The organism is Silvimonas amylolytica, from assembly GCF_014645555.1.
GTDB classification, from domain to species: domain Bacteria; phylum Pseudomonadota; class Gammaproteobacteria; order Burkholderiales; family Chitinibacteraceae; genus Silvimonas; species Silvimonas amylolytica.
Map to the genome: position 1 here is coordinate 1 of NZ_BMLY01000006.1, position 230,686 is coordinate 230,686.

At 57.1% G+C, this 230,686-nt stretch carries 221 protein-coding genes, 1 other RNA gene, 1 pseudogene and 1 riboswitch (1 of these 224 cut by a window edge); of the genes and pseudogenes, 153 read left to right on the forward strand and 70 right to left on the reverse strand.

Annotated elements, in window-relative coordinates; all coding sequences use genetic code 11:
- The first annotated feature begins 241 nt into the window (after positions 1-241).
- Positions 242-658, forward strand: a complete 417-nt coding sequence (locus tag IEX44_RS15755; protein WP_188696058.1) for a VOC family protein — start codon at positions 242-244, stop codon at positions 656-658.
- Positions 659-724: 66 nt separating this feature from the next.
- On the opposite strand, the gene IEX44_RS15760 is transcribed toward IEX44_RS15755, so the two are convergent.
- The 3 genes from IEX44_RS15760 to IEX44_RS15770 form a co-directional block, all read right to left on the reverse strand.
- Positions 725-2,050 (reverse strand): phospholipase A, encoded by a 1,326-nt coding sequence (locus tag IEX44_RS15760; protein ID WP_188696061.1) that lies wholly within the window; start codon positions 2,048-2,050, stop codon positions 725-727.
- Positions 2,051-2,166: 116 nt separating this feature from the next.
- Complete coding sequence (locus IEX44_RS15765; protein WP_188696064.1) at positions 2,167-2,940, reverse strand: bestrophin-like domain; 774 nt, start codon at positions 2,938-2,940, stop codon at positions 2,167-2,169.
- Positions 2,941-3,004: 64 nt separating this feature from the next.
- Positions 3,005-3,880 (reverse strand): HDOD domain-containing protein, encoded by an 876-nt coding sequence (locus IEX44_RS15770; RefSeq protein ID WP_188696068.1) that lies wholly within the window; start codon positions 3,878-3,880, stop codon positions 3,005-3,007.
- 486 nt (positions 3,881-4,366) lie between these two features.
- Between IEX44_RS15770 and IEX44_RS15775 the strand changes: the two genes are divergently transcribed.
- Complete coding sequence (locus IEX44_RS15775) at positions 4,367-5,380, forward strand: glucoamylase family protein (RefSeq protein ID WP_229679227.1); 1,014 nt, start codon at positions 4,367-4,369, stop codon at positions 5,378-5,380.
- A gap of 170 nt (positions 5,381-5,550) precedes the next feature.
- On the opposite strand, the gene IEX44_RS15780 is transcribed toward IEX44_RS15775, so the two are convergent.
- Positions 5,551-7,827: a PAS domain S-box protein gene (locus IEX44_RS15780; RefSeq protein WP_188696070.1), complete on the reverse strand. Its 2,277-nt coding sequence runs from the start codon at positions 7,825-7,827 to the stop codon at positions 5,551-5,553.
- A gap of 299 nt (positions 7,828-8,126) precedes the next feature.
- Here IEX44_RS15780 and IEX44_RS15785 point away from each other — a divergent pair, with 299 nt between their 5' ends.
- Positions 8,127-8,318: a CsbD family protein gene (locus IEX44_RS15785; protein WP_188696075.1), complete on the forward strand. Its 192-nt coding sequence runs from the start codon at positions 8,127-8,129 to the stop codon at positions 8,316-8,318.
- Between the two features lie 303 nt (positions 8,319-8,621).
- Positions 8,622-8,759, forward strand: coding sequence for an entericidin A/B family lipoprotein (locus IEX44_RS15790; RefSeq protein WP_188696078.1), 138 nt, complete (start codon positions 8,622-8,624; stop codon positions 8,757-8,759).
- Between the two features lie 26 nt (positions 8,760-8,785).
- On the opposite strand, the gene IEX44_RS15795 is transcribed toward IEX44_RS15790, so the two are convergent.
- The gene (locus IEX44_RS15795; protein ID WP_188696081.1) at positions 8,786-10,210 is read right to left on the reverse strand and encodes a CHASE3 domain-containing protein; all 1,425 of its coding nucleotides are present in this window, start codon (positions 10,208-10,210) and stop codon (positions 8,786-8,788) included.
- Positions 10,211-10,525: 315 nt separating this feature from the next.
- Between IEX44_RS15795 and IEX44_RS15800 the strand changes: the two genes are divergently transcribed.
- The 5 genes from IEX44_RS15800 to IEX44_RS15820 all read left to right on the forward strand — a co-directional run bounded on the left by IEX44_RS15800 (position 10,526) and on the right by IEX44_RS15820 (position 14,057).
- The gene (locus IEX44_RS15800) at positions 10,526-11,065 is read left to right on the forward strand and encodes a ferritin-like domain-containing protein (RefSeq protein WP_188696084.1); all 540 of its coding nucleotides are present in this window, start codon (positions 10,526-10,528) and stop codon (positions 11,063-11,065) included.
- Between the two features lie 61 nt (positions 11,066-11,126).
- A complete protein-coding gene (locus IEX44_RS15805) occupies positions 11,127-11,777 on the forward strand; it encodes a response regulator (RefSeq protein WP_188696087.1) in 651 nt (216 codons plus the stop codon).
- 212 nt (positions 11,778-11,989) lie between these two features.
- Positions 11,990-12,424 carry a response regulator gene (locus IEX44_RS15810; RefSeq protein ID WP_188696090.1) on the forward strand — a complete coding sequence of 145 codons (435 nt, stop codon included), beginning with the start codon at positions 11,990-11,992 and terminating at the stop codon, positions 12,422-12,424.
- Positions 12,425-12,791: 367 nt separating this feature from the next.
- The gene (locus IEX44_RS15815; protein WP_188696094.1) at positions 12,792-13,307 is read left to right on the forward strand and encodes a BON domain-containing protein; all 516 of its coding nucleotides are present in this window, start codon (positions 12,792-12,794) and stop codon (positions 13,305-13,307) included.
- A 135-nt stretch (positions 13,308-13,442) separates the two neighbouring features.
- Positions 13,443-14,057 carry a glutathione S-transferase gene (locus tag IEX44_RS15820; RefSeq protein ID WP_188696096.1) on the forward strand — a complete coding sequence of 205 codons (615 nt, stop codon included), beginning with the start codon at positions 13,443-13,445 and terminating at the stop codon, positions 14,055-14,057.
- A 287-nt stretch (positions 14,058-14,344) separates the two neighbouring features.
- Here the strand turns inward: IEX44_RS15820 and IEX44_RS15825 are convergent, their stop codons facing one another.
- The 5 genes from IEX44_RS15825 to IEX44_RS15845 all read right to left on the reverse strand — a co-directional run bounded on the left by IEX44_RS15825 (position 14,345) and on the right by IEX44_RS15845 (position 16,966).
- On the reverse strand, positions 14,345-14,509 hold the full coding sequence (locus IEX44_RS15825) for a DUF1328 domain-containing protein (protein WP_188696099.1): 165 nt from the start codon (positions 14,507-14,509) through the stop codon (positions 14,345-14,347).
- Between the two features lie 78 nt (positions 14,510-14,587).
- Positions 14,588-15,235, reverse strand: coding sequence for an AbiTii domain-containing protein (locus tag IEX44_RS15830; RefSeq protein WP_188696102.1), 648 nt, complete (start codon positions 15,233-15,235; stop codon positions 14,588-14,590).
- Between the two features lie 296 nt (positions 15,236-15,531).
- Entirely contained in the window at positions 15,532-15,966 is a 435-nt protein-coding gene (locus tag IEX44_RS15835) for a PRC-barrel domain-containing protein (RefSeq protein ID WP_188696105.1), read from the reverse strand.
- 341 nt (positions 15,967-16,307) lie between these two features.
- Complete coding sequence (locus IEX44_RS15840; protein WP_188696106.1) at positions 16,308-16,718, reverse strand: hypothetical protein; 411 nt, start codon at positions 16,716-16,718, stop codon at positions 16,308-16,310.
- Between the two features lie 92 nt (positions 16,719-16,810).
- Positions 16,811-16,966 (reverse strand): DUF3309 family protein, encoded by a 156-nt coding sequence (locus tag IEX44_RS15845; RefSeq protein WP_188696109.1) that lies wholly within the window; start codon positions 16,964-16,966, stop codon positions 16,811-16,813.
- A gap of 292 nt (positions 16,967-17,258) precedes the next feature.
- Here IEX44_RS15845 and IEX44_RS15850 point away from each other — a divergent pair, with 292 nt between their 5' ends.
- Positions 17,259-19,211, forward strand: coding sequence for an AsmA family protein (locus IEX44_RS15850; RefSeq protein ID WP_188696112.1), 1,953 nt, complete (start codon positions 17,259-17,261; stop codon positions 19,209-19,211).
- Between the two features lie 7 nt (positions 19,212-19,218).
- Here the strand turns inward: IEX44_RS15850 and IEX44_RS15855 are convergent, their stop codons facing one another.
- On the reverse strand, positions 19,219-20,103 hold the full coding sequence (locus IEX44_RS15855) for a LysR family transcriptional regulator (RefSeq protein WP_188696114.1): 885 nt from the start codon (positions 20,101-20,103) through the stop codon (positions 19,219-19,221).
- A gap of 116 nt (positions 20,104-20,219) precedes the next feature.
- Here IEX44_RS15855 and IEX44_RS15860 point away from each other — a divergent pair, with 116 nt between their 5' ends.
- Together IEX44_RS15860 and IEX44_RS15865 are read left to right on the forward strand one after the other, a co-directional pair.
- Positions 20,220-20,678 carry a CidA/LrgA family protein gene (locus tag IEX44_RS15860; protein ID WP_188696117.1) on the forward strand — a complete coding sequence of 153 codons (459 nt, stop codon included), beginning with the start codon at positions 20,220-20,222 and terminating at the stop codon, positions 20,676-20,678.
- Positions 20,671-21,363, forward strand: a complete 693-nt coding sequence (locus IEX44_RS15865; protein WP_188696120.1) for an LrgB family protein — start codon at positions 20,671-20,673, stop codon at positions 21,361-21,363. Before IEX44_RS15860 ends, IEX44_RS15865 begins: the two co-directional genes overlap by 8 nt.
- Position 21,364: 1 nt before the next feature.
- Here IEX44_RS15865 and IEX44_RS15870 read toward each other — a convergent pair whose 3' ends face one another.
- From IEX44_RS15870 to IEX44_RS15880, 3 genes are all read right to left on the reverse strand, one after another.
- Entirely contained in the window at positions 21,365-22,582 is a 1,218-nt protein-coding gene (locus IEX44_RS15870; RefSeq protein WP_188696123.1) for an NnrS family protein, read from the reverse strand.
- A gap of 104 nt (positions 22,583-22,686) precedes the next feature.
- Positions 22,687-23,898, reverse strand: coding sequence for an NO-inducible flavohemoprotein (gene hmpA / locus IEX44_RS15875; RefSeq protein WP_188696127.1), 1,212 nt, complete (start codon positions 23,896-23,898; stop codon positions 22,687-22,689).
- Between the two features lie 200 nt (positions 23,899-24,098).
- Entirely contained in the window at positions 24,099-25,220 is a 1,122-nt protein-coding gene (locus tag IEX44_RS15880; protein ID WP_188696130.1) for an HPP family protein, read from the reverse strand.
- A gap of 121 nt (positions 25,221-25,341) precedes the next feature.
- Between IEX44_RS15880 and IEX44_RS15885 the strand changes: the two genes are divergently transcribed.
- The 3 genes from IEX44_RS15885 to IEX44_RS15895 all read left to right on the forward strand — a co-directional run bounded on the left by IEX44_RS15885 (position 25,342) and on the right by IEX44_RS15895 (position 28,389).
- Positions 25,342-25,773, forward strand: a complete 432-nt coding sequence (locus IEX44_RS15885; RefSeq protein WP_188696131.1) for a MarR family winged helix-turn-helix transcriptional regulator — start codon at positions 25,342-25,344, stop codon at positions 25,771-25,773.
- Positions 25,774-25,777: 4 nt separating this feature from the next.
- A complete protein-coding gene (locus IEX44_RS15890) occupies positions 25,778-27,535 on the forward strand; it encodes a chloride channel protein (RefSeq protein WP_188696134.1) in 1,758 nt (585 codons plus the stop codon).
- A 128-nt stretch (positions 27,536-27,663) separates the two neighbouring features.
- On the forward strand, positions 27,664-28,389 hold the full coding sequence (locus IEX44_RS15895) for a DUF5677 domain-containing protein (protein ID WP_188696136.1): 726 nt from the start codon (positions 27,664-27,666) through the stop codon (positions 28,387-28,389).
- 211 nt (positions 28,390-28,600) lie between these two features.
- Here the strand turns inward: IEX44_RS15895 and cobA are convergent, their stop codons facing one another.
- The 10 genes from cobA to thiM all read right to left on the reverse strand — a co-directional run bounded on the left by cobA (position 28,601) and on the right by thiM (position 41,275).
- Positions 28,601-29,344 carry a uroporphyrinogen-III C-methyltransferase gene (gene cobA, locus IEX44_RS15900; RefSeq protein WP_188696139.1) on the reverse strand — a complete coding sequence of 248 codons (744 nt, stop codon included), beginning with the start codon at positions 29,342-29,344 and terminating at the stop codon, positions 28,601-28,603.
- 27 nt (positions 29,345-29,371) lie between these two features.
- On the reverse strand, positions 29,372-32,071 hold the full coding sequence (locus IEX44_RS15905; RefSeq protein WP_188696141.1) for a nitrate reductase: 2,700 nt from the start codon (positions 32,069-32,071) through the stop codon (positions 29,372-29,374).
- Positions 32,072-32,122: 51 nt separating this feature from the next.
- The gene (gene nirD / locus IEX44_RS15910) at positions 32,123-32,449 is read right to left on the reverse strand and encodes a nitrite reductase small subunit NirD (RefSeq protein WP_229679229.1); all 327 of its coding nucleotides are present in this window, start codon (positions 32,447-32,449) and stop codon (positions 32,123-32,125) included.
- 737 nt (positions 32,450-33,186) lie between these two features.
- On the reverse strand, positions 33,187-35,619 hold the full coding sequence (nirB, locus tag IEX44_RS15915; RefSeq protein WP_188696144.1) for a nitrite reductase large subunit NirB: 2,433 nt from the start codon (positions 35,617-35,619) through the stop codon (positions 33,187-33,189).
- Between the two features lie 57 nt (positions 35,620-35,676).
- A complete protein-coding gene (locus IEX44_RS15920) occupies positions 35,677-36,879 on the reverse strand; it encodes a nitrate/nitrite transporter (protein ID WP_188696147.1) in 1,203 nt (400 codons plus the stop codon).
- 384 nt (positions 36,880-37,263) lie between these two features.
- Entirely contained in the window at positions 37,264-38,319 is a 1,056-nt protein-coding gene (locus IEX44_RS15925; protein WP_188696150.1) for a CmpA/NrtA family ABC transporter substrate-binding protein, read from the reverse strand.
- 12 nt (positions 38,320-38,331) lie between these two features.
- Complete coding sequence (locus IEX44_RS15930; RefSeq protein WP_188696153.1) at positions 38,332-38,907, reverse strand: ANTAR domain-containing response regulator; 576 nt, start codon at positions 38,905-38,907, stop codon at positions 38,332-38,334.
- Positions 38,908-39,036: 129 nt separating this feature from the next.
- Entirely contained in the window at positions 39,037-39,834 is a 798-nt protein-coding gene (gene thiD, locus IEX44_RS15935) for a bifunctional hydroxymethylpyrimidine kinase/phosphomethylpyrimidine kinase (RefSeq protein ID WP_188696156.1), read from the reverse strand.
- Positions 39,831-40,469, reverse strand: coding sequence for a thiamine phosphate synthase (gene thiE / locus IEX44_RS15940; protein ID WP_188696157.1), 639 nt, complete (start codon positions 40,467-40,469; stop codon positions 39,831-39,833). Before thiE ends, thiD begins: the two co-directional genes overlap by 4 nt.
- Positions 40,466-41,275 (reverse strand): hydroxyethylthiazole kinase, encoded by an 810-nt coding sequence (gene thiM / locus IEX44_RS15945; protein WP_188696162.1) that lies wholly within the window; start codon positions 41,273-41,275, stop codon positions 40,466-40,468. The genes thiE and thiM overlap by 4 nt, the downstream gene beginning before the upstream one ends.
- A 42-nt stretch (positions 41,276-41,317) precedes the next feature.
- Positions 41,318-41,415, reverse strand: a riboswitch (TPP riboswitch).
- Positions 41,416-41,589: 174 nt separating this feature from the next.
- Between thiM and IEX44_RS15950 the strand changes: the two genes are divergently transcribed.
- From IEX44_RS15950 to IEX44_RS15965, 4 genes are all read left to right on the forward strand, one after another.
- Positions 41,590-42,312, forward strand: coding sequence for an SDR family oxidoreductase (locus tag IEX44_RS15950; protein ID WP_188696165.1), 723 nt, complete (start codon positions 41,590-41,592; stop codon positions 42,310-42,312).
- On the forward strand, positions 42,309-43,736 hold the full coding sequence (locus tag IEX44_RS15955) for an MFS transporter (RefSeq protein WP_229679230.1): 1,428 nt from the start codon (positions 42,309-42,311) through the stop codon (positions 43,734-43,736). The genes IEX44_RS15950 and IEX44_RS15955 overlap by 4 nt, the downstream gene beginning before the upstream one ends.
- A 116-nt stretch (positions 43,737-43,852) precedes the next feature.
- The gene (locus tag IEX44_RS15960; protein WP_188696168.1) at positions 43,853-45,019 is read left to right on the forward strand and encodes an MFS transporter; all 1,167 of its coding nucleotides are present in this window, start codon (positions 43,853-43,855) and stop codon (positions 45,017-45,019) included.
- A 137-nt stretch (positions 45,020-45,156) separates the two neighbouring features.
- Positions 45,157-45,906 (forward strand): 2OG-Fe dioxygenase family protein, encoded by a 750-nt coding sequence (locus IEX44_RS15965; RefSeq protein ID WP_188696171.1) that lies wholly within the window; start codon positions 45,157-45,159, stop codon positions 45,904-45,906.
- Between the two features lie 23 nt (positions 45,907-45,929).
- Here IEX44_RS15965 and IEX44_RS15970 read toward each other — a convergent pair whose 3' ends face one another.
- The 4 genes from IEX44_RS15970 to IEX44_RS15985 all read right to left on the reverse strand — a co-directional run bounded on the left by IEX44_RS15970 (position 45,930) and on the right by IEX44_RS15985 (position 49,048).
- Positions 45,930-46,772 (reverse strand): CopD family protein, encoded by an 843-nt coding sequence (locus IEX44_RS15970; RefSeq protein WP_229679232.1) that lies wholly within the window; start codon positions 46,770-46,772, stop codon positions 45,930-45,932.
- 5 nt (positions 46,773-46,777) lie between these two features.
- Positions 46,778-47,137, reverse strand: coding sequence for a copper homeostasis periplasmic binding protein CopC (copC, locus tag IEX44_RS15975; RefSeq protein ID WP_188696179.1), 360 nt, complete (start codon positions 47,135-47,137; stop codon positions 46,778-46,780).
- Between the two features lie 102 nt (positions 47,138-47,239).
- Positions 47,240-47,626: a DUF2946 family protein gene (locus IEX44_RS15980; protein ID WP_188696181.1), complete on the reverse strand. Its 387-nt coding sequence runs from the start codon at positions 47,624-47,626 to the stop codon at positions 47,240-47,242.
- Positions 47,627-48,337: 711 nt separating this feature from the next.
- Positions 48,338-49,048: an autoinducer binding domain-containing protein gene (locus IEX44_RS15985; RefSeq protein WP_188696185.1), complete on the reverse strand. Its 711-nt coding sequence runs from the start codon at positions 49,046-49,048 to the stop codon at positions 48,338-48,340.
- Between the two features lie 138 nt (positions 49,049-49,186).
- On the opposite strand from IEX44_RS15985, the gene IEX44_RS15990 reads away from it, so the two are divergent.
- From IEX44_RS15990 to IEX44_RS16010, 5 genes are all read left to right on the forward strand, one after another.
- Positions 49,187-49,618 carry a DUF4902 domain-containing protein gene (locus IEX44_RS15990; RefSeq protein WP_188696189.1) on the forward strand — a complete coding sequence of 144 codons (432 nt, stop codon included), beginning with the start codon at positions 49,187-49,189 and terminating at the stop codon, positions 49,616-49,618.
- Positions 49,619-49,703: 85 nt separating this feature from the next.
- Positions 49,704-50,267 (forward strand): acyl-homoserine-lactone synthase, encoded by a 564-nt coding sequence (locus tag IEX44_RS15995; RefSeq protein ID WP_188696192.1) that lies wholly within the window; start codon positions 49,704-49,706, stop codon positions 50,265-50,267.
- A gap of 232 nt (positions 50,268-50,499) precedes the next feature.
- Complete coding sequence (locus IEX44_RS16000) at positions 50,500-51,042, forward strand: hypothetical protein (RefSeq protein WP_188696194.1); 543 nt, start codon at positions 50,500-50,502, stop codon at positions 51,040-51,042.
- A 590-nt stretch (positions 51,043-51,632) separates the two neighbouring features.
- Entirely contained in the window at positions 51,633-52,787 is a 1,155-nt protein-coding gene (locus tag IEX44_RS16005; RefSeq protein ID WP_188696196.1) for an efflux RND transporter periplasmic adaptor subunit, read from the forward strand.
- Between the two features lie 14 nt (positions 52,788-52,801).
- Entirely contained in the window at positions 52,802-55,966 is a 3,165-nt protein-coding gene (locus IEX44_RS16010; RefSeq protein ID WP_188696199.1) for a multidrug efflux RND transporter permease subunit, read from the forward strand.
- Between the two features lie 87 nt (positions 55,967-56,053).
- Here the strand turns inward: IEX44_RS16010 and IEX44_RS16015 are convergent, their stop codons facing one another.
- Entirely contained in the window at positions 56,054-56,884 is an 831-nt protein-coding gene (locus tag IEX44_RS16015; RefSeq protein WP_188696202.1) for a triose-phosphate isomerase, read from the reverse strand.
- A 304-nt stretch (positions 56,885-57,188) separates the two neighbouring features.
- A complete protein-coding gene (gene nadB / locus IEX44_RS16020) occupies positions 57,189-58,769 on the reverse strand; it encodes an L-aspartate oxidase (protein ID WP_188696205.1) in 1,581 nt (526 codons plus the stop codon).
- Positions 58,770-59,137: 368 nt separating this feature from the next.
- On the opposite strand from nadB, the gene rpoE reads away from it, so the two are divergent.
- The 15 genes from rpoE to IEX44_RS16095 all read left to right on the forward strand — a co-directional run bounded on the left by rpoE (position 59,138) and on the right by IEX44_RS16095 (position 72,763).
- Positions 59,138-59,749, forward strand: coding sequence for an RNA polymerase sigma factor RpoE (rpoE, locus tag IEX44_RS16025; RefSeq protein ID WP_188696207.1), 612 nt, complete (start codon positions 59,138-59,140; stop codon positions 59,747-59,749).
- A 58-nt stretch (positions 59,750-59,807) separates the two neighbouring features.
- The gene (locus tag IEX44_RS16030) at positions 59,808-60,320 is read left to right on the forward strand and encodes a sigma-E factor negative regulatory protein (protein ID WP_188696210.1); all 513 of its coding nucleotides are present in this window, start codon (positions 59,808-59,810) and stop codon (positions 60,318-60,320) included.
- A gap of 2 nt (positions 60,321-60,322) precedes the next feature.
- Positions 60,323-61,321, forward strand: a complete 999-nt coding sequence (locus tag IEX44_RS16035; protein ID WP_229679233.1) for a MucB/RseB C-terminal domain-containing protein — start codon at positions 60,323-60,325, stop codon at positions 61,319-61,321.
- A 45-nt stretch (positions 61,322-61,366) separates the two neighbouring features.
- Positions 61,367-61,858 (forward strand): SoxR reducing system RseC family protein, encoded by a 492-nt coding sequence (locus IEX44_RS16040; protein ID WP_188696216.1) that lies wholly within the window; start codon positions 61,367-61,369, stop codon positions 61,856-61,858.
- 79 nt (positions 61,859-61,937) lie between these two features.
- A complete protein-coding gene (locus tag IEX44_RS16045; protein WP_188696219.1) occupies positions 61,938-63,383 on the forward strand; it encodes a DegQ family serine endoprotease in 1,446 nt (481 codons plus the stop codon).
- Complete coding sequence (locus IEX44_RS16050) at positions 63,380-63,634, forward strand: glutaredoxin family protein (protein ID WP_229679234.1); 255 nt, start codon at positions 63,380-63,382, stop codon at positions 63,632-63,634. Before IEX44_RS16045 ends, IEX44_RS16050 begins: the two co-directional genes overlap by 4 nt.
- A 166-nt stretch (positions 63,635-63,800) precedes the next feature.
- Entirely contained in the window at positions 63,801-65,594 is a 1,794-nt protein-coding gene (gene lepA, locus IEX44_RS16055; protein ID WP_188696222.1) for a translation elongation factor 4, read from the forward strand.
- 82 nt (positions 65,595-65,676) lie between these two features.
- A complete protein-coding gene (lepB, locus tag IEX44_RS16060) occupies positions 65,677-66,639 on the forward strand; it encodes a signal peptidase I (protein ID WP_188696225.1) in 963 nt (320 codons plus the stop codon).
- A 70-nt stretch (positions 66,640-66,709) separates the two neighbouring features.
- Positions 66,710-67,078, forward strand: coding sequence for a DUF4845 domain-containing protein (locus tag IEX44_RS16065; protein WP_188696228.1), 369 nt, complete (start codon positions 66,710-66,712; stop codon positions 67,076-67,078).
- A 3-nt stretch (positions 67,079-67,081) separates the two neighbouring features.
- The gene (gene rnc / locus IEX44_RS16070) at positions 67,082-67,792 is read left to right on the forward strand and encodes a ribonuclease III (RefSeq protein WP_188696231.1); all 711 of its coding nucleotides are present in this window, start codon (positions 67,082-67,084) and stop codon (positions 67,790-67,792) included.
- 70 nt (positions 67,793-67,862) lie between these two features.
- On the forward strand, positions 67,863-68,798 hold the full coding sequence (gene era, locus IEX44_RS16075; RefSeq protein ID WP_188696234.1) for a GTPase Era: 936 nt from the start codon (positions 67,863-67,865) through the stop codon (positions 68,796-68,798).
- A gap of 57 nt (positions 68,799-68,855) precedes the next feature.
- Positions 68,856-69,599: a DNA repair protein RecO gene (recO, locus tag IEX44_RS16080; RefSeq protein ID WP_188696239.1), complete on the forward strand. Its 744-nt coding sequence runs from the start codon at positions 68,856-68,858 to the stop codon at positions 69,597-69,599.
- Between the two features lie 161 nt (positions 69,600-69,760).
- Positions 69,761-70,531, forward strand: coding sequence for a pyridoxine 5'-phosphate synthase (locus IEX44_RS16085; RefSeq protein ID WP_188696244.1), 771 nt, complete (start codon positions 69,761-69,763; stop codon positions 70,529-70,531).
- Between the two features lie 122 nt (positions 70,532-70,653).
- Positions 70,654-71,022 carry a SpoIIAA family protein gene (locus tag IEX44_RS16090; protein WP_188696247.1) on the forward strand — a complete coding sequence of 123 codons (369 nt, stop codon included), beginning with the start codon at positions 70,654-70,656 and terminating at the stop codon, positions 71,020-71,022.
- Between the two features lie 22 nt (positions 71,023-71,044).
- Positions 71,045-72,763 carry a cyclic-di-GMP receptor FimW-related protein gene (locus IEX44_RS16095; RefSeq protein WP_188696250.1) on the forward strand — a complete coding sequence of 573 codons (1,719 nt, stop codon included), beginning with the start codon at positions 71,045-71,047 and terminating at the stop codon, positions 72,761-72,763.
- A gap of 79 nt (positions 72,764-72,842) precedes the next feature.
- Here the strand turns inward: IEX44_RS16095 and IEX44_RS16100 are convergent, their stop codons facing one another.
- From IEX44_RS16100 to yjgA, 4 genes are read right to left on the reverse strand one after another with little or no spacing between them, the layout of a single operon-like run.
- Positions 72,843-73,523 carry an alpha/beta hydrolase gene (locus IEX44_RS16100; protein ID WP_229679235.1) on the reverse strand — a complete coding sequence of 227 codons (681 nt, stop codon included), beginning with the start codon at positions 73,521-73,523 and terminating at the stop codon, positions 72,843-72,845.
- A 3-nt stretch (positions 73,524-73,526) separates the two neighbouring features.
- A complete protein-coding gene (gene mog, locus IEX44_RS16105; protein ID WP_188696254.1) occupies positions 73,527-74,108 on the reverse strand; it encodes a molybdopterin adenylyltransferase in 582 nt (193 codons plus the stop codon).
- Complete coding sequence (locus IEX44_RS16110; RefSeq protein ID WP_188696257.1) at positions 74,105-74,761, reverse strand: HAD family hydrolase; 657 nt, start codon at positions 74,759-74,761, stop codon at positions 74,105-74,107. The genes mog and IEX44_RS16110 overlap by 4 nt, the downstream gene beginning before the upstream one ends.
- Before the next feature lie 6 nt (positions 74,762-74,767).
- Complete coding sequence (yjgA, locus tag IEX44_RS16115; protein ID WP_188696259.1) at positions 74,768-75,331, reverse strand: ribosome biogenesis factor YjgA; 564 nt, start codon at positions 75,329-75,331, stop codon at positions 74,768-74,770.
- A 92-nt stretch (positions 75,332-75,423) separates the two neighbouring features.
- Here yjgA and pmbA point away from each other — a divergent pair, with 92 nt between their 5' ends.
- The gene (gene pmbA / locus IEX44_RS16120) at positions 75,424-76,755 is read left to right on the forward strand and encodes a metalloprotease PmbA (RefSeq protein ID WP_188696263.1); all 1,332 of its coding nucleotides are present in this window, start codon (positions 75,424-75,426) and stop codon (positions 76,753-76,755) included.
- A complete protein-coding gene (locus IEX44_RS16125) occupies positions 76,752-77,384 on the forward strand; it encodes a DNA-3-methyladenine glycosylase family protein (RefSeq protein WP_188696266.1) in 633 nt (210 codons plus the stop codon). The genes pmbA and IEX44_RS16125 overlap by 4 nt, the downstream gene beginning before the upstream one ends.
- 24 nt (positions 77,385-77,408) lie before the next feature.
- Here the strand turns inward: IEX44_RS16125 and IEX44_RS16130 are convergent, their stop codons facing one another.
- A complete protein-coding gene (locus tag IEX44_RS16130; RefSeq protein WP_188696270.1) occupies positions 77,409-77,837 on the reverse strand; it encodes a MarR family winged helix-turn-helix transcriptional regulator in 429 nt (142 codons plus the stop codon).
- 168 nt (positions 77,838-78,005) lie between these two features.
- Between IEX44_RS16130 and IEX44_RS16135 the strand changes: the two genes are divergently transcribed.
- Positions 78,006-79,148, forward strand: a complete 1,143-nt coding sequence (locus IEX44_RS16135) for an aminotransferase-like domain-containing protein (RefSeq protein WP_188696273.1) — start codon at positions 78,006-78,008, stop codon at positions 79,146-79,148.
- 37 nt (positions 79,149-79,185) lie between these two features.
- On the forward strand, positions 79,186-79,596 hold the full coding sequence (locus IEX44_RS16140; protein WP_188696275.1) for a hypothetical protein: 411 nt from the start codon (positions 79,186-79,188) through the stop codon (positions 79,594-79,596).
- A 16-nt stretch (positions 79,597-79,612) separates the two neighbouring features.
- Here the strand turns inward: IEX44_RS16140 and IEX44_RS16145 are convergent, their stop codons facing one another.
- Positions 79,613-80,557 (reverse strand): LysR substrate-binding domain-containing protein, encoded by a 945-nt coding sequence (locus IEX44_RS16145; RefSeq protein WP_188696279.1) that lies wholly within the window; start codon positions 80,555-80,557, stop codon positions 79,613-79,615.
- A 171-nt stretch (positions 80,558-80,728) separates the two neighbouring features.
- On the opposite strand from IEX44_RS16145, the gene IEX44_RS16150 reads away from it, so the two are divergent.
- From IEX44_RS16150 to IEX44_RS16260, 23 genes and pseudogenes are all read left to right on the forward strand, one after another.
- A complete protein-coding gene (locus IEX44_RS16150) occupies positions 80,729-81,712 on the forward strand; it encodes a DMT family transporter (RefSeq protein ID WP_229679236.1) in 984 nt (327 codons plus the stop codon).
- 207 nt (positions 81,713-81,919) lie between these two features.
- Positions 81,920-82,408 carry an Lrp/AsnC ligand binding domain-containing protein gene (locus tag IEX44_RS16155; protein WP_188696282.1) on the forward strand — a complete coding sequence of 163 codons (489 nt, stop codon included), beginning with the start codon at positions 81,920-81,922 and terminating at the stop codon, positions 82,406-82,408.
- 416 nt (positions 82,409-82,824) lie between these two features.
- Positions 82,825-83,934, forward strand: coding sequence for a branched-chain amino acid ABC transporter substrate-binding protein (locus tag IEX44_RS16160; RefSeq protein ID WP_188696285.1), 1,110 nt, complete (start codon positions 82,825-82,827; stop codon positions 83,932-83,934).
- Between the two features lie 163 nt (positions 83,935-84,097).
- Entirely contained in the window at positions 84,098-85,012 is a 915-nt protein-coding gene (locus IEX44_RS16165) for an ABC transporter permease subunit (RefSeq protein WP_188696288.1), read from the forward strand.
- Positions 85,012-86,319, forward strand: coding sequence for a high-affinity branched-chain amino acid ABC transporter permease LivM (gene livM / locus IEX44_RS16170; RefSeq protein ID WP_188696291.1), 1,308 nt, complete (start codon positions 85,012-85,014; stop codon positions 86,317-86,319). The genes IEX44_RS16165 and livM overlap by 1 nt, the downstream gene beginning before the upstream one ends.
- Entirely contained in the window at positions 86,316-87,143 is an 828-nt protein-coding gene (locus IEX44_RS16175) for an ABC transporter ATP-binding protein (RefSeq protein WP_188696294.1), read from the forward strand. Before livM ends, IEX44_RS16175 begins: the two co-directional genes overlap by 4 nt.
- Positions 87,144-87,154: 11 nt before the next feature.
- A pseudogene (locus IEX44_RS16180) lies at positions 87,155-87,628 on the forward strand (ABC transporter ATP-binding protein); the annotation flags it as partial.
- Positions 87,629-87,945: 317 nt separating this feature from the next.
- Positions 87,946-88,851 (forward strand): DMT family transporter, encoded by a 906-nt coding sequence (locus IEX44_RS16185; protein ID WP_188696296.1) that lies wholly within the window; start codon positions 87,946-87,948, stop codon positions 88,849-88,851.
- Between the two features lie 145 nt (positions 88,852-88,996).
- Positions 88,997-89,497, forward strand: coding sequence for a low molecular weight protein-tyrosine-phosphatase (locus tag IEX44_RS16190; protein WP_188696299.1), 501 nt, complete (start codon positions 88,997-88,999; stop codon positions 89,495-89,497).
- 386 nt (positions 89,498-89,883) lie between these two features.
- Complete coding sequence (locus IEX44_RS16195; protein WP_229679238.1) at positions 89,884-90,453, forward strand: TMEM165/GDT1 family protein; 570 nt, start codon at positions 89,884-89,886, stop codon at positions 90,451-90,453.
- A 232-nt stretch (positions 90,454-90,685) separates the two neighbouring features.
- Positions 90,686-91,978 carry an NCS2 family permease gene (locus IEX44_RS16200; protein ID WP_188696303.1) on the forward strand — a complete coding sequence of 431 codons (1,293 nt, stop codon included), beginning with the start codon at positions 90,686-90,688 and terminating at the stop codon, positions 91,976-91,978.
- Positions 91,979-91,999: 21 nt separating this feature from the next.
- On the forward strand, positions 92,000-92,548 hold the full coding sequence (locus IEX44_RS16205; RefSeq protein WP_188696306.1) for an adenine phosphoribosyltransferase: 549 nt from the start codon (positions 92,000-92,002) through the stop codon (positions 92,546-92,548).
- A 14-nt stretch (positions 92,549-92,562) separates the two neighbouring features.
- A complete protein-coding gene (locus IEX44_RS16210) occupies positions 92,563-93,117 on the forward strand; it encodes a hypoxanthine-guanine phosphoribosyltransferase (protein ID WP_188696309.1) in 555 nt (184 codons plus the stop codon).
- Between the two features lie 215 nt (positions 93,118-93,332).
- Positions 93,333-94,580: a serine hydroxymethyltransferase gene (glyA, locus tag IEX44_RS16215; RefSeq protein ID WP_188696312.1), complete on the forward strand. Its 1,248-nt coding sequence runs from the start codon at positions 93,333-93,335 to the stop codon at positions 94,578-94,580.
- Between the two features lie 212 nt (positions 94,581-94,792).
- The gene (gene nrdR / locus IEX44_RS16220; protein ID WP_188696315.1) at positions 94,793-95,260 is read left to right on the forward strand and encodes a transcriptional regulator NrdR; all 468 of its coding nucleotides are present in this window, start codon (positions 94,793-94,795) and stop codon (positions 95,258-95,260) included.
- Positions 95,257-96,369 carry a bifunctional diaminohydroxyphosphoribosylaminopyrimidine deaminase/5-amino-6-(5-phosphoribosylamino)uracil reductase RibD gene (ribD, locus tag IEX44_RS16225; protein WP_188696317.1) on the forward strand — a complete coding sequence of 371 codons (1,113 nt, stop codon included), beginning with the start codon at positions 95,257-95,259 and terminating at the stop codon, positions 96,367-96,369. Before nrdR ends, ribD begins: the two co-directional genes overlap by 4 nt.
- A 4-nt stretch (positions 96,370-96,373) precedes the next feature.
- Entirely contained in the window at positions 96,374-96,553 is a 180-nt protein-coding gene (locus IEX44_RS16230; protein WP_229679239.1) for a YfgJ family double zinc ribbon protein, read from the forward strand.
- Positions 96,554-97,165, forward strand: coding sequence for a riboflavin synthase (locus tag IEX44_RS16235; RefSeq protein ID WP_188696324.1), 612 nt, complete (start codon positions 96,554-96,556; stop codon positions 97,163-97,165).
- Positions 97,166-98,275, forward strand: coding sequence for a bifunctional 3,4-dihydroxy-2-butanone-4-phosphate synthase/GTP cyclohydrolase II (gene ribBA, locus IEX44_RS16240; protein WP_188696328.1), 1,110 nt, complete (start codon positions 97,166-97,168; stop codon positions 98,273-98,275).
- A gap of 61 nt (positions 98,276-98,336) precedes the next feature.
- Complete coding sequence (ribH, locus tag IEX44_RS16245; protein ID WP_188696331.1) at positions 98,337-98,810, forward strand: 6,7-dimethyl-8-ribityllumazine synthase; 474 nt, start codon at positions 98,337-98,339, stop codon at positions 98,808-98,810.
- Complete coding sequence (nusB, locus tag IEX44_RS16250; protein ID WP_188696334.1) at positions 98,807-99,298, forward strand: transcription antitermination factor NusB; 492 nt, start codon at positions 98,807-98,809, stop codon at positions 99,296-99,298. Before ribH ends, nusB begins: the two co-directional genes overlap by 4 nt.
- A 23-nt stretch (positions 99,299-99,321) precedes the next feature.
- Positions 99,322-100,293, forward strand: coding sequence for a thiamine-phosphate kinase (gene thiL / locus IEX44_RS16255; RefSeq protein WP_188696338.1), 972 nt, complete (start codon positions 99,322-99,324; stop codon positions 100,291-100,293).
- A 41-nt stretch (positions 100,294-100,334) separates the two neighbouring features.
- Positions 100,335-100,838 (forward strand): phosphatidylglycerophosphatase A family protein, encoded by a 504-nt coding sequence (locus tag IEX44_RS16260; RefSeq protein WP_188696341.1) that lies wholly within the window; start codon positions 100,335-100,337, stop codon positions 100,836-100,838.
- A 96-nt stretch (positions 100,839-100,934) separates the two neighbouring features.
- Here IEX44_RS16260 and bamC read toward each other — a convergent pair whose 3' ends face one another.
- A complete protein-coding gene (gene bamC / locus IEX44_RS16265) occupies positions 100,935-102,176 on the reverse strand; it encodes an NlpB/DapX family lipoprotein (RefSeq protein WP_188696344.1) in 1,242 nt (413 codons plus the stop codon).
- 36 nt (positions 102,177-102,212) lie between these two features.
- Positions 102,213-103,088 carry a 4-hydroxy-tetrahydrodipicolinate synthase gene (dapA, locus tag IEX44_RS16270; protein WP_188696347.1) on the reverse strand — a complete coding sequence of 292 codons (876 nt, stop codon included), beginning with the start codon at positions 103,086-103,088 and terminating at the stop codon, positions 102,213-102,215.
- Positions 103,089-103,745: 657 nt separating this feature from the next.
- On the opposite strand from dapA, the gene nagE reads away from it, so the two are divergent.
- Positions 103,746-105,719, forward strand: coding sequence for an N-acetylglucosamine-specific PTS transporter subunit IIBC (gene nagE, locus IEX44_RS16275; protein WP_188696349.1), 1,974 nt, complete (start codon positions 103,746-103,748; stop codon positions 105,717-105,719).
- Positions 105,720-105,883: 164 nt separating this feature from the next.
- On the opposite strand, the gene IEX44_RS16280 is transcribed toward nagE, so the two are convergent.
- Positions 105,884-106,864 carry a malate dehydrogenase gene (locus IEX44_RS16280; protein ID WP_188696354.1) on the reverse strand — a complete coding sequence of 327 codons (981 nt, stop codon included), beginning with the start codon at positions 106,862-106,864 and terminating at the stop codon, positions 105,884-105,886.
- Positions 106,865-107,195: 331 nt separating this feature from the next.
- Here IEX44_RS16280 and IEX44_RS16285 point away from each other — a divergent pair, with 331 nt between their 5' ends.
- The 12 genes from IEX44_RS16285 to sucD all read left to right on the forward strand — a co-directional run bounded on the left by IEX44_RS16285 (position 107,196) and on the right by sucD (position 120,986).
- A complete protein-coding gene (locus IEX44_RS16285) occupies positions 107,196-107,918 on the forward strand; it encodes a GntR family transcriptional regulator (RefSeq protein ID WP_188696356.1) in 723 nt (240 codons plus the stop codon).
- A gap of 123 nt (positions 107,919-108,041) precedes the next feature.
- Positions 108,042-108,416, forward strand: a complete 375-nt coding sequence (sdhC, locus tag IEX44_RS16290) for a succinate dehydrogenase, cytochrome b556 subunit (RefSeq protein ID WP_188696359.1) — start codon at positions 108,042-108,044, stop codon at positions 108,414-108,416.
- Positions 108,410-108,757: a succinate dehydrogenase, hydrophobic membrane anchor protein gene (gene sdhD, locus IEX44_RS16295; protein ID WP_188696362.1), complete on the forward strand. Its 348-nt coding sequence runs from the start codon at positions 108,410-108,412 to the stop codon at positions 108,755-108,757. The genes sdhC and sdhD overlap by 7 nt, the downstream gene beginning before the upstream one ends.
- Positions 108,757-110,523 carry a succinate dehydrogenase flavoprotein subunit gene (sdhA, locus tag IEX44_RS16300; RefSeq protein WP_188696364.1) on the forward strand — a complete coding sequence of 589 codons (1,767 nt, stop codon included), beginning with the start codon at positions 108,757-108,759 and terminating at the stop codon, positions 110,521-110,523. Before sdhD ends, sdhA begins: the two co-directional genes overlap by 1 nt.
- A gap of 20 nt (positions 110,524-110,543) precedes the next feature.
- Positions 110,544-111,245 carry a succinate dehydrogenase iron-sulfur subunit gene (locus IEX44_RS16305; RefSeq protein WP_188696367.1) on the forward strand — a complete coding sequence of 234 codons (702 nt, stop codon included), beginning with the start codon at positions 110,544-110,546 and terminating at the stop codon, positions 111,243-111,245.
- A 197-nt stretch (positions 111,246-111,442) separates the two neighbouring features.
- The gene (locus IEX44_RS16310) at positions 111,443-111,685 is read left to right on the forward strand and encodes an FAD assembly factor SdhE (RefSeq protein ID WP_188696369.1); all 243 of its coding nucleotides are present in this window, start codon (positions 111,443-111,445) and stop codon (positions 111,683-111,685) included.
- Positions 111,686-111,749: 64 nt separating this feature from the next.
- Complete coding sequence (gltA, locus tag IEX44_RS16315; protein WP_188696372.1) at positions 111,750-113,033, forward strand: citrate synthase; 1,284 nt, start codon at positions 111,750-111,752, stop codon at positions 113,031-113,033.
- Between the two features lie 109 nt (positions 113,034-113,142).
- Positions 113,143-115,968, forward strand: coding sequence for a 2-oxoglutarate dehydrogenase E1 component (locus IEX44_RS16320; protein ID WP_188696375.1), 2,826 nt, complete (start codon positions 113,143-113,145; stop codon positions 115,966-115,968).
- 79 nt (positions 115,969-116,047) lie between these two features.
- Positions 116,048-117,295: a 2-oxoglutarate dehydrogenase complex dihydrolipoyllysine-residue succinyltransferase gene (odhB, locus tag IEX44_RS16325; RefSeq protein WP_188696377.1), complete on the forward strand. Its 1,248-nt coding sequence runs from the start codon at positions 116,048-116,050 to the stop codon at positions 117,293-117,295.
- A 110-nt stretch (positions 117,296-117,405) separates the two neighbouring features.
- Complete coding sequence (lpdA, locus tag IEX44_RS16330; RefSeq protein ID WP_188696381.1) at positions 117,406-118,839, forward strand: dihydrolipoyl dehydrogenase; 1,434 nt, start codon at positions 117,406-117,408, stop codon at positions 118,837-118,839.
- A 63-nt stretch (positions 118,840-118,902) separates the two neighbouring features.
- A complete protein-coding gene (sucC, locus tag IEX44_RS16335; protein ID WP_188696385.1) occupies positions 118,903-120,072 on the forward strand; it encodes an ADP-forming succinate--CoA ligase subunit beta in 1,170 nt (389 codons plus the stop codon).
- Between the two features lie 26 nt (positions 120,073-120,098).
- On the forward strand, positions 120,099-120,986 hold the full coding sequence (gene sucD / locus IEX44_RS16340) for a succinate--CoA ligase subunit alpha (RefSeq protein WP_188696387.1): 888 nt from the start codon (positions 120,099-120,101) through the stop codon (positions 120,984-120,986).
- Between the two features lie 61 nt (positions 120,987-121,047).
- On the opposite strand, the gene loiP is transcribed toward sucD, so the two are convergent.
- Complete coding sequence (loiP, locus tag IEX44_RS16345) at positions 121,048-121,797, reverse strand: metalloprotease LoiP (protein WP_188696390.1); 750 nt, start codon at positions 121,795-121,797, stop codon at positions 121,048-121,050.
- A 359-nt stretch (positions 121,798-122,156) separates the two neighbouring features.
- Between loiP and IEX44_RS16350 the strand changes: the two genes are divergently transcribed.
- From IEX44_RS16350 to IEX44_RS16415, 14 genes are all read left to right on the forward strand, one after another.
- Positions 122,157-122,480, forward strand: a complete 324-nt coding sequence (locus IEX44_RS16350; RefSeq protein ID WP_188696392.1) for a hypothetical protein — start codon at positions 122,157-122,159, stop codon at positions 122,478-122,480.
- Between the two features lie 54 nt (positions 122,481-122,534).
- The gene (locus tag IEX44_RS16355) at positions 122,535-123,488 is read left to right on the forward strand and encodes a sugar ABC transporter substrate-binding protein (protein WP_188696394.1); all 954 of its coding nucleotides are present in this window, start codon (positions 122,535-122,537) and stop codon (positions 123,486-123,488) included.
- A 155-nt stretch (positions 123,489-123,643) separates the two neighbouring features.
- Positions 123,644-125,194 carry a sugar ABC transporter ATP-binding protein gene (locus tag IEX44_RS16360; protein ID WP_188696397.1) on the forward strand — a complete coding sequence of 517 codons (1,551 nt, stop codon included), beginning with the start codon at positions 123,644-123,646 and terminating at the stop codon, positions 125,192-125,194.
- Between the two features lie 77 nt (positions 125,195-125,271).
- Positions 125,272-126,303: an ABC transporter permease gene (locus tag IEX44_RS16365; RefSeq protein ID WP_188696400.1), complete on the forward strand. Its 1,032-nt coding sequence runs from the start codon at positions 125,272-125,274 to the stop codon at positions 126,301-126,303.
- 25 nt (positions 126,304-126,328) lie between these two features.
- Positions 126,329-127,330 carry a LacI family DNA-binding transcriptional regulator gene (locus tag IEX44_RS16370; RefSeq protein WP_188696403.1) on the forward strand — a complete coding sequence of 334 codons (1,002 nt, stop codon included), beginning with the start codon at positions 126,329-126,331 and terminating at the stop codon, positions 127,328-127,330.
- A 101-nt stretch (positions 127,331-127,431) separates the two neighbouring features.
- Positions 127,432-128,379, forward strand: coding sequence for a ribokinase (rbsK, locus tag IEX44_RS16375; RefSeq protein ID WP_229679240.1), 948 nt, complete (start codon positions 127,432-127,434; stop codon positions 128,377-128,379).
- Positions 128,376-128,783: a D-ribose pyranase gene (gene rbsD, locus IEX44_RS16380; RefSeq protein WP_188696408.1), complete on the forward strand. Its 408-nt coding sequence runs from the start codon at positions 128,376-128,378 to the stop codon at positions 128,781-128,783. Before rbsK ends, rbsD begins: the two co-directional genes overlap by 4 nt.
- A gap of 144 nt (positions 128,784-128,927) precedes the next feature.
- Positions 128,928-130,040 (forward strand): nucleoside hydrolase, encoded by a 1,113-nt coding sequence (locus IEX44_RS16385; RefSeq protein ID WP_188696411.1) that lies wholly within the window; start codon positions 128,928-128,930, stop codon positions 130,038-130,040.
- A 278-nt stretch (positions 130,041-130,318) separates the two neighbouring features.
- Positions 130,319-131,110 carry an SDR family NAD(P)-dependent oxidoreductase gene (locus tag IEX44_RS16390; protein ID WP_188696413.1) on the forward strand — a complete coding sequence of 264 codons (792 nt, stop codon included), beginning with the start codon at positions 130,319-130,321 and terminating at the stop codon, positions 131,108-131,110.
- 43 nt (positions 131,111-131,153) lie between these two features.
- Complete coding sequence (locus IEX44_RS16395; protein WP_188696416.1) at positions 131,154-131,840, forward strand: SDR family NAD(P)-dependent oxidoreductase; 687 nt, start codon at positions 131,154-131,156, stop codon at positions 131,838-131,840.
- Positions 131,841-131,847: 7 nt separating this feature from the next.
- On the forward strand, positions 131,848-132,936 hold the full coding sequence (locus IEX44_RS16400; RefSeq protein ID WP_188696419.1) for a flavin monoamine oxidase family protein: 1,089 nt from the start codon (positions 131,848-131,850) through the stop codon (positions 132,934-132,936).
- Between the two features lies 1 nt (position 132,937).
- Complete coding sequence (locus tag IEX44_RS16405; protein WP_188696422.1) at positions 132,938-133,633, forward strand: cupin domain-containing protein; 696 nt, start codon at positions 132,938-132,940, stop codon at positions 133,631-133,633.
- A gap of 7 nt (positions 133,634-133,640) precedes the next feature.
- Positions 133,641-134,552 carry a transcriptional regulator GcvA gene (gene gcvA / locus IEX44_RS16410; protein WP_188696426.1) on the forward strand — a complete coding sequence of 304 codons (912 nt, stop codon included), beginning with the start codon at positions 133,641-133,643 and terminating at the stop codon, positions 134,550-134,552.
- Positions 134,553-134,603: 51 nt separating this feature from the next.
- A complete protein-coding gene (locus IEX44_RS16415) occupies positions 134,604-135,095 on the forward strand; it encodes a DNA-deoxyinosine glycosylase (protein WP_188696429.1) in 492 nt (163 codons plus the stop codon).
- Between the two features lie 342 nt (positions 135,096-135,437).
- On the opposite strand, the gene IEX44_RS16420 is transcribed toward IEX44_RS16415, so the two are convergent.
- The 3 genes from IEX44_RS16420 to IEX44_RS16430 form a co-directional block, all read right to left on the reverse strand.
- A complete protein-coding gene (locus IEX44_RS16420) occupies positions 135,438-137,240 on the reverse strand; it encodes a methyl-accepting chemotaxis protein (protein WP_188696433.1) in 1,803 nt (600 codons plus the stop codon).
- A gap of 166 nt (positions 137,241-137,406) precedes the next feature.
- Positions 137,407-137,820 (reverse strand): tellurite resistance TerB family protein, encoded by a 414-nt coding sequence (locus IEX44_RS16425; protein WP_188696438.1) that lies wholly within the window; start codon positions 137,818-137,820, stop codon positions 137,407-137,409.
- Positions 137,817-138,272: an acyl-CoA thioesterase gene (locus IEX44_RS16430; protein WP_188696440.1), complete on the reverse strand. Its 456-nt coding sequence runs from the start codon at positions 138,270-138,272 to the stop codon at positions 137,817-137,819. The genes IEX44_RS16425 and IEX44_RS16430 overlap by 4 nt, the downstream gene beginning before the upstream one ends.
- A gap of 131 nt (positions 138,273-138,403) precedes the next feature.
- Here IEX44_RS16430 and IEX44_RS16435 point away from each other — a divergent pair, with 131 nt between their 5' ends.
- Positions 138,404-138,856, forward strand: coding sequence for a universal stress protein (locus IEX44_RS16435; protein WP_188696443.1), 453 nt, complete (start codon positions 138,404-138,406; stop codon positions 138,854-138,856).
- A complete protein-coding gene (locus tag IEX44_RS16440; protein ID WP_188696446.1) occupies positions 138,849-139,715 on the forward strand; it encodes a radical SAM protein in 867 nt (288 codons plus the stop codon). Before IEX44_RS16435 ends, IEX44_RS16440 begins: the two co-directional genes overlap by 8 nt.
- 87 nt (positions 139,716-139,802) lie before the next feature.
- Here IEX44_RS16440 and IEX44_RS16445 read toward each other — a convergent pair whose 3' ends face one another.
- Complete coding sequence (locus tag IEX44_RS16445) at positions 139,803-140,126, reverse strand: helix-turn-helix domain-containing protein (protein ID WP_188696449.1); 324 nt, start codon at positions 140,124-140,126, stop codon at positions 139,803-139,805.
- 151 nt (positions 140,127-140,277) lie between these two features.
- Here IEX44_RS16445 and IEX44_RS16450 point away from each other — a divergent pair, with 151 nt between their 5' ends.
- Complete coding sequence (locus IEX44_RS16450) at positions 140,278-141,060, forward strand: ferritin-like domain-containing protein (protein ID WP_188696452.1); 783 nt, start codon at positions 140,278-140,280, stop codon at positions 141,058-141,060.
- A gap of 23 nt (positions 141,061-141,083) precedes the next feature.
- On the opposite strand, the gene IEX44_RS16455 is transcribed toward IEX44_RS16450, so the two are convergent.
- Genes IEX44_RS16455 through IEX44_RS16465 form a run of 3 tightly spaced genes read right to left on the reverse strand, consistent with a single transcriptional unit; the run spans position 141,084 to position 142,638 of the window.
- On the reverse strand, positions 141,084-141,368 hold the full coding sequence (locus IEX44_RS16455) for a barstar family protein (RefSeq protein WP_188696457.1): 285 nt from the start codon (positions 141,366-141,368) through the stop codon (positions 141,084-141,086).
- Positions 141,359-141,793: a ribonuclease domain-containing protein gene (locus IEX44_RS16460; RefSeq protein WP_229679241.1), complete on the reverse strand. Its 435-nt coding sequence runs from the start codon at positions 141,791-141,793 to the stop codon at positions 141,359-141,361. Before IEX44_RS16460 ends, IEX44_RS16455 begins: the two co-directional genes overlap by 10 nt.
- Before the next feature lie 59 nt (positions 141,794-141,852).
- Positions 141,853-142,638 carry a helix-turn-helix transcriptional regulator gene (locus tag IEX44_RS16465; protein ID WP_188696463.1) on the reverse strand — a complete coding sequence of 262 codons (786 nt, stop codon included), beginning with the start codon at positions 142,636-142,638 and terminating at the stop codon, positions 141,853-141,855.
- A 181-nt stretch (positions 142,639-142,819) separates the two neighbouring features.
- Between IEX44_RS16465 and leuC the strand changes: the two genes are divergently transcribed.
- The 7 genes from leuC (at position 142,820) to IEX44_RS16500 (ending at position 151,001) form a co-directional block, all read left to right on the forward strand.
- Positions 142,820-144,226 (forward strand): 3-isopropylmalate dehydratase large subunit, encoded by a 1,407-nt coding sequence (leuC, locus tag IEX44_RS16470; RefSeq protein WP_188696466.1) that lies wholly within the window; start codon positions 142,820-142,822, stop codon positions 144,224-144,226.
- A 51-nt stretch (positions 144,227-144,277) separates the two neighbouring features.
- On the forward strand, positions 144,278-144,397 hold the full coding sequence (locus IEX44_RS16475; protein ID WP_188696470.1) for an entericidin A/B family lipoprotein: 120 nt from the start codon (positions 144,278-144,280) through the stop codon (positions 144,395-144,397).
- 74 nt (positions 144,398-144,471) lie between these two features.
- Entirely contained in the window at positions 144,472-145,113 is a 642-nt protein-coding gene (leuD, locus tag IEX44_RS16480; protein WP_188696473.1) for a 3-isopropylmalate dehydratase small subunit, read from the forward strand.
- A 226-nt stretch (positions 145,114-145,339) separates the two neighbouring features.
- Entirely contained in the window at positions 145,340-146,074 is a 735-nt protein-coding gene (gene nagB, locus IEX44_RS16485; RefSeq protein WP_188696476.1) for a glucosamine-6-phosphate deaminase, read from the forward strand.
- Positions 146,075-146,166: 92 nt separating this feature from the next.
- Positions 146,167-147,234, forward strand: a complete 1,068-nt coding sequence (leuB, locus tag IEX44_RS16490) for a 3-isopropylmalate dehydrogenase (RefSeq protein ID WP_188696479.1) — start codon at positions 146,167-146,169, stop codon at positions 147,232-147,234.
- Between the two features lie 190 nt (positions 147,235-147,424).
- Complete coding sequence (locus IEX44_RS16495) at positions 147,425-148,297, forward strand: Asd/ArgC dimerization domain-containing protein (protein ID WP_188696481.1); 873 nt, start codon at positions 147,425-147,427, stop codon at positions 148,295-148,297.
- 388 nt (positions 148,298-148,685) lie between these two features.
- The gene (locus tag IEX44_RS16500) at positions 148,686-151,001 is read left to right on the forward strand and encodes a Tex family protein (RefSeq protein WP_229679242.1); all 2,316 of its coding nucleotides are present in this window, start codon (positions 148,686-148,688) and stop codon (positions 150,999-151,001) included.
- Positions 151,002-151,359: 358 nt separating this feature from the next.
- Here the strand turns inward: IEX44_RS16500 and IEX44_RS16505 are convergent, their stop codons facing one another.
- Positions 151,360-152,676 carry an anaerobic C4-dicarboxylate transporter family protein gene (locus tag IEX44_RS16505; RefSeq protein ID WP_188696483.1) on the reverse strand — a complete coding sequence of 439 codons (1,317 nt, stop codon included), beginning with the start codon at positions 152,674-152,676 and terminating at the stop codon, positions 151,360-151,362.
- Between the two features lie 266 nt (positions 152,677-152,942).
- Here IEX44_RS16505 and IEX44_RS16510 point away from each other — a divergent pair, with 266 nt between their 5' ends.
- Both IEX44_RS16510 and IEX44_RS16515 read left to right on the forward strand, forming a co-directional pair.
- Positions 152,943-155,180 (forward strand): patatin-like phospholipase family protein, encoded by a 2,238-nt coding sequence (locus IEX44_RS16510; RefSeq protein WP_188696486.1) that lies wholly within the window; start codon positions 152,943-152,945, stop codon positions 155,178-155,180.
- Between the two features lie 151 nt (positions 155,181-155,331).
- Complete coding sequence (locus IEX44_RS16515) at positions 155,332-155,634, forward strand: PsiF family protein (protein WP_188696488.1); 303 nt, start codon at positions 155,332-155,334, stop codon at positions 155,632-155,634.
- A 66-nt stretch (positions 155,635-155,700) separates the two neighbouring features.
- On the opposite strand, the gene IEX44_RS16520 is transcribed toward IEX44_RS16515, so the two are convergent.
- Positions 155,701-156,984, reverse strand: a complete 1,284-nt coding sequence (locus IEX44_RS16520; protein ID WP_188696491.1) for a ClcB-like voltage-gated chloride channel protein — start codon at positions 156,982-156,984, stop codon at positions 155,701-155,703.
- A gap of 106 nt (positions 156,985-157,090) precedes the next feature.
- Here IEX44_RS16520 and IEX44_RS16525 point away from each other — a divergent pair, with 106 nt between their 5' ends.
- The 3 genes from IEX44_RS16525 (at position 157,091) to IEX44_RS16535 (ending at position 160,644) form a co-directional block, all read left to right on the forward strand.
- Positions 157,091-157,756, forward strand: a complete 666-nt coding sequence (locus IEX44_RS16525) for a response regulator (RefSeq protein ID WP_188696494.1) — start codon at positions 157,091-157,093, stop codon at positions 157,754-157,756.
- The gene (locus IEX44_RS16530; protein ID WP_188696497.1) at positions 157,753-159,072 is read left to right on the forward strand and encodes an ATP-binding protein; all 1,320 of its coding nucleotides are present in this window, start codon (positions 157,753-157,755) and stop codon (positions 159,070-159,072) included. Before IEX44_RS16525 ends, IEX44_RS16530 begins: the two co-directional genes overlap by 4 nt.
- Before the next feature lie 93 nt (positions 159,073-159,165).
- Positions 159,166-160,644 (forward strand): DegQ family serine endoprotease, encoded by a 1,479-nt coding sequence (locus IEX44_RS16535; protein ID WP_188696500.1) that lies wholly within the window; start codon positions 159,166-159,168, stop codon positions 160,642-160,644.
- 199 nt (positions 160,645-160,843) lie between these two features.
- Here IEX44_RS16535 and IEX44_RS16540 read toward each other — a convergent pair whose 3' ends face one another.
- Entirely contained in the window at positions 160,844-162,040 is a 1,197-nt protein-coding gene (locus IEX44_RS16540; protein ID WP_188696503.1) for a class I SAM-dependent methyltransferase, read from the reverse strand.
- Between the two features lie 352 nt (positions 162,041-162,392).
- Between IEX44_RS16540 and IEX44_RS16545 the strand changes: the two genes are divergently transcribed.
- Positions 162,393-162,800 (forward strand): C40 family peptidase, encoded by a 408-nt coding sequence (locus IEX44_RS16545; RefSeq protein WP_229679243.1) that lies wholly within the window; start codon positions 162,393-162,395, stop codon positions 162,798-162,800.
- Between the two features lie 77 nt (positions 162,801-162,877).
- On the opposite strand, the gene IEX44_RS16550 is transcribed toward IEX44_RS16545, so the two are convergent.
- Both IEX44_RS16550 and flgM read right to left on the reverse strand, forming a co-directional pair.
- Entirely contained in the window at positions 162,878-163,348 is a 471-nt protein-coding gene (locus IEX44_RS16550) for a flagella synthesis protein FlgN (RefSeq protein WP_188696509.1), read from the reverse strand.
- 96 nt (positions 163,349-163,444) lie between these two features.
- A complete protein-coding gene (gene flgM / locus IEX44_RS16555) occupies positions 163,445-163,756 on the reverse strand; it encodes a flagellar biosynthesis anti-sigma factor FlgM (RefSeq protein WP_188696512.1) in 312 nt (103 codons plus the stop codon).
- Between the two features lie 502 nt (positions 163,757-164,258).
- Here flgM and IEX44_RS16560 point away from each other — a divergent pair.
- Both IEX44_RS16560 and tilS read left to right on the forward strand, forming a co-directional pair.
- Positions 164,259-165,227, forward strand: a complete 969-nt coding sequence (locus IEX44_RS16560) for an acetyl-CoA carboxylase carboxyltransferase subunit alpha (RefSeq protein ID WP_188696516.1) — start codon at positions 164,259-164,261, stop codon at positions 165,225-165,227.
- Complete coding sequence (tilS, locus tag IEX44_RS16565) at positions 165,196-166,545, forward strand: tRNA lysidine(34) synthetase TilS (protein WP_194468911.1); 1,350 nt, start codon at positions 165,196-165,198, stop codon at positions 166,543-166,545. The genes IEX44_RS16560 and tilS overlap by 32 nt, the downstream gene beginning before the upstream one ends.
- Positions 166,546-166,570: 25 nt before the next feature.
- Here the strand turns inward: tilS and IEX44_RS16570 are convergent, their stop codons facing one another.
- Positions 166,571-166,957: a DUF779 domain-containing protein gene (locus IEX44_RS16570; RefSeq protein ID WP_188696521.1), complete on the reverse strand. Its 387-nt coding sequence runs from the start codon at positions 166,955-166,957 to the stop codon at positions 166,571-166,573.
- 82 nt (positions 166,958-167,039) lie between these two features.
- Positions 167,040-168,560 (reverse strand): aldehyde dehydrogenase, encoded by a 1,521-nt coding sequence (adh, locus tag IEX44_RS16575; protein ID WP_188696523.1) that lies wholly within the window; start codon positions 168,558-168,560, stop codon positions 167,040-167,042.
- A gap of 285 nt (positions 168,561-168,845) precedes the next feature.
- On the opposite strand from adh, the gene IEX44_RS16580 reads away from it, so the two are divergent.
- Entirely contained in the window at positions 168,846-170,708 is a 1,863-nt protein-coding gene (locus IEX44_RS16580) for a sigma-54-dependent Fis family transcriptional regulator (RefSeq protein ID WP_229679244.1), read from the forward strand.
- Between the two features lie 84 nt (positions 170,709-170,792).
- Here the strand turns inward: IEX44_RS16580 and dapE are convergent, their stop codons facing one another.
- The 4 genes from dapE to fadD all read right to left on the reverse strand — a co-directional run bounded on the left by dapE (position 170,793) and on the right by fadD (position 175,258).
- The gene (dapE, locus tag IEX44_RS16585) at positions 170,793-171,923 is read right to left on the reverse strand and encodes a succinyl-diaminopimelate desuccinylase (RefSeq protein ID WP_188696525.1); all 1,131 of its coding nucleotides are present in this window, start codon (positions 171,921-171,923) and stop codon (positions 170,793-170,795) included.
- Positions 171,924-171,994: 71 nt separating this feature from the next.
- Positions 171,995-172,339 (reverse strand): ArsC family reductase, encoded by a 345-nt coding sequence (locus tag IEX44_RS16590; RefSeq protein ID WP_188696527.1) that lies wholly within the window; start codon positions 172,337-172,339, stop codon positions 171,995-171,997.
- A 90-nt stretch (positions 172,340-172,429) separates the two neighbouring features.
- Positions 172,430-173,563, reverse strand: a complete 1,134-nt coding sequence (locus IEX44_RS16595) for a PilT/PilU family type 4a pilus ATPase (RefSeq protein WP_229679256.1) — start codon at positions 173,561-173,563, stop codon at positions 172,430-172,432.
- Between the two features lie 33 nt (positions 173,564-173,596).
- Positions 173,597-175,258: a long-chain-fatty-acid--CoA ligase FadD gene (gene fadD / locus IEX44_RS16600; RefSeq protein WP_188696531.1), complete on the reverse strand. Its 1,662-nt coding sequence runs from the start codon at positions 175,256-175,258 to the stop codon at positions 173,597-173,599.
- A gap of 278 nt (positions 175,259-175,536) precedes the next feature.
- On the opposite strand from fadD, the gene rimP reads away from it, so the two are divergent.
- The 9 genes from rimP to IEX44_RS16645 all read left to right on the forward strand — a co-directional run bounded on the left by rimP (position 175,537) and on the right by IEX44_RS16645 (position 186,388).
- Entirely contained in the window at positions 175,537-175,965 is a 429-nt protein-coding gene (gene rimP, locus IEX44_RS16605) for a ribosome maturation factor RimP (RefSeq protein ID WP_188696900.1), read from the forward strand.
- 62 nt (positions 175,966-176,027) lie between these two features.
- Positions 176,028-177,500: a transcription termination factor NusA gene (gene nusA / locus IEX44_RS16610; RefSeq protein WP_188696534.1), complete on the forward strand. Its 1,473-nt coding sequence runs from the start codon at positions 176,028-176,030 to the stop codon at positions 177,498-177,500.
- A gap of 15 nt (positions 177,501-177,515) precedes the next feature.
- Positions 177,516-180,296, forward strand: a complete 2,781-nt coding sequence (gene infB / locus IEX44_RS16615; RefSeq protein WP_188696537.1) for a translation initiation factor IF-2 — start codon at positions 177,516-177,518, stop codon at positions 180,294-180,296.
- A 147-nt stretch (positions 180,297-180,443) separates the two neighbouring features.
- Complete coding sequence (gene rbfA / locus IEX44_RS16620) at positions 180,444-180,833, forward strand: 30S ribosome-binding factor RbfA (protein WP_188696540.1); 390 nt, start codon at positions 180,444-180,446, stop codon at positions 180,831-180,833.
- Between the two features lie 9 nt (positions 180,834-180,842).
- Positions 180,843-181,754: a tRNA pseudouridine(55) synthase TruB gene (gene truB, locus IEX44_RS16625; RefSeq protein WP_188696543.1), complete on the forward strand. Its 912-nt coding sequence runs from the start codon at positions 180,843-180,845 to the stop codon at positions 181,752-181,754.
- A gap of 115 nt (positions 181,755-181,869) precedes the next feature.
- Complete coding sequence (rpsO, locus tag IEX44_RS16630) at positions 181,870-182,139, forward strand: 30S ribosomal protein S15 (protein WP_188696546.1); 270 nt, start codon at positions 181,870-181,872, stop codon at positions 182,137-182,139.
- Positions 182,140-182,602: 463 nt separating this feature from the next.
- Entirely contained in the window at positions 182,603-184,732 is a 2,130-nt protein-coding gene (gene pnp / locus IEX44_RS16635) for a polyribonucleotide nucleotidyltransferase (RefSeq protein WP_188696548.1), read from the forward strand.
- A 178-nt stretch (positions 184,733-184,910) separates the two neighbouring features.
- The gene (locus IEX44_RS16640; RefSeq protein ID WP_188696551.1) at positions 184,911-185,891 is read left to right on the forward strand and encodes an NAD(P)H-quinone oxidoreductase; all 981 of its coding nucleotides are present in this window, start codon (positions 184,911-184,913) and stop codon (positions 185,889-185,891) included.
- A gap of 170 nt (positions 185,892-186,061) precedes the next feature.
- Entirely contained in the window at positions 186,062-186,388 is a 327-nt protein-coding gene (locus IEX44_RS16645) for a DUF2325 domain-containing protein (RefSeq protein WP_188696553.1), read from the forward strand.
- Positions 186,389-186,423: 35 nt separating this feature from the next.
- Here IEX44_RS16645 and IEX44_RS16650 read toward each other — a convergent pair whose 3' ends face one another.
- Positions 186,424-188,754, reverse strand: coding sequence for a sensor domain-containing diguanylate cyclase (locus IEX44_RS16650; RefSeq protein WP_188696555.1), 2,331 nt, complete (start codon positions 188,752-188,754; stop codon positions 186,424-186,426).
- A gap of 193 nt (positions 188,755-188,947) precedes the next feature.
- Positions 188,948-189,814, reverse strand: coding sequence for a LysR family transcriptional regulator (locus IEX44_RS16655; protein ID WP_229679245.1), 867 nt, complete (start codon positions 189,812-189,814; stop codon positions 188,948-188,950).
- 147 nt (positions 189,815-189,961) lie between these two features.
- Here IEX44_RS16655 and IEX44_RS16660 point away from each other — a divergent pair, with 147 nt between their 5' ends.
- Positions 189,962-190,252, forward strand: coding sequence for a YciI family protein (locus IEX44_RS16660; protein ID WP_188696559.1), 291 nt, complete (start codon positions 189,962-189,964; stop codon positions 190,250-190,252).
- A gap of 71 nt (positions 190,253-190,323) precedes the next feature.
- Here the strand turns inward: IEX44_RS16660 and IEX44_RS16665 are convergent, their stop codons facing one another.
- From IEX44_RS16665 to IEX44_RS16680, 4 genes are all read right to left on the reverse strand, one after another.
- The gene (locus IEX44_RS16665) at positions 190,324-190,992 is read right to left on the reverse strand and encodes a Crp/Fnr family transcriptional regulator (RefSeq protein ID WP_188696562.1); all 669 of its coding nucleotides are present in this window, start codon (positions 190,990-190,992) and stop codon (positions 190,324-190,326) included.
- Positions 190,993-191,012: 20 nt separating this feature from the next.
- Complete coding sequence (locus IEX44_RS16670) at positions 191,013-191,291, reverse strand: hypothetical protein (protein WP_188696565.1); 279 nt, start codon at positions 191,289-191,291, stop codon at positions 191,013-191,015.
- A gap of 329 nt (positions 191,292-191,620) precedes the next feature.
- A complete protein-coding gene (locus tag IEX44_RS16675) occupies positions 191,621-192,301 on the reverse strand; it encodes a Tim44 domain-containing protein (RefSeq protein WP_188696568.1) in 681 nt (226 codons plus the stop codon).
- Positions 192,302-192,926: 625 nt separating this feature from the next.
- On the reverse strand, positions 192,927-193,283 hold the full coding sequence (locus IEX44_RS16680; RefSeq protein WP_188696571.1) for a dihydroneopterin aldolase: 357 nt from the start codon (positions 193,281-193,283) through the stop codon (positions 192,927-192,929).
- A gap of 84 nt (positions 193,284-193,367) precedes the next feature.
- Between IEX44_RS16680 and plsY the strand changes: the two genes are divergently transcribed.
- Positions 193,368-193,988 (forward strand): glycerol-3-phosphate 1-O-acyltransferase PlsY, encoded by a 621-nt coding sequence (plsY, locus tag IEX44_RS16685; protein ID WP_188696574.1) that lies wholly within the window; start codon positions 193,368-193,370, stop codon positions 193,986-193,988.
- Positions 193,989-194,060: 72 nt separating this feature from the next.
- Here the strand turns inward: plsY and smpB are convergent, their stop codons facing one another.
- Complete coding sequence (gene smpB, locus IEX44_RS16690; protein ID WP_188696577.1) at positions 194,061-194,516, reverse strand: SsrA-binding protein SmpB; 456 nt, start codon at positions 194,514-194,516, stop codon at positions 194,061-194,063.
- A gap of 69 nt (positions 194,517-194,585) precedes the next feature.
- Here smpB and IEX44_RS16695 point away from each other — a divergent pair, with 69 nt between their 5' ends.
- From IEX44_RS16695 to IEX44_RS16720, 6 genes are all read left to right on the forward strand, one after another.
- Positions 194,586-195,572: an asparaginase gene (locus IEX44_RS16695; protein WP_188696579.1), complete on the forward strand. Its 987-nt coding sequence runs from the start codon at positions 194,586-194,588 to the stop codon at positions 195,570-195,572.
- A gap of 60 nt (positions 195,573-195,632) precedes the next feature.
- An RNA gene (gene ffs / locus IEX44_RS16700) (signal recognition particle sRNA small type) lies at positions 195,633-195,730 on the forward strand.
- 314 nt (positions 195,731-196,044) lie between these two features.
- Complete coding sequence (locus tag IEX44_RS16705) at positions 196,045-196,716, forward strand: septation protein A (protein WP_188696583.1); 672 nt, start codon at positions 196,045-196,047, stop codon at positions 196,714-196,716.
- Positions 196,717-196,721: 5 nt separating this feature from the next.
- Complete coding sequence (locus IEX44_RS16710) at positions 196,722-197,021, forward strand: YciI family protein (protein ID WP_188696586.1); 300 nt, start codon at positions 196,722-196,724, stop codon at positions 197,019-197,021.
- An 11-nt stretch (positions 197,022-197,032) separates the two neighbouring features.
- On the forward strand, positions 197,033-197,296 hold the full coding sequence (locus IEX44_RS16715) for a BolA family protein (protein WP_188696904.1): 264 nt from the start codon (positions 197,033-197,035) through the stop codon (positions 197,294-197,296).
- A gap of 72 nt (positions 197,297-197,368) precedes the next feature.
- On the forward strand, positions 197,369-198,154 hold the full coding sequence (locus IEX44_RS16720; RefSeq protein WP_188696589.1) for a peptidylprolyl isomerase: 786 nt from the start codon (positions 197,369-197,371) through the stop codon (positions 198,152-198,154).
- 89 nt (positions 198,155-198,243) lie between these two features.
- Here the strand turns inward: IEX44_RS16720 and IEX44_RS16725 are convergent, their stop codons facing one another.
- The 3 genes from IEX44_RS16725 to IEX44_RS16735 are packed head-to-tail and all read right to left on the reverse strand — an operon-like array spanning position 198,244 to position 200,732.
- Positions 198,244-199,185 (reverse strand): electron transfer flavoprotein subunit alpha/FixB family protein, encoded by a 942-nt coding sequence (locus tag IEX44_RS16725; RefSeq protein ID WP_188696592.1) that lies wholly within the window; start codon positions 199,183-199,185, stop codon positions 198,244-198,246.
- On the reverse strand, positions 199,182-199,934 hold the full coding sequence (locus IEX44_RS16730; protein ID WP_188696595.1) for an electron transfer flavoprotein subunit beta/FixA family protein: 753 nt from the start codon (positions 199,932-199,934) through the stop codon (positions 199,182-199,184). The genes IEX44_RS16725 and IEX44_RS16730 overlap by 4 nt, the downstream gene beginning before the upstream one ends.
- Positions 199,935-199,961: 27 nt before the next feature.
- A complete protein-coding gene (locus IEX44_RS16735; RefSeq protein WP_188696598.1) occupies positions 199,962-200,732 on the reverse strand; it encodes a ferredoxin--NADP reductase in 771 nt (256 codons plus the stop codon).
- A gap of 99 nt (positions 200,733-200,831) precedes the next feature.
- On the opposite strand from IEX44_RS16735, the gene IEX44_RS16740 reads away from it, so the two are divergent.
- The 4 genes from IEX44_RS16740 (at position 200,832) to IEX44_RS16755 (ending at position 208,644) form a co-directional block, all read left to right on the forward strand.
- Entirely contained in the window at positions 200,832-201,779 is a 948-nt protein-coding gene (locus IEX44_RS16740) for a LysR family transcriptional regulator (RefSeq protein WP_188696600.1), read from the forward strand.
- Positions 201,780-201,828: 49 nt separating this feature from the next.
- Complete coding sequence (locus tag IEX44_RS16745) at positions 201,829-203,478, forward strand: electron transfer flavoprotein-ubiquinone oxidoreductase (RefSeq protein WP_188696603.1); 1,650 nt, start codon at positions 201,829-201,831, stop codon at positions 203,476-203,478.
- 233 nt (positions 203,479-203,711) lie between these two features.
- The gene (locus IEX44_RS16750) at positions 203,712-206,126 is read left to right on the forward strand and encodes an EAL domain-containing protein (protein ID WP_188696608.1); all 2,415 of its coding nucleotides are present in this window, start codon (positions 203,712-203,714) and stop codon (positions 206,124-206,126) included.
- Between the two features lie 190 nt (positions 206,127-206,316).
- Positions 206,317-208,644, forward strand: a complete 2,328-nt coding sequence (locus tag IEX44_RS16755; protein ID WP_188696611.1) for an extracellular solute-binding protein — start codon at positions 206,317-206,319, stop codon at positions 208,642-208,644.
- A 108-nt stretch (positions 208,645-208,752) separates the two neighbouring features.
- Here the strand turns inward: IEX44_RS16755 and guaB are convergent, their stop codons facing one another.
- Positions 208,753-210,219: an IMP dehydrogenase gene (guaB, locus tag IEX44_RS16760; protein ID WP_188696614.1), complete on the reverse strand. Its 1,467-nt coding sequence runs from the start codon at positions 210,217-210,219 to the stop codon at positions 208,753-208,755.
- Positions 210,220-210,491: 272 nt separating this feature from the next.
- Here guaB and IEX44_RS16765 point away from each other — a divergent pair, with 272 nt between their 5' ends.
- From IEX44_RS16765 to IEX44_RS16780, 4 genes are all read left to right on the forward strand, one after another.
- Complete coding sequence (locus tag IEX44_RS16765; RefSeq protein WP_188696617.1) at positions 210,492-211,658, forward strand: patatin-like phospholipase family protein; 1,167 nt, start codon at positions 210,492-210,494, stop codon at positions 211,656-211,658.
- A gap of 211 nt (positions 211,659-211,869) precedes the next feature.
- A complete protein-coding gene (locus IEX44_RS16770; RefSeq protein ID WP_188696620.1) occupies positions 211,870-212,370 on the forward strand; it encodes a disulfide bond formation protein B in 501 nt (166 codons plus the stop codon).
- Positions 212,367-213,314, forward strand: coding sequence for a hydrogen peroxide-inducible genes activator (locus IEX44_RS16775; RefSeq protein WP_188696622.1), 948 nt, complete (start codon positions 212,367-212,369; stop codon positions 213,312-213,314). Before IEX44_RS16770 ends, IEX44_RS16775 begins: the two co-directional genes overlap by 4 nt.
- Before the next feature lie 134 nt (positions 213,315-213,448).
- Complete coding sequence (locus IEX44_RS16780) at positions 213,449-214,603, forward strand: NAD(P)/FAD-dependent oxidoreductase (protein ID WP_188696625.1); 1,155 nt, start codon at positions 213,449-213,451, stop codon at positions 214,601-214,603.
- Between the two features lie 176 nt (positions 214,604-214,779).
- On the opposite strand, the gene IEX44_RS16785 is transcribed toward IEX44_RS16780, so the two are convergent.
- A complete protein-coding gene (locus IEX44_RS16785) occupies positions 214,780-215,550 on the reverse strand; it encodes an SPOR domain-containing protein (RefSeq protein WP_188696629.1) in 771 nt (256 codons plus the stop codon).
- 165 nt (positions 215,551-215,715) lie between these two features.
- On the opposite strand from IEX44_RS16785, the gene ndk reads away from it, so the two are divergent.
- The 16 genes from ndk to IEX44_RS16865 form a co-directional block, all read left to right on the forward strand.
- The gene (gene ndk / locus IEX44_RS16790) at positions 215,716-216,141 is read left to right on the forward strand and encodes a nucleoside-diphosphate kinase (RefSeq protein WP_188696631.1); all 426 of its coding nucleotides are present in this window, start codon (positions 215,716-215,718) and stop codon (positions 216,139-216,141) included.
- A 26-nt stretch (positions 216,142-216,167) separates the two neighbouring features.
- Entirely contained in the window at positions 216,168-217,292 is a 1,125-nt protein-coding gene (rlmN, locus tag IEX44_RS16795) for a dual-specificity RNA methyltransferase RlmN (protein ID WP_188696634.1), read from the forward strand.
- 63 nt (positions 217,293-217,355) lie between these two features.
- Positions 217,356-218,084: a type IV pilus biogenesis/stability protein PilW gene (pilW, locus tag IEX44_RS16800; protein ID WP_188696637.1), complete on the forward strand. Its 729-nt coding sequence runs from the start codon at positions 217,356-217,358 to the stop codon at positions 218,082-218,084.
- Positions 218,085-218,148: 64 nt separating this feature from the next.
- Positions 218,149-219,069 carry a RodZ domain-containing protein gene (locus IEX44_RS16805; protein ID WP_188696640.1) on the forward strand — a complete coding sequence of 307 codons (921 nt, stop codon included), beginning with the start codon at positions 218,149-218,151 and terminating at the stop codon, positions 219,067-219,069.
- Positions 219,070-219,126: 57 nt separating this feature from the next.
- Positions 219,127-220,407, forward strand: coding sequence for a flavodoxin-dependent (E)-4-hydroxy-3-methylbut-2-enyl-diphosphate synthase (gene ispG, locus IEX44_RS16810; protein ID WP_188696642.1), 1,281 nt, complete (start codon positions 219,127-219,129; stop codon positions 220,405-220,407).
- A 59-nt stretch (positions 220,408-220,466) separates the two neighbouring features.
- The gene (hisS, locus tag IEX44_RS16815; protein WP_188696645.1) at positions 220,467-221,753 is read left to right on the forward strand and encodes a histidine--tRNA ligase; all 1,287 of its coding nucleotides are present in this window, start codon (positions 220,467-220,469) and stop codon (positions 221,751-221,753) included.
- Positions 221,754-221,842: 89 nt separating this feature from the next.
- Positions 221,843-222,478: a YfgM family protein gene (locus tag IEX44_RS16820; protein ID WP_188696648.1), complete on the forward strand. Its 636-nt coding sequence runs from the start codon at positions 221,843-221,845 to the stop codon at positions 222,476-222,478.
- Between the two features lies 1 nt (position 222,479).
- Complete coding sequence (gene bamB / locus IEX44_RS16825) at positions 222,480-223,622, forward strand: outer membrane protein assembly factor BamB (protein WP_188696651.1); 1,143 nt, start codon at positions 222,480-222,482, stop codon at positions 223,620-223,622.
- A 5-nt stretch (positions 223,623-223,627) separates the two neighbouring features.
- Positions 223,628-225,064: a ribosome biogenesis GTPase Der gene (gene der / locus IEX44_RS16830; RefSeq protein WP_188696655.1), complete on the forward strand. Its 1,437-nt coding sequence runs from the start codon at positions 223,628-223,630 to the stop codon at positions 225,062-225,064.
- A gap of 144 nt (positions 225,065-225,208) precedes the next feature.
- Positions 225,209-225,475: an RNA chaperone Hfq gene (hfq, locus tag IEX44_RS16835; RefSeq protein WP_184098342.1), complete on the forward strand. Its 267-nt coding sequence runs from the start codon at positions 225,209-225,211 to the stop codon at positions 225,473-225,475.
- A 149-nt stretch (positions 225,476-225,624) separates the two neighbouring features.
- On the forward strand, positions 225,625-226,725 hold the full coding sequence (gene hflX, locus IEX44_RS16840) for a GTPase HflX (protein WP_188696658.1): 1,101 nt from the start codon (positions 225,625-225,627) through the stop codon (positions 226,723-226,725).
- Between the two features lie 9 nt (positions 226,726-226,734).
- The gene (hflK, locus tag IEX44_RS16845) at positions 226,735-227,919 is read left to right on the forward strand and encodes an FtsH protease activity modulator HflK (protein WP_188696661.1); all 1,185 of its coding nucleotides are present in this window, start codon (positions 226,735-226,737) and stop codon (positions 227,917-227,919) included.
- Between the two features lie 12 nt (positions 227,920-227,931).
- On the forward strand, positions 227,932-228,822 hold the full coding sequence (gene hflC, locus IEX44_RS16850; RefSeq protein WP_188696664.1) for a protease modulator HflC: 891 nt from the start codon (positions 227,932-227,934) through the stop codon (positions 228,820-228,822).
- Entirely contained in the window at positions 228,823-229,008 is a 186-nt protein-coding gene (locus IEX44_RS16855) for a DUF2065 domain-containing protein (protein WP_229679246.1), read from the forward strand.
- 129 nt (positions 229,009-229,137) lie between these two features.
- Positions 229,138-230,283, forward strand: a complete 1,146-nt coding sequence (locus IEX44_RS16860) for an ATP phosphoribosyltransferase regulatory subunit (RefSeq protein ID WP_188696667.1) — start codon at positions 229,138-229,140, stop codon at positions 230,281-230,283.
- Positions 230,284-230,370: 87 nt separating this feature from the next.
- Positions 230,371-230,686: the 5' end (the start) of an adenylosuccinate synthase gene (locus IEX44_RS16865; protein WP_188696669.1), read on the forward strand. Its footprint extends 980 nt past the window's final position; the window shows 316 of its 1,296 coding nt (coding positions 1-316); the start codon lies at positions 230,371-230,373; its stop codon lies beyond the right edge, outside the window.

Here is a 230,686-nt window from a genome sequence, read left to right on the forward strand (position 1 = left end):
GCGCCCGTACAGACACCTGTACGGGCGTTTTGCTTTGTGCGCGGCCGCTGCCGATCATCGATATTTCAATGCGTTTGGCAAATAAAATTCCCTTTAAAATCAATTGGCAATCAAAATTTCTGCAAATTACAGCCTGGATTTGTCGATTTCTCTGACGGCTATTCGTCGTACTCTTGAGTGCGGCAATGAATGTGCTTGAGCACTGACTACCCTGAAGAACCGATTGATAAAGGAGCGCAATATGGATTTCACGCCGTATCTGAATTTTGACGGGACTTGCGAAGAAGCTTTTCATTTTTATGCCAAGGTCTTTAACGGCAAGATATTGATGATGATGAAGCATGGCGATATGCCTCCGGGCAATGAGCCTGCACCGGAATGGGGTGAGAAAATCGTGCATGCCCGTCTTGAAGCCAACGGCCGCATCCTGATGGGCTCTGATGCGCCGCCGGTGTATGCCAAAAAGCCCCAAGGTTTTGCGGTATCCGTGCTGCTTGATACACCTGAGGATGCCGATCGCGTTTATGCCGCGCTGGCAGACAGGGCAGAGGCGATTGATATGCCCATTCAGGAGACTTTCTGGGCACAGCGCTTTGCCATGCTGACAGATCGCTTTGGTATTCCCTGGATGATCAACTGTGAAAAGCGCGGTGAATAGACTGCGCATGAGTGAATGCGAAAAAATGCCGGCTGAAATGCCGGCATTTTTCATGCTGCAGTGTGGTTACCAGGTTTGCCGCGTAATGCTGTAGCCAAAACGGACAATGTTGCTGTGTTGTTTGTAGTCCAGCATGTTCTCCCCATAGCCAGTGAAGAAATCAGCAAACAGATAGCCACCCGCTGCGGGCCAGATTTTTGTCAGAGGATAGGTGTACTGAAATTCTGCGCTGCCGTAATCGGACTTGGTGCCTTTGCGGAAGGTGCTGGCCAGTTGCCAGCCATCTGACGCGCCGTAGATGATATCCAGATCAACAAACCCACGGTAATCGCGCATGTCGCCGTTGTCGCTGGTTGGTGGGTAGTAATACAGTTTGGGCGCAACAATCCATTCGCCCTTGAGTGGATCACCAAAATGCAGGATGGGCCGGACAAAGGCGTAATTGATGCTGCGTGAATCAACGCCAGCCTTGCCGTTGGATTCATGCCTTGCACCGGTTTCAATGCCAAGACGGCTGAACCAGTCTGCTTTCACGCCGGTATCGGGCACATAGTAGAACAGGCTGGGCATGTAACTGCTGTCTTCAAACGGGTGCGAATCTTCTGACAGATTCCACATCGAGCGCTCAGTGAAGCCGAAATACAAATTGTCCAGAAAGCCACGGGATGCCGGGTTTTCTGGTAGTCCCAAGCGATATTTAAAGCTGATCTGGAATTTGGATGTCACATCCCCGTTCTTGCCAATGCCAAAGTACATGGGCTCGTAGGATGACAACCGGGATTCCGCCGCGCGCAGCAAGGTTGGTGGCGCAGTTTGCTGGCCAGGCGTGGCAACGGTTGCCGCTGTTGCAGTGACTCCGTCATCTTGCGGTGATTGATGCGGGGAAGGGGCATTCTCCGCCGCAGAAGAGGCTGCCGCTGCACTCGCCATGGTGCCGCTGGCTTCTGTCCCTGCGGGTTTGGCGGTGGGGGCAACACCCAGTGCAATCAGCACCGGCGCGGTATCAAATCCATTGAGCTGAACCCGGATAGTGCCACGCAGATTAGCGGGTAACGCTGCTTCATAGGCGACTTTACGATAAGCACCTGGCGCTAGTGTGACGGTGCCGGGGCTATTGGCCGTGCGCTGTAATTCAACCGGAACGACGGGAAAATCCGGACTGCTGACCATGGCGTGCAATGTTGCCGGTAGCGTGATGGTCGTATCTTGCTGTCCGGGGTTATCCAGTAAGAGGGTAAATGACAGGGGGCTGCCTGTCTTGAGCGTGCTGGATGGATGCAGAATGGTGATTTCAGCCTGTGCTGGCGCATAAACCAATGCCAGTGACGCGGCAAGCTGACCAATAACGAACAACCGCTTGGCGTGTTGACGCGGGCGTGTGCTGGCATTCACGGCGTTTCTCCCTGATTGTTGTTGCTGTTTCGGGTCGCCTGCTTGTGCAGCACCGTTGTGCACGATCGCTTGCGCAGGGTTGTTGTTGCCCTGCGTCAATCTTCTGTCAGGATTGGCTATGGCGTAGCCAGTAAGGCACGCAACGCCGTGAAGGAATATTCCTGCACGTCACGCCGGATCAATCCCTGCCCGGGGTTATCCAGATCCAGTGTCACATACACCACCATGGCCGTCAGCAACGAAAAGCCCAGATAGCCCGACCAACTGAAACGACCGTTCCCGCCATGCACATAACCGCTGGTATAAGCCGTTGCGATGGCCATGATGAACAGCAACCAGACGATGGTATTGGGCAGTCGTGCCTGTGATGCAATCTGACGGCTTGCCGCCAGCGAAAAAGCGCGATCCAGCGCATTAATGGTTTGTGTGGTGGCCAGGCTGTTTGCGGGTTCGCGGGACCACCCGGTGACCCTGGTCCACATTTGCTGTTGCAGCAGGTCGCTGCGCTGGATGATGGCCAGACGCGCTGCCGTATCGTGTTCCTGATCATAGAACGCGATCTGTGTATCCAGATAAAGCCGTAGATCATGGCGCAATTCAGCGCGTTCTGCTGCCGGATAAAGGTCTGCGCGCAAAATGCAGGCGTGCAGGGCATTGGCAGCGTCAACCAGCAAACTGGCCCGATTATCAAAGCGCGACGCAGCGCCAGAAAACGTAAAGGCGAGTAGCAGGCCGAGTAAACCGAATAATCCTGTCTCGACGGCGCTTAGACTACTTTGTGATTCTGAGTTACCTGCGATGGTGCGATGCCGGGCGGACCAGGCCGCGCCAGCCGCAGCGGCCAGCAACATCAGAAAAGCAAGAAGCACAGCGATAAACAAGCTGCTCATAAGTAGGGAAATCAACGGATTGAGTGTGTTTCCGGTGCCTATAGCACCGGGGCGGGGAGGCAAGCTACCAGGTGCTCAGGAACTCAGCGATCGCAGCCTCAAATTCAGGCTGCAGCGCCACATATTTGGGGTTGGTCAGTTCCGCTGGTTCGTTGGCTGTGCTCGGTGCGTCAAGCTTTTGTACTTCGTTGAGCCCGCCCGCCCAGAGATTGGCCACGTAGACGACATCAGCCAATGAACGCAGGTGTTCCACGGGCGTGGCGCGCGGGAAGTCATGATCCGCTACCGATTCCACGACCTCTTCTGGCAAGCCCAAAGCATCAAGCAATATCACGCCAATGCTTTCATGCCACTGCGCGACCAGATACTGTACGGAGTCCGGGCGTTCCACCAATTCAGGGTAACGCACCGCATGGTGCAAGATATAAAAAGCGCCCAGATCATGAACCAGACCCGCCAGCATGGCGGAATCCGCATGCAGATGCGGGGCCAGCTTTTGCGCCAGAATCCGCGCCACCATCGACGCTTTCAGACTGTGTGTGAGAATTTCACGAGAAAACGCTTCGAACGGCGATACCGCCTTCGATTGCGACATTTGCTCCATGGCGCAAGCCAGAGCCAGTGACCGTGTCGCCTGCATGCCAATGCGCATGAGCGCCTGATTCAGATCAGTGACCGTCGCCCCACCCGGGTTATAGGTCACGGAATTGGCCAGCTTTAATATCTTGCTGGTAACCAGTGGGTCTTTCTGGATTTCGACTGCAATTTTCTGAATTGTGGGCGCTTTGCTGCGCATGACCAGACTGATTTTGGCAGTTATTTCAAAGCAGACCGGAAAGACGATATTGCCGCCCATTTCCTGCGCAATTTGCTCCAGGATATGAAAGCGCTGTTCGTTGAGCTTGGAACCGGAAATATCGGGCGATTGGTGTTCAGACATAATCTCTTGCAATCGGGCGTCAACATGACGGCTTTATTCTAGTTCATAAGCTACAAAGCGTGCAGGCTCAGATGAGACGTACTGTCAGCAACTGTAGGCTTGCTGCAACGTTAGGGAACCCTGCAGGGTTTTACGCATCACAACGCTGATTGCGCTGCCGTCGGGGGCGCCTGGTCAGAAGGAGGGCTTGCCATTTCTGCTCACACACTGGCGCACATCCAGCGCGTAGCATTTAGCTATTTTGAACACGAAACCAACCCTTGCAATGGTCTCGTTCTCGACAAGACCGCACCGGACTGGCCGGCCAGCATTGCGGCCGTTGGCATGGGGCTTACATGCTGGCCGGTGGCTGTGCTGCGTGGGTTCGTGCCTCGGCAAACTGCTGTGGAACGTGTTCTGGCCACCCTGCGTTTCTTTTGGCACGCACCTCACGGGCCAGAACCAGATGCGACTGGGCATCACGGGTTTTATTATCATTTTCTGGATATGCGTACGGGCCGGCGTTTTGGCCAGTGTGAGTTATCGACGATTGATACCGCCTTTCTGCTTGCCGGTGTATTGGTTTGCGCGCAGTTCTTTCAGGGTGATGATCCGTTAGAGCTGGAAATCCGCAGCCTGGCAGATGCGTTATATCGTCGCGCCGACTGGGTGTGGGCCATGGGCGGGTTTTCTGCGGTCTCCATGGGCTGGACGCCAGAGGCGGGGTTTTCGCCATCGCTCTGGGAAGGGTACGACGAAGCCTTGTTGTTATATGTGCTCGGACTGGGCTCCCCCACGCACCCGCTGCCCGCTGAGAGCTACCAAACCTGGGCGGCTGGCTATCAATGGCAGCATAACTACGGACTGGATTACCTTTATTCAGGGTCGATGTTCACCCATCAGTTGTCGCACGTATGGGTGGATTTTCGTGGCATTCAGGATAAATTCATGCGTAGCAAAGGGATTGATTACTTTGAGAACAGTCGCCGTGCCACGCTGGTGCAACAACGGTATGCCATGGATAATCCGCGCGGCTTCAAAGGGTATAGCGAGCGGTGTTGGGGCATCACCGCGTCTGACGGCCCGGGCCCGGCGCGGCGCATGGTTGATGGCGTCATGCGCGAGTTTTACGACTACGTGGCGCGCGGGGTGCCGCACGGCCCGGACGATGGGACCCTGGCACCCTGGGTGGTGGTGGCTTCCCTGCCTTTTGCCCCGGATACCGTGTTGTCGTGCATTGATTATTTTGTCCATGAACTTGATCTGCACACCGGAAATTCATATGGCTTCAAGGCCAGTTTTAATCCAACCTGGCCAGAGTCAGTTGACGGGCCATATGGCTGGGTCTCGCCCTGGCATTTCGGCATAGACCAAGGGCCTGTTGTGTTGATGATCGAGAACCATCTGTATGGCTCGGTGTGGGAATGGATGCGCCAGTGCCCCTGCGTGGTCACAGGTTTGCAGCGGGCCGGTTTCACCGGGGGGTGGCTGGATGAAGGTCAGCCTGGGCGTGAAAAATGATATTCATTGGTCGAAAACTTGTCATGCCGACGTCACAATCAACCCTTAAGATGCCCGCATTCCCAAGGGAATGACTTGAGCAGGGCTGAGTCCGAGATGCCTTGCACCAGTTTTCGTATGACAAAGCCCCGCCAATGCGGGGCTTTGTCATCTCCGGGTCCCGGGGCGCACTAATTGATGGCAAAAGTATGTTTGCCACCCGCTTTGGCGCGATACATGGCCGCGTCCGCAACAGCCAGCAATTGCTCTGCCGCCAGGGTGCAGGCACCCGAGCAAGTCGCAATGCCGATGCTGGACCGCAGCGCCACTGGCTTGCCCTCAATCTGCGCCACTTGCGCAATATGATCGAGCACCTTGGTTGCCACAAGGCTGGCCGCTGATTCCGGGCTGTCCAGGCCCTCCAGCACAATGGTGAATTCATCGCCCGCCAACCGCGAGACAATATCGGTCTCGCGTACCGAGCGGGTGAGGGTGTCTGCAAAGACGCGCAGCACCTTATCCCCGAATTCATGGCCAAGCGTATCGTTGATCAGTTTGAAGCCATCCAGATCAAGGAACAGCAGGCCGATGCCCTGTCCACTGCGGCGGCTACGGGCAATCGTTTCATGCAGAAGGCGCATAAAGGCGCGGCGATTGGGCAGGCCGGTCAATGGATCATGGGCAGCCTCAAAAGCCAGTTTGTTTTCCAGCACCTTGCGTTCGGTAATGTCCTGAGAGAGTGTGTAAAAACCCTGAACATGGCCATCTGCGCGGATATCCGGTACCAGCGTAGTGTGGGTATACAGCGTGCCTTCCGGCCGTACTACCTGGTTTTCGTAGGTCACCTGCTTGCCTGCCAGTGCCTGGGCAATGAAGGGTTGTGCCGTGGCCAGCGCCTGCGCGTCGACGACTTCTGCCATATGTTTGCCGATCAAACTGCCATTGGCGCCGCCAAACCAGGCTTCATAGGTGCGGTTGGTAAACAGATAGCGCAAATGCTCGTCCACATGGCTGATTGGGCCTGGCATGTTGTCGGTCAACAAACGAAGCCGCCAGCGGCTGGAGAGAATTTCCTGCTCATCGGCCTTGCGTTGCGAAATATCACGCAAGAAGGCATTCACGATGCGCTGACCTTCAATGGTGTTCTCTGCCAGGGTGAGTTCAGCGGGGAACTCCGAACCATCTTTGCGTAGCGCGGGAAACTGGATGTGGGCGCTTGTGCCGCGGCTATTGCCAATAAACTGGTCAAACCCTTTGCGGCCGGGTGCACAAAGGGCTGACGGAATGATCAGATCTTGCGCCGGGCGATGCAGAACTTCCTCACGCGTCCAGCCCAGGATTTGTTCTGCGGCCTGGTTCCAGGCCGTGACAGCACCTTGCGGGTCAAGCTCGATAAAGGCATCGGCCGCGTTGGCCAGGGTGAGCCGGAAGCGCTCTTTCTCCAGGTGCAAAGAATGCTGCATGGCCTCCCGTAAATCCATTTCCTCGCGCAACTGAATGAGCGCGGTTGAAAGCTCCTGCGTTCGCGTCTCTACGCGCTGTTCGAGTTCTGCCTGTAGCGTCAGTAGTTCGTTTTCCATCTGCTTGCGCTGCGTAATGTCATTGATGATGGCAATGAACGAGCGTGTTTTGTCGAACTCGTCATAAAAGAGCGAAACCGTCAGCAAAATCCACACAACAGAGCCATTGGCATGGATATACCGTTTCTCCAGCGTGTAACTGGGCAGGCTGCCAGCGAGTACTTTGCTGACCAGTTCGAGATCTGCAGCCAGATCTTCCGGGTGGGTGATCTCTTGAAACGTTTTTTGCAGCAATTCGGTTTCGCGGTAGCCCAGCATTTGGCAGAGTTGCTGGTTGACGCGTAACCAGTGACCCTCGATCGACACCACGGCGATCCCCACAGCCGCATGCTCGAAGGTTTTCTCAAACAGTGTTTGCGAGTGCGCGAGTTCCCGCTCAGCGCGATGTGCCCGCATGAACGACTCTTGTTGCTGGAAATATTGTTCGACGATGGATCCGAGATCGCGCAGGGTCGCCACATCGGTGTCGGTGAATTCACGCGGCTGCGGGCTGATCAGGCATAAGGTCCCGATAGGGTGGCCTTCCAGTGAACGAATGGGTTGGCCCGCGTAAAAGCGAATGAATGGCGGCCCAACGACTAACGGGTTGTCTGCAAAGCGCACATCACGGGCGGCATCGCGCACGACAAGGGCGCCAGGTGCCAGGATGGCATGGCCGCAAAACGAGATATCACGCGGGGTTTCTGTGGCGTCTAGCCCCACGCGGGATTTGAACCACTGGCGATTGGCATCCACCAGCGAGACCAGCGCAATGGGTACATCGAACAAGCGACTGGCCATGCGCGTGACGCGATCAAGCTCATGTACTGGCGGGGTATCCAGTACACACATGGTCTGCAGCGCTTCTAGTCGGTTCTTTTCCTCTGGATGCAGGCTAGGGGCGATCAATGCTCTCTCTCCGGAAAGTACAAAGTCATGATAATTCATCCAGGGCAAATTCCTACCTCCGCACTGCTGCAGGCTGGATGCGTGTTGGCGCCCCCGTCGTGAGGGCTGCGCGCATCGTCAGTCTTTGACCGGGATGTGCCAGACAATGACTGACGCAAGAAACGGTCTGGAACCCACAGTTTGCCTGAGGTACCCGCCGTACTATGGTTCTGTGCAGAGCGATACCGGGATTCAATCCCGTCATCGTTGAATAACTGCATTTCCTGACATTTTCTTGAACAGTCAAAGAGGAAAGCATCATGAACAAGGATCAAGTGAAAGGTCGCATCAACGAAGCCAAGGGCGCCGTGAAGGAAACCGTAGGCAAGGCAACCGGCAACCCGGGTACCCAATTGAAGGGCAATCTGCAAAAGAACGCTGGCAAGGTACAAGCCGCTGTCGGTGATGCTCGCGAAGACGCGAAGCGTACCGTGCGTACCACCAAGCACTGATTGTCCATACTGACTGCACGGGGTAGCCGCAGGGCTACCTGACTTGCACCCACCCAGACCGCGTCTGCGGTTGCCTCTCCTTTGTCAGGGTGCTGCCGCGTTACGAGAGCCGCCATCTCGCAACGCGGCTTCTTTTTTGTCTTTTTCGGCTAACTCCGTCGAAAATCAGTGTTCACGTAGGAAATGGACGACAAAAAAATGGATGGCGCAGCGACAGTCATTCACCGTGGGGTGCGGTTACAGTGGCATCACGGAAAAGCGGCGCGCCAGCCGCGCTACCAGAACACACAAAGGAGAGTTGTCATGAAACGAGTATGCGTACTTGTCGCCTTGTTGCTCGCCGCAAGCCTGTCCGCTTGCAATACGGTTAAAGGCGCCGGCCAGGATATCCAGAAAGGTGGCGAAAAGCTGGAAAACTCAGCAGATCAACACAGCAGCTAAGCACGGTCCGGCGTGGACCGGCTGGCTCAGGACAGCACCTTCGGGTGCTGTTTTTCTTTGACGAAGGTACGGGGTAATAGCACACGGGTATACAAACCCTTACCCGGCTCGCTGCGAAACTCCAGCTTGCCGCCAATGGCGGTAGCCCGGTGGCGAATGCCCTGCAGGCCATGTGTATCGCCGGGTAGGTTATCCAGGTTGCAACCCACGCCGTTGTCTTCGATTTCCAGCTTCATGTGCTCATCGTCCACCATCAACGAGATCCCGACCTTGCTGGCGTTGGCATACTTGGCGGCGTTGGAGAGGCTCTCTTGCACGATGCGGTAAATGATCAGCGATAGCGTTTCGTCGATCTTGGTTTCGTCATCCGGCAAAGCCAGTTCCATCTGCCAGTTGCTGCGCTGGGCCGCGTCTTCCGCCAGTGAGCGAATGGAGGCAATCAGGCCAAAGGTGGACAGCAATGACGGGTGCAGTTCCTGCACCACACGACGCTTGAACTGGATGCCCTGATCCAGGTTGCGCAAAGTCCGTTTGAGTTTCTCGAAAATATTGGGGTATTGGTCTTTGATTTCGCGCTGAACCCAGGAGATATCCATTTTGGTGGCGGTCAGGATCGAGCCCAGTTCGTCGTGCAGCTCACGCGCCAGTTTGGCGCGTTCACGCTCCACACCCATCTGGTAATCCATAGACAACGCCGTGAGTGCGCTGGTTTTTTCATGAATACGGGCATCCAGCACGGCATGACGTTGTGCCATATCCCGCGCCTGCCGACTCTTTTGTGCCAGCAGACTGGCGAACATGAGCAACAGACCCAGATTCAAAATCAGCACCAGTATCCAGGCCGCCGCCACAGCAAGGCGCACGTACAAGACCACGCGTTGACGCGCCGCGCGCTCTTCACCAAGGATGCGATGCTCGTTGGCCAGTAGTTCGTCGATATGCCGGCTGATCGAGGCAGCCAGCTCAAACCCGCGGTTGGTGTTGACCAGTTCGCGTCCGCGTTCCAGGTCGCCACTACGGGCATAGCTGACGCCGATATCCATTTCAGCCAGTTTCTCGCCGATCTCGACTGACAATTGCTGAACTTTACGGGCGTCTCGCGGCGGGCTGTTGGGCTGCACTTCGGCGTAACGGTCCACCAACTGGCCAGACAGCTGCCGGATCTTGGGAACGGTCTGATCGTAGGCCATCTGGTATTGCAAATCGCCGTTGACCAGAAAACCGCGCTGAGCGGATTCGGCCTCCAGCAGCAAACTTTGCAAGTCCTGGAAAGCCAGAATGCGTTGGTGTGTGGCGACAATACCGACGTTGTCTTCTTCAGCCTGACCAATCCATGTGTCAGACAAAAAGGCGGCTAACACAGGCAGCAGGACAGCAAAAGCCAGCCCGGCCTGCAAACGCCAGCCCAGCGCCATGAGCATGCCGGGCAGATTACGCAGCATTTTCTTCATGAGATCTGTGAACTCCAGTACGCGAACCGAGCATGCATCATGCCTTCTTCGCCGCCACGCACCCGCCCGCGCGTTGCCGTTTGCCGTGTAGGAATAAGCCGACATCACCTTCAGTGCCGCCCGCCTGTGGGTGACTGGGCAAGGTGCATATAGTGGGTTTCAACACTACTGATACCGCTTGCCCCGACCCGCCAGCCCCGCTGACGGTGCATACAGTGGGTGATCGAGTCAGGTACCGCGTATTTTACACCACAGCGCGTAACCTGCCCGTTGCAGCAAGGGCGAAGCAGGCGGCGCCACGCTTTGGAGTCAAACATGTCCCATACCGATGATTTTGTGCTTGATATCGGAGAGATCCGCGAAAAAGCACGCAAGGACGTGCTCGATGGCGCACAGACATCCAGCTACACAGGGGATGTCGGCACGGTGATCCGTTTGCTGAATGAAGCACTGGCCACTGAACTGGTTTGCGTGCTGCGCTACAAGCTGCATCACTATGTGGCCAAGGGCATTCAGTCTGAAGCCATTGCCGCCGAGTTTGCGGTGCATGCAGAACAAGAGCTGGAACACGCCGACAAGCTGGCGGCTCGGATTGTGCAACTGGGTGGCAAGCCGGATTTCTCGCCCAAAGGGCTTTCTGAACGGGCGCACTCTGATTACGTTGAGGTGTCCACGCTGCATGAGATGATCCGCGAAAATCTGGTGGCTGAACGGATTGCCATTGATGTGTATCGCGAACTGGTCCGTTTTATTGCGGACAAGGATCCGACCACCCGGCGTTTGCTGGAAGACATCCTGGCGGTGGAAGAAGAACACGCCGATGAACTTTCCGACTGGTTGGTCAAAACCAAATAAAATCCGTTTATCCAGATAGAGAGGCAGTGGGGTGATCTGCGCATCACCCCCGAGGACAACCATGGTGAACAGCACAAACAAACGACGCATTTTGCTGGTGGATGACCACGGCATTGTCAGATCGGGTATGCGCTCACTGATTGAGCTTGAGGACGATCTGGAGGTCACGGCAGAAGCCAGTTCCGGCATGGAAGCCCTGCAACTGATCCGCAAGCAGGACTTTGACATTGTCTTGCTGGATATCTCCATGCCTGACAAAAACGGCGTGGATACCCTGCGCGACATGCAGCGCATCAAACCAGAACTGGCCGTGCTGATTCTCTCCGGCTACGCCGAAGAGTTGTACGCACTCAATCTGATCCGTTCCGGTTGCCGCGGGTACTTATCCAAAGATGCTGATCCCTCGGAGATCATCAAAGCCATCCGCACCATTTGCAACGGTCGCCGCTACGTCTCGGCTGAACTGGCGGACTTGCTGGCCAACGAGTTGATCAAACCCAGCGACAAGCGCATGCATGAAATGTTGTCAGAGCGAGAGTTCCAGGTGTTCTACAAGCTTGCCAGCGGCAAGTCGCCCACGGATATCGCCAACGAGCTTTTCCTCTCCGTAAAAACCGTGAGCACCTACCGTGCCCGCGTGCTGGAAAAGATGAACCTCAAAACCAATGCCGACCTCACGTACTACGCCATTAAAAACGAACTGATCAACTGATCAACTCAGTGGGCTGCCTGCCGGAGAGGGCGGGCACGTCCGCGACAAGTGAAGGGGGGTGCGTTGAGCGTACAGAGCAATGCAATTGCACAGAAGTCTGGTAGGTGCCGATCTGGCCCGCGCTTGCCCGGTGCATGCAGAACACACGTGCTGGTGGTGTACACGCCACTGGATGACGTCAGAGCCCGAACAAGAGCAGTCCGGAACGGATCATGAGTACAGAATTGACGTCCCCGCCGTCTGAAACCGGAACGGAACCGGTGGTCACCGCTTTGCTGGTCGAAGACTCAGTCTTGATCCGCGAGGCGCTGGTCGAAGCATTGTCCGCCAGCGGCCACGTGGTATTCACTGCGTTCGCCGCAACCGCCAATGATGCTATTGCAGCGCTCAAACAGCAGCACTTTGACCTTGCTGTGATTGATCTTGAATTGCTGGAAGGCACTGGTTTTGACGTGCTTTCCTACATCAAGAACAACGAACTCAACCCGCCCGTGCGGGTTGTGCTGACCAATCATGCGTTCAGCTTGTATGAGCGGCGTGCGCGCATGCTGGGCGTCGAATATTTCTTTGATAAATCCATGCATTTTACCGAGGCGGTACAGACGATCGAAAACGTCCGCCCGCGCCAACCCGATCTGCCCGCTTGAGCCGCTGCGCGCTGAGGTCCGTCCCGGCGCCATGCTGACTGTCCAGACGGGGTACTGTCAGATGATGCTCACAATGGCACCATCGGCGCCCTACAGGGCAATCAGGGGCGAGGGGACATCTCACCACCGCGCTGGGGCATACAGTGTAATCACCGAGCAAAAACATCAAGGTGACGACGATGGCCAAATATCTTGTTGCGTGGGTTCTGGGGGTGCCGTTTTCCCTGTTGTTGCTGTGCTACCTGCTGTTCCACTGACATTCATCCTGTGCAGTCGCGCAGATCAAACCCGATCAGGGCTCGCTGCGCGGCTACACCCGTCTTGATCATCTGTTTGTCTATCGCGCCCAAAGCAAAGGAGCCAACCAATGCCTCTCAAGCGTATCTTGTGTTCCACCCAGTCTGTGCTGGCGCTCAGCGTGCTGGCATTCGGCGTACTTGCCGGTTGTCAAAAACACGATGACGCCGAACCAGTGAGCGCTTCTAGCGTTGCCTCCGGTGCCGCCATGGAGGCCTCTACGCCTGAAGCGCCGGCCACGAGCCAACAGTCCGGCACGGGCGATTCCTCCGCCTCGGCCAAGCTGCAAGACGCGGCGTCTGACGTTGCTGCTGCGGCATCCAGTGCCAAAGATGCGCTGGTTGATTCTTCCGCCAAAGCGGGCGCGAAGCTGGATGACGCCACGGTGACCACCCGCGTGAAAGCGGCCATGGCCAAAGATGCCGGCCTGAACACACTGGCACTGAATGTGACGACAAGTGCTGGCGTGGTGACGCTCTCCGGTGAAATTAACAGTGAAGCCAAACATGCAGAGATCAAATCTGTGGTTTCAGCGGTCGACGGCGTCACCTCACTTGTCGATAACACGACCGTGAAGAGCCAATAGTCTCTGGCCCGTTCAGATTGACCAGGTAAAACGCCAGCGCATCATTGCGCTGGCGTTTTACTTTGCGCACGTCCAGCCCGGCCGGATAATGCTGTTTTTACCCTGTGTCCGAACGTCGCCGTGACAGCCGTCGCCATGCCCATCCTTCCCACCCTCTACACCTTTCGTCGCTGCCCTTACGCGATTCGCGCCCGGCTGGCGCTAGCGGCCAGCCAGACGCCGGTGCTGCATCACGAAGTAAGCCTGCGCGACAAACCCGCTGCCATGCTGGCGATCTCGCCCAAGGGCACCGTGCCCGTCCTGCATCTGGTCGATGGCACGGTGCTGGAGCAAAGTCTGGAGATCATGGTGTGGGCACTCAAACACAATGATCCGCAAGGCTGGCTAGAGGGCAGCGGCTGGGATGACGAGGCCCGCCAGCTGGTCGCCACCAATGATGGTGAATTCAAACGTAATCTGGACCGCTACAAATATCCGGAGCGTTTCCCCGAGCGGGATCAGGCCGGCCACCGCCAGCAAGGCGAGGTATTTTTGCAAACGCTGGACAACCACCTTGCCGGGCAGGCATGGCTGGCCGGCGCACGCGCCGGGCTGGTCGATATGGCCATCTTGCCCTTTGTGCGGCAGTTCGCACATGTAGATAAAGACTGGTTTGCTGAGGCACCTTATCCGCATGTGCGGTCGTGGCTGGAAAGGTTTCTGGAAAGCGAACTGTTTGCGGGCGTGATGGAGAAGAGATCACCGGCGTAGTGAATTGATACCGGGGTTCCCGGCCGGAATGACCGCCCGGATTCATTCCCGCAAAGATGTTGTTCCTGCGAAGCCGTGAACCCGGCGGCGATGTCTGGCCTGGTCGAGGGCGTCGTTCCGGGCAACGCCAGCACCGGTTGCATGGGTAAAGTCACCCCCAAAAAAAAGACCGGATAACCCGTCAGGGACTATCCGGTTGCCGAAGTAGAGCAGGGAGGGGAAAACAGGTTCAAAGCTCACACGGTGGATCAGGACTACAGGTACAACACCTTGCTGTTCAGCAAGCGCTACCAGCCCCTGAGGAAGCCGAGCACCACGCTGACCAGGAAAATCACAATGAACAAGAAGAAGAGAATGCGGGCGATATCCGCAGCGCCAGCGGCGATACCGGTAAAACCCAGCAGTGCGGCGATCAGGGCGATAACAAAGAACACAACAGCGTAGTGCAGCATGACGGACTCCTTTGCGGTTCTGGCGTTATTGGAATAACGGTCTGGCAAAAGCACGCTCATCATCGTGAGCGCAGCGGCTTATGCGGTACGGCGTTCCTGGCCCTTGTACGGGCTGCTGATGGCAAGCCGCAGATCTGGTCGCAGGGATGGTTCGGGCTGGATTGCGTTGATATCGGTATTGATGGCAGCGCTTTGTCCAAAGCCAAATTCAATTTCGTTCAGTGCAAACAACAACTCATCGCGGCACGAAGCCACCATTTCGCAGACGGCGCTGCGGTGGATGGTCTTCCAGCCTTCAAGGCAGCGCATGGCCGGCACAAACGGGCGGGTCTCGGCATTTAGCTGGGCGACCAGCTGGCGTGACCAGTTCTCACGCAATTCGTCGTCATGCTTGCCCAGCAAGTAGGGCATGTAATCGGATATCGGGTTACGCAAGTGGCTGTAGGTCAGGTCTTCGCGCAGCCAGGCGGGGATCAACTCTCCCGAGATCAGCATGGCGTCAATCACGACCTGATTGCCTTGCAACCGAACCCACGCTTGCGCGCTGACCATGCGGTATTCCGGTAGCGCTTCATCGTCCGGGTAGCCATTCAATTCATGATCGGCCCAGCGCTGTACCCGGGCATTCCCAGCCACAATCGCCAGCCGTTGCGTGCGCTTTAACAAGCTCACCAGACTGGTCGTGCGGTTATGCAGTGCATCCCGGATGGCTTTGCATTCGTTCATGGTGTGCTGCCTTTTTTCTCTTGGGTTTTGTTGGGTCAACCGGTTCATGTTGCCTGAGCGGGTACCTGGCCGGCTGGGTGTTCTCTTGTTCGATGAGTGCATGGTACGGCGGCCTGCGCCAGAGAAATGTCGGGTGCGGTGCGCGACGTGCTGTCGGCTGTGTTGAGAGATCGGGTAGGTTGCATCTGACATGGCGACAATGGCTGAAACGGCGCATGAAAAAGGCCGCCAGTCGTCAAACTGGCGGCCGCATGCCACCCATGAAGGGTGATCTGCCCTGTTCAGCGTGCGCACAATCAGTGTGGCAGGTTGTCCTTCCAGTAAGGATCAGCCCGGTAATAGCTGTGCAGGTTGCTGGCCCATTGTTCGTCAGCAAAAGTAGGCCAGTGATCCTTGTCGAATCCGGGCGCGTTCTTGAGTGTGTCTTTGTCCACGCCAATCAGCATGAACTCTTTGTTGACTTCATCCAGTTTGAGTGCGGACCACGGAATGGCGAACAGCTTGTCGCCCATGCCCAGGAACCCCCCGAACGACAGCACCGCATAGGCGACGCGGCCGTTGGTGACATCCAGCACAAACTGGTCGATCTTGCCCAGATGCTCACCTTGCTCGTTAACCACTTTGTAGCCTTCAACCTCGTGGGAGGCGATGACCTGCGCGGTCATGCCAGCCGCGTTGATGGCTGTGGTACGGGATGTGGAGGTATACGACTGATTGCCTGGCAAAGTCATGATGAACTCCTTTTGTAACGGGTTAACAACGTGACGGACGAGGTGCCACCGTTCTGCCCCGGCAGCGTGCCCCGACCTGACAAGTTCATCTTGAACCGCAGGGTTGAGGGGGAATGTCGGTGGAGGACGGGATTGGTGTGCGGGTTTCGGGAAGGGGAATAGGGAGAGAGGACTACAGCAGTCCGCTCGCCCAAGGTTTGCAGATCGGGCGGTCTGCACAAAGTGTGTCGTTGACCATTTCGCGCTGCCATTGAAAAAAAAGCCCGCAGGACTGGCACGTCCAGGCGGGCTCTCAGGGGCAGGGTTGAACTGAGCTGCAACGCGGGAATATTTATCCCCGTTCAGATCAGGCGCAGGCCATCTGGCTGAACCAGTTCATGTTCGTCGTTAAGCTGTAATCGCACCGTTGACGCTTGTGCGGGGGCGACGTTTGGTTTGAGCGCGCAGCTACTGGGCAGGCTGAGTACATCACCCGCAGCAATGGCGTGTTCTGCGATCAGATACCGGCCATAGCCTCGCAATAACGGGGACTCGGATTCTTCGATGGGGCTACAAACTACGTTGGCTTTAGCTTGGGGCATGATCAACCCGGTGGGGCTGATGAAGGCCATCGGGACGGCGGGTGTTTCATCCGCAGCCTGAGCCGGGCGACCAATATTCATGGCTTGCGCAATGGCCATGCACAAAGCCCCGGCAGCGAGTAAATCCAGCATCAAGCCACCAGCACGCTGGCGTTGTGTTGAAGTGTCCATGACAGCATCTCCTCGATCCTGAAACGGCGCGTTGTTGAAAAAGAGCATGTTTTCGACAGTGGTTTTAAAGGTGAGTCTTCACCCGGGCGCGGTCAGACCACGCCCATGACCAGCAGAACAATCAATACCACCAGCAAGATACCGGTGCCTCCGCTGGGCCCGTAACCCCAATTGCGGCTGTGCGGCCAGGTGGGCAGCGCGCCGATGAGGATCAGGATCAGAATCACTAAAAGAATGGTGCCTAACATTGCGGTCTCCTTTGTGTGTTGTTGGTTTTCCGCAGGCATATCAATCCAATCCGTATGCCATGGTGTGCAGCTTACGAGGTAAAGCCTGTGGAACATGTCGGTGGCATACGCGGTCTGACCCAGAAACCCTCGCGTTGCGGTGTAGGACAAAACTGACCTGGCGTCACGAGGGACGCCGTGTAGGCATTTTCTGGCGTGTCGAGGGGCGGTGAGCGGATGGCGGCGCACAGGTAGTGGCGAATAATAAAAGACGGGGACGTATTCAACATCAAAGCTGCGGGGTATCCGGTTCATGACCACAAAACGCAGAAGAAGAATCTGGCCCGCCATCCTGGCGGTGATTGTGGCGCTGATTGCGCTGGCCATTTACCTGTTTAACTGGAACATGCTGCGCGGGCCGATTTCTGAACGCGTATCGGACAAACTTGGGCGGCAATTTGCCATTACCGGCAACTTGAATGTGCGCCTGGGCTGGACGCCGACCATTACCGCAGAAGGCCTGACACTGGCCAATGTGCCGTGGAGCAAAACGCCCACGATGGCGACGCTGCAAAAGCTGGAGTTCGACCTTCCGCTCAAGCCCTTGTTGCACAAAGAAGTTCAACTGCCGCGCGTGGTACTGACTGGCCCGGATGTCACGCTGGAACAAAACGCCCAAGGGCAGAACAACTGGACGTTCGAGAAACTGACCAGTACCCCGGCGCAAAGCGATGCCAGCAGTCCGGCAGTGAAGCTTGGCCAGGTCAATGTTGACAATGGTCACGTGCATTATCTGGATGCAGAAGGCTCGGACGTCAACGCAACCGTCGCCACGCGCAATGGTCTGGAAGGCGCCAGTGCCGCGATTGATATTGGTGCCAAGGGTGCATTTCGTAAACTGGGCTTCAATGTCAGTGCCACCGGCGGTGGCGTGCTGGATTTGCGCGACGCCGACAAGCCGTATCCGCTTGAAGCTTCGGGCACGGTTGGCCAGACCCGCTTTGCCGCCAAAGGCACGGTGACCAATCCGCAAAAGCTCGGCGGTTTGTCACTCAATTTCAATTTGTCGGGCCAGAGCCTGGCGCAGCTGTTTCCAATCCTCAAGCTGCCGCTACCTGCTACGCCACCCTATCGCCTGGCGGGGCATTTGCAGCACGCCAATCAAGTCTGGCAGCTACAACGCTTTACCGGCCGCGTCGGTAATAGCGATGTATCTGGCGACTTTGCCGTAGACCTGGCGCCAGCGACCAAGATGATCACGGCCGATCTTAAGTCCCGCAAAATGGATCTGGCGGATTTCTCCGGCTTTATCGGCGCACGTTCAGAGAGCGGCCAACCGGCCCCGCCCAAGGGGGATCGGGTCTTGCCGGATAACCCGTTCAGTGTCGAGAAACTCAACATTGCCAATGCCGATGTGAAGTTCAGTGGTGCACAAATTGTGAATGCCAGCCTGCCACTGGATAACCTGCAGGCGCACTTGTTCCTCAAGGATGGGGTGCTGACCCTTGATCCTCTCAATGTTGGCGTTGCGGGCGGCCACGTGGTGTCCAAACTAACGCTGGATAGCACGACGACACCGCTCAAGACAGCGGTAGATGCCTCTGCAACCCGCTTGCAACTGACACAACTGGTGCCGGATCTGGGCAAAAGCAAAGAAGCCAGCGCCGGGCTGGTTGGCGGCAAGGCGCGGCTGGATATGCAAGGCAACAGCGTGGCGAAAATGCTCGGCTCGGCCAACGGCAATGTGGCCGTGATCATGGATGGCGGCCAGATCAGCAAGCTCTTGATGCGGCTCACCAATCTGGATCTTGCCAATCTGGTTCCCATTTTGTTTACCGGCGACAAGCCTGTTCCGGTGCGCTGCATGGTGGCTGATCTGGGTGCGACCAACGGCGATGCCACGATCAAAACACTGATTCTGGATACCGACAAACAAGTGGTGACCGGTAGCGGCAATATCAATTTCCGTGACGAGCACATTGATATGGCGCTCAAGACCAACCCCAAAGACATCAGTCTGGTGGCGTTTCGCGGCCCCATCGACATCAGCGGGTCGTTCAAAAAGCCCTCGGTCCGGCCCTCTTTACCGCAGCCGGTGGGACGTGCCGCAGCAGCGGTCGGTCTGGCGTTTATATCCCCGCCGCTGGCGCTGCTGCCTTTGGTCGACATTGGCACCGCCAAAGACACGCCGTGCGCGCAGATGATGGATGAAGCCAGCACCCACGCCAATCAAACGCCGGTGTCGTCCCACAAAACACGCCCGTAAAGCGTGATCAGGTGCCCGCACCAAATTGCGCCTGACAACACTGCAACCAGCTGCGGCCCGCACGTGAGAGGTAGTCTTGTCGCCAGACAAAGCCCAGCTGCCAGACTAGCGTGGGGTCTGCCAGTGGTCGTAACGCCACACGGGCCGGGTCCAGTTGATGGGCGATCGGCTCGGGCAAGATGCCGATGCCCATTTGCGCGGCGACCAGTTCGCCAATGAAATCCCAGTGCCGGCTGTGCCCGGCAATTTGCGGCGTAAAGCCGGCTTGCTCGCAGGCCTCGCTGATCATGTGTGCCAACGCAAAATCATCTTCGTACATCACGAAAGGCCAATCGGCGAGGTCGGCAATCGCGACCGGGGCGGTACTGGTGGGGGCCTGCCCAGCGGGGTAGACCACAACGAGTGCCTGACGGGTAACGGGCAGGGTAGAGAGGCCGGATGTCGTCGCGGGTAACACCGTAATGCCCAGATCAAGATCGCCATTGACTACGCTTTCTTCCAGAGCGCGGCCCCCTTGTTCCTGCAAACGCAAAGTCACACCCGGGTACTGTTTGCGAAACTGCCCGATCACGGGTGCCAGATAGCGCCCGGCCATGGGCGGAATCCCCACCTTCAACTCGCCGCGTGCCATGCCATCCACTTCAGCGACTTCCTGCCGCAACCGCGCAGCTTCTGCCAGTACGGATTGCGCCCGCGTGTAGGCCACTTTGCCCGCATCCGTCAGCATGACTTTGCGACCCTCTCGCAGCAATAACAAACCGCCCAGTTCGTCCTCCAATTGCTTGACCATCTTGCTGACGGTGGGCTGAGTGACGAACAGCGCCTGGGCTGCACGGGTGAAGCTTTGCTGGCGAACAACCTCAACAAAATAACGCAGTGCGCGAATATCCATAGCAATCAAACTATTCCAATATGGAATTGATCCGGTAATTATTATTCATTTTATGTCTGGATTGCGGGTTTTTATACTGACGGTATTGTTCAAGCGCCGTCATTGGTTCACGCATCATGTCCAGTTCGATTACCTCTGCCTCTTATGCTCCGGCTGCCCCCGCCAGCCCATGGGGGCAACGCGTCCGGCAGATCGCCAATGTCATTGTGCAGGTGCTGGCGCTGTCCGCTTTATGGCTGCTGGCGGCATGGATGCAAACCCGCTGGCATGTGCCGATGCCTGCCAGCTTGCTGGGTTTGTTGTTGTTGACGGGTTTGCTGTTTACCGGCGTGGTGAAAACCGGCTGGATCCGTCAGGGGGCCAACTGGTTGCTGAGTGAAATGCTGCTGTTCTTTGTGCCCGCGGTGCTGGCCGTGGTGAACCACCCAGAGCTATTGCACAGCCAGGGCTGGCGCGTTTGCACGGTCATTGGTTTATCCACGGTCGCTGTCATGGTGGTGACCGCATTTGTGGTCGATGTGGTGTACAAGTTTGAACTCAAGCTGGCACGCCGTCGGAGTAACCGTCATGTCTGATTCCTTGCTGGCCGCGTTCTGTTTTGTGCTGACCATTGCGCTGTATTACGCCAACAAGCGTATTTATGATCGCAGCTTGCACGTCATCTTGATGCCGCTGCTACTCACACCAGCCATTCTGATTGCCATTGTCTTGCTGGCAGACATCCCCTACCAGGATTACATGGCGGACTCACACTGGCTGATGTGGCTGCTGGGTCCGGCAACCATTGCCTTTGCGCTGCCCATTTACGATAACCGTGCCATGGTCCGCAAACACTGGTTGTCGATCAGTGCCGGCGTTATCGCGGCGGTGATCACGTCCGTGGTGAGTTCGGTCATGCTGGCCCGCTGGTTGGGTTTATCGGTGATGTTGCAAAAGGGCCTGGCGGTGCGCTCCGTGACGACCCCGTTCGCGATTGAAGCCGCCAAATCCATGGGGGGCCCGGCTGATCTGGCCGCTGTGTTTGTGGTGATTACCGGCGTCTTGGGTATGGCCATTGGTGAAACCGTGCTGGCCTGCTTGCCGATGATCCGCAGTCGCTTGGCCCACGGCGCGATTTTTGGTGCCGCAGCCCACGGTGCGGGTACGGCCAAAGCACGGCAGATTGGTGAGGTGCAAGGTGTGGTAGCCAGCCTCGTGATGATGACTGCTGGTTTGATCAGCGTGCTGGCTGCTCCTTTGATCGGCCACCTGTTCTTCTAGGTCAGCCTGGCTGCCCATCCGCTCTGGGTTGCCAGTACATGGGCACATACCGCCAGCCCCACACGGCCAGGATCAGCAGGCTCAGCACTGCGGCCATGCTGAACCAGAGCGTGGCCTCTCGCGCAAAAAATTCCCCTGCGATTCGCGCCAGAACGGCCACATGCATCAGCCAGTACAACACCCATGTTACGCGTGCGACAGCCAGCGGCCGGCCGGAGTGCCCCAGTGACACGCGAGTCACAAAGCCCAGCAACGTGCAGCAGAAAAAGCCGATGGTCAATGCATGTAATGGTGCCAGCCCACCCATATAGATCCCGGCCGATGCGGCCAGTCCTTGAGCGGCATACAAGGTCAGCGCAACCCCTGACCACAAAAAAGCGGCGTGCAGCATGGCCAGCAATGGCACCTTGAAACTGCGACGCAAAGACCAGCGATAGCTGGCGTACAGCAGCAGTGCCGCGAAGACCAGATCGGTGATGCCGCTGTTGATGCGGGGATCCGCCCACCCCGCCAGACTCAAGCCGGCGTGGGCCAGGCAGAGTACCAGCCAGGTGTACAACAGCCAGAATGGCCGCCATGTCACATAGGGTTGCAAAACAGATGAGGAAAAGAACGGCACCATGCGGTGGCTGACGATCAGGAACACGGGCAACAGGAACGCCCAGATCCCGATCTGAATGGCACATTGCACCCACAAGGCGGTATGCAGGGCGGTGGGGTAGAGACTTGCCGCCAACTGGCATGTCAGCGCGGGCAAGGCCAGGACAAAAGCGGCCAGTACCAGCCAGGCGTGTCGGCGATCGGCCGCTGTACTGGCACGGATGCGATCGGCCCAGATCCAGACGGCAAACGCCCAGGCAACGACATGCAGCGCATCACCCGCCGCATGTAATGACGGCATCCATGTTGCCAGTGCGACGAGTACTGAACCCAGGGCATACAAGGCGATGCTGCTGATCCAGTGCATACGGGCCGGAGCGGCAACACCCAGCCATTTGGGGCCAGCGGTATTGATAAAACCCAGCATGAAGAGCGGAAAGAATCCAAAGATCATCAAGTCTGCGTGAAGCCATGCAGGCGGAATGGGCCAGGACAGGCTTACCCCGGTCAGCCGCAGGACAATCACGCAGGCCCACCACGCCATGGCTGCCAGCAAAACAAGGCTACCGCTGAAAAAGCCCGCGCGGTGCGGGGCTGCCAGCAAGGTCGGATTACGCATGATCGGGCTTCCTGTAGGGCTTGGCTGATGAAATAAAAAAGACCATCCGGCGTGCCGAACCCGAATGGCCAAACGCTGCAAGTGCAGCGCAACTGGTTAGGGCATCAAAGCAAGTGGTCCAGTAGTTCCGGTCCAAAAACTTCGCGGTGGATGCGGTCAGCGCTTACACCCAGTACCAGCAGTGCCTGCCATTGCTGCTTCATGAAGCCAATGGGCCCGCAGAGGTAATACTGCGTGTCAGTCGTGTCGGCGTTCAGTACGTCAGCCAGGGCCATGCGGCCACCGTGGGTGAAGTCCAGCCCCGCGCGGTCTTCGTCACGCGGGGTTTCGTAAAAGGTGATGTCGCGCAGGTTGCGCATGGTTCGGCGGGCAAGGGCGACGTCATCGCGCAGTGAATGCTGATCACCATGACGTGCGCCGTGGATGAACGTCGTGGGTCGCTGCGAGTTATGCGCTGCCAGCGTGTTAAGCACAGAGATCATTGGCGTAATACCGACACCGGCGCTCAGCAGGACGATGGGGTTGTTACCGTCGATCACCGGGTGGAAGTCGCCATAGGCAATGGTGGCAGACACCAGGTCACCGGGTTTCACATGCTGATGCAACCAACTGGACACCTGACCTGCCGGCGTAGCTGCATCGCCTTCTTCCCGCTTCACGGTGATGCGCCACCACGGTTTATCTGGCGAATCAGACAAACTGTACTGACGACGCTGCGTCAGATCTTGATCGGCTAACCGGACGGACACGCTGATGTACTGGCCCGGCAAAAACACACCCGGCGAGCCGCCTTGCGGTTTTTCCAGGTAGTACGAAACGGCATGGCTGCTTTCGCGGCGGGTTTCCATCACGCGCAGCGTTTGCAGGTGGCCAGCCTCTGCGCCAGATTGCAGATAAAGGCGCGCTTCAGCGGCGATCAACTCGCCTGCCAGCAACCAGTACGCTTCATCCCAGGCCGCCAGCAATTCTGGTGTGGCCGCATCACCCAGTACTTCATGAATCGCGGCGATCAGATGGCGACCCACAATCGGGTAATGCGCTGGCTTGATGCCGACGGCAGCATGCTTGTGGACGATGCGTTCCAGCACCGGGCCCAGCGCTGCAGCATTATCGATATTGGCTGCATAGGCAAAGACCGCAGAGGCCAGTGACTGTTGCTGGCTGCCATTGGCCTGGTTACCCATGTTGAAGAGATTGGTCAGTTCCGGGTGGGCGGCAAACATGCGCGCATAAAAATGACGGGTAATGGTCAGACCGTGTTCGCGCAGAACGGGAACGCTGGCATCAATATAAGGGCGTGACGTGGCGGAAATCATGATGTTTGCCTTTTAAGTGGAATATTAAATGCATATTTAATGGGGAAGAAAAAGGTCGTGATCCACGACCTTTTTCTAACCGTTTCTGATGATCCGGTTGCGGCAAACGCCTGACCTTGTTTGCAGCAGTGTGGTTAGCCTAACAAATATGTATTTGTAATGCAATTAATGCTGACCGAATGCCTTGAACAGTTCAGGCATCACGCGACCAGCGCTGCCTGGTTCTTGTACAAGGCTGCCAACAAATCAGACTGGGTGATCATGCCCACCAGGCGTTCGCCATCGACAACCGGCATGTGGTGCAAACCACGGTCAGAGAACAGCGTGACCAGTTCATCGATCGGCTGATCTGCTTTGGCGCTGAGTACACGCGTGGTCATGATACTGGCCACGTTGTCTTCCAGCCCGACGCGCCGTAGCTGCGGTAAGGGCTGTCTGGTTGCGCTGTCGATCAAAAAGTCATGCAGCGACACAATGCCCACCACGTGCTCCTGGGCGTTGACCACAGGCAACGCGGTGACACGGTGTTCTGCCAGCAAGGCCCAAGCCTGGCCGAGTAGCGTATCGGGTCGTACCGAGATCACATCGCGCGACATGATTTCATCGCAGCGCACGGTGCCAAAGTGGCGGCGATGTGCGCGCAGTTCTGCGGCAAACAAGATGTCTTCCAGATCGTCCCGGCTGATGTCGACCTCTTCACCGCGGCTTTTCAGCACAGCTTCCAGATCGTCCGGGGTGACGCCAATTCGCAGCGTGGGTTTGGGATCAGAGGTGTGATGCACATTGGGTTGTACGTGCGGGCGGTGCGGATAGCGGCGTTGCAGGGCATTGTTGAAGATCAAGGCAAACGCCAGCAAGAGCAAAGAATTCAGCAGCACGGGCCAGATCACAAAATGAAAGCCCAGGCTGGCAACGGCTGGCCCACCAATCACCGCGGTTAAGGCCACGGCGCCACTGGGTGGATGCAGACAACGCAGTTTGAACATGGCGCCAATGGCCAGCGCACCCGCAAGCCCCGCGCCCAGACCGTTATGACCGACCAGCATGCCGCAGGCCACGCCAATGACCGCCGCGACCAGATTGCCACCAATGATCGACCACGGTTGGGCCAGCGGGCTGGATGGCACCGCAAACAACAACACGGCAGAGGCCCCCATCGGCGCGACGAACCAGGGGTTGAAGGTGCCAAGTGCGTGGCGGCTGATGGTCTCGGTCACTAGCAACCCAAGCCCGGCACCGACACAGCCTAGCAAGCGCTCGCGCAGGCTGGCGGTGGATGGCGCGGGGACAAAGCCACGCAGCCATTGCAGAAAATGCGTCATTTCACTGAATTCCAGAGGCAGAACGTACGTTGGCGCAAGGTGTGCGCCTGTTTTTTATGTTAAGTCGGCAAATATATCATATTGTGATATAAATGCCGATCTCGAATGCGCGGCGCGATCCATGCTCACCAAACAACACTACGAAGCCTTGTCCGAATTTCGCTATCAGTTACGCCGGTTCATGCACTTCAGCGAAACGGCGGCCAAACAAGAAGGGCTGACGCCACAGCAATACCTGCTGTTGCTGCATGTACGCGGTTTTCCGGGGCGGGATTGGGCAACAGTGGGCGAGTTGGCAGAGCGTCTGCAATTGCAGCACCACGGCGTGGTGGCGCTTGTCACGCGCTGCGAAGAAAACAATCTGGTCACCCGCAAAAAGAGCGAGACCGACCGCCGTCAGGTCGAAGTCCATTTGTTGCCGACGGGTGAAGCCTGTCTGCAACGCCTGGCCGCTTTGCACAAGGCCGAACTCCAGTCGCTGCAAGGCGTGTTCCGCGTGGCGCAGATCACGGCTTACAACGACGCCGATAACGGCCACAAACACGAGGGATAACCCCATGAATCATGCCGCGATCAAGCGTGCGCCTGGCCATGAACACATCGACCACCGGCGTGATTACACGGTTGATCACCGTTTGCTGCTGCTGGCCGCGCTGGCCGTGCTTGTGGGTGGGTTGGGTACGCTGGCGGCGTTTGTGCTGCTTAAACTGATTTTCTTCTTTACCAACCTGTTTTTCTTTCAGACCGTGTCTTTGGCCGAGCATTCGCCCGCACAACATCATCTGGGCCTGTGGGTCGTGATCGTGCCGGTCATCGGCGGTTTGATTGTTGGCCTGATGGCGCGGTTTGGCAGCGACAAAATCCGCGGCCATGGTATTCCGGAAGCGCTCGAAGTCATCCTGTTCGGCAAAAGCCGCATGTCTGGCCGGGTGGCGATTCTGAAACCCCTGTCGTCCGGCATTGTGATTGGCAGCGGTGGCCCGTTTGGCGCGGAAGGCCCGATCATCATGACCGGGGGCGCATTGGGTTCACTGTTGGCGCAATACCTGCATTTGACCGCATCAGAGCGTAAAACGCTGCTGGTTGCTGGCGCCTGTGCGGGCATGACCGCCATCTTTGGTACGCCGGTCGCGGCCGTTTTGCTGGCCGTAGAGTTACTGCTGTTTGAACTGCGCCCGCGTAGCTTGCTGCCTGTTGCGGTGGCGTGTGCCGTCGCCGGTTTCGCCCGCCCGCTGCTGTTTGGCGCAGGCCCGCTTTTTGCCCTGCAAACGCCGCCCGCCACCGACATGGCACTGGTGTCTTGCATCATTGCCGGCTTGCTTTCTGGCGCGCTGGCTGCGGTGGTGACGCTGGCGCTGTACAAGACGGAAGATTTGTTTGGCCACCTCAAACTGCACTGGATGTGGTGGCCCGCGCTGGGCGGGCTGGTGGTGGGGCTGGGTGGTCTGATTGAACCGCGTGCGTTGGGTGTGGGTTATGACGTGATCGGCGACTTGCTGAACAACCGGCTGGCGCTGGGCGTGGTGGTCGCGTTGTTAACCGTAAAAGCCATTATCTGGGTTGCCGCGCTGGGCTCCGGTACATCGGGTGGCGTGTTGGCCCCTTTGTTGATGATCGGGGCCGGGCTGGGTGTGGCCCTGGCGCACGTATTGCCAGGTGGTTCACCGCAATTGTGGGCGCTGGTGTGCATGGCCGGTGTACTGGCCAGTGTTTTGGGTGCACCGCTGACCGCGATCGTCTTCGCCTTTGGTCTGACGCACGATACCGAAGCGTTGTTACCGCTATTGCTGACCACAGTGGTGGCCTATGGCTTTACTGCGCTGGTACTGCGCCGTTCCATCATGACCGAGAAAATCGCCCGCCGTGGTCTGCATATTTATCGCGAATACGGGGTTGACCCGCTGGAAAGCCAGCATGTGGCTGATCTGATGACGCGCAAGCTGATCACAGTTGAAGGTGCTGAGCCAGCGAAGGCGGTGTTCGACCATCATTTCAGCGGCCCGCAAGGCCACCGGCGTTATCCGGTGATGCATGAAGGCCGCCTGATTGGCATGCTGGATCGGGAAGTGCTGCGGGGTCATGAGCACAGCATGCAGCCGAGTGTGGGTCTTTTTACCGGTTCTCCAGCGACGGCCCGCCCCGAGGAAACCGCGCGGGCGGTGGCGGGGCGGATGACGGAACTGCGGGTGTCGAGTTTGCCGGTGGTGGCCGATGAGGCGTCCATGCGGTTGGTGGGCGTGATTGCGTTGAGCGATTTGCTGCGGCCGCAGCATGCGGTGGTGGTGGCGGAGACGTTGCGGGAGAAATTGAGGTAAGGGCTTTGCCCTCGACCCTTGTGTGGAGTGAGGGGGCTGTGTAGGGTGGATTCGGAGCGGAAGCGACAATCCACCTGCTGCAGAGCGGGTCATTCACGATTCACAATTTGAGATGGGGAAAGACTTTAATGCCCACAGCAACACAGACGGTGTTGAGCGCGAATCGTGTCAAAACAGCTATAGATGAGGCCTTGAAAGGCGTTATTGCTCACGAGAATGATTTGGCCAAAGTGGGTTCTAGCCTATTTCTGACCATCGCTGAGTTATATCGCGCTTCTCTTGTCCTTTTTGTGGGTAACTCTGGCAAGTTCATACCCAACATGGTCCGCCCGATGCTGGAGGCATGGGGGCATCTCAGAATCTTGCGCAACGATCCCGCCTACTTGGAACGACTCCAGTTCAAAGACGCTCTGGATAACGTCAAGATGCTCACTGCGATAAGCGCTAATCCCGACAATTACCCTGACTGGCTTGGGCCGGAAGAGGCAAATTTGGCCATCTCTCAGTTGAAAGCTTTGGTAGAGCACTTCGAGCAAAACGGAACCAAGCATCTTGGTAATACTAGGCAGACACTAAAAGACTCTGGAGTCGAAGAAACCTACTTGGCTTTTCAAGTACTGTGCAGCTATACGCACAACCAGTTGTCCGCTGTGCTAGCGCGGCATGAATACGGAAAAGAGCTGCATTGCTACGCTCCAACGAGCGATGAGATGGTGACGGGTCTTCTTGAAATCGCAACTACCATTCTGAAAGACTCGTTTGAATCGCTCCCCATCTTTACTAACTTGACCTCGCAACGAGTACGGGAAGTTCATCAACAGATGGACGATATTTGGGTGGAGTTGCACTCTTAACTTCGCCGCTTGGGTGGGTTATGTCGCGGATTGCAGTCATTTATCGCCCGCTGCATCAGGGCGGAAAGCCGAAATCAACCCCGCTAGTCGTCTGTACGTGAAAATGTAGAGCTTGCTTGCCATTTCGTCAGTCCCGCGAAGGCGAGCACCCAGTAGTGCTCGTGGATCGTCACTACGCTGAACCCTATCTGAAAACCCGCATCCAGCCGGTTTACGCCGCAACCAACCCCTCACTCCGCACCACATCACTTTCCCCCACAGCACTCCCCACCAGAATAATCGCCGGGCTGCCGAACCCTTGTTGCTGGCTACAGGCCGCCAGTTGATCCAGCGTCGTCAACAACCGCCGTTCCGCAGTAGTGCTGGCATTCTGCACGACTGCCGCTGGCGTAGCGCCTGGCAAGGTCGCCATCAAACCACACGCCAGGCTATCAATCCGGCTCATGCCCATATAAATCACCAGCGTAGTGCCCGTTGCGGCCAGCGCCTGCCAGTCGGGTTCGCTGTGGTCTTGCATATGGGCGGTCACGAAGGTGACACCCTGGCAGTGTTCACGATGAGTGAGCGAGATATTCATCGCCGCCGCTGCGGCCAGGCCAGAGCTGATGCCATTGATGATGTCCACGGCTATGCCATGCTCACGCAGCCAGGTGATTTCTTCGCCCGCGCGGCCAAACAGCAGTACCTCACCCCCTTTGACCCGCACCACGTGTTTGCCTTGCAGCGCGTAACGGCGCATCAGGCGCTGGATGAAGTCTTGCGGCGTTGATTTGCAGCCGCCGCGCTTGCCCACGCGGATCACCCGCGCTTGTGGCGCCAGGGTGACGATGTCGGCGTTGGCCAGGTCATCCAGCAGGATGATGTCGGCAGCGGCCAGCGCGCGCACGGCTTTCAGGGTCAAGAGTTCCAGATCGCCCGGGCCCGCGCCCAGCAGAGTAACTTTGCCGTGATCCATGGTGTTCTCCAGTCTTGTCTTTGTGTGTTACGAGGCAACGGCAGTGGTGCTGCACATGCGCTTGAGTTCGGGTACGCAAGAGCCGCATACAGTGCCGCAGCCCAGTTTGTTTTTCAGGCCGTCCACATTCGCGCCTTGTGCGACCAGTTCGCGGATTTGTGATTCCTTCACCTGTTTGCAGTTGCATACCACCCGGTCGCGCGTGGCGTTGCCGGTTTTGGGGCTGAATACGGTAATGCGTGCGCCTTGCCACGGTTCGCCAGCGATCAATTGCTCCAGCAACTGGTCTGATCCGGTCACATCACCAGCCCAGACAAAACCGTGCAACGCGCCGTCCTGCCAGCCCACGCGTTTGACCATGCCCCGGCGTGCGTCGCGGTACTCAAGCACATCCGGGCCCGGTTGCAGATCAAGTGCGGCAAACAGTTGTTCCAGCCAGCCGGCGGGGGCAGAGTCAGCCGCGGCTTTCAGAATGGCGACATCATCCCCGGCCATGGTGATGGCGGCATAAGCGCAGTCTTTGAGTAGCGGCTGCAAGGCGGCTTGCAAGGCTTGCGTGTTGCCCCGGCAGGCGGCGGTCAGCCGCCACGGCAAGTCCGCGCGTTCGACACGGACGGCGGCGTGCTTGAGTTCTGGCTGGAAAGATTTGCGATCCACAGCACCAATGGTCGATTCGTTGATCCCGCCGCTGTTGAGGAACTGGCCACTCCAGTGCATGGCGGCAAACACGCTGCCGGTCGTGACCTCATCCGACAGGCTCAACGGCAAAATCAGTCCGCCGCGTTTGCTGGACACCTTCACCAGCTCACCCGCCTTCAGGCCCCGGCGTTCGGCGTCCATCGGGTTCATGGTCAGCGCGGCTTCGGGTGTGTGGGCAAACAGGCGCGGCACGCGGCCGGTGCGGCTCATGCCATGCCATTGGTCGCGCAGGCGGCCGGTCAGCAAATGGAACGGATAACGCGAATTGGTCGGCTCGGCCACCGGCAGATACGGCGTGACGTTGAATCGGGCTTTGCCATCAGGCGTAGCAAACACTCCATCTTCATAGCGGCGGGCCTGGCCGCGTGTTTCGCCATAAGCTTCCACAACGGGCATGGGCCATTGTTGCGGGCCGTGGCTTTCCAGGATGCCGTAGGAGAGACCGGTGATGTCCAGGTCCTTGCCCTCGGTCAGACGGCGGTGTTCGTTGAAGACTTGTTCTTCGTTGGCAAAGCCGAACAGGCTAAAGCGAGCAGGGTGGATTTGCGCTTCCAGCCGACGGGCCACTTCATTGGCAATCCACCAGTCGCCGCGCACGTCGCCCGGGCCGGCAATGGCCGGGCGCACGCGGCTGATGCGGCGTTCAGAGTTGGTGACTGTGCCGGATTTCTCACCCCAGGTGGTGGCCGGTAACACCACATCTGCGTAAGGCACGGTATCGGTATTCAGGAAAGCTTCCTGGACGACCACAAACTCGGCGGTGTTCAGCGCCTCGCGCACCAGGTTGATGTCGGGCATCGAATGGACCGGGTTGGTACAGGCAATCCACACGGCCTTGATCTTGCCAGCGCGGATGGCGTTGAACATGTCCACGGCCGGCAGGCCCGGTGTGGGGGAGAGGCGATCGGTGTCGATGCCCCACAGTTTGGCAATTTCGGCGCGGTGGTCAGAATTGGTGATATCACGGTGTGCGGCCAGCATGGTGGCCATGCCGCCGACTTCACGCCCGCCCATGGCGTTGGGCTGACCGGTCAGCGAGAACGGCCCGGCGCCCGGTTTGCCAATCTGCCGCGTGGCCAGGTGCAGGTTGATCAGCGCCAGGTTTTTGTCGGTGCCGTGGGCCGATTGATTGAGGCCCATGCAGTAGAGCGAGAGTGCGCCCTGGCTGCGGCCAAACCATTCGGCGGCGGTCATCAGGTCGGCTTCGGCGATGCCGCAGATTTCTGCTGCCATGCGCGGCGTGTAATCGCGTACCAGCTTTTTCAGCTCGGCAAAGCCTTCGGTGTGCTCGGCCACAAACTGTGGGTCGATCAAGTCTTCCCAGATCAGGTGATGCAGCATGCCGTTGAAGAGGGCGACATCGGTCCCCGGCTGGATTTGCAAATGCAGATCGGCCATCGCGGCGGTATCGGTGCGGCGCGGGTCGACCACAATCCACTTCACATCAGCGCGGGTGGCTTTGGCGGCCTCCAGCCGGCGGTACAGCACCGGATGCGCCCATGCCATGTTGGAACCCGCAAACAGTACACAGTCAGCCAGTTCCAGGTCTTCGTAACAGGTGGGTGGGCCGTCAGCACCCAGGCTGAGCTTGTAGCCGGACACCGCGCTGGACATGCACAGGCGCGAGTTGGTATCGATGTTGTTGGTGCCAATCAACCCCTTGGCCAGCTTGTTGAAGACGTAGTAGTCCTCGGTCAGCAACTGGCCAGAGATATAAAACGCCACTGAATCCGGACCGTGCCGGCGGATGATATCGGCAAACTTCAGCGCTACTGTGTCCAGTGCCGTATCCCAATCCACCCGTTGGCGTTCGCTATCCCGGTTAATGCGGATTTCCGGGTACAGTGCGCGGTTGGTCTGGCTGGCTGCAGTCAGTGGCAGGGTCATGCCCTTGGTGCACAACCGGCCATAGTTGGCCGGATGCGCAGGGTCGCCCTGAATGCCGGTGATTTTCTCGCCGTCTGATTCAATCAGCACGCCACAGCCGACGCCGCAATAGCAGCAGGTGGATCGGGTGATGGTCTTCATCTGTTGGCCTCCGGCTTTGAATCCGTGTTACGGGTCATGCGCAATCAACAATCAGGACAGGCTGACAAAGACCTGGCCGTCTTCCACCTTGGCGCCAAAGCGCCGCGCACAACCTTCATCCGGCGCGCGGGCCTGACCGGACGCCAAGTCAATATTCCAGGCGTGCAGCGGACAGGTCACGCTCTCGCCATGGACAATGCCTTGCGACAACGGGCCGCCCTTGTGGGGGCAGTGGTCCAGCAGGGCGAAGACACTGTCGGTGGCGGTACGGAAGATGGCGACATTGCCGGTGGGGCGTTCGAGGACACGGCTGCCCAGCGGGGGAATATCGTCCAGTGCGCAGATCTGGACCCACGGTGTTGGTGTGTTCATGTTCATGGCGGTCATCCTGTGTTGTTCCTGGTTTGCTGTTCCTGGTACGCGCCAGGCTTTGCTGAATCTTTTGTTAGCGCCCTGCGGCGCGTTGTTTTTGATACCGGCGGTGGCCGGAGCACGTTACTTTCTTTTGCTTCGCCAGCCTCGGCGGCCCCAAAGAAAGTAACCAAAGAAAAGGCGACCCTGCGACAGCGCCCTTCGGGTTCCCTGTGCTTCTCGTGGGGTCCGGCTGGCTCCAGGGAACTCGCTTCGCTCAAACACCCTTACGCCGAAACCCCGGACCCCACTGCGATGCTCGGCGCTGCCGGAGGGGAGGTACGTCAAAAGCAACCCCAACCCCAACCCCAACCCCGCAAACCATCTGTTTGCAAGGATGGGTTGGTTGCATCTCACTTCTTCGTCATTCCGGCCTTGAGCCGGAATCCAGTCCGCAGCCCAACGGGCTGCTTGCGGTGGATTGTCGCTACGTTCCGAATCCACCCTACAAAAGCCAGCGTGCAGACGATTTGGTCGTTGCCGTTGTTTTTGACTTTCCTCCCCCTGTCGAGGACTTTTCCGATTGAGGGAGGGAGACCTTAGGCTCCCGACTGATTGAGGGAACCGCGGAGCGGAAAAGTCCGGGGGGCGCCTTTCTTTGCCTACTTTCTTTGGCGAAGCAAAGAAAGTAGGGTGCGGTCGGGCACCCCCGACATGTAAACAACCGCGCCGAAGGCGCTAACACCCCCAACGCCGCGCAAAAATCAAGCGACCACCTTCAACGGAATAAACTCATTCCTCTGCTTACCCGCAATCCGCTCCGCCCACGGGTCGCGCAAGCCTTCCAGCGAGTACAGCAAGCGTTCATACAAAGCCTTGCGGCCAGCCTCGTCCTCGACCACTTTTTGCTTGATGTAATCCAGCCCCACGCGCTCGATGTAATGCACGGTGCGGTCCAGGTAATACGCTTCCTCGCGGTACAACTGCAGGAAGGCGCCGCTGAATTCCTTCACTTCGTCCGCCGTTTTCACCTTGCACAAGAACTGCGCTACTTCGGTCTTGATGCCGCCGTTGCCGCCGACATACAGCTCCCAGCCGCTGTCCACGGCGATCACGCCGACGTCCTTGATGCCGGCTTCGGCGCAGTTGCGCGGGCAGCCAGAGACGGCCAGTTTCACTTTGTGCGGGCTCCACATATTGGCCAGCATGGTTTCCAGATCGATCCCCATCTGCGTGCTGTTTTGCGTACCAAAGCGGCAAAATTCGCTGCCCACGCAGGTTTTTACGGTGCGGATGGATTTGCCGTAGGCGTGGCCGGATTGCATGCCCAGATCAGCCCACACGTTGACCAGGTCTTCTTTCTTCACGCCCAGCAAGTCAATGCGCTGGCCGCCGGTGACCTTCACCATGGGGATGTGATACTTGTCGGCCACGTCGGCAATGCGGCGCAGTTCCGACGGGTTGGTCACGCCACCTTTCATTTGCGGGATCACGCTGAAGGTGCCATCTTTCTGGATGTTGGCGTGGGCACGTTCGTTGATGAAACGGCTTTGTGGATCATCCACGGCTTCTTTGGGCCAGGTGGACAACATGTAGTAGTTCACGGCCGGGCGGCAGGTGGCGCAGCCGTTGGGTGTGCGCCATTCCAGGAATTCGTACACCGCCTTGTGCGTCAGCAGCTTGTGCTCGCGGATGGCTTTGCGCACTTCGGCATGGGTGCGATCAGTACAACCGCACACCGCTTTGGTTTTGGGCGTTTCCTGGAAGCTGGAACCCAGCGTGTTCATCAGAATCTGTTCCACCAGACCAGTACAGGACCCGCAAGAACTGGCGGCTTTCGTGTGCTTTTTGACGTCATCTACCGTGAACAGGCCCTTGTCCTTGATCGCCTTGACGATGGTGCCTTTGCACACACCGTTGCAGCCGCAAACTTCGTCTTTGTCTTGCATGGCGGCAGCGCGGCTTTGGCCCTGCACGCCGGAGTCGCCAATGGCGGATTCGCCAAACATCAGGTGGTCGCGCAGGTCGTGAATGGTGCGGCCTTCACGCAAGAGCTTGAAGTACCAGCCGCCATCTGCCGTATCGCCGTACAAACAGGCGCCGACCAGCTTTTCGTCCTTGATCACCAGCTTTTTGTACACGCCACCCGCCGGGTCAGACAGGACGATGTCTTCGGTGCCGTCGCCGCCCATAAAGTCGCCCGCGCTAAAGAGGTCAATACCGGTGACTTTGAGTTTGGTCGACAGCACCGAGCCCTTGTACTGGCCGATGCCCAGGTTAGCCAGGTGGTTGGCGCAGACCTTGGCCATTTCAAACAGCGGGGCAACCAGACCATACGCCACGCCACGGTGATTCACGCATTCGCCCACGGCATAGATACGCGGGTCGTAGGTTTGCAGGGCGTCGCTGACCACAATACCGCGGTTGCAATGCAAACCGGCGGATTCGGCCAGCGTGGTGTTGGGGCGGATGCCGACGGCCATGACCACCAGATCTGCTGCTACCTCGGTCCCATCCTTGAAGCGCACGCCGGTGACTTCGCCGGCCTCGTTACCGAGGATTTCTGCCGTTTGTTTTTGCAGCAAAAAGCTCAGACCACGTTCTTCCAGCGATTGCTGCAACAGCTTGCCGGCGGTGATGTCCAGTTGTTTATCCAGCAGCCATTCGCCCAGGTGCACCACTTGCACATCCATGCCGCGAATCTTCAGCCCATTGGCAGCCTCCAGTCCCAGCAAACCGCCGCCAATCACAATGGCGTTGCGTTTGACTTTGGCGGTATCGATCATCATTTCGGTATCAAAGATGTCCCGATAGCTGATGACGCCACGCAGGTTCTTGCCGGGCACCGGCAGGATGAACGGCATGGAGCCGGTGGCCAGCAACAGTCGGTCGTATGGCACCACCGTGCCATCGTCCGCGACGACCTCACGACGGGCGCGGTTGATCTGGGTGATGGTCTTGCCGGTATGCAAGGTAATGCCGTTGTCGGCATACCAGGACACCGGGTTCAGGATGATGTCCTTGAACTCCTGCTCGCCCGCCAGCACCGGCGAGAGCAAGATGCGGTTGTAGTTCGGGTGCGGCTCGCTGCCGAATACCGTGATGTCGTAATGGCCTGGCGCGAGCGCAAGCAGTTCTTCCACCGTACGGATGCCGGCCATACCGTTGCCGACGACGACGAGTCTGGGTTTGTTCATGGAGCGCTTTCCTGTTCTGTTACGGCAATCTGTTGCAGTACGAAGCGGGCGAGAAACTCAAACCCGCGCGGTGGCGACGGCCCAGCCGCTGCGCCATTTGGTTTTCACCTGAGACAGGCTGATCCAGCCCAGTGCGGTCAGGCAGGCAAACAACCACAAGCCATCGGCGTAACTACCGGTGCCTTGTTTGATGGCGCCCAGGCTGGCGGTGAGCAAAAAGCCACCGACACCACCGGCCATACCGATCAAACCTGTCATGACGCCGATCTCTGCGCTGAAACGCTGTGGCACCAGCTGGAACACGGCGCCATTACCCGCGCCCAGACACAGCATCGCGCCAATAAAGAGGGTGATCACACCCGCAGCGCCGCCCATGTTGAAACCGGCTGCCGCGATCAATACGGTGACGGCGGCATACACCGACAGCAGCGAACGCGTGCCACCAATGCGATCAGCAATCACGCCACCCAGCGGGCGCATGGCAGAGCCCGCAAACACGCAAGCGGCGGTGCACCAGCCCGCGGTTTTGGCATCAAAGGCAAACTGGTCGTGGAAGAACCCCGGCAGCGCGCTGGCAAAACCAGAGAAACCGCCGAAGGTGAGCGAGTAGAAAAACATGAACCACCAGGCGTCCTTGTGGCCGAGCATCTTGATGTAATCGCCAAAAGTCTTGGGCTTGACGGTAGTGGGCGCGTCTTTGGCGCAGGTCCAGTAGTAGCCCAGCACCAGTACCAGTGGAATACAGGCAATGCCGAACACGTTCTGCCAGCCAAACGCGGCAGCCAGCGTCGGCGCAAACAGTGCGGCCAGCACCGTGCCAGAGTTACCCGCGCCGGCAATGCCCATGGCCGTACCCTGGTGTTGCGAGGGATACCAGCGCGAAGCCAGCGGCAGCGCCACGGCAAACGATGCGCCCGCCACGCCGAGGAACAAGCCCAGCAGCAAGGCGCCACCCATGGTGGAGAAACCCAGTTGCCATGCAGTCAAGAGGGCCGCAATCACGATCAGCTGGCCAATCAGACCGGCGCGTTTGGCACCGATACGATCGCTCAGTACGCCCATGACCACACGCAAGATCGCGCCGGCCAGAATCGGGGTGGCCACCATCAGCCCACGTTGCTGTGTGGTCAGGTGCAGCGTTTGTGCGATCTGGATCTGCAGCGGGCCCAGGAGGTACCAGACCATGAAGCTCAGATCGAAATACAAAAAGGCTGCAAGCAGCGTGGGGGTATGACCAGAACGCCAGAAACTACGATCCATGTGCGCATCTCCAGGTGCCTTGGGTTGCCCGTGTATCCGGGCATGCCGTTTGGCGTGGTGTGGCTGAAAAACAAAAACGGCGTCCGTTCCGCTCTTTGAAAAGAGGGAAGGGACGCCGTTGTCCGCAGGCAGCTTGCCGTCGTTGGCCGCTAACCCGATGAAATAATCCGGTGCATTACATACTCGCCGTACGCCATTGCACGGGAGCAATGACTACGTAGCAAGCGGCATGCCAGATCACGCCATGGGCATGAAAAAAGGCAGAAATTCTTGAATTGGCGCGGCTTTGCAGCCGGACTGGAAGGGGCGCAACGCAGTCATGGGTATGCTGCGTTGCGGTGCATCAAGCGTAAGGGAACCGGTGTGGTGCACTGGCCAAGTGCATTACAAGGGGGCGCTAATACCCTTGCATGTGGCGACTTCGGCATACAACGCGGTCTGGTTCACCTGCAAGGCTACCGTCTCGGGATCGACCTCGCTGCGGTTGAGTAAACCCCAGCGCTGATACTGTTGTACGAACCAGGCGCCATCGGCCACTTTGGGATAATTGACCGTGCCATCGCCAAAGAACCGAATGCCGGGTGGCTGCGCCAGCGCGCCGTAGTCGCCCAGAAAGCGCGGCGTGATCAGTGACACCGGGCAGCCGACGTACTCTGGTTGCGCCAGTGTTTGTGCGCAGTCGCGCCGGTGGTCAGGGTTATCCAGCCACTGGCAGGCATCCAGCATGGTGGCGATCAGGGCTTTGGCGGTGTTGGGGTAGAGCGCAGCGAAGTCACGGCGGCAGGCCAGGACTTTTTCCGGATGGTCAGGCCAGATTTCACTTGTCGCCAGCAGGGTACGACCTACGCCTTCTGCTTCGGCCTTGGCGTTCCAGGGTTCACCTGCGCAAAAGCCATCCAGCAGGCCACTGGCCATGGCGTCGGTCATTTCTGGCGGTGCAATCACCACACTGCGGATCTCTCGCATCGGGTCGATGCCTTCGCGTGCCAGCCAGCTGTATAGCCACATGGCGTGCGTGCCGGTGGGGAAGGTCTGGGCAAACATCAAGGGCTTGCTGGCAGTGTCGACAATCTGGCGCAGGCTGCGGCCGCTCTTGAGCAAGCTCGCCAACGGGTTAGACACGGTGATCGCCTGGCCATTCTGGTTGAGCGTCATCAACACGGCCATATCGGCTTGCGGGCCACCAATACCGAGTTCCACACCATAAACGAGGCCGTACAGCGTATGTGCGGCATCCAGTTCGCCACTGATCAGTTTGTCGCGTACCGCAGCCCAGGACGATTGCCGCACCAGTTCCAGTTCCAGCCCGTAACGCTGCCCCAGTTGACGGGTGTGGGCCACGACCAGTGGCGCACAGTCGGTCAGCGGCACAAAGCCCACGCGCAAACGGGGTTTTTCAGGAGCGGCAAAAGCCGGGGCGTTACTGAAAAGCGAGGACATCCGGTTTCTCCGTCAGCCGAGCAGATCGGCCATGGCGATGATCTGGCGAGCCATTTCGGCCAGCGTCACGCCTTGTTTCATGGCTTGTGTGCGTAGCATTTCAAACGCGGCGGCTTCGGTCATGCCGCGTTTGTCCATCAACAAGCCCTTGGCCCGATCGATCAATTTGCGATCGGCCAGTTGCTGTTCCACCTTGGCAAGACGCTGGCGCAGTTTGTCGTCTTCGGCAAAGCGCACCATGGCCACTTCAATAATTGGCGACAATTTGTCGGCATCCAGCCCGTCAACCACGTAGGTGGTGACACCAGCACCCACGGCGGCACGGATCAATTGCTGGTCTGAGTCGTGCGTAAACATGACGACCGGGCGCGGAGCCAGCGCGTTCATGACCGACAGCTGCTCTAGCGTATCGCGTGAGGGGCTTTCGGTATCAATGATGACGACGTCCGGCCGCTGGCGTTCGACGCTGCCTAGCAAGGCAGTCGAGCTGGCCACGTCGGTGAGCACGTCGTAACCCTGTTGCAGCAGGATTTCGCGCAGCTCGCCAATCGGTTTGGCGGTGTCGGTCACAAGCAGGATACGAAGCATTGAATGCGCTGAATCGGGGTTGGTTTCAGAAGTGATTCAAGCAAAAAACCGGCCAGCAGCGTAGCGACGCGGCACGCTTGTCGCTACGCAAACTGGTTTGAAACAACATAAAACAAGCGCGGGCGATGCCTACCACCAGGCATGGAAATGATGTACCGGGCCAATGCCATGACCCACATCCAGCTGGTCGGCGGCCTTCAGTGCCGCTTGCAGCCAGGCCCGTGCAGTGGCGACCGTGTCTTCCCAGTTGTCATGTTGCGGGCGCAAGGCTGCCAGTGCGGCAGACAAAGTGCAACCCGTACCGTGCGTGTTGCGCGTTGCAATGCGCGGATTGGCAAAACGGGTTTCAGATTGTGCGGTGATCAACCAGTCCGGGCTCTCGGCGCCACCCAGATGGCCGCCTTTCATCAAGACAGCCCTGGCACCACCGGCGATCAAAGCGTGGCCCTGGTTGCGCATTTCATCTTCAGTGGTCGCGACGTCGCACTCCAGCAGTGCGGCGGCTTCTGGCAGATTGGGCGTGATCAGTGACGAGAGAGGCAACAGGCGTTCGCGAATCGCGCTGACGGCGTCGCTCGCCAACAGCGGGTGGCCGCCTTTGGCGATCATCACGGTATCAAGCACTACATGAGCAGGTTCGTATCTGGCAAGGCCAGCGGCAACAGCCTCAATGATCGGCGCGGTTGCCAGCATACCCAGCTTGACGGCATCGACCCGGATGTCACTGAACACGGCGTCTATCTGCGCGGTGACGAACTCGGGTGGAACCGGGTGCACTGCGCTCACGCCCGTTGTGTTCTGGGCGGTCAGCGCCGTGAGTACGCTCATGCCATAGGCACCCAGCGCAGAGAAGGTTTTCAGATCGGCCTGGATACCGGCGCCCCCGCCGGAATCAGAACCTGCAATGGTCAACGCATGGGCAATCATGAACGGGCTCCGGTAATTTCAGACAGTAACTGGCGCGCGGCGGCGGCTGGGTCAGCCTGGCCACAAATGGCAGAGACGACGGCCACGCCGTCAACGCCAGCGGTAATCAAAGGGGCTGCGGTGCCCTGCTTGATGCCGCCAATGGCCACCGCAGGCAGGGTTTTGGCGCGCATCAGCCGGGCAAATTCATCCATGCCGATCACGGGCGAGGCATCGAGCTTGGTGCCAGTCGGGTAAACCGGGCCAACGCCGATGTAATCAACCAGCGCCAGGGGCACGGCGGCCAGTTGTTCTGCGTTGCTGGTCGAAAGCCCCAGAATCTTGTGTGGACCGATCAATGTGCGTACGACTGCAGGGGGCAAGTCAGACTGGCCGACATGAACGCCAGCGGCGTCTACTGCCAGTGCAATATCAATATGGTCGTTGATGATCAAAGGGATCTGGAGCGGGTCCAGGACAGCCTTCAAAGCTTGCGCGGCTTCCAGCCACCAGCGTTTTTTCTGGTTTGGGGCCCGCAACTGGATGACCGTCGCGCCGTTGAGCGCGGCGATGCGGGCGGTCTCCACCATATTGTCCAGACCGCCGCAGAGGTCTGGATCCAGCACCAGGTAAAGCGTCAGATCAACCGGGTTCACGCGCTGATCTCCGCCAGGTTGTCAGGCTGGATGTGGTACAGCGTATCCAGAAATGCAGCCTTGAACGAACCTGGACCGCGACTATTCCTCTGCGCGTACTGGCCAGCCATACCCGCCATGGCGCAAGCGCTGGCGACCGCATCCAGCCGGTTGCGGGCACCTGCTGTAAACGCGGCGACCAGCGCCGAGAGCGCGCAACCAGTCCCGACCACTTGTGTCATGACCGGATGGCCCCAGGGCGTGGCCAGCGTGGCTTTGCCATCGGTGATGTAGTCAATTTCGCCGGTCACCGCGACAACGGCGCCGGTCTCGTGCGCCAGGAAGCGTGCTGCATCCAGCGCGGCGTCAGAACCGGAAGTGCTATCGACACCACGGCCGCCCATGCCCGCGCCTGCCAACGCCATGATTTCTGAGGCATTGCCGCGAATTGCTGCGGGTTTCTGGCGGATCAGGTCACGGCAAAAATCAGTACGGTATTTGAGCGCGCCGACGGCGACGGGGTCGAGCGTCCAGGGTACGCCTGCCGTATTGGCCGCGCTGACGGCTTGCTCCATGACGGCAAGGCGCGCGTTGTGCAGCGTGCCGACATTGATCAGCACCGCGCCGGCAATCGATGCAAACGTGGAGACTTCCTCTTGCGCCACAATCATGGCGGGTGCTGCACCCGCAGCCAACAATACGTTGGCCGTGATTTCCTGCACCACTTCGTTGGTCAGAACGTGAACAAGCGGCCGGGCTGTGCGAAAACGCGTCAGTTCCTGGGCCAGTGTGGCCAGCGGCAAAGTAGTGGGGACGGAAGAGGACATCTTGTAACGGCTCCTGGGCTATACATGCGGATGACGCACAGACGAGGAGCCCTGAGACTTCCCTACGCCAGCATTATCCGGATCAGGTAACGGGTATTTCTCAGCCTTTGCCAAGCGCAAAAGCACCCCGAGTCAAGGACGTGATTGTCCGCCCATGCGGGTGTCAGGGCAAGCTACACAGGGAGCAGGCAAAGGGGGAAGGGTGGACGATTATCAAATGAAACCGAAAAGTCTTTCCTTTTCTGGCCGGATTATCATCGAAAACCATGAGGCATAGACTGCATCGCATCGAAGCCCAACACAGGATGACCACCATGGCAACGTATCAACAGTTTCAGAATCAGCGCGTACTGGTTGTTGGCGGTAGCTCAGGCATTGGTCTGGCTGTCGCTCAAGCTTTTGCCGAAAACGGCGCACGCGTCACCATTGCTTCACGCTCGGCCGACAAACTGGCTCAGGCAGCAGAAGAGATTGGCAATCACGTTTCGATTGCCGCACTGGATACGACGGATAACGCCTCGATCGAAGCGTTCTTTGGCAGCGCCGAACCCTGGGATCATATTGTGATTTCCGCCGCGCAAACCCCAACCGGGCCGGTGGGCAAGCTGGCGCTGGAAGACGCATACCAGGCCATGGACAGCAAGTTTTGGGGCGCTTACCGCATTGCGCGTGCGGCAAAGTTTGCACCGGGTGCGTCGCTGACCTTTGTGTCGGGTTTCCTGGCGGTGCGCCCCAGCAAGAATTCTGTGCTGCAAGGTGCGATCAATGCGGCGATTGAATCGCTGGCGCGCGGGTTGGCGTTAGAACTCTCGCCAGTGCGGGTCAACACCGTATCGCCGGGCGTAATCGTCACGCCACTCTGGGACAAACTGCCGGATGCAGATCGCCAGCAGGTGTTTGCCAAAGTGGCTGACCATTTGCCCGCCAAACGTGTTGGTCAACCTCAGGACATCGCCAACGCAGTGTTGTACTTGGCCAGCACGCCGTTTGCGACAGGTTCTACCGTACTGGTAGATGGTGGCGGGGCCATTGCGTGAGTACGCTGGCACCAGATAGCGCGGCCGCACGCTGGGTTCCATTCCTGGTGGCGGCTGCGTTTTTCATGGAGAACCTGGACGCAACGGTCATCACAACGGCGTTGCCACAAATGGCCGTCAGCTTTGGTGTCGCACCTGCACGGTTATCGGCGGGCATGAGCGCATACATGCTGGCGCTGGCGGTGTTCATTCCGCTCAGTGGCTGGTTGGCCGATCGTTTTGGGCCGCGCCGTGTGTTCAGCGCGGCCATTCTGTTGTTTACATTTGCGTCTTTACTGTGCGGCTTGTGCACCAGCCTGGCGCAGTTTGTTGCCGCGCGGGTACTGCAAGGTCTGGGCGGGGCGATGATGGTACCGGTCGGCCGGCTGGTGGTTTTGCGCAATACCCGGCCCCATGAACTGGTGCGGGCGATTGCCACCATCACCTGGCCCGGGCTGGTCGCGCCGGTGATTGGCCCGCCGGTGGGTGGTTTGATCAGCACATGGTTATCCTGGCACTGGATTTTTTTGTTGAATGTGCCGCTGGGTTTGGTCGCACTGGGGTTTGCGCTCAAGTTGGTGCCCCCGGGCGGAGCCGGCAAGCGCGCGTTCGATCTTTGGGGTTTTATCAGCAGTGGTATCGGTTGCAGCGCACTGATGATGGGGCTGGATGCGGCCAGTCATCAGCCGGTCAACATCGCGCTGACCGCCGGGTTGCTGGCACTGGGTGTGGTCGCACTGGCCGTCACCGCGGGGCATATGCGCCGTGCCAGCCAGCCACTGGTTGATCTGACCGCGTTGCGCATCCGGACTTTCTCTGTGACGGTGGTGGGCGGATCGTTGTTTCGGATTGCCATTGGCAGCGCACCGTTCCTGTTGCCCCTGATGTTCCAGCTGGCGTTCGGCTGGAGCGCAGTGACCTCCGGTTTTCTGGTGCTGGCGCTGTTTGCGGGCAACCTGGCCATGAAGCCCGGCACCACCTGGATCATGCGTCGTTTTGGTTTTCGCACGGTCATGGTCGGGAATGGTTTACTGGTCGCGGCAGGTTTTGCACTCTGTGCGACTTTCCAGCCCCAGACGCCGTTGTGGTTTATCTGCCTTGTGCTGTTCTTCTGTGGTTTGTGTCGTTCGATGCAATTTACGGCACTCAACACCATTGGTTTTGCCGATGTGCCGCAAGCGCGCATGACCGGGGCGACCACCTTGTTCAGCGTATTGCAACAAATGAATGCGGGCATGGGGATTGCTTTGGGTGCAGTGTCACTTCGGCTGGCAGACAGCCTGTTGGGACATGCCGGGGCACGGCCATCCGTTGCGGCGTTCAGGCTCTCGTTTGCGTTGATTGCGATCGTGGCGTTATTGGCAGTGATCGACAGTATCAAGCTGCCGCGCAATGCCGGCGCTGCGGTGAGCGGGCATGGCGCACAAGAAGCCCAACAAAAGTGAGGGAACTGTCATAATGCGGCTCGCATAAGAACGGCATACTCAGGCCGCAACAAAACTAATCGACTGGTCAATTCGCAATGGCGGTGTGGCAGACGCACCGGTAACAGGAATACACGATGTACCTCGCTCTACTGGCGCTTGCCGCCGCTGCATTCGGAATCGGCACGACCGAGTTCGTCATCATGGGCCTTCTGCCCGAAGTCGCCAAAGATTTTGGTGTATCCACTCCGGCTGCCGGCATGCTGATTTCCGGCTATGCCATTGGTGTGACCATTGGTGCACCGATCCTGGCCATCGTCACCGCCAAATGGCCACGCAAGCAGGCGCTGGTGGGTTTGATGGGGCTGTTTATTCTGGGTAATGCGCTGTGTGCGCTGGCGCCTGGTTACTACACGCTCATGGCAGCGCGGGTGATTACGGCGTTCTGCCACGCCGCATTCTTCGGGATTGGCTCGGTTGTGGCGGCAGACCTCGTGCCGCAGAACAAGCGGGCACAAGCGGTGGCCCTGATGTTCACCGGGCTGACCGTAGCGAATATTGTGGGTGTGCCGTTTGGTACGGCATTGGGTCATGTACTGGGTTGGCGCGCGCCTTTCTGGGCGGTTGTCGGGATCGGCGTCATGGCCGCGACCGCGTTGACAGTCTGGTTGCCGCATGTGCCGACGCCCAAGGGTGACGGCATCCTGGGCGAGTTCCGCAAGATTGTGGACACGCAAACGCAGCTGGCGCTGCTGACCAGTACGCTGGCCTCCGTCAGTATGTTCAGCGTCGTGACTTATATCGCCTACATTTTGCTGGATGTCACCGGGTTTACGTCGACCCAGGAAAGCTGGGTGCTGTTGCTGTTTGGCGCGGGCATTACGGTGGGCGGGCTTGTTGGCGGGCGGCTGGCCGACTGGAAGCTAATGCGTGGCATGGCGATCACCTTTTTCATGCTGGCGCTGATCCTGGCCGTGTTCTCCTGGGCTTGCCATTACAAGATCCCGACTTTGGTCGTGGTTTTCCTGTGGGGCATGTTCTCGTTTGCGGTCGTGCCGGCCGCACAAGTGCGTGTTATCGATAAAGCGCATGGCGCACCGAATCTGGCGCCCACGCTGAATCAGGGGGCGTTCAACCTGGGTAATGCCTCGGGTGCATGGCTGGGCGGTGCAATGATTGGAGCGGGTTATCCGCTCTCTGACCTGCCCTGGCTGGGGGCTGCCGTGGCCCTCGTGGCGATGGGGGTCGTGGTGTTCTCCGGCATGCTTGATCGCAAGCTGGTGCCAGCGCCCGCGCAAGGCTGAAACGGCGCATCAACGAACATGTACGGGAATCTACGGACTCTTTCCTGTGTCAGAACGATATGATGTGAACTGTATCTACCCGCATCTGTGTTTCGCGCTGACAATCTGTTCGTATGGATAAGCTGGATCCCGTCTGCATGACATTGCCCCGTTCCGTTTCTGATGGTGCCGCCCAGGCGCTGTTACAGCACGCGCTGACGCAGCAGGGCTACTGCTTTGTCCCGGCTGCGCTTAGCCGGGCGCTGCTGGGCGCTGACGATGCGTTTGAGGCGGCCTGGCCCGCGTTTGCCGCCAGCTGGAACAACCTGGCGCTGGACGATTACATGGCCGATGGCGGCAAGTACCGCCTCCGCCGCCATGCCACGCTGAGTATCGCGGCGGCAGATCAGGCTGTTTGTCTGGAACCGCATCAGCCTCACTACCAGAGTCTGGAATATAACCCGCTGAATGGCGGGGTCGTCCGTCATTATCAGCCTGTTGAAGACGCCGTCATCCATAGTCCGGTGCTGGCACATTTGATGGCGGCAGGTAGCCGCGTATTCGGGGCGATGCTCCCGGGGTCAGCATGGCGGGTGGAAATGCACCAGTTCCGCATCACGGCGGATGGCACCAGTGCGGGTCAGCCCACGCCAGAAGGCATGCACCGGGATGGTGTCGATTTTGTATTGATGGTACTGATTAACCGCCAAAACGTGCTGCATGGCGTGAGTACAGTGCAAGATCCTTCTGGCAAGGTACTGCAAACCTTTACCCTCACCGAGCCGCTGGATATGGCCGTTGTCAACGATGAGCGTGTCCGCCACGGTGTAACAGCCATTACGCCTGACATGGCGGGGCAACCGGCATGTCGGGATATCCTGGTGCTGACCTTTCGCCGCAGGGCTTGAACGTCACCATACGCTCAGGGTAATTACATGGCCATTGGCGGGCTGGTAGAACCGAGCAAGGCGGCGCAGGCAAAAATGCCGACAAATGCCAGGGTTTCCAGCCACAACAAAGCCAGAAAACGTCGACGCGCGTCCGGTTGCTGCAAATCCAGCGCAGGCAATATGCTCCAGCGATTGGTGGCACCCAGAAACACCGCCACGGCGACCAGTAGCAATTTCACTTTCATGATCATGCCCCAAGGCTGTTGCCAGAACCCGGCCACCGCTGGTCCGGCCATTTGCCCGATGCGCCAGATATTGGCCGCACCGCTCAACGCAATCAGCAAGAGAGCCCAGGCTGCGATGTGCGACAACCGCCGTGCCTTGCTGGTATCGAAAACGTGTCTCCCAAAGCCATAGCGCGCAACAAAGATCAGCACACTGCCAGCCCAGGCGCCCGCAGCCAGCAGGTGCAATGTGTGCACGGCTGCCCCAACGCTCAACATGCCGGCATCGGCCACGTGGCCCATGCAAGCGCGCAAATACACAAACATGACCAGCGGGGCGCCACTGATCCATGCACTGGGCGGTGCACGTAAAGCAACACCGACCAGCACGGCCATGACTAGAGCGCCCGCTAGCCAGACAGACCCAAAGTGGGTGTGCAAAACGGCGGGCAGCGCAGGCGCAACGGCGTTGATCTCTACACCCGCCATGCCTGCGCCATTGACGGGCAGCAGCAACAGAAACACAAAGGCGGCTAGCGCAACCAGGCGCCATTCCAGTTGACCGCGTGCCAGCAACCACTGACCAATCAGCAGGGCGGTCAGTGCATCAAGCACGCCCGCCACAGCAAACGGGCCAGGGCCGGCCCATTCCATGTTCATCACGGTTATTTGACAGTAAAGCTGTATTTGCCCGTCGTGCGATGGCCATCCTCTGCCACTGCAACCCACTGTACCGTGTACTGACCTGCCGCCAATTGCGGCAACGACAAATGCAGCACCTTGTGATCCTGTGCATCGATCACTGCCTTGTCGGCCAGGGTTTTTCCGCTGCTATCAGCCACTTTGATACTGGAAAGTGATGGTTCCAGCGCCTCGGTATAAGCGATCCGCACTTCCTGCGGTGCATTGACCGTGCTGTCTGGTGCCGGGCTTTGTTCATGCGGATGCGCGTGGGCACTGGCCAGGCTGGTAGCCAGCATCAAAGTGGCCGCAGTCAGGGCAAGCGTGGAGCGAAGCGTTTTCATTGTTGAGTTTCCTGCAAAAAAGTGAGCGTTTGCCATGGCGGCAAAGACGCGATACGCAACGCCGCAGGTGCGGTCATCGCGTTGGTTCAAATCTGTATGGATTCAGAACCGGGTTGCAGGAGGTGCCCGTGCGGGCGGGATGACAAACGCAGGCGCTGGCCAGTCCGCCAGCTGTTGTTGTAACAAAACCAGCCAGGCGTTGATGGGTGCCAGCAACGCCAGTTGGGGTAGCCCGGGCAGGGCGGGAATATGGCAAAACAGAGAGCATAAGGGGCAGCTTTGCGTAGCGCCGGTGGTGGTGTCTGCGCGATGTGCCCGGCTCATGCCGGGCATGCCGCAGTCGCTCATCTCGTCTTGCTGATGGCTGGCGGTGAGCGAGATTGCGACCGGGTTGAGCATCTGCATGACCGGCGGCACCAGCGCAGCCGCCAGCATTGCCATCAGGGCGGCAATCAAGGCAAAGCGGAAATAACGCAAAGACCAGTACATGGGGGAATTGTGCCGCCGTATTGGCAAGTTGTCGAGAACGGTTCTCAATGAAGCGCGGATCACTCAGTAAAACCGGTTTGGAAACGAGATTATTTCCGGCACAGAAAGAAATGCCGATAAACGGCGCCAGGATGCTTGTGGTGATACTGTGAACCTGATGCAGATTTACGACAGTGTTTCCTTGTGGCATTCCTTGCAGCAGATAAATAGAGGCTTTACGGCTGAACATATTAGTTGTTGATAATGATGAGTACGTGCATTTTCTGAAATCTGTCAAAAAGAATGCGTGAGAAAACCCGATGTTGAAGGCCTGAAAATTGAAAAATAACAATTGTTCTTACAGGCTTGTGTTTTCTGATTTTTGATTTTTAAATGGATTGATTTTTTTTGAAATTACATTATTTGTTTTAAGAAAATATAAATAACATATTTAATAGAGCGATTGTATTTATCCATGCTTTGAGTGCCGTTGGATATTTCCTGGTTCTCTCTGTGCTCAATGTTTCCGATTGTCCTGCCATAAGTGACAGGAAGATTTATTGCCCGTTTTGCCGCACAATCGGTGCCAGTTGGAAATGACCAGATGGCAGAAACGGTATGTAAACCGTACGCATAAAGGATGGCAGGGCAGGGGCGGCCTACCAAAGAGAAAAGCCGGCATTGGCCGGCTTTTATAGTCAGAACATAATTGAGGTCTGGATCAAGGCCGGGTCACAGCAAGCCGCGCAAAGCTGCTTGAACAACCGCAGATGTTTTGTTGGCCGCATTGAGTTTTGCCAGCGTGCTGTTCACATGGAAATTAACTGTGCGTTCAGCAATATTAAGAATGTCGCCAATTTCGGCTGAGGTTTTTCCTTCCGCTGTCCAGCGCAGAATCTCTGTCTCGCGCGGCGTCAATTTAACCTCATGCCCGTATGAGGAATGCTCAAGAAAAAAGCGCGACATGCCAACGTGTGTGACTTGCGTCAAATAGGCCAGCAAGGGCTCATTTTCGCCTAGTTCAATCGCGGTAATGGGCTCACCTGAGCGCGCGACCGTCAGCATGCCAACGACGCCATTGCCATCCCGGCAACCCTGGGCCCAGCCATTGCGCAAGCCGTAGGAACGGGCGTCTTCCCAGAGGTCCCGGGAGTCGGCAAACAATTCGTCGCTCCAGACCAGGGGTACCATGGAACGCGCACCGTGGGCCACCGTGGGGTCTTGCATGATGTACTGGTGCTCCGCGTAGCAGTTTTGCCACGCAGCCGGGTAGTTGTTGACCATCTCTGTACGGGGTGCACTTAACGGAAACGGCATGCGTGCACCGTAAGCGCAGAACTCAAAACCAATGGCCTGTGCCAGCTGCGTAACTTTGCTGAAATACAGGTTCTGGTCGTGAATGGTCAACAAAGAGTGAAGATTTTCTTCAATAAAAGGTGACATTGTATTCCCCGTTCTGCCGGACAAACCCGGCTATTTTCTGGCGAAACGAGCCTGGAAAACTGACAACTCTGACACTGGCACCGCTTTTGCCTTCTTTTATAAACTGATCAATCCTGAAATGCAGTAAGGCTGCTGGAAATGTCTTCACCCATTGTTTTGAAAACCGGCGCTGTTTTGACCGGGTCTTTAGGCCTGTGCGAAGACGGTTATATCCGCCTTGATTTCAACGCGCTGCAACATACAGAACTGATTCACCTGGTATCCGGTCTTGACGATGACCCTTCCGGTGGTTTGAAATGCGGCACCGGTGTTGCAGCCATCAGTGGCTTTACAGAGTGGATCAGTACTGCGCGCCCTGTCGTGTCCATAGGCTGGGACTGGGTGATCGGATCTCGTGACGGCCGCGCGTATTACATGATGGTGGGAAAACCCCGCAGCAACATCATGCTCATCGATGACCAATGCCGTGATCTGGGATTCGAGGCAACTGCTGATTTGCTGATGGCCCGACTCGACAGATTAATCTGGCAAGAAGCTACCAATGCCGCTATCACTTCCCGATACGCTTAGAAACTGTCGCCGTTGACAGTTTTCCTTTCCCTGACCCTGGCAAATTATTCCCCTGCTTTAGCAACATATTCTATTGCGGGGTGATATGCATATATTGTCCGGACAGTCGGCACGTCTTCCTGACGGTGTCGCCAATGCATTGTCGGTTTACCGCCACAAAGTCTTCGTGGAAATGTTGGGGTGGCAATTGGATACCCCGCCGGGAATCGAACAAGATCAATTCGACCGCGCTGATACGGTTTATATCGTATCTCATGATGAAACAGGCCAGATCAACGGCTGCGCGCGTCTCTTGCCCACCACAAGTCCTTATCTGCTCGGAGACGTATTTCCACAATTGCTCAATGGTCTTGCTCCGCCCAGTTCGCCTGATATCTGGGAGCTTTCACGCTTTGCTGCCGTTGATTTCAGCGGTCAGACCCCTGTAGCAACGGGCCAGTTCAGCTCTCCGGTTACCGCGCAATTGCTGCATGAATCAATTCGGTGTGCGGGAAGACTGGGCGCCAAAATGGTGATTACAGTTTCACCACTCGGGGTAGAACGGTTACTTAGAAAACTGGGCTATACCGCGCGCCGGGCCGGACCGCCAATGGTGATTGACGGGTATCCATTATTTGCCTGTCTGATTGACGTAGCCGAACCGGGCTAGATCATTTGCCAAAATAGTAAGCACGCTGGCACAGGTCAGGCATCGCCTACAGACCTGTGCCTTTTGTCTTGCACAAAGCTGAAAGTGTGGATGACTGGCTGCATGCACCGGCTTGGGTAGGGTAGGTGTGTGGCAGACGCCAGCGTGCCGGTTTACCTTTCCCTGCCACGGGTCGTGCCGGTGTTGCGGTGGCGTTTGCCTTTTTTTTCATACAGATAAAAAAGGTGCCGACATGCGTCAACTTGCTCTTCGTACCCTGATTGCTGCCACATTGGTGGCAACACCTGCCCTTGGTTTTGCCAAGCTGGCCCCAGATCAATACAACGCGCGCAAAGATGCGATCGGTCAGCGTTACGACGCCGCCAAATCCGAATGTAAATCCCTGGCTGGCAACGGCAAGGACGTCTGTGAGGCGCAGGCCGATGCCGACAAGAACATTGCCATGGCTGACCTGGTTGCTCAGGACAAAGACACCGACTCGGCCCGGATTGATGCAGCCAAAGAGCGGGCCAAGTCAGGCTATGACGTCTCTGTAGAAAAATGTGGTCGCCTGGCAGGCAACGACAAGGATGTCTGCAAGCAGACCGCCAAGGCGGATCGCGACAAGATGCTGGCCGACATTGATGCCAACAAGGCTCGTTACAAGGCAGATAACGAGGCCGATCAGGCTCGCCGTGATGCCGACTACAAAGTAGCCGTCCAAAAGTGTGATGCCTACAGTGGCGATCGCAAGGATAGTTGTGTGGCTCAGGCCAAGGGCCAGTATGGCAAGTAAGCCCTTCTGCTAACCCGGCACTGTTTTGCCGGGCTGGAAGGCGCATCAAAAACCCTCCCGCACCTTGTGTGCCGGAGGGTTTTACGTTTTCTTTGCACTTGGAGAGATTGCAACTTTCAACAATTCCCGATTAACTTTCATCGCTAAATGACGATGTGCTCATGTTTGACCCAGGTCTACTAAAAATGGCGGGAAAGATTGAGCTTTGTCCTTGTTTTTGAGTGGGTTTTGCTCGTGTTCTTGCCACGCATCGGTGGCATGTAAAGCCTTTGTAAAGACAGTCAACGCTATGTAACCGTTTGCGTTTTGCAGACTGGAGGGCGTTTTGACGCACTGCAAAAGGCGCCCTGAACTGTTTGGTCATGCCTGGCAGACGATGGGTGGCCGCTCAATGGTTATTCCCGTTACCCCAGACAGGCGTAATTTGAAGAGGCTGCGGCAGGGAGTAGCGGGTGCGCTGGACAGGGCGGCCCGCACGATAACAAAGGATTCAATCGCATTGATTGCGCAGGTGGCCGATTTACCTCGCGATCTGGATATAAAACAGGTGCCGGCGTTAGCCTGGCCCAGCACAAGGTGTGAAGAAAGTCATGACCCGGCAAAGAAAAACCCAGTCCGCCATTGCCATTGCCTCAGCCCTTGTGGTGGTGGGCGGCGTGGTTTTATGGACCAGCACGCGCAAGGCGGATGCCTCTACCCAACCCCCTGCGGCAGCGCCCGCCATCCGGGTGACCACGGTCAAGGCGGGTGATGAGTCCGTACCGGTGTACCTGACCGGGGTCGGCACGGTGCAGGCCAATGCCTCTGTTACCGTGAAAGTACGCGTAGACGGTCAGTTGCAGAAGGTCGGTTTTCAGGAAGGGCAGGATGTGAAGTCAGGCCAGATGCTGGCGCAGATCGATCCGAGCCCTTTTCAGGCTCAATTGGGGCAAGTGCAGGCTGCCAGGGCCAAAGATCAGGCGCAGCTGGATAATGCCCGTCGTGATCTGGCCCGCTATGCTGAACTGATCAAGCAAGATGCCACGACCCAGCAAACACTGGACACGCAAAAAGCGCTGGTGGCGCAACTGGAAGCTGCCGTCAAAAATGATGATGCGCAAATTCAGTACGCTCAGGTTCAACTGGGTTACACCACCATTGTTTCTCCGCTCTCTGGCCGGACTGGCGCGCGTCTGGTTGATCCAGGCAATATCGTGCACGCCACGGATACGACCGGTCTGGTCGTGATTAACCAGATTGATCCCATCGCGGCCACTTTCACCTTGCCGGAAGACGCGCTGCAGCAGGTGAACAAGGCTTTGCAGGGCGGTAAGTCGCTCAAAGTGGTGGCCTATGCCCGCACGGGCGGCGAGGCACTGGCGCAAGGCACGCTGTCGCTGGTCAATAACCAGATCGACACCACCACCGGCACGGTTTCGCTCAAGGGCACATTCCCCAACCCGCAGCACGCCTTATGGCCAGGCCAATACGTAAACGTGAATCTGGTGCTGGGTAATCGCGATCATGCAGTTACCTTGCCGGCGGCGGCGGTCCAGCGTGGTGTGAACGGCACGTACGTTTACACAGTGAGTGCCAGCAATGCTGCGCAGGCCCAGCCGGTGAAGGTCGCACTGATCCAGGATGGCAAGGCGGTCATTGATGATGGCGTGCACGCTGGCGATCGGGTTGTCATTGATGGCCAATACAAGCTCAAGCCCGGTGCAGTTGTCGCCGAAGCCGAGAAACAGGCTGCAGCCAGCCATTAAGCCGGGATGTCATCGTGAGTATTTCTGCTGCGTTTATTAAACGTCCGATCGGGACGTCCCTGCTGGCGGCTGCTATTTTGCTGGTCGGTATTGCCGTATGGAGTCTCTTGCCGGTAGCGCCGCTACCGCAGGTGGATTTTCCAACCATTCAGGTCTCAGCCAGTTTGCCGGGTGCCAGTCCGGAGACCATGGCTTCCAACGTGGCCCAACCACTGGAACGACAGTTCTCGCTGATTGCGGGGCTGTCGCAGATGACTTCATCCAGCGCGCTGGGTAGTACCCAGATCACGCTGCAGTTTGATCTCAATCGCAATATTGATGCAGCGGCCGTTGATGTGCAGGCTGCCATTAACGCAGCGACAGGCCAGTTGCCCAACAACCTGCCCAATCCGCCGACCTGGCGCAAGATTAACCCGGCAGATTCACCGATCATCGTGATGGCGGTGCAGTCCGATACGTTGCCGCTCACTGAGGTCAACGATTACGCCGATAACATCCTGGCGCAGCAGATCTCCCAGATTCAGGGCGTGGGCCTTGTGAACATTGGGGGCCAACAAAAGCCGGCAGTGCGTATCCAGCTTGACCCGGCCAAACTCTCCGCCATGGGCATGAGTCTGGAAGACGTGCGAACGGTAGTTTCGACCACGACCGTCAACGCCCCCAAGGGTACGGTGGATGGCGACCGCCAAAGCTTTACGGTCTACACCAATGACCAGATCCTGAAGGCCGGACCGTGGAATGACATGGTGGTTGCCTACAAGAACGGGGCGCCAGTCCGGATCAAGGACATCGGCTCTGCGATTGATGGCCCGGAAAACACCAAACTGGCTGGCTGGGCTTATGCCGGTAAAGCGGTGGACCCGAGTGCGACCATTCTGAGCGGCCAGCGAGCTATCGTGCTGGCGATTACCAAACAGCCAGGCGCTAACGTGATCGAGACCGTGGAGCGTGTTAAAGCCGCGCTGCCGCGCTTGCAGGCCGCTATTCCGCCAACGGTGCACGTCAATATTCTGACCGACCGCACGCAGACCATCCGTGCGTCAGTCCGTGATGTCGAGTTCACGCTGGTCCTGACCATCCTGCTGGTGGTAGGCATTATTTTTGTGTTCTTGCGCAATGTGGCCGCAACGCTGATCCCCAGTGTGACCGTGCCGCTAGCTCTGATGGGTACGGCGGCCGTGATGTATCTCGTCGGTTTCAGCCTGGATAACCTCTCACTGATGGCGCTGACTATCGCGGTCGGCTTCGTGGTGGATGACGCGATCGTGATGCTGGAGAACATCTACCGGCACGTGGAAGACGGCATGTCGCCAATGGATGCCGCCTACAAAGGTGCGGGCGAAATCGGCTTCACCATCATTTCGATCTCGGTGTCGCTGGTGGCGGTGTTTATCCCGCTGCTGCTAATGGGCGGCATTGTCGGGCGTTTGTTCCGCGAGTTCTCTATTACCGTGACACTGACCATTGCGGTGTCTGTGGTGATCTCGCTGACCCTCACGCCGATGCTGTGTTCGCGCTTCCTGAAAGACCATCACGGCGACAAGCACGGCAAGCTCTATCAGATGTTCGAGCGCGGTTTTGATGCCTTGTTGTCTGGCTACCGCCGCGGGCTTGATCTGGTGATGAAGCACCAGTTCATCACCCTGTGCGTGTTCCTGTGCACAGTGGCGTTGTCGGTGGTGTTGTTTATCTTTATTCCCAAGGGCTTTTTCCCGCAACAAGACACCGGCTTTGTGTTTGGTTTTGCTGAAACCGCACAGGATTCATCGTTCAAAGCCATGAACGAGCGCATGCGCTCGCTGGCGGATGTGATCCGGCAAGACCCGGATGTAGCAAGCTTTGCCATGGTGGGCGGGCAGAGCACCTTCAATACCGGTAACTTTTATATCAACCTCAAGCCCAAAGACGAAGGCCGGACCTTGAGCGCGGATGAAGTGATTGCCCGTCTGCGTCCGCAACTGGCCAAGGTGGAGGGGGTGAACCTGTTCCTGCAAGCGGGTCAGGACATTAACGTGGGTGGGCGTTTGTCGCGTACGCAGTACCAATACACGCTCACGGATTCCAACCTTGATGAACTGAATAACTGGGCACCCCGGTTGCTGGACCGCTTCCGCAAACTACCCCAATTGACGGATCTGGCGTCTGATCAGCAAAACGCTGCCGCAACGGCGGTGCTGACGATTGACCGTGCTCGTGCTTCCAGCTTTGGAATCTCGCCATCGCTGATTGATGCCACGCTGTACGACGCCATCGGCCAGCGCCAGGTGGCCCAGTACTACACGCAGGTCAATACCTATCACGTGGTGATGGAGGTCAAACCGGAATTACAGCTGGACCCGGCGTTGTTCGACAAACTCTATATCACGTCGCCGCTGACTAACCAACAAGTCCCGTTGTCGACCTTTGTGCACATCGACACCAACAAGACGGCGTATTTGTCGATCAGTCACCAGAGCCAGTTCCCGGCGGTGACGATCTCGTTCAACCTCGCCAAGGGGGTCTCGCTGGGTGAGGCAGTTGATGCCATCAGCAAGGCGCAGACCGAAATGGGCGTACCCCAAACACTGACGGGCGCCTTCCAGGGTACGGCCAAGGCTTTTGGCGACTCGCTGTCGTCCCAGCCTTACCTGATCGCTGCGGCGCTGATTGCGGTGTATATCGTGCTGGGCCTGTTGTATGAGAGCTATATTCACCCGCTGACCATCCTCTCTACCTTGCCGTCGGCTGGTGTCGGGGCGCTTTTGATCCTGATGGCGGCGGGGTACGATCTCTCGGTGATTGCCTTGATCGGGATTATCTTGCTGATCGGTATCGTGAAGAAAAACGGCATCATGATGATCGACTTTGCCCTGACCGCCGAGCGCGACCACGGTATGGGTCCGCAAGAGTCCATCTATCAAGCGTGCATCTTGCGGTTCCGCCCGATCATGATGACGACCATGTGTGCCTTGCTGGCCGGTTTGCCGCTGATGCTGGGCCATGGTGCCGGGTCTGAGTTGCGTCGTCCGCTGGGTTACGCCATGGTGGGTGGTCTGGTGCTGTCACAAGCGCTGACTTTGTTCACAACACCGGTGGTGTATCTGTATCTGGATCGCTTTAGTCACTGGATTCAGACGCGTCGTGCAGCCAGGAAGCAAGCGCGTAAAGAAGCCGCAGTCCTGCAAGGGGCGGGCGAGTAACGCCGGCCTGGTCAACCGCCAATATGAACCAAAGAAAAAAGCCGCATCAGTTGATGCGGCTTTTTCATTGACCGACCACCAAAAAACTCAGGCGGCTGCGCCGTTGACCAATGGCGCATGGCGCGGGCCGGCATAAGCGCCGATCCGGGCTGCCAGAGAGACCTCAAGACAAATCTGCAAGAAGCGTTCGGCCGGGTAGGACGCACGGCCTACCAGTACGCCGTCAATCTCGGCACCGATCATCAAACTTGCTGCGTTGTGTTCGTCCACGCTGCCGCCGTAAAGAATGCGCTGCGGGAAACCAACGCCATTGTCTTCGTGCAGCTCTTGCAGCAACTGGCGCAGCGTACGGATCGTACCGGCCAGTTGAATGACCGAGATGACCGTTTTGTCATCCAGCGCCCACTGCGGCTGATAAACCACAACCATCTTCGACCAGTCAGCCCCAAACAGCGCAACGGCCTGCTGCAATTGTTTTTGCAAGGCTTTGGTGGTCTGGTTGCTGCGACGCTGATCTGCATCTTCACCCAGACACAGCACCGGCGTGAGCCCTGCTTGAATGGCTTGCTGAACCTTGTGGGCGATCTGGTGATCGTTTTCGGCAAACAGGCGGCGACGCTCAGCATGGCCGACCACGACGTATTTACAGCCAGCCTCGACCAGTGCGCTGGCCGGGACGTCAACGGCATCCGGAAGGTCAGGATCAACGCTGCAGCTTTGACCACCGAGCACGTAGCCATTGGCAAGCAACGGGCCCGCTGTTTCTGCCAGCAGGGTGTGCGATGGGCAAACGACGGTTTCCACATCCTTGGGGTGTGGCACATCCGCCAGTTCGGTCAAAACGCCGGCACAGGCTTCGCGTGAGACATACGTCTTCCAGTTCCCGATCACCAGGGGTTTGAGGGTTTCTTCACTCATCAAATTTCGACTCCGGGTTGCGGGGAAGTATCTGGCTTTTCTTTGTATAGCCTGGATATTGTTGCCGCACAGGTGCCAACCGGCTACCGGTAGTCACTCCGGCGCAGCGGGCCCGTTTGCGGGGCGCACATGAAAGGTGCATAAACACCTTAAACTGGCACGCTATCCGCAATCAACCGGATTTTGTAGTTGTTGTCCCACAAGTACAAAAAGCCCCACACTTGCATGAATGACTTGCTCAGATCCAGTTTGTGGTCTTCGCAATATCAACAGGCAGGAGTGGGGCTGGTTACCGCAGCCTGAGTCAGGGCTTGAGGACAGTCGGAACCGCTTCGGACAGCATGCCCGGGTAATCGCGACTGTAGTGCAGGCCGCGGCTTTCTTTGCGTGCCATGGCTGACTGGACAATCAACTGGGCGGTCGTGACCAGATTACGCAACTCGATCAGATCGTTACCCACACGGAAGTTGGTGTAGTAGTCGTTGATTTCGTGTTGCAGCAACTCAATGCGGTGAAGCGCGCGTTCCAGTCGTTTGTTGGTGCGCACAATGCCCACGTAATCCCACATGAAGCGCCGCAGTTCATCCCAGTTGTGGGCGATGACCACTTCTTCATCCGGGTCCGTCACCTGGCTTTCATCCCATTCGGGCACAGAAGGGATGGCATCGGGCGGGGTGGCCAGAATGTCTTCAGCGGTGGCTTTGCCAATCACCATACATTCCAGCAGGGAGTTTGATGCCAACCGGTTGGCGCCATGCAGGCCGGTGCAGGCGGCTTCGCCCACTGCATAAAGACCTTCCACATCGGTGCGGCCATACAGATCGACGACCAACCCGCCGCAGGTGTAGTGGGCAGCGGGCACAACCGGGATGGGTTCACGGGTGATATCGATGCCCAGCTCCAGGCAGCGCTGGTAGATATTCGGGAAGTGTTCCTTGATAAAACTGGCCGGCTTGTACGAGATATCCAGGTACACACAGTCATAGCCGCCTTTCTTCATTTCAAAGTCAATGGCACGGGCTACGACGTCTCGCGGTGCGAGTTCCGCACGCTCGTCATGCTGTGGCATGAAACGCGTGCCATCCGGCAATTTGAGAATGCCACCTTCGCCACGGACCGCCTCGGTAATCAGGAAGGATTTGGCATGAGGGTGATACAAACAAGTGGGGTGGAACTGGATGAACTCCATATTGGACACGCTGCAACCTGCTCGCCAGCCCATGGCAATGCCATCACCCGTGGCGACATCGGGATTGGTGGTATATAGATACACCTTGCCAGCGCCACCGGTGGCCAGCACGGTATGGCCGGCAACAAAAGTTTCCACACGATCATTGGCTTTGTCATAGACATAAGCGCCCCAGCAGCGGTCATCATCCAGCCCCAGTTTCTTGCCGGTGATGAGGTCAAGCGCGATGTGGTCTTCCAGTACCGTAATGTGGGGGTGTGCGGCCACCTTTTTGGCCAGGGTATCAATCACCGCTGCGCCAGTGGCATCGGCCGCATGAATAATGCGACGATGGCTGTGACCGCCTTCACGCGTCAGGTGATAGCCGTGGTAGTTGGTATCGCCGGAATCGTCGCGGGTAAAGGGCACGCCCATCTCGATCAGCCAGTCGATGGCATCACGTGAATTTTCAATAATGAAACGAGTTGCTTGCGCATCGCATAATCCAGCCCCCGCTACGAACGTATCCCGGATATGCAGTTCAATGCTGTCAGCATCATCAAGGACCGCCGCAATACCGCCTTGGGCCCAGCCACTACCGCCGTCACGCAGAGCCCGTTTGGTGACCAGGCCCACCTTGAGCTTGTCTGCAAGCTTGAGGGCAATGGTCATGCCGGCAAGGCCGCTTCCCATGATCAACACATCGAACTGGCGCATGGCTAATCGTCACTCCCGAGACGGTGTCGCAAAAGTGTAACTATAACAGCCCGGATACCCCGGCGGCCCCTGGTCATTCGCCGCGGTGGTTTTTAAGCCGGTTTTAAGGCAGGGATGCGAGGATGAATGGAAATAACCCGTCTTGTAAAACGGGCTTGTCAGCCCCAGATAACAAAGAATCAATCAAGAAGGTCTGCATCTGACAGCAATCTGGATGGCATGCACCGCATGTCATGCTGCCAGTCCGCCAGCGCGAGTTCATTGGGGAACCGCCCGCGTTTGGCATTGGCCCGGCGTCTGGCTGTACCCGCCGTGGCGCGATTGTTGTCATTTGAATATTCAGCAGGCCGGTCCTTACGGAGCCCGCATTGGAAAACCTAACCGAACGGGATGTCGATCAGGCTCTTGTCGTGCGCGCGCAAGGCGGCGACAAGAAAGCCTTCGAGCTCCTGGTCGCCAAATACCAGCGCAGAATCGCGCGCTTGCTCTCAAGGCTCATCCGTGACCCGCATGAAATTGAAGACGTAACGCAAGAGGCTTTCATCAAGGCCTATCGCGCATTGCCTTCCTTTCGCGGGGAAAGTGCGTTCTATACATGGCTTTACCGTATTGCCATCAATACGGCCAAGAATTACCTTGCCGCCATGGGTCGTCGCCCCCAGTTGGCTGCAGATTATGAAGACGACGAAGGCGAAACCCTGGATGCTGCTGCGCAGATTCCGGATTACCATACGCCCGATGCTGAACTCTCCAACAGGGAGATTGTCAGAACTGTCAATGAGGTGGTCGATACCCTTCCGGACGAGCTTAAAACTGCCATTACGTTGCGCGAAATGGACGGTTTGTCGTACGAAGATATCGCCACCGTGATGAACTGTCCCATAGGTACCGTCCGATCGCGTATCTTTCGGGCTCGCGAAGCCATTGCCGGCAAATTGCGGCCCTTGCTTGAGACAGTAGGTAAAGACAGGCGCTGGTAACAGGAATACGCAGCACGATAAAGCCCGCTGGCGGCGGGCAACAAGAGGGTAACGAATCATGAAAGAACATTTGTCCGCACTGATCGATGGAGAGCTGGAACCAGCCGAATTCGACCATGTTCTGGCGCAACTGCACGCCGACCCGGCCTTGCGCGATGACTGGCAAGACTGGCACCTGGTGGGAGATGTGATGCAACAGCATCCCATTTTGTCGCCGGATTTCATGAAAAACTTCTCTGATCGCCTGGCAACCGAACCGGTAGTGCTGGTACCGGCGGCGGCTTCCCGGCGTCGTCGCTTCATGCGTCGCGCTCTGGCACCGCTCTCCGCTGCGGCGTCTGTCGCATTTCTGAGTGTTGTTGGCTGGCAGGCTTTTCACGGTGCATACACCGGCTCGCCGCTCGCCGCGCCGCAAATGGCTGCCGTCAAGCAACAGGCCGTGCGCGTTGCCAGCACGGGTACGGACAATCGCTTCCGCGCTTACCTGGTTGCCCATCATGAAGATTCGGGCAATCCGATTGATGGTCGCGATATCGTTTACGCCTCGTTTGAGACCCAACCGACCAAATAATGATGAAAACCAAGGGCTGGATCCTTGCCGGCAGTTTGTTCCTGGCTGGCCACCGTTTGCTGGCTGCCACTCCCGTTCCCAATGAGCTTCTGAGTGCCCAGGAGGCCAATCAGCTGGTCGCGCGCGTTGCCAACGCTGCCCGCACGGTGACCTTCCAGGGGGTCTACGTGCATCAGCACGGTGACAACATGGAGGCGTTTCGTGTGATACACGAAGCGACATCGGGCAACGATATTGAACGTCGGGAATCGCTGGATGGTCCGCCGCGTGAATTTTACCGGCAGGGCAACCAGATCAGTTTGTACCTGCCGGGTGGGCAGGTGTTTCCGATTGATCGGCGCCAGTCCTCCAAACTGTTTCCGCGCCAGTTTCCGGATGACCCGGAGCACGTGCTGGTTAATTACCAGGTGCGGTACGTCGGTCAGGAGCGGGTCGCCGGGCAAGACACAAATATTTACGATTTCGAGCCCAAAGACAAATTGCGTTACCCGCACCGTTACTGGGTGCACGCAGATACCGGCTTGATGCTCAAATCAGTCATGCTGGGTGTGCGACACGAGCCGGTCGAAGTCTTTGCGTTTTCGCAGGTGCAGATTGGTGGCTCCATCGATAAACGTCAGCTTAAACCGGTTTACCCGGTTAAACCGGCGCCGGTGGACGATGCCCCCGGTACATTGACCTTGCCCAAAGATCCGGCCTGGGACATCCATAATCTACCTGGTGGGTTCCGCCTGTTGAAGGTGAGCCAGCGTGCCATGACCGGCAAACCCAGACCGGTGGTGCACCATTTGTATGGTGATGGTCTGGTGACGATCTCGGTGTTCATTGAGCCGTTTGATCCAGCTGCACCGTTGGGTATTGCCCAGCAAGCTGGCATTACCGTCTTTGCTCGCCAGGCAGGACCTTATTTGTTGACTGTGCTGGGCGAAGTGCCGGCGGAGACCGTCCAGGCGTTCAGTTACGCGTACACGCCGAAAGGCGAAAAGTCGGGCACGCAATAGGCTAACGCCGCATAATTGCGGCCTGGTTTCAGGAACATACAACAAATGATTGAAAGCGAAGCACAAGTGGTGCGCCGCGAAGGCGAACATGTCTGGGTACGAATCCGTCCGCACGCGCCTTGTGGCAACTGCGACCCGGAAACCGGCTGCAAGTCGGTCGCCATTACCCGCATGTTTGGCAACGCCAAAGAAGCCTTTCGTGTACGTAACACCGTGGATGCGCAGCCCGGCGACTTCGTTCGCATCGGCGTGGCCGACGGCATGCTGCTGCGTACCGCGTTTGCCGCCTATGGCGTGCCGTTGATTGCCTTGATGGCAGGTGCTGTCATTGGCCGTACTGTGGCCCCCTATGGTTTGCCTGATCTGGGCGCCGTGCTGGGTGCTGCTGTGGGTTTTGTGGCGGGTTTCCTCATTTTGCGTAGTCGTCGCAACCTGGCGACACAGGCTGAACCAGCTACGCTGGAGCGGCTGGCGCCCGGTGCGCAACCCATCAAATTCTGTGATCGCAACGCGCCCAGCCCGGATGGTGTTCACTAAACCACACTGCCGCCGGCTTTGAACTTGTCCAGGGCGCGTTTGTCTGTTTTTGTCCCCGTTTCAGAACAGTGACCAGACCATGCAAATAAAAACCTTGTTTGTCGGCGGCTTGCTTGCGTTAAGCGGTGTCGCCGCGTCGGCTGCGGTAACCGGTTTGCCTGATTTTACGCAACTGGTTGAAAAGGAAGGAAAAGCAGTCGTCAACGTGTCTACAACGGCGACGCTTCGGGATTCGGGCGATGAGTCGGGTCTGGATGAAGACACGCTCAATCTGCTGCGTCGTTTTGGTTTTCCTGTGCCCCCATCTGCAGGTCAGCAACAGCCACGTGAGCGCACCGCGCAGTCATTGGGTTCCGGGTTCGTTATTGATGCCAACGGCTATATCCTGACCAATGCCCATGTCGTGGCGCAGGCAGACTCCATCAAGGTCACGCTGACCGACAAGAAAGAATACAAGGCCACGGTGGTCGGTTCCGATACGCGTACCGACATCGCCTTGTTGAAGATCGAGGCGACCAATCTACCCAAGGTGGATCTGGGCAACTCTGATGTGCTCAAGCCTGGTCAGTGGGTTGTGGCTATTGGTTCTCCATTCGGGTTTGAGAATACGGTTACGGCTGGCATTGTCTCGGCGACGGGCCGCAGATTGCTCGACGAAAACCAGACCCCGTTTATCCAGACGGATGTCGCTATCAATCCGGGTAACTCTGGTGGTCCGTTGTTTAATCTGGATGGCCAGGTGGTGGGGATCAATTCCCAGATTTACAGCCGTTCTGGCGGTTTCATGGGGTTGTCGTTTTCCATTCCGATCAATGAAGCCATGAAAGTTGTGGCTGAACTCAAGGCGCACGGCAAGGTGATTCGTGGGCGGATCGGTGTGGCAGTGCAATCCGTCAGTGACGATCTGGCCAAGAGCTTTGGTCTGACCAAGGCGCAGGGCGCGCTGGTTTCTGCAGTCGACAAGGACGGCCCAGCCGGCAAGGCCGGCGTGAAGCCGGGTGATATCGTGCTCAAGTTCAATGGTCAGCCGGTGGAAGAGAGTAGCGATCTGCCGCGTCTTGTGACCAGCACCAAACCGGGTACCACTGCCACCATGCAGATCTGGCGCGACAAGTCTGCCCGCGACGTCACTTTGACGGTGGCCACACTGGATGAGCAGGATGAAGCTGCGCCAGGCAAGCCTGGCAAGCCGGGTGGAAAGAAGAACGACGATGCGGTTTCGTCCCGGCGCTTTGGTCTGTCGCTGGTCGAACTCAACCCGCGCCAGCTCAAGCAGTTGGGTATCAAGTATGGTGTGGGCGTACAGGGGGCCAGCGGTGCGGCAATGCGCGCCGGTCTGCAGCAAGGAGATGTGATCATTGGCATTGCGGGTGCTGAGTTGACCAGTTTTGCCCAGCTCAAGCAGGCTCTGGATGCGCTCAAGCCAGCTGAAACCCTTGCTTTGCGCGTGATGCGTCAGGATGGTTCATTGTTCCTGACCATCAAGGCGCCGGAAAAAACCGACAAGGACAAACAAGCCCCATGACCATGCCCATGCAACTGCGCCTTTATGGCCGGGAGTATTGCAGCTTGTGCGTGAACATGCGCGAGCAGCTTGACGTGCTTTCCCGTCAGCGCGGGTTCTGCGTGACCTGGATCGACATTGACGATAGTGATGATCTGGAAGAGCGCTATGGTGAGCTTGTGCCAGTGCTGGCAGATAGCGCTGATACAGAAATCTGCCACTATCACCTGGACCTGGAAGCGCTCGATGCCTGGCTAGTCAAGGCACATTAAGCGGAAGCGGGCGGGGCTGCCGGCCGATGTTTTTGTTTGCGAGCCCGATTTCCGGTAAAATCGGTTTCAATTATCCGGCTTTCAACCGAGGGGCACGCAGGGCGTGCCCCTTTTTGCAGTTGCACGGCGTAGCGGCCCACTGCCCTTAGGTTATTGAACTTACTCGATGAAGCACATTCGCAATTTCTCCATCATTGCCCACATTGACCATGGCAAGTCGACGCTGGCAGACCGTTTTATCCAGTTTTGTGGCGGCCTCGAAGCGCGCGAGATGTCCGAGCAAGTGCTCGACTCGATGGACATCGAAAAAGAGCGAGGCATTACCATCAAGGCCCAGACCGCAGCGCTGACCTACAAGGCACGTGATGGTCAGGTCTACAACCTGAATTTGATCGACACCCCGGGGCACGTTGACTTCAGTTATGAAGTCAGCCGTTCGCTGGCCGCCTGTGAAGGGGCATTGCTGGTGGTTGATGCCTCACAGGGGGTGGAAGCCCAGACTGTTGCCAACTGCTACACCGCCATTGAGCAAGGTGTGGAAGTCGTTGCGGTCTTGAACAAAATTGACTTGCCCGCTGCAGAGCCCGAGCGCGTAATCCAGGAAATTGAAGATATCGTTGGTATCGAAGCCACTGAGGCCGTGCGTGCATCGGCCAAAAACGGCATCGGTATTGAAGACATTCTGGAAGAGGTGGTGCGTCGTGTCCCGGCACCTTTGGGCAATCCGGATGGCCCCCTCAAGGCGCTGATCATTGACTCCTGGTTTGACAACTATGTGGGCGTGATCATGCTGGTGCGCGTGGTCGATGGCGAACTGCGCCCGAAGGACAAGATTCTGTTCATGTCGACCAAGGCACAGCATCTGTGTGAACAAGTCGGCGTGTTTACGCCCAAATCGATCCAGCGTGATGTATTGCGTGCCGGTGAAGTGGGTTTTGTGATTGCTGGCATCAAGGAATTGGCCAGTGCCAAGGTCGGCGATACGGTGACGCTGGTGAAGCCGGCTGCTGAAGAGCCACTGCCGGGCTTCAAGGAAGTCAAATCGCAGGTGTTCGCCGGTTTGTATCCGGTAGAAAGCCATGACTTTGAAGCGCTGCGTGAATCGCTGGAAAAGCTCCAGTTGAACGATGCATCGCTCCATTTCGAACCAGAAGTCTCTCAGGCTCTAGGTTTTGGTTTCCGCTGTGGTTTCCTTGGTTTGTTGCACCTGGAAATCGTACAGGAACGCCTTGAGCGCGAATTCGATATGGACCTCATCACCACGGCGCCGACCGTGGTGTACGAAGTGCTGATGAAAGACGGCACGGTGGTTGAAGTGGAAAACCCGTCCAAGCTGCCGGATCCGGGCAAGGTTGAGGAAATCCGTGAGCCGATTATTACCTCAACCATCCTTGTGCCGCAGGATTACGTGGGCGCAGTCATGACGCTGTGTAACCAGAAGCGCGGTGCCCAACGCAACATGCAGTACATGGGTCGCCAGGTCATGCTGACCTACGATCTGCCCATGGCCGAAGTCGTGATGGATTTCTTTGACAAGCTCAAGTCGGTTTCGCGCGGGTATGCCTCGCTGGACTATGACTTCAAGGAATTCCGCGCTGATGATCTGGTCAAGCTGGATGTGCTGGTGAATGGCGAACGCGTTGATGCGCTCAGTCTGATCGTGCACCGCGCCAGTTCTATCTATCGTGGCCGCGAGCTGGTTTCCAAAATGCGGGAACTCATTCCACGCCAGATGTTCGATATTGCCATTCAGGCAGCGATCGGCGCGCACATTATTGCGCGTGAAACCGTAAAAGCCATGCGTAAAGACGTGCTGGCAAAATGTTACGGTGGCGATATTACCCGCAAGAAAAAGCTGCTTGAGAAACAGAAAGCAGGTAAAAAGCGCATGAAACAGGTAGGTAACGTGGAAATCCCGCAAGAGGCTTTCCTCGCGATCTTGCAAGTCAGCGACAAATAAACAGTACAAACATCGTCAACTGCACGTGCCGGCGGGGTGTTGAGCTCCGCTTGTTTCAATCCAATCCAATACAAGGTTTCTGATGAACTGGCTTTTAATCGGCATCGTGGTGACTTTGCTTGGCCCGGTCATGATCGCGCTGGGCAGCAAGCAGCAACGTACTGGTCCGGAAGCGCCGCAACTGGTGCAGTACGGATACCTTTTTGCCATTGTGGGTGTGTTCATCCTGCTGGTGCAGTACATGTCGATCGCTGCGGCGATGCTGGTATTCGTCATCCTGACCGGTATTGTGTGGGCACTGGACAAGTTTGTACTGGGCAAAAAACGCGGTTCGGCTGCGGTGCCCGACTGGGTCGAATACGGTCGTGGGTTCTTCCCGGTTATCCTGGTGGTGTTCCTGCTGCGCTCGTTCTTGATTGAGCCTTATCAGATTCCGTCATCCTCCATGCGCCCTGGTCTTGTAGTGGGCGATTTCATCGTGGTTAACAAGTTTGCTTACGGTTTGCGTGTACCGGTGCTGAACAACGTGTTTGTTCCGGTAGGCAAGCCCCAGCACGGTGATGTGATGGTGTTCAATTACCCGGAAAATCCGGCGGTCAATTACATCAAGCGCACTATTGGTGTACCGGGTGACACGGTCGAGTATCGTCACAAACGCCTGACCATAAATGGTCAACCGGTGCCTACTCAGGACGCCGGAACGCTTGATTACGTCGAAGATGGCGTGCAACTGGTACGGAATAAACAGTTTCTGGAAAAGCAGGGCGAGCATGTCTACAACACGCTCGAAGCCATTGAGAATCCGCCGTACGTAATGCTTTCGGAGGTGCGTGACTTTCCGTACCGCGAAAACTGCCGCTATGATGACGAGGGTTTTAGCTGCAAGGTACCGGACGGGTATTACTTCATGATGGGCGACAACCGCGACCACTCTGCGGATAGCCGTTATTGGGGTTTTGTACCGGATAAATACGTGGTGGGCAAGGCGTTCCTGGTGTGGTTCAACCCCAAGCAGTTGAGCCGTGTTGGTACCGTCATTCACTAAACTGCATAGCCGCACAGGGCTGTTTGCCAACCGGGCAGAATGATCCGGGGGCATAGAAGGGGATATAAAAATGCGCAAGCAAGCGGGGTTGTCGTTTTTCGGATTTGTCATCGTGGCTATTGTTGTGGCTGCGGTAGCAGTCACTGCGTTTAAAGCTGTTCCGGCGTGGATTGAATACTTCAACGTCCAGAAGACAATTAGCACTCTCGTGAAGGAAGAGGCAGGCGCTTCCCCTGCGGACATCCGCGCTTCGTTTAGCCGCCACTCGCAAATCAGTGATATGGATTCGGTCAAGCCGGAAGACCTCAAAATCAGTCAAGGGGGTGGTGTGACGACCATTAGTGTCAGCTATGAGCGCGTAGTGCCGCTGGTAGGCAATTGCAGCTTGTTGTTCACTTTTGATGTTTCCAAATCGAGTGGCGCTTCGGCAGGTCAGTAAACAGTGTCCATTGTTCTTCCTCCAGAGCACCTGCAAAAGGTGCTCGGTTATTCCTTTTCTGATCCACGCTTGATCAAACAGGCGTTGACGCATCGCAGCTTTGCTTCTACCCACAATGAGCGTCTCGAGTTTGTTGGTGATGCAGTGCTGAACGCCGTGGTCGGGCGCGCTTTGTTTATTCATTTTCCAAAGCTGAACGAAGGCGAACTGTCACGACTGCGTGCCAGTCTTGTGCGGCAAGAGTCGCTGGCTAATGTGGCCAGCGAACTCAACCTGGGCGACTATCTGTGGTTGGGAGAAGGCGAGCTTAAGAGCGGTGGTCATCGCCGGCCGTCTATACTGGCGGATGCGCTGGAGGCCATTTTTGGTGCGGCGTGGCTTGATGGCGGCTTTGAAGCCGCGCAAGGCATGATTGAGCGCCTGTTTGTGAGCCGCATCGAGTCCATTGACCCGGCTCGTGCGCTCAAAGACCCGAAAACCGCGCTGCAAGAATGGCTGCAGGCGCGTCACCATGCGTTGCCGATTTACGAAGTGGTGCGCCAGGAGGGTGAATCGCCCAACCTGGTATTCGAGATGTCATGCAGCATTCCTGCGCTGAAAGTCACTACACTGGCGCAAGGCCCGAGCCGGCGTTCAGCAGAACAACTTGCCGCGGGTGAAGCACTGGGTATGCTGAAAGAGAAGTACCCAGGCAAGGCGCCCAAGCGCGCTTGAGAGTCGGCCCGGCCTCAGAAGGCCGGTACTGACTCAATCCCCCAATTCAATATCAAGTCTGGAGCCCGTTATGGCTGATTCCGATTTCGTTGCTGGCCCGGAGAGTGCCGCAGGGTTCCGTTGTGGTTTTGTCGCCATCGTGGGCCGTCCTAATGTGGGCAAGTCCACGTTGATGAACCATCTGATCGGACAGAAGATCAGTATTACTTCGCGCAAGGCGCAAACGACGCGCCATCGCATCACGGGTGTGTATACCACTGAAGCGGCGCAGTTCGTTTTTGTTGACACGCCTGGTTTCCAGACCAAATACAAAAACGCATTGAATGATGCGATGAACCGTAATGTGACCACAACGCTGGCCGACGTGGACGCAGTGCTGTTCCTGGTAGAGGCGGGCCAGTTTGGTGCTGCCGATGAAGCCGTGCTCAAGCTTCTGCCGAAACACCGCCCGGTTCTGCTGGTGATCACCAAGATCGATCAGTTGCCGCAAAAAGAAGCTTTGCTACCGTTCATTGAAAAAATTGCCGAACGGTTCGAGTTTCATGCGATTGTCCCTGTTTCGGCCCTGCGCGCCCAGCAACTGGATGTCTTGCTGCAAACGGTACAGCCTTTGTTGCCTGAGTCGGTGCCGATGTATCCGGAAGATCACATCACGGATCGCAACTCACGCTTTCTGGCCGCTGAGATTGTTCGTGAAAAGCTCTTTCGCATGCTGGGCGACGAACTGCCCTATGCCATGACGGTGGAAATCGAGAAGTTCGACGAAGAAACCATGCGAGACGGTCGCCCGTTGTATCGCATCTACGCGGCGGTGCTGGTTGATCGTGATGGCCAAAAAGCGATCCTGATCGGCAAGAATGGTGAAAAGCTCAAGCGGATTGCCACCGAGTCTCGCCAGGATATGGAAAAGCTCTTTGATGCCAAGGTTTATCTGGAAGTCTGGGTCAAGGTCAAAAGCGGCTGGGCGGACGACACCCGCGTATTGCGCCAGCAAGGCTTTGAATAAACCGGTTGCGCGTGGAGCCTTGATTTGGCGCGACGCCCGGCTGGTTCTCCCCCCAAAGTGTCCCGTACCCGCGGTGGCAAAGGCCAGCCGCGCGTCGACACACAACCCGTCTTTATCCTGCATCAGTACGCATGGCGAGAAACCAGCCGGCTGATTGAGGTGTTCTCACGCGACTACGGTCGTATCTCTATTGCCGCGCGTGGCGTGCAACGGCCAGGTTCACAACTCAGAGGCACGCTCCTGGCTTTTCAGCCCTTGCTGATGTCCTGGTTTGGTGGCGCTGAGGTCAAAACACTGCATGCGGCGGAATGGCAGGGCGGTATCACCCAGCCCTCAGGGCTTTCATTATTGTGCGGGTTCTACCTGAACGAATTGCTGGTGCGGTTGATGCCGCGTGAAGAACCCCAGCCCGTCCTGTTTGCCGCTTATTACGAGGCGATCCGTGACCTGGCGGGTTTGCCAACAGAAGCCGGTAGCGCGGTCGAGCCAGTTTTGCGTGGGTTCGAACTTAAATTGCTCACGGAACTCGGATATGGCGTAGATCTTGCTCACGATACTGCGGGTAGGGATGTGCAAGCCGACCAACAATATGACTTTGTCGCAGGTCAGGGATTAATACTTGCTGACAACGGACGAGGTCGCTTCGATGGCGCTGTGCTGCAGGAACTGGCAGCGGGTCGGCTGGCTGACGAGCGTGTTCTCGCTCAAGGCAAGCTCCTGATGCGACAAGCGCTGACTGTCGCATTGGGTGACGCGCCTTTGCATACCCGGCAGCTGTTGCTGGACTTGCAGCGTATCTGATCCGCCGGGGGCGGCAATACAGGCGGATGTCTGATTGCAGCTTGGGTGCGGGGCGCGAGTGGCTTATGATAAAAGTGTCAGTTTGTCGAAGAGAGGGTGGATGCCATATTGGCAACGTATCTTTTTTCGGCTGAACAGCATTGCTGCGGAGAGACTGTTTTATGGCTGGTGACCTTTCGCTTGGCGTAAATATTGATCACGTTGCAACCCTGCGCAACGCACGTGATGCCCGTTATCCCAGCCCGGTGTTCGCCGCCCAGGTGGCAGAGCAGGCCGGTGCGGATCACATTACCGTGCATCTGCGTGAAGACCGTCGCCATGTGGGCGATGAGGACGTCAGGCTGATCAAGGCTTTGTTGCAGACGCGCATGAATCTGCAAATGGCGCTCAATCCATCTTTGCTGGATTTTGTTCTCGGCATTGCGCCGCAGGATGTGTGCCTGGTCCCGGCCGATGGCGATCAGCAGGGTAGCTCGCATGGGCTTGATGTGCGTGGCAACAAAGCCGAGGTGGGCGAGTACATCAAAAAACTCAGCGCAGCTGGCGTCAGAACCAGTGTCTTGCTGGCGCCAGACTTCGAGCAGATCCGCCTGGCCCATGCGCTGGGCGCGCAAGCGATCGAGCTTGATACAGGCAGGTACGCAGCCGCACTTGATCGCCGGGCCAGAGAGACGGAATATGCGCGGGTCAAGGTGGCTGCGGAATATGCCGCTAATCTGGGCCTGGTGGTTTCCGCCGGGCATGGTTTGAACTATCACAATGCAGAGCCCATTGCCGCCATTGCTCAGGTTTCTGAACTGAACATTGGCCACGCTATCATTGCGCATGCATTGATTGTCGGGTTGCCGACGGCTGTGCGTGAAATGAAAATGTTGATGATCCGTGCGCGTTTAACCAGCAAGCGCGAATTGCCGGACGATGACGAAAACTGAAGCACTGAACTTCCATCGCTTGCGTCAGGTCGCAGTAGTCTGGGTCGACGTAGCGGATGTAAACAAAGCGCCTGTTAACAGGTTTTGATTACTGAACAAGCCAGCCAATTTCAGGGGGTGCCATGATCAGCGTTACCCATGAGCCAGGTTATGTATCGGTAGCGGTTTTCAATGAATTTACCGTGCACGATTTTCGTCAGTTTGAAGATGACGTGCGCTACAAGATTAATTTTGAGGGCAAACCCAATCTCTTGTTCGACATGACCGCCATGGTGCGCTACACGCTGGACATGGCGGTTGAGGAATACAAGTTTGCCAAAACGCATCGCAACGATTTCGGCCGGGTTGCCGTTGTAACCACTGACCAGTGGGTGGCCTGGTCCGCGTGGGTGAACACGTTGTTCTCCGAAGCGCGTATCGAAATCTTTGATAACCTGGAAGAAGCCGTTAACTGGGTACGCCAGGACGGAACACAAGGCGCAGCCGCGTAAGACGGTCAAGCACAGGAAAACCATGAGATCGTTTCTCAATAATTTGTTCTCAAGAGATACATCCCCGCTTGAGAACCCACGACAAGTCACTGCCTGGTGCAAAAAGCTTGAACTGGCAGACCCGCAAGCACAGCGAGCGAAGGTCGCGTCGGTGGTCAACGAATTTTTGTCTGTGGGTGGCAAGCCATCCCCCGATATCCTGCAGGCGCTGATCAAGATCGATGAAAGCGTACAGATGGGCTATGAGCGCATCCGCTACCAGTACGTTTCCAATCCGCGCATGCCCAAAGAGATCGAGCAAAGCCTCTGGCAAGACATTACCGGGCTGGCTGACTCCATGGTCAAGGCCTATCTGCGCTTTGCCAAGGTCGAAGCGGATGGCGAGGAAAAGCAGGCCTACGATGCCATGATGCCGCTGGTGCTGGCGCGTTGCCTGCATTACGTAGGGGTGCTGGCCAAATGGCATTACTTTCGTTTTGATCGCGTGCCGGGGCAGCTCTGGTCACAAGCGCATAGCCTGTACCGGCTTTCCGAGATCGACGGGTTCGATTGCAATCCGTTTCCGCTCTACCCGCATCACGGTGCAGAAGTCAGTTCTTGTGCCGATGAGTATATTCAGCTGTTGATGCTGAATACGGTGTCGTCCAATAACCTGGCGGTGCGTCAACTCGATTGGGTCGATCAATGGCTGGATAAATGGTCGCGTAATGTCCTGATTGCGCGCCGCTATCAGCCGGATCATCACCACTACTGTGTCAATTTGAGCGGGAAGCAGGGGCCGGAAAAAATTGGCGACGACAGTCAGGGTGATCCTTATCGCTACTGGGGTATTTACGAACTGTTGAATGAGGTGCAGGGACTGATTGCGCGATTGGAAGCCGGGGCTTCTCCTGCCAGTCTGGGTTTGGGTAATGACGTGCGCGGCCCCGCCTGCCTTGAACTCTTGAAGCACCTGGACGTGTTCTGGGGTATGGCCGTACGCAATGCCCAGTTCACCCGTAGTGATCGCCGAGACGTGCATAAAGAAGCGGACGTGGTGTACGGGCTGGATCGGCTGCATCGCAAAATTCGCGCCGACAACGAGAAGTTTTCTCGCCAGCCAGACGAAGCCAAAACCGGCGTTGATTACGATGAAGTCATGGATATGCGACTCTATGGTTTCGTCTCGGCGCGGACGCGCTCTCGTCAAGCGCAGGCACCTCAAATTGTGCAGCGTAATGATCCTGCCGACTGGCAATCCTGGCGTGTTGAAAATGAGTCTGAAGGTGGCTACGGCGCCACGCTGGAGGCCGAAGGCGCAGAATGGGTGCGCCCGGGCGTGCTGGTGGGTATGCGTTTTGGGCCGGAAGACAGCTGGAAGGTGTGTGTTGTGCGCCGGATCTCCCGCATGAATGAGTTCCAGATCTACGCAGGCTTGCAGTTGCTCAGCGCGACGCCGGTCGCGGTGAATATCCAGACGACCACTGTTGCCGCCGCGCCGCCGCGCGCACTGGAGGTGACGGACTTTGCCGAGTTTGATAGCACGGCCTTGCACTCCGCAAATTCAGCACTGTACTTGCCGTACGAGATCGATGGCGTAACCAGCAATACCTTGCTGATGCATTCCGCCAATTATGATGCGGATCGCACCTATGAGGTTCAGGCGCGGGACCGCCACTTCACAGTGAACCTGACCCGTTCGCTGGACAAAGGCGTGGACTGGACCTGGGTAACGGTGCAAGTGCTGGGCCAAAAGCACTGATCACACTTGTCGCGATGTCATTGCAAAACGAAAGGCTTTGTCGGTCATCGACAAAGCCTTTTGTTTTGGGGCGAAATGATCAGCCGAGCACTTTGTTCAGGAACCGCCCGATTGCGTGGATTTCGGGCAAACAGACGGAATGTTGCATGGGCCAGTCATACCATTCCACCGGGTTGCCCAAGGCTTCTGTCGCGGCGCGGGCCCGGCGCCCGAGCGCCACCGGCACAACGGGGTCGGCCGTGCCGTGAGCGGCTAGCACCGGCGTGGTAGCGTTGATGGCGCTCCGGTTTTGTTCGATCAGAACCGGTGACGGCCAGTAAGTCGACAGTGCGACAATGCCGGCCAGTCGCTCCGGATAAGTCAGCCCGGCTGTGTACGCAATCGCGCCGCCTTGGGAAAAACCGGCCAGTACGATGCGATGGGTTGGCACTCCACGGGCGTTTTGATCCTTGACCAACGCCTCAACATCAAGCAGTGACTGCCGAATGCCATCTTCATCGGCATGGCGATCAATGTCCTCAAAATAGAGGATGTCGTACCACGCGCGCATGGTGTAGCCATTGTTGCAGGTGATGGGCATAAAGCGCGCATGCGGGAAAATGAAGCGTACGGCCAGATTGTCCGATAACCCCAATTCCGGTATGACGCCGGCAAAGTCACTGCCATCAGCACCCAGACCATGCATCCAGATCACGGCGGCGGTTGGATTGTCGCCGGTTTCTACCTCAATGGTGTCCAGCAAAGACGTGGTCGTACTCACGGTTCATTCCTGCGGTTTGATGGCGGATTTGGGGCGGAAAGCTGCGACCACGTCGGCACGTGTTTCGATATACGGGCCTTCCAGCAACTGAATGCAATACGGTACAGCGGCAAAGATACCCGGCACGATGACGTGATCCAGTCCGTCTTTGAGGCCTTCCAGCGTTTCGCGAATAGACTTGGGCTGACCAGGCAGATTCAGGATCAGGCAGCGCTTGCGAATCACGCCGACCTGGCGTGACAAAATAGCGGTCGGCACAAACTTCAGGCTGATCTGGCGCATTTGTTCGCCAAAGCCTGGCATTTCACGGTCCGCCACGGCCAGCGTTGCATCCGGGGTGACATCACGTAGCGCTGGCCCGGTGCCACCGGTCGTCAGCACCAGATCGCAGGCAAGTTCATCAACCAGTTCGATCAAGGTAGCTTCGATCACGGATTGTTCATCGGCAATCAGGCGGGTAACCGTTTCGAAAGGTGTGATGAGTGCGTTATGTAGCCATTGTTCCAGTGCAGGAATGCCTTTGTCCTCATAGACACCCTGCGAGGCGCGGTCAGAGACCGAAACCAGACCAATCCTGAATGTCATGGGCGCTGTTCCAGAATCAGCTCGGCGCCACTGCCCGGACGTAACGCCAGTTCTTCGTAGTGCGCAACTTTGGCACCAGCAAGACCGGTGGGTTCATGGCCGCTGGCGTGAAGAATGGCGACCACATTCATGCCGGCGGCGTGGGCCGAACGGATGCCTGCTTCGGCATCTTCAAAAGCGACGCAGCGCTCCGGAGGCAAACCGAGCAAGGCTGCGCCTTTCAGATAGGGCTCCGGGTGCGGCTTGCCACTTTGTACGTCGTCCGAACTGATCAGCAGATCAGGCACTGGCAGGCCGGCAGCGCGCAGCTTGGCTTGAGCAATGGCGCGGGAGGCAGACGTTACGACAGCCCAGCGGCCAGCAGGCAAGCTGGCCAGGAACGCCGCTGCACCGGGGATGGCGGGAATGTCTTCCATCATCTCCATTTCCTGCTCCAGCAGAGCAATCACTTCCGTTTTTGCATCCATATGCGGTGCGACGATCTCGATGGTCTCGGTACCTCGACGCCCATGCACATGCTGCATCAGGAAATCAAAATCAATGCCGTTCTTGATCGCCCAGCCATGCCAGATACGCTCAATCAGCACGGTGGAGTCGACCAGCGTGCCATCCATGTCAAACAGAAAACCTTCGCACTGCATTTGCCAACTCATTGGGGCTTATTCCTCGTCAGATTCGGGCAACGTGCCATCCGGATTGGGTTGCACCGGTTGGGCGAACTGTTCTTTCAAAAGCTGGAACAGCTCACGGAATGCCTTGGGTGGCTTTTGCTGCTCACGTTCCTTGACGGCATTACGGATCAGTTGGCGCAAATGCTGAACGTCAACGGCCGGATGTTCTGCCACGAAAGCTTCGACCGCTTTGGGTTCGGTCAGCATTTTTTCGCGCAGGCGTTCCAGCTTGTGCAACCAGGCATTGTGCTCGTCAGACTGCCCGGCAATACGCGCCAGCAAGGCACGGATCGGCTCGGGGTCGACTTCGCGCATCAGTTTGCCAATGTATTGTTTATGGCGGGCAATGGCACCATGTGCCTTGAGTCGCTTGGCTTCGCGGATGGCTGCCACCAGGCGTTCGGGCAGGCCAAGTGGTTCAAGCAGTTTGATGTCCAGCGGGATCAGTTCCGCACCTAGATCCTGCAGCGCGGTCATTTCGCGCTTCATCTGGGATTTGCTCACCAGTTCGACGTCATCGTCGTGCTGGTCGTAAGAGTCGTTATGTGCCATGTTTGGGGCCGTTACTGCAAAACCGCTATCATAACAAACTACGACATGGACCACGCCGCGGGCGTGCTTGCCAATCATCTAAAAGGAAAATCGTGTCCGGATTCAGTTTTAGCGAACAGCAACTGGCCGCCCTTGTTGGTCAGGTTCTGGATGAAGCCAAAAAGCAAGGCGCCAGTGATTGCGAAGTGGATATTTCCGAATCGTTTGGCCAGAACGTGAGCGTTCGCCTGGGCGATGTGGAAACCATTGAATACAACCGTGACAAGGGCATTGGCGTCACCGTGTTCCTCGGCAAGCAAAAGGGCCATGCCAGTACTTCTGATTTCTCTGGCCAGGCGCTTGCTGATACCGTGAAAGCCGCGCTGGCCATTGCGCGTTACACCGCAGCTGATGAGTACGCAGGCCTGCCGGATAAAAACCTGCTAGCGACCCATTTCCCTGATCTGGATCTCTACCACCCGTGGGATTTGCCGGTGGAAGACGCTATCCGGATTGCCACCGATTGCGAAGATGCGGCGCGTGGCGTTGACCCGCGCATCACCAATTCCGAAGGGGGATCGGCGTCCACTCATGCTTCGCGCTGGGCGTATGGCAACTCGCTGGGTTTTGTCGGTGCGGGTACGGGCTCACGCTATGGCGTCTCGGCAGCGGTGATCGCTGAAGACGAAAGCGGTATGCAGCGCGATTACTGGTACACCAGCATGCGCGATCCCAAAGACCTCGAACCGGCAGTGATCGTCGGGCGCAAGGCGGGTGAGCGTGCATTGCGTCGTCTTGGTGCACGTCGCGTGAAAACCGGCGAGTACCCGGTGTTGTTTGAAGCTTCGCTGGCGTCCTCTTTGCTGGGTAACTGGGTCAACGCGGTGAGCGGTAGCAGCCTGTATCGCAAATCGTCGTTCTTGCTCGATAGTCTGGGCAAGCCAGTGTTTGCGCCGTGCGTGACCATCGTTGATGATCCGTTCCTGAAGAAGGGGCTGGGGAGCGGTGCGTTCGATGCGGAAGGTGTGGCCACCCAAAGGCGCACGGTGATTGATGCCGGCATACAACAGGGTTATTTCCTGTCCAGTTACAGTGCGCGCAAGCTGGGGATGCAAAGTACCGGCAATGCCGGGGGCGCGCACAACCTGATCGTGACGCCCACTGCGTCGTTTGACGAGTTGCTGGCCGAACTGGGCACTGGTTTGCTCGTGACTGAATTGCTGGGGCACGGCACCAATATGGTCACGGGCGATTACTCGCGCGGTGCGGCCGGTTTCTGGGTGGAAAACGGCCAGATTCAATACCCGGTGGAAGAGATCACTGTCGCGGGTAATCTGAGGGATATGTTCCTGAACGTGATTGGCGTAGGTAGCGACATTCAGTTGTCATCCAGCCGCCGCATTGGCTCAGTGTTGATCAGCAGCATGACCGTGGCGGGTGAATGACCGGCACCCCGCGCCCGCCGTATTGGGATGAAGCCACCGCCGCGCTTGCGGTGGCGGACCCAGTGCTGGGAAGGCTGATTGCGCAGTTTCCCAATGTCAGCTTGCGCGGGCGGGGAGACGCCTGGCAGACGCTGGCGCGTTCTATTGTCGGGCAGCAGATTTCGGTGAAAGCGGCAGAGTCGGTGTGGAACCGTTTTTTGCTGGCACTGGGCGGCGAGTTATCGAGTGCAGCCGTACTTGCCTTGCAAACCGCGCAACTGCGCGAATGCGGGCTTTCCGGACGCAAGGTTGAATATCTGCAGGATCTATCCCGGCACCACATTGAAGGGCGGCTGGATATGTCGCTCTGGCAGGGCTGGGACGATGAGACAGTGATCAAGGAACTGGTGGCAATCCGGGGTATTGGCCGCTGGACTGCGGAGATGTTCCTGATGTTCTCCATGCTACGGCCCAATATCCTGCCGCTGGATGATATCGGCGTAATCAACGCGATCGCCCGGCTGTACAACAATGGGGAACGCATGCCGCCCAAAGCCATGCGAGACCTGGCAGAGCGCTGGCAGCCATGGCGCAGTGTGGCGACGTGGTATCTGTGGCGCAGCCTGGAAGCAACACCGATCGAGTATTAAGCGGGCGCAGTCACGCCCGCATGATTAACCAACTCGCTTCGCCATCGCCTTCATCACGGCTTCCCAGCCCTGAACGGCCTGTGGGCCACATTGGGCGAAGACTTCGCCCAGCATCGCAAACTGGGGTGAGGAGAGGGCGGATTCCAGTTGCGCGCCAGCTTCGGTCAAACTCAGGCATTTCACGCGGCGGTCTTCCACATCAGGCGCGGTTTCTACCAGCCCGGCTTCGACCAGTGCTTTGAGCGGGCCATGCACGGCTTGTTTGCTCACGCCCAGCTTTTCCAGTAGTTCGTTCACCGCAATGCCAGGGTCTCGTCCGATGAAATGCAGCAAGCGATGATGAACCCGGTTCCAGCCACGTTGATCCAGCAAGGCATCGGGTGCGGCGGTAAAGGCGCGGTAGGCGTAAAACAGCAGTTCCTGCGCTTCGCTGAGAGCACGTTTGGTGGTCATGAAGGAATTGGCAACTGTTATGGTTGATATGGTGGGTCAATGATATTGACAATCTGCCCGCAGGGAAACAAGATATGGTCAAATATATTGACCTAACCGTTTGTTTATGTTGTTTTCTTGGCCACTTTGCGGACCGAAACGCATAAAACAGATGCTGGAGACTCTGCCATGTTTGCCAAGCGTATCGAACGCCTCACCTCGTCGCTGGTGCGCGACATTCTTGCCGCGGCCAGCCGCCCGGGTGTGATTTCTTTTGCTGGCGGCCTGCCGGCGGAGGAAGCGTTATATCGACCAGATCTGGCACAAGTGCAATCTGCGCAGCAACTCAATTGCTGGCAATACGGTCAGACGGAAGGTGAGCCGCAATTGCGTGAAGCCATTGCTGCGGAAGCCCGGGCCCTTGGCATTGCCTGTGAGGCAAGTCAGGTGCTGGTGCTGTCGGGTTCACAGCAGGGGATTGATCTCGTCTCCAAGCTGTTCATTGAGGAAGGGACGCGCGTACTGGTTGAAGCGCCGGCTTATCTGGCGGCGGTCCAGTCATTTCGCTTGTTTGGTGCGGATTTCCTGCCGGTAACGGTCGACCCGACGGCGGGCCCGGATAACCAGTCTTTCAAGGTAGCACTCGAACAAGCTCAACTGGCTTATCTCACGCCGACGTTCCAGAATCCTTCCGGATATTGTTACCCGGATGAACAACGTGACCGTATTGCTGCGGCACTGGATACGGCAGGTGTGCCGCTGTTTGAAGACGACCCTTATCGCGAGCTGGCCTTTGATGGTGCGGCCCCGCAACCGATCGTTGGGCGTTTGAAGCATGCGCCGTGGGTGTATCAAGGTTCTTTCTCGAAAACCCTGGCACCGGGTTTGCGTCTGGGTTTTTTGATCGCGCACCCGATACTCGTCCCGCATTTGACCCGACTGAAACAGGCTGCCGACCTGCATAGTAATCGTCTCAGTCAGCACCTCATTTTGCAGGCACTGCAAGGTGGTTTGCACGAACATGTGGCGCAAATCTTGCCAATCTACCGCGAACGGCGTGATGCCATGCATGTTGCGTTACAACGCCATCTGGGCGATCTGGTGACCTGGCAAAAACCGGTCGGCGGCTTGTTCTTCTGGGTGCAGTTCAAACAACCCGTAGATACCCACGCATTAATGAAACAAGCACTGGAGGCAGGGGTCGCCATCATGCCGGGCGATGCGTTTTACACAGAAAAGCCTGCGCTGAGTTGCCTGCGCCTCAATTTCAGTCACTCCACCCCGCAGGATATTGAAGAGGGCATGGCCCGGCTTGCCAGCTTGCTGCGCTGATTTACAATGCCGCGGTAGCCAGGGCGGAGTCGATAGCATGAATGCGGTAGTGACCAGCAAGTCGCAGAAGTGGCAGATGTGGTTGTTATTGGGTGTTTTCGTGGTTGGTGCAGCCAGCATGCTCATTGATGTCGTTGATGCTGGAGACCCTACCGCCAGTGTGCCGGTGATTACCCTTCAAGCGGGCATGCCGGTGGTGCCCACCAAGCCGGGCGCCTACGCCTGCGCATTTGCCGATACGGCGCACAATAGTGTGACCTACGTGCAAACAGGCCGACAGGACAAATTTCAGGCGCTGTTTGAAAGCCGCGAATGCCGGGAGTTGCCGCGCGATCAGCATTTGCAGGTAATTGCCGTTGATCAGGGCTACGTGCAAATCCGGGGCGCTGATCAGTATTTTGGCAAAGGTGCCTGGGCACCGCCAGGAATGCTCCAGCTGGCACAATGACTGATCGCTCGTGCTCTCAGTCTGCCAAAAGCGCACTCAGCCAGCGAGCCGCAGCCGTGCCCGCAGGGTGTGAGTCCCATACCATGTGCAATTGCAGATTGACGGTTTCTTGCAACGGCCGCATGGCTACGCCTGGCATGCTCACCTGACGGTAGCCGTTCGGCAGTAGTGCCAGGCCCAGCCCCTGACCAATCAGCGTCAGCGCACTAAGCGGGCTCTGCACGATATGCGCCACGCGTGGTATGAAACCGTGGGCGAGGCAAACGGTGTTGAGAAAACCATTGTTAAAGGCCTCACCGGTCTCGTAGTGAATCATGTCCAGTTGCGCCAGTTGTTTGAGTGAAACGGCGGGTTGTGCTGTCAGGGCGTGGTCGGCGGGCAGCGCCAGACACAGGGGCTCGCGCTGGATCAACTGGTGTGAAAGTCTGCGCGGTGCGGTATCTCCACTCAAATACCAGAACCCGGCATCCAGCTCACGCGAGAGCAACGCGTCGATCTGTGCTTGCGGGCTTAATTCCTGGTAATGAAATTGCAGGCCTGGTTTGGTGGCCGCAGCAGCAGACAGTTGTGCTGGCAGGGTACTGGTCAGTGCCGCAGCGCTGAGGCCCAGATTGACACAACCACTCACCAGCTGATCGACATCACAAACCTGCGCGATGGACTGCCGAACCTGGGCAAACAACTGTTGCAATTCACGCGCCAGTTTTTCACCCGCTGGTGTGAGCAACACTGCGTTCTGCCGGCGAATGACCAGTGGCACGCTGATCAGGTCTTCCAGCTCTCTCACCTGCCGTACCAGGGTCGGCTGGGACATGCGCAATGCCACCGCTGCGTGCGCGAAGTTCCGTTCAGCTGCAACGGCATGAAAAGCGTGAAGCAATAACAGGTTGACCTTGTCAGTGCCGGCGGGCGGCACGAACGATTGCGCCCCAAGCAGGGCGGCGAGAGCGGGCATGTTCATGGCGATGGTGGGCGCAAAGCCGCTGATCCAGAGAAAACAAACCCGTATTTTCGGGATAGCAACGCCACGGCTCTATCGGATAACCCGGATTTCTGAGAATGCCACTTCCTGGGGGGCGAGGATGCAGTGTTGCGCCATTGCGGTAAACCCGCAGCGTGCCGGGTCTGCATCGTGCGCTATGCTGCTGCAATCAGTGGCACGGAGAAACCGGTGTTTGCAGGCATTGTGTATGGCGTGATGGCGGGTGCATTGTGGGGCGTGATTTTTCTGGTGCCCCGCGTTTTGTCCATGTTCAGTGCGACGGAACTGATGGTGGGGCGCTATGTGGCTTACGGCATTGTTTCCCTGGTGTTCTTGCTGCCCGTTGCGCGGCGCGTCTTGCCCCGTCTGGACAGGCGTGACTGGTTCACCCTGTTTTGGCTCAGCGTAGCCGGGAACCTCATCTACTACTTCATGCTGGCCATTGCCGTGCAGCGTGTCGGCGTAGCAGCCACTTCACTCGTCATTGGTATGCTACCCGTGCTGGTGACGCTGGCTGGCAGTACCGATCACAATGCGGTGCCGTTGCGCCGGCTTGCCTTGCCCCTGGCTGCCATTGTGCTGGGTGTGCTGTGTAACGGCGCCGATGTGCTTACTGCCCGGTTGCCCGCCGATTACGCCCAAAGCACGGGTGCAAGGCTGCTTGGGCTGGGTGCAGCGGTGGCGGCTTTGCTGAGCTGGAGCGCCTATGCCATTGGTAATGCACGCTTTCTGATGCGGCGCAGTGATATGTCCAGCCATGACTGGTCTTTGTTGATGGGCGTGACGACCGGCGCATTGGCCTTGCTGACAGGGGTGCTGGTGCTGGGCCCGTCGGCGGCCTCGCATCATGTGGCGAGGCCCTGGGGCTGGTTTACGCTGGCCATGTTTGCGATTGCGATCGGTGCCTCCATGGTTGGCACGGGGCTGTGGAATGCTGCGACACGCCGGCTGCCGCTTACACTGGGTGGCCAGATGATCATTTTTGAAACCATCTTTGCGCTGTTTTACGGCTTTTGTTACGACGCCCGTTTGCCACGTCCGCTAGAACTGGCGGCCATTTTCCTGTTGCTTGGCGGTGTGGCCGGATCGTCATGGGCCCATGCTGCGCGTCACGCACCGGAACATCCGGGTTAACGCGGTTTGATAGTTGGTCGATCATCTTTCAAAGATTCTTGTGCTGGAAATCCCCAACTACGCAGCACAATGTACTGCGGTATTTTTGCAACTCAGAAATAACAAATTGTTCCTTGTCAAAAAATTGGTTTATCGTCCTGCATCATTGATGCGTGATGCAGCGGAGTCTGCTTCACGTGGGCTAAAGCAAAGCACGACGGGGATCGCATGGCCAAGCTGGATCAGATAGACCTGGAAATTCTGGAAAACCTGCAGCAAGAAGGGCGCATGACTAATGTGGCGTTGGCCAAAAAGGTCGGCCTCTCCACTACGCCTTGCCTTGAGCGCGTTCGATCGCTGGAAGAGTCTGGCGTCATCAAGGGCTACGCTGCCCAGTTGTCGACTGAGAAACTGGGTTTGGGCTTGATGGTGTTTGTCGAGGTTTCGATGGAGAAAACATCGGAAGCGGCATTTGACGAGTTCCGCAAGGCCGTACTGGATATTCCGGAAATCCTGGAGTGTTTCATGATCGCCGGTGGTTTTGACTACTTGTTGAAAATCCGTGTGCCGGATATGGGGTCTTACCGCTCATTTCTGGGGAAAGTATTGAGTAGCGTACCCGGCATTCGGGTCACGCATAGCTATACCGTGATGGAAGAGGTCAAAGAAACCACGTCGGTGTCATTAGGGCATCTGGTGCATCGCAATGGGGATTGAGCCAAAGCCACAATATTCAATTTCAGATAATCATTATTTGATAATTAATATCAGTCGTAACTGATTTAATCAAAACAGTTAAAAAAGTTAGAACTAGTTAGAACAGTTAGAACAGTTAGAACAGTTAGAACAGTTAGAACAATCAAAATTAACAAGCTGGTGGAATACCCGATTTGTATCAGACTGGGTACAAATCGATAGGCTGGACCGGAAATCAAGAGTGCAATGCTTTGCCGGGTGAGTTCATCGGCAAGGTCACAAGCAAGCGCGTGCCAGCGGACATAGATCCGTACGCTTGCTGTTTTCCGGCGAGAAGTCATGCTTGTGTTGCAGCCGTAAATGGCTGGAGCCGGCTCTGTGCATGCCTTTCGCTGACTCTTTCAAGTGGGTTTTTCTTTTTTGGAGACGAGGAAATCATGAAAGCGGCATTGAAAAAAAGCGTTGTGATTGCAGGCTTTGGTTTGCTGGGTATGCTGTCCGCACCTGCATGGGCTGACTATTCTGTAGGGATTGCCGGTCCAATGACTGGCGAATATGCATCTGCAGGTGCGCAGATCCGTGCTGGTGCAGAAATGGCCGTGGCTGATATCAATGCCAAAGGCGGCGTATTAGGCCAGAAAATCAAACTTGAAATTGGCGACGACGCATGTGATCCGAAACAGGCTGTTTCTGTTGCCAATGCCATGGTGAATAAACATATTGTGTTCATGCATGGTCACTGGTGTTCCAGTTCTACCATTCCGGCGTCGGATATCTATAACGATGCCCAGATTCCGATGGCCACGGTGTCTACCAACCCTAAAGTCACCGAACGCGGTCTGAAGAATATTTTCCGCATCATGGGTCGTGATGACCAGCAGGGCGGCGTGGGCGGCGGCTTCCTGGCAGAACATTTTGGCAGCAAAAAAATAGCCGTGGTGGATGACAAGAGTGCTTACGGTAAAGGTCTGGCCGACGAAATGGCCAAAGGCATGCAAGCCAAGGGCGCAAAGCCGGTGCTGCGAGAGTCTATTACCGCTGGTGAAAAAGATTACTCCGGCCTGATCACCAAGCTCAAAGCCGCGGGCATTGAAGTGGTGGCCTACGGTGGTTATCACACAGAAGTCGCGCTGATTCTGCGCCAGGCTCAACAAGCTGGTTTGAAGCTGACCATCATGGGCGGCGACACCATGAGCAACAACGAAATCGTGACGGCTGCCGGTGGTGATAACGCCAATAATGTCCTGTTTACCTTTGCGCCGGATTCACGTCTGGAGCCGGGTGCGGCAGATGTGGTCAAGCGCTTCCGTGACAAAAAAGTCGAGCCAGATGGTTATGTGCTGTACGCCTACGCGGCCATGCAGTTGTTCCAGCAAGCCGCAGAGAAAGCCAAGAGCGTCAAGTACGCGGATCTGGATAAGGCGATTGCCAATGGCTCGTTCAACACAGTGGTGGGTACGCTGTCGTTTGATGCCAAGGGCGACCTGAAAGTCCCGGCTTTCCGCGTGTATCAGTGGAAAGGCAACAAATATGAGTACTTCAAGTAAGTCGTGACGGGTGAGCGGTGAGGTGTAAACCGTTGGCGTGCCCTTGGTACGCGGGTTGTCACTTCACCGTGCTGGCAAGTAATCCGATAAGGGCAAGGGCGCGAAAAAAGGGACGTTTCCCGCATCACGCCCGCCCTTACTCCTCACACCTCACGGAGTAACCATGGGGCAGTTCATTCAACAGTTGATCAACGGCCTCACGCTGGGTGCGGTCTATGGCTTGATCGCTCTGGGTTATACGATGGTGTACGGCATCATCGGCATGATCAATTTCGCCCACGGCGATATCTATATGGTTAGTGCGATTATTTCCGTTACCGCGCTGACCCTCATGAGCGCATTGGGTATTAGCGCCGTGCCACTGGTTCTGGCGCTGGTACTCATCATTGCCATTGCATTTACCTCTGTGTATGGCTGGGCGGTGGAGCGTACGGCGTATCGTCCGCTGCGCAATGCCTCACGCCTCGCGCCCCTTATTTCTGCCATCGGGATGTCGATCTTCCTGCAGAACATGGTGCAGGTGACACAAGGTGCCCGTGTCAAACCCGTGCCCACCTTGATGCCTGGTGGTATTGAGCTCTTTACTCACGCAGGGTTCTCGGTGCATCTGGCTTACACGCAAATCATGATCTGTGTGGTGACCGTGGTGCTGATGGTCGCGTTTACCGGTTTGATCACCCGTACTTCATTTGGCCGTCAGCAGCGGGCCTGCGAGCAAGACCGCACCATGGCGTCCTTGCTGGGCATCGACGTCGATAAAACCATCTCTTACACCTTCATGCTGGGGGCCGCGCTGGCCGCTGTGGCGGGTGTTATGGTCACTGTTTATTACGGTGTGGTGGATTTCTCGATTGGGTTTGTGGCTGGTATCAAGGCGTTTACTGCTGCCGTATTGGGTGGTGTAGGTTCTTTGCCGGGCGCCATGCTCGGTGGTGTGCTGATCGGGTTGATTGAATCGTACTGGAGCGCGTATCTCTCACCGGAATACAAAGACGTGGCGACGTTCGTCATTCTGATTCTGGTGCTCATGTTCCGTCCCAGCGGTTTGCTGGGGCGTCCTGAAGTGGAGAAAGTCTGATGAGCGCGCATGCGGTACAACAATCGTCCGGCATGCTGCTGGCGGACAGGCTCAAAGACGCAGTGCGCATCGGCGTTGTGGCTTTGTTGCTGGGTATCCCGATGCTGGGGCTCACCACTGCTGATCAAGGTGCAGGCTTGCAAGTGCTGACGCGCTGGCCCTTGCTGGCGCAATTTGTCGGCGTCGTGTTTTTTGGGCGACTCAGTCTGCAGTGGCTGGTTTCGCATTTTCACTTGCGCAAGCTGCAACGCCAGCGTGTCGCGGCCAAAACAGCGGTGGCGCAAGAGCGGCCGTGGCTCAAATGGCTGGGTGCGCTGGCACTGGCCATTGCGGTGGGCTTGCCCATTGCGTTTTCCGGTAATCGCTATGTGATCGATACCGCGACCACGGTGCTGATTTACGTCATGCTCGGCTGGGGTCTGAATGTCGTGGTCGGCCTGGCCGGCCTGCTGGATCTGGGCTATGTGGCCTTCTATGCCGTGGGTGCCTACAGCTACGGTTTGCTGTCCACCTTGTTTGGGTGGGGTTTCTGGGAAACGCTACCCGTCGCGGGCGGTATGGCGGCACTGTTTGGTGTATTGCTGGGCTGGCCGACATTGCGTTTGCGCGGTGATTACCTGGCCATTGTCACGCTGGGTTTTGGCGAGATCATCCGGATCATCCTGGTAAACTGGACCGATTTCTCTGGCGGCCCGAACGGGATCAACTCAATCCCGCGCCCAGGCTTCTTTGGGCTTGAATTCAAGCCACCCGGCGACACGCCCACCTTTGCCTCGTTTTTCCATCTGGAATATTCGGCCAACCACCGCGTTGTGTTCCTGTACTACCTGATCCTGATGCTTGCGCTTCTGACCAACGTATTCGTATCGCGCCTGCGCCGCTTGCCCGTGGGTATGGCATGGGAAGCCGTGCGGGAAGACGAACTGGCTTGCAAGGCGCTGGGTATCAACGTGACGGGGGTGAAACTCTCTGCCTATGCCATCGGTGCCATGTTGGGCGGCTTTGCGGGCGTATTCTTCGCTGCACGCCAGGGGTTTATCTCGCCCGAGAGCTTTGTGTTTTCAGAATCGGCCACGATCCTGGCCATCGTCGTGCTGGGCGGGCGGGGCAGCCAGTTGGGTGTGGTATTTGCGGCGCTCTTGCTGGTGGTGCTGCCGGAGCTGGGGCGTGATTTCTCTGACTACCGCATGCTGTTGTTCGGCGCGGCGATGGTGCTGATTATGGTGTGGCGTCCAGGCGGCCTTGTGGCACGCAGGGAGCCAACCATCCAGATTGAAACCCCGGCTGTGCAAGGAGCGACGACATGATCGAGACGCCGCAAAACACCTTGCTGGAAGTCAACAACCTGACCATGCGCTTTGGTGGCTTGACCGCGCTGGATGATCTCTCGCTGGCCGTGCCGGCTGGCAAGGTCACGTCCATCATCGGCCCCAACGGCGCGGGCAAAACCACGTTCTTTAACTGTCTGACCGGGTTCTACAAGCCCACAGTGGGTGACGTGGTCATGCATCACCCACAACATGGCAAGCTCATCCTTAACCAGTTGGCAACGCACCGCGTCGCGCGCCATGCCGGCGTAGTGCGCACTTTCCAGAATATCCGGCTGTTCCCCAGCATGACGGTGCTGGAAAACCTGATGGTGGCGCAATACAACGCCCTGCAGCGCGCATCGCGTTTCTCGCTGGCGGGCTTGTTGGGCTTGTCGGGCTATCGGCGGGCCAACGAAGAAGCGCTTGCCAAGGCGACAACCTGGCTGGAACGGCTGGGGCTGATTGATCGCGCCAATGTGGCGGCCGGTAACCTTTCTTATGGCACGCAACGGCGTATCGAAATTGCCCGCGCGCTCTGCGTGGACCCGCTGCTGTTGTGCCTGGATGAACCTGCTGCCGGCCTGAACCCACGTGAATCGGCAGAACTCAACGAGCTTTTGCTGTATCTCTCGCGGGAACACGACAAAGGTATTTTGTTGATTGAGCACGATATGAGTGTGGTGATGCGCGTTTCTGATCAGATCTGCGTACTGAACTTTGGCCACAAGATCGCTCAGGGTACGCCGCATGAAATCCAGCACGACCCTAATGTGATCAAGGCCTATCTGGGCGAAGAAGAAACCGAAGAGGTCAGCGCATGAGCATGTTGACGATGAAGGGCGTACACGCTCATTACGGCGCCATCCACGCCTTGCGCGGTGTAGATCTGACGGTGGAGCAGGGTGAAATTGTCACGCTGATCGGGGCGAACGGCGCGGGTAAATCCACATTGATGATGACCCTGTTTGGCCAGCCACGGGCTTCGGAAGGGGAAATCCGGTTTCAGGATCAAAACCTGCTTAAGGTGACGACGCACCAGATCGCCCGCAAGGGCATTGCGCTGGTGCCAGAGGGCAGGCGGATTTTCCAGCGCATGACCGTGCTGGAGAACCTGCAGATGGGTAGTACTTTTGCTGACCAGGCGCATTATCAGGACGATCTGACACGCATGTATCAGATGTTCCCGATTCTTGAGCAACGCCTGACCCAACGCGCCGGCACCTTGTCTGGTGGCGAGCAGCAAATGCTGGCCATTGCCCGTGCCCTGATGAGCCGACCGCAATTGTTGTTGCTGGATGAACCCTCGCTGGGCCTGGCACCGATTTATATCCGCCAGGTGTTCCGTATCATCAAGGAGCTCAATGAGGCGTGGGGTATGACCATTTTACTGGTCGAACAAAACGCCCATCACGCGCTGCGGGTTGCGCATCGGGGTTACGTGCTACAACATGGTGCGATTGTGCTGGCGGGTACTGGCAAAGAATTGCTGGAAAACCCGCAGGTGCGCGCGGCTTATCTGGAGAGCGGGGCGCACGCCTGACCTGGCCAGCCCACAAACCGGCAGCGCACAGACGCTGCCGGTTTTTTCCGCCTTTTACTTCTCACTCTGGTCGATTTGCCCTCATGACTTTCAATCGCTATACGTTGTTCCTGATCGTTTCCATGGCGCTGGTGGGCAGCAATGTCGGAATAGGCAAATCGATTGTCATGGTTGTGCCAGTGATGCTGTTTGCATTGCTGCGCTTTATAGTGGGCGTTGGCATTTTGTTGCCGCGTTATCGCATCAGTCGCATGCGTCAGGTGAGTCGAAAACAGTGGTTTGGCCTGTTTTTGCAGGCACTGTTCGGGACGTTCCTGTTTACGCTGCTGATGCTGAGCGGCGTACAGCGCACTACCGCGCTGGCCGCGGGCGTGATTACCAGCACCATTCCTGCAGTCGTGCTGATTTTGTCCTGGATTTTTCTGCGTGAGCGTCTGGGCCATCGGGCCATCATTGCCGTTGGGCTCGCGGTGCTGGGCATGGTGATCATTAATGTGACGCGCGCCGGTAGCGGTGGGAGTGGTTCGCTGGCCGGCAACCTGATGGTGGCAGGGGCCGTGGTCTGCGAATCGATCTACGTGATCCTCTCTCGCCGCCTCACCCAATCGCTGCCTGCGATTGATATTTGCGCCTATACGCATCTGATTGGTCTGATGCTGATGCTGCCACTCGGGGTGCCCGCGTTGATCCACTTTGATTTGACCAGTGTTGACCTTGGTACATGGCTGCTGGTGTTCTGGTATGGCCTTGCAGCCAGCGTGTTGTCGTTCTGGTTATGGATGAAGGGCATTCGCCATATTCCGGCACAAAAAGCCGGGGTATTTACGGCGGCGCTGCCCGTGGCGGCGGTGAGTTACGCCGTCTTGTTCCTGCATGAACAACCGATGCTGGCACATGCGGTTGCGCTGGTATGTGTGCTGGCGGCGATTTTCCTTGTCAGTTGGCAAGCACCGGAGTCCCCGGTCGCCAAAGCGCCACCTTTGGTCTGAACCATGTGTGGGATAACCGCATCAGGGCGGCGCCGTATGGTCCCGTTTCAAACGAATGTTGTGTTTCAGGTGTTAAGATGATGTTCTGCATTGCGCCAGCAAAGGGCTGGCGTGGTGGTTCAATTCTTGTAAAACGCCTGATTGCATGAACACCAAGAAAAAATTCCGCGTTCTCTTCGTTTGCACCGGCAACATCTGCCGCAGCCCGACTGCTGACGGTGTCATGCGCCAACTGGTGCGCAAAGCTGGTCTGCAAGAGCGCGTGGATATCGACTCTGCTGGCACGGATGACTATCACGTCAGTGAGGCGCCGGATCGCCGTGCGCAACAGCATGCCCGCAAGCGTGGTTATGACTTGTCGTTTTTGCGCGCGCGCCAGGTGCATAAGCCCGATTTTTCGCAGTTCGACTTGATCCTGGCCATGGATAAAGGGCATTTCACCCGCCTGGAACGCCAGTGCCCGGCTGAGTATCGTGATCGCCTGAAGATGTTTCTGGATTTTGCCGCAGGGCAAGCAGGCAAGGATGTGCCTGATCCTTATTACGGTGGGCCGGATGGTTTCGAGCATGTGCTTGATCTGGTAGAGGCCGGCTGCGATGGGCTGGTCAAGCATATTGAACAAGTGCTGGCTGCGCCTCAGGAATGACAACGCCTGCATTTCACCGGCCGGAAATCACGCCAGCCGGATCATGATCGGGTCAAAAAACAAAGCGGCGCTGAGTGTGCCGCTTTGTTTTTGTGGCTGCATCGCAGTGACAGGCAGGTTTCACACAGACTGCCGACTGCGGCAATCCCCAGGTCGCGGGTACAAGTTGTAAGGTTGAACTGAAAGCTTGGCCGGAGTAAACTGCGCACCTTTTGGTCTTCAGGAAAGTATTTCCCGTTGATCGCGGCAGCACCTGAAAGTCGCTCGCAAAACGGATTGATCGCGCCGTATGGCCGTCAGCCTTTTTTGCCAGCGGCTTTGTTGCTGTTGCGGCCGGAAAATCAAACATGCTCTTCGTTGAGGCGTTTTTCTGAACACACAAACAGATGATTGACGCATTTCTCGTTTCCACCGGCGTGGTTGCCATCGCCGAGATGGGCGACAAAACCCAACTTCTGGCGCTGGTGCTTGCCGCGCGGTTCCGTAAACCGCTGCCCATCGTCGCGGGCATTTTTGCGGCCACTATTTTCAATCACTTCGCGGCTGGCTGGATCGGCGTGCTGCTGGCTGGTTTTATCTCGCACGAGGTCTTGCGCTGGGTAGTCGGTTTTGGCTTTCTGGCCATCGCCGCCTGGGCGCTGATTCCTGATCAATATGAAGAGGGCGAGAGCCCGATCAAGGCACATGGCGCGTTTATCGCCACAGCGCTCACGTTTTTTCTTGCCGAAATGGGCGACAAAACGCAAATTGCCACGATTGCCCTTGCTGTTAAATACCAACCGTTGTGGCAGGTGATCGCCGGTACCACACTGGGCATGTTGCTGGCTGATGTGCCAGCGGTATTTGTGGGTAAGTGGATCAGCGCTCGCATGCATGTATTGCGCTACGTCCGCTTTGTCGCCGCGGCGATTTTCGCCCTGATGGGCGCATTGGCTCTGTCCGGCGTGGGTGGTTAGACCACACCGGTTTCTGATCTGGCTCACAACGCATGGGCCGGACATGTTGTTGAACTTGCACTGACCTGGCTGTACGCATCGGAGAAACCGAAAGTAAAAAAATGGGATGGCGCAGTAGATGTTGTGCCCAACTGGCAAACACCATCTGGCAGGCGCTATAAACCATTATTCAATGAGCGTTTTTAACGCGACAAACATGTAGTCAGGATAATTTCAAACCGGGGAAAAAGAGATGCTCGAAGCGTTCTTCAAACTCAAGGAACATGGTACCGACGTCCGGACCGAAGTTCTGGCAGGTTTCACCACCTTTTTGACGATGGCATACATCATCTTCGTCAATCCTTCCATCCTGTCCATTACGGGCATGGACTTCAACGCCGTATTCGTGGCGACATGTATTGCCGCGGCCACCGGCTCGCTGGTCATGGGCCTTGTGGCCAATTACCCGATCGCGCTGGCGCCGGGCATGGGCCTGAACGCTTACTTCACCTTCACTGTGTGCAAGGGCATGGGTGTGCCCTGGCAAGTGGCGCTGGGTGCGGTGTTTATCTCCGGTATCATTTTCCTGGTGGTGAGCCTCTTCAAGGTGCGTGAGGCAATCGTGAATGCGATTCCGCACTCGCTCAAGCTGGCCATTTCTGCCGGCGTGGGCATTTTCCTGGCCTTGATCGCCCTCAAGAGCGCAGGTGTTGTGGTGGGCTCGCCTGCAACGCTGGTGACGCTGGGTAACATCCACGCACCCACCACGCTGCTGGCCGTGCTGGGTTTCTTCCTGATCGTGGCGCTGGAATACCGTCGTATTCCGGGCTCCATCATCATTTCTATCCTGGCCGTGACGGTGATCTCGGTCCTGATGGGTCTCTCCAAGTTCCTTGGTGTCATGTCCGCACCGCCGTCGATCGCTCCGACCTTCCTGCAAATGGATCTGCATGGCGCGCTGAACGCCGGCCTGCTGGGCGTGATCTTCGTGTTCTTCTTTGTGGATCTGTTTGATACCACTGGTACGCTGATCGGCGTGTCGCACCGCGCAGGCTTGCTGGATAAAGATGGCAAGCTGCCGCGCCTGAAGCGCGCCCTGATGGCTGATAGCTCAGCCATTGTGGTTGGTTCTGTGCTGGGTACCTCGTCCACAACCGCTTATATTGAATCTGCAGCGGGCACCGCCGTAGGTGGTCGTACTGGCCTGACTGCTGTGGTGGTGGCGATCCTGTTCCTGATTTCGCTGGTGTTCGCACCGCTGGCCAACTCGGTGCCGGCTTTCGCGACCGCTCCGGCGCTGTGCTATGTGGCTGTGCTGATGGCCCGTGGTCTGGCCGAGATCGAATGGAACGATCTGACCGAATCTGCCCCGGCAGTCATGACAGCGCTGGCTATTCCGTTTACTTACTCGATCGCAGACGGTATTGCGATCGGCTTTATCAGCTACGTGGCCATCAAGTTGCTGGCTGGCCGCCTGCGTGATCTGTCGCCCGCCGTGGTGGTAATCGCACTGTTGTGGCTGGTGAAATTTGCCTTCTTTGGCTGATCCACTTCAAGGTTTTCCAGGATGAATGAACCGCTTTACGCCGACTATATCCAGTCGCATATCCGTACCGTGCCAGACTGGCCGCAGCCTGGTGTGATGTTTCGCGACATCACGCCGCTGCTCCAGGACCCCAAGCTCTTCCGGGTGCTGGTTGATACGTTTGTCCATCGGTATATGGATGCCAAGCTGGATGTGGTTGCAGGCGTAGATGCGCGTGGGTTCATCCTGGGTGCCGTGGTGGCCTATGAACTGAATCTGGGTTTCGTGCCGATCCGCAAGAAAGGCAAGCTTCCCTATCTGACCGTGGCAGAGGAATACGAACTGGAATACGGTTCGGCCACGGTCGAAATCCACACCGATGCCTGCAAGGCGGGCGATCGGGTTCTGTTGATCGACGATCTGGTGGCCACCGGCGGCACCATGCTCGCGGCCTACAATCTGCTGCACCGCCTTGGCGCGACGGTGGTTGAAGGTGCGGCGATTGTCGATCTGCCAGAACTGGGCGGTTCCAAACTGATCCGGGATCAGGGTTTGCCGCTGTTTACCATTTGTGATTTTGCCGGACATTGATCGGGGTATCGACCGTGACGCTTGAACTACCTGCAGCCAACACCATTATCGACAACGCAGACTGCCTGCATACCGAACAGGAGGTCCTTGCTGCGATCGACCATATGGCTGCGCGCATTACGGACGCCATGTCCAGCAGCAACCCGATCGTTTACACGATCATGAACGGTGGCTTGATTGTTTCCGGGCATCTCTTGCCTAAACTGCGTTTTCCGCTGGAGTGCTCTTATCTGCACGCCAGCCGTTATCGCCATGAGACCAGTGGCGGCCAGATCAACTGGCTGGTGCCGCCGCGTGACGACATGAAAGGCCGCACCATCCTGATCATTGACGATATTCTGGACGAGGGCCACACCCTGGCCGCCGTGATTGAAGATTGTCTGAAGCGCGGCGCCAAGGAAGTGAAGGTGGCAGTGCTGGTCGACAAAAAGCATGATCGCAAGGCGCCGGGTGTCACGGCGGACTTTGTGGGTCTGGAAGTCGAAGACCGCTTCCTGTTTGGTTGCGGAATGGATTATCAGGGGTACTGGCGTAATACGCTGTGTATCTATGCAGTGAAGGGGCTGTAAGCCACCTGCTGTGTGCGTTACCAAAACCCGGTCTTGTGCCGGGTTTTGTGTTTTGTATCCGCGGGCCTGGCGTAGGCTGGATCATGAATCCTGCTCATCCACTCATGCGCATAACGCCGCCAGAACGACCCGAAATCGGCTTCATGGTGCGGTAATAAACACGTAAACCATGATAAAATCGCGAATTCTTCTGACACACACCTGGACTTGTCACGATGTTCTCCCGATCCCTGACCATTGCCCAGTACGACCCCGCACTCGCCCAAGCCATGGCTGGCGAAGTGGTTCGTCAGCACGAACATATCGAGCTGATCGCCTCTGAAAACTACACCAGCCCGGCGGTGATGGAAGCCCAAGGCTCCCAACTGACCAACAAGTACGCTGAGGGTTACCCCGGCAAGCGTTTCTACGGTGGTTGCGAATATGTAGACGTGGTTGAGCAGCTGGCCATTGATCGTGTGAAAGAACTGTTTGGCGCTGAATACGCCAACGTGCAGCCGCATTCCGGCTCACAAGCCAACCAGGCTGTTTACTTCTCCATTCTGAAGCCGGGCGACACCGTCATGGGCATGAACCTGGGTCACGGTGGTCACCTGACTCACGGGTCGCCGGCCAACCTGTCGGGCAAGCTGTTCAAGATTGTGCCCTACGGTCTGAACGAAAAAGAAGAAATCGACTACGACGAGATGGAACGCATTGCCATCGAAGCCAAGCCGAAACTGATCATCGGCGGCGCTTCGGCTTATGCCCTGCGTTTTGACTGGGCCCGCATGGCCGAGATCGCCAAGAAGGTCGGCGCGTACTTCATGGTTGATATGGCGCACTACGCCGGCCTCGTGGCCGCTGGTGTTTATCCGAACCCGGTTCCGCATGCTGACTTCGTGACCTCGACCACCCACAAGACCCTGCGTGGTCCGCGTGGTGGCATCATCCTGGCCAAGGCTGAACACGAAAAGATGCTGAACTCCAACGTCTTCCCGACGCTGCAGGGTGGCCCGCTGATGCACGTCATCGCAGGTAAGGCCGTTGCGTTCAAGGAAGCGCTGACCCCCGAGTTCAAGGAATACCAGGCTCAGGTCATCAAGAACGCCCAGGCCATGGCCAAGACCCTGACCGAACGCGGTCTGCGCATCATCTCTGGCCGTACCGAGTCGCACGTGTTCCTCGTGGACCTGCGCCCGAAGGGTCTGACTGGCAAGGCCGCTGACGCTGTGCTGGGCAAGGCACATATCACCGTCAACAAGAACGCCATCCCGAATGATCCGGAAAGCCCGTTCGTGACTTCCGGTATCCGTATCGGCAGCCCGGCCATTACCACGCGCGGCTTCAAAGAAGCTGAAGCCGTTCAGGTTGCGCACCTGATCGCTGACGTGCTGGACAACCCGAACGATGAAGCCAACCTGGCGACCGTGGCGGAAAAGGTGAAAGCCCTGACCGCGCAGTTCCCGGTTTACGGCGCGTAATCAATGCGTTAAGTCCCGCGGGGGCACCCTTGACGGGTGTTGTGGCGGGCAAGGCAAACAGGGTGGGGCATAGCTCCACCCTTTGCCATTTCATGATCTTTGATTAATCAGTCACAATACGCTGCTTGAATCGTGTTCAACCGGCGGTATGTTTAGACATCGACTGGTTGTTTTTCGCCCGATCCGGGCTTGATCTTTGTCGGAGGCTTCTAGTGAAGTGTCCATTTTGTGGTTCCCCCGATACCCAGGTGGTTGATAGCCGGGTGTCTGATGAAGGCGATGTGGTCCGCCGCCGCCGCCGTTGCGCCGTCTGCGACAAACGCTTCACCACCTTTGAAACCGCCGAAGTGCGCATGCCGCAGGTGGTCAAACAGAACGGCCAGCGCGCCGAATTCGATCGCGAAAAAATCCGCACCAGTTTCCATCGGGCGCTGCACAAGCGGCCGGTGCCCACGCATCTTGTCGACGAAGCCATCAGCCGTATCATCCAGAAAGTGCTGACTGTGGGTGAGCGTGAAATCATGTCGCGCCAGATTGGCGAGATGGTGATGAACGAATTGGCACGTCTGGACAAGGTGGCTTATATCCGGTTCGCTTCCGTCTACCGTTCCTTCTCTGATCTTGATGACTTCCGCGACGTGATCCGTGAAGTCAGCAAGGATCACAAGGCACAGCCGTGATCTGGTCTGCCGATGATCTTGTCTTCATGCAGCGTGCGCTCAAGCAGGCTGCGCGCGGGCAATATTACGCGCCGCCTAATCCCAGTGTGGGTTGTGTGCTGGTGCGCGATGGCGAGGTCGTGGGTGAAGGGCATAGCCAGCCCGCTGGTCACGCCCATGCCGAAATCATGGCATTGCGCATGGCGGGTGAACGCGCTGCTGGCGCTACAGCGTACGTGACCCTGGAACCCTGCAGCCACCACGGGCGCACACCACCGTGTGCTGATGCACTGGTGAAAGCAGGCGTTGCACGGGTCGTGGCAGCCCTGCGTGACCCCAATCCGCTGGTGGCGGGGCAGGGCCTGGCCCGTCTGCGTGCGGCAGGTGTGGATGTCGCGCACGGATTGCTGGCCAAAGAAGCCGCTGATCATCACCGTGGTTTTCTAAGCCGCATGATCAGGCAGCGGCCATGGTTGCGACTCAAGATTGCAACATCGCTGGATGGTCGCACCGCGCTGCAAAACGGCCAGTCGCAGTGGATCACCGGTCCGCAAGCACGCGCAGATGTGCAGCGCCTGCGTGCGCGTTCCAGTGCCATGCTGACCGGTATTGGTACGGTGTTGGCCGATGACGCGCAACTCACGGCACGTGATATTGATATTGGCCGTCCGTTACTGCGGGTGGTGGTCGATAGCCGTTTGCGCATGCCGCCTACCGCCAGAATGTTGCAAACGCCAGGTGTGTTGATCGCCACGGCATATGCTGAGGAAAGCCGGGCGAAAAAGCTGACCGATGCCGGGGCCGAGATTTTGGTGTGCCCGGATTCAGCAGGGCAAGTAGACGTCGCTCATCTGGTGCATGAACTCGGCCAGCGTGGCTGCAACGAAGTCACGGTTGAAGCCGGAGCCAGCCTGAATGGCGCATTGTTGCGGGCAGGCCTCGTGGACGAACTGGTGCTTTATCAGGCGCCTATTCTGATTGGTGACTCGGCGCGCGGTACCGCCTGGCTAGAACTGGACGACCTGGCGAACAAGCATGCACCCGTGGTGCGGGAGCGGCGCATGGTGGGTGATGACCTGCGCTGGGACTTGCGATTCACTGATTCGGCTCTATTTGTCACGCAGGAGTAGCGAGATGACGGACATCCAGAACGCCACCCCCTTATGCCCGGATTGCGGCAAGCCACTGGAAGAACTGGTGGCTTGCGGCGCTCGCGACTATTTCTGCAACAGTTGCAACGAACTCAAGTCCAAAACGCGCGTGCGTGAAGCAAACGCGGCGTTTTTCGCTGCCTCAAGCAAGGAAAATCACTGAATGTTTACCGGTATTGTTCAAGCCGTTGGCACCATCGAGAAAATCACGCCGTTTGAAGGTGGGCTCACATTGACTGTGGCTGCGCCGGAGCTGGACATGTCCGACGTCGCGTTGGGCGACAGCATTTCGCACAACGGTGCGTGCATGACCGTCATTGAACTCTCGGAAGGCCACCGTTACCGGATCGACGTTTCCAGCGAATCCCTGAGTGTGACCGTGGGGTTGGCCAATGAAGGCGGCAAGGTCAACCTGGAAAAAGCCATGCGTTTGTCTGATCGCGTCGGTGGGCACCTGGTGTCCGGCCATGTGGATGGCGTGGGTAGCGTGGTGAGTTTTGACCCGGTGGGCGACAACCGCGAACTGATCGTCGAAGCACCAAAGGCGCTGGCGAAATACCTGGCCGCCAAAGGGTCCGTGGTTGTGAATGGTGTTTCGTTGACCACCAACAAAGTGACGGATGCGGAGGGCGGTTGCCGTTTTTCCATCAATCTGATCCCGCACACGCTGGCGGTGACCACACTGGGTACCATTCAGGCGGGCGACAAGGTCAATCTGGAGATCGACCTGATTGCCCGTTACGTCGAACGCATGATGTCGCTGGAGCAAGCATAAATGGCGGCCAGCATTTCTCCGATCAAAGACATCATTGCCGACATTCGCGCCGGCAAGATGGTCATCCTTGTGGATGAAGAAGACCGCGAAAACGAAGGTGATCTGGTTCTTGCTGCCGACTACGTTACGCCGGAAGCCATTAACTTCATGGCCAAGTACGGCCGCGGCCTGATCTGCCTGACACTGTCTGCAGAGCGCTGCGAGCAATTGGCACTGCCGCTGATGGTGAACAACAATGGCTCCAGTCATGGCACCAACTTTACGGTGTCGATCGAGGCCGCCGAAGGGGTCAGTACGGGTATTTCTGCGCACGACCGCGCACTGACCATCCGCAAGGCTGTAGCCTTTGATGCCAAACCGGGTGATCTGGTTTCGCCGGGTCATGTTTTCCCGCTGCTGGCCCAACCGGGTGGCGTTCTCGTGCGCGCAGGCCATACCGAAGCGGGTTCTGATCTGGCCATGCTGGGAGGCTTGTCGCCCACATCCGTCATTTGTGAAATCATGAATGACGATGGCACCATGGCCCGCCTGCCGCAGTTGCTGGAATTCGCTGCTGAACATGACATCAAAATCGGCACCATTGCTGACTTGATTCATTACCGCAGCCAGACCGAAACACTGATTGAATGCAAGGGCCGCCGTACGGTAGAGACGTTTGCGGGCGATTTTGAACTGGCTGTGTTCCGCGACAAACTCACCGAAACAACCCACCTGGCACTTGTTAAGGGTGAGCCGCAGCCCGACAAGGAAACACTGGTGCGGGTGCACGAGCCTGCATCGCTGATGGACTGGCTGGACCTCTCGCACTCCGGCCATTCCTGGAATGTACGTGAATCGCTGGATGCCATCGCCAGGGCGGACAGTGGCGTCATGATCCTGCTTCACCGTACTGAAGACGGGAACGATTTGCTGGCGCGTGCGCTGCCTGAACTCAAGCTGGAGCAAGTTCGCAAGTGGGATATGCGTACTTATGGCATCGGTGCGCAAATGCTCAAATCTCTGGGGGTCGGCAAAATGCGTTTGTTGAGCCCTGAGCGCAAGATTCCAAGCATGACCGGTTTCGGGCTGGAAATTACCGGCTTTGAATTGCCGCGTTGTGCAGAGAAATAAACAGGCCGTCTGCCAAACAAGCAGTAACGACCTCTATAAATAACCTTATCAAGGATTAACCATGTCGATCAATTCGTCGATTCCGTTTATTGCCCCTGATTTCAATGGGAACGGACTGCGCATTGCCATTGTGATGGCACGTTTCAATACTCCTGTATGCGAAGGCCTGCGCGATGCATGTCTGGCTGAACTGAAAAAACTGGGTGTGCAGGATGAAGACCTGCTGCTGACCACGGTGCCCGGTGCGCTGGAAATCCCGCTGGTGCTGCAGTCTTTGGCTGAATCGGACCAATATGATGCATTGATCGCGCTGGGTGCCGTGATCCGTGGTGAGACTTACCACTTTGAGCTGGTTTCCAACGAATCTGGCTCGGGTGTTACCCGTATTGGTCTGGATGCTGGTATTCCCATTGCCAATGCGATCCTGACGACCGAAACCGACGAGCAGGCTGAAGTGCGTGTGCAGGAAAAGGGTGCTGATGCCGCCCGTGTTGCCGTGGAAATGGCCAATCTGCAAAAGGCGTTGCGAGCATGAGCGAAGTAAACCAGCCAGGCGCAGATGCGCCCAAAAAGCCGCCGAAGTCGGCCCGTCGCCGTTCGCGTGAATTTGCCATGCAGGGTTTGTACCAGTGGCAGCTCACGGGTGAATCTATCCCCGCTATTGAGCGCTTTCTGAAAGAAAGCAGCCCTTATTTCGTGAAGGCAGATGAAGGCCTGTTCCGCTCGATCCTGGTGGGGGGTATCCAGAGTAACGCCGTGTTGACCGAAGCGCTCAAGCCGCACGTGGATCGCGACTTCGAAGAGGTCAGCCCGGTTGAGCGCGCCATTCTGTTTGTGGGCGCGCAAGAAATCATCAACATGCCCGAAACACCGTACCCGGTCATCATTAACGAAGCCATCGAACTGGCCAAGACCTTTGGCGGTACGGATGGTCACCGTTTTGTGAACGGTGTGCTGGACAAACTGGCTGCAGAGGTTCGTCCGGTTGAGGTTGAAGCCATCCGCGCCAAACGCGCGCGCTGAGTGGCACTAGCCCACTTTTCGTTGTGAACGAGTTCGACCTCATCAAGCGTTATTTCAACCCCGCTACCCAGCCCGCTGTCGCAGATCTGGGGATCGGGGACGACGCCGCTTTGCTCACGCCACGCATTGGTTATCAGCAAGCTATTTCAGTCGACATGCTGGTAAGTGGGCGACACTTCTTTGCCGATGTCGATCCGTGGCGGCTGGGTTACAAGTCTTTAGCGGTCAATCTTTCTGACATTGCGGCCATGGGGGGCATTCCGCGCTGGTTTACGCTGGCGCTGGCCCTGCCGAGCGCAGATGCAGGCTGGCTGGATGCTTTTAGTCGTGGTTTGTTTCATCTGGCACAGTTGCATGGCGTTGAGTTGGTGGGGGGCGATACCACGCGTGGGCCGCTTACTCTTAGTATCCAGATCGCCGGTGAAGTCGAAACCGGCACGGCACTCACGCGTTGTGGTGCCAGTGCGGGTGATGATGTCTGGGTCTCAGGCGTGCTGGGTGCCGCAGCTGCCGCCGTCGCACACCGAGTGGAAGGATTGCCATTGGTGCCCGACGTGCTGATGCGCTGCAAGGACAGGCTGGAAATGCCAACGCCCCGTGTGGCATTGGGGCGTGCTTTGCGTGGCCTCGCTAGCGCATGTCTGGATGTGTCTGACGGCATCGTGGGTGATCTGAGGCATATCTGCGAGCGCTCCGGGGTGCGCGCTGAATTGTTTGCAGATGCACTTCCGGTTGACCCGGTTCTGACTTCGCTGCCACTTGCAACCCGGCAAAAACTGGCGCTTGCAGGCGGTGATGAATATGAACTGTGCTTCTGCGCGCCGACCACGCACCGCGAACAGATCTTGCGCCTGGCACTGGAGCTTGATTTGCCCCTGACCAGAGTTGGCCGTATGCTCGCCCCGCTAGCGGGCGCACAGCCAGTGCAACTGGTGGATGAAAAGGGGGCGACGCTTGTTTTCAGCCATGGCGCCTTTGATCATTTTGGCGCGTAAGCACGTACCTGATTCCTGACTTTTCATACTGAAGGTTATCCATGGGAAAAAGCGGAGCCGTCCCTGCGGACTGGCGTTTCTGTTTCAGTCACCCTGCGCATTTCATTGCGCTGGGTTTCGGTAGTGGCGTAGCACCCAAGGCACCCGGAACGTTTGGCTCGCTCGCGGCGATTCCGTTGTATGCGGCCATGCTGTACTTTTGGCCTCCCATTTTCATCTTGTCACTGACTGCGCTGGTATTTGTCATTGGCTGGTGGGCCGCAAGTAAAACTGGTCACGATCTGGGCGTGCATGACCACGGTGCAATCGTGATCGATGAAATCGTGGCAATGTGGCTGGTGCTGCTGGTTGTGCCGGTTAACTTCTGGTGGTGGATTGCCGCGTTTGCCGCGTTTCGCGTGTTTGATATCTGGAAACCATGGCCGATTCGCTGGTTTGACACCAAAGTGCCGGGTGGTTTGGGAGTGATGGTGGATGATATTGTTGCTGCGTTTTATGCGGTAGTCGTGTTGCTGCTGGCTCAAACATTGCTCGCGCGCGGGTAGGTGGGGCCAGGATCCTGGCGGTCTTCGGATCTGCGCAGGAGACAATAAAAAACGGGCCATCTGGCCCGTTTTTGTTTTTGCTGCAAGCGGCAATGCTTACTTGAGCTGGGTTTGCAGCTTGGACAGGAGGTCGTACGCAACCTTGGCGTCCGCCGGCTTGCCATCTTTGCCGGTTACCGTCACGCGGATCGTGTTGACTTCCTGCTTGAGCAATACCTGGAATTCGGACTGCTTCACGACGCCGGCGTTCGGATCGTTCTTCTTCCAGAAAGCCAGTTTGTTCATGAAGCTGTCGCCTTTTTCTTCCTTGCCGATGTCGGCTTCGGCTTGCTTCACGTAGTAGGTGCCTTCTGTACGGTTACGATCGAATACGACGTAACCGGTGCGGTCCAGTGCCAGGCCAACACGACGCCATGCGCGGTCATACGTATCGTTCACGCTCAGTGCCGAATTGTTTTCGATCAGTGTGGCACCATCCGGCACCTTGACCGGTGCCGCTACAACCTGCTGCGCTTGCTGTGCCGGCATGCCGAACTTTTGTAGCATCAAGGCCAGCATCTGGGCTTCCAGTTCCGGATCTTCCGGACGCGGAGTCCAGACGGTCTGAACGTTTGCATCGCCGCCAGCGGTGCCTGCATTACGCGGGCTGTCGCTGCCGTTGTCCTTGTAAACTTCCTTCATGCCTTGATGAGTCAGGTAAATTTCAACTGTACCTGGCTCAGTACCTTGTTCTACACGGGTGCGGAAGCGGTCAAGCAGGCCGGTGGAAATCACACCATCTGCAATCTTGCGCAGCATGCGGGTGACAATGTCTTGCGGCAGGTTGGCGCGGTTTTCTTGCCAGTCTGTTTCCATGATGCCGATCGACGAGTTATCCGTCGTCAGCAAGAAGCCGTTGTCCAGCCAGAACTGACGGATTTCCGGCCACAACTTGGCCGAGTCGCCTTGTACCACCAGCCAGCGTTGCGAACCAGCCTGAACGAGGCGAGCCGGCTGGTTGGCAGAAAGTGTCGAAGCCTTGGTGATGTTGGCTTCGTCCGTTGCGGCTACGACAGCTGCAGCGGCAGGCTCGCTAGCTGCTGCACTGGCCGTAGCAGCCGGGGCTGGCGTTGCCGCCTTGGCCGTCGGCGTGCCGGCAAGCGTCTTGCCCGGGACGACAAAAGCGTTGGTGGCGGTCGGTGCGCTCAGATCGGGCGGCACTTCCAGGGTGTTGGTAGAGAGGTTATCGCTGCCGGAACGGTAGTCAACCTTGCTCTGGAACGGCATCTGGTCAACAGAAGTACAACCCGCTGCTGCCAGTACGGCAACGAGCGGAATCAGGCGAAACACGTTTTTCATGAGCGGATTCTGCGTCAGGTAATGGTCGGGTATGGTTTATTGCAGGCCGGCGGCGTGCAGTGCCTTGCGCACCACGGGCTGCGCACCTTCTGAAAGGCGGGTCAGTGGCAGGCGGATGCCGCTACCAATCAGGCCCATTTCTTCCAGTGCCCATTTAACCGGGATCGGGTTGGCTTCTACGAACAGATTTTTATGCAGGTCTTGCAGTGCATCGTTGATGGCGCGTGCATCGGCAATACGGCCAGCCGCAGCGGCGACACACAGGTCATGCATCTGACGCGGGGCAACGTTGGCAGTCACAGAGATGACGCCATGGCCGCCCAGCAGCAGGAAGGCCAGTGAAGACGCATCGTCGCCACTGTACAGGCCGAAGTTTTTCGGCGCGCGTTTGATGAGATCTGCCGCGCGCTCCAGATTGCCGGTGGCATCTTTGAGGCCAATAATGCCAGGCAGTTCCGCCAGGCGCAGGACGGTGTCGTTATTCATGTCGGCTACGGTACGGCCGGGCACATTGTAAAGCAGGGTAGGCAAGCCGGACTCTTCGGCAATTGCCTTGAAGTGGCGGAACAGGCCTTCTTGCGTTGGCTTGTTGTAGTAAGGCACCACCGAGAGGCCGTATTGAGCGCCCACGTCACGCGCCTTGCGGGACAGATGAACTGCCTCACGTGTGGAATTGGCACCGGTGCCCGCAATAACAGGCACGCGGCCGGCTGCCTGTTCGACCACAACGCGAATGATCTCTACATGCTCTTCGACATCAACGGTGGGAGACTCACCCGTGGTGCCCACAGCAACAAGGCCATCAGTGCCCTGCGCGATGTGGAAGTCAACGAACTGCCTCAAACGATCAAAATCAAGAGCGCCGTCGTCCTTCATCGGGGTCACGAGCGCAACCAGACTACCTGTCAGCATGTGCAAATACCTGTATTGTCCACTGGAGTTCGTCGACGCAGGATACCCGCTGTCAACGATTATGCAAGCCGCCATTCTAACCGAAGCCAGGGTCGCTTGGCATCAAGAGTGAATGGCAGATTTTGTCACTACGAAATAACTTGTGGCATACCTTGCCTGGTATGGCCTGTCTGTCACGTTTTAACGCGTTACAAGGCGGGTGGTGTACCGGTAACTGTGTGACGATGCCGGGATTCAATTGGGCGGTAGAAATTTGAGTCAAAACAAAATGCGAAAGCTTTTTTGCGCGTAAGTTGACGCATTTTAAAATCAAGAATCGCCTTGGCAAATGCGTTGTGCTTGAGTTGTACAAAACGCGTGCCAAGGAAATAAAAGCGACAAAATCGTACAAGCAGAAGATGGAAATGAAAGGCTGGTTGTTGACGGCATATCGCTGCAATAGCGTGCCCTTCATGTATTTAAAGGCATTGGCCTTCAGTTGCCTGGGCAATTGGAGTAAATGCTTTTTGCGCCTGACATTGCACAGGACATAGCACGGTGGAATAATTCGCGTGGGTTTACATGTACCCTGGAAGCGATTACAACACCTTTAGGTGCTGTCTTGTGCAGCCTGAACTCTTATTAAAATTTTTTTCTTACGTATAAACAGGAGGCAACATGAACTTGCTGGGCGGATTACAGAGGTTGGGCCGCTCCTTGCAGCTGCCAATTGCAACGCTGCCAGTGGCTGCATTGCTGTTGCGGCTGGGGCAACCAGATGTGTTCAACCTGCCGTTCATTGCTGAAGCGGGTGGGGCGATCTTCGGGCAACTGGCACTGGTGTTTGCAATTGGTGTAGCGGTGGGCTGGTCCAAGGATGATGCAGGTGCTGCGGCGCTTGCTGGTGCCGTGGGTTATCTGATTCTCACCAAAGCAATGGTCGTTATCAACAAAGACGTCAACATGGGCGTACTGGCCGGTATTCTGTCCGGTCTGGTCGCGGGGGCCATGTATAACCGTTTCCATGCGATCAAGCTGCCGGACTGGCTGGCTTTCTTCGGTGGCAAGCGCTTTGTGCCGATCATTACCGGCTTGACCATGCTGATTCTGGCTGGGATTCTGGGCTACGTCTGGCCACCGATTCAGGGCGTCATCAAAGACGCTGGTGACTGGATGGTGAGCGCGCATGCCCTGGGTGCTGCCGTGTTCGCTACCGTGAACCGTCTGCTGATCCCGACTGGTCTGCATCAGGTGATCAACGCGATTGCATGGTTCCAGATTGGCGACTTCACCTATCTGAAGGATGGCGTGTCGACCGTGGCTCACGGCGACTTGAACCGCTTCTTTGCGGGTGACGTGACCGCTGGCCAGTTCATGGCTGGTTTCTACCCGGTCATGATGTTCGGTCTGCCTGGTGCCGCGCTGGCCATGTACTTTGCCGCGCCCAAGAGCCGCCGTGCCGCTGTGGGTGGTCTGCTGTTCTCCGTGGCTTTCACCGCGTTCCTGACCGGTGTGACCGAGCCGATCGAATTCCTGTTCATGTTCCTCGCACCGGCTCTGTACTTTGTACATGCCGTGCTGACTGGTGTGTCGGCTTACATCGCCACCATGCTTGATGTGCACGCCGGCTTCTCGTTCTCTGCTGGCGCAATCGACTATGTGTTGATGTCCAAGCTGCCTGCTGCCAAGAACGTCAGCATCCTGCTGATCATGGGCGTGATCTGGTTTGTGCTGTACTACGTACTGTTCACATTCTTTATCAAGGCATTCAACCTGAAGACTCCGGGTCGTGAAGATGATGCGGTTGAAGGTGCTGCTGCACCGGCTCCGGCTGCTTCTGGCGACATGGGCGCACTGGCTACTTCCTACATTGCAGTTGTGGGTGGTGCTTCCAACCTGACCGGTATTGACGCTTGCATTACCCGCCTGCGTCTGCAAGTGAATGATTCCAGCATCGTCAATGAAGCCGAGGCCAAGCGTCTGGGTGCTTCTGGCCTGATCCGCCTGAACAAGCAAAACGTTCAAATCATTGTTGGCCCCAAGGCTGAGATGATTGCAGACGGCATGCGTCGTCAAGTGGGTGCTTCGGCTGCCGCTCCGGCTCCGGCCACTGCTGCCCCTGCGCCGGCTCCAAAGCCAGCGGCTGCTGCCCCGGCACCGGTCGCTCCGGTTGCAGTTCCGACTTCTTCCAAGGGCCTGGTTCTGGTTGCACCGCTGACTGGTAACATTGTGCCGCTGGATCAAGTGCCGGATGCTGCATTTGCCAGCAAGGCTGTGGGTGAAGGCATTGCGATTCAACCGACAGGCAAGTTTGTTGTTGCTCCGGCTAGCGGTACGCTGGTCAAGATCTTCAACAGCAACCACGCGTTTGCGCTGGTGGCGGACAGTGGTGCGGAAATCATCGTTCACATTGGTATCGAAACTGTGAAGTTGGGCGGTCAGGGCTTTACCCGTCTGGCCGAGCAAGGTGCTCATGTGAATGCGGGTGAGCCCGTGCTGGAACTGGATCTGGAATACCTGGCCGCCAACGCTCAGTCGTTGATCAGCCCGGTTGTGATCAGCAACTCTGACCAGTTTGCTGGTCTGGCTGATCTGGCTTCCGGTTCGGTTGAGGCTGGCAAGTCTGCGCTGTACACCGTTGTGAACAAGTAATTGTTCTGACACCCGCAGCCTTCGGGGTGCGGGGCATAACAAAAAGGGCATGACTTTTCAGTCATGCCCTTTTTGTTTCTGTCGTATCCCTCTCCTGGCGGCCGGGGAGAGGCAACAAAAAAGGCGAGCCGCAATGGCTCGCCTTTTTAATGACTTGAAACGGCTTACGACAGCAGGTGCTTCACGGCGTCACGTTCTTCAGACAGTTCCTTGTACGTGGCATCCATGCGGGAGCGGCTGAATTCGCTGACAGCCAGGCCCTGAACGATTTCGTACTTGCCATCTTTGCAGGTGACCGGGTAACCGAAAATGATGTCGCTGTAGCCGTATTCACCATTGGCCGGAACACCCATGGTGACCCAGTCGCCTTCCGGTGTGCCCAGCACCCAGTTACGGATGTGGTCGATTGCGGCATTTGCAGCAGACGCAGCAGAAGACAGGCCACGCGCCTTGATAATGGCTGCACCACGTTGTTGCACAGTCGGGATGAACTCGGCTTCGAGCCACTTTTGATCATTAATCAGTTCAGCGGCATTCTTGCCGTTCACTTCGGCGTGGAAGATATCCGGATATTGGGTCGAGGAGTGATTGCCCCAAATGGTCATCTTCTTCACAGCGGTCACGGCATTGCCGGTCTTCTGGGCAATTTGTGTCAGTGCACGGTTGTGATCCAGACGCATCATGGCGGTGAAGTTGGCCGGGTTCAGATCCGGGGCGTTCTTCATGGCGATGTAAGCGTTGGTGTTGGCCGGGTTACCGACCACCAGAACCTTCACGTCGCGGCTGGCGACTTCGTTCAGGGCGCGGCCCTGAGCAGTAAAGATGGCGCCATTGGCTTCCAGCAGGTCTTTGCGTTCCATGCCCGGGCCGCGCGGACGTGCGCCCACCAGCAGGGCAACGTCTGCATCTTTGAATGCAACCTTCGGGTCGTCGGTTTGCACGATGCCAGCCAGCAGCGGGAACGCGCAGTCGTCGAGTTCCATCACAACGCCATTGAGTGCCGGCAGGGACGGGGTGATATCCAGCAATTGCAGAATAACCGGTTGATCCGGGCCCAGCATCGCGCCGGAAGCAATGCGGAACAGGAGGCTGTAACCGATCTGGCCGGCTGCGCCGGTTACGGCAACGCGTACGGGTTTTTTCATTGAGTACTACTCCGCGTAAAAGTGGGCGGGTATCCCGCCATCGACGACAGCGCAGGGCTTTTCCTTGCGCGCCATGAAGCAGTGTGTCTGGTTCTCGTCAGCCCGTATGTTGTCATTGTGCGGACGCTACATCTTTTTGAGGACTTGATCCGATGCTGGACCGGGCCATACCGAACCGGACTGCAATTGCAAAGTGGCGAAAGTTTATCATGCACTTCCGCGCAGGTGGTACGTTTTGGCGGCTTTCTACCGCTATTCGGTGGTTTGTCTTATGTCTTATATAAGACTGTAGTAGACTCCACGGCGACAACATGTTAAAAAGCTGCAAATCATGAAAAAGCTCATTGCCCAATCGCTCTATCAACAGGTGATGCGGGAGGTGCTCTCTGATATTGAAACCGGTATGTGGCAAGGCGATGAAGCCCTGCCGAGCGAGCAAGAACTGGCTCAACGTTTCGGTGTCAGTCAGGGGACCGTCCGCAAAGCGCTGGATGTACTGGTCGCCAGCAATGTGTTGTATCGGCGCCAGGGCGTGGGCACGTTTGTTACCGATGCAGGGGACGATCTCGGAAGTATGCGGTTTGCTGCACTGAATGAGCATGCGGCAAGAACACCGAAGGTTGAAGTGTTGAGCTGCGTGAAAATTCATGCTGGCGAATACCTTGCGGAAGTACTGAATCTGCGCCGTAGCGCGCCGCTCTGGCAGGTGCGCCGGCTGGTGCGGGTCGAGGGCGAAGTGATTGGTGTGGATGAATCCTTGTTGTCAGAGGTGACATTTCCTGCGCTGGACATGCGGCGTTTGCGGGAACTGGGCGGCAATATTCGCGCCATGTGCTGGCGTGATTACCGCGTCCGGCTCAAGGGCAGCGACATGCGTTATCGGGCGGTGCCCGCAGCGCAAACAGAAGCACGTTTGTTGCAGATTGAAGTCAACGAACCGGTACTGCAGGTGATTCGCCTGTCCAAAGATTTTGAAGACGTGCCGCAGGTCTGGAGTGCGGCATGGTTTTGTAGTGAGAAATATGCATTGCAATCAGTCGAGATGATTGGCTGAGGCGGCTCTGGTTGTACTCGGGGTTGTTCGTTTTGATGAAAAGTGAAATGAACAGCCTGAACGATGCAGTGGATGGTAATAACGGTTCTCAAACTTGTGAGTCAAAAAGAAGGATTTGTGCGTATGAGTCAAAAAAGACCCAAGCACCTCGCGCTATGGCAGATCAAACTGCCGATCCCGGGGATAGTCTCGATTCTGCATCGCGCCAGCGGCGCGCTGATGTTTGTAGCGATTCCCTTCATGTTGTATGCCCTCGCAGGTTCCCTCTCTTCCGCAGAGCACTTTGATGCGTTTCGCGCCTGTATTGCCAACCCGCTTGTGAAAATCCTGTTGCTGGTCGTGCTGTGGGGCTTTTTGCATCACGCCTGTGCTGGCGTCCGTTTTTTGCTGCTGGATATCCACAAAGGTCTTGATCTGGCCACCGCGCGCCTGACCGCCAGACTGGTGCTGGTTGTGAGCCTGGTGCTGACCGTCATCATCGGGGGGCTGACATGGTAAATCGTCATGTAATCGGTGCGCACTATGGTTTGCGCGACTGGCTGGCTCAGCGCGTTACCGCTGTGATCATGCTGGTCTATACGCTGGCCATCGTGGTGTTTTTGCTGGCCGCCCATAACCAGGGTTTTGATGGCTGGAAAGCCTTGTTCGCCTGTACCTGGGTCAAAGTGCTGACGCAGATCACTGTGCTTGCGCTGCTGTGGCACGCCTGGATTGGTGTGCGGGATATCTGGATGGACTACATCCAGCCCGTCGGCGTACGCCTGACCATGCACGTGCTCACGCTGGTATGGCTGCTGGGCAGTCTTGTTTATTCCGTTAAAGTGGTGTGGGGTGCCTGATGTCTGTTCCCGTTCGCAAATTTGATGCAGTCATCGTTGGTGCCGGTGGCGCCGGTCTGCGCGCAGCCCTGCAACTCTCGGAAGCCGGCTTGAAGACCGCCGTGCTGTCCAAAGTTTTCCCGACCCGCTCCCACACCGTTGCAGCACAAGGTGGCATCTCCGCCTCGCTGGGCAATGTGCAGGAAGACAAATGGGAATGGCATATGTACGACACCGTGAAGGGGTCGGACTGGCTGGGTGACCAGGATGCGATTGAATTTATGTGCCGCCAGGCGCCAGAAGTCGTGGTTGAGCTGGAACACTTCGGCATGCCATTTGACCGTCTGGAAAACGGCAAGATCTATCAGCGCCCGTTCGGCGGCCACATGGCTGACTTCGGCAAGACCCCGGTGCAACGTGCCTGTGCTGCCGCTGACCGTACCGGTCATGCCATGTTGCATACCCTGTACCAACGTAATGTACGCGCCAATACCCAGTTCTTTGTGGAATGGATGGCGCTGGATCTGATCCGTGATGCTGATGGCGACGTGATTGGTGTCACTGCGCTGGAAATGGAAACCGGTGAAACCTACGTGCTGCATGCCAAGGCGGTGTTGTTTGCCACGGGTGGTGCTGGTCGTATCTATTCTGCTTCCACGAATGCCTTTATCAATACCGGTGACGGTCTGGGTATGACGGTGCGTGCCGGTATTCCGCTGGAAGACATGGAATTCTGGCAATTCCACCCGACCGGTGTGGCTGGTGCTGGCGTATTGATTACCGAGGGCGTGCGCGGCGAGGGCGGTATTCTGCTCAATGCCAATGGTGAGCGTTTTATGGAGCGTTACGCACCAAATGCCAAGGATCTGGCTTCGCGTGATGTGGTGTCCCGCGCCATGGCGCTGGAAATCCTGGAAGGCCGTGGTTGTGGCAAGGAAAAAGATCACGTGCTGCTCAAGCTTGATCACCTGGGCCCGGAAATCATCAATCATCGCCTGCCGGGTATCCGCGAAATTGCCATCAAGTTCGCCGGCGTGGACCCGATTAAAGACCCGATCCCGGTGGTGCCGACAACGCACTACATGATGGGCGGTATTCCGGCCAACTATAAGGGTGAAGTGGTCGCGCCGCAGGGCGATAACCCGGAAGTGCGCGTCAACGGTTTCTACGCAGCGGGCGAGTGCGCATGTGCTTCCGTGCACGGTGCCAACCGCTTGGGCACCAACTCCTTGCTGGATCTGGTGGTGTTCGGCAAGTCAGCCGGCAACAGCATGATCGACTTTATCCGGAACGAACGTAAAGACTGGAAACCGCTGCCGGAAAATGCCGCTGATTTCTCGCTGGCCCGTCTGGCGCGTCTGGAAAACCAGACCGGTGGCGAAGAAGTGGCCGATGTTCGCGCTGCCATGCAAAAGTGTGTGCAACTGCGCGCGGGCGTGTTCCGCAACGACGAGAACCTCGCCAAGGGTGTGGCCGAGATCAAAGAGATCGCCGAGCGTGCCAAGCGCACCCAGATCAAGGACAAGTCCAAGGTCTGGAACACGGCCCGTACCGAAGCGCTGGAACTGGACAACCTGATCGAAGTGGCCATTGCGACGCTGATCTCTGCGGAAGCCCGCAAAGAATCGCGCGGTGCGCATGCTCAGGATGATCACCCGGACCGCCACGATGACGAGTGGATGAAGCACACGCTGTATGACGGCCAGACTCGTTCGTTGTCATACAAACCAGTGCATACCCAGCCGCTGTCGGTTGAATATATTGCTCCGCAAAAGCGCGTCTATTAATTGGCGAGAGTACACAGATCATGAAAATGCATTTCCAGATGTACCGTTACAACCCGGACGTGGACGCCAAGCCCTACATGCAGGACTACCACGTCGAACTGGAACCGTCCGACAAAAAACTGCTGGACGCGCTGGTGCGCCTCAAAGCGGTGGATGACACGCTGAGCTTTCGCCGCTCCTGCCGCGAAGGCGTGTGCGGTTCTGACGCCATGAACATCAACGGCAAGAACGGCCTGGCCTGTATTACTGACCTGAATGATCTGAAGCAGCCAGTGCAGATCCGTCCGCTGCCGGGGCTGCCGGTGATCCGCGATCTGATCGTGGACATGACGCAGTTCTTCAAGCAGTACCACTCGATCAAGCCGTACGTGATCAACAATGACCCGGCGCCGGAGCGTGAGCGTCTGCAGTCGCCAGAAGACCGTGAAGAACTCGACGGTTTGTACGAGTGTATTCTGTGCGCCTGTTGTTCTACGTCCTGCCCGTCGTTCTGGTGGAACCCGGACAAGTTCGTTGGTCCGGCGGGTCTGCTGGCTGCATACCGTTTCATCGCCGATACCCGCGACACCGCCACGAACGAGCGTCTGGATAACCTGGAAGACCCGTATCGTCTGTTCCGTTGCCACACCATCATGAACTGCGTGGATGTGTGCCCGAAGCATCTGAACCCGACGAAGGCGATTGGCAAGATCAAAGACCTGATGGTCAAACGCGTGGTGTGAGGGGCTACTGCGCAACGCCATGCTGACTCCCGGCGGTCCTCGCAATCCTCACGTACTTGCATGTACGTTCCGGTTGCTGCGGTCCGGCGGAATCCAGCCTGACGTCGCTCGCTACGCCTGAGGCGACGCTGGGGAGTAGTGGTATGCCAGTGGTGCAACTCGGGCGTTGAATGAATGTTTTTGCAGGACTGAGAGCAGTGGACGAAGTTGAAAAGAAACGCATCGTCTGGCGGTCACGCCGGGGTTTGCTGGAGCTGGATATCCAGTTGGAGCGCTTTGTGCGCGACGTGCTGCCCGGGTTCAGTGATGCCGAATGGTTAGCCTATTCGCAGATGTTGTTGCTCTCTGATAACGATTTGCTGGATTACCTGAACGGCAAGGCGCCATGCCCGGATCAAGGTCTTGTTCCGATGATTGAACGGGTTCGTGCGCAAAGATAGTTTAGATACACGGTCTGACCTCTCAAGGGCCAGATACGGCATTGCAAACCAGGAGCTTGTAAACATGGCAGAAAACAAAGTTACTCTGACTTACACCGGCGGCACCATTGACCTGCCGGTTCAGTCGGGCACGCTAGGTCCCGATGTAGTGGATATCCGCACGTTCTCCAAAACCGGGATGTTTACCTATGACCCGGGTTTCCTGGCGACCGCTTCATGCGAATCTGCGATCACCTTCATTGACGGTGATCAGGGCCAGCTTTACTACCGTGGTTACCCGATTGAGCAACTGGCGGAGCATTCGGATTACCTGGAAACCTGCTACCTGCTGATCTTTGGCGAACTGCCGACTGCAGAACAAAAGGCAGACTTCGTCAAGACAGTCACCCGTCACACCATGGTGCACGATCAGATGACCCGTTTCTTCCAGGGCTTCCGTCGTGACGCACATCCGATGGCCATGATGGTTGGCGTAACCGGTGCTTTGTCTGCGTTCTATCAAGACAGCCTGGACATCAACAACCCGCGTCACCGCGAAGTGACCATGTACCGTCTGATCTCCAAGATTCCGACGATCGCGGCCATGTGTTATCGCTACAGCAAGGGTTTGCCGTTCAACTATCCAAAGAACGACCTCTCTTACGCAGCCAACTTCCTGCAAATGATGTTTGCAACGCCATGCGAAGACTACAAGCCGAACCCGGTGCTGGTTCGCGCGCTGGATCGCATCTTTACGCTGCACGCTGATCACGAACAAAACGCATCGACCTCCACCGTGCGTCTGGCAGGCTCCTCGGGCGCTAACCCGTTTGCATGTATCGCTGCCGGTATCGCATGTCTGTGGGGCCCGTCCCACGGTGGCGCTAACGAAGCCGTGCTGAAAATGCTGGATGAAATCGGCTCGGTAGAGAACGTGCCGGCCTTCATGGAAGGCGTGAAGAACAAGACGCACAAGCTGATGGGTTTTGGTCACCGTGTTTACAAGAACATGGACCCGCGCGCCGCCATCATGAAGAAGACCTGCGACGACGTGCTCAAGGAACTGGGCCTGGAAAACGATCCGAAGTTCAAACTTGCCATGGCACTGGAAAAGATTGCCCTGGAAGACCCGTACTTCATCGAACGCAAGCTCTACCCGAACGTCGACTTCTACTCTGGCATCGTGCTGACCGCGCTGAACATTCCGGTCTCGATGTTCACCGTGATCTTCGCACTGGCCCGCACTGTGGGCTGGATCAGCCACTGGAACGAAATGATTTCCGATCCGGGCATGAAGATTGGCCGTCCGCGCCAGTTGTACACCGGCTCGCCGCGCCGCGATTACGTGCCGGTTGAGCAGCGCAAGTAACACACAAGCTGTAAATAAACAGTAGTACCACGGCCCGCGGGCGCGGGCCGTGTGAAAGACTCCCGGCCGGGCAGACCGGGACAGTTAGAGTGACAGGACACTGGCCATCATGAAACGAGAGCTGGAACAGCTAGCATTGAACTCCCACTTGTTCGGCGGCAATGCCCCCTTTGTGGAGGACTTGTACGAGCAATATCTGGGAGATCCCAACCTGGTCGATCCGGGCTGGCGCACCTACTTCGACAAACTCCAGCAATTGCCTGGCACGACGGCCCGCGACATTCCGCGCGCGCCGATCGAAGAATCATTCCGCCAGTTGGCCCGCCAGCCGCGCGCCATGGCTGTGCATGCTTCGGTGGCTGAGGACTCCGTCTCGCGCAAGCAGGTAGAAGTGCTGCGCATGATGCAGGCCTACCGTCTGCTGGGCAGCCGCAATGCCACGCTGGACCCGCTGTGCCGCATGGACACAGATTACGTCGAAGAACTCGACCCCAAATTCTACGGTTTCACCGAAGCCGATATGGCGCTGACGTTTGGCACCAATATCAAATCGATGGAACGTGCATCACTCTCTGAAGTCATTTCCTTCGCCAAGCAGACTTACTGCGGCAACGTGGGTCTTGAGTTCATGCACATGACCAATTCCGAGGCCCGCAAGTGGGTGCTGGAATACTTTGAAGAGCGTCGCTCCACGCCGTCGTTCAACAAAGAGCAAAAGCTGCGCATCCTCAAGCAAGTGACTGCCGCGGAAACGCTGGAACAGTACCTGCACAAGAAATACGTTGGCCAGAAGCGTTTCTCGCTGGAAGGCGGCGACTCGATGATCCCGGCCATGGATTATCTGGTGCAGATGGCAGGCGAGCAGGGTATTCAGGAAATGGTGATCGGCATGGCCCACCGTGGCCGTCTGAACATGCTGGTCAACATCCTGGGCAAGCAGCCGCGTGATTTGTTCAGCGAGTTCGAAGGTCGCCCGACCACCGAACTGCCGTCTGGTGACGTGAAGTACCACAATGGTTTCTCCGCCGATATCCCGACACCGGGCGGCCCGATTCACCTGAGCCTCGCGTTCAACCCGTCACACCTGGAAATTGTTAACCCGGTGGTGGAAGGTTCGGTGCGTGCGCGTCAACAACGTCGCCAGGACCGCACGGGCGACCAGGTTTTGCCGGTACTGATCCATGGTGACTCGGCCTTTATTGGTCTCGGTACCAATCAGGGTACGTTCAACCTGTCGCACACCCGTGGCTACGGCACGGGCGGTACGGTGCATCTGGTGGTGAACAACCAGATCGGCTTTACCACGTCTGACACGCGTGACACCCGTTCCACACTCTACTGTACCGACATCGCCAAGATGGTCGAAGCACCGATCTTCCACGTGAACGGTGATGATCCGGAGGCCGTGTGTTTTGTGGTGCACGCCGCCATGGAATACCGTCGCGTGTTCAAGAAAGACGTGGTGGTGGATATCGTCTGCTTCCGCAAGCACGGCCATAACGAGGCGGATGATCCGTACCTCACCCAGCCGATGATGTACAAGCGCATTGCCGCTCACCCGGGCGTGCGCCAGAAGTATGCCGACAAGCTGATTCGCGAAGGCGTGGTGCAAGCCGAACAGACCGATGCGCTGATCACTGCCTATCGGGCCGCGCTGGATAAGGGTGAACACGTCGAGCAGACTTCGCTGACCGACTACAAGCGCTCTTACGCCATCGACTTCAGCCGCTATATGGGTACGCACTGGCGTCACCCGGTGGTGACCTCGGTACCGCAAGCCGATCTGGCGCGCCTGACCGAAAAGTTCACCACGGTGCCGGACGGCTTCAAGCTGCACCGCACGGTTGAGAAAGTCGTGGCAGACCGTCGCGAAATGGCCGCAGGTAATCTGAACATTGATTACGGTATGGCCGAACACCTGGCCTATGCCACGCTGCTGACCGAAGGCTATGCCGTGCGTATCTCCGGTGAAGACTCGGGCCGCGGTACATTCAACCATCGTCATGCGGTGTTCCACGACCAGAACCGTGAGCGCTGGGACCAGGGCGTGTACGTGCCACTGCAAAACCTGTCGGAGAACCAGGCGCACTTTGCGGTGATTGACTCCATCCTGAACGAAGAAGCCGTGCTGGCCTTTGAATACGGCTACGCCTCTTCCGCGCCGGATGAACTCGTGATCTGGGAAGCGCAGTTCGGTGACTTTGCCAATGGCGCGCAAGTGGTGATCGACCAGTTCATTGCTTCCGGTGAAACCAAGTGGGGCCGTCTGTGTGGCTTGACCATGATGTTGCCGCATGGCTACGACGGTGCGGGCCCAGAGCATTCGTCTGCCCGTGTTGAGCGTTTCCTGCAGTTGTGTGCCGAACACAATATCCAGGTTGTTCAACCGACTGAAGCCAGCCAGGTGTTCCACATGCTGCGTCGTCAGATGGTGCGCCCGGTCCGCAAGCCGCTGATCGTGATCATGAGCAAGCGTCTGTTGAAGGCCAAGAACGCCGCCAGCCCGATCGAGCATTTCACCAATGGTGAGTTCCGCAATGTGATCGGTGATACGGCCGGTCTGGATGCCAAGAAGGTCAAACGCGTCGTGGTGTGTGCCGGTCAGGTGTATTACGACCTGGATAACGCCCGCCGCGAGCGCGAGATCAAAGACATCGCCATTGTCCGTGTTGAGCAGCTTTATCCGTTCCCGACCGAAGAATTGCAGGCAGAGATGGAGAAATACCCCAATGCCCGCGAAATGGTCTGGGTACAGGAAGAGCCGCGCAATCAAGGTGCATGGCACCAGATCCGTCATCGTCTGGAGAGCGTGACCACCGCCAAGCAAACGTTGCGCTACGCCGGTCGCCCGTCGTCTGCATCGCCGGCCGTGGGTTACATGAGCAAGCACACCGCACAGCTCAAGGCTTTCCTGGACGAAGCACTGACCCTTTAACGCATTCCAAACGCGGCAGGCGCACCATCAACGCCTGCCGCGTCTTGTTACCCACAAGAAATAATTGGAGAAGTAACCCATGATCATTGAAATCAAAGTCCCGCAACTGCCGGAATCCGTTGCTGAAGCCACCTTGTTGCAATGGAAGAAAAAAGAAGGCGAAGCGGTTGCCCGTGACGAAACGCTGATCGACCTGGAAACCGATAAGGTTGTACTGGAAATCCCGGCGCCGCAGGCGGGTGTACTGGTGTCCATCGTCAAGCATGAAGGCGACAACGTGGGCAGCAACGAAGTGATCGCCACGATTGATACCGAAGCCAAGGCTGCAAGCGCGGCCCCGGCACCGGCCGCCGCACCCGCTGCACAAGTGACCGAAGACAAGAAGCGTGTGGCTGAAGCTGCACAAGCCCACGGCGTGGAAGCCTCCGCAGTCGGCTTTGGTACCGCCGTGATGCCGGCCGCCAAGAAGCTGGCTGCTGATGCTGGTGTGGATGCCAGCCAGGTGGCCGGTTCCGGCCGCGGTGGTCGCGTACTGAAAGAAGACGTGCAAGCCGCTATTGCTTCTGGCGCCAAGCCAGCCGCAGCACCGGCACCGGCCGTTCCGGCATATGTGTTGCCGCAGGGCGATCGCCAGGAACAACGCGTGGCCATGAGCCGTCTGCGTCAGCGCGTGGCCGAGCGTCTGCTGGAATCGCAACAAACCAACGCCATCCTCACCACGTTCAATGAAGTGAACATGAAGCCGGTGATGGATCTGCGTAACAAGTACAAAGATCGCTTCGAGAAAGAACACGGCGTGAAGCTGGGCTTCATGGGTTTCTTTGTGAAGGCAGCTGTTCACGCACTGAAGAAGTATCCGATCGTGAACGCTTCGGTTGACGGTAACGAAATTGTTTACCACGGCTACTACGATATCGGCGTTGCTGTGGGCAGCCCGCGTGGTCTGGTGGTGCCGATCATCCGCAATGCGGACCAGCTCAGCCTGGCGGACATTGAGAAGACCATTGCTGACTTCGGCAAGCGTGCCCAGGAAGGCAAGCTGACTGTGGAAGAACTCACAGGCGGCACGTACACCATTTCTAACGGTGGCACCTTCGGCTCCATGATGTCGACCCCGATCATCAACCCGCCGCAATCCGCGATTTTGGGCATGCATGCCACCAAGGAACGCGCTGTGGTTGAGGATGGCCAGGTGGTCGTGCGCCCGATGATGTATCTGGCCCAGTCGTACGATCACCGCATTATCGATGGCCGCGAAGCCGTGCTGAGTCTGGTGGCGATCAAGGAAGCGATTGAAGATCCGTCGCGTCTGATCCTGGATATTTGATCTGAGGTGTGGGGAGGGCGGGGTGCGGTGTAACCCCCGCACTCCCTGGTGCATCACTGGTTCTGGCATGCGGGGTTACACCTCTCCTCGCGTGCTTCACAGGTAAAAACATGGCACAACAATTTGACGTACTGGTCATTGGCGGTGGCCCCGGTGGTTACGTGGCTGCTATCCGCGCTGCGCAACTCGGTTTCAAGACTGCCTGCGTAGACGAATTCAAGAATGCCGAAGGCAAGCAAAGCCTCGGCGGCACATGCCTGAATGTGGGTTGCATCCCGTCCAAGGCACTGTTGGAGTCCTCCGAAAACTGGGAACGCGTGAACCACAAGTTCGCTGCCCATGGCATTACGGTTTCCGGCGCAAAGTTTGATGTTTCCAAGATGCTGGAACGTAAGGAAGGCATCGTCGCCAAGCTCACCGGCGGGATTGGTTTCCTGTTCAAAAAGAACAAGGTCACCAGCCTGTTTGGTCACGGCAAGCTCCTGAGCCGCAATGGCGACAAGTGGCAAGTCGAAGTCGATGAATCGGGCAAGACCGAAGTAGTTGAAGCGACTCATGTCATCATTGCTACCGGTTCCGTGCCGCGTCAGTTGCCAGGTCTGCCGGTCGATAACAAGGTGGTTCTGGATAACGTCGGCGCGCTGGCGATTCCGGATGTCCCCAAGAAGCTGGGCGTGATTGGCGCTGGCGTGATTGGCCTCGAAATGGGTTCGGTGTGGAAGCGTCTGGGTGCTGACGTCACCATCCTCGAAGCTGCGCCGGGCTTCCTGCTGGCTGCTGATGAAGCTGTGGCCAAAGAGGCCCAGAAGATTTTCATCAAGGAACTGGGTCTGAAGATCAACACCGGCGTGAAGATCAACAGCACCAAGGCCGCAGCCAAATCGGTCAAGGTGGAATACACCGACAACGAAGGCAAGGATCACACCGAAACCTTCGACAAACTGATTGTGTCGATCGGCCGTGTGCCCAATACCTGGAACCTGGCTGAGCAAGCTGTTGGCCTGCCGCTGGATGCCCGCGGGTTCATCGAAGTCGACGATGAATGCCGTACCAAACTGCCGAACCTGTGGGCGGTGGGTGATGTGGTGCGCGGTCCGATGCTGGCGCACAAGGCGTCGGAAGAGGGCGTTGCTGTGGCAGAACGCATTGCCGGTCAGCACCCGCATATCGACTTCAACACCGTGCCGTGGGTGATCTACACCAGCCCGGAAATGGCCTGGGTAGGCAAGACCGAACAACAACTCAAGGCCGAAGGCGTTGAATACCGTAAAGGCCAGTTCCCGTTTGGCCCCAACGGCCGCGCACTGGGTCTGGGCGAGACTGCCGGCTTTGTCAAAATGCTGGCAGATGCCAAAACCGATCGCATCCTGGGCGTGCACATCATCGGCCCGTTTGCCTCGGAACTGATTACCGAAGCCGTGGTAGCCATGGAATTCAATGCTTCATCTGAAGACCTGGCCCGCATTGTTCACGCGCACCCGTCCCTCTCCGAGGCCGTTCATGAAGCGGCGCTGGGTGTCGACAAGCGCGGTTTGCATTCGTAATTGCGCGTGAGGCTGGCGGGATGACCGCAAGCCTCACCCCTTACTCCTCACAAGGATTTACCCATGAATCTGCATGAATACCAGGCCAAGGAACTGCTGGCCAAATACGGTCTGCCGGTACAACGCGGCATTCTGGCGGACAGCGCAGAAGCTGCTGCCGCTGCCTACGACCAGCTCGGCGGCAAGTTTGCCGTGGTGAAGGCGCAAGTCCATGCTGGCGGTCGCGGCAAGGCTGGTGGCGTGAAAGTGGTGAAGAGCCGCGAAGAAGCCGCTGAAATCGCCAAAACCCTGATCGGTACCAACCTGGTGACCTACCAGACCGACGCGGCTGGCCAACCGGTTCACAGCGTGCTGGTGTGTGAAGACATGTACCCGGTACAGCGCGAACTGTATCTGGGCGCTGTGGTGGACCGTGGTTCGCAACGCGTTGTGTTCATGGTTTCCACCGAAGGTGGCGTGGAAATCGAGAAGGTTGCAGAAGAAACCCCGGAAAAGATCATCAAGATTGAAGTGAACCCGCTGACCGGCATGCAACCGTTCCAGGCACGTGACGCCGCGTTTGCGCTGGGTCTGGCCGGTGCTCAGGTGAAGTCCTTCGAAAAACTGATGCTGGGTGCGTATCAAGCGTTTGTTGAGAACGACTTTGCCCTGTTTGAAGTGAACCCGCTGGCCTTGCGTGAAAACGGCGAACTGGCTTGCGTTGACGGCAAAATCAACCTGGACTCCAACGCACTGTTCCGTCACCCGGACCTCCTGGCCCAGCGCGACAAGTCGCAAGAGAACGAGCGTGAAGTAAAGGCCTCCGAGTTCGAACTGAACTACGTGGCACTGGAAGGCAATATCGGTTGTATGGTGAACGGCGCCGGTCTGGCGATGGCCACCATGGACATCATCAAGCTCAAGGGTGGCCAGCCGGCCAACTTCCTGGATGTGGGCGGCGGCGCAACCAAAGAGCGCGTGATCGAAGCGTTCAAGCTGATTCTGGCTGATACCTCGGTGAAGGGCGTGCTGATCAACATCTTCGGCGGTATCGTCCGCTGCGACATGATTGCTGAAGCCATTATCGCTGCCGTGAAGGAAGTGAACGTGACCGTGCCGGTCGTGGTTCGTCTGGAAGGCAACAACGCAGAGCTGGGCGCAAAGATTCTGGATGAATCCGGTCTGAAGCTGACTTCCGCCCAGGGCCTGAACGATGCGGCAGAGAAGATCGTCGCCGCCGTGGCTGCCCTCTAATACCGCACGCGTAAAAGGATTCTGAAATGAGCGTTCTTGTAAATAAAGATACGAAAGTGCTGGTGCAGGGTTTCACCGGCAAGAATGGTACCTTCCACGCTGAACAAGCGCTGAAGGTTGGCACCAAGGTGGTTGGTGGCGTGACCCCGGGCAAGGGTGGTTCTGAGCATCTGGGCCTGCCGGTGTTCAACACGATGAAAGACGCCGTACGCCAGACCCAGGCTGATGCCTCCGTCATTTACGTACCGGCAGCCTTTGCCAAGGATTCCATCCTGGAAGCCCTGGACAGCGGCGTGAAGCTGATCGTGTGTATCACTGAAGGCGTGCCGACACTGGACATGCTGTACGTGAAAAAGGCCGTGGATGAAGCCGGCGTGCGCCTGATCGGCCCGAACTGCCCTGGCGTGATCACCCCGGGCGAGTGCAAGATCGGCATCATGCCGTGGCACATCCACAACCCGGGCCGTATCGGTATTGTCAGCCGTTCTGGCACGCTGACCTATGAAGCCGTGGCGCAAACCACCGCGCTGGGTCTGGGCCAGTCCACATGTATCGGTATCGGCGGCGACCCGATCCCGGGTACCAGCCATATCGACGCCCTGAAGCTGTTCCAGGACGATCCGGATACCGACGCCATCATCATGATCGGTGAAATTGGTGGTTCTGCTGAAGAAGAAGCCGCCGAATTTGCCCGTCAATACGTGACCAAGCCGGTGGTGGGTTACATCGCCGGTGTGACTGCCCCGAAGGGCAAGCGCATGGGCCACGCTGGCGCCATCATCTCTGGTGGCAAGGGGACGGCCGAAGAGAAGTTCAAGGCTTTCGAGAAGGCTGGCATTGCGTACACCCGCAGCCCGGCTGAAATCGGCAAGACCATGCATGAACTGTTGAAGTCCAAAGGTATGATCAAGTAATTGGTCTGATGCCGGACACAAAAAAGCCCGCTCTTGCGGGCTTTTTTGTGTCCCACCGAGCTTACTTGCCTGATGCGATCCGGCTCTGAACATGTTTGGCGCGATCGGCAGAGGCGGGGTGCGAACTCATGATACTGCTCTGGCCGCCGTCCAGTTTCGCCAGCTTCTGAAAGCTGCTGACCAGTGCCTGCGGGTTGTATCCCTTGCTCTTCAGAAGGTCGAACGAGTAGTCATCCGCCTGACTTTCCTGTTTTTGCGAGAACTGGGCATTGACCAGTTGCTCGCCCAGATCAGCCAGTTGAGATTTACTTAAAGCACCCACGGTGCCACCGACCGAGCCCGCTGCACCGCGGGCAGCGCTGACGCTATAGGCCACTTGAGCCGCCTTCTTGGTGTGCCCCAGCGCGACGTGGCCAATTTCGTGGCCGAGGACGGCGCGGACTTCGTCATCGGTCATCAAATCCATCAGGCCGCTATAAACCCGCACGCAGCCATTGGCCATCGCCCAGGCGTTGACGTCCTTGGTGAGGTAAACCTTGAAGTTCAGCGGCGCGCCATTCACGCTGGTGGGCAAGCCCTGGCTAACGGTGGCAAGGCGCTTTACATATGTGCTGCTGGCCGGGGCGATCTGGTTCTTGCTGTCCTGATCCTGGCAAGAGGCCACAGACAGTTGCTGGACGTCGCTATCGGTCAGCATGGCCGCTTGAGCGGCAGTTGCACCTGATTGCATAAGCGCGTTGGTATCCATATTGGCGCAGCCGCCCAACAGCAGGGCAGCAACGAGGGCAGGGGCATAGCGGCGGTGTGTCATGTGCAGTTTCCTTATATTGAGCCGGATTGGCATCTTACGGTGAGTTTTGATTGTCACTTGCTGTAGCAAATTTTCCTACCGGGCTTTCCGCAACTAACGCGTAGTCGTTTGATTTTTTGTAGGTTTTTGTCAGTGATTGAAGGGCTTGCCGAAAGTCCGGTGGATTTTTGTATCAGGGTGCAGGCCAGGCCAGGCCATTGCGCGTTTAATGGCCGCCCCGAACCCGGCTGTATCTTGATGACCTTGCTGTTGCAAAAATGTACTGACCGCCAGGTGGCTACGGAACGACCAGCCTACCGTTCGTCTTTGCGCCTTGTTTGCGCATGGTTTGTCCTGTGGGCTGCGGTAGATGTTTGTTTTTGGCAATTACTTACACATTTGCGCAAATTTTATCTTTGAAAATCACGAAAAAACAATCAGTTGTCATTGCTGTGATTCTCAAATGTCATAACTTTGTTTGTCAGGAAAATCCAGAAATATGCACCAACATGGTGATTTTATGGCAGAAACGGCTGAGGAAATCGCACTTGGTTAGTGCGTTGCAATACGAAATGCAGTTGACGACAGCGGGTGAAATGAACGTAAATTGTAGTGCGCAAACGTTTGCTACATACGGTACTGCCAGTCCGTATCCGATAAAACTTGCGCATGTTTTTTATCTGTTTGCGCAAACGTTTGCTTGATCGAAAACCAATTCAAATCACGCGTAGTACATATCGATGATGAGGAGTCCCAGCATGAAACATAATTTCCGTCGTCTGGCCGCGATGACTATTGCAGTTACCGTTGCTGCCGTGTTGCCGATTTCCAGCGCTTACGCCGCTGATGCGCACAAGCCCAAGGTGGCGCTGGTGATGAAATCTTTGGCTAACGAGTTCTTCCTGACCATGGAAAACGGGGCGAAGGATTATCAGAAAGCCAATGCCGCCCAGTTCGACCTGATCACCAACGGGATCAAGGACGAGACCGATACCGCCAACCAGATTCGTATCGTCGAGCAGATGATCGTCTCCAAGGTCGATGCCATCGTGATCGCCCCGGCGGATTCCAAAGCCCTGGTGCCCGTGGTGAAGAAGGCCGTTGATGCCGGCATTATTGTTGTGAACATCGACAACAAGCTCGACAACGATGTGCTTAAGTCCAAGAACCTGAATGTGCCGTTTGTAGGCCCGAATAACCGCGCGGGTGCCAAGCAAGTGGGCGACTACCTGGCCAAGAAGCTCAAGGCGGGCGATGAAGTCGGTATCCTGGAAGGTGTGTCGACCACCACGAACGCTCAGCAACGTACCGCTGGTTTCAAGGATGCGATGACCACTGTGGGTGCCAAGATTGATTCCGTGCAATCGGCCGAGTGGGAAATCGACAAGGGCAATAGCGTTGCCGCTGCCATGCTGAACGAATACCCGAACATCAAGGCGCTGCTGGCTGGTAACGACAACATGGCCATTGGTGCTGTGTCTGCCGTGCGCGCTGCAGGCAAGCAAGGCAAGGTGATCATCGTTGGTTATGACAACATCAACGCCATCAAGCCGATGCTGGCCGATGGCCGCGTACTGGCCACTGCGGATCAGTTTGCTGCCAAGCAAGCTGTTTTCGGTATTGATGTTGCCCTGAAGGCGATCAAGGATCACAAGAAACAAGCTGATCTGGCTGGCGCGGTAGAAACGCCGGTGCAACTGATTACCAAGTAATCAAGCAAGACCATCACGGAGCGGCTGGTGTGATCACTGGCTGTTCAAGGCAAGCCGGGCGCGCGGTCCCCATGCTGCGCGCCCGGAGCCAAACCCGATCCGGTGCCACGGTGCTGGCAAGCCAGCAGGGTTCTGGCTCATAACAGGACAAGATCATGTCGTCTGATCGTGAAATCATGGCAGTAACAGGTGTTGGCAAGGATTACGCCACCACCGTGCTGGCCGATGTCAGCTTGCAGCTGTTTGCAGGCGAAGTACTGGCGCTGACGGGCGAAAACGGCGCGGGCAAAAGTACGCTTTCCAAGATTATTGGCGGGCTGGTAACGCCCACACATGGCCAGATGAACTATCTGGGCCAGCCGTATGCCCCGCAAAGCCGCACTGCAGCTGAAGACGCCGGTGTACGTATGGTGATGCAGGAACTCAACCTGCTGCCCACTTTGTCGGTGGCAGAAAACCTGTTCCTGAACAAATTACCGCGCAAGGCCGGCTGGATTTCCCGTCGGCAGTTGCGCGAAGATGCCCGTCGCGCCATGGCGAAGGTCGGGCTCGATAGCATTGATCCAGATACGCTGGTAGGTGATCTGGGGATTGGTCATCAGCAAATGGTGGAAATCGCCCGCAACCTGATTGGCGAATGCCGCGTGCTGATCCTGGATGAACCCACCGCCATGCTGACCGCGCGGGAGGTGGATCTGTTGTTTGACCAGATCGCCATCCTGAAAGCGCGTGGTGTGGCGCTGGTGTATATCTCGCACCGCCTCGAAGAACTGGCCCGCATTGCCGACCGCATTGCCGTGCTGCGCGATGGCCGTCTGGTCTGTGCCGATGACATCAACCGCTACACCAGCGATGAACTGGTGACCTTGATGGTCGGCCGCGAGCTGGGCGAGAAGATCGACTTTGGCGTTCGCAATATTGGCGCGCCGATGCTGGCGGTGCAGGGGATGCGCCGCGGCAATGTAGTCCGCGATGTCTCGCTGGAAGTGCGTAGTGGTGAAATCTTTGGCATCAGCGGGTTGATCGGCGCTGGCCGTACCGAGTTGATGCGCTTGATCTACGGCGCAGACAAGGCCGATGCAGGCACGATCCAGATCGGTAACCCGTTGCGCACCGTCACTATCAACTCGCCGGTCGATGCCGTGCGTGAAGGCATTGCGCTGATTACCGAAGACCGCAAAGGCGAAGGGCTGCTGTTACCCCAGTCGATTGCCGCGAATGTGTCGCTGGGCAATATGGATGCAGTCTCGAAGCATGGGATCATCGACAACCAGAAAGAAACGGCCCTGGCACAGCGCCAGATTGCTGCCATGCGTATTCGTACTTCCGGTGCAGCACAGGCAGTCCAGGAACTCTCTGGCGGTAACCAGCAGAAGGTGGTGATCGGCCGCTGGCTGGAACGCGACTGTGACGTACTGCTATTTGATGAGCCCACGCGCGGGATCGACATCGGCGCCAAGTTCGATATCTACGCCTTGTTTGGCGAACTGGCCCGTAAGGGCAAGGCGTTAGTGGTGGTCTCGAGTGACTTGCGTGAACTCATGCTGATTTGTGATCGCATTGCCGTGCTCTCTGCCGGCAAAGTCACCGGCACGTTCGAACGCGATACATGGACGCAAGACGCCATCCTCGCCGCGGCATTTGCCGGTTACCAGACACGCGACCGGATGCTGGCGGATGGCCATGCCGAACCCGCCAGCGCATAACGCTTCAATACAACAACCACATTGCAAAACCAGGATGCAGACCACGCAGACACTGCGTGGTGACAGGAGTGGATTAAATGACTGACCAACAAACCAACGCCGTGGCTCCGGACGCACCAGCGCCCGTTGCTGCGCCGGCGACTGCGCTGCCCAATAACAACGGCGGCCTCATTCGCGGCTTGAGCACCTATCTGGGCCTTGCTGGCGCATTGATCGCCATGATTGCGCTGTTCTCGGTGCTCAGTTCGCACTTTTTTACGTATGACACCTTCAGTCTGATTGCCAACCAGATTCCTGATCTGGTCGTCATGGCGGTCGGCATGACTTTCATTCTGATTATTGCCGGGATCGATCTCTCGGTCGGTTCTGTGCTGGCTCTGGCGGCTTCGGTCGTCAGTGTGGCTGCACTCAAGTATCAGATGGGGCCCTGGTCGTCGGCGTTGTTGGGTATGGCCGCCGCCGCCGTGGCAGGGGCATTGACCGGTACGGTCACCGTGGCGTGGCGCATTCCATCGTTCATTGTGTCGCTGGGCGTGCTGGAGATCGCGCGTGGTCTGGCGTACCAGTTGACCAACTCGCGCACCGCTTACATTGGTGCACAATTTGATTGGCTCTCCAACCCGATCGCCGTCGGTATTTCGCCCGCTTTCCTGATTGCTGTGGCCGTCATGGTCATTGCGCAACTGGTACTCACCCGCACGGTATTTGGCCGTTATCTGGTCGGCATTGGTACCAACGAAGAAGCTGTGCGCCTTGCCGGTATCAACCCCAAACCCTACAAGCTGGCAGTGTTCGCACTGATGGGCTTGTTGTCTGGCCTGGCGGCGCTGTTCCAGATTTCCCGCCTGGAAGCGGCTGATCCGAACGCGGGTCAAGGCATGGAACTACAAGTGATCGCCGCGGTGGTGATTGGCGGCACCAGCTTGATGGGGGGCCGCGGCTCGGTGATCGCTACCTTCTTTGGCGTGCTGATTATCTCGGTACTGGCTGCTGGCCTGGCCCAGATCGGGGCAAACGAGCCGACCAAACGCATTATCACGGGTGCAGTGATCGTGGTTGCCGTGGTGCTGGACACCTATCGTAGCCATCGCGCAAAAAAGCGCGGTTGATCAGCAGAAAAACGGATAACAGACCATGGCCACGATCAAGGACGTCGCTACGCTGGCTGGCGTGTCGTTTACCACCGTGTCACACGTGGTGAATCGCACCCGCCCGGTCAGTCAAAAAGCGCGCGAAAAAGTCGAACACGCCATCCGTCAACTGAACTACGTGCCCTCTGGCGTGGCGCGCTCACTCAAGGTACGGGCTACTTCAACCATCGGGCTGTTGGTGCCTAACAGTACCAACCCGTATTTTGCCGAACTGGCCCGCGGGATTGAAACGCGCTGCGAGCGCAATGGCTACTGCGTGTTTCTGTGTAACTCGGACGATGATCCTGAGAAACAACGCAACTATTTGCGGGCACTGCGTGAGAAACGCATTGATGGCCTCGTGATTGCCTCGGCGGGGGATAACTACTCGCTGATGGAAGGGCTGGTCGACAACCATGTGCCAGTGGTGATCGTCGACCGCGAAGTGGAAGGTGTGGCGGCCGATCTGGTCGAAATTGACCATGAACTGGGCGCCTATGTGGCGACCAGGCACTTGCTGGAGCAGGGACATCGGCGCATTGGGTGCATCAGCGGCCCTTCGACTATGGCCGTGGGCACTTTGCGTGTGGCGGGTTTTCGGCGTGCCATGGCAGAAGCGGGCGTGCCGGTACTGCCTGATGCCGTCGTAGAAAGCGACTTTTCCAGCCCCGGTGGCTATTACGCCGCCTCGCGCCTGTTTGCGGGGCTCATGCCGACGGCTATTTTTGCCGGTAACGACATGATGGGCATCGGTGTTTTGCGCGCTGCGGCAGAGCGGGGCATTCGCGTGCCGCAAGATTGTTCGGTGATTGGTTTTGATGACATTGAACTGAGCCGCTACGTTTACCCGGCGCTCTCAACAGTCGGGCAGTCGATTCCGCAACTGGGTGAACAAGCCGCGCAACTCTTGCTTGATCGCATCAACGGAACCGCCACCGGCACACCAAAGCGGCAGATTGTGGCACCACAACTGACGTTGCGTGAATCCACTGCGCAGCATGTTTGAGCGTTTGGCAAAAAGCGGATCGGATGATTTGAATAACCTTGCAACGCAAAAAGAAAAACGGCAAGACCGCAATGCGCGGCAGACATACAGGAAACAAGGCAGTGAACGCAGTCAACAGCAGTAACAATGAGCAAAAGGCCGGCCATGTGCTGATCGTCGGTAGCCTGAATATGGATCTGGTGGGGCGTGCCCCCCGCCTGCCCAAACCGGGCGAGACCTTATCCGGCACCTCGTTTGCCACGATCGCTGGCGGCAAGGGCGGTAATCAGGCCGTGGCCGCAGCGCGATTGGGTGCCCATGTGGCCATGATCGGTGCGACTGGCGCTGATAGCTACGGCGCTGCGTTGCGTGCCGGTCTGGCAGACGAGGGCATTAATTGCAGCGGCATTGCCACTCAAGCTGATGTGCCTACCGGCGTAGCGATGATCATTGTTGACGACGCGAGCCAGAACGCAATCCTGATCGTGCCAGGCGCGAATGGCGAGGTCATGCCCGCCGCCATCGCCCGGCATGAAGCACTGGTCGCAGCGGCCGATGTGGTGGTTTGTCAGCTCGAAGTGCCGCATGACACCGTGCTTGCTGCACTGCAAGCCGCACGCCGTCTGGGTAAGGTGACTGTTTTGAACCCGGCACCGGTGAGTGCACCGTTGCCGGAGTCCTGGTTGCCGGAAGTGGATTACCTCATTCCCAACGAGATCGAAGCCGCCACGCTGTCTGGTATTCCGGTGGATTCTCCTCAGGACGCTTGCATTGCAGCACAGCGTCTACGTGCGCTGGGCGCTCGTAACGTACTGATTACGCTGGGCGCGCGGGGGCTTGTCGCGCTCACGGGGGACGACATGGCGCATTATCCGGGCACCCCGGTCAAGGCGGTCGACACCACGGCGGCGGGCGACACCTTCACCGGAGGTTTCTCTGCCGCCCTGGCGCGGGGTGCCAGCGTGCACGACGCCATTTTGCTGGGGCAGCGCGCAGCTGCGATCTCCGTGACCCGTGCCGGCGCGCAGCCATCCATTCCGTTTCTGCATGAAGTGGAGCAACAAGCATGAAGAAAACGAAGCTGCTCAACACCGCCGTATCCCGCGTGATTGCCGCGCTGGGCCATGGCGACATGATTTTGATCGCAGATGCCGGTATGCCCACGCCGTTGCATGCGACAGATGTTGAGATCATTGATCTGGCATTGACTGCAGGCACGCCGACGTTTGCCGAGGTGCTGGAGGTCGTGCTGAGCGAGATGCAAGTCCAGTCGCACGTGGTCGCACAAGAAATGCTGGACGGCCGCCTGCCGCCGCTGGCTGCGCTGAACCAGTCCGCCAGCATGACCGGCGAACGGCAGGTGGTGAGTCACGATGCGCTCAAGGCCATGAGCCACAACGCACGCGCCTTTATCCGCACCGGTGAATGCACCCCTTACGCAAATGTGATGCTGGTGGCGGGCGTCACGTTCTGATCGTTGTACCTCTCCGCCACACCGCGTAAGTCCGCAGTTCCGAAGTTCATCTGAAGTCTGAAAGTCCTGGCACGCCGAAACCCGCAACGGGTTTCCCGGCGGGGCTGGTTGCGCATTGCTTCTGACCAAACACTGAGGAATAACATGAAAAAGACAGTGATTTCACTGATTCTGCTGGGTACCGCTTTGCTTGCAGGTTGCTCGGGCGACGATGACAACACGCTCGCCACCGCCAACGCGCCCAAGATCATCATCGATTCTGACTTCAACACCATGGGCGACGACGGCCAGTTGTTTGTCATGGCCACGCAACTGATGGCTCAAGGCAAGGTGAACGTGCTGGGGCTGACGGTAGAGAGCGGCAACGGCTGGTTGCTGCAAGAACAAAGCGATGCCCTCAAAGCAGCCGAACGGATGGGTGTGGCGCAGCAAATTGGGGTCTATGCCGGTGCCAATTACGCGCTGATGTATGACCAGACCAGCATCCAGGCGCAAATGGCCGCTAACCCCAATGGCTGGTTCGGGGCATGGATGTTCCCAGAACCGCAAAGTGCGGCAGACCTGACGGCGCCACCGGATGGTTTTGCCACCAGCAACACCCTGCGCAGTCAAAACGCGTCCGACTTCATGATTACCACGATCAAGGCGCATCCACATGAAGTCATCATTCTGGAAGTTGGGCCGCCCACCAATCTGGCCCTGGCGCTGCGTAAAGCACCAGAGATTGCGCCGTTGATCAAAGCCATTGTGTATATGGGCGGCAATATCAACGTGCCGGGCAATGCCAACGCGGTGGCCGAGATGAACTGGTGGTTTGACCCGGTCGCTGTCTCAGAGATTTTGCAGCAGGACATTCCGCAATCCGTGATCCCGCTGGATGTCACCGATACCGTGCCGCTGGATCAAGCCACCTTTGATGCTATCGCCCACAACCCGGCCAAACAAACCGTGGTCACGCAAATCTATGACACCGAGAACGCGCGGTTCCTCGGCCCGGACGCTCACATCTTTGACACGCTGACGATCGCCTACCTGCTTGACCCAACCATGGCGACGCAAACCACGGACGCCTGGCTTGCGATAAACACCACACCGGGTGAACAGCAAGGCCAGGTGACCGCCAGCACGACGGCGCCCATTGCCGGTGGCTCCTTACGCAAGATCCGCTACGTCAGCAAATTTGATAACACCCGTTTCCTGGCGCAGTACATCGATTTGATGACGCGCCCGGTGCCGGTGACATTGCCTGCTTTCTGATCGTCTTTACTGCCTCCTGCCGCTTCCTCCCTCGCCCCCGTCTGGTTCATCCAGCCGGGGGCTTTTTTGCGTGACGACGAGAAAGAATTTCTTTGTATTGAACGAAATTAATCTGATTTGTGGCCAGGTGCGAGGGCGAGAAAAATGGCAATACGACATCAACTTGTGCGGATATGCCAGACAGGCCGACAGGCGAGACATGGTTTTATAAAAAAGAAAAACTGTGTAATGAAATCGCCCGTGCCGTGAGGAAACCGCGTTTAACCGAGGAACACATCATGACTAATCAAACATTTACTGGTCGCAAACTGCTCGTTGTGGGAGGCACCAGCGGCATAGGTCTGGAAACCGCAAAACTGGTCGCAAAAGAGGGCGGTTCTGTCATCGTGGTTGGCCATCGTGCTGACAAAATACACGATGCACAGCAGTTGCTTGCCGGGGTTGCTACAACGGGGACGGTGCAGACGCTGGCCGCAGATCTGACCCGTGCCGACGGCGTGAATGCATTGATTGCCGCGCTTGATCAGGACCATCGGGACATAGACCTGCTGGTCAATGCCGCTGGCGTGTTCTTCCCCAAGCCATTCGTGGCGCATGGCGACGCCGATTATGACCAGTACATGGCGCTCAACCGCGCGTTCTTTTTCGTGACTCAAGCCGTGGCAAAGAACCTCATTGCCGCTGGCAAGCCAGGTGTCATCGTCAATATTGGTTCGATGTGGGCAAAGCAGGCCATTGAAGCCACACCATCCTCGGCCTATTCCATGGCCAAAGCCGGTTTGCACGCGCTGACCCAACATCTGGCGATGGAACTGGCAGGCAAGCAGATCCGGGTCAATGCGGTGTCGCCCGCTGTGGTGCAGACACCGATCTATGAAGGGTTCATTCCGAAGGCCGAAGTCCATGCGGCTTTGCAGGGCTTTAACCGGTTTCATCCAATCGGCCGGGTGGGCACACCGCTGGATGTCGCTCAGGTCGTCGCTTTCTTGCTGTCAGATAAAGCCGCCTGGGTGACCGGGGCCGTATGGGATGTGGATGGTGGCGTGATGGCCGGCCGCAATCTGGGGTAATCCTCGCCGGGGCTAACACGCCCCGGTTGTCATGAGAAAAAACATGCCCAGCAACACAAGCAGGATCGGCGCCGGACGCACGGTGCTCATCGCCGGCTATAGCGCCGGTTTGGGGGCCGCGCTGGCACGGCAATTTACAAACGCAGGGTATTCCGTCGTCGGCGCCTCCCGCAGTGGTGAGGGCGAGCACGTTGATCTCACCGATGAAGGTGCCGTGGGGGCGCTGTTTGCCTGTCTCGATCAGCATTACCCGCCGCTTGCTGGCGTCATTCACAACAGCATGTTGTTCTTGCGTGAGCCGCTGATGAGTACGAGTGCAGCACAACTGGAATCCGTCTGGCGCGCGATGGTCATGACTGCGTTTCTGGTGACGCGTGAAGCCATTCCCCGTCTGCAGCAACTGGGTGGCGGCACGCTGATTTATACCGGTGCCTCCGGGAGTCGCCGGGCCGGCGTGGATTTTGCCGCTTTCAGTTCGGCCAAATTTGCGCTGCGTGGCTTTGCGCAAGCGGTTGCCCGTGAACATGGCGCTCAAGGCATCCATGCGGTGAGCGTGATCGTGGATGGTCTGATTGAGAGCGATAAAACGGCGCAGCGCTTTGCCGCGAGCCATCTGCAGCGCATGATCAATCCGGATGAACTGGCTGTACAGTATCTGCAATTGTTCCATCAACCTGCCAGTACCTGGACACAAGAACTGGATATCCGGCCCATGGGTGGGCGCTTTTGAAATGATCGTGACTGAAAAACCAATCCTCATCCTTGGCGCAGGCTTGTCTGGCTTGTATGCGGCCTTGCAGTTGCGCCATGCCGGTCGGCAGGTGCTCCTCGTTGAAGCGCGTCCACGCCCGGGCGGCCGTATTCTCAGTGAATCACCACACGGGCCAGGTCATTCTGCAGATATGGGGCCTGGCTGGTACTGGCCAGAAATGAATCCGCGCATGGCGGCACTGGTCAGGCAATTGGGGCTGGCTGATTACCCTCAGTACGAGGCCGGCGCCCGCCTGCGCGAAGACGCGGATGGCACCATTCAGACCTTGCGCCATAGCTGGTTTGCGCAACCGGAATCCCGCCGTCTCGTCGGCGGTATGCAAGCACTGGTTGCCGCTCTGGTGGCGCAATTGGGGCCTGCGGTGTTGCAGCTGGACACCCGGGCGAGTGCGCTAAGCTTGACGCCAGATGGCGTCGAGGTTGAAGTGAGTCAGCGCGACACGCTGCACATGATCCGCGCTGCCGCTGTCATCAGCACCTTGCCGCCGCGGTTGCTGGCCAATGCGGTGAGGATGACGCCGCCCGTATCATCCGGATTACGCCAGCGCTGGCAGGAGACGCCGACCTGGATGGCCGGGCAAGCCAAATTTGTCGCTGCTTATGACCAACCGTTCTGGCGTACGGCCGGTTTGTCGGGGGACGTGAGCAGTCAGCGCGGGCCGATGGTCGAAATTCACGATGCCTCCAATGAAGCGGGGACAGTGGCCCTGCTGTTCGGATTTATAGGTGTGCCGGCACAGATCCGGCAGCAACTTGGCGAGGCGGGTTTGCAACAGCGGGCTATCAACCAGTTGGCCCGCCTGTTTGGCCCTGAGGCGCAAACCCCAAGCTGGACCGCGCTGAAAGACTGGGCGCAGGACCCGTATACTGCGACACAACAGGATCAACAACCGCTGCACCAGCATCCATACTATGGCCACACGGCTTTGCCGGAAGCCTGGGCTGGGCACCTGATGCTGGCGGGGACGGAGTTCGCACCGGATATGGGCGGTTATCTCGAAGGGGCGCTGGCCGCAGCAGATGCAGCGGTCGCCACACTACTGGCTGGAACATGAAATGAACCTCAACGCGGATATCACCATACCAGCGCTGGAGCACAACACGCCCGATGCCTGGCTGGCCACGCCGCAAGCGGGCGTCACGCGGCGTCCGCTTTTTCGTATTGGCGATGAGATTGCCCAGGCTACCTCGCTCGTCCGTTACGCCCCACAGAGCCGCTTTCATGCCCACGAACATCAAGGTGGAGAGGAAATCCTGGTGATCGAGGGCACCTTCAGTGATGAACACGGTGATTTCCCCGCGGGCACTTATTTCAGGAACCCGCCCGGTACACAGCACAGCCCGTACACCAAAGAGGGTTGTCTGTTGTTGGTCCGGCTTTGGCAGTTTGATCCAGCCGACCAGCAGAGTGTCGTGTTGTCGCTACCCGTCTGGCCGTTCGTGGGGTCACTCGGTCCCACACAAAAACAGGACTGGCCGGCTCATGTCAGTGGCACGGAGAGTGTACGGCTGGCGTTCTGGCCTGCGGGCCAGAGAGTCGTGGAAAATGTCCCCGGTGGGGGTGAGTGGCTGGTGCTGCAGGGGGATTGTGTCATCGGGCAAAACTACCTCCGGGCACATTCCTGGTATCGATTGCCATGTGGTGCTGCGCTGGATGCCACGGCGGGTGAAGAGGGCGTATGGGTCTGGGCGAAAACCGGGCATTTGCGTGATCTGCCGCCACCGCCGGTTGCCAGCGTAAAAACAGGTTGAACAAGATATGTCTTCACTGGCTTATCTCAACGCGCTGCGCGCATTTGAAGCAACGGCCCGCCACCAGGGGTTTGCCGGCGCGGCCGCAGAACTCAACGTCACGCCAGCGGCAGTGGGGCAACAAGTGCGCAGCCTGGAAGCGTGGCTGGGTATCACGTTGTTCAATCGGGCCAGCAGCGGCAGCCACCGCATGACACTGACCGACGCTGCCCGTGCGGCATTGCCGGATATTCAGGAAGGGTTTGCCCGGCTTTCGGTCGGACTCTCCAGACTGAAAGACGCACGTGCCCATGCTTGCCTGACAGTGACCGTGAGCCCGGCGTTTGCGGCCAAATGGCTCTTACCCAGAATCGACCGTTTTCAGGCTTTGCAGCCAGAAATGGATGTTCTGCTGGATACCAATACCAGAGCGGTCGATTTTCTGACTGAGCGCATAGATATTGGTGTTCGCTATGGCGGCGGGAAATGGCCTGGGCTAACTGCCACGTTGTTGATGGAAGAATCGGTTTTTCCAGTCTGTGCGCCCCATTATCCCTTGCTGAAACAGGGGCAGCTGGATGCAAACGCGCTAGCGCAGAGCACCTTGCTGCATGATGTTTCCATGGCTGCAGATCCGGCATACCCCACCTGGCGGCGCTGGCTGGATGAAGCGGGTTATCAAAATGTGCCAGCGGACCATGGATTGCGTATCAACAATGCGGCTGCCGTGGTGCAAGCCGCGCTGGAAGGCAGGGGGCTGGCACTGGGGCGTAGTGTTATGGTACGGGATGATCTGGCGGCGGGCCGGTTGATTCGTCCATTTGGCGAGGCGACCAGCCCGGTGCCGAGTGCGTATTACATCGTGCATCGCCTGGAAAGCGGTGGTCTGGATAAGGTGCAGGCGTTTCGGGACTGGTTGCTTGCCGAGGCCGCACAGTAACCAGGAACTGGCCGGGTTGTACTTTCACACATTGCATCTTGTTTGTCGGATATGGATCTCAAACGCTGTTTCCCGCCCGTTGTTAACCCACGCACCCGGGTGCTGATTCTGGGTAGCTTGCCTGGTGAGGCCTCCCTGGCACAGCAGCAGTACTATGCGCATCCACAAAACCGGTTTTGGGAATTGCTGGGCGGCGTGATCGGGGAAGATTTGCGCACCCAAACCTATGACGCACGCCTTGGTACGCTTCTTGAGTACGGTGTTGGTCTGTGGGATGTTATTGCCGAAGCTGAGCGCAAAGGCAGTCTGGATGCTGCAATCCGCAACCATTCCCACAACGCACTGACGGAGCTGATTGCAACCCTGCCAGCATTGAAGGTCGTCGCGTTCAATGGGGGTACCTCTGCGCGCCTCGGCCGTAAACAACTGCACGCGATTGAAGGCTTGCAGCTGCTCGATCTACCTTCATCCAGCCCGGCTTATACACTGGCGTTCGCGCAAAAGCTGGAAAGCTGGCGCAGATTGGGTACCTGGCTGCAATAGCGCCCACGGGATCAGCTTGAAAGCTCGGGGATGTTCAGCATGCTATGTGAATAATTGCCGAGGCAAGGTGTGAGTTTTACGTAGTTTTGTTTTTCGTGTTGATTCATTATGTACGTAACAAAACTACTTAATGAACGGAGAACATCATGCGTACATTGATCCAGTGGCTGCAACAAACAGGCGAACTGATGCTGCAACATCGTTATCAATATGTGACCCGCAAAGTCACGCTCTAACCAGATAACAGGGGATGGCGGCGACGGCCGCCAAATGTAAAACGCCACCATGAATGATTCATGGTGGCGTTTGTGTTTGTGCGCTTCAGAACCTGGAGCCAGACGATCAGGTTTTCTGGTCGAGCATCTGGCTTGCATCAAAACCCAGGCGCAAACCGCCCCAATGGCGACCGTTGATGTAAATGGGCACGTCCAGTTCAGTCATGATCTCGCCGGTATCGCGCACATAGGTTTGCAGCAAGAAGCGCTGCGTATTGCGCGCGGCGCGCAGGCCTGCCGGATCGTTGAAAATACGTTTGTCGCGGCTATTGACCAGATCGGTTGCCTTGTCACCCGTGGGGGCTTTGGAATACCAGCTGTTGTGCGTGGGGCCGTAGCCGTTGGTATCCACTGCCAGCACGAACTTGCCGCCAATCGCGCTACGGGCCAACTGATCGTAAATCGGCTGTATTTCGGTCTCAAACCGGTTGTCGTAGGACGTCTTGTATTTGGCAGGAGATGTCCCGGTTATGGCCTGATATTGCTGGTCAAACACGTTGACACCCTGGCGACTCATCGCTTCGATCCGTGTCTGAACTTCGTCGCGTGCCTTGCTGGCTTTCTGGATATTGGCATCCAGATTGCCCTGGCCGACCGTAAAGCGGCCAATCAATGCCTGCACTTGTTCGGCAGCCCGGGCCAGCCCTTGAGAGGACTCCGCCGAGCCCGCCATGCGTTCATTTACCTTGAGCGATAGCTGGTGGATTTCCGACACATTGGCATTCACCACGTTGTTGGCCTCGGTGAATTCTTCCAGTGTCGAAGCAATGCCCACCAAGGCTGAAGAGGTCGATTCAAAATCCGTCATCATGCGCTGGAACTGGCCTGAGGCTTTTTCCACGACCGAGCGCGTCAGTTGGGCATCGTGCGTGATCACATGCGTTTCTTCGCGGGTATGCGCCACTTCGTTCAGCATGTTGTCGATATCACGTGAGATATCATCTGTCGCTTCGCCGACTTTTTCTGCCAGTTTGCGAACTTCATCGGCCACTACTGCAAAGCCGCGGCCAGTTTCTCCTGCGCGGGCGGCTTCAATGGCCGCATTCAATGCCAGCAAATTGGTTTGACCAGAGATTTCCTTGATCAAATCAACAATGGCTTTGATGCTGGCTGAACGCTGATTGAGGCCGTCTACCGTTTCGTTAAAGCTGGACATTCGCAGGCTGATGGCGTTGATCCGGTCTGTGACGTCCTGCAGTTCCGCATAAGAGGCGCGGGCCATTTCCAGGTTATGCGTTGTAGAACCTGAAATTTCTTGCGTCCGGTGTGAGACATCGTTAATGCCCACGGTAGTGCTATCGCTGGCTGCAACCACTTTTTGTGCCAGCGCATCTTGCTGATGTGCAGACTGGGCTGAGTCGCTGATGCTCTTCATGGAGCGCGCAGCCTCCAGCGCAATCCCGACAGTCATGGTCTGCACGCTGGCGATGATTTCGCGTTGTTTGGCCAGGAAGCGGTTACAGGCGCCAGCCAGTGCTGCAATTTCGTCACTCGTAATGACGGGCACATCACGCGACAAATCGCCTTCGCCGCCGGCTACATCGTTGAGTACCTTGGTGATCGCCAATACCGGGCGGGCGATCCAGAAACGGAAGTAAACCACCTGCACAGTAATGAAGACGGCCGACAGAATGGTCAGCACCCATGCCCAGACATACAGGCTGTCAAAGCTGGCGGTCAGGCGGCCAACGGCCGATTCGGTCAGGCCAAGGCTGTGCGCGGTCTGGGCTAGTTCACTACTGGCAAGGCTGGTGACAATCAGAAGGATGACCGGTGCGGCCAGCAAGAGATACAGAAAGGCGAACTTGCGGGTCAGCGTTTGGAGCAAAGATCGCTCAAGCGCGGCGTGAAAATGGCTCCACCACTGCATAGCGGACTCCCCAGTTATAAATCTGCTTTTTTGCAGATCCTTTATTTTATTGGATATTTCAATCCGGCTTGACTGATGAATCTATCGGCTGGACTGATAGAAACTTGATGTCACGCCGGAAGCAGGTCGTGTGCGGCTTACCCCGGCCGGTGACCGGGGCGGTACATCAAACAGCAAAAGCGGTTTGCAGATCTTCCAGATTCAGGCGCCAGTACTTAAGCATGTGGCGGAAAACGGCCAGCTCAACATTGGAAAAATCGTTGTCAGCTTTGGCGATGCCCAATGCAATGGCGGCCAGCATCAGGCGCTTGCGGGGTTCATCCACGGCATCGAGCATCTGGTCAATGCGTTCGCGGTCTACAAGGCGGATGTTGCCGTCTTCAGAGGCGTCGTCAGAGACATCATTGCAATAATCCTGGAAGACCTGGATGAAGGCCTTGCGGCTAATGCCCAAGGCTTCATAGACACGCTTGTGTTCCAGTTCATCAATTTCGGCGGGGTCGAAATTGCCATCGCACATCATCTGCATGACCAGAATGCGCGCCATCGCTTCTGCGCTGTTGCTGGGATACTTTTTCATGTTGTTTCAGTCCTGTCGATATTGAGCCGGTCTGACCATGCCTTGGGCATGTTCTGTAGTTTGCGAGAATCATAATCAAAGAACGCAATGCCGGTTCTTGCCGTTGCAACCAGCCGTGGCGCCACACCTGCCTGGATGGCGTGTACCACGTAATAAAGAACATATCCCGCGCGCCAGGGTTCGGCGGCGGTCATGGCGATAGAAAGGCGCTCACCCAGGAAGCCTTCACTATGAAACGTCATGGCAACGTCATTAAGGATGATGCCAGGGGTGTTCGCATCCCCCAATTCGGTATTTCCGTAATGCGCCAGATATTTCACCCGCGCTTCATGCAACATGCCCAGCAATTCGACATTGCCAAGATGAGCACCGTAGTTCAGATCAGTGACACGAATATCAAGTTCCACGGTCAGATCAACATATTCGGGCGGAGTGAGTTTGATTCTGGTCATTGGTTAAAAGCCGAAAGCTGTAAAATTTACGTGCCAATCGAGTGTATTCGGATGCCTCGGCCCCCGCAACCGGCCAGTCGCGATCTGCTAGACTTCCGTATAGATCAGCATTTTCAGCAAGGGGAGGTTGTATGTATCAGCGCATTCTTGTTCCGGTTGATGACAGTGATACCAGCGCCGCAGCACTGCGTGAGTCCATTCGTCTTGCGATAGATCAGAAGGCTGTTGTTCGCCTCGTGCATGTTATTGATCTGGCGCAGTTCGCGTGGAGTGCAAACGAGTTTCTTGATGTGCCTCAACTTCAAGATTCCTTGCGCAAGAGTGGCGAGCAGCTTCTCGTCAAATATGTCGACGCGCTGAAACAGCAGGGCGTCAATTGCGAGTCAGGCTTGCTGGAAGCGTGGGGTGGCAACCTTGCCCGCGCCATTGTGGATGATGCCTCTGAGTGGAATGCAGACGTAATCGTCATGGGTACGCATGGCTACAGTGGACTCACGCATTTGTTGCTGGGGAGTGTCGCGGAGGGTGTTATGCGCCATACCCGCATTCCTACCTTGCTGGTGAGAGCGCCGGCACATGGCTGACGGATTTCCGGTGCGCGTGTTGCGGGTGTCTGATCACTCCCGCGATAGCGCTGGCTTTACCTATGTGTACCCCGTTGTTTCCCGCCGCGCCGGTGGGGTCTCAATCGGCATCAATCTGAACCCGAATAACGCCTGTAACTGGCGTTGTTTGTATTGCCAGGTGCCGGATCTGAAGCGTGGCGGCCCGCCGCCGATTGATCTGGCACAACTGGAAGATGAACTCGCCACCATGCTGCATCAAATTGTTGATGGCGATTTCATGCAGGAGCGCGTGCCTGTCGAGTTGCGTCGGCTCAACGATGTGGCGTTCTCGGGCAACGGTGAGCCCACCATGAGCCCGGAATTTGGTCACGCTTTGCAAATTGTTGAGCGCCAGTTGCAAGCCTTTGGGCTGCTGGGGAAAATCAAGATCGTACTGATTACCAACGGCAGCCAGTTATACAAACCTGAAGTGCTGGATGTAGTCGGGCAGATGGGCAAGATCAATGGCGAGTTGTGGTTCAAGGTTGACCGCGCGCCGCAAGACGGCTTTGCCGTGGTCAATCAGGTGCAGTTGAATCGGGCAGCGGTGATCCGTCACCTGATCGCGGCCAGTGAACGCTGCGCCACCTGGTTGCAAACCTGTATGTTCGAGCTGGATGGTGCCTTACCCACTGAGGTGGAAGTATCGGCTTATGTCGCGTTTGTTGAGGAACTGAAAGCGCAAGCGCCAGGTTTGAAGGGGGTTTTGCTGTATGGGTTGGCCCGGCCATCCATGCAGCCAGAAGCACCGCGCTTGAAAGCTGCGCCTGCAGAATGGATGAAGGCCCTGGCTGAACGGATTTCAGCACAGGGCCTTGAGGTAAAACTAAGCATCTAGAGCGGTTAACAAAATCCTGCCAGTTGCCGTTGGCACCGCCATGCGGGATTTTGTTAACCGCTCAGGGGCAAAAGTGCCCCGCACCGTTTAACGGGCCAGTGCGCCGGCCATGGTAAAACGGGTTTGATGCTTTTCGCGTTCGCGTGCAGCAGAGCGCAGGGTGTCCAGCAGCTCAGGTTTGTGTTCACGCAGGTAGCGCATCACTTGAAAGTCTTCCCGGGTCAGTTCTTCCAGGTTGATCTGTTCAATGTGGACGACGCGCAAAAGTTCGCGAACCGGACGCGGCATGTTACGGCCGCTTTCGTAGCGGGAACCGCCACTTTGGGTTACGCCGATCTTGCTCCAGAATTCTTGCTGGTTCATTCCGAGCTGGCGGCGGACTTCCCGTGGATTGACTGCATTATTCGCCATGGTAGGCCTCCTTTGTCATGCCATGCTGGATGGCTAAAAAACTATGACGTCATCTTATCGCCATATGCCAAGAGGAATACGTGACTATTCCTGATTTTGCTTTGTGATTAATCACGGTTTGGTGATTGGAACTTGTTGAAAATAATGAGAAATGTCTGATTTTCTTTTTGCAATTGAATGTGCGCTCAAGAGCCGTGATCCAGCGGAAAAGGTGTCGCTCACGCGTTTTCTGACAAGTGCGCAAGTGCCACCGTCAGCGCCTGCTGCTGAACGTTTGCCGGCGCCAGGCCGGCCGGAAAAGCCGTTGCTGGTCATGCCGCGCGATGTCCCCAAGCGGGGGCTGGGGACGCCTGAAGGACGGGCAGCTTTACTGCATGCGCTGGCACATATTGAGTTCAATGCCGTGAATCTGGCGCTGGATGCAATCTACCGTTTCCGGGACATGCCGCAGGCGTATTACGCGGACTGGTTGAAAGTGGCGCAAGAAGAGGCGTATCACTTCACGTTGCTGCGCGAATACCTGCAGGAACTGGGTTTTGATTACGGTGATTTCCCGGCCCACAACGGCTTGTGGGAAATGGCGCTACGCACGGATCACGATGTATTGATCCGCATGGCGCTGGTGCCGCGCGTACTGGAAGCCCGCGGCCTGGACGTCACTCCAGGGATTCAGGCCCGTTTGAAAGAAGTAGGCGATCGTCGCGCCATTGACATCCTGGCGATCATTTTGCGCGATGAGATTGGCCATGTAGAGGTTGGCAATCGCTGGTATCGCTGGTGTTGCGCGCAACGCGGGCTTGATCCCGTGCGGCATTTCATTGCCTTGTACCGGGAGTACGTCACACCGTTTGGTGGTCCGATGAACCGTGCGGCCCGGATAGCAGCCGGTTTCACTGAGGAAGAACTGGAATTGCTGGCTACGTTAAATAGCTAAATACATAAGTGACGTCGGGGTGATCAGGCGATCACGACTTCCAGATCATCGCGTTCTTCCCCAACATCGTTGAACACTTCGATGACCGCCGCGTAATGCTTCTTGCCCATGGCGCTGGCAGCAGCGCCTGCATCTTGCCAGATGATTTTCAACGGGCCCTGAACTTCGGCACTCAATACGTCATACAGGGCATCCAGGTTGCGGCCAAAGTAATCAGGCAGGGCCAGTTGGGCTGCAAACTGATCATATACGTCGTCCAGACTCTGAATGTGGCTGAGTGTGACCTGCCGGGCTTTTTTCACTGACATGACGGCACCTCGGTAAAGGTTTGGTAGTGATCGACGGTGACATAGCGATGGCCGTCATTACTGAAAATCAGCCGCTTCGCGCCGCGTTTGCCACCGCGATAGTCCAGATCAGCTTCTTTGTACTGGCCTTTGGGCAGGCGGTTTTCATAGTTGCCAAAGCGATCGCCGCCAATCGACTTGCCTGGTAGCGTACGCCACAAATCATTGCCCGGCTCCCAGCCCGCGTTCTGCGCGCCACGTTTGGTCACGTAGCTATCAGGGAGGCGGCCGGTCTGGTTCAACGCTGTCAATGTCTGCGCGAGCTGGCTGGCATCGACCTGAGGTTTGATGCGCTGGTTCAGTTCCTGCGTCACTTGCTTGCAGGCCGGGGCGGCCAGGGCTGGCAAGGCAAGGGTAGCGAGACAAAGCATGGCAACGAAGCGCATGAGTGCATCCAGGCAGAGAGACGTCCTGATTATGTGCATGCATTGCACGCTGGTCAAAATCAGTCGGTGACGGTGGTGCGGGTAAGCAGCACCAATTTGAGATCAGCCTGATCAACCAGTTGAAAGGTGACCTGGCTCAGGTTCATATGGCCGTGCCTGGGGTGATTGAAGCCGCGCAGACCGCCGTGTCGTTCAAGGACGTCATAGCGTTTCCAGAAGGCGGCAAATTCGGGGCTGGTTTGATGCAGGTTGTCTACCAGTTGCATGAGGGCCGGGTCATCTACCTGGTCGCGGCTGTCCGCGCGGAACTCTGCCACAATGCGTTGAGCCCGGGTTTCCCAGTCTTCAACCAGCGTGCGGGCGTGCGCGTCAGCAAATACAAAGCGCAGCATGTTGGGTGATCGGTCGGGGGAGAGCCAATCGCCAAACAGGTCTGCAGCCGCCGCATTCCAGGCAAGTACATCCCAGTAACGGCCCATGACATACGCGGGCATCGTGAAATCGTCGACTATTTGCTGCAAAAATGGGGGGGCGATTTCTTGCTCTGCTGCTGCGGGTTGCAGATCGCGCTGGCCGGCCAGTTCAAACAGATACGCCCGTTGGGTTTTATCCAGCCGGAGTGCCTCCGCCAGGCGACGCAGGGCTTTGCCTGAAACGCTGATCTCGCGACCTTGTTCAATCCATGTATACCAGGTCGGGCTGATGTCAGCCAGTTGGGCGACTTCTTCCCGTCGCAGGCCTTGCGTGCGCCGGCGTTGGCCAATCGGAAAACCAAACGCGGCGGGTTCACATTTCTGGCGCATGGCGGTGAGAAACTCGCCCAGTTCCTTGCGACGGATAGACATGGCTCATCCTGTTACCAATTAGTATTTATACCAGTATAAATGCCTGCCTTGTTAGCGCAAAATCTTGCGCCTAAGCTGTACCCCGTAAACCAGTTAACACGGCATGGGGTTTGACTCTGCGACCTTATGCCACAACCAGTCCGCACCGGAAAAACAGTGCGATTCAACCGGGATGAAACACATGGCACAGACGCTTTACGACAAACTCTGGCAGTCCCACGTGGTGCATGAGTCAGAAGACGGCACCTGTCTGATCTATATCGACCGCCATCTGGTGCATGAAGTTACCAGTCCGCAGGCATTTGAAGGCCTGAGCCTGGCTGGCCGCAAACCCTGGCGTGTTGATTCTGTGGTGGCCACTGCTGACCACAACACCCCGACAGATCATTGGGACGAAGGCATCAAAGACCCGATCTCTCGCCTGCAAGTCGAGACCCTGGATGCCAACATCAAGCATTTCGGGGCGCTGGCGTATTTCCCGTTCAAGGATCTGCGTCAAGGTATCGTGCACGTGGTTGGCCCGGAAAACGGTGCAACGCTGCCCGGCATGACTGTGGTGTGTGGCGATAGCCATACATCTACGCATGGCGCATTTGGCGCATTGGCGCATGGGATTGGGACGTCTGAAGTTGAACACGTACTGGCCACGCAAACCCTGACTGCCAAAAAATCCAAAGCCATGCTGGTCAAGGTGGAAGGCGAACTGGGCCGCGGTGTGACAGGTAAGGATGTCGCACTGGCCATCATTGGCAAGATCGGTACTGCGGGCGGCACGGGTTACGCGGTTGAGTTTGGCGGTTCTGCCATTCGCAGCTTGTCGATGGAAGGCCGCATGACGCTGTGCAATATGGCTATCGAAGCCGGTGCACGGGCGGGGATGGTCGCGGTCGACCAGAAGACGGTGGATTACCTCCAGGGTCGCACCTACGCGCCGAAGGGAGAGCAATGGAACCAGGCTGTCGACTATTGGAAGACGCTGGTGTCCGATGACGGTGCGAAGTTCGACAAGGTGGTTGAGCTTAACGCCGCTGAAATCGAACCTCAAGTCACTTGGGGTACCTCGCCAGAGCAAGTGACCAATGTGCGTGGCGCAGTGCCGAACCCGGCCAATGAGGCGGACCCGGTCAAGCGCGGTAGTCTGGAGCGCGCGTTGCATTACATGGGCCTGCAAGCCGATACGCCGATCGAACAGATCCAGATCGACAAGGTATTCATTGGCTCCTGTACCAACTCGCGTATTGAAGACTTGCGCGCCGCTGCCGCTGTAGCCAAGGGTCACAAAAAGGCCGCGAATGTGAAGCTCGCTATGGTCGTGCCAGGCTCCGGTCTGGTAAAAAGACAGGCTGAAGCCGAGGGTCTCGACAAGATTTTCATCGAGGCTGGCTTTGAATGGCGTGAGCCGGGTTGTTCCATGTGCCTGGCAATGAACGCGGATCGTCTGGAACCAGGTGAGCGTTGTGCCTCTACCTCTAACCGTAACTTTGAAGGACGGCAGGGGCAGGGTGGGCGTACCCATCTCGTGAGCCCTGAAATGGCTGCTGCTGCTGCCATTGCCGGCCATTTTGTCGACATCCGCAACTTTGCCTGAGCCCCGCGCCCGGCTTGTTGAATATATGTATCTTGCGGAGTCTTTGAACCCATGAAATCACTGTTTGCCTTGTTGATGATGCTGTCCGTAATGGCCCTGGCCGGCTGTAATACCGTCCATGGTTTTGGTCAGGATGTGCAAAAAGTGGGTGAGAAGATTCAGGGCAAGTAAAGAACGGCTGATAAAAACTGCTTGCTGATCCAGCGTGGTTTTTGTCGGGCGTTCTGTCTAAAAGGACATACGCCATGAAAGCTTTTACACAATTGAATGGTCTCGTTTGCCCGCTTGATCGGGCCAACGTGGATACCGACGCCATTATTCCAAAGCAGTTTCTGAAGTCGATCAAGCGTTCCGGTTTCGGCCCGAACCTGTTTGATGAATGGCGCTATCTGGATCACGGCGAGCCGGGTATGGATAACAGCAATCGCCCGGTCAATCCGGAGTTCGTGCTGAATTTCCCGCGTTATGCGGGCGCACAAGTGCTGTTGGCACGCGATAACTTCGGTTGTGGTTCTTCGCGAGAACATGCGCCGTGGGCGCTGGATGATTACGGCTTTCGTGTCGTGATCGCCCCCAGTTTTGCCGACATCTTTTTTAACAACTGCTACAAGAACGGCGTGCTGCCGATTGTGCTGCCGGCCGACGCTGTCGATCTGTTGTTTAACGAGACGCAAGCGGCAGAGGGCTATCGCCTGAACGTTGATCTGGCCGCGCAAACCGTGACCACGCCGTCTGGCAAGTCGTTCGGTTTTGATATTACTGGCCACCGCAAGCATTGTTTGCTTGAAGGTCTGGATGAAATTGGCCTGACGCTCCAGCATGCGGACGACATCAAGGCGTTTGAAGAACGCCACCGCAAATCACAGCCCTGGCTGTTTGCTGGCTGATTGGCAGCAAGGCAATAACGCAAGATTGCGTTTCCCCAAGGCAATCCGGGGCAGGAAATTTCCCCGGATTGCCGCATACGCTGCGCGGTAGCCAGTTGTGGCCGCCGCGCAATGCAGAATGGCGGTATTATTGGGCCGACGGCAGCACTACTTGTTGGTAGTTGCTATAGTTCGTGCTTCAGAGTCTTACATTCTGATTAAAAAATAAGTACGGGGAAACGAAACCATGATTCTTCACAAGTTCAAGAACCAGGCTGAGCTAGATCGTGTTGCAGCTGATTTGATGATGTCCGTTGTCCGTGGCCGCCCGAATGCGGTGCTGGGCATGGCCACTGGTGGTTCGCCGGTTGGTCTGTATCAGGAGATGGTCAAAAGCTACAAACAAGGCCTGATCAGTTTCAAGGAAGTACGCACATTCAATCTGGATGAATACGTGGGCCTTGCGGTCACGCATCCGGAGTCCTATCGCAGTTTCATGCAGCGCAATCTGTTCGACCATATTGATATCGACATCAAAAACACGCACGTGCCCAACGGCAATGCCGCCGATATCGAAGCCGAATGCCGTCGTTACGACGAGGCGCTGTATCAGCAAGGCCCGGTAGATATGCAATTGCTGGGTATTGGCCACAATGGCCACATTGGTTTTAATGAACCGGATACCACGCTTTCGCGCTTTACCCACAAGGTAACGCTCAAGGAAGATACCCGCGAAGCCAACAAGCGCTTCTTTAATTCGCTCGATGAAGTACCGACACACGCCGTGACCATGGGCATGGGTTCCATTCTGCACGCCAAGTCCATTCTCCTTGTGGTGAAGGGGCAGGAAAAGGCAGAGATCCTGGATCGCACGCTCAATGGGCCGATCACCACGCAAGTGCCGGCAACGTTGTTGCAAACCCATCCGCGCGTGATCGTGCTGACGGATTGCGATGTGAACTACAAGCTCTCGCACAGCTGAGATTTTTCAAAATCGAGCCCGGCGTGAGCGCGACTGGTCAAGCATGGACCAGTCGGGCAGCCGGGCTTTTTTATTTCTGGTGAAAACAAAGCATGAAGAAGATTCTGATCCTGCCCGGTGATGGTATTGGTCCCGAAATCGTCGCCCAGGCCCGCCGCGTGCTTGATGTGCTGCGCAATGACGGTCTGGAAATCGAAATGACAGAAGCCCCGCTGGGTGGCGCTGCCTATGACCAGTTCGGCTCGCCGTATCCGGAGTTCACGCAAAAGCTGGCGCGCGAAGCCGATGCCGTGCTGTTGGGCGCCGTGGGCGGCCCGCAATACGACACGCTGGATCGCCCGCTGCGCCCTGAGCGCGGGTTGCTGGCCATTCGCAAGGATCTGAATCTGTTTGCCAACCTGCGTCCGGCCATCCTGTACCCGGAACTGGCCAATGCCTCCACGCTCAAGCCGGAAGTGGTCTCCGGCCTGGATATCCTGATCGTGCGTGAACTGACAGGCGACATTTACTTTGGTCAGCCGCGTGGCGTGCATGTGAACGAGGCTGGCGAGCGCGAAGGCTTCAATACCATGCGCTATGCCGAGAGTGAAATCCGCCGGATTGCCCATGTCGCGTTCCAGGCTGCGCAAAAGCGTAACAAGAAGCTGTGTTCGGTCGACAAGGCCAATGTGCTGGAAACCACCGAGTTCTGGAAAGAAATCGTCACTGATGTGGCGAAGGAATATCCGGACGTGCAACTGAGCCACATGTACGTGGATAACGCCGCCATGCAACTGGTGCGTAACCCCAAGCAGTTTGATGTGATGGTGACCGGCAATATCTTCGGGGACATCCTGTCGGATGAAGCTTCCATGCTGACCGGTTCCATCGGCATGCTGCCGTCGGCATCACTGGACCAGAACAACAAGGGTTTGTATGAACCCAGCCATGGTTCTGCGCCGGATATTGCCGGCAAGAACCTGGCCAACCCGCTGGCGACGATCCTCTCGCTGGCCATGTTGCTGCGTTACAGCCTTGCAAATGAAGCCGCTGCGGTACGTGTCGAGAATGCCGTGAAGAAAGTGCTGGCCGATGGTCTGCGCACGGGCGACATCTATGAAGAAGGCACCCGAAAAGTGTCTTGTTCTGAAATGGGCGACGCCGTGGTTGCCGCGTTGTAAAATACGCGATTGCTCGCAAAACAGGGCGCATCTGCGCCCTGTTTTGTTTTGTTGTGCGCCACCCTTCGTGGTTACAACAGCCTCATCTATTGGCAGACACGTTACTGTTCAGGCCGCACGTAAAGGGCGCGCGCCCCGAACAAGGTGTTTCACACATTGGCTGTCTGCCTGCCGCCCTGGAGAAATCATCATGTCTGCACCGTTGTCGATTGCCATTCTTGGCGCTCATGGCCCCTTTGGGACCACTTTACTGGAAGTCCTGGCTGAAAGCGCCCTCTCGGTGAAAGAACTGTATGCACTGGCGGTCGCCGACGAAGGCACGGCAGTCTCTTTCCGGGGAGAAGACTACCCGGTGCTGGAAGTCGAAGAGTTCGACTGGTCTGTCGCGCAAGTCGCGGTCTTTGCGGGTAGCCGGGAAGAGCTGAAGAAATACGCACCGGCGGCCAAGGCTGCTGGTTGCCGCCTGCTGGATGCCACTGCGCCATTGGCTGCATTTGCCGTGTTGTCGCGCCCGTTGTCGGCGCTGACTGGTCTGTCGATTGCGCGTGCACACGCTACTTTGCTGGAGTCAGCCTCCGCCCAGGGCCAGACCGGGGTGGAAACGCTCTCCAAACAAACTCGGGCGCTCTACGCCAATGAAGAGATTGAAAACGGTGCCTTCCCCAAACGTCTGGCTTTCAACCTGTTTCCGCTGCCACACGCGCAATCGGAAAGCATTCGCAACGTGGTGAACCAGCAACTGGGTGCGCCGTTGCTCGATAGCGTGCAGCGTATTCAAGCGCCGCTGTTCTTTGGTCATGGCGCCACCTTGTCTATTCGCCTGATTCAGGACACAACCCGTGATGCCGTGATCGCCGCCTTGCGTACGAATCCGGGACTGTTTGTGCTTGATGTGGAAGGCCCGAGCGGTGTGGCGACGCCGCAGGATGTCATTGGCGCTGACCTGGTCTGGATCAGCAACGTGGACGTGAGTGAAGACGGCAAGACCGTGACCTTGTGGGCTGTGGTGGATAACGCTCGTCTGGGCGCACTGGCAGTCGTCGCTGAGTTGTTGTCGGCGTAAAATCGTCTGGTTTGGCGGGTGGTGGTTGCGCGCTATTGTCGTGGCTTGTGTTAGCGCCTTCGGCGCGGGTTTGAACGGCGTTTACATACTCGGGGGTGCCCGGGAGCACGGTACTTTTCTTTGGGTCGCCAAAGAAAAGTACCCAAAAGAAAGGCGACCCCCGGACTTTTGCCCTCCGGGCTTCCCTCAATCAGTCGGGAGCCTGGGTCTCCCTCCCTCAATCGGAAAAGTCCTTGAAAGGGGGAGAAGGTCAAAAGCAACCCCAACAACAACGGCCAAATCGTCTGCGTGCGTCGTTAGGTAGGGTGGATTCGGCGCGAAGCGACAATCCACCGTGTTGCCAGCCATCCTGGCTTTCAATTCAACTGTATTCAGGAATTCCCGCTGCATGCTGCCCAGTATTCATTCCCGCCTTGCAACCGAACTCGTGTGCCGCGAGGCGCAAGTGGCGTCCGCCGTCCAGTTGCTGGACGAAGGCGCGACCGTGCCGTTTATTGCCCGTTATCGTAAAGAAGTGACTGGGGGTCTGGATGACACGCAGTTGCGTAATCTGGAAGTGCGCCTGCGTTATCTGCGAGAGCTGGAAGAGCGCCGTGGCGCGGTGATTGCCAGCGTGGATGAGCAAGGCAAGCTGACGCCGGAACTGAAAGCGCAGTTGCTGGATGCCGACAACAAGCAACGTCTGGAAGATTTGTACCTGCCTTACAAGCCAAAGCGTCGTACGCGTGCGCAGATTGCCAAAGAAGCAGGACTCGATCCGCTGGCGCAAGGTTTGTTGAGCGATCCAACGCAAAATCCTGAAACGGCCGCTGCCAGTTTTGTTGATGAAGGCAAGGGCGTGGCTGATACCAAAGCCGCGCTCGATGGCGCCCGTGCCATCCTGATGGAGCAGTTTGCGGAAGACCCGGAACTGGTGGGTGAGTTGCGTGAACACGTGGCAGGCAAGGCCCATATCAAAACGCGCATTGTGGAAGGCAAGGAAGAAGAGGGCGCCAAGTTCTCTGATTACTTTGAATACGATGAACCCTGGCGAGATGTGCCATCGCACCGTGCATTGGCCGTGCTGCGTGGTCGCAACGAGGGCATTCTGACGCTGGCGCTTCCGCTGCCAGAGGAACTGGACGAAACCGCCAAGCCGGTGGGCCCAGGTGTGTGTGAACTGAAAATTGCCCGCCGTTACGGTATCGAGAACCTCGGCCGCCCGGCGGACAAATGGCTACAAGATACCGTGCGCCTGACCTGGCGCGCCCGTATTGCGCTGAACCTGGAATCCGAACTGATCAACCAGCTGCGCGAGAAGGCTGAAGCCGAGGCCATCAAGGTCTTTGCGACCAACCTGAAAGACCTGCTGCTGGCCGCGCCGGCCGGCCCGCGAGCCACCATGGGCCTTGATCCAGGCTTGCGTACGGGTTGTAAAGTGGCCGTCGTGGACGCCACCGGCAAGCTGCTGGATACGGCCACGATTTACCCGCACGAGCCGCGCAACCAATGGGACCAGTCGATCGCCATTTGTGCGGCGCTGGCGGCTAAACACAAAGTCGAACTGATCGCGATTGGAAATGGCACGGCCAGCCGCGAAACCGACAAGCTGGCGATTGAACTGATCAAGAAGTATCCGGAACTGCAAATGACCAAGCTGGTGGTCTCGGAAGCCGGCGCGTCGGTGTATTCGGCCTCTGAACTGGCCGCCAAAGAATTTCCGGAACTGGATGTGTCGCTGCGCGGTGCAGTGTCGATTGCTCGCCGTCTGCAAGACCCGCTGGCAGAACTGGTGAAGATTGACCCGAAGTCCATTGGTGTTGGTCAGTACCAGCATGATGTGAACCAGCTTGATCTGATGCGCTCGCTCGACGCCGTGGTGGAAGACTGCGTGAATGCGGTGGGCGTGGATGTGAACATGGCCTCGGTTGCATTGCTGACGCGTATCTCAGGCCTGAATGCCACGCTGGCGGCGCAGATTGTTAATTACCGCGATGCCAATGGCGCGTTCCAGAATCGCAAGCAACTGCTGAAAGTGCCACGCCTGGGCGACAAGACGTTCGAACAAGCCGCCGGCTTTTTACGTGTCATGGGGGGCGACAACCCGCTGGACCGCTCAGCGGTTCACCCGGAAGCCTACCCGGTGGTCGAAAAGATTATCGCCAAGGTCCAAAAAGAGGTGACCAGTTTGATTGGTGATGGCGGCTTTTTGAAGAAACTGAATGCGGCTGACTTCACGGATGAACGCTTTGGTCTGCCCACTGTGAAAGACATTCTGGCCGAACTGGAAAAACCGGGTCGCGATCCGCGCCCGGAATTCAAAACCGCCAGCTTTGCCGAAGGTGTGGAAGAAATTGCCGACCTGAAGGTGGATATGGTGCTGGAAGGCGTGGTGACCAACGTCACGGCGTTTGGCGCGTTTGTCGATATTGGTGTGCACCAGGATGGCCTGGTACATATCTCGGCCATGAGTCACAAGTTTATCAAGGACCCGCGTGAAGTAGTGAAGGCGGGCGATGTGGTCAAGGTGAAGGTGCAAGAGGTGGATGTGAAGCGCAAGCGCATCGCATTAACCATGCGCCTGAGCGATGACGTGCGCCAGAAACCCGATAGTGGTGTGTCTGCACAGAACATGAGCAAGGGTGATCGAAAAGTCATGCAGCGCCAGCCAGAAGCACAAGGCGCGATGGCTGCGGCGCTGGCCGGTCTGAAACTACGCAAGTAGGCGCGATCTTGCTGCAGTACAAACAACAACGCCGGCCATTGCCGGCGTTGTTGTTTCAGGCTCGCACATCAATACATCGTGTGGGTTGTGTGTTTTCGGGTTGGTAATCTGCGCTTCTGGGTATCGGCACACAGGCTCGGCGGGTGAGTTGCCAGAGGGGTGTACGCCAGCCTTGCCCGAAAACACTCAAGAGCATTTCCTGCGCAGGATTGTGAAGCGAGCCGATGTGTACGGGCGTGAGTGCTGTCGCAGGCAACAGATGGGTATTCAGGGTGTGGGCGTAGGCAGTCATACGCCCACAATGCCGTCATCATGACCGCAACAAAATCAGGCAAGCCTGAAAGCGCCGGGCTGCGATCTAGAACACGAGCCGCACCAGGCCAAACCCTGCGGCCACGCTGACCACTGAACAGGCCAGACCCGGCAGCATGAAACTGTGATTCAGCAACCACCGGCCGATGCGGGTTGTTCCGGTCTGGTCAAAGTTGATCGCGGCAATCACCGTAGGGTAGTTGGGGATAAAGAAATAGCCGTTCACACTCGGAAACATGGCGATCAGGGTGGGGGCTGATAATCCGAGCGCCATGCCCAGTGGCATCAGTGCCCGGATGGTGGCTGCCTGTGAGTACAAGAGGATGGACATCACAAACAGCGCCAATGCAAACAGCCATGGCACCGCCGTGATAATGGTTTTGATCTCGGCCGAGAAAAACAACATATTGGCCTGGATAAACGTGTCGCCCATCCAGGTAATGCCAAAGATACCAATCACTGCGGCAGCGCCCGCGCGGAACACACTGCCACGTACGACTTTGTCTGCATCTACCTTGCCCAGCAGCAGAATAAGTGCGGCGGCGGACAGCATGATGATTTCGATGGCGGTTGGCATATCCAGCTTGACGGCCTGCGCGCCAACATCCCACTGGGGTCGCAGACTATCGACCGAGCCCAATACGACAACAGACAGCGCAGCCAGCAAGAAAACGATGACTGAAACGAATGCCGAGCGCGGCAAGGCCGGTTGCTCCTCATGGGCGTGCGAGGGTGTGATCTCACCAGATGCCAGTCTGGCCTGGTAGACCGGGTCATCCTTGAGTTCTACCCCCAGCCTGCTCGCCACCAGCACACCCGCAAACACGCCGAGCAGGGTGGCAGGAATGGCGACCAGCAGGATCTGGCTTAAACCCACGCCAGATGGAGCGAGCATGGCCAGCAGTGTGACAGTCGCCGCGGAGATCGGGCTGGCCGTAATGCCCACTTGTGAAGCAATGACTGCGATGGACAACGGGCGCTCTGGCCGGACTCCCGAATCCCTGGCTACTTCAGCAATGACTGGCAGCACCGAATACGCCACGTGGCCCGTGCCGGCAAACAGGGTAAATGTGTAAGTGACTAGCGGCGCAAAGAAGGTAATGCGCTTGGGGTTGCGCCGGAGCAGGCGCTCTGCCATTCGAACCAGCCAGTCCATCCCTCCTGCGGCTTGCAGGCATCCGGCTGCGGTGATGACGGAAAGGATCATCAAGAGTACGTCGATCGGTGCGGTGGTTGGACGCAGGTGAAATGCAAACGTGAGCAAGGCAAGGCCAAGGCCACCCATCACGCCCAAACCGACCCCACCCAGTCTGGCCCCGATCAGAATGGCGGCCAGAACCACTGCCAGTTGCAATGCAATCATGATTTGTTATCCGTAAATGCCAACTGTCCATTCATTATTGGCAATGAATGTAAAGCTGCCGATTTTCTCAGTGTTGTTACCGGGGCGCACAGTAGCGCATACCTGAAAAACCGTGATGCCCAGCCGACAATATTCGTTGTGATTGTGTATTTCCTTATGCGTGCTTTTAAACGCACTCGGTTAGAATCGCGCCCGAATATCGAATAACGTAAATACATCGGGCAATGCCGGATGAAAACCAAATGGCGAATATGCAGATCGGGCGAATGACAAAGTGGCTCTGGTTGGCGGCGGGTCTGTTTGCGGCAATGCCGGCGCTGGCGCAAGACGCCCCAGCGGCCAGCGATGGATCCGCACCGGCGCATCGCCCACGGATTGGCCTTGTGCTTGGGGGCGGTGGCGCACGAGGTCTGGCACATATTGGTGTACTCAAGGTACTGGCTGAAAACCACATTCCGGTTGATTGCGTGGTCGGGACCAGCATTGGTGCGCTGGTCGGCGGCAGTTATGCCGCAGGGCAGACTGCCGACACCATGATCGACCGCTCGGGGCAGACAGACTGGAATACCTTGTTCCAGTCAGGCTTGCCGCGGCAGCAGATGTCCTACCGCCAGAAGCAAGATGACAATATGCATCTGGCGCCCATTGATCTGGGTGTCAAAGACGATGGCTCGCTGGCGCTCCCCAAGTCAGCTATTGATACCCAGAAAATCGAAACCCTGTTGCGTGATCTCACCTATGGCGGCACAGCCAGGAGTTTTGACGATTTGACCGTGCCGTTTCGCGCAATCGCAACCGATCTGGAAACCGGCGAGATGGTGGTGATGGGGGATGGCGATCTTGTGACCGCGATGCGCGCCAGCATGGCGGTTCCCGGCGTGTTTCCACCCGTCGCGCGAAGTGAACATTTGCTGGTTGATGGTGGTTTGTCACGCAACCTGGCGGTGGATGTTGCCCGCAAGATGTGTGCCGATGTGGTGATTGCCGTCGATGTGGCTTCACCCCCACTCAAACGTGATGGTATCAACACCATTTTTGACGTTGCTGCGCAGTACACGCGCTTGATGATCGTACAGAACCAGCGCCCGCAGATTGCCAGTCTCAAGCAGGATGACGTGTTGATCACGCCGTCACTGGGCAATCTCGAAAGTACGGACTTTGCCAAAGCAAAGGACTTTATCCTTGCCGGCGAAAAAGCCACGCGCCAGCAATTGGTGAACCTGCAACGTTATGCCTTGCCGGAGGCCCAGTACGATAAATGGGAACAGGCGCGCGAGGACCGGCGTCTGCAACCCAAGCCGATTGACAGCATTCAGGTCGAACGCATGAATCGTGTTAATCCGGATGTGCTGAGCCGGAATGTCGATGTCGAACTGGGCAAGAACCTCGATAGCGGGGATTTCCACGATCAACTGTCACGCCTGTACGCGCGGGGTGATTTTTCGCAGCTGGACTACGAACTTCTGGATGACGGCGCCGGCCAGAAATTGCGGCTGATTCCCGTTGAAAAAGACTGGGGTCCGAATTACCTCAATTTTGGTATTGCACTGGGTACGGACTTTGAAAATGCGTCGCCCTACGCGTTGCTGGCGCGTTATCGCCGGACCTGGCTCAATGCGCTGGGGGCTGAGGCCTCGGTGTCTTTGCGTGCTGGCGATACCATGGCGCTGGCGGGAGAGTTCTATCAACCGCTGCAAATTGATGGATACGCATTTATTGCACCGAATTTCTCCATCCAGTCCAGCCCCCTGGCGGTGTACGAGGGCAATACGGAGATCGGACAATTCCGTCTGTACAAGCAGCAGGCAGGGGTTGATCTGGGCTCGGGGTTCTCGCGTTATGGGGAGGCCCGTATCGGGATCATGGCAGAACATGCGCACGCCAGTGGCGTAGTGGGTGGCATCTGGACAGGCGATGGCATTGTGCCGTTACCTGACCTGTATCAATCCGACTATGGCCTGCGCGCCAGCTTCAGTTTTGATCAGCTGGATAACGCCGATTTCCCCACAAGTGGCACGCAGGTGCATATCAGCGCCTATCAGGCGGTGAGCGGCGCATCAGAGAGTTCCAGCTACGGCCGGGCCATTATCAACGCGCGGCAGGCGTTTTCTCTGGACGAAACCAGCGGTTATGTATTGGTGAAAGCGCAGGCAACCCGCAATGGGGATGATGCGTTTATCGATACTGGCTGGTTGGGTGGTTTCCTGAATTTGTCCAGCTACCCATATCAAGGTTTGATTGGTGACAAGTTCATTTATGGACGGCTGGAACTGTATCGACCGTTGCCATTCTTGAATACGGAAAGCAAGCGCACCATGATCGGCCTGGCGGCTGAATCCGGAAAAATGTATACCTCCGCCCTCGATGTCGGTGATGAAAGGTGGCATTACTCTGGTGTCGGGTTTATTGCGGTGGATTCATTCCTCGGGCCGCTTTATCTGGGCGCAGCGTATGGTGATAACCGGCAGTGGCGTTATTACCTCACGCTGGGTAACCCGTTTTGATCTGAAGGGAAGATAACGGCAGGCTTTCGATGCCGGACGCATGGCTGTTGTGGCGCTGAAAACAATGTTACAGAGTACCTTGCGATAATCCTGTGTGAATTGGCTACACTGGCAAGCGCTGCCCCGCCGCAGCCTGATAAGGAGAACTCCCATGACGATCGTTCGTGTTTCGCTGCTGGCTGTCGCACTGTTGCTGTCCACCCAGGTGATGGCTGCCAACTCACAACAAGACAAGATGAAGTCGTGTAATGCCGACGCCACTGCCAAATCGCTCAAGGGCGATGCGCGCAATACCTTCATGAGCACGTGTCTGAAAGCCACTGCCAGCGCACCGGCGGCCTCGGTCCCGGCCACCCAGCAAGACAAGATGAAGTCTTGTAATGCGGATGCTTCTGCGCAGAGTCTGAAGGGCGATGCACGCAAGTCCTTTATGAGTACTTGCCTGAAGAAATAAGCCGGGCAAGGGCATAAAAAAGGCAGCGCCTGGCGCTGCCTTTTTTCATCTCTGCGTAGCCATGATTTACGCTGCGGGCGGCGCGTTCTCCTTGCCAGAGTGATACATGGTCGGCGCGCCCATCCAGCGTGAAACAAACCACGCCAGTGCGCAGGCCACCATCAGTGGCGCAACCACTTCATAGTCTCGTGTCATTTCAAAAATCATGACGATGGCCATGAGCGGAGCTTGCGTGGCTGAGGCCAGAAATGCGCCCATGCCGAGCACTGCATAGACTGTTGGGCTGGCTACATGAAGTGGAAACAGCGTTTGCGACGCCATGCCGAAGAGCACGCCGATGGCTGCCCCCATAAACAGGGTCGGTGTGAACACCCCACCTACTGCGCCTGAGCCAATGCTGGCGCTGGTCGAGGCTGCTTTGCACAGCAACAGCACCAACACCATGTGCCAGGGCCAGGCACCTTTCAATAACTCGCTGACCACGCTGTAACCATTCCCCCAGACTTCGGGCCGCCACAGCGAAATCACCCCTACGATCAAGCCGCCCAGTGCCAGTGTGACGGGCAGCGGCAGTTTGAGCCCTGCAAAGCCTCTGCGTGCACCATTCAGCAGGCCCAGAAAACAAGGGGCCAGCGCGCCGCATAATAGTCCGAGGGTGATGTAGCCCGGCATTTCCCACGGCGAGACAAAGCCCAGTGGCGGAATCTCAAAGATCGGGGCTGCATTCCAAAGGTGATGAAACAACTGATTACCGATCACTGCAGCAATCAATAACGGCCCGAGGCTGGGCATGGCGATGGATTCCAGCACGATCTCTGCCACGAACAGCGTCCCGGCCAGAGGGGCGTTATAGGCACACGCCATCCCGGAGGCAGCGCCACAAGCCACAAGCAGCCGGCGCTCACCAGTCGGCATACGGGTGATCTGACCCAGCAATGATCCACCCAGCGCGGCCAGTTGCACCATTGAGCCTTCCCGTCCGAGCGAGCCGCCAGACACAATGCTCAGCAGTGATGAAAAACTGCGCACAATGCTGCCACGAATACTGACTGTACCGTCGCCGACCGTGACGGCTTCCATGTAATCGACACGGGCCCGTCGCTGGGCCTCGGTCAGTAGATATTGCAATATCAATCCGGCGGCCAGGCCGCCTGCAGCGGGTAAGCTCACTCTCAACCACACTGGCAATGCGCGCGCTGTTTCGACCAGGCCGAAGCCTTGGGCGCCATTGATCCAGTACAAGCACAGCGAGATGATTTCGCGGAACAGCCAGGTTGCCAGCGCGCCGCCTACGCCCGCGAGCGCGGACCAGAACAACAACATGGCAACATGGCGGGAAGAAGTCGGCATTCGGGTTATGATCGGTTGAGGCTTGCGCCAATCGTAATGGTGCTCGCTACAATACAGATCATTCAGGCGCGCGTCACAGGCGTCATCGTGTAACGGGAGAATAGCAGTGCGGGTTTTGCTGGTAGAAGACGACGCAATGATCGGAGAGGCGGTACAGCAAGGTCTCAAGCCCTTGGGCATGACGGTGGACTGGGCCCGTGATGGCGGCGAAGGGGAGACCGCGCTGAACTGCGGCGAGCACGAACTCGTTCTGCTGGATCTCTCTTTGCCTCGCAAATCCGGTCTGCAATTGTTGCAGGGCATGCGGCGGCGACAAGATGGCCGCCCGGTGCTGATCCTGACTGCACGGGATACAGTGGAAAACCGGATTGAAGGCCTTGATGCCGGGGCGGATGACTACGTAGTCAAACCGTTCGATCTGCATGAACTGGCTGCACGTATCCGTGCAGTATTGCGCCGCCATGCCGGTCGCGTTGACCCGGTGATTGATCTGGGCGAGTTGCGTATCAACCCGGCCACGCGTGAAGTCTTGCTCAAGGGTGAGCCGGTGACATTGTCTGCGCGTGAATATGCCTTGCTGGCAGCATTGGCAGAGCGCCCGGGCGTGCCGCTGTCGCGCGCACAACTGGAAGAGCGCTTGTATGGCTGGGGCGAAGAGATCGGCTCCAATACCGTCGAAGTGTATATCCACGCCTTGCGCCGCAAACTGGGGCCAGACTGGATCAAGAATCTGCGTGGTGTCGGTTATTTCGTACCCAAGGCTGCCGCATGATCTCGATCCGCCGACAACTGGTGGCATCGCTGCTGGCGGTGCTGTGCGGTGCCATCGCGCTGGGTGCGGGCATTACGTTTTATCGTTCCCGCCAGGAAGCCAATACGCTGTTTGATTATCAATTGCGGCAGATGGCGTTGGCGTTGCGTGATCAGAGCTTTGCCCGGGCACTGCCCGCGCCATCAAATGATCGCGGTGATTTCGATTTCGTGATTCAGGTCTGGAACGAACGCGGTATCCGTATTTACATGTCGCACCCTAACCGTGTGTTGCCGGATCAAGCGCAGCTTGGGTTCTCCACGGTCGAAACCCGGGACGGGACCTGGCGGGCATTTTCGATTCCTCTGGGCGCAGAGGTGATACAAGTTGCGCAACCCATGCGGATTCGTAACCAGCTGGCGCTGATGGCTGCGATCCGTACTTCCATGCCATTTCTGGCCATGCTGCCTTTGCTGGCGGTGATTGGCTGGCTGGCGGTAGGGCGTGGATTAAAACCACTGGAAGAACTGGCCGGCATGGTGGCCGCGCGTACGCCCACGGCGCTTGAACCGATCGAAGACAATCGGGTGCCGGTCGAAGCGGGGGTGCTGGTCAACGCCATCAATATGCTGATGACCAGGCTAGGCCGCACGCTGGATGCGCAACGTACCTTTACGGCCGACGCGGCGCATGAACTGCGTACGCCACTGACCGCTTTGCAATTGCAGCTGCAATTGCTGGAGCGTGCCGGTAGTGACGAAGAACGGCGTGCAGCGCTCAAATCCCTGCAGTCGGGTTTGAACCGCGCCACACATGTGCTGCAACAACTGCTGACGCTGGCGCGCGCTGAACCCGATAATCGCAACCAGAATCTGAGCGACATTGATCTTGCCGAACTGGCTGGCGAGGTGCTGGCCGATCATTTGCCGCTGGCCGAAGCCAACGCGCTGGATATAGGCCTTGAGCCTGCAGCCAGCACCGCGCACGTTGTGGCAGACCGGGAAGCGGTTCGTACCATGTTTGCCAATCTGATTGGCAATGCCATCCGTTACACACCCAAAGGTGGGCAAGTGGATGTCTCGACCGGTTTGACGGCACAAGGGCAGCCCGTGTTCAAAGTGTGCGATAGCGGGCCGGGTATTCCTGCAGAGGAACAAGAACGCGTGTTCGATCGCTTTTACCGGCGCCCTGGCGAAACGGCGGCGGGTAGCGGTCTAGGTCTTGCGATTGTCAAAACGCTGGCCCATAAGGAGTCTGCCCGGGTCGTGCTGGGCAGTTCGCCATTAGGTGGTCTGGCAGTAGAGGTAATATTTACCCCCAAAAATCAGCCTGCATGAACATTCGTTCTGCGGCTTTAAGGCTTGTTTAAGCCTGGCGGTTTTAATCTCCGATGCAACGGTCCACCAAGATGACTGCAAAGGAGCAACACCATGAAGACACCTCGATCCTGGAAAACCTCTGCTGTTGCGTTGGCACTGGCTGGGGTACTTGGCTTCTCCGTGGCAAAGATGAACCCGCACCTGTTGCCGGAAGCGGCAGCCAGTGCGCAACCGGTCGCCGCGCAAGCGGTGACCGGTGTGGCCTCGCCACAGATGTCCCTGCCCAATTTCAGCGATATCGTCAGCCGTTACGGCCCGGCGGTCGTGAATATCAGCGTGACTGGCCAGCTCAAAACAGCCAACCGCACGCAGCAATCGCCCGGTGTCGATCCGGACGATCCTTTCTATGATTTCTTCCGTCGCTTTGGTATCCCTGGCCCACAAGGTGGGGAAGGTGACCAGGCGCAACCCATGCATGCGCTGGGTTCTGGTTTCATCATCAGCCCGGATGGTTTGATTCTGACCAATGCCCACGTGGTGGCAGATGCTAGCGAAGTCACGGTCAAGCTGACCGATAAACGCGAATTCACCGCCAAGGTGCTGGGCGCCGACAAGGCAACTGACATTGCCGTATTGCGTATCAAGGCTGACAATTTGCCGACGGTGAAGCTGGGCGAACCCGCTGGTTCACACGTTGGGGACTGGGTCCTGGCCATTGGTTCTCCATTTGGTTTTGAGAACTCGGTGACGGCGGGGATTATCTCGGCTAAATCCCGCTCGCTGCCGGACGAAGGCTACACACCATTTATCCAGACCGATGCGCCGATCAACCCGGGTAACTCGGGTGGCCCGCTGTTCAATCTGAATGGTGAAGTCATCGGCATCAACTCGCAGATTTACTCGCGCAGTGGCGGTTTCCAGGGCTTGTCGTTCTCGATTCCGATCGACATTGCCAGAAATGTGGAACAACAGATCGTGGCGCATGGCAAGGTCACGCGCGGCCGTTTGGGCATCACCATCCAGGACGTGAATCAGGCGCTGGCGCAGTCGTTTGGCCTGAAAACACCGTCGGGTGCTCTAGTGAGCGGCGTTGAGCCGGATAGCCCGGGAGCGAAGGCTGGTCTGAAAGCCGGTGATATTGTGCTCAAGCTCAATGGTAAAACGGTCGATAACTCTAGTGAGTTGCCGCCGGCCATTGCCAACCTTGCGCCAGGGGCCGATGCCACCATGCAGGTCTGGCGTAACGGCAAAACGCTGGATGTTACCGCCAAAGTGGGCGAAGCGAAGGACACCAGGGTGGCCTCGGCTAACCCGTCGCAGGATCATGGTCGGCTGGGTATTTCGGTACGCCCGCTCTCGCCGGATGAAAAACAGGAATCCGGCATTGCCGGTGGCCTTGTGGTGGAACAGGTGGCCGGTCCTGCCGCTCAGGCAGGTATTGAACCTGGCGATGTTGTATTAGCGATTAACGGCACCAACGTTATTAGTGCAGATCAATTGAAATCATTGGTATCCAAAGCAGGTGACCATGTTGCATTGCTGGTGCAGCGTGGTGATGCCAGGATTTTTGTTCCGATCAATCTGGGCTGATTGCCGGCGGCATCCGGTAAACGGTCTGGTTTGATTGCAGGTTCGGCAGGACCTGCAATAGCAGTAGCAGTAGCAGTACCTGAAGTACGAAGTTTGATGAACCTGAAGTGTAATTGACTCTCCCTGAAAAGCCTGGGGGCGGTACCGTGAGGTCCGCCCCCTTCTTTTTTTTTGTTGCCGGTATTGCTGTGTCCCGAGGTTAGCGGCCGGTATACATGTACTCGCGCGTGAGCGGCAAACGGTTCATCCCGGGGCCGCCGGCCTTCACGGCCACAATCTGGTTCAGTGAAATCCAGTCATGGATGAATCCGTATGCGCAGCCAGCCAGATAAACGCGCCAGATGCGGTATTTCTGTTCTCCTGCCAGTTTGCGCATGTGCTCACTGTGTGCCTCGAAACGTTCGGCCCAGTGTTTGAGTGTGAGTGCGTAGTGGCGACGCAGGTTTTCCACATCCATGGGTTCCAGCCCGGCAGCGCACATCTCTTTGAGCGTGAGCGCAATGTGGGGCAACTCGCCGTCCGGGAATACATAGCGGTCAATAAAGTCGCCGCCCCCAAATGGGGTATCACCAGAATTGACATCCGTGCTGGTAATGCCGTGATTCATCACTACGCCACCGTCAGCCAGCAGGGTGTGGATGCGGCGAAAGTACGACTCCAGGTTCTTCAGTCCCACATGTTCAAACATACCCACGCTGGTGATGCGGTCAAACTGGCCAGTGACATCCCGGTAGTCTTGCAGGCGTACCTCGCAGCGATCGGCAATGCCTTCACGGGCAATTCGTTCCCTGGCGTATTCGTACTGGTTTTGCGAGAGCGTCACGCCCACGGCGCGTGCGCCGTACTGCTTGACCGCGCGGACCATTAGCGCGCCCCAGCCGCAACCGATATCCAGCAGTGTCTGGCCGGGCTGGATATTAATCTTGTTCAGAATGTGGTCAATCTTCTGGATTTGCGCCTGATCCAGCGTATCGCTTTCTGTCCGGAAATAACCGCAGGAATACACCATTTCCTTGTCCAGCCAGGCGCTGTAGAACTCATTGGATACGTCGTAGTGATAACCGATGGCATTTTTGTCACTCTCGCGAGAATGCCGGCCGGCGCGCGGCGTGGTGCGGGTATCGTCACCTTCAGCGGCAGCCAGCTGTGTCGCGATATCCACCACGTCCAGCACGTGACCTTCCAGGTCGATTTCTCCTTCGACATAGGCTTTGCCAAGCGTATCGAGAGTGGGGTTGATGACATGGCGCAGGCTACCGGCAGTATTGGCAATCAGGGTAACGCGTGGTTCCGGGTGCAAATCAAAATGTTTGCCATTCCAGAGCTGCAAACGCAGGGGAATGCCATGACTGCGCATACGACCCAAAAAATCCTCAAAAAGATTGTTCCAGGGCATGTTGACCTCAATTCAAGGTTGCAAATAGTCATCACGGGCTTTCTAACGTCAGCCTTGCCTTAAAAGTAGAACATCAGGTTGAAATGACCAGAAACTGATTAGATGAGAAACAGTTTCCATTGCAATGAACTGTTGCCCAGCGCGGTTTTTGCAGGGCAGGGCCTGGCTTTTGGCTGGTAGCCAGTTACAATCGCAAGCATCTGTATCCAGCGGGTCTGCCATGAAGTCAGTTGTTTGCCGACGAAGAGGTGTATTGCTGACGGCGCTGCTGCTGCTTTTGGCGGGTTGCTCCTCAACGCCCGTCAGTCGCCCCGCCCAGACAACAAGTGCCAGTCGCCCGGTTGACCGGAGTGTGAGCACGATTCAGGTGCCCTCGGAAGATCGGCAGGAAGTTGTCCTTTACGCGCTGAGCCTGCTGGACGTGAACTACCAGTTTGGTGGGGCCAACCCGGAAGCCGGGCTTGATTGTTCTGGCCTTGTGTATTTCATCTACAAGAACGCGCTCGGCGTCAAACTGCCGCACAACGCAGCAGAAATTGCGCGCTTGTCCCGGCCAGTAGAGCGGCAAAATCTGCAAGCCGGTGATCTGGTGTTCTTTAATACGCTTGGGCGGCCGTATTCACATGTGGGTGTTTATATCGGCGACAACAAATTTGTTCACGCGCCATCCAGCAAAGGGCATATCAAGGTGGAGTCGCTGAATTCGCCATGGTTTGCTGCACGATTTGAAGGCGGGCGATCACTCATGGCAACCAACTGATGGATAGCGCACGGGATACAAAACAAAACAGCACGTGATTGACGTGCTGTTTTGTTTTATCCGGTGGAGCCAGTAGATCAGGCTTTGTCCCGGGTGATGGAACCTGGCCTGCCACTGATCTGACCGGTACCAGAATAGACTTGTGAGCCATCGTCACGGTCTTGCACCAGGTCAGCTACAAAACCATCTACCAATTGACGACGGGTGTCGATCAACTGGCCATTGCTACGGTTGATGGCTGCAGCCTGACGTGCCTGCTCGCGCAGATTGTTCCAGGCATCAATCCCGTCGGGCTGGTTGGCTTCAAACCAGCGCTGGACATCCGCTTGCTGGCTGGCAATGCCATTGGCAGAGAACCAGGCCTCAACAAGACTTGTGGCTTGTTCGGTGGTGTTAGCCGCTTGCTGTTTGGCCTGAAGCAGACCCCCGAGCTCATCAATGCGATTGTTGACGAGGCAGTCCTGTTCCTGATGCAACAGTTTGAGCAGCGCTTCCAGTGCGGTGGAAGCGTTCTGGATCAATTCGATGACGGATTGGGTTTGAACCACGGGCGTAGTCGCTACGAAGAAGGGAATCAATAACGCGGGCGTTTCGGGTGTGTCCGCAAGTCGGTTTTACACGGCCGCTGCGGACATCACAAGTATTTACTGGCTCAGCAGGTCTTGCACGCTGGAAATCAGCTTGTCGGCAATGTTGTCAGCGCGCACGGTGAACTTGCCTTCGCTGATGGCCTGACGCAACGATGCAACACGATCGCTATCAAATACGCTGTTGTCGCTACCGGTCTGGTCAGTTTGACCCAGCTGCGCGGCAGCCGGATTCAGCGTGACGTTTTCCTGGGCGGCGCCAGCAGTTTCTTGTGTCGATGCGGACTGACTGGCAGTCGAAGACGAACGACTGGCGTCGGAACGCGAAGGCGTCGGCAGGGATACTTTGCCAGATTGGTCTATTTTCATGGTTACCTTTCCCGCCCGCCGGTACGGCAGGCTGCGCATTAACGTTTATTATGCCAATTATCGGCAGCGCACGTGGGAACTTTAGGGCTGATTTGCGTGTTTGGCTGCACCGGCGGCCTGAAAAGCCGCAAACCGCTTTGAGAGGCAGTGAGCCTTGTTCAGAGCATGCCTGAGTGCCGCGTTGGCCCGGGATTGGGCAGACAAATGGTGGGGTCTGCTACAAAGTAGACAACGCTGGCGCGCAGGCATTTGCCGCAAAGCCTTGGCAAACAAGGGTTGAGCCAATTGTCATGAGGCCCCGAAGGGCCATGTGCCCGCTTCTCCGACGTGCCGTGCTTGGGGAGGGCAGAACGTTGCTGTATAGTTGCGTGATTTTTGGGTTCCACCCCAGACCAAATAAGCCGCCAAAGCCGCTAGAGCGGGCGCTTTACAACAGTGGAACACCACGCAATCTTACGCAATACCCAAAGCCCTGGCGGCTTCTCAGGGAAACAAAAACAGCATGAAGACCACTTTTCTGGATTTTGAACAACCGATCGCCGAACTCGAGAACAAGATCGAGGAACTGCGTTATGTGCAGGACGATTCGGCAGTCGACATCTCTGTGGAAATCGGTCACCTGGAAAAGAAAAGCCAGGAACTGACCAAAACCATTTACAGCAAGATCACCGCGGCCCAGATCGGCCAGGTGGCTCGCCATCCGCAGCGTCCGTACACCCTTGATTACATCAAGGCCCTGTTCACCGATTTCGAAGAGCTGCATGGTGATCGTCATTATGCGGATGACGCGGCCATTGTGGGCGGTGTAGCCCGCTTCAATGGGCAGAGCGTGATCGTCATGGGGCATCAGAAGGGCCGCGATACCAAGGATCGGCAGTACCGCAATTTTGGCATGCCGCGTCCAGAGGGTTATCGCAAGGCATTGCGCCTGATGAAGCTGGCTGAGAAATTCAACCTGCCGATCCTCACCTTTGTGGATACCCCGGGTGCGTACCCTGGCATTGGTGCGGAAGAGCGCGGCCAGTCCGAGGCAATTGGTCGCAACTTGTTTGAAATGACCACGTTGCGGGTGCCGGTGGTGTGTACGGTGATCGGTGAGGGCGGCTCTGGCGGTGCGTTGGCTATCGCCGTAGCCGATCAGGTCATGATGCTTCAGTACTCCACGTATTCCGTGATCTCTCCGGAAGGTTGTGCGTCCATTCTGTGGAAGACAGCTGAAAAAGCGCCGGATGCCGCTGAAGCCATGGGCATCACGTCCGGCCGCCTGAAAACACTCGGCTTGATCGACAAGATCATCAACGAGCCCGTAGGTGGCGCTCATCGCAATCATCAGCAAATGATGGTTGCCATGAAAAAAGCACTGACTGACGCACTCAAGTCCGTACAGGACAAGCCGATCGATGAACTGCTGGAAACCCGCTTTGAACGCCTGATGGCTTATGGCAAGTTCAAGGAAGTTGATCCTGGCTGATCGTTTGTCGGGCGATTTGATCGTCGCCCGCCTTGCGCCTTTTTGCACAGACACAAGCCCGCCTGCCCGCATTTGCGTTGGCCTTTCCGGCGGGCTTGATTCTGTTGTGTTGTTGCATCTTCTGGCTGCTGCTCGCAGCACACTCCCATTTGAATTAACCGCCATTCACGTCCACCACGGTCTGTCTGCACACGCTGACGACTGGGCTGCGTTTGCGCACGACTATGCGGCCAGCCTTGGGGTGGCATGCGTAGTGGAGCGGGTCACGCTCGCGCAGCGACGTACTCACGGCATTGAAGCTGCCGCGCGCCATGCCCGCTATGCAGCGTTTGCGGCTGCGCGTGTCGACGTCATGGTGACCGCCCATCATCAGGGTGATCAAGTCGAAACCGTGCTGCTGAATCTGCTACGCGGCAGCGGCCTGCCAGGACTCGCGGCGATGCCCGTTTCACGTCCCCTCGGTGATTGCACTACATTGCTGCGTCCGCTGCTGGACGTGCCGCGCGCTGCATTACTGGCCTATGCCCAGGCCCATGAGCTGCGGTGGGTCGAAGACGAAAGCAACCAGCAGACCGATTTTGACCGTAATTTTTTGCGGCACAAGGTGATTCCGGTTGCGCAGGAAGCATTTCCTTCGCTGGCGCAAAGTATCACGCGGAGCGCACGGCATATCGCCGAAGCACAAGCATTGCTGGATGAACTCGCTCAGGGCGATTTGGCACATTGTGTTGTCGAAGGTGCTTTCGTGTTGAACGGGCCGCTCACCCCGTTACGGTTGCGCCATGCCTTGCGTCATTGGCTGGCAGGGCAAGGCCTCGTGCTAGATACCCGGGCATTTGACGAACTCTGGCGTACCGCAACGCAAGCCGCCGGGGATAGTCAGCCCGCATTGATCTGGCGTAAACAGGCGGTGCGGCGTTACCGGGACCGCTTGTACGTGACACGGGCGGATGTCCAGTCCGGACCGATCCAGGCTCTGAACTGGCTTGATGGTGCCCCGACCACGACATCGGCGTGGTGTGGCCAATTGACCTGGCAATCGGTAGAAAAGGGCGGCATTGCCACCCGGCATCTGGCGGCCGGGTTTGAACTGGCGCCATGGCAAGGTGCACGAACGATCCGGTTGCGGGCTGATGGCCCGGCGCAACAGCTTAAAACACTCGCCCAAACCCTCGGCATCGCACCGTGGGTACGCAGCACGACGCCATTGCTGGTTGCGGGCGACCAGTTATTGGCATGGCCAGGCGTCGGGGTTGCTGCCGCTTTTCAGTCCGCCGAGAGCGAAGCAGGTTGGTTGCCGGTCTGGCAAGCGGATTAAACAAACAAGCCAGCGGCACCATTGTTCAGGCAGCCAGCGGTGCCGGATGTTGTGCCAGCCATGCCCATTCTTCATCCGAATACAGCCTTGAACGGGTCAGGAAACGCAACCCGGTGGGCCGCTCCAGCGAGAACATCCCGCCATTGCCCGGGATCGCATCAATGGTTAACTGCGTGTGTTCCCAATAAGCAAACTGTGACTCGCTCATGTAAAACGGCACACCGCCAATCTCGCCCAGGAAGACGTCAGACGAACCGACCATGAATTCGCCCTTGGGGAAGCACATGGGGGCGCTGCCATCACAACAGCCACCGGACTGGTGAAACAACAACTCGCCGTGCTGCGTCTTGAGTTGGTCAATCAACTTGAGTGCATCAGGTGTAGCTGTGACACGTGGGACAGCGTCTGCCATGGCGCCTCCTTGCGGGTGGGCGGCGGGTTGCCAAGATGACAACCCGCCTTGTGTTGAGCGTGAAGTGTTAGATCACGTCGGATCAGAAGAAACCCAGCGCCTTGTCTGAGTAACTCACCAGCAGATTTTTGGTCTGCTGATAGTGATCCAGCATCATCTTGTGGTTCTCACGCCCAATGCCAGATTGCTTGTAGCCTCCAAATGCCGCGTGCGCCGGATAGGCGTGGTAGCAATTGGTCCACACCCGGCCGGCCTGGATTTCGCGGCCAAAGTGATAAGCACGGTTAACATCGCGTGTCCACACGCCCGCCCCAAGGCCATAGAGTGTGTCGTTGGCAATTTCCAGGGCTTCAGCCTCGTCTTTAAACGTGGTGACGGACACCACGGGGCCAAAAATTTCTTCCTGGAAGATACGCATCTTGTTATTGCCCTCGAACACCGTGGGTTTGATGTAGTAACCCTTGGTCAGTTCGCCATCAAACCGGGCTGGCTCGCCACCAGTCAGGCATTTCGCACCTTCTTGTTTGCCCAGATCCAGGTAAGACACAATCTTTTCAAACTGTTCTTGTGAGGCCTGCGCACCGATCATGGTGTTGCCATCCAGCGGGTGCCCCTGGCGAATCGCCTCAACCCGTTTGACCGCACGTTCCATAAAGCGCTCGTAGATCGACTCCTGCACCAGTGCGCGGGACGGGCAGGTACATACCTCGCCCTGATTCAGCGCAAACATGGCAAAACCTTCCAGTGCTTTGTCAAAGAAAGCGTCGTCGGCTCGCATCACATCATCGAAGAAGATGTTCGGGCTTTTGCCGCCCAGTTCCAGGGTAACGGGAATCAGGTTCTGGCTGGCATATTGCATAATCAACCGGCCAGTGGTGGTTTCGCCGGTGAAGGCAATCTTGGCGATACGTTTGTTGCTGGCCAGCGGTTTGCCCGCCTCCAGGCCAAAGCCGCTGACCACGTTAAGCACGCCCGGCGGCAGTAAATCGCCAATCAAATCCAGCAGCACCATGATCGACGCGGGTGTTTGCTCGGCGGGCTTGAGCACCACGCAATTGCCGGCAGCCAGGGCGGGGGCAAGCTTCCATGTCGCCATCAGGATCGGGAAGTTCCACGGAATGATCTGGCCGACCACGCCCAGTGGCTCATGGAAGTGATACGCAATGGTGGTGTGGTCGATTTCCGAGATGCCGCCTTCTTGCGCCCGTACCGCACCGGCAAAGTAGCGGAAGTGGTCAATCGCCAGCGGGATATCTGCTGCGCGGGTTTCGCGGATGGGCTTGCCGTTATCGATGGTCTCGGCCACAGCCAGCAATTCCAGATTGGCTTCCATCCGGTCGGCAATCTTGTTCAGGATGTTGGCGCGTTCGGCAGGTGAAGTCTTGCCCCAGCTACCTTTGGCAGCGTGAGCGGCATCCAGCGCCAGTTCTACATCAGCGGCTTGCGAGCGTGGCACCTGGCAGAATGGCTCGCCAGTAATGGGAGAGACATTATCGAAATACGCGCCATCGACTGGGGCAACCCACTTGCCGCCAATGTAGTTGTCATATTGTTTGCGGTACGGAAACGGCAAGTTCAAAAACTTCATCTCAGCGTGGTTCATTTGACCGGTTCTCCTCTTTGAGTGGGTCAGGCGTCACACCTGTACCAGCCCGGGCGGGGCTAACCGGTTTATTGCAAGGGGCGTGCCACGTGGTGAAGATCCGGTGAAGATTCATCAAGTCATTGATATCAAAATTGTTTTTCTGGACTCGCCACCGTGTACAACGCCGCTTTTGCGCCATATTGCAACAGGTGTTACATTGAGTTGTGAACACTCAAGGCTTTGATTTGAAAGAAAAATCTGGTTGCACTGCAACATGGATTTATACACTTGAGGAATGCTGCGGTGCCTCATACTGCTTCCCCGTCCCCCGCTGCGGGTGACTCACTGGCGTACGCTTTGCCGCTGGATATTGCCACGCTGCAAAGTGCTCATGCCCGCTCTCGCGGTTTTGGCTTGTCTGAGAATGCCCGTCCGGATTACGCCCTGCTCACGCCCAACGCGCTGGCGCAAGAGGTAGACCGCCACCGTTTGTTCTACCAGCACGCGCTGCCGCTGGTAGAAACGCTGTATCAGCAGATTGCCAATACGCACAGCATGATCGTGCTGACTGACGCCTCTGGTCTGGTGTTGCATTCGTTGGGCGATGATGACTTTCTGGCCAAGGCAGAGAAGGTGGCGTTGCAGCCCGGTGCCGTGTGGACAGAACAAAACCAGGGCACCAACGCCATCGGTACCGCATTGGCTGAGTTACGACCCGCCACCGTGCATGGCGACCAGCACTTTCTGAAAGCGAACCAGTTTCTGACTTGTGCCAGCGTGCCCATTCTTGACCCCCAGGGCGGCCTTTCTGGCGTGATTGATGTCACCGGGGATTGCCGGGGCTATCACCGGCACACCATGTCATTGGTCCGCATGTCCGCGCAAACTCTGGAAAACCAGCTCCTGCGAGACGCATTTACTGATGTGCTGTACTTGGGGTTTCATGGTCGAAGAGAGTTCGTTGGCACCTTGATGGAAGGGATCGCCGTATTTTCACTGGATGGCCGACTACTGGCCATGAATGCCAGCGCCCGCTTCCAGTTAGGTCTGGATGATGAAGTCGCCGCGCAGCAGTTCGATCGGTTGTTTGATCCCGGTCTGGAGCAAGTGCTGGCGCGTTGTCACGCAGCGGGCGAGGGCTGGATGCCGCTGTGTCTGCACAACGGTGTGCTGGTACAGGCGAGGGCGCAATTACGCATGCGGGCGTTGCCGTCAGTTGGCCGCCCGGCACCGCGGCTGTCGCGGCTGGGTTATCTGAATACAGGCGACGCACAATTGGCCCGCGTATTGGAGCGCGTTGGCAAGGTGCTGGGGCGTGATGTGCCGGTGCTGATCACGGGAGAAACCGGTACTGGCAAAGAAATGCTGGCACAGGCCATGCATGCAGATTCGCCGCGTGCAGACAAACCGTTTGTGGCGGTGAATTGTGCCTCTATCCCCGAAACGCTGATCGAATCCGAACTATTTGGTTATGCCGATGGGGCTTTCACCGGCGCGCGCCAGAAGGGTCACCGCGGCAAGATTGTGCAGGCGCATGGCGGTACGCTGTTTCTGGATGAAATTGGTGATATGCCGTTGGCTTTGCAGGCACGGTTGCTGCGTGTATTGCAGCAGCGCGAAGTCATGCCACTGGGCAGCGCCCAGGCGATCCCGGTTGATATTGCACTGATCTGTGCCACGCATTGCGATTTACCTGCCATGGTGCAAGCCGGTGAGTTCCGCGCTGATCTGTATTACCGCATTCAGGGTCTGACAGTGCGATTGCCGCCGACGCGGGAGCGCACCGATCTGGCCGCTGTCATCCGCAAAATGCTCAATACCGAAAGTACTGCGCAGGTGCGCTATACATTGTCTGCGCAGGTGATGGACTTGTTCCTCGGATATTCATGGCCTGGTAATTTCCGGCAGTTGTACAACGTACTGCATACGGCGTGTGTACTGGCGGGGGATGAGGCCGAGCTGACCCTTGAGCATTTGCCAGATGATTTTGTGGCCGTGGCCGAAGAGGGCGAGTCAGCCGATTGCGCCATGGCCAATGGACGCCTTGCCACAGTGACGCAAGCCGCCATTAATGCCGCCCTGGCCGAACATGAGGGCAATGTGTCTGCCGCCGCCCGGGCGCTGGGCGTATCGCGCAACACCATTTACCGCAAACAGCGGCACTGATACAGAACGTTGCTGGAAGGCCCAAAACAGAAAGAAAAAAGCCGCGAATTTCGCGGCTTTTCCTTGAGGCGACGATCGCGGTAATCAGGCGATCAGCTTTTCCAGTACACGGCGATAGACACCAGAGAGCTTGGGCAAATCAGCCACGGCGACGCATTCGTTGAGCTTGTGAATGGTGGCATTCAGCGGCCCGAATTCGACAACTTGCGGGCAAAATTTGGCAATGAACCGACCATCAGAGGTACCCCCGGTCGTCGACAACTCTGGTGTCACACCGGTTTCTTCTTCAATGGCGGACTGAATGCTGCTGACGAGTTCACCCTGGCCGGTCAGATACGGCTCGCCTGAGAGCGTCCAGCTGATTTCATGTTCGACGCCGTGCTTGTCCAGAATGCTTTCCAGCCTGGCTTTCAGCGTGTCGGCGGTGTTTTCCGTCGAGAACCGGAAGTTGAACAGGACTTCAACCGTGCCCGGGATGACGTTGGTTGCGCCCGTGCCACTGTGCATGTTGGAGATCTGCCAGGTCGTGGGCGGGAAGTATTCGTTACCCTTATCCCATTCGGTTTCGACCAGTTCGGCCAGAGCAGGTGCAAAGCTGTGGATCGGATTTTTGGCCAGGTGCGGATAGGCAATATGCCCTTGCACGCCGTGCACAATCAGGTGGCCGGAGAGCGAGCCGCGGCGGCCATTCTTGATCATATCGCCAAACTGTTGCGAACTGGTGGGCTCGCCGACGATGCAGAAATCGATCTTCTCGTTACGCGCCGCCAGGGTTTCGATGACCTTGACGGTGCCATCGTGCGCCGGGCCTTCCTCATCGGACGTAATCAGAAAAGCGATCGAACCCTTGTGATTGGGGTGATCCTTCAGGAAACCTTCGGTGGCGGTAATGAACGCCGCCAGCGACGCTTTCATGTCGGCGGCGCCACGACCATATAGCATGCCGTCACGGATTTCCGGGGCAAACGGGTCCGAGTGCCAGCGATCCACCGGGCCTGTAGGCACCACATCGGTATGGCCGGCAAACACCAGCACCGGGCCGCTATCGCCCTTGCGAGCCCAGAGGTTATCTACCTCGCCAAAACGCAGGTGCTCAATATGGAAACCCAGATCAGACAGCCGCCGCGCCATGATGGTCTGGCAGTCGGCGTCATCGGGGGTGACAGAGGCACGGCGCATCAGCGCTTCGGTCAGTTCCAGGGTGGGATCGCTCATCGTCTTCGGTTTTTCTCGTGGTGTGTTCAATTGTTCAATGGATTGCTTAACGCGTCAGGCCGGCTTCTGGCTTAACGGAAAAGACTTTCATACAAATCGGGTTTATAGCCCACGGTGATCTGACCATCGCGATCCAGTACCGGACGTTTGATGACAGACGGCTGAGCCATCATGACGGCCATGGCCGACGCTGCATCGACTACGCTGGCTTTGGTCGCATCATCAAGCTTGCGCCAGGTCGTGCCTTGACGGTTAACCAAAGGCTCCCAGCCGATCTGGGCAATCCAGCCGGCCAGCAGCTCCTGGCTGACGCCGTTTTTCTTGAAGTCATGCCATGCGTATTCATGGCCTTGTTCAGTCAGCCAGGTGCGGGCTTTCTTGACGGTGTCGCAATTCGGAATGCCGTAAAGCTTCATGGGTGTACTCACATGCTGCAAATGGAAAGGGCGTTACCCAATAAAAAGGGCCGCTTTTTGGGCGGCCCTGATTATGCGGCTTAACGCTGATCAATGCAGGGAAATGTTGAAGTTCAAGTCGGCCGCTTCGGGCTCGCCTGACTTCTTGCTGGAGGCGGCATCTTGCTCTTCAACCGTTTGGGCGTTGTTCACCATCCAGGACAGGTTGGTGGCAGAGTCTGCATTGCGCAGGGCTTCATCCAGATCCACTTCGCCCGCGCGATAGAGGCGATAGAGCGACTGTTCAAAGGTTTGCGAGCCTTCGGCCAGGCTTTGCTCCATGGCTTCCTTGATGTCAGAGAGATGACCATCACGGATCAGCTCGGAAATCCGGGCGGTGTTTAGCAAGATTTCTACGGCCGGGATCAACTTGCCCTGTTTGTTGCGGATCAAGCGCTGCGAAATGATGGCCTTGAGCGAGGTCGAAAGGTCGTACAGCAGGCTTTCCCGGGCTTCTTGCGGGAAGAAGTTCACCATCCGCGCCAGCGAGTGATAACTATTGTTGGCGTGCAGTGTACTGATACACAGGTGACCGGCCTGTGCATATTGCATGGCGTAAGTCACGGTTTCGCGGTCGCGCATTTCGCCAATCATCAGGACATCTGGTGCTTCACGCATCGCGTTTTTCAGTGCGTCGTTAAAGCTGTGCGTATCGACACCCACTTCGCGTTGGTTCACGAGGCTTTTTTTGTGGGTATACAGATACTCAATCGGGTCTTCCATGGTCAGGATGTGCCCGGAGTGATTCTGGTTGCGGTGTTCCAGCATGGCGGACACTGTGGACGATTTGCCGCTACCGGTTGCGCCAACCACCAGAATAATCCCGCGTTTTTCCATCACCAGGTCTTTTAACAGACCCGGCATGCGCAGTTCTTCGAGCGTGGCGGCGTTGGGCTTGATAAAGCGCACCACCATGGCCACGCTGCCACGGCTTTTGAATACGTTGATCCGGAAGCTGCCGACGCCTTCCAGCGCCATGCCCATGTTCAGTTCCAGATCTTTTTCAAACCGCGCAATTTGTTGCGGGTTCATGATCTGGTAGACCAGTTGCTTGACGTGGTCGGCACCTAGAACCTGATTGTTGACCGGATAGCACACACCCTGGATTTTGATCGTGATCGGCGCGTTGGCCGACAGGAACAAATCAGAGGCCTGGCGCTCCGACATGAGTTTGAAAAACGGCATCAGGTTCACGGCAACTCCCTCCCGATCATTCATTTAGCCCTGGCGCAGTTCTCTTCGCAAAATCTTGCCCACGTTGGATTTGGGCAATTGATCGCGGAATTCAACCTGGCGCGGGACTTTGTAATTAGTCAGTTGTTCACGGCAATACGCGATGATTTGCGCTTCCGTGAGGGTTGGATCTTTCTTCACCACAAAAATCTTGACTGCTTCGCCGGATTTGTCATCCGGTACACCAATACACGCCACTTCCAGTACGCCTGGGTGTTTGGCAACCACGTCTTCCACCTCATTGGGGTAAACGTTGAAGCCAGAAACCAGCACCATGTCTTTCTTGCGATCCGCGATGCGGAAGAACCCGGTCGGAGACATGATGGCCACGTCGCCCGTGCCCAGAAAACCGTCATCGCCGAGGACCTTGATGGTTTCGTCCTTGCGTTGCCAGTAGCCCTTCATGACCTGCGGGCCTTTGATGAACAACTCGCCGGCTTCGCCCGGTGGCAAGACCTGGCCTTGATCGTTGCGAATCTGCGCGTCCGTCGATGGGATGGGCAAACCAATCATGCCATTGTATTCGCGCAGCGTCATCGGGTTGATCATGGCCGCAGGGGAGGTTTCGGTCAGGCCGTAGGCCTCTACCAGCGTGACGCCAGTGACTTTTTTCCATTTGTCAGCGACGGACTGCTGTACCGCCATGCCGCCACCCAGAGTGAGGCGCCAGGTGGAGAAATCCAGCTTGTTGAACTCTTCGTTATTCACGAGGGCGCCAAACAGCGTATTCACGCCGGTAATCGCCGTGACCGGATATTTGCCAAGTTCTTTTACAAAACCAGGGATATCGCGCGGATTGGTGATCAGCAAGTTGGTTGCGCCCAGCTTGGTGAAGATCATGCCGTTCGCGGTGAGCGAGAAGATATGGTAAAGCGGCAGGGCGGTGACGATCAGTTCCTGGCCATCGCGTACGGCGCCAGAAATCCAGGCGTGCGCCTGCTGCATATTGGCGACGATATTGCCGTGCGTCAGCATGGCGCCCTTAGCGACACCGGTGGTGCCACCGGTGTATTGCAAGAACGCCAGATCGTCGTGTGTGAGGCGAACCAGGCTGAAATGCAGGCCTTGGCCGATCTTGATTGCGCTATTGAAGGAGACTGCGCCGGGCAACGAGTACGCGGGCACCATCTTCTTCACATATTTGACCACGCTGTTCACCAGCAAGCGCTTGGGGAAGTCCAGCATGTCTGCAATTTCGGTCACGATCACGTGTTTTACGTTCGTGCCGCTGATCGCTTTTTCGAGTGTATGGGCAAAGTTGGCGACAATGACAATGGCTTCGGCGCCTGAATCTTTGAGTTGGTGTTCCAGCTCGCGCGGTGTGTAAAGCGGATTGACATTTACCACGACCATACCGGCCTTCAGAATGCCGAACAAGGCGACCGGATATTGCAGTAGGTTGGGCATCATGATGGCGACGCGGGTGCCGCGAGCCAGTTTCAGATCCTGTTGCAGGTAAGCTGCAAACGCGGTGGTGAGCTCATCGAGCTCGTGATAGCTGATGGACTTGCCCATATTGATGAACGCAGTCCGGTCGGCGTATTTGACCAGCGTTTGCGCGATCACATCCGGGATTGACGAGAACTCGTTCATGTTGATCTCGTGCGGGATTCCGGCGGGGTAACTGGAAAACCAGGGGCGGTCCATATATCTCTTCTCCATGTTGAACCTGCAGAGGGGTTCTTGTTTTGGCGATACTCTAGTGCCGGAACGTACAACCAACAAGCGGGTTATCCATTGTAGCGTCCGGGTTTACGGCAGAGTTTCGCCAAAGTCTTGTTTCTGATAGAATCGGGTTTATCCCCTGGTGAGGCGTTTTACGATCAGTTGATCGAGGCCCTTGCGCAGTAGGGAGTGCTTGAGAATGGGCGCTGTTGTAGCAGCCCATTTTTTGTTTGCGAAAAGGATTTTGCGTTTTTATGGCAGTGAGTCTGCAAAGCGTGCTTGAACTGACCGTCCCGGGGCTCGGATACGAGCTGGTGGATGTGGAACTGGCCCAGAACGGGCTGGTCCGCATTTTCATCGACAAACCGGGCGGCATCACCGTGGAAGATTGTGCCACGGTCAGCAACCATCTCCAGCGTTTGTTCGAGGTGGAAAACATTGGCTACGAGCGATTGGAAGTGTCGTCGCCCGGGCTTGATCGCGCGTTGAAAACGCCTGCTGATTTCGAGCGTTTTGCCGGCCAGATGGTGCGTGCAAAGCTGCGCCTGCCGCTGCCGGACAAACGCAAGCGTCTTCTGGGCAAACTGATTGGCTATGAAGACGGCCGCGTTGTAATTGAAGCCGATGGCGAGCGCATCAGCCTTGAAATGGCGCAGATCGATAAAGTGCGTCTGGAACCGCAGTTCTGATTCCAGACGGTGAGTGAATACCGACAATACAGCTGGCCGGGCTTTGCCGGGGGAAATAGACAATGAGCCGTGAAATTCTGTTGCTGGTCGACGCACTGGCGCGTGAAAAGAATGTTGAAAAAGACGTCGTGTTTACCGCGCTGGAACTGGCATTGGCTTCGGCCACCAAGAAGCGTTACGACGATGAAGTAGATGTACGTGTTTCGATCGACCGTGACTCGGGCGACTATCGCAGCTTCCGCGTCTGGACTGTGGTGGAAGACAACGACCACGAAGAGCCATCGCGCCAGATCGCAATTACGGATGCACCGGATTACGACAAGAATCTGAAACTGGGTGATACCTGGGAAGAAGAACTCGAGCCGATCGAGTTTGGCCGGATTGGCGCGCAAACCGCCAAACAGGTCATTCTGCAAAAGATTCGTGACGCTGAGCGCGAGCAGAACCTGAATGACTTCCTGGATCGTCGTGAACATGTTGTCAACGGCACCATCAAGCGCATCGAACGTGGCAACGCGATTATCGAACTGGGCAAGCTTGAAGCCGTATTGCCGCGTGACCAGATGATCCCCAAGGAAAACCTGCGCGTGGGTGACCGCGTGCGTGCTTTCCTGTTGCGTATTGATCGCCTTGGTCGTGGTCCGCAACTGGTGTTGAGCCGTATTGCGCCGGATTTCATGGGCAAACTGTTCGAGATGGAAGTGCCGGAAATCGAAAACGGCCTGATCGAGCTCAAAGGCATTGCCCGCGACCCAGGCATGCGTGCCAAGATCGCCGTCAAGTCCAACGATCAGCGTGTTGATCCGCAAGGCACTTGTATTGGTGTTCGCGGTACCCGTGTGAATGCGGTGACCAACGAGCTGGCTGGCGAGCGTGTCGACATCGTGCTGTGGTCGGCTGACCCGGCGCAATTCGTGATCGGCGCTCTGAGCCCTGCTGACGTGAGCTCCATTGTTGTGGATGAAGAAAGTCACGCGATGGATGTGATCGTTGACGAAGAAAATCTAGCCATGGCGATTGGCCGTGGCGGCCAGAACGTGAAGCTCGCTTCCGAACTCACGGGCTGGAAACTGAACATCATGACGGTGAATCAGGCTGAAGAGAAAAACGAAGCCGAATTCACCAAGGTCCGCGAGCTGTTCGTCAAAGCGCTGGATGTGGACGAAGATGTGGCCGACGTGCTGGTGCAGGAAGGCTTTAACACGCTGGAAGAAGTGGCCTATGTGCCGCTGAATGAAATGCTCGAGATCGAGGCGTTTGATGAGGATACCGTGAACGAGCTGCGTGCCCGTGCCCGTGATGCCTTGCTGACCCAGGCCATCGTGCATGAAGAGCAACTGGAGCACCAGACGGAAGATCTGAAGAGTCTGCAAGGTATGACAGCCGATCTGGCTGGCAAGCTGGCAGAACACGATATCCATACGCGAGACGACCTGGCCGAACTGGCTGTCGACGAACTGGTGGAAATGACCGGTATCGCCGACGACGATGCCAAACAGCTGATTATGAAGGCCCGCGAGCATTGGTTCGCATAAGGCGGGAGGAATTGCATGAGTGAACTGAAAGTCAGTCAATTCGCGGCAGAGCTGAAAATGCCGTCGCAAGAATTGCTGGAGCAACTGCGGGCGGCAGGTGTCGCCAAGCAAAGTGAATCGGACTCCGTGACGGCCGAGGACAAGTCGCGCCTGCTGGACCATTTGCAAAAGAAGCATGGTGCAGCTGGAGACAAGCCGCGCATTACCCTGCAACGTAAACAGACCAGTGAAATCCGCAAGACCGATGCGACCGGCAAGGCCAAGACCATTCAGGTTGAGGTCCGGAAAAAGCGTGTGGTCGTTACGCCGGAAGGCGGTCAGCCCGCCGTTCAGGCTGAAGCACCGGTCAGCAATGCTGCACCGTCTGCGCCGATTGTAGATGCCAACGAGCGTGCAGCGCGAGAGGCGGAAGCCAATCGCCAGAACGAACTGTTTGCCCGTCAGGCCGCAGAGATGCGTGCCAAGCATCACCGCGACCCGCGTCCTGAGCCCGTTGCCGAAGCCGCAGTCGTTGATGCTGCTCCGGTCGAAAACGTTGTGGCTGAGGCCGCATCGGTGCCTGCTCCGGTAGATGCCCCCGTTGTGGTTGAACCGGTTGCAGCTCCCGCAGTTGTGGCATCGGCTCCTGCCCCAGCCCCGGCACCCGTTGTTGCGGAACCAGTGCCAGCTCCAGCCCCGGCGCGAGCTCCGGCCCATGCCTCGACCCGTTCGGATGATTCGCGTCCGCGTATCGGCATGCGCGTTGAGTTGCGCAAGCCGCGCAACGAACCGTTGCGCGCCCCGGAACCCGCCAAGGCTGCTGCGCCAGCACCGGCACCATCCCGTCCTGCTGACAAGAAGAAGGGCGAGAAGGGTAGCTGGGAAGAGGAACGCAAAGCAGGTGGTGGTGCAGGTGGCGGCAAGAAGGGCGGCGGTTTGCGCACCAAGGGTGGCGATGCCACCGGTGGCAACGACTGGAAGTCCCGCAAGGGCGGCGGTCGTCACAGACAGCAACAGCATGATGCGAACGCGCATGCCTTCCAGGCGCCGACCGAGCCGATTGTGCACACGGTAGACGTGCCTGAAACCATCAGTGTGGCTGATCTGGCCCACAAGATGGCGGTGAAGGGTGTTGAGGTCGTCAAGGCGCTCATGAAAATGGGCATGATGGTGACCATCAACCAGGTGCTGGACCAGGAAACCGCGATGATCGTCGTGGAAGAAATGGGCCACACCCCGGTCGCTGCCAAGCTTGATGATCCGGAAACCTACCTGGGCGACGACGATAAGGGCGAGCACGAACTGTTGCCGCGCGCTCCGGTTGTGACCGTCATGGGTCACGTTGACCACGGCAAGACGTCGCTGCTGGATTACATCCGTCGCGCCAAAGTGGCCGCAGGTGAAGCTGGTGGCATTACGCAGCACATTGGTGCGTACCATGTTGAGACCGAGAAGGGTGTGATCACCTTCCTGGATACCCCGGGTCACGAAGCGTTTACCGCCATGCGTGCTCGCGGTGCATCTGCGACGGACATCGTGGTGCTGGTCGTTGCTGCTGATGATGGCGTGATGCCGCAAACCATTGAAGCGATTCACCATGCCAAGGCGGCTGGTGTGCCGATGGTGGTTGCAGTCAACAAGATCGACAAACAAGGTGCCAACGCAGAACGCATCCGCCAGGAACTGGTTGCACAAGAAGTTGTGCCGGAAGACTGGGGTGGCGATACACAGTTTATCGAAGTCTCTGCCAAGCAAGGCACGGGTATCGACAATCTGCTTGACGCCATCTTGCTGCAAGCCGAAGTGCTGGAACTGCAGGCTGCAATTGACGCGCCGGCCAAGGGCATCATTATTGAAGCCCGTCTGGACAAGGGTCGCGGTGCCGTGGCGACCATGCTGGTTCAGTCCGGTACCCTGAAGAAGGGTGACGTGCTGCTGGCGGGCGGTGTATTCGGTCGTATCCGTGCCATGCTGGACGAAAACGGCAAGCCGATTACCGAAGCAGGCCCGTCCATCCCGGTGGAAATTCTGGGCCTGTCCGAAGTGCCGACCGCCGGTGAAGACGCCATGGTGCTGGCTGACGAAAAGAAGGCGCGTGAAATCGCCTTGTTCCGTCAGGGCAAGTTCCGTGATGTCAAGTTTGCCAAGCAACAGGCAGCCAAGCTGGAAAACATGTTTGCTCAGATGGCCGAAGGTGGCGAAGTTCAACGCCTGCCGATCATCATCAAGAGCGACGTGCAAGGCTCGCTGGAAGCGCTGGCCGGTTCGCTGCAAAAGCTCTCGACCGACGAAGTCCGCGTCCAGATCCTGCACTCGGCCGTGGGTGGTATCAGTGAGTCTGATATCAACCTGGCACTGGCTTCCAAGGCTGTGGTCGTGGGCTTTAACGTGCGTGCCGATGCGGCCGCTCGCAAGCTTGCTGAGCACGAAGGCGTGGATATCCGTTACTACAACATCATTTATGATGCGGTAGATGACGTGAAGGCAGCGCTCTCGGGCATGCTGGCGCCAGAGAAGAAGGAACAAGTGATCGGTCTGGTGGAAATCCGCCAGGTGTTCGTGATCTCCAAGGTGGGTTCGATTGCCGGTTGTTACGTGCTGGACGGCATGGTCAAGCGCGGTGCGGGTGTCCGCGTACTGCGCAACAACGTGGTAATCCATCAAGGCGAACTCGAAACGCTCAAGCGCTTCAAGGATGATGTCAAGGAAGTCAAGTCTGGCTACGAGTGTGGCCTGCAGCTGAAGAACTACAATGACATCCAGGAAGGCGATCAGTTGGAAGTCTTCGAAATCGTTGAAATCGCACGCACACTGTAATGGTGTGAGTGAGGCGTGAGGGTGGTGGTGTGAGGTGTAAAACCTCCACCCCCGCGCCGGTGGCGCAGGCATCTGCCTGCGCCTTTTGCTTTTATATGAACGCGTGCGGGCTACACCTCACCCCCACGCCTGATGCTTCACATTCCTATGCCTAGACAGACAAAGAACTACTCGCGTGCCGATCGCTTGTCGCAGCAATTGCAACGCGACACGGCTGAACTGATCCGCGCTGAGCTTGATCACCCCAAGGCCTCGTTGATCACGATCACTGACGTTGAAGTCACGCGTGATTACTCGCATGCAAAAATTTTCTACACCTTCCTCGGCACGCCGGAAGACGCGACGGACATCGCAGACAAGCTGGAAGCGGCCAAGGGCTTTATCCGCAGCCAGCTGGCCAAGGGATTGTCGCTGTTCAAAATGCCAGAACTGCATTTTGAATACGACCACTCGGTTGAGCGTGGCATGGCCCTCGACAGCTTGATCCAGAAGGCGGCCAGCCTTTCGAAGGCGCCGGACGACGAGCAGGAAGGCTGAGTCTCGCGAATGGCGAAACGAAAGATTGATGGTGTCCTTTTGCTGGATAAGCCGTTTGGCGTATCCAGCAACAATGCTTTGCAAAAAGCCCGCTGGCTCTTGCAGGCAGAAAAAGCGGGTCACACCGGGGTCCTTGACCCATTTGCCACTGGTCTGTTGCCGTTATGTTTTGGCGAAGCCACCAAGTTTGCCCAGCGTATGCTTGACGCCGACAAGGGTTATCGCGCCACGCTACAACTCGGGCAGGTGTCAACCACGCTAGATGGCGAGGGTGGCATCACGCGTAGTGGTGAGGTGACCTGCGATCTCTCGCAAATCAACGCGGTTCTCAAGGCGTTCACCGGCGATATCGAACAAGTGCCGCCGATGCATTCGGCACTCAAGCATCAGGGCAAGGCGCTGTATGAATACGCGCGACAAGGTGTCGAGATTGAACGTGCGGCACGTGCCGTGACGATTTATTCGCTTGATATCGTCAGCTTTGAGCGTGATGTACTGGTGCTGGACGTGTCCTGCTCCAAGGGCACCTACGTGCGCACACTGGCCGATGACATTGGCCGTGTCTTGGGTTGCGGGGCGTATCTGGCTGGTTTGCGGCGTACGCGTACGGCCGGGTTTTTGCTGGATGACGCAATTGGGCTGGATGAATTGGGCCTGCTTGAAATGCCGCAGCGCGAAGCACGCTTGATGGCACCGCAGACGCTGGTGACCGATTTGCCGCAGATTGAACTGTCTCCTGAGGACACTGACCGCATTTTGCATGGCATGAGTGTCGGCCGTCGGGCGGAATGGCCCGATGGAGCGGGACTCTTCCAGCTTTACGGCTCGCCGCAAAACGGGCATAATCGCGCGTTCCTTGGTTTGGGCGAAGTGGCATCCGATGATGTGCTGCGGCCCAAACGTCTGCTAGCTACGGCGTAAGTAATGAGTGCAGTAGCTGGTTAATGGAGCAAACCCGGGTTAGTCGCTCGGATTTGCTTGTCTGGTCTGAAAACCGCTGCAGTGGTGGTTTGAGACCATTTATCGGAGTAATAACATGACTGTTTCTGTTGCCCAGAAGGCTGAAATCGTAGGTCAATTCCAACGCGCCGCCGGTGATACCGGTAGCCCGGAAGTGCAAATTGCACTGCTGACCGCTCGTATCAACGACCTGACCCCTCACTTCAAGGCCAACGCCAAGGATCACCACTCCCGTCGTGGTCTGCTGAAGATGGTTTCCCGTCGTCGCCGCCTGCTGGACTACCTCAAGCGTACTGATGCTGACACCTATCGCGATGTGATCGCGAAGCTGGGTCTGCGCAAGTAATGGTCCGCGAAAAAGTCGCAGTGAAAACTGCGACTTTTTTGTTTGTGGCATGCCGCCTTGCCCTGATGGTGAGGCGGGCAGAGGGCACTTGCCCATTCATTCTGGTCAGGTAAATAACCAGAATGAATAGGCAGGTGCCTTTTCCTTTTTCCGGGGTACCGGATTGAAAAGGCAGCCTGGTTGTACCGTATGTTTGTCAAATCGCAGTTCTGGCGGCAAACAAACGGGTGTTGGACTGTGCTGGAACTGGCGGTTACGGACAAGGTCTTGTGAAAGCGAAGCGGCATGCTGGTTGCGCGTCATTGGCGCAGCGGCAAATCGCCTTGTGGCTTCGCTCTTTTGTCCCGGATGGTACTGGCTTGCGCCGAACACAACGCGACCAGCATCGTCTCCCGGCCTGACCGCAGCGGCAATCGCACGCGCTTGTGGCCGAAAAGCGCATCACTGAAAAGGATAGCAATCCGTGTTCAATAAAATTTCGAAGTCTTTCCAATACGGCAAACACACCGTAACACTGGAAACGGGCGAAATCGCCCGCCAGGCATCCGGTGCGGTTCTGGTTTCCATGGATGATACCGTGGTGCTGGTCACTGTCGTGGCAGCTCGCGGCGTAAAACCCGGTCAGGATTTCTTCCCGCTGACCGTTGATTATCAAGAGCGTACCTACGCTGCGGGTAAAATCCCCGGCGGTTTCTTCAAGCGTGAAGGTCGTCCTTCCGAAAAAGAAATTCTGACCAGCCGCCTGATCGATCGTCCGATCCGCCCGCTGTTCCCGGAAGGTTTCTTCAACGAAATCCAGATCATCGCCACTGTCGTGTCGCTTGATCCGCAAATTGACTCTGACATTCCGGCCATGATCGGTGCTTCCGCAGCACTGGCTATTTCCGGTGTGCCGTTCCAGGGTCCGATTGGCGCTGCTCGCGTGGGTTATGCCAATGGTCAGTACCTGCTGAACCCGACCAAGGAAGAACTGGCCAGCAGCCAGCTGGACCTGGTGGTTGCCGGTACTGAAAAAGCGGTGCTGATGGTGGAATCGGAAGCGCAAGAACTGTCCGAAGAAGTCATGCTGGGCGCCGTTGTGTTTGGTCACGACGAAATGCAAAAGGCCATCAAGGCCATCAACGAACTGGCTGACGAAGTCAATCCGGAACTGCTGGAGTGGGACGAACCCACTGCGGACAGCGCGCTGGAAGCCCAGATCGCTGAAATCGCCGGTGCCGATATCGGCGCAGCGTTCCGTATTGCCCAGAAGCAAGCCCGTACCGCCAAACTGGGCGAAGCCTGGGACAAGGTAAAGGCTGCTCTGATCACCGAAGAAACCGATACCCTGCAAGCGAACAAGATCCGCGGCATTTTCCACAACATGGAAGCCAAGATCGTTCGTAACCAGATTCTGGATGGTTTCCCGCGTATCGACGGTCGTGATACCCGCACTGTGCGTCCGATCACCGTTCGTACCGGCGTACTGCCGCGTACCCACGGTTCTGCACTGTTCACCCGTGGTGAAACCCAAGGTCTGGTTGTGGCCACCCTGGGCACCAAGCTGGACGAGCAGAAGATTGATGCACTGGCCGGTGAGTACTCCGACCGCTTCATGCTGCATTACAACTTCCCGCCGTACTCCACCGGTGAAACCGGCCGTGTAGGCACGCCGAAGCGCCGCGAAATCGGCCACGGTCGTCTGGCCAAGCGCGCGCTGATCGCTGTGCTGCCGACGGCTGAAGAGTTTGGTTACTCCATGCGCGTGGTGTCGGAAATCACCGAATCCAACGGTTCGTCTTCGATGGCGTCTGTGTGCGGTGGTTGTCTGGCGCTGATGGATGCCGGCGTGCCTCTGAAGAAGCATGTGGCTGGTATCGCCATGGGCCTGATCAAGGAAGGCAACCGTTTTGCCGTGCTGACCGACATCCTGGGTGACGAAGATCATCTGGGCGATATGGACTTCAAGGTAGCGGGTACCGACGCTGGCGTGACCGCGCTGCAGATGGACATCAAGATCGACGGCATCACCAAGGAAATCATGAAGGTCGCTCTGGAACAGGCTCAAGCTGGTCGCCTGCACATCCTGGGCATCATGAAGTCTGAAGTGGCTGGCGCGAACGCAGAAGTGTCGCAACATGCTCCGCGTCTGTACACCATGAAGATCAACCCGGAAAAGATCCGTGACGTGATCGGCAAGGGCGGTTCCGTGATCCGCGCACTGACCGAAGAAACCGGCACCCAGATCGACATCCAGGAAGACGGCACGATCACCATTGCTTCCATCAGCGCTGAAGGCGCCGATGAAGCCAAGCGCCGCATCAGCGAAATTACCGCTGAAGTGGAAATCGGCAAGATCTACGAAGGCCCGGTTGTCAAGATTCTGGACAACAACGTTGGCGCTATCGTATCGATCATGCCGGGCCGCGATGGTCTGGTGCACATCAGCCAGATCGCCAACGAGCGCATCAAGAACGTCTCTGACCACCTCAAGGAAGGTCAGGTTGTTCGCGTGAAGGCACTGGAGCAAGACGAGAAAGGTCGTGTACGTTTGTCGATCAAGGCTGTGTTGAACGATGAAGCTGGTACCGCCCCGGTGGCACCGGAGGCTTAAGCCTCCTGCGTGAACCCGGCGGCTTTGGTCGCCGGGAGTATGCCCTTTGAAAAACCACGGCTTGCCGTGGTTTTTTCTTGTCTGTCAGTCTGGCAGCCAGACCGTGCCAAGTCGAACTTTCACGCAACCTGGTCATCCCATATGCTGATGCCCTGATAAAAATTCTGGAGAACCAGTCATGCGAGCCATTGTGCAATCCGCTGCAGGCGGCCCTGAAACCCTGCATCTGGGTAATGTAGACCTGCCACGCCCCGGCCCGGGTCAATTGCTGGTCAAAGTCAAAGCTGCGGGTATCAATCGTGCGGACCTCATGCAGCGTGAGGGGAAATATCCGCCACCGCCCGGAGATTCGACCATTTTGGGATTGGAGATCGCCGGAGAAGTAGCCGCGTTGGGTGAAGATGTCTCCGGTTTTGTCATTGGCGATCGCGTTGCAGGGTTGGTGGGCGGTGGTGGTTATGCACAGTTCTGCGTGCTTGATGCCGGTGTTGCGATCACGCTTCCGGACGAGCTGGATGACGTCTCCGCTGCCAGCTTGCCTGAGGCCTGGATGACCGCCTGGTTCAATCTGGTTGAACTGGGTGATCTGCGTGAAGATATGCGCGTACTCATCCATGCTGGTGCATCAGGCGTCGGTAGCGCGGCCATACAGCTTTGCAAAGCCCATGGCGCGTGGGTGGCGGTCACGGCGGGTGGGGCAGAGAAGGGGGCGTATTGCGCGCGCCTCGGAGCCGACATGGTGATCGACTACAAGACTCAGGATTTTGCTGCAGAGATCAAACTGGCCGGAGGCGTTGACTTGATTCTGGATGGCGTGGGGGGGGACTACTTACCGCATAACCAGGCTTGTTTGAATCCGGATGGCCAGATCATCGTGATTGGTATGCTGCGTGGCCCACAGACCGAGGCAAACATGGGCTTGCTACTGGTCAAGCGACAGACAGTGCGCGGATCTACATTGCGTCCACAAGCGTTGCCGGTGAAGCGTCGGTTATCCCGGCAGGTGCGTGACTATGTGCTACCGCGTCTTGTCACTGGCGCATTGCAGGTAACGGTAGACAAGGTGTTTGGCTGGGAACAAGCGGCTGAGGCGCATCAGTACGTGGGCGCAGGTAAAAATCTGGGCAAAGTCATTTTGCAACTTGCAGATGAGCCATGAGGCATGTTTGTGGTGAGCAAGCGCTTGCAGAAGTTCCCAAGGGTGGCTGACAAAACTGTAATATATAATTGTTGATAACAATTCTCATTTAGATTAGAGTGCATTCCATCGAATCACCGGGCAACGTGTTCCGGTGTTTCACCACCAGTTACCTGGCGATGGAGTGCTTCATGAATGCTTTTATTGTTGGTGCAGATACCCTTGGCAATATCCCGGACGTGCTGAACCAGTACGGGATTGCCATCCACAAACACGTGTCAGGCCGTAATGCTGCCCATCAGCGCAAGCCTGCCACGCTCAAGGGTGTGGATTTGATTATCCTGTTCACGGATTTTCTGGGACATAACGTCATGCGCCACTATCGCGAAATGGCGCACGAAGAAAACATCCGCTTTGTGGCCTGCCGCCGGTCGGTGTGTGCGCTTTCGCAAAGCCTGGATAAAGTGTGTTCCCCGACCAAACCATGCGACGACTGTCCGGCTCGTAAAAAGCACTGAAAGTCATTCACGTTGTTCGCCTGGTATGCAAGATGTCAGGCGGTCTTGCCCTCTTCGGTACTCCCGCCGACAGCAGGTGCGAAGCGATAGCCGTTTTTGGTGGTTTGCTTGACTTCATACATGGCCGCATCGGCCGCAGACAATAGTTCTTCGGCGTTAACGGGTTCGCCGGGCTGATGCAATGCAATGCCGATACTGGTCGAAAGCGTGATTTGATGCTCGCCCAGATCAAACGGCTGCTGCATGGCTTGCACAATTTTCTGTGCGACACGCGTGGCATCAATTTGGGGGTTTTGCAGGTCTTCCAGCAAGATGGTGAATTCATCCCCAGCCAACCGGGCGACTGCATCTGTCTTGCGTACACAGGCTTGCAGGCGGCGTCCGAACGTGGTCAACACCTCATCGCCGGCGTCATGTCCAAAGCGATCATTGACTGCTTTGAAGCCATCCAGATCAAGAAAAAACACAGCCAGCGCCTGCGGATGCCGTGCCTGACGCTCGCATGCTTGCTCAATCAATTGCAAGATCGCGCGCCGATTGGGCAATCCGGTTAACGGGTCTTCCATTGCTTCACGGCGCAATGTTTCTTCCAGGCGTTTGCGATCAGTCAGATCAACACCCAGCGCGTAGCAGCCGCGCACGTGACCGTCTGGCGCCACGTCTGGCACCATGCTCAGACGGACATCCCGAGGCTTGTCGCCGGAATCCAGATGGATATCTCCCGCGCATTTCTTGCCAGCTAGCGCGCTGCGAATCAAGCCCTCAATCAGCTGCCATTCTTCCGGTGAGACCACGTCGGGTATCGGCAGATCCATGATTAACTGCGGATCGCGACCAAACCAGTCTTCATAGGTCGCGTTCATATACCGGCAACGCAGGGTCGATTCGATATAACCGATCAGAACCGGCACGTTATCCATGATGGTCTGCAACTGTTCCTGGCTTTCTCGTAATTGCGCCTCGGCATGTTTTCGGGCCGAGATGTCGTGCAGAAAGATATTGAACAAATAGCGACCGTTATCCCAGATCGGCGACACGGTCTTTTCTACTTCAACAGGATGACCATCTTTGTGGCGGGCGTGCATTTCGCCGCGCTCGAACAATTGCGGTAAATCGGCAAACTCTACATAAGCACGAACGGCGGCGCGCACTTCGTCCCGATGCTCTGGCATGATGATCAGATCTGCAAAATTGCTGCCCAATGCTTCATCGCGGGTCCAGCCGAAGATTTCGGACGCCTGCTGATTCCACTCCAGAATCGTGCCTTCTGGCGTGGCGCCGACAAATGCTTCCAGCGCGGTGTCCAGCGTATCGCTCAACCGGCGCTTTTTGATCAATGTCTGATCCTGGATCACCCGTAACTCGCCCAAGGCCCGCGCCAGTTGTACGTTGGCGGATGAGAGTTGCTGTGTGCGTGCCGTGACTTCGGCTTGCAGGCTGGCTTGTAACTCCTGCAAACGCGCTTCCGCTGCCTTGCGTGCAGAGATGTCCTGCGCTACCAGTACGAGGAACCACGGCTGGCCGGTATCACCCCGAAACAATGAATAGGTGAATTCCACCCAGACTTTGTGGCCATCCCGATGCAAGATCTGTTCTTCGCTGCGTTCTACCTCGCCCCCATTGATCAGACGTTCTCGCCGAGCGGCCATTCGTGCGGCAGCCTCAACATCCAGCAACTCATCCAGCGGCACCGCCAGCAGCGAGGTGACGTTATACCCCAGTAAATTGGCAAAACGCGCGTTCACCCGCAGCCAGTCACCATCAAGGCTCCGATGCGCCAGCCCAACGGCAGCCTGATCAAACGTGCTGCGAAACAGGCTTTCCTGGTGGATGATTTCTTCACTGGCGCGTGCTTGCGACAGAGAGGCACGAATGGCGAACTCACGCGCGTGCAACTCCTTTTGCACCAGCGTCGCGACGTCAACCAGCATGTGGATCCCGGCTTCATCGAGCTTGCGCGGGTGCGGGTCGAACACGCAGAGCGAGCCAATGCGGTACCCACTCAGCGTTTTGAGTGCTTTGCCGGCACAAAAGCGAATATACGGTGGGCCAATGACCGAAGGGTTATCGTGAAATCGCGGATCAACACGTGCGTCTTCCATGACCAGCAGATCATCTTCGATGATGGTGTGACCACAGAACGAGACATCGCGCGCGGTACGTTTGCCGGTAAATCCGTAACAGGATTTGAAGAATTGGAAATCCGCAGCAACGAGTGAAATCAGCGCGTTTTCGACCCCAAATACTTTGGCTGCCAGTCGGGTCAGCCGATCCAGTGCAGGATCAGGGTCGCTATTGAGCAGATTCAGCTGGTTCAGCGCTTGCAGGCGTGCTTCTTCGTCTGGCGGAATAGGGGCAACGATCATGCCGCACCTGCGATGTGATCAATTTTGCAGGCTGGCGCGTATGAGCGGGTCTGAGACAAGTTGCCTGTCCTCCGTGTTTTCTGAAAACCGGGTGGCGATCTATTCTTCCTGGATAATAGGCTGTTTTGCGGCCAAATTCGCGGTCGCATTGACGCGGGTTACGGGCATTTCTGACGGAACCGGGTGCAGCCGATCAGACTCCGAAGTGCGTCAGCATGAAGTTGATGAACTCGCTCAGCTTCGGTGTGGGCTGCCGGTCCGCCTGATAAATCAGATGCATGGGGCGGGCCGGCGGTGTGAAATCGGGCAGTAATTGCACCAGACGTCCCGTGGCCAGATCATCCGCAAGCACGGGTTCGGACTGCATCACAATGCCAAACCCGGCAAGCGCTGCATTGCGCAACGCCTGGCCATTATTGATGGTCAGGCGGGCGGGAACTTGCACCTGAATTTCGCCGGCTTCGCCAAACATGCGCCAGGTGTGTTCGGTTTCCCATCGCAAAAAGTCCATGCACTCATGCTGAGCCAGTTCATCGGGCTGTACGGGCGTGCCATACCTGGCCAGATAGTCCGGGCTGGCACATAAGAGCATCCGATAGGGGCGCAAGGGGCGGGCAACCAGCCCCGAGTCACTGAGTTTGCCGATGCGGATGACAGCATCGTAGCCATCCTCAACCAGATCAACCACGCGATCATTCAGATGCAAGGCCACGCTGATTTCAGGAAATGTTTGCAAAAAGCGGGTGAGGGTCGGGGAGAGCTGGTTGGCACCGAACGAGACCGGCGCACTTACGCGCAACTCGCCGCGAGGGGCATTTCGCAAGATATCGACACTGGCATCTGCCGCCTCGACCTCCATCAAGGCCTGGCGGCAACGCTGGTAATAGACGCGTCCTGCCTCGGTGAGCCCCTGGCGGCGGGTAGTGCGGTTAAGCAGGCGTACGCCCAAGCGTTGTTCCAGGGCCTGCACATGCTTGCCTACCATGGTGGCTGAGATGTCGAATTCTCTCGCCGCTGCGGTAAAGCCGCCAAGGTCCACCACCCGCACAAAAATCTGCATGCTTTGCAATCGATCCATATGCTTATTTAAAACCATGAGTTGCAGGTGTTAAAAAACATAGCATATTTATCGTTTTTTGATTGGCAATGACAATGGTCTCGTGCCTGCAAAACGATAGGCGTTTTGCCACAACAAGGAGAACGGATCATGTATGTGCTTACTGCCAGCTATGCCCAAAGCCCCGCCGCGGTCGAACCCCATATTGCTAGTCATGCCGCTTGGGTCAAGCGCTACCTTGATGCGGGCGTGTTCCTGGCTGCCGGCCCCAAGCGCAGCGGGCTGGGAGGGGTGATTCTGGTGCACGTCCCATCCCGTGAAGCATTGCGGGAAATCCTGGCAGAAGACAGCTATGTCATTGCTGACGTCGTGAACTATACGATTGATGAGATCGAGTTCAAGGCAACGGTGCCGGAGCTGGCAGCACTCAAGGGCATTTGAGGCTTCATGCCCGACAAATAAAAAAGCCGACCAGCAGGTCGGCTTTTTCTGTCCTGATCCAGCGATGTAAATCAGAAACGTTCTGGCATGCGCTGCAGCAGAATGATGCGTTTGTTTTCCAGACGCACGTAACCGCCAAAGACCAGTTCCTTCAGGATTCTGGCAATCATTTCACGCGAAGAACCAACGCGATCGGCAATAGCCTGCTGCGTCAGCGGCTCATTGATGATCATGGTGCCATCGGCTTGCTCATGCACCATGCCTTCAAACAGGGCGCGCACGCGGCCGTAGACATCCAGCAATGCCAGGTTTTTCATGGTGGCGGAAAGGCGACGCACCATGCGGGCCAGCGACAGGATCAGTTTGTCTTTGACTTGCGGATAGGCATCGAGCGCAGTACGGAAATCTTGCTTGGTGAACATCAGGAAGGTGGAATCTTCCTCGCACTGCGTGGACCAGCTGCGCGGTTCATCATCAATCATTGAGGTTTCACCAAACACATCGCCGGCTTCACCAATCAGGAACACAAATTCCTTGCCTTGATTATCGCTGGTGAAAGAACGCGTGCGACCTTCCACGAGAAGATACATGGCTTCGCCCGGGTCGCCTTCGCGAAACAGAAAGGTGCCCTTGGGCAGATGACGGCGTACCGCAGCCTGAAGGACCACTTCCAGGTCTTCGTCTGAAAATCCTTCAAATGCGGGAATCTGGCCGAGAAAGTTTTTCAAAGTAGTATCCATCTATGAAACATCTCCTGTGCTCATTCGCCGTCTTTAGCCGGCTCAGAGGCTGCTGATGTGTTGTGTTGTTCAGGCGCTGCCTTTTTCTTGTCTTCAGGATCAGGGCCGCAGTCTTCAGCACTGCTTGGCACCACGTCCATTTTTTTGGCAAGCATATATTCGTTCATTTCTTTCCAGCCGGCAAAGATATCCGATTTGGCAACTTTCGGATTGCGGCTGAAGCAATCTTCCAGCGCTCTGCCGCTATGGCGACAGGCCGCTCCAATCGCTTTGCCGTTGGCTTGTTGCTTGTTCAGCATGGTATTGACCTGATCACAGCCGCTGAGTGCCGTAACGACAAAAAAAAGACCTGCGAGTGAGCGGAGTCTGGACATAAGGTTTGCAACCCGTAGTTGATCGGTTAACGGCTATATCGGGTTAAACCATACTTTACTTTAGATGCTGTAAAGCAATTTGCCCGCTCGCAGACAATATGCAAGAGCACGTCCGAAAAAAGAATGAGGAAAAATCAGATAATAAGTGGGGATGAGCCGCGAATGGATAAACGGCAAGGGCCTGCAAAGTTGATTTGCAGGCCCTTTACGAATCAAGCGTGATTGATTGTCGAAACGCGCGAAGCGAAGTGCGATCAGCGAGGTTGTTCAATACCTGCCAGCAACCAGCGTGAAGACGGGGCTTTTTGTTTGGTGAAGTGCCAGATCTCTTCAAACGGCTCCACGGGAGCATTCACATATTCGCTGACATGACCTTTGAAACGTACGCTGGCCACGACGCGGGCAGCTTCGTCAGTGATATCCAGCAGATCAATATTCAGAGACGGGAAATCAGCGATCTCCCGATTTGCCTGGATTTGTGCCTGCAGTTCGGCAAACAGTTCCGGCGTCAGATATTTGCGCAATTCATCCAGTTGTTCGGGCGAATTCATGGCTTGCAGATGCTGGAAACTTGCTTTGGCATGACGCAGAAAAGCCTGGGTGTCTGTGCCATCTGGCAGGCTGGCCGGTGCATTCAGGCCGTTTTGCATCAATCCTTCGCCAATACGGTAAACCTTCTGATTGCCCTGGGTGTTCAGACGAGAGTCATTCCAGCCGGGGACCGGGCGGGTTTCTGGATAGGGATCAATCACGGGGCGCTCGCGGCGGCGCAAGAACATAAACCCGGCCAGCGTCAAACCGCCAAGCAAGATCAGCCAGCCCCACGGCAGGCTGCCACTCTGTTCTGAGGCGCTTGCGCTTGAGGCGTGCTCGCCACTGCGAGCAAGTGCATAACCCGCCGCTGCGCCAACGGCAGCGCCCGCCAAAGCAGGCACGACGACAGAGCGTTGAGGCTGTGTTTGTTGAGGTTGTGGCTGGGCCGGTGCCGGCTGCGCAGGCGCAGGGCGTGTAATCTGGTTGCGTTGCATGCCGGCTGAACGACCACTGCCAAGCCGGGCCGCTTCAGCGGGCCCGGTCACTGCTATTGCAAGCGCCAAAAATACGAGGAGAAAACGTGGTCCGGTGGTACGACTACGCATTAACGACAGTCCCTGGTCAATCGATTGTCAGGTTTTGTTTGGGTGAACCATGAATCGTACATTAGTAAGGGCTTAAACTGCTAATTTCAAGTGCGATAAAACGACGATTTTTGTGTATACGATACAGCCCGTCTACGCACCCTGGCGCCGTACGGGCGGTATTATTGAGCTAACAGGCTGTCAGAACGGCGATTGCCGTTACCGCAAAACGCGGAGCCGACAAGAATCGCCATACACCTTGTTGGGGTGGGCAATCCTTGGCCAGGAAAGAAAACTTTCCATTGCGCAATTTGTTTTCTTACGGCTTGCGGCGTGTCGCGCGCCATTGTGTGGCGCGCGCAGAATGTTTGATTAGTTATCAGAGTCCGGCATCCTGGACGGAGCCGCAAGCGGAAAAAGCTGAAAGGCAATCAGGACAGGATCAACTGCGCTGGCCGCGTTCGATCGTTACGCCCACACGGCCTACTTCGTGCAAGATACCCAGCTTGGTCACCGAAACTCGGGTCCACGGCGCAGAAAAGTCCTGCATAATCAGATGCGCGATATGTTCGGCCAGGGCCTCAAGCAACAAGAAGTGCTGTTCTGCCATGGCTTGTCGCAAGTGTTGAACGACTTTGTCGTAGTCGATGGTGTCAGTGAGGTTGTCAGAGACACAAGCCTGGGTTGAAGGTAGCCCGATTTCCAGATCAAGCTCAACAACCTGAGGGGCGACACGTTCCCAGTCATACCAGCCGATCAGGGTTTTGGCGCGTACGCCGTGCAAAAAGATGATGTCCATACCACTCCTGGCGCGGGTTCAGTTTGACGTTCCCGGCTGCGGATCGCTTACAATCGAAAACTCGCTATTGTAGTGGATTTCCAAATGCAGTCGTTAATCGTCGTGCTGGCCGCTTATCTGATCGGTTCTCTCTCGTTCGCTGTGATCGTATCCCGCGCAATGGGTATGGCCGATCCACGTACTTATGGTTCGGGTAACCCGGGCGCGACCAACGTCCTGCGCTCTGGCAACAAAAAAGCGGCGCTGCTGACGTTGATCGGCGATGCCCTCAAGGGGTTGGTCGCCGTCTTGTTTGCCAGCTTGCTGGTAGGGCTGTGGCGCTTGCCCCGGCCGGACGCGGTGATTGCCGCAGCGGCGCTTGCGGTTGCCATCGGTCATATGTGGCCGGTCTTTTTCCGCTTCAAGGGTGGCAAGGGTGTTGCGACAGCAGGCGGGATTTTGCTGGCACTGGACTGGCGTGTCGGACTGGTGACGCTGGCGGTATGGTTGATCCTGGCCAAGGGGTTCAAGATTTCATCGCTGGCCGCGTTGATTGCTGCTGTGATTGCACCAATCCTCACCTGGTATTTCATACCGCAACGCGAATACCTGTATTCGGTCTTGGTGATCTCCGTGTTGCTGATCGTCCGGCATCACGAGAACATTCGCAAACTGCTGACGGGTAGCGAGAGCCGCATCACGGGCCAGGATGAATCGCGTTCCTGATCGCTTTCTGAACAAAACAAAAAGCCCGGCGTTGACCGGGCTTTTTGTTGGGCGCGATGGCGCAGGATTGCGTCAGCCTTGCTTGGTGTGCTGCCGCACAATGCGTGCCTTCTCACGTACCCATTCACGTTCTTTCTGGCTTTCACGCTTGTCATGCTGTTTTTTGCCCTTCGCAAGGCCGATATCCAGCTTGATGTAGCCATTCTTGAAGTGCATGTTCAACGCGGCGACGGTATAGCCGGAGCGCTCGACTTTCTCGGCCCACTTGATGATTTCGTGACGCTTGAGCAGTAGTTTTCGTAGCCGGGTAGGGTCTGCATAAACATGCGTCGAGGCAGAACTGAGCGGCGTAATATGCGAACCCATCAGCCAGAAATCGCCTTTGGAAAAGATCACATAAGATTCTTTCAACGCGACGCGGCCGGCGCGGATGGATTTGACCTCCCAGCCTTCCAGTTGCAGCCCGGCCTCAAGCCGGTCTTCGATAAAATAGTCGTGAAACGCTTTGCGGTTATCAACAATCGTCATTTCTTTTGCCATTCGGGCTCATCGTCTGAATAAAGATTGTACCGGGTGGCGCGTTTTCGAGGTATCACTGTGCAAATTTGTATTCTTTATACCGGTGGCACACTGGGTATGCGGCCAGGGCCCGATGGCCTCGCGCCTGTACCAGGCTTTCTGACTACCACCCTGCAAGCCCAGTATCCTGGGGTGGAAGTCATTGAATATACGCCGCTACTTGATTCCAGTGACATGACGCCAGCAGACTGGAACCGTATTGCGCAGGATATGGTTGATCGAGTAGAGCAATTTGATGGCTTCGTGGTGTTGCATGGCACCGATACACTGGCCTGGAGCGCATCGGCGCTGTCATTTGTTCTGGCTGGTTTTGGTAAGCCGATTGTGGTGACCGGCGCGCAACACCCATGGGAAGCCCTGGATAGTGATGCCCCGGGCAATGTCGCCGATGCGATCAGTCTTGCGGCCAGTGGTGCGTTGGCGGAAGTGGCGGTGGTGTTCGCTGGCGTGGCATATCGCGGTAATCGAGTCCGCAAAGTGGATTGTGAGCGTAACGCTGCTTTCAATAGCCCCAACTGTCAGCCCCTGGCCAGGCGATTTGGTCACGGCTGGGCTTTCAATAATGTGGCTTTACCGGTTGCCAAAGCGGCTGCGGTGACGGCGGTGAATGCCGACGCCCGTGTTGTTCGTCTCACACTGGCGCCGGGCTTTAGCGCTGGTTGGCTGGCGCAGGCACTCCTTGTGGCCGAGCTGGATGGCGTCGTACTGGAAACTTATGGCAGTGGCAACGTGCCATCCCAAGCCGATTTGACGGACGCGATCGCTCAGCTGGCAAAGCGGGCATTAGTTGTGAATTGCACGCAATGTGTGTCCGGTGCCGTACAGATGGGGTTATACGCTTCCAGCAAAACGCTGCTGGAAGCCGGTGTGCTCAATGCCCACGACATGACTCCTGAGGCTGCCCTGGCCAAACTCCACTGGGTCTGCGCCCAGACAAGTGACCTCTCTGAACGCCGGCAGCTGTTCATCGAGAATCGGGCAGGGGAGTTAACCACCCTGGAGTGATTTTCAGAATGAGTGGCGGCGGGGTGATAGCCTATGTTATAGTCGTCGTCTGTTCTCGATGGCGGGTCTCCCCGCATGGCTAAAAGGTGAACCTGGTCAGGTCCGGAAGGAAGCAGCCACAGCTTTTGATGCCAGTGCCGGGGGTCGGGCTCGCCACCCCTCCCTTTTCTTTGTTTTTCCCCGCTCGATCCTGCTGATTCGTATCCCTCTCGCTGTTTGACTGGCGCAGAACCTCCTGTTTTGTCTGCTGTTTCCACTGCATTTGTGATTTGTACCTGGAATACCTTGACCCGTATCAACGCGTCATATCCGGCGTGAGCGCAATATCCACTTCGCAAGCTGATGCTTCGTGTATCTCCAGTGGAATTTCCGCCGCGCTAGTCGCGGCGTTTTTTTTTTGCCTGTTATCTGCCGCCTTGTCAGTGCCTGGAGCCAAATGCATAATGCGCCATCTAGTGCATGGTTGTGCTCAATGAAGGCTTTTTTCGACCTCTTCCCGGTCATCTTCTTTTTTCTGGCGTTTTTCTTCAGTTCTCATGATCCGGCCCACGCAGCGGCGTTGGCCAGCCATGTGCCCATCCTGTCGCAAGTCGTTCTCGCGGCACAGAATTCCACTCCGCCCAAAACGCCTGACCAGATTGCCATGCTGATTGCCACTGCGGTGACCATGGTCGCCAGCGTGATCCAGTTGGCATTTGCCTGGCTTAAATGGCGCAAGGTTGATGCAATGCTGATCGTCAGCTTTGTGCTCATCATGGTCATGGGCGGCGCGACGCTATATCTGGATGACCCGGATATCATCAAGTACAAACCTACCGGCCTTTACTGGATTTTCGCCGCAGTGCTGCTGTTCTCACAGTGGGTGCGTGGTCAGAACCTCATGAAAGTCATGATGGGTAAGCAGATGGCATTGCCCGAACCGGTCTGGAATAGCGTCAATTACGCCTGGGCGGGGTTTTTTACTGTCATGGGCGCGCTCAATATCTGCATTGCCCGATTGTTTAGTTACAGTGCCTGGGTCAACTTCAAACTGTTCGGAACGTTGGGTTTGACAGTAGTATTCCTGGTGGCCCAAGGGCTCTTTCTCAGTAAGCACATGACCGACGAGCCCGGCCAGGGTGACAACCCGTCGGACAAGGACTGAAAAACATGCCTCTTTACGCAATTATCGGTACACACTTGCCCGATACACTGGTGCAGCGCAACGCAGTGCGGCCGGCGCATCTGGCTCGCCTCGAAACACTCAAGGCGCAAGGGCGGTTGGTGCTGGCCGGGCCGTTTCCGGCGGTCGATGCGCCTGATCCCGGGCCTGCTGGCTTCACCGGCAGCCTGATTGTGGCTGAGTTTGAGTCGCTGGCCGACGCGCAAAAGTGGGATAGCGAAGACCCGTATCATCAAGGTGTTTACGGGCAAACCAGCGTGAAACCCTTCAAACAGGTGCTTCCCTGAACTCTGGTATGATGAACACGCTTCAAGACGAGCTGCAGCAAAGACTGGCGGCTCTTGAACCTGAAACCCTGATCGTGCACGATGACAGCGCCGCGCATGCCGGACACGCCGGTAGCGGCGGTGGTGGTCATTTCGAAGTCACGATCGTGGCGCAGGCCTTTGCAGGTCTGGGTAAAGTGGCCCGACACCGCAAAGTGTATGCATTGGTGGCAGATTTGATGCCTGTGCGCGTACATGCGCTCAGCATCAAGGCGCTGACGCCGGATGAGCTCTGAGAACGCCGTCGGTGTTCCAGACATAATTGATATGTATGCTGCATTGAACCGACAACATTCAAAGGAATCGTAATGCGTTCTACCAAGCTTCTTGTTGGCGCCCTTGTTGGTGCCGTGATTTCCGCTTCGGTCATGGCCGATGCCAGCGTTGCCACCGTGAACGGTGTGGCTATTCCGCAAAGCAAGGTGGACCTGATCGTCAAGCAACTGGCAGAACGTGGCCAGAAAGATTCGCCGGAACTGCGTGACCGTATCAAGCAACAACTGGTCACCAATGAAGTGCTGTATCAAGACGCCGTGAAGAAGGGCGTGGACAAGTCTGCTGACGTGCAAGCCCAACTGGATGCCGCCAAGCAACAGATCGTTGTTTCCACCTATGTGAACAACTTCGTCAAGTCCAACCCGGTTAGCGATGCTGATGTTCAGAAAGAATACGATCGCGTGATCAAGGCCAACTTTGCTGGCAAGGAATACCACGCTCGTCACATCCTGGTGAAAACCGAAGCCGAAGCCAACGACATCCTGGCTCAGCTGAAAAAGGGCAAGAAGTTTGAAGATCTGGCCAAGGCCAAGTCCATCGACACGCAGAGCGGTGCTCAAGGTGGCGATCTGGGCTGGTCCAACCCGAACAACTTCGTGCCGGAATTCTCCGCAGCCATGACCAAGTTGACCAAGGGTCAGATCACTTCTGCTCCGGTGAAGACCCAGTTCGGTTACCACATCATCAAGCTGGATGATGTGCGTGATGCCAAGGCTCCGCCGCTGGATCAAGTGAAGGGTGAAATTTCTCAACAACTGGAACGTGCCAAGGTTGAGAAGATGATCAGCGATCTGCGTGCCAAAGCGACCGTGCAGTAATTGCTGATTGTGATCCGGTCTGATCCAGGCCGGATCAGCAAAACAAAAACGCCATGCATTGCATGGCGTTTTTTTTGGAGCGGTTCTGATCAAAGCTTGCTGGTCAGTTCTGGCAGCAGAGAGAAGAGATCTCCGACCAAGCCGTAGTCGGCGTGCTGGAAGATTGGCGCATCCGGGTCCTGATTGATGGCGACCACAATGCCACTATCCTTCATGCCGGCCAGATGTTGTACTGCTCCGGAAATACCCACCGCCAGATACAACTCGGGGGCGACAACGACGCCAGTCTGACCAACCTGCCAGTCATTCGGCGCGTAACCTTCGTCCACCGCTGCGCGAGAAGCGCCGATCGCCGCACCTAACTTGCTGGCCAGGGGAGTGAGCAACTTCTGGAACTGTTCCGCGCTACCCAGTGCCCGACCGCCGGAGATCACCGTACGAGCAGTCGCTAGTTCTGGTCCGTTACTGACTGTTTGCTCGGCACTGACCCATTCAGCGAGTTGTGCATCTACAGCGGCGACTTGCCATTGCAGTGATTCAACCGGTGCGCCTGCGGGCTGAATGCCAGCATCGACAAACGCGGTCGGGCGTACGCTCAGAACACGTTTGGCGTCGGTGGTCTGGATCGTGGCATGGACATTGCCCGCGTAAATGCCGCGAACAAAGGTGTCGGTATTTACGATCTGCAAGACATCCGAAATCATGTTGGCATCCAGCAGGGCGGCCACACGGGGCAGTACATTGCGGGCAAAAGTCCCGGACGCTGCAACCACGTTGTCGTACCTGCTAGCTACGCTGGCGATGAGTGGCGCAAGTCGTTCGGCCAGTTGGTGCACCAGATCGAGGCTATCCGCCACGAGAACACGGCTTGCGCCGACCACTTGTGCTGCTTGTGTGGCGACATCGCCAACGGCGTGACCTGCAACCAGAATGTGGACCTCGCCACCCAGTTGCGAGGCAGCTGTAACTGCATGACGGGTAATCGCCCGCAATTGGCCATTCTGGTGTTCAGCAATGATGAGTGTGCTCATGGCAAAACCTTTGCCTCGGTACGCAGGCGTTCAATCAGTTCATCCACACTGCCGACACGGATGCCAGCCTTGCGGGCAGGGGGCTCGGCTACCTTCAGTAAGGTGGTGCGTGACGTTGCCACGACGCCCAGTGTTTCGGCAGTGACGGTTTCAATCGGTTTTTTGCGGGCCTGCATCAGATTGGGCAGCTTCACATAGCGTGGCTCATTCAGACGCAAATCGCTGGTGACGAGCGCCGGCAACGGCAGGCGTAGCGTTTCCTGGCCACCATCTACTTCTCGGGTCAAGGTGACAAAGCCGCTGGCTGGTTCAATGCGGGATGCGGCGATGCCTTGGCCAATACCCAGTAATGCGGCCAGCATCGGGCCGGCTTGAGCCGAATCGTCGTCAATGGCTTGTTTGCCCAGCAAGACGAGATCCGGCTTTTCTGTGCGGGCCACCGCAGCCAGTAGTTTGGCGACGCCAAGCGAATCCAGCGGTGCATTGTGTTCGACCAGAATGGCGCGATCAGCACCCATGGCCAGCGCGTGCCGGAGGGTGTCTTGTGTGGACGCAGCGCCAATCGACACGGCAACAATCTCTGTTGCAATACCTTTTTCTTTAAGGCGTACCGCTTCTTCCACGGCAATTTCGTCGAACGGGTTCATGCTCATCTTGGCGGCGGCAATCTCGACATCGGATTGATCCGCCTTGATCCGCACCTTGATATTCGGGTCAACGGTGCGTTTGACAGCGACCAGTATCTTCATGATGTTGTCCTTGTTATGTAGCGCGGCTTACCAGAGTTGTTCCACCGCCAGGTGGCCCGGTGCGCTGCGGCGGGCTAGCGTAAAGCCCTTGTCTCCCAACAGTTTGCGGGTTTCATCCACCATGTCCGGATTGCCGCAGATCATGATGCGCGAACGCTCGTGATCCAGTGCAACGCCGGTATGTTCTTCCAGACCGCCGTTGGCCAACAAAGTGGTGATGCGCTCTTTGAGCGCGCCAGGGACGTCTTCACGGGTCACAATCGGCACGTAATGCAGTTTGTGGGCGAATTCACTGTAGTACTCATGGGTGGCAAAGCTGCGAATGGTCTCTTCATAGGCCAGTTCAGCTTTTTCACGCACGCTCTGTACCAGAATCAGTCGGTCGTATTCTTCCCAGGCTGAAAAGTCATAAAGAATAGACAGGAACGGTGCCAGGCCGGTGCCCGTCGCCAACATCCACAAATCTTTGCCTTGTTCAAAGCGGTCACGGGTCAAGAAGCCGTAGGCGGTTTTGTCGACGTAAATCGTATCGCCTACCTTGAGTCGTGACAGTTCGCTGGTGAATTCGCCGCCAGGCACGACAATGGAAAGGAACTCAAGGTGCTCGTCGTAATCGGCCGACAGAATGGAATACGCCCGCCACACGATCTTGCCGTTCTTTTCCACGCCCAGGCGAGCAAACTGGCCGGGCACAAACTTGAATGCGTCGCCCCGCGTGGTGCGCAAGGTAAACAGGCTGGGCGTCCACGTGTGCAGATGCGTGATCGTCTCTGCCGTATATTTTTCGCTAGCCGTCATGATTTCATATTCCTGCTGGTTATCTAGCTTCGAATCTTAAACACAGGTAGAATATCTGTAAATTTGAATTATTAAATAAAATATATCCAAGGAATAGATATGAGATACACCCTCAGGCAGCTCGAAGTCTTCGTTGCCGTGGCGCGCTCAGAAAGCGTGTCGCGCGCGGCTGAAGCGTTGTCTCTATCCCAATCAGCGACCAGTACAGCGCTGGCGGAACTGGAAAAACAGTTCGACACGCGACTGTTTGATCGGTACGGCAAACGCTTGCAACTGAATGAACTAAGCCGGCAGTTGTTGCCGCGCGCGATTGAGCTGCTTGATCGCGCCAACGAAATTGAGTCCACCCTTGCGGGCGAGGCGGGCATCGGCCCGTTGCGCATTGGTGCCACGCTGACCATTGGTAACTATCTGGCCACCTTGCTGGTTGGTGAGTTCATGCGGCAGCACCCGGGCAGTCGCGTGAATATCTCGGTACATAACACGGCCACGGTTGTACGCGATGTCGCGCACTTTGAACTTGATCTGGGGTTGATTGAGGGAGAAATCCAGCACCCGGATCTGGATATGTTTCCTTGGGTGGCTGATGAGATGGTCATCTTTGCTGCCCCTGAGCACCCACTGGCCAAGAAAGAATCGGTCACGCTGGATGACATCCTGGCCGTGCCCTGGATTTTGCGTGAGCCTGGCTCCGGGACACGTCAAACCTTTGAGTTTGCGATGCGTCATGTGCTGGGCCGACTGGACGTGCGTCTGGAGCTGGAGCATACCGAAGCCATCAAGCGCGCGGTGGAGTCTGGCTTGGGGATTGGATGTATCTCGCGCTTGACGCTTAAAGAGGCATTCCGGCGAGGTAGTCTGGTTCCGCTGGACGTTCCGGGGCTGGATTTTCGCCGCATGTTCCACTTTGTACTGCACAAGCAGAAGTTTCGCACTGCGGGCATTGAGGCGTTTATTGACCTCTGTCGCGATGCTGCCCGTGACGTCGAGCGAAGTGACGAGATTGTCCTGCGCCGACCGGATGGTCAGCCTGTGGAATATCGATAACCTTCGCTCACTGACTTATTAATACATAACTTCTTTATTCAGGTGTTTCATGCAGCGCGATGTAATGGAATATGACGTAGTAATCGTTGGCGCCGGTCCGGCCGGTTTGTCTGCGGCGATTCGCCTCAAGCAACTGGCGTTGGCTGCCGGACAGGATCTGGGCGTATGCGTGCTGGAAAAGGGCGCTCAGGTTGGAGCTCATTTGTTATCAGGGGCCGTGCTGGACCCGATTGCGCTCAATGAGCTGATTCCGGACTGGCAAGCACGGGGCGCGCCGCTGCATACGCCGGTCACTCATGATCGTTTCCTGGTGCTGGATGAAGACCTTGCCTGGACCATTCCGCATCTGCTGATCCCGCGCATTATGCGTAATGATGGCAACTACATTGTGAGCCTGGGTGAATTTGGTGCCTGGCTGGCGACCGAAGCCGAAGCACTTGGTGTGGAAATCTACCCCGGCTTTGCGGTGGCAGACGCGGTCTACGGCGACGACGGTGCGGTCATCGGCGTGGTCTGTGGCGATATGGGCATCGGCAAAGATGGTCAGCCTAAAGCTGACTACACCCCTGGCATTGAAATTCACGCGCGCTACACGCTGGTTGCCGAAGGTGCACGTGGGTCGCTGACCGGCAAACTGGAGCAGCAATTCGGATTGCGTGATCAGACGCAAATCCAGAAGTTTGGCCTGGGGATCAAAGAATTGTGGCGTATCCCTGGCAAACAGCATGAGGCCGGACTTGTCCTGCATACGCTGGGCTGGCCGTTGGGTGGCCGGGCCGGTGGCGGCGCATTTATTTACCATATGGGTGAGGATCTGGTCTCTATTGGCCTTGTTACGCATCTGGATTACGCCAACCCCACGCTTGAGCCGTATGAAGAATTCCAGCGTTTGAAACGACACCCGGCCATTGCCGCCATGTTGCAAGGCGGGGAACGTATCGGCTATGGCGCACGGGCAATCACCGAAGGTGGATGGCAGTCTTTACCGGAGCTGGCTTTCCCGGGAGGGGTGTTATTGGGTTGTGCGGCCGGCATGGTCAATGTGCCGCGTATCAAGGGTAATCACAACGCCATGAAGAGCGGCATGCTGGCCGCTGAGTCTGTGTTTGCCGCGCTGGCTGCGGGCAGGGCGCACGACACATTGGCAGACTATGGGGAACGTGTTGTCCAAAGCTGGATCGGCCGTGAACTGCGCCAGGTGCGCAACATCAAGCCGGCGCTGTCCCGCTTTGGCAGCTTTCTGGGTACGTTGTATGCCGGCGCAGATTTGTGGCTGGGTCAACTGGGCTTCAAGCTCCCCTGGACGTTCAAACATGGCAAGCCGGACTATGCGAGCCTCAAGAATGCGCGGGAAATGCCGAAACTGGACTATGCATTGCCCGATGGTGTCTTGACCTTTGATAAAGCTTCATCGTTGCAGCTATCCAACACCTGGCATGAGTCCGACCAGCCGTCACACCTGGTGCTGAAGCGTCCGGAGGTCTACCTCACCCAGAATCTGGATGTCTATAACGCGCCCGAAGCGCATTATTGTCCGGCCGGCGTGTATGAGATCGTGCAGCGCCAGGGGCAGCGTGCATTGCAGATCAATGCGCAAAACTGCTTGCATTGCAAAACCTGTGATATCAAGGATCCAGCGCGCAATATCATCTGGCTGGTGCCAGAGGGCGGTGGTGGCCCTGGTTATCAGGGAATGTAGTTGTAAGACTGCTTGCTCCAAAAGTGTTTGTTTTTGGCTGCGCATACGGTGTTTTGCTGATCGGTCGCGGGTAATCTATGGTTTAATGGGTTTATAAGAAATCAAATACTTTCATTGAAAGTAAGAATTGGATGGTTGCGGGTGCAAATACATATCGATGATTTGTACCGGCGAAGGGCGTCGATTATGCTCCGCAACAGTCATTGGACTCTCAGAACGAAGCCCCAATAGAGATGCAACCACTGCTCGCGCGGCTGCGCGTTTTTTCCCGGGAAAACCGGCTTGCATTGCGCCTGGTACTGGCCGTCATGGTTACCAGCGTACTGGTCGCCGCGTCGCTGGCGTTTTTCCTGGCCCGTCAGGAATATCAACGCAGCCTGTCCCAAATCCGCTCTGATCTGGAAACCCTGTCGCGCAGCGTGCGTCCGCAACTGGCCGTTAACCTGTGGCTGGTGAATACCGAGGCCGTGCGTACACAACTGAATTCCTTGTTGCAAACCAAGGTGGTTGGGTATGCCGAACTGGTCGAAACAGACGGTTCGCGCTATCAAGCAGGTGAGTTGCCTTCTGACCAGCGTTCCGTAGTCAGCATGACCTTTCCGGTGGAGTACCTGCATCCACTGACGAACAAATCAGTACGCCTGGGGCAGTTGACCCTCGTCAATACGCTCGACGGCCTCGAGGCCGAAATCACCGACCAACTCAAACGCATCCTGTTCTTGCTGGTTACTGGCATGGGTGCGGCGGCACTGGCGTTTATCTGGCTGTATCACCGTCTTATTGCCAGACATCTGCGTTATATCGCTGATTATACGCGGCATTTTAACTATGAGCGGCTATCCGCGCCGCTGGTGCTGGCCCGCCCACCCGGTACTGCGGATGAGCTGCAGACACTGACTGATGCATTCAACGCCATGCGGCGCAATCTGTTGCAAGGGCTGAACGAGCGTGATTCTGCCCAGCACGAATTGCTGCGCGAAAAAGAACTGGCTGAAGCCACACTCAGTTCTGTTGCCGACGCGATCGTGACAACCACGGCAGACGGCAAGGTCAAGTTATTGAATCCGGCGGCCGAAACACTCACGGGTTGGCCTTTTGCCGAAGCATCAGGGCGTCCGATTACCGATATCGTGATGACGGTGGATGAAGCCAGCGGTACGCGTTTATCCCGCTTGTTGGCAGAAGCCCTGGAAGGCGGTCACACCGCCACCCGCGAAGTGGCAACCCTGGTCAACCGGCTGGGCCAGCGTTATCGCGTGGAAATGGCGATTGCCGCTGTGCCGGATGAACACGGTATCGGATTGGTGGTGGCGCTGCACGACATCAGCGAAGCTGAAGCGTTGACGGAGCGTCTTGCCTATCAAGCAACGCACGACGAACTGACCGGGCTGACCAACCGCCGTGGCTTTATGGGCGCGCTGGTACAAGCCAGTGAAATTGTTCGTGAAAGTGGCAAACCCTGTGTACTGATGCAGCTGGATCTGGATCAGTTCAAGCTGGTCAACGATACCTGCGGTCACCTGGCTGGCGATGAACTGTTGCGCCAACTGGCGCGGCAGTTGCTTGAGATCGTTCCGGTTGGCGTGCAAGTAGGGCGGTTGGGAGGTGACGAGTTTGGTTTCTTGATGCATGACGCGTCGACCGAACAAGCCCAGCAATTGGCCGATCGTATTTTGCAAGCGCTGGAGCAGTACCGGTTTGTCTGGCAAGACCGCCCGTTTACCGTCACCGGCAGTATGGGGCTGGTGCTGATGGATACCGAGGCGCGCAATTTGCAGGAAGTCATCAGCCGGGCTGATGTGGCCTGTTTTGCTGCCAAAGAGGCCGGACGTAACCGTTTGTCCTGGTATCGTGGTGGTGAGGTTAATCTTGAGCAGCGCCATAACGAGTTGCAACTGCTGGCTACGCTGCGTCAGGCTGCCGAGTTGAACTGGTTTCAGCTGTATTTTCAGCCGATCGTCTCGTCGATCGATGCCGATGAACTGCATTATGAAGTGTTATTGCGTCTGGTCGGTGAGAACGGCAAGGTGATCTCTCCAGGGGCGTTTATCCCTGCGGCCGAGCGCTATGATTTGATGGCCACCATCGATCGTTGGGTTGTATCGCACGCAATTGGATACCTGGCTGCGAAGGAGCGGCAGGGCCGTCCTGTACCCATGCTATCGGTCAACTTGTCCGGCAAATCGCTCAACCGTCAGACGCTGGCTTTTGTGCTGGAGCGGCTGGATGAGTCAGGTGTGCCACCAGAAAACCTCTGTTTTGAGATCACTGAAACCAGCGCTATTGCCAATATCAAGGAATCCACGCTGTTTATTGAGGCGCTGCGTACGCGCGGCTGTCGCTTTGCGCTGGATGACTTTGGTAGCGGGTTTTCATCATTCACTTATCTGAAAACGTTGCCGGTACATTACCTCAAGATCGATGGCAGTCTGGTTCGCGATATTGTTGATGATCACGTCAGTCTGCAAATGGTGATCGCAGTGAACCATATTGCGCATGCCATGGGTCGTCAGACCATTGCGGAATATGTCGAGTCCGCCGAGATCGCCGATAAGCTGCGCGAAATTGGCGTCGATTATTTGCAGGGATACCACATTGGTATTCCGTCGCCGAATATGGTGCTGGAGCCCGCCAGGTATAGCGCCTGAGCGGCCCCAATGGGCATGTAAGTATTCTTCCCGATTGGTGAAAAAACCCGTCCGCCGCACAGTGTGCCGGGCGGGTTTGTTTTATATGGAGAGTAGCACGGGGGCGTGCTGCCCTCTGGCATGGCAATAAGTATCCGGTTCAAGAAATACACAGAAACAATAAAGCTATAAGCGGTTTGGGGAGGTACAAATGACAATGCGTATGCGTTTGCTGCTGCCGGTATTGGCGGTGGCGTTGCTTGGGTTTGGCGTGACATTGGGCTATGTCCTGTTTGGGCAGAATCTGACGCTGGACGCCGTCACTTATATATTGGCGCTGGCCAGTCTGATCGCGCTGGCTGCTGCCGCCTGGATGGCGGCGGGTTTCGCCTTGCGCCCGCTGGACGCATTGCAGCGCGGTTTGCACGATATGGGTGGTAGCGCCGGTTTGTCGGTGCGTTTTGCAGAAGAGGGCGAACTGGCGACATTGGGTCGTCCGCTCAATCAGTTTGTCAGTACACAACAGTCAGTTTTGCGTGAAATCCAGCGGGAGATGGAAGCACTGGCCCTCAGCCTGCATGAATTGACCGCAGTCACGACGCAAATTTCCAACGATACCCGCATGCAGTCTGATCACGCTTCGGCTTCTGCAGCCACGGTCGGGCAGATTACGCAGAGCATTTCCAGCATCGCGTCTCGTGCCCGTGATGTGGATGTCGCGGTGCTGGATACGCAGTCCATTTCCAGTGAAAGCGCGCAAGCCGTTATGGGTGTTTCATCCGAGGTGGGTGAGGTGGCGACGGCGATGCAGTCGCTCGGGACGGCGATGGATAATCTTTCGCAGCGTGCACGTGAAATCAGCGGCATTGTGGTTGTCATCAAGGAAATTGCGGATCAGACCAATTTGCTGGCTCTGAACGCAGCTATTGAAGCAGCACGTGCTGGCGAGCAAGGTCGTGGTTTTGCCGTGGTGGCAGATGAAGTTCGCAAACTGGCTGAGCGCAGCTCTTCGGCGACGGTCGATATTGCCCGCCGTATCGAACTCGTTAACGCTGAGACCAATGCGGTTCTGGCGGACATGACCCGCACTTCTACCGGCGTATCGCAGAGCGTTGACAAGGCGGAGCACGCTCGCAAACACATGCTCACAATTTCCGGCCGGATGGACGAAGTCGCGCAAGTAGTTCGCCAGATTGCCGATGCGACCGCTGAGCAATCGTCCGCGACCGAGTCGATGGCGCGTTCGACTGAACGCGTCAGCGGTATGACGCGCGCGACCGACTCGGCATTGCATCAGGCCCGTCAGACATTGCAAAGTGTGGATGAACGCGCCAAGACCCTGCTGGGGGCTGTCGGCAAGTTTCACCTGGCAGATGTGGAAGTGCTGCACTGGTGGCTGTCACGCAGTGAAGCGCGTGCCGTGTTTGAGTTGAAAACCCGTTTGAACGCGCAGGGCCACCACTGGATGGACACCCGGACTAGCGGGGGTGACCCGATGGCGACGCTCAATTCGCGCGTGCAATCTGGCAATGCGCCGACTGCAGCGGCCAATCGCATTATCAATATTGGCAAGTGGTCCAGAATGGGTGTGCTGGCTGATCTGAACGAGATCGCCCAGCGCCAGCGCTGGTCCAGCGTGCTGCCTGCGGTGCTGGATAAAATGATCCAGGTAGACGGCAAATACGTGGCCGTGCCCCTGGGCGCCGCGCGTGTGAATACCTTGTGGGTGAATTTGCCGCTGATCCGGAAAGTGGGCGGACAGCAGCCGCGCACCTGGGATGATTTCTTTGCATTGTGCGAAACACTGAAAGAGGCCGGCATCACCCCGCTTGCAGTGGGTGAGCAGGATTGGCAGATCGCTACCATGCTCGAAACGGTGATTCTGGCCGAAGGCGCAGAGTTCCATCGCAACTGTTTTGTGAAGCTTGATGCGAGTGCACTGGGTGGCGCTGGCATGGTGCGCGCCCTGGAGCGTTTCCGTCGCCTCAAGCCATACTGCACTGAAGATGCAGCGGGTCGTGACTGGAATCTGGCAACCGTTGATGTGATTAACGGCCGTGCCGCTATGCAAATCATGGGGGATTGGGCCAAGCCGGAATTCATGCAGGCTGGGCAGGCGCAGGGCAAGGATTACATGGGCTGGGCCGCACCGGCTGCCGCGGGTGAATTCAGCTTTGCGTGTGACTCGCTCATCATGTTCAAGCAAAAAGAAGGCGCCATGCACGACGCTCAGCGTGATCTGGTCGAAATGTTGATGAGCCAGGAAGGGCAGGAGGCGTTCAATTTCTTCAAGGGTAACGTGCCGGCACGTTCCGATACGCCGATGAGCCGCTACGATGGGTATTCGCAAGAAACGGCACGGTCATTTGCCCAGGCGGCCAATGCCAATGTGCTCGTGCCGTCCTGGGCGCATAGCCAGTGTTTGCCCGAAGAAGCCCGGGCATCAATCTTCGACACAACCCTGAAGTTCTGGCGCAACGGCAACATGAGTGCCAGCGACGCCGCCAGAATGATGGCGGATGCCGCACGACGCAGTTGAGGTGGCTTGATCGAAGCCGGCAGAGACAGGTAACGACTCTGCCTCTTGTCTGACGTAAAAAAGCCCCGCAATTGCGGGGCTTTTTTGTTGGTTACTGACCGCTGCAGATTACTCCACGCGGTAGTTTGGTGCTTCTTTGGTGATCTGCACGTCATGCACGTGAGATTCGCGAATCCCGGCAGAAGTGATCTGCACGAATTCGGCTTTCTCATGCATCTGGGCGATGGTGGCGCAACCCAGATAACCCATGGAAGAGCGCAGGCCGCCAACCAGTTGGTGAACGATGGCAGTGACCGGACCCTTGTAGGGAACGCGGCCTTCAATGCCTTCCGGTACCAGCTTGTCGGCGTTGGCCGTGTTTTCTTCCTGGAAATAGCGATCGCTGGAGCCTTGTTGCATGGCGCCCAGAGAGCCCATACCGCGGTAGCTCTTGTATGAGCGACCCTGGTACAGTTCGACTTCGCCCGGCGCTTCTTCGGTACCTGCCAGCAGACCACCCAGCATGACGGTGTGCGCACCTGCAGCAATGGCCTTGGCGATATCACCAGAGAAACGGATGCCCCCGTCAGCAATCAGCGGTACACCCGTGCCTGCCAGGGCGTCAGCCACGTTGGCAACAGCGGAGATTTGCGGTACGCCCACACCGGCCACGATACGTGTGGTGCAGATGGAGCCCGGGCCGATACCGACCTTGACTGCATCAGCGCCGGCATCAACCAGTGCACGTGCGGCGGCGGCGGTGGCGATATTGCCGCCAATCACTTGTACATTCGGGAAATTACGCTTCACCCAGTTCACGCGGTTCAGCACGCCGGCGCTGTGGCCGTGCGCGGTATCAACCACGATGACGTCTACGCCGGCTTCAGCCAGCAGGGCGACGCGTTCTTCAGTGCCATCACCAGTACCGACTGCAGCGCCAACGCGCAGACGACCCAATTCATCCTTGGACGCCAGCGGGTGTTCGCTGGTCTTGATAATGTCTTTAACGGTAATCAGGCCGCGCAGATGGAAGCCTTCGTTCACCACCAGTACACGTTCCAGCTTGTGGTCGTGCATCAGGTGGCGGGCTTCGTCGATGGAGGTGCCTTCACGCACGACGATCAACTTGTCTTTTTGCGTCATGACGCTAGAGACAGGGACATCGAGGCGGGTTTCAAAACGCAGGTCACGGTTGGTAATGATGCCGACCAGTTGGCCTTTGGCATCAATGACCGGGAAGCCGGAAATGCGATGCTGGCGGGAGAGGTTCAGGACATCGCGAACCAGCATGTCAGGGGAGACGACCAGCGGATCTTTCACCACGCCGGATTCGTGACGTTTCACCTTGGAGACTTCAGTGGCTTGCAGCTTGGCAGACATGTTCTTGTGAACGATACCAATGCCGCCTTCCTGCGCAATGGCGATGGCCAGCGGGGCTTCGGTCACGGTATCCATGGCTGCGGAGATCAGCGGCAGGTTGAGCCGGATGTCACGAGTGAATTGGGTACCAAGGCTGACATCGCGGGGCAGGACGTCAGAGTGGGCCGGGACGAGCAGAACGTCGTCGAAGGTCAGTGCTTGTTGCACGATGCGCATTTGCGAATCCTTTCACGCCAAAAGTCGATTATACCGGGTTTGGCACGGTAAGACTATGCCGACGTAATCACCTTTTACCGGGCGGCGTGTTGCAATTTGTACAAACAAAAGCGGTTTTACGCCTGCAATGTCGCCCTTGCAATCTGGTCGGGGCAATATGCAGATATATACATAAAGCATAAAGCGGGGCGTGATACGGCCAGTGAAAAAAACAGGCCGTCGCTACCGGAACAAGCGGTCAGGGGCCGCAATCCACAATATGGGAGGACGGCATGGAGCATGCCGGAGCGACACCGCAGCAGGATGAAAAGGGTCCGTGTGCGCTGATTTTGTCCGGGGGCGGCGCGCGTGCTGCTTATCAGGTGGGGGTGCTGCTCGCTGTGGCACGCATCTGGCGTCACGGCGAAGCCAATCCGTTTCCGATTATTTGCGGTGCGTCAGCCGGGGCCATCAATGCTGCCGGGCTGGCCTCCAGAGCCAGTGCGTTTCAATCGTCGGTGCGGCATCTGGCACGTTCGTGGTTGTTGTTGTCGCCGGAGCGGGTGTATCGGGCCAGCGTCCTCGCGTTGATCAAAAGTGCAGGGCATTGGGCTGTATCCATGCTGGCGGGTGGCTTGGGCGAGCGCAACCCCAAGTCTTTGCTGGATAACGCACCGCTCCGCGACCTATTGAGTGAGCTGGTTGATTTTGATGGCATCGGTCGGGCGGTCGACGAGGGTGCTCTGCTCGCGTTATCAATCACCGCGTCGGGCTATACCTCGGGCCAATCGGTCAGTTTTTATCAGGGCTCGCCGCAATTACCCGACACTTGGCAGCGGGCCTCGCGTATTGGTTTGCGGGCCAGGATAACGGTTGACCATTTGATGGCTTCGAGTGCGATTCCGCTGGTGTTTCCTGCTGCGCGGATCAACCGCGAATACTTTGGTGATGGCTCGGTGCGCCAGATTGCGCCGCTTAGCCCGGCTATCCATCTGGGTGCCAGCAAATTGCTGGTCATTGGTGTGGCACCGCATGCTGAGCTGCCTGGGCGGGAAAAGGTCAACGAATACCCATCGCTGGCGCAGGTGGCGGGGCATCTGCTTAACAGCGTGTTTCTGGATTCGCTGGAAGCTGATCTGGAGCGGGTTCAGCGAGTCAACAATACGATCTCATTGTTAAGTGAAGAAGTGCGAGCAGCGCACCGTACTGCATTGCGGCCATTGGAAGTATTGACCATCGCGCCGTCCCGCCCGCTAGAGCGACTGGTGATGCCACACCGTAAACGCTTTCCGCCTGGGCTGCGTTTCTTGCTGGGCGGTCTGGGGGCTTTTCGTCGCCAGGGGTCGGTGTTGTCCAGTTACCTGTTGTTTCACGGCGATTATGTGCGCCAGCTCATCAAACTGGGTTATCGGGACGCCATGAAGCGACGCAAGGAACTGGAGTGCTTTCTGGCTGACTGAGTCATCACGCTTGCCGCGCGTATACGGATGGCTTGTCATCGGCATAATCTTTGCTGGTAGAATATTGATTGATAAAATCAATCGACCAGATCAGCAAAGGCCTATTCTGGCGATCTCCACTGCAGGTCATGCTGCCCGTTTGCGTTTTACCCGCGATGACTGGCGTTTGCCGGGCAATTTCCCAAACGTGTTTCCTGTGAGAAGGTGAATTATGTTCGTTCGTTGGCGACTGGGCTTTCTGGTACTGACCTTGATCTGCGGTAGCGCCATTGGCTACGCCCTGTACTTGCAGTACGAAGAATTCCTGAGCCCGTGCCCGCTGTGTATTTTCCAGCGCGTCGGGATTATCTCGTTTGGGCTGGTCTCTTTGCTGGCAGCATTGTTTCCGCTGCGGCGGGCTACCTGGTTCTGGCCAGCGTTGCTGACCCTGGTGGGCCTGGCGGGGGCGAGTGTGTCAGCGCGCCAGGTTTACCTGCAATATTTTCTGACTGATAAATCATCGTTGGGCTCGTGCGGGCCTGGCTTGCAATACATGCTGGATAACCAGCCGTGGTTGCAGGTGTTTCGCTCCGTGCTGGTGGGCCATGGCGAGTGTGCCGTGATTGACTGGAAATTCCTGGGCTTGTCGCTGCCGTGCTGGACGCTGGTGTTATTCCTGGCGTTGATTGCTGCAGCGTGGCTGATTCGCGCATGGCAAGGAGGGCGCAAGTGACCCTGACTGAATTACGTTATATCGTGGCCGTGGCGCGTGAGCGCCACTTTGGCCGAGCTGCCAACAGTTGCTTTGTGTCGCAGCCCACGTTGTCGGTGGCGGTCAAAAAGCTGGAAGACGAATTGGGCGTGACGCTGTTCGAGCGTGCGGCGGGCGAAGTCACCCTCACGCCGATTGGCGAGCGCGTGGTCGAGCAAGCCCAACGCGTGCTGGAAGAAGTACAGGTGGTCAAACAACTGGCCGAGCAGGGCAAAGACCCCCTTGCAGGCGCTTTGCGGCTAGGGATCATTTACACAATTAGCCCGTATTTACTGCCGCATCTGATTCCGCATTTGCGCGAGGCTGCGCCGCAAATGCAGATTCTGCTCGAAGAAAATTACACCGGCCGGCTCGCTGAAATGCTCAAGCAGGGTGAGATCGACGTGGCGATTCTGGCTGAGCCGTTTCATGAGCCCGGTATTGCGACTCAACCGGTGTACGACGAGCCGTTCGTGGTCGCCACGCCCAAAGGTCATCACTGGGAAAAAGAAAAAGCCATTGATGCGTCAATGCTGGCGGAAGAAAACGTCTTGCTGCTTTCTCCTGGTAATTGTTTCCGCGATCACGTATTGCAAACCTGCCCGGATCTGAATCGTGAAAGCCTGCCGACGGGCAGCCTGCAGCGGACGCTGCAAGGGTCGTCGCTGACGACCATTCGCCATATGGTAGCGGGTGGAATCGGGGTGACGGTCTTGCCAGCAACTTCAGTGACTGCAGCGGATGAGTCTTTGCTGAGTATCCGGCCATTCTCTGAACCCGTGCCGACGCGGCGAGTGGTGTTGGCCTGGCGTCGTAATTTCCCGCGCCTTGCCGCTGTAGAGGCGGTTCGCAACGCCATGTTGGCCAGTGATTTGCCTGAAGTGACGTTCCTCGGTGCGCAAGATACGGTAGCCGTTGCCGCCTGATCGATAAGCATGATGTCTGGCGCGGCCCGGCAGGCGTGATAAGTGGCTTGCCGGGCCGCGTTTGTTTTTTTACCGTAAACCTGATTTGAAGCGGGGTTGGGTCTTGCTGACCTGATCGCGCCGGAGTGATTTTCATGGCATTGCCTGTCGTCATCGTCGGAGCTGGATTGGCTGGTTACAACCTTGCGCGGGAATTTCGCAAGCTGGATACCGAAACGGAACTTGTGATTATCGCTGGCGATGGTGCGGATTTTTACTCCAAGCCCATGCTGTCCAACGCATTGGCGAGCAACAAGACTGCGGCAACGCTGGTCATGAAGTCGGCTGAGAAAATGGAGGCCGAACTGAATGCGACGATCTTTGCCCGCACAGAGGTGGTGGGTATTGATCGCGAAAAGCAGATGCTGATGCTCTCGGACGGTCAAGTGCAGACTTATCGCGACCTGGTGCTGGCGGTGGGCGCTGAACCGATCCGGCTGCGGCTGGGTGGTGAGGCTGCGGATGAAGTCTTGTCGGTCAATCATATTGATGACTTCGCGCATTTTGCTGGCAAGCTCGACGGCGTAAAGCGGGTGGTGATTCTCGGCGGCGGCTTGATTGGTTGTGAGTTTGCAAATGACCTGCTGGCGCGCGGTATTGAGCCTGTCGTGGTGGAGTCAGCCACTACACCACTGCCACGACTGCTGCCGCCACAAGCCGGAGAGTGGTTTGCCACAAAATTACAGGCTGCAGGCGTGCGTTTTGTATTTGGTGCGCTGGCAGGTGCTGTACATCATGCGACGGGTAGTGGCTTTGAAGTGGAGCTGAGTTCGGGTGAGCGACTGGGCGCTGACCTCGTGTTGTCTGCAGTGGGCTTGCATCCGAATAACACACTGGCCGAAGCTGCTGGCTTGCGGGTTGAGCGCGGAGTGGTGATTAATCGCCAGTTGCAGACCAGTGATGGCCATATTTATGCGTTGGGCGACTGTGCAGAGGTCGATGGACTGTTTCTGCCCTTTGTCATGCCGATCATGCACGCCGCGCGCGCACTGGCTCAGGTCCTTGCCGGAAACGCCGCCAGCCTTGCTTATCCAGCGATGCCCGTACTGGTTAAAACACCAGCTTGCCCGACGGTCGTGTCGTCGCCCGCAGTGGGCGCATTGGGCGAGTGGCAAGTAAATGTGACGGAAGAGGGGGTCGACGCTCGTTTCATTAACGGTCAGGGGCAATTGCTGGGGTTTGCGCTGTGTGGCGCTGCGACCAAAGAACGTCAGTCCCTGCTGCCGCAACTGCCGCCTGTGCTGGCCTGATCCGCTGCTCTGGTTTGATGGGTCTGTCGTGCTGGATATTGCATCACATCAAATAAAAAAACGGGCACCAGCCCGTTTTTTTATGGTCACAGATGTTGCATCCAGTGTTGCAAGTCCCCATTTCAAACCCTTGAAAAGCTTTTGAAAAGTGTCTGGGGCAGGATTGTTGCCAGGCTTTACTGGTTTTCCCGGACGATGGGTTCTATACCCAATTTGCGCAATTTGCGAATCGCCGCCTCGGCGTCTGCCTTGTTTTTAAACGGCCCGATCTGTACGCGGGTTTCCAGCCATGCGGGTACACCGGCGGATTGCAGTTGGGTGAGTAGCTTGTCGGCATTCGCAGCGTGCAGGAATACGCCAGCTTGAATGGTGTAGCCATTGCTGCCGGCGTGCACTTCGAATTTGCCTGGTGTGCCCGGGGTCTCGGTGGTTTTTTCCGGAGGTGGCAGGTTCAAGGCGGGTTCTGCAGCTTTGGACGGCAGTGTCGGAGTTGGTATGGGCGTTGGCGCAGGTGTGGTACGAACCTGACTGGTCGTTGGCGCGGGCGCAACGTGGCCCGGCGCTTTGATCGGCGTCTGCGTGGTCACGGCCTGTTGCGGTGCGGGCTCCGGCGTCTCGGTGGTCGTGGGTGCAGGGGTTGGCGAGGGAGTGGCCACTGCAGAAGCGGTGGCTGGTTCTGAGGCCACCGCGCTAGCCGCGACGGGCGCGGATGCGATGGCCGAAGCCACGGTGCTGGCCGGGTGCGTGGCAAGGGTGCCGACAGCCGAGGCAATGCGTGGCGTGGTAATTGTGGGCTCGGGTTCGCCGTTTTGACTGTGGTCCAGCAGCCAGATGGCGGCAAGGACAACGATGATGAGGCCGGCAGCAATGCCAAGGCGCCATGCCAGTTGCTGTTTAAGCCGGGATTGCTCGGCCTGATGCAGGATGGGGTCGAGTTGGTCGCTCATCTGCCGCAATGTTGTTGAATTTGTTATAATGTTTGGCTATTTGGCTGAAGAGCACCGATTTTCGGCCCCCGATTCAGCAGCAATGCCGTGCTGTTAGTAGCATTGCCGCATGAAGTAAACACGTAGAAACAAGTTAAGTCAAATCAACCTGGAGTAGGAAAACAAATGGCTATTGAACGTACCCTCTCGATCGTAAAGCCGGACGCTGTTGCCAAGAACGTCGTCGGCAAGATTGTCGATCGCTTCGAGTCCGCCGGCCTGAAAGTCGTTGCTGCCAAGATGAAGCAACTGTCCCGTGCTGAAGCTGAAGGCTTCTACGCCGTGCACGCAGCACGTCCTTTCTTCAAGGATCTGGTTGATTTCATGGTCTCCGGCCCGGTGTTTGTCCAGGTGCTGGAAGGCGAAGGCGCCGTTCTGAAGAACCGCGATCTGATGGGCGCTACTGACCCGAAGAAGGCTGACAAGGGCACCATCCGCGCCGACTTCGCTGAATCCATCGACGCAAACGCCGTACACGGTTCCGATAGCGCTGAAAACGCGGCTATTGAAATCGCTTACTTCTTCCCGGCCAGCGAAGTTTACGGTCGCTAAGACGTAGACCCGCAGGAGCAATTGGTATGTCGGTTAATTTGCTGGATTACGATGCGGAAGGTCTTGCCGAGCTGATGATCAGCTATGGTGAGAAACCGTTCCGTGCAAAACAGTTGATGAAGTGGATTCACCAGCACGGTGAGGCAGACTTCAGCAATATGACCGATATCGCCAAGGGCTTTCGGGAAAAACTGGCGGCGGGCGCACAAGTGCGCTCGCCCGCCATGCTGGCTGAGCATGTTGCCAGCGACGGCACCACCAAGTGGCTGCTGGATGTGAATGTCGGTAATGGCATTGAGACCGTGTTCATCCCCGAAGATGATCGCGGCACCCTTTGTATTTCGTCGCAAGTGGGTTGCGCGCTGGAGTGCTCGTTCTGTTCGACTGGCGCCCAGGGCTTTAACCGTAATCTCTCTGTGGGTGAAATCATTGGGCAGTTGTGGTGGGCCAATCGTCGTCTGAGTGCTGAACAAGCCCGGATTGGCGTACCCGTAAACCAGGATTCCCGCATTGTCACCAACGTGGTGATGATGGGCATGGGCGAGCCCCTTGCCAACTTTGACAATGTCGTCAAAGCCCTCAAATTGATGCTCGACGACAATGCGTACGGTTTGTCGCGCCGTCGTGTCACGCTGTCGACCTCCGGTATCGTGCCGGCCATGGATCGTTTGCGTGACGCCGTGCCGGTAGCGCTCGCCGTCAGTCTGCATGCTTCCAACGATCGTCTGCGCGATGAAATCGTGCCGATCAACAAGAAATACCCGCTGGCGCAGTTGCTGGCCGCGTGTAACCGCTACCTGGAAAAAGCCCCGCGGGACTTCATCACCTTTGAATATGTGATGCTTGCCGGAGTGAACGACCAGCCCGAACACGCCCGCGAATTGATCGCACTGCTGCGTGATACGCCCTGTAAGCTGAATCTCATTCCATTCAATCCCTTCCCGAATTCGGGCTACAACCGTTCCGGCCGTGATGCTATCCTCGCGTTCCGGGATATCCTGATGAACGCAGGTTATATCGTCACCGTCCGCAAAACCCGCGGCGATGATATTGATGCTGCGTGTGGCCAACTGGCTGGTCAGGTACAGGACAAAACGCGTCGTACGGCTAACCGACAGGCACAAGAGACGCGCCCGATCCAGTTCAGATAAAAATATCAATACAGGGGAAGTGGAATGATCCGGCGGTACATGGTTTCCTTGATTTGCTTTGCCATGACAAGCCTTGCAGCTCCGTATGTGCATGCTGCATCTTCCGGCGACGATATGTCGCAAGCTGATCGCCGCGCATTGCTGCACACGCAGCTGGCGGGGGAATACCTCAAGCGCGCGCAATACACTATTGCAGTGCAGGAGATCAAAGAGGCTCTGGCCTCCAATAGTCGTTACGCGCCGGCTTACGGTGTGCTGGGTCTGATCTACGCAGAGCTGCACGATGACACCAAGGCCATTGCCAATTTTCAGCAAGCACTGAATATTGCGCCGGATGACTCCGATATTAACAATAACTTTGGCTGGTACCTGTGTAATCACTCGCGCCAGCAAGAGGGTATCCAGCACTACATGACGGCGGTGAAGAACCCGCTGTATGCCAGTGCGGACAAGACCTACGTCAATGCCGGTCAGTGCGCGGTTGGCCTGAAAGATGAAAAGGCCGCCAATGCATATTTCCTGCAAGCACTTCGCTTGCGACCGGATAACGTGCTCGCCCGCCAGGAACTCGTTGAGCAGGGGCTGCGCACCAAGGATTATGTCCAGTCTCGCCAGTACTATAACGAGTTGCAACATATGGTGCAGCCAAGTGCAGCGCTGACCTGGATGGGCCTGCGGCTGGAGCATGCGCTGGGCAATGCTGAAGCGGAAAGCCGTCTGGCTAATCAGCTCAAGTCGCAATACCCTGATTCCATTGAAACCACCCGCTTGTTGAGCGGTCAGCTCAACTGAAGCCGGACTGGACCTGTACACAACTGGTTATCCGGTCCCAATCTGACCGGTGGAAATATCCGTGATGAGCGAACAAGAACAAACTAACGCGCCAGCATACGGGCCAGGGGCCCGCCTTAAAGCCCAGCGTGAAGCTCTGGGCCTTGGCCTTGATCATGTCGCTGCCCAACTCAAGTTGTCGTCGCGACAGATTGAATCCATTGAATCCGATCACTTTGACCAACTGCCGGGCAACACCTTTGCCCGCGGATTTGTGCGCAATTACGCAAAGCTCCTGCAACTGGACCCAGCCCCTTTGCTGGCTCAGCTCGAGAGCTTGCTACCGCGTGAGCGTGTGCAGGTCGCGCTGCCTCATCTTGTCGAAGAGAACAATTCATTCTCTGTCGGCAATGGTGGCGGTGGCGGGGGGCGGATACTGGGTCTGGCAGGTTTTGTGCTGGCGTTTTGCGGCGCGGTAGGTGCGATTTTCTGGTATTTGCAGCAACCCCCGTCGCCCGAACTGAATGCAACGCAAGTGGCCTCGGAGCCACAAGCGTCCGAGCCTGAATTGGCAATTGCCAGTGCGCCGGTGGCTTCGGCTGTGGCTGATGCTGCTTCTGCACCAGTGGTGGCTGAGGCTTCGGTCGCGCAGGCGACGCCTGCTGCAGCGAAGGCAACGGGTGTAGTGCCTGCCAATGCATCGACCGTCACGGCCCAAGCCGCTACGCCAACCCCGGTACCCGCATCAGCGGTGCAGTCGGTCATCGGTAACGGTGAACTGCGTATCGTTGCGAATGAAGATACCTGGGTACAGGTGATCGATGCCAACGGCACGCGCCTTGTCAGTAATATTCTCGTGGCAGGTACAGACCGCAGTCTTGGCGGTGTACCGCCATACCATATCAAGATTGGCAATGCGCCAAATACCCGTGTGTGGCTGCGTGGCCAGACCGTGGATCTGACGCAATACACGAAAACACAAGTCGCTAACTTTGAACTGAAATAATAGTCGTCATTCGTCATATCCAGTTTCAGTGCGGCAAAGACAAGCAGAAGCAAATACATGATTACCGACAATATCCCGCGCCGGGCTACCCGGCAGGTGCGCATCGGCAACGTCTGGGTAGGTAGCGACCATCCGATCGTTGTGCAGTCCATGACCAATACCGATACTGCCGATGCCAGGGCGACTGCAGATCAGATTTATGATCTGTGGCGTGCTGGATCGGAAATGGTGCGCATTACCGTCAATAGTCCGGAAGCCGCGTCGCAAGTGGCACGTATCCGCGATATGTTGGCCGCGCGTGATTGCGACGTGCCGATCGTGGGGGATTTTCACTTTAACGGTGATCGCCTGCTGCGTGATTATCCGGACTGCGCAGAGGCGCTGGCCAAGTACCGCATCAACCCCGGTAACGTAGGCAAGGGCTCGAAAAAAGACGAGAAGTTCGCGTTCATGATCGAGAAGGCCTGCGAATACGACAAGCCGGTACGTATTGGTGTGAACTGGGGTTCGCTGGATCAGGCGCTGGCTGTGCGCTTGATGGATGAAAACGCAAAGCTGCCCAAACCGCTGCCGGCAGAGGCCGTGATGCGTGAAGCACTCATCCGCTCAGCGCTCGACTCCGCTGACCAGGCTGTGTCGTGGGGGTTGTCCAAGGACAAAATCATCCTGTCGTGCAAGGTCTCGCACGTGCAGGATCTGATTGCGGTTTACCGCGATCTGTCTGGCCGCTGTGATTATCCATTGCATTTGGGCTTGACCGAAGCGGGCATGGGCTCCAAGGGGATTGTTGCCTCTAGTGCTGCACTGGCGGTTCTGTTGCAGGAAGGTGTCGGCGATACGGTCCGTATCTCGCTCACCCCGGAGCCGGGCGGTGATCGCACCAAAGAAGTAGTGGTGGCGCAAGAGTTGCTGCAAACCATGGGTCTGCGCTCGTTTACTCCGCTGGTCACGGCTTGTCCCGGGTGCGGTCGTACGACGTCGACCGTATTCCAGGAACTGGCCCAGGGCATTCAGCAATTTTTGCGTGAGCAAATGCCGGTGTGGCGCCTCCAGTATCCCGGTGTTGAGGACCTCAAGGTGGCTGTCATGGGCTGTGTGGTCAATGGTCCGGGCGAGTCCAAGCTGGCTGATATCGGGATCAGTCTACCCGGCACGGGCGAAGTGCCGGTCTGCCCGGTCTATGTCGACGGTGAAAAAACCGTGACATTGAAAGGTGAGCGTGTAACCGAAGAATTTCTTGCGATCGTGCAGGACTACGTGCTCACCCGCTATCAAGAGGGTGGCCCAAAGCGGCGGGAAACCGCTGCGCCGCGTACGATTCCGCTTAAACAAATCTGACCGCTGCGCGCCGCCCTTGAACCGGCGGCGCGTGTCTTTACCCATACCGGATTGATCAAATGAGTAAAAACATCGAGGGCGTTCGCGGCATGAACGACGCGTTGCCCGTCGTGACCAAGGGCGCACCGATTGCCACGCCTGCCTGGCTTTACCTTGAAGCAGTAGCGCGTGACTGGCTCAGTGCCTATGGCTACAACCAGATTCGCACCCCGATCGTGGAGTCTACCGATCTGTTTGTACGTGGTGTGGGCGAGCATACCGACATTGTTGAGAAGGAAATGTACTCCTTTGAGGACAAGCTCAATGGTGAGCGGCTGACGCTGCGGCCAGAAGGCACTGCCGGCACTGTTCGCGCTTGCATTGAGCACGGCTTGCTTTATAACCAGACCCAGCGTTTGTGGTACATCGGCCAAATGTATCGGCATGAGCGCCCTCAAAAAGGTCGCTATCGACAGTTTCACCAGATTGGCGCGGAAGCGTTCGGGTTTGAAGGCCCTGACGTGGATGCGGAGCAGATTGTCATGCTGGCAGACCTGTTCAAGCGTCTTGGTCTGACCGGCTTGACCCTGGAGCTCAATACCCTGGGCGAGGCCAGCGAGCGCGCGGCGCATCGCGCCGAACTGATCAAGTACCTGGAAGGCTTTAAAGATCAGCTCGATGAGGACGGTCAGCGCCGCTTGTACACCAATCCGCTACGCGTACTGGATACCAAAAATCCGGCATTGCAGGACATGGCTAACAATGCGCCGCGCTTGCTGGATTTTCTGGGTGAGAAATCCCGCGCTCACTTTGAAACGCTCAAGTCTCTGCTTGATGCGGCAGGGGTGACTTACGTGATTAATCCGCGTCTGGTGCGCGGTCTGGATTATTACAATCTGACCGTGTTCGAGTGGACGACAGCCGAACTTGGAACCCAGGCGACTGTGGGTGGGGGCGGCCGCTACGATGGCCTTGTCGAGCAACTGGGCGGCAAGCCGTGTCCGGGTGTCGGCTTTGGTCTTGGTATTGAGCGCATGCTGCTGTTGCTGGAAGCCCAGGGTATTGTGCCGCCGGCGCAGCATCCTGACGTTTATCTGGTGCACGCTGGTGAAGCTGCAGGCGTGGCGGCCTTCAAGTTGGCGAACTCACTGCGCAGCGAGGGTTTTTCTGTCGTGCTTCATTGCGGCGGCGGCAGTTTCAAGTCCCAATTCAAGAAGGCGGATGCGTCCGGCGCGCGTTTTGCCATCGTGATCGGAGATGAAGAAGTGGCCAGCGGTACAGCGAATCTCAAAACGTTGAAGGGTGAGCAGGCTGGCGCACAAGTCACATTGCCTTTGGCAGACCTTGCTACGCAAATTCGGGCATAATCCGAAACCTGATCTCGCATGCGGGCCGGCTTGGGTTGCCCGCATTTATCCACATAACAAGCAGCAAGGGGCTGCAACGGGAAATCAGCATGGCTTTTGATTTGCAAGAACAGGAACAGATTGCCGAACTGAAGGCTGCCTGGGAGAGCTGGGGTAAATACATCGCCGGTCTGGTCGTGATTGGTCTCGTTGCCTATCTGGGCTGGACTGGCTGGAACTGGTGGGCGGGCAAGCAGGCGCAAGCGGCGGCTGACCAATATGCTGTGTTCCAGTCGTCTTACGCGGCTGATCCCGTCAAGGCTGTGGCGCAGGCTGATCTCTTGAAAAAGGATTATCCGGACAGCCCGTATGCCACACGCGCTGCGCTGTTGTCTGCCAAGGGCGCAGCAACAGCCAACGACACCAAGGGTGCACAGACCCAGCTGGAGTGGGTTATTGCGCATTCCTCTGAGTCCGCCATGCGTGATGCAGCTCGTCTGAGCCTGGCCTCTATTGAACTCGACCAGAAACAATATGACGCCGCTCTGAAAGTGCTGGCTGCCCGTGAGGGTGCTGCATACACGACGCTGTTTGCAGAGTTGCGTGGTGATGTGCTGGCCGCCAAGGGCGATGCGGCTGGTGCACGCGACGCTTATAAAGACGTGCTGGCCAAGCTCAAGCAAGAAAAGAACACACCTAATGCGGTTCTGGTTGAAGTAAAACTCGCTGCTCTCGGAAATTCCTGATATGTCTTTGCAACGTCAGTTTGTACGTGGTTTGTGCCTCTCCGCGATTGCGGCGGTGCTGGCAGCTTGTGCCGCACCCAGCAACGCGCCAACACCATCGCCACTGCCCAAGGTCAAGAACACCGTCAACGCGGCGGTGGAATGGCGCGCGTCGGCAGGTAGTAACGCTGAGTTTCTGCGGTTTTTGCCAGCTAACCTGGGCGATCTTGTCATTGTAGCCGGGGCGCCGGACAAGCTGACTGCATACAAACTGACGGGTGGTGGCATGCAATGGCGCGTGCGCCTTGAAAAGCCCGTAGCCGGTGGCGTGGGAGCGGGTAACGGTATCGTGGTGGTCGGCACACTCAAGGGCGTGGTTTACGCGTTTGATGCCAATGGCAAGCCACTGTGGAATAGCCAGGCCTCCAGCGAAATCGTGGCGCCACCTGCAGTGGCCGATGACGTCGTGCTGATTCGCACTGGCGACGGCAAAATCTCCGCGCTGTCGAGTAGTGATGGCTCGGTGAAGTGGCAATATTCTCGCCAGCTGCCATCGCTGACATTGCGTAACTACGCGCCGTTTACTGTCTCTAATGGTGTTGTTTTTGCTGGCTTGCCGGCAGGGCATCTGGCGGCATTGTCCACCGAAGACGGGCGTGTATTGTGGGATACGGTCGTATCTCAGCCTAAAGGTGCGACTGAAGTTGAGCGCGTAGCCGATATCGTTTCTGCTCCGCTGTTGACCGGTGGTTCGGTCTGCGCAGCGAGCTATCAGGGGCGCGTAGCATGTTTTGACCCACGCAACGGTTCCACCATCTGGTCACGTGAAGCCTCAAGCTATTCGGGTGTGGCTTTTGATGGCAACAAGGTGTTTCTGACCGATGACCAGGGCCATGTTCGTGCCTACGAACGTGAAACCGGTCGCAGCGTCTGGGATCAAGACAAGCTGGTCGCCCGCATCGTCAGTGCACCGGCCGTAGTGGGTGGATATGTCGCCGTCGGCGATCTGGAAGGCTACGTTCATCTGCTCAACGAAGACGACGGTAGTTTCGTCGCACAACTCGCAACCGACGGTAGTCGCATCGCTGCGGCACCGCAAACCTTCTCTGACCATCTGATTTTGCAGTCCCAAAAGGGCGATGTGTTTTCGGTTGGTATAAAGTAAAACGCATGAAGCCAACGATTGCCCTGGTAGGGCGCCCCAATGTGGGCAAATCCACTCTGTTTAACCGGTTGACCAAAACGCGTGATGCGCTGGTCGCTGATATGCCGGGCCTGACCCGTGACCGTCACTATGGTCACGGCAAGGTGGGCGATCGCCCGTACTTTGTTGTCGATACGGGTGGTTTTGAACCGGTCGTCGACGAAGGCATCCTGCATGAAATGGCCCGCCAGACGCTGCAGGCCGTGGATGAAGCCGATGCCGTGATTTTCATTGTGGATGGCCGTACCGGCATTACCCCGCAAGACAAGATCATTGCGCAGCGCCTGCGCGAGAGTCAGCGCCCGGTATGGGTTGCCGTCAACAAGGTTGAGGGCATGACCCGCGGCGTTGTGGTGGCGGACTTCTACGAGTTGGGCCTGACCGAGCCGACCGCCATTTCCGCCTCGCATGGCGAGGGCGTTCGTGAACTCATCAGCGAAGTACTTGAGCGCTTTCCGGTCGATGAAGAATCGGCCGAAGCCGATCACCCCAAGTTTGCCGTGATTGGCCGACCGAACGTGGGCAAGTCCACGCTGGTGAATGCCGTGCTGGGTGAAGAGCGCGTCATTGCGTTCGACCAGCCGGGCACCACGCGTGACTCGGTGTACATCGATTTTGAGCGTAATGATCGGCAATACACCATTATCGACACCGCCGGCATGCGCCGCCGCGGCAAGATTGATGACGTGATCGAAAAATTCTCCGTCATCAAAACCATGCAGGCGGTCACCGACGCCAATGTCGCTGTGCTGGTGCTCGATGCCACGCAGGAAGTGTCGGATCAGGATGCCCGCCTGGCCAGTTTTGTACTGGAAACCGGGCGCGCGCTGGTGGTGGCCATCAACAAGTGGGAATCCGCGGACGAAGTGCAGCGCGACCGTATCAAGCGCGAAATCGACCGCAAGCTCACCTTCCTTGATTTTGCCAAGTTCCACTATATCTCTGCCCTGCGCGGGCAGGGTGTAGGCGATCTGTTCAAATCCATCGACCAGGCGTATCACGCGGCGATGATCAAGATTCCTACGCCCAAACTCACGCGCGCGCTGCAACTGATGGTAGAGCGTCAGCAGCCGCCGCTCTCCGGCAAGATTCGACCCAAGCTGCGCTACGCTCACCAGGGTGGGACTAATCCGCCGGTGGTGGTGGTGCACGGCAATGCGCTGGAACAGATTCCGGCGGTGTACTGGCGTTACCTTGAACGCAGCTTCATGACCATGTTCAAGTTGCAAGGTACACCCTTGCGCGTGCAGTTCAAGCGCGGGGATAACCCTTTCCAGGAGAAACTGGAAGAGCCGAAAAAACAGAGTTTGATGGAGCGCCGTCGCAAGGTGGTTGCGGGCAAAAAAGAAGAAAGCCGCAAGAAGCTGGCGGCACACAAGGCCAAAAAGCCATTCCGGCCGTAACCTGTTTTACGGTTAGGCAATGGTAACTTGCCTATTGGCAGCTAACAGCTTTTGTACTATAAGCGTAAGACAGGTTGTAAAAAGCAAAGCAAATTAGAAGATTTGCGATTCACCACCAACAATAACGCATCGGAGAATTAAAACATGAGTACCAAGGGGCAAATGCTACAAGACCCGTTCCTGAACATCCTGCGTAAAGAACATGTGCCGGTTTACATCTATCTGGTGAATGGCATCAAGCTGCAAGGCCAGATCGAATCGTTCGATCAGTATGTTGTGTTGCTGCGCAACAACGTGACGCAAATGGTGTACAAGCACGCCATTTCCACCGTTGTCCCGTCGCGCCCGGTCAACATCCCGCATGAGCATCCGCAATCGGCTACAGTAGCCGCTGCGACGCCGGAAGCGTAAATCGCCAGACCGGCAGAAAAAACCCCGGTGGTTTGGGCCCCGGGGTTTTTTTCTGGCCAGGTGCCGCCATATTGCAAAGTACGGCCGCGCTTTGACGGATCGTCATCAGCGCCTGTTTCTCATCTTCGTTCCGGTTATCCAGAAAATTTATGTTTGAACGCCACAAAGGCGGGGACCGTGCGGTTCTGGTCTGTCTTGATTTCAACGAACCGGACTATCGCGATGGTCAGGAAGAATTCGTACAGCTGGTTGAATCTGCTGGTGTGACGCCGGTTGCCATGGTCGAGGGTAGTCGTCGCAAGCCTGATCCCGCTTTCTTTGCCGGTACCGGTAAAGTTGAAGAGATCGCCGAGGCAGTGCGCGCCAATGAGGCTGAGGTGGTGATTTTCAACCACCAGCTTTCGCCAGCGCAGGAACGCAATCTGGAAAAAGCCATGCAGTGTCGGGTGGTCGATCGCACCACGCTGATTTTGGATATCTTTGCCCAGCGCGCTCGCACTGCAGAAGGCAAGTTGCAGGTGGAACTGGCTCAGTTGTCGCACATGTCCACGCGCCTTGTGCGCGGCTGGACTCACCTTGAGCGGCAAAAGGGTGGGGTGGGCTTGCGTGGTCCGGGTGAGACGCAGCTGGAAACCGACCGTCGACTGCTCGGGATTCGTGTCAAACGCCTTAAAACGCAACTGGAAACGGTGCAAAAGCAGCGCAAGACACAACGCCGGGCGCGTGAGCGTCGCAACGAGTTCTCCGTGTCGATTGTGGGCTATACCAATGCAGGTAAGTCGACGCTTTTCAATGCGCTGACCAAGGCCAACATTTATGCGGCCAACCAACTGTTTGCCACGCTGGATACGACGTCACGCAAGCTGTTCCTGGATCAGGATCACTCAGTGGTCATTTCTGATACGGTCGGCTTTATCCGCCAGTTGCCACATACTCTGGTGGCTGCATTTCGCGCTACGCTGGAAGAAACGTTGCATGCTGACTTGTTGTTGCATGTCGTTGACGTGAATCATCCGCTGCGCGATATGCAGGTGGAAGAAGTCAACAAAGTTTTAAATGAAGTGGGTGCGGAACACATTGAGCAGTTGATGGTCTGGAACAAGATCGACCTGAAAGGGCTTGCGCCAGCAGTCGAGCATGACGAGTATGATAAAATCCGTGCGGTTCGTGTAAGCGCCGCGCAGGGGGAAGGGCTCGATTTGCTGCGGGGCGCGCTGGTCGATGCAATGAGTCAACCCGTCGAGGAATAACAAGATCCCATGAGTCAAAACGATCCGCAGTGGGGTGGTGGTCGCAAGGACGGCCCGCCCGATCTGGACGAAATCATCCGTAACTTCACCAACAAGCTGGCCCGTTTCTTTGGGGGCGGTAACCGGCCTCCTTCCCAGCCGGGTGGGCGCAGTGGCATTCCTGGTGGTAGCACCGGCGTAGTGGCCATTGTCGGCATTGTGGCTGTGCTGTGGCTGGCCTCCGGTTTTTACGTGGTTGATGAGCGTGAGAATGCGCTGATCCTGCGTTTTGGCCGCTATGTCGAAACCGTCAACAAGTCAGGTCTGAAGTGGCATTACCCATGGCCGATCGAGACGCGTGAACTGATCAATGTCACTGAGATCCGCAGTCTGGAAGTGGGTGGACGCGGCGACAACGGCAGTGATGAGTCGATCATGCTGACGGGCGACCAGAACATCCTGCAGGTGCAACTTGAAGTGCAATACACGCTCAAGTCCGCGCAAGACTTTGCTTTCAGCAACCGGTTTGTTGATCGCGACGGCAAGGATATGGTCAAGCAGGCTGCAGAAACAGCAATTCGTGAAGTGGTCGGCCAGAACAAGGTGGATTACGTGCTGAATGAAGGCCGCGGCAAGATTGCGGAAGACACACGTGACCTGATCCAGAATCTGCTGGACCGCTATGGCACCGGGATTACTGTGGCCCGGGTGAACATCTCCGACGTGCAACCACCGGAACAAGTGCAAACCGCGTTTGCTGATGCCGTGAAGGCGCGGCAGGATCGGGCCCGTCTGATCAACGAAGGTACAGCGTATGCCAATGACGTGGTACCCAAGGCCAGTGGTACGGCGGCACGCTTGATGGAAGAGGCTCAGGGTTATCGGCAGCGCGTGGTATCGCAGGCAGAAGGCGATGCGTCCCGCTTCAAACAGGTGGCCACCGAGTACGCCAAAGCGCCGCAGGTCACACGTGAACGGATGTATCTGGACGCCATGCAGCAAATGTTCCAGAACACCACCAAAATTCTGGTGGATCAGAAGAGCAACGGCAGCCTGTTGTACCTGCCGCTGGATAAGCTGATTCAGTCGACCAATCCCGCTCCGTCTGCGGATGTGGCCAAGCCGGCTGTATCGGCTGATACCACGGCAGACGCTTCTCCGGCCGCAACGCCGGCCGTCACGGCGTCAGACCGTGGCGGGCGTGACGGACGTTAACAGGGAGAGGTCATGAATCGAATTATTCCGACCCTCGCGGTCATTCTTGTCGTACTTTTTGTGTTGAGCCTGGCGCTCTTCACGGTGGACCAGCGTCAGTACGCTGTTGTGTTCCAGTTCTCGGAATTCAAGCGCGTGCTCAAGGAGCCCGGCATTTTCTTCAAAGTGCCGCTGTTGCAAGACGTGCGTTACTTTGATCGCCGCATTCAGAGTATTGATGAAGCTGAACCTGCACGTATTCAGACCATCGAGAAGATGAACGTCAAGGTTGATAGCTATATCAAGTGGCAAATCGTTGACGTTGAGCGTTACTACCGCGCGGTAGGGCTGGACGAAAGCAAGGCCCGCGACCGTCTGCGCAATACGGTTAACAACATGTTGCGTGACGAATTCGGCAAGCGCACGGTACAGGATGTGATCTCTGGCCAGCGTGACGCCGTGATGGCACGCGTACAGCAGGTTGCCGATGCGGACGCGGCTCGTATTGGGGTGCGCGTGGTGGATGTCCGGATCAAACGTGTCGAACTGGAAGACAGCACGCTGAACTCGGTGTACGAACGCATGCAGTCTGAGCGTAAGGCCGTGGCCAATCAGTTGCGTGCCGAAGGTGCGGCGGCAGCCGAGCAGATCAAGGCGGATGCAGATCGCCAGCGCGAAGTGCTGCTGGCCGACGCCTACAGCAAGGCGCAAGCGCTCAAGGGCGAAGGGGATGCCAAGGCCGCGGCTATTTATGCGGATGCCTACGGCAAGAATCCTGAGTTCTATTCGTTCTACCGCAGTCTCGAAGCCTACAAACAAAGCTTCAGCAAAAAGTCTGACATGATGGTGGTTGACCCGAGTTCTGATTTCTTCAAGTACATGAAAAATCCGGGCGTGGGTGCTACTGGCAAAGCAGGCAAATAAGTGACACCGACCCTCTGGCAGGCGCTAGCAATGGTGCTGGTTCTGGAGGGTCTGATGCCGTTTGCGTTTCCGGGAACATGGCGCAAAACCGTGACCTGGATCGCGCAAATGCATGATTTGCAAGTCCGCTTGTTTGGACTGTTGCTGCTTTTGGGCGCTGCCCTTGTGGCGGTTCTTGCCCGCTAACAGCGGCATTCATGAGATAATACGATACGAAAATCACGGCCCCGGTGCGTTCAGCGCGCCAGGGCCTTGATTTGTCTGGATTTTCTGTTAAGCGGATTTTTGAGAATCTGCAACACTCCTGGTTTGAAAATGCGTAACTGGATTCTGCCGGAATACATTTCCGATGTGCTGCCCCGCGAGGCTCGCCAGATTGAGGCGATGCGCCGTGGTTTGCTCGATCTTTTTTCCCGCTACGGCTACGAGCTGGTCATGCCGCCGCTGGTCGAATATGTTGAATCCTTGTTCCTGCATGATGATCCTGCACTGGATCTGAAGACATTCAAGCTGGTCGACGAAATGACCGGCCGGCAAATGGGGCTGCGTGCCGATATCACGCCGCAGGTTGCGCGAATTGACGCACATATCCTCAATCGTCAGGGCGTGGCACGCCTGTGCTATTCCGGCTCTGTGGTCAGCACGCGTCCGGACGGCATTCTATCCACGCGTGAGCCACGTCAGATTGGTGCCGAAATCTATGGCTGTGCTGATGTTGCTGCTGATGTGGAAGTCATTGAACTGATGTTTGAGAGCCTTGCGTTCGGCGGGCTCAAAACGGCACGTCTGGACGTGGGGCACATTGGTTTGTTCCATGCGCTGGCGGATGCGGCAGGCCTGAAGGGCGATCTGCGCGACCAGACTTTCCATGCACTCCAGCAAAAAGACTTGCCAACGTTGCGCGAGTTGTCAGTAGCGCTGGATCCAGCGCTTGCCGCTGGACTGCAAGCATTGCCCACGCTGTACGGTGGCTACGATGTATTGGCACGTGCGCGCGCCGCGTTGCCGGCGCTGCCGGGCGTGACCGCAGCCTTGAACGCGCTGGAAACGCTGTTTGCTGCACTCAAGGCACGAGGTATTGCAGTGCGCTTTGATCTGGCCGAGGTGCGCAGCAGTGACTACCACACAGGCCTGGTGTTCGCCGCTTACGCTGATGGTTTTGCTAACGCAGTCGCGCGTGGCGGCCGCTATGACAGCGTGGGCGAGCGTTTTGGTCGTTCGCGCCCGGCCACCGGGTTCAGTCTGGATATGCGTGAACTGAGCCGGTTACCGTTCCCGGAGCAAGGTGCCGCCATTCTGGCGCCAGCTGGTGACGATGCTGAACTGATTGCTGCCGTGCGCCGTCTGCGCGACGCCGGTGAAACCGTGATTGTTGATCTGGGCGTCAAGCCCGAAGAAGTCGCCGTCAACCGCCGTCTGGTGCTTAAGGGCGGCCAGTGGCAGGTTGATCCGCTTGTCTGATACGCGGGCTTTTCGCCAGGGAGTCTGCTAAAAAGCGGGCTGCCTGAATGTAAATGATTGTTCTATCTGGTTAAATCGAGGTTCTGAATGAGCAGAAACGTAGTCGTGGTCGGTACCCAATGGGGTGACGAGGGCAAGGGCAAGATCGTCGACTGGCTGACCGATCACGCCCAGGGCGTTGTCCGCTTCCAGGGTGGCCACAATGCGGGCCATACGCTGGTAGTAGGCGGCAAAAAGACGGTGTTGCGTCTGATTCCGTCCGGCATTCTGCATCCGGGCAAGGATTGCTTCATTGGCAATGGCGTTGTGATTTCCCCCGAAGCCTTGCTCAAGGAAATCGACGAACTGGACGCTGCCGGTATCGACGTCGCCAGCCGTCTGCGCATTTCCGAAGCCTGCCCGT

Bases quoted from the DNA above. Each gene is read 5' to 3' on its own strand.
- IEX44_RS16745 (WP_188696603.1), top strand. From the start codon at position 201,829: ATGCAGCGCGATGTAATGGAATATGACGTAGTAATCGTTGGCGCCGGT.
- IEX44_RS16050 (WP_229679234.1), top strand. From the start codon at position 63,380: ATGACCATGCCCATGCAACTGCGCCTTTATGGCCGGGAGTATTGCAGC.
- IEX44_RS16395 (WP_188696416.1), top strand. From the start codon at position 131,154: ATGCCCAGCAACACAAGCAGGATCGGCGCCGGACGCACGGTGCTCATC.
- IEX44_RS15830 (WP_188696102.1), bottom strand. From the start codon at position 15,235: ATGAACGAATGCAAAGCCATCCGGGATGCACTGCATAACCGCACGACC.
- IEX44_RS16065 (WP_188696228.1), top strand. From the start codon at position 66,710: ATGCGCAAGCAAGCGGGGTTGTCGTTTTTCGGATTTGTCATCGTGGCT.
- plsY (WP_188696574.1), top strand. From the start codon at position 193,368: ATGCAGTCGTTAATCGTCGTGCTGGCCGCTTATCTGATCGGTTCTCTC.
- IEX44_RS15800 (WP_188696084.1), top strand. From the start codon at position 10,526: ATGTCCCATACCGATGATTTTGTGCTTGATATCGGAGAGATCCGCGAA.
- pilW (WP_188696637.1), top strand. From the start codon at position 217,356: ATGACAAGCCTTGCAGCTCCGTATGTGCATGCTGCATCTTCCGGCGAC.
- leuD (WP_188696473.1), top strand. From the start codon at position 144,472: ATGAAAGCTTTTACACAATTGAATGGTCTCGTTTGCCCGCTTGATCGG.
- IEX44_RS16665 (WP_188696562.1), bottom strand. From the start codon at position 190,992: ATGGATACTACTTTGAAAAACTTTCTCGGCCAGATTCCCGCATTTGAA.
- IEX44_RS16370 (WP_188696403.1), top strand. From the start codon at position 126,329: ATGGCCACGATCAAGGACGTCGCTACGCTGGCTGGCGTGTCGTTTACC.
- IEX44_RS15970 (WP_229679232.1), bottom strand. From the start codon at position 46,772: ATGAACATGGAATGGGCCGGCCCTGGCCCGTTTGCTGTGGCGGGCGTG.
- thiD (WP_188696156.1), bottom strand. From the start codon at position 39,834: ATGATTGCCCATGCGTTGACCATTGCAGGTTCTGATTCCGGCGGGGGC.
- IEX44_RS15815 (WP_188696094.1), top strand. From the start codon at position 12,792: ATGCCTCTCAAGCGTATCTTGTGTTCCACCCAGTCTGTGCTGGCGCTC.
- IEX44_RS15965 (WP_188696171.1), top strand. From the start codon at position 45,157: ATGACATTGCCCCGTTCCGTTTCTGATGGTGCCGCCCAGGCGCTGTTA.
- IEX44_RS15795 (WP_188696081.1), bottom strand. From the start codon at position 10,210: ATGAAGAAAATGCTGCGTAATCTGCCCGGCATGCTCATGGCGCTGGGC.
- IEX44_RS16780 (WP_188696625.1), top strand. From the start codon at position 213,449: ATGGCATTGCCTGTCGTCATCGTCGGAGCTGGATTGGCTGGTTACAAC.
- IEX44_RS15855 (WP_188696114.1), bottom strand. From the start codon at position 20,103: ATGGATATTCGCGCACTGCGTTATTTTGTTGAGGTTGTTCGCCAGCAA.
- IEX44_RS16570 (WP_188696521.1), bottom strand. From the start codon at position 166,957: ATGGCAGACGCTGTCCCACGTGTCACAGCTACACCTGATGCACTCAAG.
- IEX44_RS16030 (WP_188696210.1), top strand. From the start codon at position 59,808: ATGAAAGAACATTTGTCCGCACTGATCGATGGAGAGCTGGAACCAGCC.
- sdhC (WP_188696359.1), top strand. From the start codon at position 108,042: ATGAGTCAAAAAAGACCCAAGCACCTCGCGCTATGGCAGATCAAACTG.
- IEX44_RS16005 (WP_188696196.1), top strand. From the start codon at position 51,633: ATGACCCGGCAAAGAAAAACCCAGTCCGCCATTGCCATTGCCTCAGCC.
- IEX44_RS15885 (WP_188696131.1), top strand. From the start codon at position 25,342: ATGCTCACCAAACAACACTACGAAGCCTTGTCCGAATTTCGCTATCAG.
- IEX44_RS15890 (WP_188696134.1), top strand. From the start codon at position 25,778: ATGAATCATGCCGCGATCAAGCGTGCGCCTGGCCATGAACACATCGAC.
- IEX44_RS16415 (WP_188696429.1), top strand. From the start codon at position 134,604: ATGGATCTCAAACGCTGTTTCCCGCCCGTTGTTAACCCACGCACCCGG.
- IEX44_RS15995 (WP_188696192.1), top strand. From the start codon at position 49,704: ATGCATATATTGTCCGGACAGTCGGCACGTCTTCCTGACGGTGTCGCC.
- IEX44_RS15765 (WP_188696064.1), bottom strand. From the start codon at position 2,940: ATGAGCAGCTTGTTTATCGCTGTGCTTCTTGCTTTTCTGATGTTGCTG.
- IEX44_RS15985 (WP_188696185.1), bottom strand. From the start codon at position 49,048: ATGTCACCTTTTATTGAAGAAAATCTTCACTCTTTGTTGACCATTCAC.
- IEX44_RS16015 (WP_188696202.1), bottom strand. From the start codon at position 56,884: ATGAGTGAAGAAACCCTCAAACCCCTGGTGATCGGGAACTGGAAGACG.
- IEX44_RS16645 (WP_188696553.1), top strand. From the start codon at position 186,062: ATGAATGCTTTTATTGTTGGTGCAGATACCCTTGGCAATATCCCGGAC.
- IEX44_RS16130 (WP_188696270.1), bottom strand. From the start codon at position 77,837: ATGACCACCAAACGTGCTCTCAGCGAAGCGCAGGAACTGCTGTTTTAC.
- sucD (WP_188696387.1), top strand. From the start codon at position 120,099: ATGAGCGTTCTTGTAAATAAAGATACGAAAGTGCTGGTGCAGGGTTTC.
- ndk (WP_188696631.1), top strand. From the start codon at position 215,716: ATGGCTATTGAACGTACCCTCTCGATCGTAAAGCCGGACGCTGTTGCC.
- sdhD (WP_188696362.1), top strand. From the start codon at position 108,410: ATGGTAAATCGTCATGTAATCGGTGCGCACTATGGTTTGCGCGACTGG.
- sucC (WP_188696385.1), top strand. From the start codon at position 118,903: ATGAATCTGCATGAATACCAGGCCAAGGAACTGCTGGCCAAATACGGT.
- IEX44_RS15895 (WP_188696136.1), top strand. From the start codon at position 27,664: ATGCCCACAGCAACACAGACGGTGTTGAGCGCGAATCGTGTCAAAACA.
- rlmN (WP_188696634.1), top strand. From the start codon at position 216,168: ATGTCGGTTAATTTGCTGGATTACGATGCGGAAGGTCTTGCCGAGCTG.
- IEX44_RS16205 (WP_188696306.1), top strand. From the start codon at position 92,000: ATGAATGAACCGCTTTACGCCGACTATATCCAGTCGCATATCCGTACC.
- IEX44_RS16430 (WP_188696440.1), bottom strand. From the start codon at position 138,272: ATGACCAGAATCAAACTCACTCCGCCCGAATATGTTGATCTGACCGTG.
- IEX44_RS16500 (WP_229679242.1), top strand. From the start codon at position 148,686: ATGCTGCCCAGTATTCATTCCCGCCTTGCAACCGAACTCGTGTGCCGC.
- nadB (WP_188696205.1), bottom strand. From the start codon at position 58,769: ATGCGCCAGTTCGATGTGTTGATCATGGGAAGCGGCCTTGCCGGCATG.
- IEX44_RS16035 (WP_229679233.1), top strand. From the start codon at position 60,323: ATGAAAACCAAGGGCTGGATCCTTGCCGGCAGTTTGTTCCTGGCTGGC.
- IEX44_RS15865 (WP_188696120.1), top strand. From the start codon at position 20,671: ATGTCTGATTCCTTGCTGGCCGCGTTCTGTTTTGTGCTGACCATTGCG.
- IEX44_RS16420 (WP_188696433.1), bottom strand. From the start codon at position 137,240: ATGCAGTGGTGGAGCCATTTTCACGCCGCGCTTGAGCGATCTTTGCTC.
- IEX44_RS16440 (WP_188696446.1), top strand. From the start codon at position 138,849: ATGGCTGACGGATTTCCGGTGCGCGTGTTGCGGGTGTCTGATCACTCC.
- IEX44_RS16750 (WP_188696608.1), top strand. From the start codon at position 203,712: ATGCAACCACTGCTCGCGCGGCTGCGCGTTTTTTCCCGGGAAAACCGG.
- IEX44_RS15755 (WP_188696058.1), top strand. From the start codon at position 242: ATGGATTTCACGCCGTATCTGAATTTTGACGGGACTTGCGAAGAAGCT.
- IEX44_RS16405 (WP_188696422.1), top strand. From the start codon at position 132,938: ATGAACCTCAACGCGGATATCACCATACCAGCGCTGGAGCACAACACG.
- IEX44_RS16535 (WP_188696500.1), top strand. From the start codon at position 159,166: ATGAAGACACCTCGATCCTGGAAAACCTCTGCTGTTGCGTTGGCACTG.
- lepA (WP_188696222.1), top strand. From the start codon at position 63,801: ATGAAGCACATTCGCAATTTCTCCATCATTGCCCACATTGACCATGGC.
- IEX44_RS15860 (WP_188696117.1), top strand. From the start codon at position 20,220: ATGTCCAGTTCGATTACCTCTGCCTCTTATGCTCCGGCTGCCCCCGCC.
- hflK (WP_188696661.1), top strand. From the start codon at position 226,735: ATGAGTCAAAACGATCCGCAGTGGGGTGGTGGTCGCAAGGACGGCCCG.
- gltA (WP_188696372.1), top strand. From the start codon at position 111,750: ATGGCAGAAAACAAAGTTACTCTGACTTACACCGGCGGCACCATTGAC.
- IEX44_RS16135 (WP_188696273.1), top strand. From the start codon at position 78,006: ATGTTTGCCAAGCGTATCGAACGCCTCACCTCGTCGCTGGTGCGCGAC.
- IEX44_RS16165 (WP_188696288.1), top strand. From the start codon at position 84,098: ATGGGGCAGTTCATTCAACAGTTGATCAACGGCCTCACGCTGGGTGCG.
- IEX44_RS16640 (WP_188696551.1), top strand. From the start codon at position 184,911: ATGCGAGCCATTGTGCAATCCGCTGCAGGCGGCCCTGAAACCCTGCAT.
- nagE (WP_188696349.1), top strand. From the start codon at position 103,746: ATGAACTTGCTGGGCGGATTACAGAGGTTGGGCCGCTCCTTGCAGCTG.
- IEX44_RS16000 (WP_188696194.1), top strand. From the start codon at position 50,500: ATGCGTCAACTTGCTCTTCGTACCCTGATTGCTGCCACATTGGTGGCA.
- IEX44_RS16045 (WP_188696219.1), top strand. From the start codon at position 61,938: ATGCAAATAAAAACCTTGTTTGTCGGCGGCTTGCTTGCGTTAAGCGGT.
- IEX44_RS16590 (WP_188696527.1), bottom strand. From the start codon at position 172,339: ATGAAGCTTTACGGCATTCCGAATTGCGACACCGTCAAGAAAGCCCGC.
- IEX44_RS16785 (WP_188696629.1), bottom strand. From the start codon at position 215,550: ATGAGCGACCAACTCGACCCCATCCTGCATCAGGCCGAGCAATCCCGG.
- nusA (WP_188696534.1), top strand. From the start codon at position 176,028: ATGAGCCGTGAAATTCTGTTGCTGGTCGACGCACTGGCGCGTGAAAAG.
- bamB (WP_188696651.1), top strand. From the start codon at position 222,480: ATGTCTTTGCAACGTCAGTTTGTACGTGGTTTGTGCCTCTCCGCGATT.
- livM (WP_188696291.1), top strand. From the start codon at position 85,012: ATGAGCGCGCATGCGGTACAACAATCGTCCGGCATGCTGCTGGCGGAC.
- lepB (WP_188696225.1), top strand. From the start codon at position 65,677: ATGAACTGGCTTTTAATCGGCATCGTGGTGACTTTGCTTGGCCCGGTC.
- IEX44_RS16540 (WP_188696503.1), bottom strand. From the start codon at position 162,040: ATGCCCTGGAACAATCTTTTTGAGGATTTTTTGGGTCGTATGCGCAGT.
- IEX44_RS16670 (WP_188696565.1), bottom strand. From the start codon at position 191,291: ATGCTGAACAAGCAACAAGCCAACGGCAAAGCGATTGGAGCGGCCTGT.
- IEX44_RS16460 (WP_229679241.1), bottom strand. From the start codon at position 141,793: ATGCGCTTCGTTGCCATGCTTTGTCTCGCTACCCTTGCCTTGCCAGCC.
- IEX44_RS16730 (WP_188696595.1), bottom strand. From the start codon at position 199,934: ATGAAGATACTGGTCGCTGTCAAACGCACCGTTGACCCGAATATCAAG.
- IEX44_RS15905 (WP_188696141.1), bottom strand. From the start codon at position 32,071: ATGAAGACCATCACCCGATCCACCTGCTGCTATTGCGGCGTCGGCTGT.
- IEX44_RS16715 (WP_188696904.1), top strand. From the start codon at position 197,033: ATGAACACGCTTCAAGACGAGCTGCAGCAAAGACTGGCGGCTCTTGAA.
- IEX44_RS15785 (WP_188696075.1), top strand. From the start codon at position 8,127: ATGAACAAGGATCAAGTGAAAGGTCGCATCAACGAAGCCAAGGGCGCC.
- IEX44_RS16445 (WP_188696449.1), bottom strand. From the start codon at position 140,126: ATGGCGAATAATGCAGTCAATCCACGGGAAGTCCGCCGCCAGCTCGGA.
- IEX44_RS15960 (WP_188696168.1), top strand. From the start codon at position 43,853: ATGTACCTCGCTCTACTGGCGCTTGCCGCCGCTGCATTCGGAATCGGC.
- IEX44_RS15840 (WP_188696106.1), bottom strand. From the start codon at position 16,718: ATGGACACTTCAACACAACGCCAGCGTGCTGGTGGCTTGATGCTGGAT.
- IEX44_RS16320 (WP_188696375.1), top strand. From the start codon at position 113,143: ATGAAACGAGAGCTGGAACAGCTAGCATTGAACTCCCACTTGTTCGGC.
- IEX44_RS16090 (WP_188696247.1), top strand. From the start codon at position 70,654: ATGATCAGCGTTACCCATGAGCCAGGTTATGTATCGGTAGCGGTTTTC.
- IEX44_RS15810 (WP_188696090.1), top strand. From the start codon at position 11,990: ATGAGTACAGAATTGACGTCCCCGCCGTCTGAAACCGGAACGGAACCG.
- IEX44_RS15880 (WP_188696130.1), bottom strand. From the start codon at position 25,220: ATGACGCATTTTCTGCAATGGCTGCGTGGCTTTGTCCCCGCGCCATCC.
- dapA (WP_188696347.1), bottom strand. From the start codon at position 103,088: ATGCTGACAGGTAGTCTGGTTGCGCTCGTGACCCCGATGAAGGACGAC.
- fadD (WP_188696531.1), bottom strand. From the start codon at position 175,258: ATGGACCGCCCCTGGTTTTCCAGTTACCCCGCCGGAATCCCGCACGAG.
- IEX44_RS16655 (WP_229679245.1), bottom strand. From the start codon at position 189,814: ATGCAGATTTTTGTGCGGGTGGTGGACCTTGGCGGCTTTACCGCAGCG.
- IEX44_RS15920 (WP_188696147.1), bottom strand. From the start codon at position 36,879: ATGGATCGTAGTTTCTGGCGTTCTGGTCATACCCCCACGCTGCTTGCA.
- nirB (WP_188696144.1), bottom strand. From the start codon at position 35,619: ATGAACAAACCCAGACTCGTCGTCGTCGGCAACGGTATGGCCGGCATC.
- IEX44_RS16355 (WP_188696394.1), top strand. From the start codon at position 122,535: ATGAAACATAATTTCCGTCGTCTGGCCGCGATGACTATTGCAGTTACC.
- IEX44_RS16095 (WP_188696250.1), top strand. From the start codon at position 71,045: ATGAGATCGTTTCTCAATAATTTGTTCTCAAGAGATACATCCCCGCTT.
- IEX44_RS16735 (WP_188696598.1), bottom strand. From the start codon at position 200,732: ATGACGGCTAGCGAAAAATATACGGCAGAGACGATCACGCATCTGCAC.
- IEX44_RS16425 (WP_188696438.1), bottom strand. From the start codon at position 137,820: ATGAAAAAGTATCCCAGCAACAGCGCAGAAGCGATGGCGCGCATTCTG.
- IEX44_RS16465 (WP_188696463.1), bottom strand. From the start codon at position 142,638: ATGTCTATCCGTCGCAAGGAACTGGGCGAGTTTCTCACCGCCATGCGC.
- IEX44_RS15775 (WP_229679227.1), top strand. From the start codon at position 4,367: ATGCGTACGGGCCGGCGTTTTGGCCAGTGTGAGTTATCGACGATTGAT.
- era (WP_188696234.1), top strand. From the start codon at position 67,863: ATGGCTGATTCCGATTTCGTTGCTGGCCCGGAGAGTGCCGCAGGGTTC.
- IEX44_RS16040 (WP_188696216.1), top strand. From the start codon at position 61,367: ATGATTGAAAGCGAAGCACAAGTGGTGCGCCGCGAAGGCGAACATGTC.
- IEX44_RS16365 (WP_188696400.1), top strand. From the start codon at position 125,272: ATGACTGACCAACAAACCAACGCCGTGGCTCCGGACGCACCAGCGCCC.
- IEX44_RS16235 (WP_188696324.1), top strand. From the start codon at position 96,554: ATGTTTACCGGTATTGTTCAAGCCGTTGGCACCATCGAGAAAATCACG.
- IEX44_RS16505 (WP_188696483.1), bottom strand. From the start codon at position 152,676: ATGATTGCATTGCAACTGGCAGTGGTTCTGGCCGCCATTCTGATCGGG.
- IEX44_RS16230 (WP_229679239.1), top strand. From the start codon at position 96,374: ATGACGGACATCCAGAACGCCACCCCCTTATGCCCGGATTGCGGCAAG.
- guaB (WP_188696614.1), bottom strand. From the start codon at position 210,219: ATGCGCATCGTGCAACAAGCACTGACCTTCGACGACGTTCTGCTCGTC.
- ispG (WP_188696642.1), top strand. From the start codon at position 219,127: ATGATTACCGACAATATCCCGCGCCGGGCTACCCGGCAGGTGCGCATC.
- IEX44_RS16710 (WP_188696586.1), top strand. From the start codon at position 196,722: ATGCCTCTTTACGCAATTATCGGTACACACTTGCCCGATACACTGGTG.
- IEX44_RS16530 (WP_188696497.1), top strand. From the start codon at position 157,753: ATGATCTCGATCCGCCGACAACTGGTGGCATCGCTGCTGGCGGTGCTG.
- hflC (WP_188696664.1), top strand. From the start codon at position 227,932: ATGAATCGAATTATTCCGACCCTCGCGGTCATTCTTGTCGTACTTTTT.
- IEX44_RS16360 (WP_188696397.1), top strand. From the start codon at position 123,644: ATGTCGTCTGATCGTGAAATCATGGCAGTAACAGGTGTTGGCAAGGAT.
- nirD (WP_229679229.1), bottom strand. From the start codon at position 32,449: ATGAACATGAACACACCAACACCGTGGGTCCAGATCTGCGCACTGGAC.
- IEX44_RS16755 (WP_188696611.1), top strand. From the start codon at position 206,317: ATGACAATGCGTATGCGTTTGCTGCTGCCGGTATTGGCGGTGGCGTTG.
- IEX44_RS15845 (WP_188696109.1), bottom strand. From the start codon at position 16,966: ATGTTAGGCACCATTCTTTTAGTGATTCTGATCCTGATCCTCATCGGC.
- IEX44_RS16770 (WP_188696620.1), top strand. From the start codon at position 211,870: ATGTTCGTTCGTTGGCGACTGGGCTTTCTGGTACTGACCTTGATCTGC.
- IEX44_RS16140 (WP_188696275.1), top strand. From the start codon at position 79,186: ATGAATGCGGTAGTGACCAGCAAGTCGCAGAAGTGGCAGATGTGGTTG.
- bamC (WP_188696344.1), bottom strand. From the start codon at position 102,176: ATGAAAAACGTGTTTCGCCTGATTCCGCTCGTTGCCGTACTGGCAGCA.
- IEX44_RS16805 (WP_188696640.1), top strand. From the start codon at position 218,149: ATGAGCGAACAAGAACAAACTAACGCGCCAGCATACGGGCCAGGGGCC.
- IEX44_RS16860 (WP_188696667.1), top strand. From the start codon at position 229,138: ATGCGTAACTGGATTCTGCCGGAATACATTTCCGATGTGCTGCCCCGC.
- IEX44_RS15980 (WP_188696181.1), bottom strand. From the start codon at position 47,626: ATGTACTGGTCTTTGCGTTATTTCCGCTTTGCCTTGATTGCCGCCCTG.
- IEX44_RS15835 (WP_188696105.1), bottom strand. From the start codon at position 15,966: ATGACTTTGCCAGGCAATCAGTCGTATACCTCCACATCCCGTACCACA.
- IEX44_RS16560 (WP_188696516.1), top strand. From the start codon at position 164,259: ATGAAGACCACTTTTCTGGATTTTGAACAACCGATCGCCGAACTCGAG.
- IEX44_RS16385 (WP_188696411.1), top strand. From the start codon at position 128,928: ATGAAAAAGACAGTGATTTCACTGATTCTGCTGGGTACCGCTTTGCTT.
- IEX44_RS16740 (WP_188696600.1), top strand. From the start codon at position 200,832: ATGAGATACACCCTCAGGCAGCTCGAAGTCTTCGTTGCCGTGGCGCGC.
- yjgA (WP_188696259.1), bottom strand. From the start codon at position 75,331: ATGGCACATAACGACTCTTACGACCAGCACGACGATGACGTCGAACTG.
- IEX44_RS16765 (WP_188696617.1), top strand. From the start codon at position 210,492: ATGGAGCATGCCGGAGCGACACCGCAGCAGGATGAAAAGGGTCCGTGT.
- IEX44_RS16305 (WP_188696367.1), top strand. From the start codon at position 110,544: ATGAAAATGCATTTCCAGATGTACCGTTACAACCCGGACGTGGACGCC.
- IEX44_RS15770 (WP_188696068.1), bottom strand. From the start codon at position 3,880: ATGTCTGAACACCAATCGCCCGATATTTCCGGTTCCAAGCTCAACGAA.
- IEX44_RS16155 (WP_188696282.1), top strand. From the start codon at position 81,920: ATGGCCAAGCTGGATCAGATAGACCTGGAAATTCTGGAAAACCTGCAG.
- IEX44_RS15925 (WP_188696150.1), bottom strand. From the start codon at position 38,319: ATGTCCTCGCTTTTCAGTAACGCCCCGGCTTTTGCCGCTCCTGAAAAA.
- IEX44_RS16725 (WP_188696592.1), bottom strand. From the start codon at position 199,185: ATGAGCACACTCATCATTGCTGAACACCAGAATGGCCAATTGCGGGCG.
- copC (WP_188696179.1), bottom strand. From the start codon at position 47,137: ATGAAAACGCTTCGCTCCACGCTTGCCCTGACTGCGGCCACTTTGATG.
- der (WP_188696655.1), top strand. From the start codon at position 223,628: ATGAAGCCAACGATTGCCCTGGTAGGGCGCCCCAATGTGGGCAAATCC.
- IEX44_RS16260 (WP_188696341.1), top strand. From the start codon at position 100,335: ATGGGAAAAAGCGGAGCCGTCCCTGCGGACTGGCGTTTCTGTTTCAGT.
- IEX44_RS16125 (WP_188696266.1), top strand. From the start codon at position 76,752: ATGACCGGCACCCCGCGCCCGCCGTATTGGGATGAAGCCACCGCCGCG.
- IEX44_RS16455 (WP_188696457.1), bottom strand. From the start codon at position 141,368: ATGTCAGTGAAAAAAGCCCGGCAGGTCACACTCAGCCACATTCAGAGT.
- IEX44_RS16085 (WP_188696244.1), top strand. From the start codon at position 69,761: ATGGCTGGTGACCTTTCGCTTGGCGTAAATATTGATCACGTTGCAACC.
- nusB (WP_188696334.1), top strand. From the start codon at position 98,807: ATGAGCGAAGTAAACCAGCCAGGCGCAGATGCGCCCAAAAAGCCGCCG.
- IEX44_RS15820 (WP_188696096.1), top strand. From the start codon at position 13,443: ATGCCCATCCTTCCCACCCTCTACACCTTTCGTCGCTGCCCTTACGCG.
- IEX44_RS15805 (WP_188696087.1), top strand. From the start codon at position 11,127: ATGGTGAACAGCACAAACAAACGACGCATTTTGCTGGTGGATGACCAC.
- rbsD (WP_188696408.1), top strand. From the start codon at position 128,376: ATGAAGAAAACGAAGCTGCTCAACACCGCCGTATCCCGCGTGATTGCC.
- IEX44_RS15790 (WP_188696078.1), top strand. From the start codon at position 8,622: ATGAAACGAGTATGCGTACTTGTCGCCTTGTTGCTCGCCGCAAGCCTG.
- hisS (WP_188696645.1), top strand. From the start codon at position 220,467: ATGAGTAAAAACATCGAGGGCGTTCGCGGCATGAACGACGCGTTGCCC.
- IEX44_RS16705 (WP_188696583.1), top strand. From the start codon at position 196,045: ATGAAGGCTTTTTTCGACCTCTTCCCGGTCATCTTCTTTTTTCTGGCG.
- tilS (WP_194468911.1), top strand. From the start codon at position 165,196: ATGGCAAGTTCAAGGAAGTTGATCCTGGCTGATCGTTTGTCGGGCGAT.
- IEX44_RS16650 (WP_188696555.1), bottom strand. From the start codon at position 188,754: ATGATCGTTGCCCCTATTCCGCCAGACGAAGAAGCACGCCTGCAAGCG.
- lpdA (WP_188696381.1), top strand. From the start codon at position 117,406: ATGGCACAACAATTTGACGTACTGGTCATTGGCGGTGGCCCCGGTGGT.
- IEX44_RS16175 (WP_188696294.1), top strand. From the start codon at position 86,316: ATGATCGAGACGCCGCAAAACACCTTGCTGGAAGTCAACAACCTGACC.
- rbfA (WP_188696540.1), top strand. From the start codon at position 180,444: ATGCCTAGACAGACAAAGAACTACTCGCGTGCCGATCGCTTGTCGCAG.
- IEX44_RS15850 (WP_188696112.1), top strand. From the start codon at position 17,259: ATGACCACAAAACGCAGAAGAAGAATCTGGCCCGCCATCCTGGCGGTG.
- smpB (WP_188696577.1), bottom strand. From the start codon at position 194,516: ATGACGATTGTTGATAACCGCAAAGCGTTTCACGACTATTTTATCGAA.
- IEX44_RS16475 (WP_188696470.1), top strand. From the start codon at position 144,278: ATGAAATCACTGTTTGCCTTGTTGATGATGCTGTCCGTAATGGCCCTG.
- mog (WP_188696254.1), bottom strand. From the start codon at position 74,108: ATGACATTCAGGATTGGTCTGGTTTCGGTCTCTGACCGCGCCTCGCAG.
- hfq (WP_184098342.1), top strand. From the start codon at position 225,209: ATGAGTACCAAGGGGCAAATGCTACAAGACCCGTTCCTGAACATCCTG.
- IEX44_RS16520 (WP_188696491.1), bottom strand. From the start codon at position 156,984: ATGCCGACTTCTTCCCGCCATGTTGCCATGTTGTTGTTCTGGTCCGCG.
- leuC (WP_188696466.1), top strand. From the start codon at position 142,820: ATGGCACAGACGCTTTACGACAAACTCTGGCAGTCCCACGTGGTGCAT.
- truB (WP_188696543.1), top strand. From the start codon at position 180,843: ATGGCGAAACGAAAGATTGATGGTGTCCTTTTGCTGGATAAGCCGTTT.
- ribBA (WP_188696328.1), top strand. From the start codon at position 97,166: ATGGCGGCCAGCATTTCTCCGATCAAAGACATCATTGCCGACATTCGC.
- sdhA (WP_188696364.1), top strand. From the start codon at position 108,757: ATGTCTGTTCCCGTTCGCAAATTTGATGCAGTCATCGTTGGTGCCGGT.
- nagB (WP_188696476.1), top strand. From the start codon at position 145,340: ATGATTCTTCACAAGTTCAAGAACCAGGCTGAGCTAGATCGTGTTGCA.
- IEX44_RS16720 (WP_188696589.1), top strand. From the start codon at position 197,369: ATGCGTTCTACCAAGCTTCTTGTTGGCGCCCTTGTTGGTGCCGTGATT.
- IEX44_RS16190 (WP_188696299.1), top strand. From the start codon at position 88,997: ATGAACACCAAGAAAAAATTCCGCGTTCTCTTCGTTTGCACCGGCAAC.
- IEX44_RS15950 (WP_188696165.1), top strand. From the start codon at position 41,590: ATGGCAACGTATCAACAGTTTCAGAATCAGCGCGTACTGGTTGTTGGC.
- IEX44_RS16680 (WP_188696571.1), bottom strand. From the start codon at position 193,283: ATGGACATCATCTTTTTGCACGGCGTACGCGCCAAAACCCTGATCGGC.
- IEX44_RS16820 (WP_188696648.1), top strand. From the start codon at position 221,843: ATGGCTTTTGATTTGCAAGAACAGGAACAGATTGCCGAACTGAAGGCT.
- leuB (WP_188696479.1), top strand. From the start codon at position 146,167: ATGAAGAAGATTCTGATCCTGCCCGGTGATGGTATTGGTCCCGAAATC.
- IEX44_RS15930 (WP_188696153.1), bottom strand. From the start codon at position 38,907: ATGCTTCGTATCCTGCTTGTGACCGACACCGCCAAACCGATTGGCGAG.
- IEX44_RS16435 (WP_188696443.1), top strand. From the start codon at position 138,404: ATGTATCAGCGCATTCTTGTTCCGGTTGATGACAGTGATACCAGCGCC.
- IEX44_RS16200 (WP_188696303.1), top strand. From the start codon at position 90,686: ATGCTCGAAGCGTTCTTCAAACTCAAGGAACATGGTACCGACGTCCGG.
- adh (WP_188696523.1), bottom strand. From the start codon at position 168,560: ATGAACCACGCTGAGATGAAGTTTTTGAACTTGCCGTTTCCGTACCGC.
- IEX44_RS16145 (WP_188696279.1), bottom strand. From the start codon at position 80,557: ATGAACATGCCCGCTCTCGCCGCCCTGCTTGGGGCGCAATCGTTCGTG.
- loiP (WP_188696390.1), bottom strand. From the start codon at position 121,797: ATGACACACCGCCGCTATGCCCCTGCCCTCGTTGCTGCCCTGCTGTTG.
- IEX44_RS15870 (WP_188696123.1), bottom strand. From the start codon at position 22,582: ATGCGTAATCCGACCTTGCTGGCAGCCCCGCACCGCGCGGGCTTTTTC.
- IEX44_RS16495 (WP_188696481.1), top strand. From the start codon at position 147,425: ATGTCTGCACCGTTGTCGATTGCCATTCTTGGCGCTCATGGCCCCTTT.
- cobA (WP_188696139.1), bottom strand. From the start codon at position 29,344: ATGGATCACGGCAAAGTTACTCTGCTGGGCGCGGGCCCGGGCGATCTG.
- flgM (WP_188696512.1), bottom strand. From the start codon at position 163,756: ATGAAAATAGACCAATCTGGCAAAGTATCCCTGCCGACGCCTTCGCGT.
- hmpA (WP_188696127.1), bottom strand. From the start codon at position 23,898: ATGATTTCCGCCACGTCACGCCCTTATATTGATGCCAGCGTTCCCGTT.
- glyA (WP_188696312.1), top strand. From the start codon at position 93,333: ATGTTCTCCCGATCCCTGACCATTGCCCAGTACGACCCCGCACTCGCC.
- IEX44_RS16110 (WP_188696257.1), bottom strand. From the start codon at position 74,761: ATGAGTTGGCAAATGCAGTGCGAAGGTTTTCTGTTTGACATGGATGGC.
- odhB (WP_188696377.1), top strand. From the start codon at position 116,048: ATGATCATTGAAATCAAAGTCCCGCAACTGCCGGAATCCGTTGCTGAA.
- IEX44_RS15825 (WP_188696099.1), bottom strand. From the start codon at position 14,509: ATGCTGCACTACGCTGTTGTGTTCTTTGTTATCGCCCTGATCGCCGCA.
- rpsO (WP_188696546.1), top strand. From the start codon at position 181,870: ATGACTGTTTCTGTTGCCCAGAAGGCTGAAATCGTAGGTCAATTCCAA.
- IEX44_RS16280 (WP_188696354.1), bottom strand. From the start codon at position 106,864: ATGAAAAAACCCGTACGCGTTGCCGTAACCGGCGCAGCCGGCCAGATC.
- IEX44_RS15990 (WP_188696189.1), top strand. From the start codon at position 49,187: ATGTCTTCACCCATTGTTTTGAAAACCGGCGCTGTTTTGACCGGGTCT.
- IEX44_RS16160 (WP_188696285.1), top strand. From the start codon at position 82,825: ATGAAAGCGGCATTGAAAAAAAGCGTTGTGATTGCAGGCTTTGGTTTG.
- infB (WP_188696537.1), top strand. From the start codon at position 177,516: ATGAGTGAACTGAAAGTCAGTCAATTCGCGGCAGAGCTGAAAATGCCG.
- IEX44_RS16595 (WP_229679256.1), bottom strand. From the start codon at position 173,563: ATGCCGTTTTTCAAACTCATGTCGGAGCGCCAGGCCTCTGATTTGTTC.
- thiM (WP_188696162.1), bottom strand. From the start codon at position 41,275: ATGTCCTCTTCCGTCCCCACTACTTTGCCGCTGGCCACACTGGCCCAG.
- IEX44_RS16450 (WP_188696452.1), top strand. From the start codon at position 140,278: ATGTCTGATTTTCTTTTTGCAATTGAATGTGCGCTCAAGAGCCGTGAT.
- IEX44_RS16185 (WP_188696296.1), top strand. From the start codon at position 87,946: ATGACTTTCAATCGCTATACGTTGTTCCTGATCGTTTCCATGGCGCTG.
- IEX44_RS16195 (WP_229679238.1), top strand. From the start codon at position 89,884: ATGATTGACGCATTTCTCGTTTCCACCGGCGTGGTTGCCATCGCCGAG.
- hflX (WP_188696658.1), top strand. From the start codon at position 225,625: ATGTTTGAACGCCACAAAGGCGGGGACCGTGCGGTTCTGGTCTGTCTT.
- dapE (WP_188696525.1), bottom strand. From the start codon at position 171,923: ATGAGCGATCCCACCCTGGAACTGACCGAAGCGCTGATGCGCCGTGCC.
- IEX44_RS16515 (WP_188696488.1), top strand. From the start codon at position 155,332: ATGACGATCGTTCGTGTTTCGCTGCTGGCTGTCGCACTGTTGCTGTCC.
- ribH (WP_188696331.1), top strand. From the start codon at position 98,337: ATGTCGATCAATTCGTCGATTCCGTTTATTGCCCCTGATTTCAATGGG.
- IEX44_RS16285 (WP_188696356.1), top strand. From the start codon at position 107,196: ATGAAAAAGCTCATTGCCCAATCGCTCTATCAACAGGTGATGCGGGAG.
- gcvA (WP_188696426.1), top strand. From the start codon at position 133,641: ATGTCTTCACTGGCTTATCTCAACGCGCTGCGCGCATTTGAAGCAACG.
- IEX44_RS16660 (WP_188696559.1), top strand. From the start codon at position 189,962: ATGTATGTGCTTACTGCCAGCTATGCCCAAAGCCCCGCCGCGGTCGAA.
- IEX44_RS16390 (WP_188696413.1), top strand. From the start codon at position 130,319: ATGACTAATCAAACATTTACTGGTCGCAAACTGCTCGTTGTGGGAGGC.
- IEX44_RS16510 (WP_188696486.1), top strand. From the start codon at position 152,943: ATGACAAAGTGGCTCTGGTTGGCGGCGGGTCTGTTTGCGGCAATGCCG.